At 72.8% G+C, this 227,657-nt stretch carries 204 protein-coding genes, 1 tRNA gene and 1 pseudogene (1 of these 206 cut by a window edge); 127 read left to right on the top strand and 79 right to left on the bottom strand.

What is annotated here, in order from left to right; all coding sequences use genetic code 11:
* The first annotated feature begins 148 nt into the window (after positions 1-148).
* On the top strand, positions 149-1,975 hold the full coding sequence (gene ggt, locus ABD385_RS03835) for a gamma-glutamyltransferase (protein ID WP_344573443.1): 1,827 nt from the start codon (positions 149-151) through the stop codon (positions 1,973-1,975).
* A 183-nt stretch (positions 1,976-2,158) separates the two neighbouring features.
* Positions 2,159-3,679 (top strand): amidase, encoded by a 1,521-nt coding sequence (locus ABD385_RS03830; RefSeq protein WP_344573442.1) that lies wholly within the window; start codon positions 2,159-2,161, stop codon positions 3,677-3,679.
* Here the strand turns inward: ABD385_RS03830 and ABD385_RS03825 are convergent.
* Genes ABD385_RS03825 through ABD385_RS03815 form a run of 3 tightly spaced genes read right to left on the bottom strand, consistent with a single transcriptional unit; the run spans position 3,660 to position 6,152 of the window.
* Positions 3,660-4,214, bottom strand: coding sequence for an isochorismatase family protein (locus ABD385_RS03825; RefSeq protein ID WP_344573441.1), 555 nt, complete (start codon positions 4,212-4,214; stop codon positions 3,660-3,662). The two genes, ABD385_RS03830 and ABD385_RS03825, sit on opposite strands and share 20 nt — an antisense overlap.
* 37 nt (positions 4,215-4,251) lie before the next feature.
* Positions 4,252-5,724 carry an MFS transporter gene (locus tag ABD385_RS03820; RefSeq protein WP_344573440.1) on the bottom strand — a complete coding sequence of 491 codons (1,473 nt, stop codon included), beginning with the start codon at positions 5,722-5,724 and terminating at the stop codon, positions 4,252-4,254.
* On the bottom strand, positions 5,721-6,152 hold the full coding sequence (locus ABD385_RS03815; protein WP_344573439.1) for a MarR family winged helix-turn-helix transcriptional regulator: 432 nt from the start codon (positions 6,150-6,152) through the stop codon (positions 5,721-5,723). The genes ABD385_RS03820 and ABD385_RS03815 overlap by 4 nt, the downstream gene beginning before the upstream one ends.
* Positions 6,153-6,400: 248 nt before the next feature.
* On the opposite strand from ABD385_RS03815, the gene ABD385_RS03810 reads away from it, so the two are divergent.
* The 3 genes from ABD385_RS03810 to ABD385_RS03800 all read left to right on the top strand — a co-directional run bounded on the left by ABD385_RS03810 (position 6,401) and on the right by ABD385_RS03800 (position 9,185).
* Positions 6,401-7,243: a nitrilase-related carbon-nitrogen hydrolase gene (locus tag ABD385_RS03810; protein ID WP_344573438.1), complete on the top strand. Its 843-nt coding sequence runs from the start codon at positions 6,401-6,403 to the stop codon at positions 7,241-7,243.
* Positions 7,244-7,284: 41 nt separating this feature from the next.
* Positions 7,285-8,553, top strand: a complete 1,269-nt coding sequence (locus ABD385_RS03805) for an aspartate aminotransferase family protein (protein WP_344573515.1) — start codon at positions 7,285-7,287, stop codon at positions 8,551-8,553.
* Between the two features lie 155 nt (positions 8,554-8,708).
* Positions 8,709-9,185, top strand: a complete 477-nt coding sequence (locus ABD385_RS03800) for a hypothetical protein (RefSeq protein ID WP_344573436.1) — start codon at positions 8,709-8,711, stop codon at positions 9,183-9,185.
* 242 nt (positions 9,186-9,427) lie between these two features.
* Here ABD385_RS03800 and ABD385_RS03795 read toward each other — a convergent pair whose 3' ends face one another.
* Together ABD385_RS03795 and ABD385_RS03790 are read right to left on the bottom strand one after the other, a co-directional pair.
* Positions 9,428-10,261: a heparin lyase I family protein gene (locus tag ABD385_RS03795; RefSeq protein ID WP_344573434.1), complete on the bottom strand. Its 834-nt coding sequence runs from the start codon at positions 10,259-10,261 to the stop codon at positions 9,428-9,430.
* A 115-nt stretch (positions 10,262-10,376) separates the two neighbouring features.
* Entirely contained in the window at positions 10,377-11,261 is an 885-nt protein-coding gene (locus ABD385_RS03790; RefSeq protein ID WP_344573433.1) for an ABC transporter substrate-binding protein, read from the bottom strand.
* Positions 11,262-11,596: 335 nt separating this feature from the next.
* Between ABD385_RS03790 and hydA the strand changes: the two genes are divergently transcribed.
* Complete coding sequence (gene hydA / locus ABD385_RS03785) at positions 11,597-13,003, top strand: dihydropyrimidinase (protein ID WP_344573432.1); 1,407 nt, start codon at positions 11,597-11,599, stop codon at positions 13,001-13,003.
* Positions 13,004-13,065: 62 nt separating this feature from the next.
* Positions 13,066-14,064: a TIGR03842 family LLM class F420-dependent oxidoreductase gene (locus ABD385_RS03780; protein ID WP_344573431.1), complete on the top strand. Its 999-nt coding sequence runs from the start codon at positions 13,066-13,068 to the stop codon at positions 14,062-14,064.
* Positions 14,065-14,368: 304 nt separating this feature from the next.
* Here the strand turns inward: ABD385_RS03780 and ABD385_RS03775 are convergent, their stop codons facing one another.
* The gene (locus ABD385_RS03775) at positions 14,369-16,507 is read right to left on the bottom strand and encodes a tetratricopeptide repeat protein (protein ID WP_344573430.1); all 2,139 of its coding nucleotides are present in this window, start codon (positions 16,505-16,507) and stop codon (positions 14,369-14,371) included.
* Complete coding sequence (locus ABD385_RS03770) at positions 16,504-16,917, bottom strand: hypothetical protein (protein ID WP_344573429.1); 414 nt, start codon at positions 16,915-16,917, stop codon at positions 16,504-16,506. Before ABD385_RS03770 ends, ABD385_RS03775 begins: the two co-directional genes overlap by 4 nt.
* A gap of 266 nt (positions 16,918-17,183) precedes the next feature.
* Here ABD385_RS03770 and ABD385_RS03765 point away from each other — a divergent pair, with 266 nt between their 5' ends.
* Entirely contained in the window at positions 17,184-17,453 is a 270-nt protein-coding gene (locus ABD385_RS03765; protein WP_344573428.1) for a hypothetical protein, read from the top strand.
* On the top strand, positions 17,446-18,072 hold the full coding sequence (locus tag ABD385_RS03760; protein ID WP_344573427.1) for a DUF6879 family protein: 627 nt from the start codon (positions 17,446-17,448) through the stop codon (positions 18,070-18,072). Before ABD385_RS03765 ends, ABD385_RS03760 begins: the two co-directional genes overlap by 8 nt.
* 186 nt (positions 18,073-18,258) lie before the next feature.
* On the opposite strand, the gene lplAB is transcribed toward ABD385_RS03760, so the two are convergent.
* From lplAB to ABD385_RS03745, 3 genes are all read right to left on the bottom strand, one after another.
* The gene (gene lplAB / locus ABD385_RS03755; RefSeq protein WP_344573426.1) at positions 18,259-19,326 is read right to left on the bottom strand and encodes a lipoate-protein ligase LplAB; all 1,068 of its coding nucleotides are present in this window, start codon (positions 19,324-19,326) and stop codon (positions 18,259-18,261) included.
* A gap of 176 nt (positions 19,327-19,502) precedes the next feature.
* Positions 19,503-20,249, bottom strand: coding sequence for a Sir2 family NAD-dependent protein deacetylase (locus tag ABD385_RS03750; RefSeq protein WP_344573425.1), 747 nt, complete (start codon positions 20,247-20,249; stop codon positions 19,503-19,505).
* Between the two features lie 89 nt (positions 20,250-20,338).
* Positions 20,339-21,262, bottom strand: a complete 924-nt coding sequence (locus ABD385_RS03745) for a hypothetical protein (protein WP_344573424.1) — start codon at positions 21,260-21,262, stop codon at positions 20,339-20,341.
* A 73-nt stretch (positions 21,263-21,335) separates the two neighbouring features.
* On the opposite strand from ABD385_RS03745, the gene ABD385_RS03740 reads away from it, so the two are divergent.
* The 6 genes from ABD385_RS03740 (at position 21,336) to ABD385_RS03715 (ending at position 28,719) form a co-directional block, all read left to right on the top strand.
* Positions 21,336-23,180, top strand: a complete 1,845-nt coding sequence (locus ABD385_RS03740) for a gamma-glutamyltransferase family protein (protein ID WP_344573423.1) — start codon at positions 21,336-21,338, stop codon at positions 23,178-23,180.
* Positions 23,181-23,370: 190 nt separating this feature from the next.
* Positions 23,371-24,315, top strand: a complete 945-nt coding sequence (locus ABD385_RS03735; protein WP_344573422.1) for an inositol monophosphatase family protein — start codon at positions 23,371-23,373, stop codon at positions 24,313-24,315.
* Between the two features lie 40 nt (positions 24,316-24,355).
* Positions 24,356-25,777 carry a phytoene desaturase family protein gene (locus tag ABD385_RS03730; RefSeq protein ID WP_344573421.1) on the top strand — a complete coding sequence of 474 codons (1,422 nt, stop codon included), beginning with the start codon at positions 24,356-24,358 and terminating at the stop codon, positions 25,775-25,777.
* Positions 25,778-25,947: 170 nt separating this feature from the next.
* A complete protein-coding gene (locus tag ABD385_RS03725) occupies positions 25,948-26,478 on the top strand; it encodes an O-acetyl-ADP-ribose deacetylase (RefSeq protein ID WP_344573420.1) in 531 nt (176 codons plus the stop codon).
* A gap of 214 nt (positions 26,479-26,692) precedes the next feature.
* Positions 26,693-28,165: an AlkA N-terminal domain-containing protein gene (locus ABD385_RS03720; protein WP_344573419.1), complete on the top strand. Its 1,473-nt coding sequence runs from the start codon at positions 26,693-26,695 to the stop codon at positions 28,163-28,165.
* 8 nt (positions 28,166-28,173) lie between these two features.
* Positions 28,174-28,719 carry a methylated-DNA--[protein]-cysteine S-methyltransferase gene (locus ABD385_RS03715; protein ID WP_344573418.1) on the top strand — a complete coding sequence of 182 codons (546 nt, stop codon included), beginning with the start codon at positions 28,174-28,176 and terminating at the stop codon, positions 28,717-28,719.
* 183 nt (positions 28,720-28,902) lie between these two features.
* Here the strand turns inward: ABD385_RS03715 and ABD385_RS03710 are convergent, their stop codons facing one another.
* A complete protein-coding gene (locus ABD385_RS03710) occupies positions 28,903-29,562 on the bottom strand; it encodes a TetR/AcrR family transcriptional regulator (RefSeq protein WP_344573417.1) in 660 nt (219 codons plus the stop codon).
* Positions 29,563-29,673: 111 nt separating this feature from the next.
* On the opposite strand from ABD385_RS03710, the gene ABD385_RS03705 reads away from it, so the two are divergent.
* Positions 29,674-30,309 (top strand): NAD(P)-dependent oxidoreductase, encoded by a 636-nt coding sequence (locus ABD385_RS03705; protein WP_344573416.1) that lies wholly within the window; start codon positions 29,674-29,676, stop codon positions 30,307-30,309.
* 364 nt (positions 30,310-30,673) lie between these two features.
* On the opposite strand, the gene ABD385_RS03700 is transcribed toward ABD385_RS03705, so the two are convergent.
* Complete coding sequence (locus ABD385_RS03700; RefSeq protein WP_344573415.1) at positions 30,674-31,489, bottom strand: nucleotidyltransferase domain-containing protein; 816 nt, start codon at positions 31,487-31,489, stop codon at positions 30,674-30,676.
* 398 nt (positions 31,490-31,887) lie between these two features.
* Positions 31,888-32,385: an NUDIX domain-containing protein gene (locus tag ABD385_RS03695; protein ID WP_344573414.1), complete on the bottom strand. Its 498-nt coding sequence runs from the start codon at positions 32,383-32,385 to the stop codon at positions 31,888-31,890.
* A gap of 195 nt (positions 32,386-32,580) precedes the next feature.
* Here ABD385_RS03695 and ABD385_RS03690 point away from each other — a divergent pair, with 195 nt between their 5' ends.
* Positions 32,581-33,705, top strand: a complete 1,125-nt coding sequence (locus ABD385_RS03690; RefSeq protein WP_344573413.1) for a glycerate kinase — start codon at positions 32,581-32,583, stop codon at positions 33,703-33,705.
* 195 nt (positions 33,706-33,900) lie between these two features.
* On the opposite strand, the gene pssA is transcribed toward ABD385_RS03690, so the two are convergent.
* From pssA to ABD385_RS03645, 9 genes are all read right to left on the bottom strand, one after another.
* Positions 33,901-34,761, bottom strand: a complete 861-nt coding sequence (gene pssA / locus ABD385_RS03685) for a CDP-diacylglycerol--serine O-phosphatidyltransferase (protein WP_016573360.1) — start codon at positions 34,759-34,761, stop codon at positions 33,901-33,903.
* Positions 34,748-35,395: a phosphatidylserine decarboxylase gene (locus ABD385_RS03680; protein ID WP_344573408.1), complete on the bottom strand. Its 648-nt coding sequence runs from the start codon at positions 35,393-35,395 to the stop codon at positions 34,748-34,750. Before ABD385_RS03680 ends, pssA begins: the two co-directional genes overlap by 14 nt.
* A 170-nt stretch (positions 35,396-35,565) precedes the next feature.
* Positions 35,566-36,771: an acyl-CoA dehydrogenase family protein gene (locus tag ABD385_RS03675; RefSeq protein WP_344573407.1), complete on the bottom strand. Its 1,206-nt coding sequence runs from the start codon at positions 36,769-36,771 to the stop codon at positions 35,566-35,568.
* A 4-nt stretch (positions 36,772-36,775) separates the two neighbouring features.
* On the bottom strand, positions 36,776-37,300 hold the full coding sequence (locus ABD385_RS03670) for a MaoC family dehydratase (RefSeq protein ID WP_344573514.1): 525 nt from the start codon (positions 37,298-37,300) through the stop codon (positions 36,776-36,778).
* 5 nt (positions 37,301-37,305) lie between these two features.
* A complete protein-coding gene (locus ABD385_RS03665; RefSeq protein ID WP_344573406.1) occupies positions 37,306-38,271 on the bottom strand; it encodes an HpcH/HpaI aldolase/citrate lyase family protein in 966 nt (321 codons plus the stop codon).
* Positions 38,268-40,280, bottom strand: coding sequence for a protein meaA (locus tag ABD385_RS03660; RefSeq protein ID WP_344573405.1), 2,013 nt, complete (start codon positions 40,278-40,280; stop codon positions 38,268-38,270). Before ABD385_RS03660 ends, ABD385_RS03665 begins: the two co-directional genes overlap by 4 nt.
* Before the next feature lie 13 nt (positions 40,281-40,293).
* Positions 40,294-41,670 carry a crotonyl-CoA carboxylase/reductase gene (ccrA, locus tag ABD385_RS03655; protein WP_344573404.1) on the bottom strand — a complete coding sequence of 459 codons (1,377 nt, stop codon included), beginning with the start codon at positions 41,668-41,670 and terminating at the stop codon, positions 40,294-40,296.
* A gap of 751 nt (positions 41,671-42,421) precedes the next feature.
* Positions 42,422-43,225 (bottom strand): TetR family transcriptional regulator, encoded by an 804-nt coding sequence (locus ABD385_RS03650; RefSeq protein ID WP_344573403.1) that lies wholly within the window; start codon positions 43,223-43,225, stop codon positions 42,422-42,424.
* Positions 43,226-43,370: 145 nt separating this feature from the next.
* Entirely contained in the window at positions 43,371-45,215 is a 1,845-nt protein-coding gene (locus tag ABD385_RS03645) for a 3-hydroxyacyl-CoA dehydrogenase family protein (protein WP_344573402.1), read from the bottom strand.
* A 436-nt stretch (positions 45,216-45,651) separates the two neighbouring features.
* On the opposite strand from ABD385_RS03645, the gene ABD385_RS03640 reads away from it, so the two are divergent.
* Complete coding sequence (locus ABD385_RS03640) at positions 45,652-46,287, top strand: HEAT repeat domain-containing protein (RefSeq protein ID WP_344573401.1); 636 nt, start codon at positions 45,652-45,654, stop codon at positions 46,285-46,287.
* 21 nt (positions 46,288-46,308) lie between these two features.
* Here the strand turns inward: ABD385_RS03640 and ABD385_RS03635 are convergent, their stop codons facing one another.
* The gene (locus ABD385_RS03635; protein ID WP_344573400.1) at positions 46,309-46,872 is read right to left on the bottom strand and encodes a GNAT family N-acetyltransferase; all 564 of its coding nucleotides are present in this window, start codon (positions 46,870-46,872) and stop codon (positions 46,309-46,311) included.
* A gap of 225 nt (positions 46,873-47,097) precedes the next feature.
* Between ABD385_RS03635 and ABD385_RS03630 the strand changes: the two genes are divergently transcribed.
* Both ABD385_RS03630 and ABD385_RS03625 read left to right on the top strand, forming a co-directional pair.
* The gene (locus tag ABD385_RS03630; protein ID WP_344573399.1) at positions 47,098-47,919 is read left to right on the top strand and encodes an SDR family NAD(P)-dependent oxidoreductase; all 822 of its coding nucleotides are present in this window, start codon (positions 47,098-47,100) and stop codon (positions 47,917-47,919) included.
* Between the two features lie 81 nt (positions 47,920-48,000).
* Positions 48,001-48,369, top strand: a complete 369-nt coding sequence (locus ABD385_RS03625) for a MerR family transcriptional regulator (protein WP_344573398.1) — start codon at positions 48,001-48,003, stop codon at positions 48,367-48,369.
* 37 nt (positions 48,370-48,406) lie between these two features.
* Here the strand turns inward: ABD385_RS03625 and ABD385_RS03620 are convergent, their stop codons facing one another.
* A complete protein-coding gene (locus ABD385_RS03620; protein WP_344573397.1) occupies positions 48,407-49,426 on the bottom strand; it encodes an Rv2578c family radical SAM protein in 1,020 nt (339 codons plus the stop codon).
* A gap of 173 nt (positions 49,427-49,599) precedes the next feature.
* Between ABD385_RS03620 and ABD385_RS03615 the strand changes: the two genes are divergently transcribed.
* Positions 49,600-50,043, top strand: coding sequence for an SRPBCC family protein (locus tag ABD385_RS03615; protein ID WP_344573396.1), 444 nt, complete (start codon positions 49,600-49,602; stop codon positions 50,041-50,043).
* A gap of 326 nt (positions 50,044-50,369) precedes the next feature.
* Here ABD385_RS03615 and ABD385_RS03610 read toward each other — a convergent pair whose 3' ends face one another.
* From ABD385_RS03610 to ABD385_RS03600, 3 genes are all read right to left on the bottom strand, one after another.
* Positions 50,370-51,131: a Clp protease N-terminal domain-containing protein gene (locus ABD385_RS03610; protein WP_344573395.1), complete on the bottom strand. Its 762-nt coding sequence runs from the start codon at positions 51,129-51,131 to the stop codon at positions 50,370-50,372.
* A 92-nt stretch (positions 51,132-51,223) separates the two neighbouring features.
* Positions 51,224-52,156 carry a serine hydrolase gene (locus ABD385_RS03605; protein WP_344573394.1) on the bottom strand — a complete coding sequence of 311 codons (933 nt, stop codon included), beginning with the start codon at positions 52,154-52,156 and terminating at the stop codon, positions 51,224-51,226.
* 430 nt (positions 52,157-52,586) lie between these two features.
* Complete coding sequence (locus ABD385_RS03600; protein ID WP_344573393.1) at positions 52,587-54,269, bottom strand: glycoside hydrolase family 13 protein; 1,683 nt, start codon at positions 54,267-54,269, stop codon at positions 52,587-52,589.
* A 621-nt stretch (positions 54,270-54,890) separates the two neighbouring features.
* Between ABD385_RS03600 and ABD385_RS03595 the strand changes: the two genes are divergently transcribed.
* The 4 genes from ABD385_RS03595 (at position 54,891) to ABD385_RS03580 (ending at position 60,314) form a co-directional block, all read left to right on the top strand.
* Positions 54,891-55,397: a PadR family transcriptional regulator gene (locus tag ABD385_RS03595; RefSeq protein WP_344573392.1), complete on the top strand. Its 507-nt coding sequence runs from the start codon at positions 54,891-54,893 to the stop codon at positions 55,395-55,397.
* A gap of 395 nt (positions 55,398-55,792) precedes the next feature.
* Complete coding sequence (locus ABD385_RS03590; protein WP_344573513.1) at positions 55,793-56,626, top strand: M55 family metallopeptidase; 834 nt, start codon at positions 55,793-55,795, stop codon at positions 56,624-56,626.
* On the top strand, positions 56,619-58,007 hold the full coding sequence (locus ABD385_RS03585) for a M20/M25/M40 family metallo-hydrolase (protein WP_344573391.1): 1,389 nt from the start codon (positions 56,619-56,621) through the stop codon (positions 58,005-58,007). Before ABD385_RS03590 ends, ABD385_RS03585 begins: the two co-directional genes overlap by 8 nt.
* Before the next feature lie 516 nt (positions 58,008-58,523).
* The gene (locus ABD385_RS03580) at positions 58,524-60,314 is read left to right on the top strand and encodes a CocE/NonD family hydrolase (protein ID WP_344573512.1); all 1,791 of its coding nucleotides are present in this window, start codon (positions 58,524-58,526) and stop codon (positions 60,312-60,314) included.
* Between the two features lie 151 nt (positions 60,315-60,465).
* On the opposite strand, the gene ABD385_RS03575 is transcribed toward ABD385_RS03580, so the two are convergent.
* The 3 genes from ABD385_RS03575 to ABD385_RS03565 form a co-directional block, all read right to left on the bottom strand.
* Positions 60,466-60,660 (bottom strand): ferredoxin, encoded by a 195-nt coding sequence (locus tag ABD385_RS03575; protein WP_344573390.1) that lies wholly within the window; start codon positions 60,658-60,660, stop codon positions 60,466-60,468.
* A gap of 48 nt (positions 60,661-60,708) precedes the next feature.
* On the bottom strand, positions 60,709-61,896 hold the full coding sequence (locus ABD385_RS03570) for a cytochrome P450 (RefSeq protein WP_344573387.1): 1,188 nt from the start codon (positions 61,894-61,896) through the stop codon (positions 60,709-60,711).
* A 194-nt stretch (positions 61,897-62,090) separates the two neighbouring features.
* Positions 62,091-62,774 (bottom strand): TetR/AcrR family transcriptional regulator, encoded by a 684-nt coding sequence (locus ABD385_RS03565; RefSeq protein ID WP_425585338.1) that lies wholly within the window; start codon positions 62,772-62,774, stop codon positions 62,091-62,093.
* A gap of 777 nt (positions 62,775-63,551) precedes the next feature.
* Here ABD385_RS03565 and ABD385_RS03560 point away from each other — a divergent pair.
* The 3 genes from ABD385_RS03560 to ABD385_RS03550 all read left to right on the top strand — a co-directional run bounded on the left by ABD385_RS03560 (position 63,552) and on the right by ABD385_RS03550 (position 66,208).
* Positions 63,552-65,006, top strand: coding sequence for a CoA transferase (locus ABD385_RS03560; RefSeq protein WP_344573385.1), 1,455 nt, complete (start codon positions 63,552-63,554; stop codon positions 65,004-65,006).
* A 159-nt stretch (positions 65,007-65,165) separates the two neighbouring features.
* The gene (locus ABD385_RS03555; RefSeq protein ID WP_344573384.1) at positions 65,166-65,732 is read left to right on the top strand and encodes a GNAT family N-acetyltransferase; all 567 of its coding nucleotides are present in this window, start codon (positions 65,166-65,168) and stop codon (positions 65,730-65,732) included.
* Positions 65,733-65,803: 71 nt separating this feature from the next.
* Positions 65,804-66,208 carry a glyoxalase superfamily protein gene (locus ABD385_RS03550; protein WP_344573383.1) on the top strand — a complete coding sequence of 135 codons (405 nt, stop codon included), beginning with the start codon at positions 65,804-65,806 and terminating at the stop codon, positions 66,206-66,208.
* A 36-nt stretch (positions 66,209-66,244) separates the two neighbouring features.
* Here the strand turns inward: ABD385_RS03550 and ABD385_RS03545 are convergent, their stop codons facing one another.
* The gene (locus ABD385_RS03545) at positions 66,245-66,580 is read right to left on the bottom strand and encodes a DUF6204 family protein (protein ID WP_344573382.1); all 336 of its coding nucleotides are present in this window, start codon (positions 66,578-66,580) and stop codon (positions 66,245-66,247) included.
* A gap of 139 nt (positions 66,581-66,719) precedes the next feature.
* Between ABD385_RS03545 and ABD385_RS03540 the strand changes: the two genes are divergently transcribed.
* From ABD385_RS03540 to ABD385_RS03530, 3 genes and pseudogenes are all read left to right on the top strand, one after another.
* Positions 66,720-67,625 carry an arginase family protein gene (locus ABD385_RS03540; protein ID WP_344573380.1) on the top strand — a complete coding sequence of 302 codons (906 nt, stop codon included), beginning with the start codon at positions 66,720-66,722 and terminating at the stop codon, positions 67,623-67,625.
* Positions 67,626-67,733: 108 nt separating this feature from the next.
* The gene (locus ABD385_RS03535; RefSeq protein WP_344573378.1) at positions 67,734-69,764 is read left to right on the top strand and encodes a DUF5107 domain-containing protein; all 2,031 of its coding nucleotides are present in this window, start codon (positions 67,734-67,736) and stop codon (positions 69,762-69,764) included.
* A 135-nt stretch (positions 69,765-69,899) separates the two neighbouring features.
* Positions 69,900-70,819, top strand: a pseudogene (locus ABD385_RS03530) (NADP-dependent oxidoreductase).
* A 124-nt stretch (positions 70,820-70,943) separates the two neighbouring features.
* On the opposite strand, the gene ABD385_RS03525 reads toward ABD385_RS03530, so the two are convergent.
* The 3 genes from ABD385_RS03525 to ABD385_RS03515 form a co-directional block, all read right to left on the bottom strand.
* Positions 70,944-71,297: a VOC family protein gene (locus ABD385_RS03525; RefSeq protein WP_344573377.1), complete on the bottom strand. Its 354-nt coding sequence runs from the start codon at positions 71,295-71,297 to the stop codon at positions 70,944-70,946.
* 113 nt (positions 71,298-71,410) lie between these two features.
* Positions 71,411-72,226 (bottom strand): methyltransferase domain-containing protein, encoded by an 816-nt coding sequence (locus ABD385_RS03520; protein ID WP_344573376.1) that lies wholly within the window; start codon positions 72,224-72,226, stop codon positions 71,411-71,413.
* Between the two features lie 446 nt (positions 72,227-72,672).
* The gene (locus ABD385_RS03515) at positions 72,673-74,160 is read right to left on the bottom strand and encodes a bifunctional phosphatase PAP2/diacylglycerol kinase family protein (protein WP_344573375.1); all 1,488 of its coding nucleotides are present in this window, start codon (positions 74,158-74,160) and stop codon (positions 72,673-72,675) included.
* Positions 74,161-74,537: 377 nt separating this feature from the next.
* On the opposite strand from ABD385_RS03515, the gene ABD385_RS03510 reads away from it, so the two are divergent.
* The 3 genes from ABD385_RS03510 (at position 74,538) to ABD385_RS03500 (ending at position 78,257) form a co-directional block, all read left to right on the top strand.
* On the top strand, positions 74,538-74,981 hold the full coding sequence (locus ABD385_RS03510; protein WP_344573374.1) for a GNAT family N-acetyltransferase: 444 nt from the start codon (positions 74,538-74,540) through the stop codon (positions 74,979-74,981).
* A gap of 485 nt (positions 74,982-75,466) precedes the next feature.
* A complete protein-coding gene (locus ABD385_RS03505; RefSeq protein ID WP_344573373.1) occupies positions 75,467-76,780 on the top strand; it encodes an aminotransferase class I/II-fold pyridoxal phosphate-dependent enzyme in 1,314 nt (437 codons plus the stop codon).
* A 295-nt stretch (positions 76,781-77,075) separates the two neighbouring features.
* Positions 77,076-78,257, top strand: coding sequence for an MBL fold metallo-hydrolase (locus ABD385_RS03500; protein ID WP_344573372.1), 1,182 nt, complete (start codon positions 77,076-77,078; stop codon positions 78,255-78,257).
* A gap of 172 nt (positions 78,258-78,429) precedes the next feature.
* Here the strand turns inward: ABD385_RS03500 and ABD385_RS03495 are convergent, their stop codons facing one another.
* Complete coding sequence (locus tag ABD385_RS03495) at positions 78,430-79,125, bottom strand: DedA family protein (protein ID WP_344573371.1); 696 nt, start codon at positions 79,123-79,125, stop codon at positions 78,430-78,432.
* The gene (locus tag ABD385_RS03490; RefSeq protein ID WP_344573370.1) at positions 79,122-79,973 is read right to left on the bottom strand and encodes an MBL fold metallo-hydrolase; all 852 of its coding nucleotides are present in this window, start codon (positions 79,971-79,973) and stop codon (positions 79,122-79,124) included. Before ABD385_RS03490 ends, ABD385_RS03495 begins: the two co-directional genes overlap by 4 nt.
* 302 nt (positions 79,974-80,275) lie before the next feature.
* Between ABD385_RS03490 and ABD385_RS03485 the strand changes: the two genes are divergently transcribed.
* The 3 genes from ABD385_RS03485 (at position 80,276) to ABD385_RS03475 (ending at position 84,728) form a co-directional block, all read left to right on the top strand.
* The gene (locus ABD385_RS03485) at positions 80,276-82,384 is read left to right on the top strand and encodes a phage holin family protein (RefSeq protein WP_344573369.1); all 2,109 of its coding nucleotides are present in this window, start codon (positions 80,276-80,278) and stop codon (positions 82,382-82,384) included.
* A 299-nt stretch (positions 82,385-82,683) separates the two neighbouring features.
* Positions 82,684-84,069: an amino acid permease gene (locus tag ABD385_RS03480; RefSeq protein ID WP_344573368.1), complete on the top strand. Its 1,386-nt coding sequence runs from the start codon at positions 82,684-82,686 to the stop codon at positions 84,067-84,069.
* Between the two features lie 257 nt (positions 84,070-84,326).
* Entirely contained in the window at positions 84,327-84,728 is a 402-nt protein-coding gene (locus tag ABD385_RS03475) for a nuclear transport factor 2 family protein (protein ID WP_344573367.1), read from the top strand.
* A 7-nt stretch (positions 84,729-84,735) separates the two neighbouring features.
* Here the strand turns inward: ABD385_RS03475 and ABD385_RS03470 are convergent, their stop codons facing one another.
* A complete protein-coding gene (locus tag ABD385_RS03470; protein WP_344573366.1) occupies positions 84,736-85,548 on the bottom strand; it encodes a helix-turn-helix transcriptional regulator in 813 nt (270 codons plus the stop codon).
* Between the two features lie 179 nt (positions 85,549-85,727).
* Between ABD385_RS03470 and ABD385_RS03465 the strand changes: the two genes are divergently transcribed.
* A complete protein-coding gene (locus ABD385_RS03465) occupies positions 85,728-86,039 on the top strand; it encodes a 4a-hydroxytetrahydrobiopterin dehydratase (RefSeq protein ID WP_344573365.1) in 312 nt (103 codons plus the stop codon).
* 11 nt (positions 86,040-86,050) lie between these two features.
* Here ABD385_RS03465 and ABD385_RS03460 read toward each other — a convergent pair whose 3' ends face one another.
* Both ABD385_RS03460 and ABD385_RS03455 read right to left on the bottom strand, forming a co-directional pair.
* Entirely contained in the window at positions 86,051-86,971 is a 921-nt protein-coding gene (locus tag ABD385_RS03460; RefSeq protein WP_344573364.1) for a YihY/virulence factor BrkB family protein, read from the bottom strand.
* A 192-nt stretch (positions 86,972-87,163) separates the two neighbouring features.
* The gene (locus ABD385_RS03455; protein ID WP_344573363.1) at positions 87,164-88,225 is read right to left on the bottom strand and encodes a DUF1266 domain-containing protein; all 1,062 of its coding nucleotides are present in this window, start codon (positions 88,223-88,225) and stop codon (positions 87,164-87,166) included.
* A gap of 131 nt (positions 88,226-88,356) precedes the next feature.
* Here ABD385_RS03455 and ABD385_RS03450 point away from each other — a divergent pair, with 131 nt between their 5' ends.
* Positions 88,357-89,337, top strand: coding sequence for a methyltransferase domain-containing protein (locus tag ABD385_RS03450; RefSeq protein WP_344573362.1), 981 nt, complete (start codon positions 88,357-88,359; stop codon positions 89,335-89,337).
* 472 nt (positions 89,338-89,809) lie between these two features.
* Positions 89,810-90,085 (top strand): hypothetical protein, encoded by a 276-nt coding sequence (locus tag ABD385_RS03445; RefSeq protein WP_344573361.1) that lies wholly within the window; start codon positions 89,810-89,812, stop codon positions 90,083-90,085.
* A gap of 123 nt (positions 90,086-90,208) precedes the next feature.
* On the opposite strand, the gene ABD385_RS03440 is transcribed toward ABD385_RS03445, so the two are convergent.
* The 4 genes from ABD385_RS03440 to ABD385_RS03425 all read right to left on the bottom strand — a co-directional run bounded on the left by ABD385_RS03440 (position 90,209) and on the right by ABD385_RS03425 (position 95,247).
* Entirely contained in the window at positions 90,209-90,994 is a 786-nt protein-coding gene (locus ABD385_RS03440; RefSeq protein WP_344573360.1) for a VOC family protein, read from the bottom strand.
* A gap of 262 nt (positions 90,995-91,256) precedes the next feature.
* Positions 91,257-92,090: an aldo/keto reductase gene (locus ABD385_RS03435; RefSeq protein ID WP_344573359.1), complete on the bottom strand. Its 834-nt coding sequence runs from the start codon at positions 92,088-92,090 to the stop codon at positions 91,257-91,259.
* A 146-nt stretch (positions 92,091-92,236) separates the two neighbouring features.
* Positions 92,237-94,063 (bottom strand): AMP-dependent synthetase/ligase, encoded by a 1,827-nt coding sequence (locus ABD385_RS03430; protein WP_344573358.1) that lies wholly within the window; start codon positions 94,061-94,063, stop codon positions 92,237-92,239.
* Positions 94,064-94,383: 320 nt separating this feature from the next.
* A complete protein-coding gene (locus ABD385_RS03425) occupies positions 94,384-95,247 on the bottom strand; it encodes a LysR family transcriptional regulator (protein WP_344573357.1) in 864 nt (287 codons plus the stop codon).
* A gap of 191 nt (positions 95,248-95,438) precedes the next feature.
* Between ABD385_RS03425 and ABD385_RS03420 the strand changes: the two genes are divergently transcribed.
* On the top strand, positions 95,439-96,581 hold the full coding sequence (locus ABD385_RS03420) for a bile acid:sodium symporter family protein (RefSeq protein WP_344573356.1): 1,143 nt from the start codon (positions 95,439-95,441) through the stop codon (positions 96,579-96,581).
* Here ABD385_RS03420 and ABD385_RS03415 read toward each other — a convergent pair.
* Positions 96,467-98,398, bottom strand: coding sequence for an exo-alpha-sialidase (locus ABD385_RS03415; RefSeq protein ID WP_344573355.1), 1,932 nt, complete (start codon positions 98,396-98,398; stop codon positions 96,467-96,469). The genes ABD385_RS03420 and ABD385_RS03415 overlap by 115 nt on opposite strands.
* Positions 98,399-98,634: 236 nt before the next feature.
* Positions 98,635-99,576 (bottom strand): quinone oxidoreductase family protein, encoded by a 942-nt coding sequence (locus ABD385_RS03410; protein WP_344573354.1) that lies wholly within the window; start codon positions 99,574-99,576, stop codon positions 98,635-98,637.
* 151 nt (positions 99,577-99,727) lie between these two features.
* On the opposite strand from ABD385_RS03410, the gene ABD385_RS03405 reads away from it, so the two are divergent.
* A complete protein-coding gene (locus tag ABD385_RS03405; protein ID WP_344573353.1) occupies positions 99,728-100,177 on the top strand; it encodes a MarR family winged helix-turn-helix transcriptional regulator in 450 nt (149 codons plus the stop codon).
* 36 nt (positions 100,178-100,213) lie between these two features.
* On the opposite strand, the gene fdhD is transcribed toward ABD385_RS03405, so the two are convergent.
* Positions 100,214-101,101: a formate dehydrogenase accessory sulfurtransferase FdhD gene (fdhD, locus tag ABD385_RS03400; protein WP_344573352.1), complete on the bottom strand. Its 888-nt coding sequence runs from the start codon at positions 101,099-101,101 to the stop codon at positions 100,214-100,216.
* A 179-nt stretch (positions 101,102-101,280) separates the two neighbouring features.
* Between fdhD and ABD385_RS03395 the strand changes: the two genes are divergently transcribed.
* Both ABD385_RS03395 and ABD385_RS03390 read left to right on the top strand, forming a co-directional pair.
* Positions 101,281-101,964: a GntR family transcriptional regulator gene (locus ABD385_RS03395; RefSeq protein WP_344573351.1), complete on the top strand. Its 684-nt coding sequence runs from the start codon at positions 101,281-101,283 to the stop codon at positions 101,962-101,964.
* A gap of 168 nt (positions 101,965-102,132) precedes the next feature.
* Positions 102,133-102,498 carry a chorismate mutase gene (locus ABD385_RS03390; RefSeq protein ID WP_344573350.1) on the top strand — a complete coding sequence of 122 codons (366 nt, stop codon included), beginning with the start codon at positions 102,133-102,135 and terminating at the stop codon, positions 102,496-102,498.
* Positions 102,499-102,630: 132 nt separating this feature from the next.
* On the opposite strand, the gene ABD385_RS03385 is transcribed toward ABD385_RS03390, so the two are convergent.
* From ABD385_RS03385 to ABD385_RS03365, 5 genes are all read right to left on the bottom strand, one after another.
* On the bottom strand, positions 102,631-102,903 hold the full coding sequence (locus ABD385_RS03385) for a hypothetical protein (protein WP_344573349.1): 273 nt from the start codon (positions 102,901-102,903) through the stop codon (positions 102,631-102,633).
* A 186-nt stretch (positions 102,904-103,089) separates the two neighbouring features.
* Positions 103,090-104,493: an OFA family MFS transporter gene (locus tag ABD385_RS03380; RefSeq protein WP_344573348.1), complete on the bottom strand. Its 1,404-nt coding sequence runs from the start codon at positions 104,491-104,493 to the stop codon at positions 103,090-103,092.
* Positions 104,494-104,564: 71 nt separating this feature from the next.
* Positions 104,565-106,700: an acetate--CoA ligase family protein gene (locus ABD385_RS03375; RefSeq protein WP_344573347.1), complete on the bottom strand. Its 2,136-nt coding sequence runs from the start codon at positions 106,698-106,700 to the stop codon at positions 104,565-104,567.
* Entirely contained in the window at positions 106,700-107,929 is a 1,230-nt protein-coding gene (gene frc, locus ABD385_RS03370) for a formyl-CoA transferase (RefSeq protein ID WP_344573346.1), read from the bottom strand. Before frc ends, ABD385_RS03375 begins: the two co-directional genes overlap by 1 nt.
* A 12-nt stretch (positions 107,930-107,941) precedes the next feature.
* Complete coding sequence (locus ABD385_RS03365; RefSeq protein WP_344573345.1) at positions 107,942-109,660, bottom strand: thiamine pyrophosphate-binding protein; 1,719 nt, start codon at positions 109,658-109,660, stop codon at positions 107,942-107,944.
* Positions 109,661-110,111: 451 nt separating this feature from the next.
* Between ABD385_RS03365 and ABD385_RS03360 the strand changes: the two genes are divergently transcribed.
* Together ABD385_RS03360 and ABD385_RS03355 are read left to right on the top strand one after the other, a co-directional pair.
* Positions 110,112-111,689, top strand: coding sequence for an aldehyde dehydrogenase family protein (locus ABD385_RS03360; RefSeq protein ID WP_344573344.1), 1,578 nt, complete (start codon positions 110,112-110,114; stop codon positions 111,687-111,689).
* Positions 111,690-111,972: 283 nt separating this feature from the next.
* Positions 111,973-112,060: transfer RNA gene (locus tag ABD385_RS03355), tRNA-Leu, on the top strand.
* 88 nt (positions 112,061-112,148) lie between these two features.
* Here ABD385_RS03355 and ABD385_RS03350 read toward each other — a convergent pair.
* Complete coding sequence (locus ABD385_RS03350; protein ID WP_344573343.1) at positions 112,149-112,637, bottom strand: hypothetical protein; 489 nt, start codon at positions 112,635-112,637, stop codon at positions 112,149-112,151.
* Between the two features lie 78 nt (positions 112,638-112,715).
* Here ABD385_RS03350 and ABD385_RS03345 point away from each other — a divergent pair, with 78 nt between their 5' ends.
* Entirely contained in the window at positions 112,716-112,892 is a 177-nt protein-coding gene (locus ABD385_RS03345; RefSeq protein ID WP_344573342.1) for a hypothetical protein, read from the top strand.
* A 343-nt stretch (positions 112,893-113,235) separates the two neighbouring features.
* Here the strand turns inward: ABD385_RS03345 and ABD385_RS03340 are convergent, their stop codons facing one another.
* On the bottom strand, positions 113,236-113,424 hold the full coding sequence (locus ABD385_RS03340; RefSeq protein ID WP_344573341.1) for a hypothetical protein: 189 nt from the start codon (positions 113,422-113,424) through the stop codon (positions 113,236-113,238).
* 5 nt (positions 113,425-113,429) lie between these two features.
* A complete protein-coding gene (locus tag ABD385_RS03335; protein WP_344573339.1) occupies positions 113,430-113,564 on the bottom strand; it encodes a hypothetical protein in 135 nt (44 codons plus the stop codon).
* Between the two features lie 966 nt (positions 113,565-114,530).
* On the opposite strand from ABD385_RS03335, the gene ABD385_RS03330 reads away from it, so the two are divergent.
* Genes ABD385_RS03330 through ABD385_RS03320 form a run of 3 tightly spaced genes read left to right on the top strand, consistent with a single transcriptional unit; the run spans position 114,531 to position 116,135 of the window.
* Positions 114,531-114,785, top strand: coding sequence for a hypothetical protein (locus ABD385_RS03330; protein WP_344573338.1), 255 nt, complete (start codon positions 114,531-114,533; stop codon positions 114,783-114,785).
* On the top strand, positions 114,757-115,272 hold the full coding sequence (locus tag ABD385_RS03325; protein ID WP_344573336.1) for a DUF6879 family protein: 516 nt from the start codon (positions 114,757-114,759) through the stop codon (positions 115,270-115,272). The genes ABD385_RS03330 and ABD385_RS03325 overlap by 29 nt, the downstream gene beginning before the upstream one ends.
* A 14-nt stretch (positions 115,273-115,286) precedes the next feature.
* Positions 115,287-116,135 (top strand): helix-turn-helix domain-containing protein, encoded by an 849-nt coding sequence (locus tag ABD385_RS03320; protein ID WP_344573335.1) that lies wholly within the window; start codon positions 115,287-115,289, stop codon positions 116,133-116,135.
* Positions 116,136-116,513: 378 nt separating this feature from the next.
* Here the strand turns inward: ABD385_RS03320 and ABD385_RS03315 are convergent, their stop codons facing one another.
* Positions 116,514-116,924 carry an SgcJ/EcaC family oxidoreductase gene (locus ABD385_RS03315; RefSeq protein WP_344573334.1) on the bottom strand — a complete coding sequence of 137 codons (411 nt, stop codon included), beginning with the start codon at positions 116,922-116,924 and terminating at the stop codon, positions 116,514-116,516.
* Between the two features lie 438 nt (positions 116,925-117,362).
* Between ABD385_RS03315 and ABD385_RS03310 the strand changes: the two genes are divergently transcribed.
* From ABD385_RS03310 to ABD385_RS03295, 4 genes are all read left to right on the top strand, one after another.
* Complete coding sequence (locus tag ABD385_RS03310) at positions 117,363-118,226, top strand: NAD(P)H-binding protein (RefSeq protein ID WP_344573333.1); 864 nt, start codon at positions 117,363-117,365, stop codon at positions 118,224-118,226.
* 225 nt (positions 118,227-118,451) lie between these two features.
* Complete coding sequence (locus ABD385_RS03305; RefSeq protein ID WP_344573332.1) at positions 118,452-120,029, top strand: MDR family MFS transporter; 1,578 nt, start codon at positions 118,452-118,454, stop codon at positions 120,027-120,029.
* 397 nt (positions 120,030-120,426) lie between these two features.
* Positions 120,427-121,074: a ScbR family autoregulator-binding transcription factor gene (locus ABD385_RS03300; RefSeq protein WP_344573331.1), complete on the top strand. Its 648-nt coding sequence runs from the start codon at positions 120,427-120,429 to the stop codon at positions 121,072-121,074.
* 782 nt (positions 121,075-121,856) lie between these two features.
* Positions 121,857-122,531 carry a response regulator transcription factor gene (locus ABD385_RS03295; RefSeq protein WP_344573330.1) on the top strand — a complete coding sequence of 225 codons (675 nt, stop codon included), beginning with the start codon at positions 121,857-121,859 and terminating at the stop codon, positions 122,529-122,531.
* 86 nt (positions 122,532-122,617) lie between these two features.
* Here the strand turns inward: ABD385_RS03295 and ABD385_RS03290 are convergent, their stop codons facing one another.
* A complete protein-coding gene (locus ABD385_RS03290; RefSeq protein ID WP_344573329.1) occupies positions 122,618-123,283 on the bottom strand; it encodes a hypothetical protein in 666 nt (221 codons plus the stop codon).
* An 803-nt stretch (positions 123,284-124,086) separates the two neighbouring features.
* On the opposite strand from ABD385_RS03290, the gene ABD385_RS03285 reads away from it, so the two are divergent.
* From ABD385_RS03285 to ABD385_RS03195, 19 genes are all read left to right on the top strand, one after another.
* Positions 124,087-125,565 carry an FAD-dependent monooxygenase gene (locus ABD385_RS03285; protein ID WP_344573328.1) on the top strand — a complete coding sequence of 493 codons (1,479 nt, stop codon included), beginning with the start codon at positions 124,087-124,089 and terminating at the stop codon, positions 125,563-125,565.
* Between the two features lie 23 nt (positions 125,566-125,588).
* Positions 125,589-125,918, top strand: a complete 330-nt coding sequence (locus tag ABD385_RS03280; RefSeq protein WP_344573327.1) for a TcmI family type II polyketide cyclase — start codon at positions 125,589-125,591, stop codon at positions 125,916-125,918.
* Entirely contained in the window at positions 125,915-127,186 is a 1,272-nt protein-coding gene (locus ABD385_RS03275; RefSeq protein WP_344573326.1) for a beta-ketoacyl-[acyl-carrier-protein] synthase family protein, read from the top strand. The genes ABD385_RS03280 and ABD385_RS03275 overlap by 4 nt, the downstream gene beginning before the upstream one ends.
* On the top strand, positions 127,183-128,424 hold the full coding sequence (locus ABD385_RS03270) for a ketosynthase chain-length factor (protein ID WP_344573325.1): 1,242 nt from the start codon (positions 127,183-127,185) through the stop codon (positions 128,422-128,424). The genes ABD385_RS03275 and ABD385_RS03270 overlap by 4 nt, the downstream gene beginning before the upstream one ends.
* Before the next feature lie 10 nt (positions 128,425-128,434).
* On the top strand, positions 128,435-128,698 hold the full coding sequence (locus tag ABD385_RS03265; protein ID WP_344573324.1) for an acyl carrier protein: 264 nt from the start codon (positions 128,435-128,437) through the stop codon (positions 128,696-128,698).
* An 80-nt stretch (positions 128,699-128,778) separates the two neighbouring features.
* Positions 128,779-129,561: a 3-oxoacyl-ACP reductase FabG gene (gene fabG / locus ABD385_RS03260; RefSeq protein ID WP_344573323.1), complete on the top strand. Its 783-nt coding sequence runs from the start codon at positions 128,779-128,781 to the stop codon at positions 129,559-129,561.
* 31 nt (positions 129,562-129,592) lie between these two features.
* A complete protein-coding gene (locus ABD385_RS03255) occupies positions 129,593-130,540 on the top strand; it encodes an aromatase/cyclase (RefSeq protein ID WP_344573321.1) in 948 nt (315 codons plus the stop codon).
* Positions 130,537-132,036 carry an FAD-dependent monooxygenase gene (locus tag ABD385_RS03250; RefSeq protein ID WP_344573320.1) on the top strand — a complete coding sequence of 500 codons (1,500 nt, stop codon included), beginning with the start codon at positions 130,537-130,539 and terminating at the stop codon, positions 132,034-132,036. The genes ABD385_RS03255 and ABD385_RS03250 overlap by 4 nt, the downstream gene beginning before the upstream one ends.
* Before the next feature lie 37 nt (positions 132,037-132,073).
* Positions 132,074-132,835 carry an SDR family oxidoreductase gene (locus tag ABD385_RS03245; RefSeq protein WP_344573319.1) on the top strand — a complete coding sequence of 254 codons (762 nt, stop codon included), beginning with the start codon at positions 132,074-132,076 and terminating at the stop codon, positions 132,833-132,835.
* A gap of 84 nt (positions 132,836-132,919) precedes the next feature.
* Positions 132,920-134,209 carry an MFS transporter gene (locus ABD385_RS03240; protein ID WP_344573318.1) on the top strand — a complete coding sequence of 430 codons (1,290 nt, stop codon included), beginning with the start codon at positions 132,920-132,922 and terminating at the stop codon, positions 134,207-134,209.
* A gap of 140 nt (positions 134,210-134,349) precedes the next feature.
* Entirely contained in the window at positions 134,350-135,534 is a 1,185-nt protein-coding gene (locus tag ABD385_RS03235) for an acyltransferase family protein (protein WP_344573317.1), read from the top strand.
* Between the two features lie 35 nt (positions 135,535-135,569).
* On the top strand, positions 135,570-136,160 hold the full coding sequence (locus tag ABD385_RS03230) for an NADPH-dependent FMN reductase (protein ID WP_344573316.1): 591 nt from the start codon (positions 135,570-135,572) through the stop codon (positions 136,158-136,160).
* Between the two features lie 11 nt (positions 136,161-136,171).
* Positions 136,172-137,224, top strand: a complete 1,053-nt coding sequence (locus ABD385_RS03225) for an aldo/keto reductase (protein ID WP_344573511.1) — start codon at positions 136,172-136,174, stop codon at positions 137,222-137,224.
* Positions 137,225-137,375: 151 nt separating this feature from the next.
* Positions 137,376-138,353, top strand: coding sequence for a dTDP-glucose 4,6-dehydratase (gene rfbB, locus ABD385_RS03220; RefSeq protein ID WP_344573315.1), 978 nt, complete (start codon positions 137,376-137,378; stop codon positions 138,351-138,353).
* Between the two features lie 41 nt (positions 138,354-138,394).
* Entirely contained in the window at positions 138,395-139,705 is a 1,311-nt protein-coding gene (gene rfbH, locus ABD385_RS03215; RefSeq protein WP_344573314.1) for a lipopolysaccharide biosynthesis protein RfbH, read from the top strand.
* A 193-nt stretch (positions 139,706-139,898) separates the two neighbouring features.
* The gene (locus ABD385_RS03210) at positions 139,899-140,651 is read left to right on the top strand and encodes an NAD-dependent epimerase/dehydratase family protein (protein ID WP_344573313.1); all 753 of its coding nucleotides are present in this window, start codon (positions 139,899-139,901) and stop codon (positions 140,649-140,651) included.
* A 60-nt stretch (positions 140,652-140,711) separates the two neighbouring features.
* Positions 140,712-142,127, top strand: a complete 1,416-nt coding sequence (locus ABD385_RS03205; protein WP_344573312.1) for an NDP-hexose 2,3-dehydratase family protein — start codon at positions 140,712-140,714, stop codon at positions 142,125-142,127.
* Positions 142,124-143,143: a Gfo/Idh/MocA family protein gene (locus ABD385_RS03200; RefSeq protein WP_344573311.1), complete on the top strand. Its 1,020-nt coding sequence runs from the start codon at positions 142,124-142,126 to the stop codon at positions 143,141-143,143. Before ABD385_RS03205 ends, ABD385_RS03200 begins: the two co-directional genes overlap by 4 nt.
* Before the next feature lie 43 nt (positions 143,144-143,186).
* The gene (locus ABD385_RS03195; RefSeq protein WP_344573310.1) at positions 143,187-143,990 is read left to right on the top strand and encodes an SAM-dependent methyltransferase; all 804 of its coding nucleotides are present in this window, start codon (positions 143,187-143,189) and stop codon (positions 143,988-143,990) included.
* Between the two features lie 10 nt (positions 143,991-144,000).
* Here the strand turns inward: ABD385_RS03195 and ABD385_RS03190 are convergent, their stop codons facing one another.
* Complete coding sequence (locus ABD385_RS03190; RefSeq protein WP_344573510.1) at positions 144,001-144,582, bottom strand: TetR/AcrR family transcriptional regulator; 582 nt, start codon at positions 144,580-144,582, stop codon at positions 144,001-144,003.
* Between the two features lie 159 nt (positions 144,583-144,741).
* Here ABD385_RS03190 and ABD385_RS03185 point away from each other — a divergent pair, with 159 nt between their 5' ends.
* The 12 genes from ABD385_RS03185 (at position 144,742) to ABD385_RS03130 (ending at position 160,508) form a co-directional block, all read left to right on the top strand.
* Positions 144,742-145,986: a nucleotide disphospho-sugar-binding domain-containing protein gene (locus ABD385_RS03185; RefSeq protein ID WP_344573309.1), complete on the top strand. Its 1,245-nt coding sequence runs from the start codon at positions 144,742-144,744 to the stop codon at positions 145,984-145,986.
* Positions 145,987-146,093: 107 nt separating this feature from the next.
* Positions 146,094-147,278, top strand: a complete 1,185-nt coding sequence (locus tag ABD385_RS03180) for a nucleotide disphospho-sugar-binding domain-containing protein (RefSeq protein WP_344573308.1) — start codon at positions 146,094-146,096, stop codon at positions 147,276-147,278.
* A 62-nt stretch (positions 147,279-147,340) separates the two neighbouring features.
* The gene (locus tag ABD385_RS03175; protein WP_344573307.1) at positions 147,341-148,528 is read left to right on the top strand and encodes a cytochrome P450; all 1,188 of its coding nucleotides are present in this window, start codon (positions 147,341-147,343) and stop codon (positions 148,526-148,528) included.
* 51 nt (positions 148,529-148,579) lie between these two features.
* Positions 148,580-149,719 carry a nucleotide disphospho-sugar-binding domain-containing protein gene (locus tag ABD385_RS03170; RefSeq protein WP_344573305.1) on the top strand — a complete coding sequence of 380 codons (1,140 nt, stop codon included), beginning with the start codon at positions 148,580-148,582 and terminating at the stop codon, positions 149,717-149,719.
* An 82-nt stretch (positions 149,720-149,801) separates the two neighbouring features.
* Positions 149,802-150,986, top strand: coding sequence for a nucleotide disphospho-sugar-binding domain-containing protein (locus ABD385_RS03165; protein WP_344573304.1), 1,185 nt, complete (start codon positions 149,802-149,804; stop codon positions 150,984-150,986).
* Between the two features lie 333 nt (positions 150,987-151,319).
* Entirely contained in the window at positions 151,320-151,961 is a 642-nt protein-coding gene (locus ABD385_RS03160; protein WP_344573303.1) for a dTDP-4-dehydrorhamnose 3,5-epimerase family protein, read from the top strand.
* Positions 151,958-152,875: a glucose-1-phosphate thymidylyltransferase RfbA gene (gene rfbA, locus ABD385_RS03155; RefSeq protein WP_344573302.1), complete on the top strand. Its 918-nt coding sequence runs from the start codon at positions 151,958-151,960 to the stop codon at positions 152,873-152,875. Before ABD385_RS03160 ends, rfbA begins: the two co-directional genes overlap by 4 nt.
* A 64-nt stretch (positions 152,876-152,939) precedes the next feature.
* A complete protein-coding gene (locus ABD385_RS03150; RefSeq protein WP_344573301.1) occupies positions 152,940-153,935 on the top strand; it encodes an NAD-dependent epimerase/dehydratase family protein in 996 nt (331 codons plus the stop codon).
* Between the two features lie 44 nt (positions 153,936-153,979).
* Positions 153,980-154,756: a class I SAM-dependent methyltransferase gene (locus ABD385_RS03145; protein WP_344573300.1), complete on the top strand. Its 777-nt coding sequence runs from the start codon at positions 153,980-153,982 to the stop codon at positions 154,754-154,756.
* Positions 154,757-154,854: 98 nt separating this feature from the next.
* A complete protein-coding gene (locus tag ABD385_RS03140; protein ID WP_344573299.1) occupies positions 154,855-156,099 on the top strand; it encodes a class I SAM-dependent methyltransferase in 1,245 nt (414 codons plus the stop codon).
* A 246-nt stretch (positions 156,100-156,345) separates the two neighbouring features.
* Positions 156,346-158,136, top strand: coding sequence for a carbamoyltransferase family protein (locus ABD385_RS03135; protein WP_344573298.1), 1,791 nt, complete (start codon positions 156,346-156,348; stop codon positions 158,134-158,136).
* A gap of 557 nt (positions 158,137-158,693) precedes the next feature.
* A complete protein-coding gene (locus ABD385_RS03130) occupies positions 158,694-160,508 on the top strand; it encodes a hypothetical protein (protein ID WP_344573297.1) in 1,815 nt (604 codons plus the stop codon).
* Between the two features lie 74 nt (positions 160,509-160,582).
* Here the strand turns inward: ABD385_RS03130 and ABD385_RS03125 are convergent, their stop codons facing one another.
* Genes ABD385_RS03125 through ABD385_RS03105 form a run of 5 tightly spaced genes read right to left on the bottom strand, consistent with a single transcriptional unit; the run spans position 160,583 to position 164,816 of the window.
* Positions 160,583-162,031, bottom strand: coding sequence for a cytochrome P450 (locus ABD385_RS03125; protein WP_344573296.1), 1,449 nt, complete (start codon positions 162,029-162,031; stop codon positions 160,583-160,585).
* Positions 162,028-162,651 carry a GTP-binding protein gene (locus tag ABD385_RS03120; RefSeq protein ID WP_344573295.1) on the bottom strand — a complete coding sequence of 208 codons (624 nt, stop codon included), beginning with the start codon at positions 162,649-162,651 and terminating at the stop codon, positions 162,028-162,030. Before ABD385_RS03120 ends, ABD385_RS03125 begins: the two co-directional genes overlap by 4 nt.
* Positions 162,632-163,003, bottom strand: coding sequence for a DUF742 domain-containing protein (locus ABD385_RS03115; RefSeq protein ID WP_344573294.1), 372 nt, complete (start codon positions 163,001-163,003; stop codon positions 162,632-162,634). Before ABD385_RS03115 ends, ABD385_RS03120 begins: the two co-directional genes overlap by 20 nt.
* Before the next feature lie 5 nt (positions 163,004-163,008).
* Positions 163,009-163,386, bottom strand: coding sequence for a roadblock/LC7 domain-containing protein (locus tag ABD385_RS03110; protein WP_344573293.1), 378 nt, complete (start codon positions 163,384-163,386; stop codon positions 163,009-163,011).
* A gap of 50 nt (positions 163,387-163,436) precedes the next feature.
* Positions 163,437-164,816, bottom strand: coding sequence for a sensor histidine kinase (locus ABD385_RS03105; RefSeq protein WP_344573292.1), 1,380 nt, complete (start codon positions 164,814-164,816; stop codon positions 163,437-163,439).
* Positions 164,817-165,570: 754 nt separating this feature from the next.
* On the opposite strand from ABD385_RS03105, the gene ABD385_RS03100 reads away from it, so the two are divergent.
* Both ABD385_RS03100 and ABD385_RS03095 read left to right on the top strand, forming a co-directional pair.
* Positions 165,571-166,128 carry a TetR/AcrR family transcriptional regulator gene (locus tag ABD385_RS03100; RefSeq protein WP_425585345.1) on the top strand — a complete coding sequence of 186 codons (558 nt, stop codon included), beginning with the start codon at positions 165,571-165,573 and terminating at the stop codon, positions 166,126-166,128.
* Between the two features lie 172 nt (positions 166,129-166,300).
* A complete protein-coding gene (locus ABD385_RS03095) occupies positions 166,301-167,176 on the top strand; it encodes a trypsin-like serine peptidase (protein ID WP_344573290.1) in 876 nt (291 codons plus the stop codon).
* Between the two features lie 45 nt (positions 167,177-167,221).
* Here the strand turns inward: ABD385_RS03095 and ABD385_RS03090 are convergent, their stop codons facing one another.
* On the bottom strand, positions 167,222-167,569 hold the full coding sequence (locus tag ABD385_RS03090) for a VOC family protein (RefSeq protein WP_344573289.1): 348 nt from the start codon (positions 167,567-167,569) through the stop codon (positions 167,222-167,224).
* A 101-nt stretch (positions 167,570-167,670) separates the two neighbouring features.
* Between ABD385_RS03090 and ABD385_RS03085 the strand changes: the two genes are divergently transcribed.
* Positions 167,671-168,390 (top strand): hypothetical protein, encoded by a 720-nt coding sequence (locus ABD385_RS03085; protein ID WP_344573288.1) that lies wholly within the window; start codon positions 167,671-167,673, stop codon positions 168,388-168,390.
* Between the two features lie 7 nt (positions 168,391-168,397).
* On the opposite strand, the gene ABD385_RS03080 is transcribed toward ABD385_RS03085, so the two are convergent.
* Positions 168,398-168,727, bottom strand: a complete 330-nt coding sequence (locus ABD385_RS03080) for a branched-chain amino acid transporter permease (protein WP_344573287.1) — start codon at positions 168,725-168,727, stop codon at positions 168,398-168,400.
* Positions 168,720-169,364, bottom strand: a complete 645-nt coding sequence (locus ABD385_RS03075) for an AzlC family ABC transporter permease (RefSeq protein WP_344573509.1) — start codon at positions 169,362-169,364, stop codon at positions 168,720-168,722. The genes ABD385_RS03080 and ABD385_RS03075 overlap by 8 nt, the downstream gene beginning before the upstream one ends.
* Before the next feature lie 209 nt (positions 169,365-169,573).
* Here ABD385_RS03075 and ABD385_RS03070 point away from each other — a divergent pair, with 209 nt between their 5' ends.
* Both ABD385_RS03070 and ABD385_RS03065 read left to right on the top strand, forming a co-directional pair.
* Positions 169,574-169,990: an Lrp/AsnC family transcriptional regulator gene (locus ABD385_RS03070; protein WP_425585344.1), complete on the top strand. Its 417-nt coding sequence runs from the start codon at positions 169,574-169,576 to the stop codon at positions 169,988-169,990.
* 52 nt (positions 169,991-170,042) lie between these two features.
* Positions 170,043-170,438, top strand: a complete 396-nt coding sequence (locus ABD385_RS03065) for a GNAT family N-acetyltransferase (RefSeq protein WP_344573285.1) — start codon at positions 170,043-170,045, stop codon at positions 170,436-170,438.
* 87 nt (positions 170,439-170,525) lie between these two features.
* On the opposite strand, the gene ABD385_RS03060 is transcribed toward ABD385_RS03065, so the two are convergent.
* A complete protein-coding gene (locus tag ABD385_RS03060; protein ID WP_344573284.1) occupies positions 170,526-171,026 on the bottom strand; it encodes a hypothetical protein in 501 nt (166 codons plus the stop codon).
* A gap of 213 nt (positions 171,027-171,239) precedes the next feature.
* Between ABD385_RS03060 and ABD385_RS03055 the strand changes: the two genes are divergently transcribed.
* Entirely contained in the window at positions 171,240-172,751 is a 1,512-nt protein-coding gene (locus ABD385_RS03055; protein WP_344573283.1) for a flavin-containing monooxygenase, read from the top strand.
* Here ABD385_RS03055 and ABD385_RS03050 read toward each other — a convergent pair.
* Positions 172,733-173,431, bottom strand: coding sequence for a class I SAM-dependent methyltransferase (locus ABD385_RS03050; RefSeq protein ID WP_344573281.1), 699 nt, complete (start codon positions 173,429-173,431; stop codon positions 172,733-172,735). The two genes, ABD385_RS03055 and ABD385_RS03050, sit on opposite strands and share 19 nt — an antisense overlap.
* Before the next feature lie 200 nt (positions 173,432-173,631).
* On the opposite strand from ABD385_RS03050, the gene ABD385_RS03045 reads away from it, so the two are divergent.
* Positions 173,632-174,951 carry a sensor histidine kinase gene (locus tag ABD385_RS03045; protein WP_344573279.1) on the top strand — a complete coding sequence of 440 codons (1,320 nt, stop codon included), beginning with the start codon at positions 173,632-173,634 and terminating at the stop codon, positions 174,949-174,951.
* Positions 174,952-174,957: 6 nt separating this feature from the next.
* The gene (locus ABD385_RS03040; RefSeq protein ID WP_344573278.1) at positions 174,958-175,617 is read left to right on the top strand and encodes a response regulator transcription factor; all 660 of its coding nucleotides are present in this window, start codon (positions 174,958-174,960) and stop codon (positions 175,615-175,617) included.
* Positions 175,618-175,704: 87 nt separating this feature from the next.
* Here ABD385_RS03040 and ABD385_RS03035 read toward each other — a convergent pair whose 3' ends face one another.
* Positions 175,705-176,622: a CAP domain-containing protein gene (locus ABD385_RS03035; RefSeq protein ID WP_344573277.1), complete on the bottom strand. Its 918-nt coding sequence runs from the start codon at positions 176,620-176,622 to the stop codon at positions 175,705-175,707.
* A 425-nt stretch (positions 176,623-177,047) separates the two neighbouring features.
* On the opposite strand from ABD385_RS03035, the gene ABD385_RS03030 reads away from it, so the two are divergent.
* Positions 177,048-178,583: a sigma-70 family RNA polymerase sigma factor gene (locus ABD385_RS03030; RefSeq protein WP_344573276.1), complete on the top strand. Its 1,536-nt coding sequence runs from the start codon at positions 177,048-177,050 to the stop codon at positions 178,581-178,583.
* A gap of 69 nt (positions 178,584-178,652) precedes the next feature.
* Here the strand turns inward: ABD385_RS03030 and ABD385_RS03025 are convergent, their stop codons facing one another.
* Positions 178,653-180,296 (bottom strand): L-lactate permease, encoded by a 1,644-nt coding sequence (locus ABD385_RS03025; RefSeq protein WP_344573274.1) that lies wholly within the window; start codon positions 180,294-180,296, stop codon positions 178,653-178,655.
* A 381-nt stretch (positions 180,297-180,677) separates the two neighbouring features.
* Here ABD385_RS03025 and ABD385_RS03020 point away from each other — a divergent pair, with 381 nt between their 5' ends.
* Positions 180,678-182,423, top strand: coding sequence for a condensation domain-containing protein (locus tag ABD385_RS03020; protein WP_344573273.1), 1,746 nt, complete (start codon positions 180,678-180,680; stop codon positions 182,421-182,423).
* A 13-nt stretch (positions 182,424-182,436) separates the two neighbouring features.
* On the opposite strand, the gene ABD385_RS03015 is transcribed toward ABD385_RS03020, so the two are convergent.
* The gene (locus ABD385_RS03015) at positions 182,437-183,444 is read right to left on the bottom strand and encodes a LacI family DNA-binding transcriptional regulator (protein WP_344573272.1); all 1,008 of its coding nucleotides are present in this window, start codon (positions 183,442-183,444) and stop codon (positions 182,437-182,439) included.
* Positions 183,445-184,249: 805 nt separating this feature from the next.
* Between ABD385_RS03015 and ABD385_RS03010 the strand changes: the two genes are divergently transcribed.
* The 9 genes from ABD385_RS03010 (at position 184,250) to ABD385_RS02970 (ending at position 192,404) form a co-directional block, all read left to right on the top strand.
* Positions 184,250-185,545 (top strand): helix-turn-helix domain-containing protein, encoded by a 1,296-nt coding sequence (locus ABD385_RS03010; protein WP_344573271.1) that lies wholly within the window; start codon positions 184,250-184,252, stop codon positions 185,543-185,545.
* 300 nt (positions 185,546-185,845) lie between these two features.
* Positions 185,846-186,208: a 6-pyruvoyl trahydropterin synthase family protein gene (locus tag ABD385_RS03005; RefSeq protein ID WP_344573270.1), complete on the top strand. Its 363-nt coding sequence runs from the start codon at positions 185,846-185,848 to the stop codon at positions 186,206-186,208.
* Positions 186,209-186,305: 97 nt separating this feature from the next.
* Entirely contained in the window at positions 186,306-186,977 is a 672-nt protein-coding gene (locus ABD385_RS03000) for a 7-carboxy-7-deazaguanine synthase QueE (RefSeq protein WP_344573508.1), read from the top strand.
* A 5-nt stretch (positions 186,978-186,982) separates the two neighbouring features.
* Entirely contained in the window at positions 186,983-187,579 is a 597-nt protein-coding gene (folE, locus tag ABD385_RS02995) for a GTP cyclohydrolase I (RefSeq protein ID WP_344573507.1), read from the top strand.
* 35 nt (positions 187,580-187,614) lie between these two features.
* Positions 187,615-188,760: an IMP dehydrogenase gene (gene guaB, locus ABD385_RS02990; protein WP_344573268.1), complete on the top strand. Its 1,146-nt coding sequence runs from the start codon at positions 187,615-187,617 to the stop codon at positions 188,758-188,760.
* Positions 188,757-190,142, top strand: a complete 1,386-nt coding sequence (gene purB / locus ABD385_RS02985) for an adenylosuccinate lyase (RefSeq protein WP_344573267.1) — start codon at positions 188,757-188,759, stop codon at positions 190,140-190,142. Before guaB ends, purB begins: the two co-directional genes overlap by 4 nt.
* Positions 190,127-191,182 (top strand): adenylosuccinate synthetase, encoded by a 1,056-nt coding sequence (locus ABD385_RS02980; protein WP_344573265.1) that lies wholly within the window; start codon positions 190,127-190,129, stop codon positions 191,180-191,182. The genes purB and ABD385_RS02980 overlap by 16 nt, the downstream gene beginning before the upstream one ends.
* Positions 191,179-191,700 carry a phosphoribosyltransferase gene (locus tag ABD385_RS02975; protein ID WP_344573264.1) on the top strand — a complete coding sequence of 174 codons (522 nt, stop codon included), beginning with the start codon at positions 191,179-191,181 and terminating at the stop codon, positions 191,698-191,700. The genes ABD385_RS02980 and ABD385_RS02975 overlap by 4 nt, the downstream gene beginning before the upstream one ends.
* A 5-nt stretch (positions 191,701-191,705) precedes the next feature.
* On the top strand, positions 191,706-192,404 hold the full coding sequence (locus ABD385_RS02970) for an HAD family hydrolase (protein ID WP_344573506.1): 699 nt from the start codon (positions 191,706-191,708) through the stop codon (positions 192,402-192,404).
* Between the two features lie 113 nt (positions 192,405-192,517).
* Here the strand turns inward: ABD385_RS02970 and queC are convergent, their stop codons facing one another.
* Both queC and ABD385_RS02960 read right to left on the bottom strand, forming a co-directional pair.
* Positions 192,518-193,234: a 7-cyano-7-deazaguanine synthase QueC gene (gene queC / locus ABD385_RS02965; RefSeq protein WP_344573263.1), complete on the bottom strand. Its 717-nt coding sequence runs from the start codon at positions 193,232-193,234 to the stop codon at positions 192,518-192,520.
* 211 nt (positions 193,235-193,445) lie between these two features.
* Positions 193,446-196,322 carry an ATP-binding protein gene (locus ABD385_RS02960; RefSeq protein WP_344573262.1) on the bottom strand — a complete coding sequence of 959 codons (2,877 nt, stop codon included), beginning with the start codon at positions 196,320-196,322 and terminating at the stop codon, positions 193,446-193,448.
* A gap of 775 nt (positions 196,323-197,097) precedes the next feature.
* On the opposite strand from ABD385_RS02960, the gene ABD385_RS02955 reads away from it, so the two are divergent.
* The 16 genes from ABD385_RS02955 (at position 197,098) to ddaH (ending at position 214,582) form a co-directional block, all read left to right on the top strand.
* Entirely contained in the window at positions 197,098-199,596 is a 2,499-nt protein-coding gene (locus tag ABD385_RS02955; protein ID WP_344573261.1) for a dCTP deaminase domain-containing protein, read from the top strand.
* Between the two features lies 1 nt (position 199,597).
* Entirely contained in the window at positions 199,598-200,833 is a 1,236-nt protein-coding gene (locus ABD385_RS02950) for a hypothetical protein (RefSeq protein ID WP_344573260.1), read from the top strand.
* On the top strand, positions 200,830-201,612 hold the full coding sequence (locus ABD385_RS02945) for a TIGR01458 family HAD-type hydrolase (RefSeq protein ID WP_344573259.1): 783 nt from the start codon (positions 200,830-200,832) through the stop codon (positions 201,610-201,612). Before ABD385_RS02950 ends, ABD385_RS02945 begins: the two co-directional genes overlap by 4 nt.
* Positions 201,609-203,261 (top strand): alkaline phosphatase family protein, encoded by a 1,653-nt coding sequence (locus ABD385_RS02940; RefSeq protein ID WP_344573258.1) that lies wholly within the window; start codon positions 201,609-201,611, stop codon positions 203,259-203,261. The genes ABD385_RS02945 and ABD385_RS02940 overlap by 4 nt, the downstream gene beginning before the upstream one ends.
* Positions 203,262-203,313: 52 nt before the next feature.
* A complete protein-coding gene (locus ABD385_RS02935; RefSeq protein WP_344573257.1) occupies positions 203,314-204,423 on the top strand; it encodes a DUF6001 family protein in 1,110 nt (369 codons plus the stop codon).
* The gene (locus tag ABD385_RS02930) at positions 204,420-205,004 is read left to right on the top strand and encodes a DUF6031 family protein (protein ID WP_344573255.1); all 585 of its coding nucleotides are present in this window, start codon (positions 204,420-204,422) and stop codon (positions 205,002-205,004) included. The genes ABD385_RS02935 and ABD385_RS02930 overlap by 4 nt, the downstream gene beginning before the upstream one ends.
* Positions 205,005-205,023: 19 nt before the next feature.
* Positions 205,024-205,470: a type II toxin-antitoxin system RatA family toxin gene (locus ABD385_RS02925; RefSeq protein ID WP_344573254.1), complete on the top strand. Its 447-nt coding sequence runs from the start codon at positions 205,024-205,026 to the stop codon at positions 205,468-205,470.
* Between the two features lie 7 nt (positions 205,471-205,477).
* On the top strand, positions 205,478-206,560 hold the full coding sequence (locus ABD385_RS02920; RefSeq protein WP_344573253.1) for a P-loop NTPase family protein: 1,083 nt from the start codon (positions 205,478-205,480) through the stop codon (positions 206,558-206,560).
* Positions 206,557-207,117, top strand: a complete 561-nt coding sequence (locus tag ABD385_RS02915; RefSeq protein ID WP_344573252.1) for a hypothetical protein — start codon at positions 206,557-206,559, stop codon at positions 207,115-207,117. Before ABD385_RS02920 ends, ABD385_RS02915 begins: the two co-directional genes overlap by 4 nt.
* Positions 207,114-207,644 (top strand): dCTP deaminase, encoded by a 531-nt coding sequence (locus ABD385_RS02910; protein ID WP_344573251.1) that lies wholly within the window; start codon positions 207,114-207,116, stop codon positions 207,642-207,644. The genes ABD385_RS02915 and ABD385_RS02910 overlap by 4 nt, the downstream gene beginning before the upstream one ends.
* The gene (locus tag ABD385_RS02905; protein WP_344573250.1) at positions 207,631-208,962 is read left to right on the top strand and encodes a cation:proton antiporter; all 1,332 of its coding nucleotides are present in this window, start codon (positions 207,631-207,633) and stop codon (positions 208,960-208,962) included. The genes ABD385_RS02910 and ABD385_RS02905 overlap by 14 nt, the downstream gene beginning before the upstream one ends.
* Positions 208,959-210,218: an ATP-grasp domain-containing protein gene (locus tag ABD385_RS02900; protein ID WP_344573249.1), complete on the top strand. Its 1,260-nt coding sequence runs from the start codon at positions 208,959-208,961 to the stop codon at positions 210,216-210,218. The genes ABD385_RS02905 and ABD385_RS02900 overlap by 4 nt, the downstream gene beginning before the upstream one ends.
* On the top strand, positions 210,208-210,990 hold the full coding sequence (locus ABD385_RS02895) for a metallophosphoesterase (RefSeq protein ID WP_344573248.1): 783 nt from the start codon (positions 210,208-210,210) through the stop codon (positions 210,988-210,990). Before ABD385_RS02900 ends, ABD385_RS02895 begins: the two co-directional genes overlap by 11 nt.
* 70 nt (positions 210,991-211,060) lie before the next feature.
* Positions 211,061-212,326, top strand: a complete 1,266-nt coding sequence (locus tag ABD385_RS02890) for an ATP-grasp domain-containing protein (protein ID WP_344573247.1) — start codon at positions 211,061-211,063, stop codon at positions 212,324-212,326.
* A complete protein-coding gene (locus tag ABD385_RS02885; protein ID WP_344573246.1) occupies positions 212,323-213,606 on the top strand; it encodes an MFS transporter in 1,284 nt (427 codons plus the stop codon). Before ABD385_RS02890 ends, ABD385_RS02885 begins: the two co-directional genes overlap by 4 nt.
* 121 nt (positions 213,607-213,727) lie before the next feature.
* The gene (gene ddaH, locus ABD385_RS02880; protein WP_344573245.1) at positions 213,728-214,582 is read left to right on the top strand and encodes a dimethylargininase; all 855 of its coding nucleotides are present in this window, start codon (positions 213,728-213,730) and stop codon (positions 214,580-214,582) included.
* A gap of 272 nt (positions 214,583-214,854) precedes the next feature.
* Here ddaH and ABD385_RS02875 read toward each other — a convergent pair whose 3' ends face one another.
* Positions 214,855-216,012: a LuxR family transcriptional regulator gene (locus ABD385_RS02875; RefSeq protein ID WP_344573244.1), complete on the bottom strand. Its 1,158-nt coding sequence runs from the start codon at positions 216,010-216,012 to the stop codon at positions 214,855-214,857.
* A 215-nt stretch (positions 216,013-216,227) separates the two neighbouring features.
* On the opposite strand from ABD385_RS02875, the gene ABD385_RS02870 reads away from it, so the two are divergent.
* Positions 216,228-216,908 carry an adenosylcobinamide amidohydrolase gene (locus ABD385_RS02870; protein WP_344573243.1) on the top strand — a complete coding sequence of 227 codons (681 nt, stop codon included), beginning with the start codon at positions 216,228-216,230 and terminating at the stop codon, positions 216,906-216,908.
* Between the two features lie 24 nt (positions 216,909-216,932).
* Here ABD385_RS02870 and ABD385_RS02865 read toward each other — a convergent pair whose 3' ends face one another.
* On the bottom strand, positions 216,933-218,165 hold the full coding sequence (locus ABD385_RS02865; protein WP_344573242.1) for a PP2C family protein-serine/threonine phosphatase: 1,233 nt from the start codon (positions 218,163-218,165) through the stop codon (positions 216,933-216,935).
* Between the two features lie 250 nt (positions 218,166-218,415).
* Here ABD385_RS02865 and ABD385_RS02860 point away from each other — a divergent pair, with 250 nt between their 5' ends.
* Both ABD385_RS02860 and ABD385_RS02855 read left to right on the top strand, forming a co-directional pair.
* The gene (locus ABD385_RS02860; protein ID WP_344573241.1) at positions 218,416-219,396 is read left to right on the top strand and encodes a LysR substrate-binding domain-containing protein; all 981 of its coding nucleotides are present in this window, start codon (positions 218,416-218,418) and stop codon (positions 219,394-219,396) included.
* An 83-nt stretch (positions 219,397-219,479) separates the two neighbouring features.
* A complete protein-coding gene (locus ABD385_RS02855; RefSeq protein WP_425585337.1) occupies positions 219,480-220,070 on the top strand; it encodes a MarR family winged helix-turn-helix transcriptional regulator in 591 nt (196 codons plus the stop codon).
* A gap of 32 nt (positions 220,071-220,102) precedes the next feature.
* Here the strand turns inward: ABD385_RS02855 and ABD385_RS02850 are convergent, their stop codons facing one another.
* Positions 220,103-221,545 (bottom strand): glutamate-cysteine ligase family protein, encoded by a 1,443-nt coding sequence (locus ABD385_RS02850; RefSeq protein ID WP_344573239.1) that lies wholly within the window; start codon positions 221,543-221,545, stop codon positions 220,103-220,105.
* A gap of 429 nt (positions 221,546-221,974) precedes the next feature.
* Between ABD385_RS02850 and argJ the strand changes: the two genes are divergently transcribed.
* Positions 221,975-223,165 (top strand): bifunctional glutamate N-acetyltransferase/amino-acid acetyltransferase ArgJ, encoded by a 1,191-nt coding sequence (gene argJ / locus ABD385_RS02845; protein ID WP_344573238.1) that lies wholly within the window; start codon positions 221,975-221,977, stop codon positions 223,163-223,165.
* Entirely contained in the window at positions 223,162-224,028 is an 867-nt protein-coding gene (locus ABD385_RS02840) for an arginase family protein (RefSeq protein ID WP_344573237.1), read from the top strand. The genes argJ and ABD385_RS02840 overlap by 4 nt, the downstream gene beginning before the upstream one ends.
* Positions 224,029-224,054: 26 nt before the next feature.
* Here the strand turns inward: ABD385_RS02840 and ABD385_RS02835 are convergent, their stop codons facing one another.
* Complete coding sequence (locus ABD385_RS02835; protein ID WP_344573236.1) at positions 224,055-224,945, bottom strand: MBL fold metallo-hydrolase; 891 nt, start codon at positions 224,943-224,945, stop codon at positions 224,055-224,057.
* Between the two features lie 169 nt (positions 224,946-225,114).
* Between ABD385_RS02835 and ABD385_RS02830 the strand changes: the two genes are divergently transcribed.
* A complete protein-coding gene (locus tag ABD385_RS02830) occupies positions 225,115-225,570 on the top strand; it encodes a MarR family winged helix-turn-helix transcriptional regulator (RefSeq protein WP_344573235.1) in 456 nt (151 codons plus the stop codon).
* A gap of 57 nt (positions 225,571-225,627) precedes the next feature.
* On the opposite strand, the gene ABD385_RS02825 is transcribed toward ABD385_RS02830, so the two are convergent.
* Positions 225,628-225,975 carry a VOC family protein gene (locus ABD385_RS02825; protein WP_425585336.1) on the bottom strand — a complete coding sequence of 116 codons (348 nt, stop codon included), beginning with the start codon at positions 225,973-225,975 and terminating at the stop codon, positions 225,628-225,630.
* Positions 225,976-226,119: 144 nt separating this feature from the next.
* On the opposite strand from ABD385_RS02825, the gene ABD385_RS02820 reads away from it, so the two are divergent.
* On the top strand, positions 226,120-226,758 hold the full coding sequence (locus tag ABD385_RS02820; RefSeq protein ID WP_344573234.1) for a TetR/AcrR family transcriptional regulator: 639 nt from the start codon (positions 226,120-226,122) through the stop codon (positions 226,756-226,758).
* 57 nt (positions 226,759-226,815) lie between these two features.
* Here the strand turns inward: ABD385_RS02820 and ABD385_RS02815 are convergent, their stop codons facing one another.
* Positions 226,816-227,526, bottom strand: coding sequence for a DUF305 domain-containing protein (locus ABD385_RS02815; protein WP_344573233.1), 711 nt, complete (start codon positions 227,524-227,526; stop codon positions 226,816-226,818).
* Between the two features lie 89 nt (positions 227,527-227,615).
* Positions 227,616-227,657: the end of a DUF6153 family protein gene (locus ABD385_RS02810; protein WP_344573232.1), read on the bottom strand. 426 nt of this gene lie beyond the right edge of the window; only the last 42 of its 468 coding nucleotides appear in the window; its start codon lies off the right edge, out of view; it ends in the stop codon at positions 227,616-227,618.

Below are 227,657 nucleotides of genomic sequence, written 5' to 3'. Positions count from 1 at the left end.
GTACGGCTCGGCCCCGAACCGTCCCCGCCTTCGCGCCGCCCCGCACGGCGGACCGGACCCCGAAGCACCCCCTGTCGGCGCGGTGTTGGCCCGGGTAGGCTCCGGCCCCTGCCGCCCCCCTCGCGCAGCCCTTGGAGGAATTCCAGGTATGTCGAACGCCCGACGCCTCACCGTCCTGGGAGTCGCGGCCGCACTGGCCGGTTCCCTGATGGCCGTCCCGGCCGCCGCCCGGACCGCGGCACCCCGCCCCGGCCCCGCCGCCGAGGACCCAGCCACCCCCGCCAAGACCCCGGTCGCCGTCGGCTACGGCGGCGCGGTCTCCAGCGTCGACGCGGACGCCTCGGCCGCCGGCATCGAGGTGCTCCGCAAGGGCGGCAACGCGGTCGACGCCGCGGTCGCCACCGCCGCCGCCCTCGGCGTCACCGAGCCCTACTCCGCCGGCGTCGGAGGCGGCGGCTACTTCGTCTACTACGACGCCAAGTCCAAGACCGTCCGCACCCTCGACGGCCGCGAGACCGCCCCCCGCTCCGCCACCAAGGACCTCTTCCTGGAGAACGGCAAGCCGATACCGTTCGACGACGCGGTCACCAGCGGGCTCAGCGTCGGCACCCCCGGCACCCCCGCCACCTGGGACAGCGCCCTCAAGAAGTGGGGCAGCCGCTCCCTGGCACAGGTGCTCAGGCCCGCCGAGAAGATCGCCGCGAACGGCTTCACCGTCGACGCGACCTTCCGCCAGCAGACCGCCGACAACGAGGCGCGGTTCCGCGACTTCCCGGCCACCGCCGACCTCTTCCTGCCCGGCGGCAAGCTCCCCGTCGTCGGCTCGACCCTGAAGAACCCCGATCTGGCCCGCACCTACCGCGAGTTGGGCCGGCAGGGCGTCGGCGCGCTCTACCGCGGCGACATCGGCCGGGACATCGTCCGCACCGTCCAGCAGCCCCCCGTCCGCTCCGGCGCCACCCGCAAGGTCCGGCCCGGTGAGCTGACCGCCGCCGACCTGCGGGCCTACCGCACGCTCGGTCACCGCCCGACCCACACCACCTACCGCGGCCTGGACGTCTACGGCGTCGCCCCGTCGTCCTCCGGCGGCACCAGCGTCGCCGAAGCCCTCAACATCCTGGAGAAGAGCGACCTCTCGCACCTGTCCGAGAAGCAGTTCCTGCACCGCTACATCGAGGCCAGCCGGATCGCCTTCGCCGACCGCGGCCGCTGGGTCGGCGACCCGGCCTACGAGAACGTCCCCGTCAAGGGCCTCACCTCCAAGCGGTTCGCCGCCTCCCGGGAGTGCCTGATCAACGACGACAAGGCGCTCACCAGCCCGCTCGCGCCCGGCGACCCGCGCCACCCGACGCCCTGCGGCACCACCGGCCAGGCCGCGCCGACGACGTACGAGGGGGAGAACACCACCCACCTCACCGCCGCCGACAAGTGGGGCAACGTCGTCGCCTACACCCTCACCATCGAACAGACCGGCGGCAGCGGCATCGCCGTCCCCGGCCGCGGCTTCCTGCTCAACAACGAGCTGACCGACTTCTCCTTCACGCCCATCAACCCGGCCGTGCACGACCCGAACCTGCCCGGCCCCGGCAAGCGGCCGCGCTCCTCCATCTCCCCGACCATCGTGCTGCGGCACGGCGACCCCGTACTGGCGCTGGGCTCGCCCGGCGGCGCCACCATCATCACCACCGTGCTGCAAACCCTGATCAACCACCTCGACCGCGGGATGTCGCTGGTCGACGCCATCGCGGCGCCGCGCGCCAGCCAGCGCAACGCCGCCGCCACCGAACTCGAACCGGCACTGTGGAACAGCCCGCTCCGCAAGCAACTCGAAGCCCTCGGCCACACCTTCAAGCTGAATCCGGAGATCGGCGCGGCCACCGGAGTGCAGCGCCTGCCGGACGGCCGCTGGCTCGCGGCGGCCGAGAAGGTCCGGCGCGGCGGCGGCTCGGCGAGGGTCGTCCAGCCGGCGCCGTGACGCGCCCGCGCGGGGCGCCCGGCGACCGCTGAGGCGGCTCCGCCGCCGCCCGGACGGGCCGTGTGTGCCGTCCGTGTGTCGTCGGCGCGTCGCGCCGCGCGGCGTCGTTGCCGCCCCCCGCGGGTCCTATTAGCCTCCTGGGACCGTTCGTTCGAATGAGCGGTCCCAGGGAGGGCACGCAGCGTGAGCGTCGACGAGAGCCAGGAACCCCGGAACGGACCGTCCCCGAAACGCCCCCGCCGCCCGGCGTCCGCCGCCCCGGCCGGGCACCTGGACGGACAGTGGGAGGGGCTCGCCGACCAGGCCCGGGCACTGGCCGACGGGCGGGTCACCGCCACCGCGCTGGTGCAGCGCTGCCTCGACCGCATCGCCGCCACCCAGGACAGCGTCAACGCCTTCCGCCGGGTCCGGGCCGAGGCGGCGCTCGCCGAGGCCGCGGAGGCGGACCGCCGGCTCGCCGACGGGGAGCGGCTGCCGCTGCTCGGGGTGCCGGTCGCGGTCAAGGACGACACCGACGTGGCGGGCGAACCCACCGCGTTCGGCTGCGCCGGGGTGTTCCCGCCCAAGCCGCACGACGCCGAGGTCGTCCGGCGGCTGCGCGCGGCCGGCGCGGTCATCGTCGGCAAGACCAACGCCTGCGAACTCGGGCAGTGGCCGTTCACCGAGGGCCCGGCCTTCGGCGACACCCGCAACCCCTGGAACCTCGCGCACACCCCCGGCGGCTCCTCCGGCGGCTCGGCCGCCGCGGTCGCCGCCGGACTGGTCCCCGCCGCACTCGGCACCGACGGCGCCGGCTCGGTCCGCATCCCCGCCGCCTGGTCCCACCTCGTCGGCATCAAACCGCAGCGCGGCCGGATCTCCACCTGGCCGGACCCCGAGGCGTTCCAGGGCATCACCGGCATCGGCCCGCTGGCCCGCACGGTCCAGGACGCCGCGCTGCTGCTGGACGTCGCCAGCGGCAACCACGCCGGCGACCTGCACCGCCCGCCGGCCATCGCGGCCCACGAGGCCGCCGGCCGGGACCCCGGGAAGCTGCGCATCGCGCTCGCCTGGAAGGCGCCCACCACCTTCACCCGCAAGCCGCTGCACCCCGACGTGCGGACCGCGGTCACCGCGGTGGCCCGCACCCTGGCCGGCCTCGGCCACTTCGTCGAGGAGGCCGAACCGGACTACGGGCTGGTCGGACTGGCCTTCGTCCCGCGCGCCACGGCCGGGGTGGGGGAGTGGGCCGCCCGGGTCCCCGACCCCCGGCTACTGGACCGCCGCACCCGGGAGGCGGCGCGGCTGGGCCGCCTGCTCGGCGGACCGCCGCTGCGCCGAGCCCGGGCCGCGGAGCGGCGCCAACAGCGCCGCATCGGCGCGCTGTTCGGCCGCTACGACGTGCTGCTGACGCCGACCACCGCGACCCCGCCGCCGCGGGTGGGCACCCTCGCCCGGCTCAGCGGCTGGCAGACCGACCGGGCCATGATCGCCGCCTGCCCGTACGCCTGGCCGTGGAACGTGCTGGGCTGGCCGGGCATCAGCGTCCCGGCCGGCTTCAGCGCCGACGGCCTGCCGCTGGGCGCGCAACTGCTCGGTCCGGCGCACAGCGAACCGCGGCTGATCTCCCTGGCCGCCCAGTTGCAGGACGCCCTGCGGTGGCACGAACGACACCCCGACCCGCACCCCGTACCGGACGCCGGACTCAGCCCAGGAGGCCGATGATCGCCTCGGTGGTGTCGGTCTCGCCCAGCCGCGGGAAGATCCGCTCCACACTGTTGCGGTGCGCCTCGGCGTCCAGGTCGGTCACCGCGTCGACGGCGACCGTGACGTGGTAGCCGTGCGCGTACGCGGCGCGGGCGCTGGACTCCACGCCGATGCTGGTGGCGATCCCGCCGAACACGACCTGGGTGACGCCGCGCCGGCGCAGCTCGGCGTCCAACTCGGTGCCGTGGAAGGCCCCCCACCGCTCCTTGGTGACGAGCACGTCGCCCGGCTGCCGGTCCAGTTCCCCGACCAGCTCGGCCCAGTCGGCCGGCGGGGTGCCGCCGCCGGCCCGCACGGCCTCGGTGCGGCCCGGCGCCCCACCGGTGACGTTCACCAGCACGACCGGCAGGCCGTGGGCGCGGAACGCCGCGGCCAGTCGGGCCCCGCGGGCCACGACCTCGTCGGCGGGGTGGACGGTGGGCAGCTGGGTGATGCCCTTCTGGAGGTCGATCAGGATCAGTGCGGTGGTCGGGTCGAGCATGCTGGCAGGCACGGTAACTCTCCATGGTGGATCGGTAATTGACGGTGGATCAGTCGAAGGTCCGGCCGCCCGCGGTGCGCAGCGTCCGGTCGGCGAGGGTGAGGGCGAGCAGCAGCCCGCCGAGGATCACGCCGGTCAGCGCGATCGCGTGCAGTCCCGGGTCCGTGGCCCGTTGCCCGTACCAGAGCCCGATCAGGCCGGACGCGGTGATCGCGCCGAGGTACTGGGCGGTGCGCTGGAGCCCGGCGGCCGCGCCGACGCCGTCGGCCGGGGCCTGGGCGTAGACGGCGGCCTGGTTGCCGGTGGAGGCCAGCCCCTGCGGGATGCCGAACAGCGCCCCCGCGCCGAGCAGCACCGGCAGCGCACTGGTGCCGTGCAGCAGCAGGAAGACCGCGCTGCCCGCGGTCAGGCAGGCCGCGGCGACGGTCAGCGGGGCGCGGATGCCCTTGGTCCGGGCGCCGGCCAGCGAGCAGACCGCGGCCGCGCCGGACATCGGCAGCATCACCAGCCCGGCGTGGAACGACGTCAAGCCGTGGCCCTGCTCCAGCCACTGGCTGTACCCGTACAGCACGCAGTAGATGACCAGGTAGGTCAGCCCGTGCCGGAGGTAGGTCAGCGTCAGGGCCCGGTTGCGGGCCAGCATCCGCAGGTCGATGAAGGGGTGGGGGTGGCGCAGCTGCCACCAGACCAGGGCGGCGGTCAGCGCCGCGGTCGGCGCGAGCAGCGGCCACCGCGGGGCGTCCAGCCGCAGCAGGAAGAACATCGCGCAGGTCAGCGCGGAGGCGAAGAGCGCGATGCCGAACGGGTCCAGGCCGCCGCGGGCGGCGGCGTCGGACGGCGCGGCGCCGCCCGCGGCCCGGGTGTCCCGGTCGGCCGGGAGCCAGGCCAGCGCACCGACCAGCGCCAGCAGCGCGAGGGGCACGTTGACCGCGAAGACCGCCCGCCAGCCCGCGGTCGCGGCGAGCAGGCCGCCGAGGGCGGGGCCGACCGCGGCACTCGCCAGCGCGGCCAGGGAGATCCGCCCGAGCACCGACCGCGGGGTGGGCCGGCCCACCCGCCGCGACTCGGCGCGCAGCAGCGCCATCGCCGCCGGGTAGGCGGCCGCGGTGCCGATGCCGAGGACGATCCGGGAGACGACCAGCAGCGCGAAGGTCGGTGCCAGCGCGCCGATCAGCCCGGCCGCGCAGACCGCCACGGTGCCGGCGACGAACACCCGGCGCGGCCCGATCCGGTCGGCGACCCTGCCCAGCGTGGGCTGGCCCACCGCGCTGGCGAGGTACATCGCCGAGATCAGCCACGCGGTGTCGGCGGCGCCGACCCGGAAGTCCCGGCCGATCGCCACCAGCGCGGTGGCGATCATCGTCGAGTTGATCGGATTGAGCAGCGACCCCAGCAGCAGCGGCGTCATCAGGCGGGCGCCGAAGCCGCGGTCGGCGGGCGGGGGCGTTGGACGCTCCCCGGCCGGGCCGGCGGCGTCGGCACGCCGGCCGGCGGTCCGGTCCGGGGCGTCGGGGGCGCTCATTCCTCGGTCAGCCGTCGTATCAACGCGGTCGCCGCGGCCAGCGTCCGCCGCTCCTCGCCGGTCAACCGCTCGGCGACGGCCACCGCGAGCCAGTCGTGCTTGGCGGCCCGGACGTCGCCGAGCACCCGGCGGCCCTCCTCGGTGAGCGAGAAGACCACCTGGCGCCCGTCGGTGGGGTGCGGGCTGCGGGCGAGGATGCCGCGCTCCTCCAGGGCGCCGACGGTCACCCGCATCGACTGCGGACGCACCAACTCGGCGCGGGCCAGCGCCGCGATGGTGGACGGTCCGTCGGCGTCGATCCGGGCGAGCACCGCGCGCTGCGTGGGGGACAGCTCCCCCTGCGGCGAGGCGGCGCGCAGCCGGCGCATCAGCAGGGACACCGTCGCGCCGAGATCGGTGGCGAGCCGTTCCTGGTCCTTGTCGGGCATGCTCCGAGCGTAGGAGTCCGACAGGGAAACTTGCAAGTTTTCCTGTCGTTCTCCGGGCCTCCCGGCGCCGCGGCCCGCCCGTCCCGTCGGGCGGAGCGGCCGGGCCGGTCCCGCGCGCGGCCCCGCGTACCCGACCGCCGCGCCGCGCTGGGAGATGGTCTTGCCACGGTCGGTGACGGGGCTTACGGTCGCCTCCACACGCGTAGATCCGCGCACCGCAGGCTGGCGCAGCGACAAAGGAGCAGCTCATGGCCGATGTTGTGCGTGCCGCACTGGTCCAGGCGACCTGGACGGGCGACACCGAATCGATGATCGCGAAACACGAGGAGCATGCCCGGGCGGCGGCCGCGCAGGGTGCCCAGGTGATCGGCTTCCAGGAGGTCTTCAACGCCCCGTACTTCTGCCAGGTCCAGGAGCCGGAGCACTACCGCTGGGCGGAGCCGGTGCCGGACGGCCCGACCGTGCGGCGGATGCAGGCCCTCGCCCGCGAGACCCGGATGGTGATCGTCGTCCCGGTCTTCGAGGTCGAGCAGTCCGGCTTCTACTACAACACCGCGGCCGTCATCGACGCCGACGGCACCGTCCTCGGCAAGTACCGCAAGCACCACATCCCGCAGGTCAAGGGCTTCTGGGAGAAGTACTACTTCCGCCCGGGGAACGTCGGCTGGCCGGTCTTCGACACCGCCGTCGGCCGGATCGGCGTCTACATCTGCTACGACCGGCACTTCCCCGAGGGCTGGCGGCAGTTGGGCCTCAACGGCGCCCAGCTCGTCTACAACCCGTCCGCCACCTCGCGCGGGCTGTCGGGCTACCTGTGGCGGCTGGAACAGCCCGCGGCCGCGGTCGCCAACGAGTACTTCGTCGCGGCGATCAACCGGGTCGGCGTGGAGGAGTACGGCGACAACGAGTTCTACGGCTCCAGCTACTTCGTCGACCCGCGCGGCCAGGTCGTCGGCGACCCCGCCAGCGAATCCAAGGAGGAACTGGTCGTCCGCGACCTGGACTTCGGCCTGATCGACGAGGTCCGCCAGCAGTGGGCGTTCTACCGCGACCGCCGCCCCGACGCCTACGAGGGGCTGGTGCAACCGTGACGTCCGACGCCCGAAGCCTGCACGCCCGCCACCAGGCCGTCATGCCGTCCTGGTTGAGCCTCTACTACGACCGTCCTCTGGAACTCACCCACGGCGAGGGCCGGCACGTCTGGGACGCCGACGGCACCCGCTACCTCGACTTCTTCGGCGGCATCCTCACCACGATGACCGCGCACGCGCTGCCCGAGGTCACCAAGGCGATCAGCGACCAGGCCGGCCGCATCCTGCACTCCTCCACCCTGTACCTCTCCCGCCCCATGGTGGAGTTGGCGGAGCGGATCGCCGCGCTCTCCGGCATCCCCGACGCCCGGGTCTTCTTCACCACCTCCGGCACCGAGGCCAACGACGCCGCACTGCTCCTGGCCACCACCCACCGCCGGTCCAACCAGGTCCTGGCGATGCGCAACAGCTACCACGGCCGTTCCTTCTCCACCGTCGGCATCACCGGCAACCAGAGCTGGTCCCCCACCAGCCTCTCGCCGCTACAGACCCTCTACGTCCATGGCGGGGTCCGCTCCCGCGGCCCGTACGCCGCCCTCGACGACGCGGCGTACACCGCGGCCTGCGTCGCCGACCTGGAGGACGTGCTCCAGCAGGCCGCGGGCGGCGTCGCCGCGCTGATCGCCGAACCGGTGCAGGGCGTCGGCGGCTTCACCGCCCCGCCGGACGGGCTGTACGCGGCGTTCCGCGAGGTGCTGGCCCGCGAGGGGATCCTGTGGATCAGCGACGAGGTGCAGACCGGCTGGGGCCGCACCGGCGAGCACTTCTGGGGCTGGCAGGCGCACGGCGAGAACGGCCCGCCGGACCTGCTCACCTTCGCCAAGGGCATCGGCAACGGCATGTCCATCGGCGGGGTGGTGGCCCGCGCCGAGATCATGAACGGCCTGCCCGCCAACTCCATTTCGACCTTCGGCGGCAGCCCGATCACCATGGCCGCCGGCCTGGCCAACCTCACCTACCTCCTGGAGCACGACCTCCAGGGCAACGCCCGGCGGGTCGGCGGACTGCTCATCGAGCGGCTGCGGGCGGTGGCCGCGGGCCTGGACGTGGTGCGGGAGGTGCGCGGGCGGGGCCTGATGATCGGGGTCGAGCTGGTCCGACCGGGCACCGACGAGCCGTCCCCGGAGGCCGCCACCCTGGTGCTGGAGGCCGCGCGGGAACGCGGGCTGCTGATCGGCAAGGGCGGCCGGGGCGGCGCCTCGCTCCGCATCGCCCCGCCGCTCACGCTCACCGTCGCCGAGGCGGAGCACGGCGCCGAACTGCTCGCGGACGCCCTGCGCTGGACGCGGGCGAACCTCGCACCGCACTAGCCGACGCGCACCCGGCCCGCGCCGCCCCGGTCACCCCGGGCGGCGCGCCGGCCGCGGCGCGGCGCGCGTCGACCGGATGCCTCCGTGCTCCCTCGTGCGCGTGGTTCCCCGGCGTGTTGCTTGTCCGGTCGGGGCGCGGTCGGGACGGTATGACCGTGCGCACCCCTCCTCTCCTCGTCCTGACGGCCGCGGTGTTGGCCACGGTCACCGGCTGCATGTCCGTCCCGGCGTCCCGCCCGGCGCCGTCCGGGCCCCGCCCGGCGCCGTCCGTGCCCGAACGCCCCGCGACCCGGGCGCCGTCCGAAGGGACCGCGCACGAACAGGTGGTGACCGCACCGCGGCCACCGGAGCCGCCCGAGGACGCCGCGGTCGCGGAAGCGGACGGGGCCGCGCCGGACGCCCCGGCCCCGCACCGCGGGCAGCACCCCGCCGCACCGCCTCCGCCGCACGCCCGGCCGCCCCACCACCACGAACGACCGCGCCCCGCGCACGCCGCACCGCCCCCGCACCACCCCGCCGTCCGCGCCCCGGCCGCGCACCGCAGCGTGGACCCGCGGGTGATCTGCCGGATGGCCGCCGGCAAGGTGCGGCCCGATCTGTTGACGCTCTGTCAGGGAACCTTCGGGCAGTGACGCACCGCGGCGCCTGCCGCACGACACGAGAAAGGGCCCCCGCTCATGGAGCGAGGGCCCTTCGTATGGAGCGCCCGGCAGGCCTTGCACCTACATTTCCCATCGGATGATGGGCGTCTTTCCTTGGACCACAGACGCGTGACTCCCGCCCGCGGGCCGGAGTTACGTGATGATCATACAGCTTCGGCGAGCGGTCGCGTGCCCGTCGTCCGGGGCGCCCGGCGCCGCGCGGCGCCGGGCGCTCAGCCCTTGGGCGCCACGTCCTCGTAACGTCCGCCCACCGCAGGGGAGTTGAGCCAGGCGGTGGCCGGCCCCTTGATGCCGTCGGAGCGGTAGACCCCCCACTTGTCGGTGACCCAGGAGGCGCGCAGGGTCGCCGCGGGGAACTGCTCGGAGCCGCCGGGCAACTGCTGGGCCGCGCCGTCGTGCCAGAGCCGCACCCAGCCGCGCGCCGGGTCCTTCGAGACCTTGATGCCGACGACGAAGTCGTGCCAGGTGTTCAGGGCGATCGGCGCGTGCCAGAGCCGGGTGGTCTTCAACTGCGGGTCGCAGTACTCCAGGTCGACGGTGCCGTCGCCCCGGGCGCGCAGCGACAGCGGCGGGGTGGCGGCGCCCGGACCGTAGTCCTTGAGCTGCCACAGGACCACCCAGTCGCCCTTCTTCGTCGGCAGCGGACCCCACATCGAGCGCCAGCCGACGTAGACGACGTCGCCTTCGCGGGAGAAGCGGAGCGGGCCCTTGTCGGTGCGGTGGCCGCGGGTCTCCACCCGCACCCGGGTGGGGCCGTCGAGCTTGTCGCCGGAGGTGTGCAGCGCGAAGGACTTCCCGTGCCGTCCGGTCGGGTCGTCGACGACCCGCACCGTGCCCGGTTTGGTCTCGGTGCCCTCGAAGTCGGCGGTGCCCCGGGCCGGGTCGGCGCGCCACTGCGCGGCCGCGCGGGCGGCGGCCGGGTGCGCGCCGCCGGGCCGGGCCGCGGACGGGGCCGGCTGGGCGGCCGCGGAACAGGCGCCGGTCAGCGCGATTCCGGCGAGGAGGACAACTCCCCGACGGAGGTGGGGGGTTAGGGGTCGGTCCATGGGGGACTCCCGACGTGGGGGATGGGGACGGGAGTTGAAAGTTAGGTTTGTTGCCAGTTGCCGTCAAGGGGGTGGTCGGGCCGCCGACGTCCGGTGCACCGCGGGAGACCGGACGCTACTTCCGGGCGGCGGCCGCCCGCACCGCGTCGGCCACCTCGGTGAAGAAGCGGGTGTGGGCGAGCCGGCTGACCGGGGCCTCGGGGTTCCACGGCAACAGCTGGACGCGGGACTCGATCGCCCGCCAGTGCTCGTCCGTCCGCAGCGCCTCGATCCGGGCGGCGTTGGCCCGGACGTCGATCAGGACCACGTCCGGGGCGAGCGCGGCGGCCTCCGCCCAGCCCACCGTCGACCAGTTGGTCCCGGCCCCGGCCACCGGCTCCGGCAACTCCACGCCGTGCTCGGCCAGGGCCCGCAGGTCCGGCCAGGTGCCCGGTCGGGCCAGGTGCACCCTGTCCGGCCCGGCGGGGGAGAGCGCCACCACCCGCGGCCGCACCGGACCGCCGCCGGCCCGTCGCAGCTCGTCCTCGGCGTCGTCCAACTCCTTGGCCAGCGTGCGCGGTTCGCCGTGCCCCAGGGAGCCGGCCAGCGCCGCGAAGCGCTCCCGCACCTCGGGCAGGCTGCGCCCCGGGCCCACCGCGACGGTGGCCACCGGGACCTGTTCCTCCACCTCCTGCGCGACCTTCGCCTCCAGGCCGTACACCTGCTCCCCGTCGTAGGTCACCGCCACCACGAGGTCCGGGCGGGCCGCCAGCACGGCGTCCGGGTGCAGTGCGCTGCCCGAGCCGAGGTACGGGATCTCGGTCAACGGCAGCTCACCGGCCTTGGCCGGGTCGGCCGCCACCCCGTCGTGCTGGGACCCGAACAGGCCCGCGGGGCGGATGCCGTGGTCCCACAGCGTGGCCCCCGCCTGTATGTACGCCACGATCCGTTCCGGCCGGCTTCCGGCCACCACCAGGCGGCCGCGGTCGTCGGAGAACTCCCACGGCGTGCTCTGCTCCATGGCGCATCGCCTTTCTGGCGTCATCTGTCTGTCTTGTGACGCTCTCAGTGCCGATTGTGAAGGTGTGGTTCCGTCATCACTTTCGAAGTTGTGGGTCCGGAGACTGTTACCTGCCCATCCGGTCGCCCCCGCACCCCTCCCGACACCGCCCCCGGGGCCCCTCCCGCACCGCCCGTTCAACCACCCGACTGACCACCGCCGCGACACCCGACCGGTGGCCGATCTCCCGTCACGGTATTGCCACGGTGGGTGACATGCTTCTACGGTGTCTCCTTCCCGTCCGGAATCTACGGGTGTAGACCAGCTTGTGACGTCGCGTCAGGTAGGGAGCTGAGATGAGCCGTACGGTCGTCCGGGGCGGACTGGTCATCACCGCCGCCGAGGAGATGCACGCCGACGTCCTGATCGAGGACGGCCGCGTCGCCGCCCTCGCCGCCCACGACAGCGCGACCGCCGACGGCTGGACCGCCGGCGCCGACCGGGTCCTGGACGCCACCGGCACCTACGTCATCCCGGGCGGCGTCGACGCCCACACCCACCTGGACTTCCCGTTCGGCGGCACCGCCTCCTCCGACACCTTCGAGACCGGCACCCGCGCCGCGGCCTGGGGCGGCACCACCACCCTCGTCGACTTCGCCGTCCAGAGCCGCGGCCAGGCACTCCGCGCCGGCCTGGACCTGTGGCACGCCAAGTCCGACGCCCAGTGCGCCGTCGACTACGCCTTCCACATGATCCTCTCCGACGTCAACGAGCACTCGCTCAAGGAGATGGACCTGCTGGTCGCCGAGGGCGTCACCTCCTTCAAGCTGTTCACCGCCTACCCCGGCGTCTTCTACAGCGACGACGGCCAGATCCTGCGCGCCATGCAGCGCGCCGCCGGCAACGGCGGACTGGTGATGATGCACGCCGAGAACGGCCCCGCCATCGACGTCCTCGTCGAGCAGGCCCTCGCCGCCGGCCACACCGACCCCCGCTACCACGGCGAGGTCCGCCACGTGCTGCTGGAGGCCGAGGCCACCCACCGCACCATCCAGCTCGCCCGGGTCGCCGGCGCCCCCCTCTACGTCGTCCACGTCTCCGCCGAGCAGGCCGCCGACGAGATCGCCCGGGCCCGCCACGCCGGACTCAACGTCTTCGGCGAGACCTGCCCGCAGTACCTCTTCCTGTCCACCGACAACCTCGCCGAGCCGGACTTCGAAGGCGCCAAGTACGTCTGCTCCACGCCGCTGCGGCCCCGCGAGCACCAGGCGGCGCTCTGGCGGGCGCTGCGCACCAACGACCTCCAGGTGGTCTCCACCGACCACTGCCCGTTCTGCTTCCGCGGCCAGAAGGAACTGGGCCGCGACGACTTCTCCAAGATCCCCAACGGCATGCCGGGCATCGAGAACCGCATGGACCTGCTCCACCAGGCGGTCGTGGAGGGCCGCATCAGCCGCCGCCGCTGGATCGAGATCGCCTGCGCGACCCCGGCCCGGATGTTCGGCCTCTACCCGAAGAAGGGCACCATCGCGCCGGGCTCCGACGCCGACATCGTGCTCTACGACCCGCACGCCGAACAGACCGTCTCCGCACGGACCCACCACATGAACGTCGACTACTCGGCCTACGAGGGCAAGCGCCTCACCGGACAGGTCGTCACCGTGCTGTCCCGCGGTGAACCCGTCATCGACGGCCGGGAGTTCACCGGCCGCGCCGGACACGGCCAGTACATCCCGCGCGGCACCTGCCAGTACCTCATGTGAGCACCCCGCGCCCATCCCACCCGGCCGGCACCGGACCGGCCCGCACCCCAAGGAGCGCCGCAGTGGACTTCGGAGTCGTCCTCCAGCCCGATCCGCCCGCCTCCGCCGTCGTGGAGCTGATGCGCCGCGCCGAGCGCAACGGCTTCCGCTACGGCTGGACCTTCGACTCGGCCGTCCTGTGGCAGGAGCCGTTCGTCATCCACAGCCGCATCCTGGAACACACCGAGCACCTGATCGTCGGCCCGATGGTCACCAACCCCTCCACCCGCACCCCCGAGGTCACCGCCTCCACCTTCGCCACCCTCAACGACATGTACGGCAACCGCACCGTCTGCGGCATCGGACGCGGCGACTCCGCGATGCGGGTGGCCGGCCGGCCACCCAACACCCTGGCGCGGCTGGGCGAGGCGATCGGCCAGATCCGCGACCTGGCCGAGGGACGCGAGACCGACATCGGCGGCCACCGCATCCGCATCCCCTGGGTCACCGACGGCCACCTGCCGGTGTGGATGGCCGCCTACGGCCCCAAGGCACTGGCCATGGCCGGCCGGCTGGCCGACGGCTTCATCCTCCAACTCGCCGACCCCTTCCTCACCGAGTGGATGGTCAAGGCCGTCCGCCGGGCCGCCGCGGACGCCGGCCGCGACCCGGCCGCGATCACCATCTGCGTCGCCGCCCCCGCCTACGTCGGCGACGACCTCGACCACGCCCGCGAACAGTGCCGCTGGTTCGGCGGCATGGTCGGCAACCACGTCGCCGACCTCGTCGCCCGCTACGGCGAACACTCCGGCCTCGTCCCCGACGCACTCACCGACTACATCAGGTCCCGCGAGGGCTACGACTACTCCCACCACGGCCGCACCGGAAACCCCGACACCGCCTTCGTCCCGGACGGAATCGTCGACCGCTTCTGCCTGCTCGGCCCCGCCGAGGCCCACCGCGAGAAACTGCGCGCCCTACGCGACCTGGGCGTCGACCAGTTCGCGCTCTACGCCATGCACGACGCCAAGGAAGCCACCCTCGACGCCTATGGGGCGGAGGTCATTCCGGCCCTCCGCTGAGGCCGCAGCACCCGGCCGACCGGTCCACAGGCGCGACCCCGAGCAGGACAGTCACCCTGTTTCGGGGTCAGCCGCATGCCCGACGCAGGATCACGGGCTCTGTGCCCGCACGTGCCGCGACAGCGCAAGGTGACCCAGTCGTACGGCGGCGAGCGTCACCGGCCCGCAGCAGCCTAGGGCAGGGCCACACCGTGCGATCCGAAAGCCAACGACGTGCCGAAAACCAACGACGTGGAGGCCCCGCAGGTCCTGGAGCGCGGGCCGGCACCCCGTTCGTGTTCGAGCGTGTGTGACGAGAGGGGTTTCAGTGCGCCGTCCGGCCGTTGCCTCTGAAGTCGGCCAGCACACGTCTGCTGGCAGTCGTGAACGGATGATCGGGGCCCAAACTGTTGGCTCTCTTTTGCACGACCTCATCCATAAGGTCCACCGCTGCCTCGACATCGCCAAGGTGGTATTGGATGCGGGCGTGCAGCTGTTGGGCGGAGAGCGCAATAGGGTAATCGGGCCCGAAGCGGCGCTCGTACATCTCCGAGACGAGTTGAATTTCTTCCTCTGCCTCGCGGAGCCGATGAAGTACGTAGAGCGCCCATGCGTGATTGTGCCGTGCACCCAAGGTGACCGTGTGATCCGGGCCGAGGTGGTGCTCGCAGTCCGTAGGCAAGGAAAGCAACGAGACGTTTTCCGGCATTTCGAGTTCGGACTTCGACAACATCGTCAGCAAGCTGGCCTGGGAGCGCAGCGTCAGCGGATGCGCGGGGCCGAGAGATGCCAGCCGGCCGGTGATCGTGGCCCGGAGCAGCGAAAGGGCCTCCGGTCTTTGGCCGAGATTCCCCAGGACCAGCTGGAGCCCGTGGCTGCTCTCCAGAGTGTCCGGGTCAGCAGCCCCGAACAACCGCTCCTGGGTGCCTCTCACCTGACGTAGCACCCGCTCGGCCTCGGCGTACCTGCCCAAACGGAAGAGCGCCCGACCGGCCCTCGAATGCGCGGCCAACACCAGGCGGTGCTCGGCGCCCAGGGTTTCCCGGGACAGCCGCACTGCGCCCTCAGCGGTCTCCCAGGCGGAGAGGTAGTCGCCCGTGCGGTGCAGGGCGGTGGCCAACCGGGTAGCAGTGGCGACCAGTTCAGCCATCGTTGGGGGAGCCGCGCCGTGCCGCAACAGGGCGATGGCGTGGGGACTGAGAAGACGTAACTGCGGGTCCTCCGGGCCGGCGTCCGGCTGCTCCGGAACGGCGGCGTCCAGCAACTTGCTCGCTGTCGTGCTGAGCACCGTGAGTGTTTCCGGCGGCGTGGCGGAGGCAACGCTGTCGAGCAGAACCCCGTGGGTCTGAACACACCGTACGCCGACGTCGATCAGCTCGGTGAGCGATTGATCGAGCAACGCTCGGAGCGCCGATTCCGTACGCGCACGGGGAAACGCGCGGCCAACCTCCGGGTGGTTCAGGAGAGATATCGGCAACGGCTCCGGTGCGAAACGCGCGAGCAAGCGAAGAAGCGTCACCGCTTCAGGCAACCCACGCGCCTCGAAGGTATCGAGTGTGAGGTGCCAGGTGCGCGCCACCAGGTGGCGCGGGTCGTCATCAGACAAGATGTCAGCTCCTTGGTCTATCAGCTCGACGCCTTCTCCTTCCTCGAGGTGGCGCCGGTAGGCATCCATCGTCCAGGGGTCGAGCACTTGGTGGGAGAGGAAGCCGCCCGCCAGCGTCAGTGCGAGGGGCAGGCGGCCCAACTTGTCCGCAATCTCAGCAGCTTGCTTCACCGTGCCGCTCTGTGGTGCCAGGTCGCACAGCACCCTTGCGGCGTCGTCCCGAGGCAGCACCCCGATGTGCTGCAACTCTGCTCCAGGCCACCAACGAGGCGCCGCTCGACGGGTCGTGACCACGACGATGCCGTTGGGGCTGGTGCGCAGCCAGCTCCCGTCCCGCAGGATCTCCGGGTCGTCCGCATTGTCCAGTACCAGTAACCACGGCTCGGTGGAACGGCGGAGGCGTTCCCACACCAGGTCGGCTCCGGGCCGCAAGCCGTTCCTGGCCGCCAGGAGTTCGCCGTCCGTAGCCCCGCGGTCAGCGGCCACCGCGAGCATTCCGGAGCGCAGGCTGGCCCGGTCGGAGGCGTTGACCCAGAGGCCGACACGGCTGTCGCCCTCCGTGGCGAATTGGAAGAAGGCGTAGGCGACGGCGGTTTTGCCGCAGCCCCCCATGCCGTGCAGCACGAAGGCCCGGCCACCACCTCCCGCGGCGGTACTCGAACGCAGGCGTGCCAGCACTTCGGCGCGGTCCCGCAGGACCACGGGTGCCCGACCGACTGCCGGGCGCCGCACGGAGTCGGGGCCGGCGAGGCCCGGTTCCTCGCTGCCGTGGTAGTGGTACTCGCTGATGTGCTGGTCATGGGATGACTGGTAGACGCGGCCGCCGTCCTCGGCGTGGCCGTCCATCGCTCCCTTCATCGCTCATTGATGTGCATGTCGCGGCCGGCTTGGTAGATGCGAGCGCGTCCGGACGCGGTGCCGTGCTGAGTTACGGACGGGGCGCTCGCGTCGGCATGGGGGCTGAACTCGCTGAGCAACGTGCGCAGATCCTCGATGGCTTCCGGATCGGACAGCAACAGTCGGCGGAGATATCCCACCCACTGCATGCGTAGTTCGCCCAGCATCTCTTGGTCGTCCGCCGAGTGGGCGCGCAGCACTTCCTCCTGGCTCACGTCCAGGGCGCGGGAAATGTCTTGGGCTCTTTCCGGCTGCCAGCGCTGCCACATCCGTGTGAAACTATCGCGAGCGTGTTGCCAGGCCTCGGTTGTCATCAGAGTGACAAGGGTGGTTCCAGCGGCTTGTGCGAAGGACGTTAATTCTGCATCCATGGTTCCCCCATTTGGATGATTGGCAGTCTAAAACTCTTACCATAAGGCCACAAATCGGCCCATCGGTGCCCATGGGCGGGTTGCGTTCCTTCCTTGCGGTCAGCATGGTGGCATCGGCAATCCGAACCAGCAAGTGCCTTCAGGGATGCATGACGGAGGCATATGTCGTTGTCGATTTTCCCCGGATGGCTTAGTGGTTGCCCTAGTCGCAGAACGCGTCGGGCGTTACCCTCGGAACGTTCTATCTCATCTCTGGGAGGGGTGTTATGGCCAGGCCGTGGGAAGCTGACCCCATGACGACGTTCAAGCGGCGGCTGGGTAAGTCGCCGCAAGAATTAGGTACCACGACCGATAATCCCGACTGCCCGGACATCTGGGAACTTGAGAACGGAGACGTCGCCATTATCGGCCGAGATCTGACGGATTCGCTGGGGGAAGTGCTGCCGGCGGGTGTTTCGATCGGGAGCGACGAACGTCTCGTGGTCATTCCGAGGAGCATGATGGTCGCAGCGAAGCCGGACATTCCCAGTGTTTGAGTCGTTCCGGCGCAGCGCCTCACAGCATCTGGACCGTCCCAGCTATCACGAGGACTTTCGTCGCCATTATGGGAGCGGAATCAGCTCCTTGCGCAAGCTTGAACGTGGCCAGAACTTCAAAGAGCGAGGCTTTCCCAGTTGGGAGGCCTTTGTGGCTGGTGAATGGCCGAGGGCGATCTCTCTGGTCGAGGAGAAGCGAGAGATCTACTCCGGGCAGTTTCGGAAGGCTGCCGAATTGGGGATTCTGGAACGCCGGATTCGCGTCGTCGAATTCCCCGTCACCCCGTACGTGCAGTGGGAGCTCTTCGTGCTTCGCCTGCGCGTAGAACTGGGCGACAATATCAGAGTCATGGACTCTCGTGACATCTCGGAAATTGAAGCGGAGGGCCTGGTCCCCGAAGTCGTGATCCTGGGCGATGAGGTCATGTACGAGGTGACCTATGACGATGACGGGAACGCTGCGGGAGCAAACCGCATCGCGGATCGAGCGGCAATCGAAGACACCTCCGCCAGTTTCGACGTGCTGTACCAGCGCAGTGAGCCGTTCGGTGAATTCTTCGCTCGTGAAATTGCGCCACTTGACCCTCCGGTGGTCAATGGTCAAGTGGCCGCTCGCTGAGTAGCGGATCGAAATCCTCCGCTGTTTTCGGGAGCACCTTCTCGTTCAGGACGGGCCGCCCATGAGGTGGTCGAGCCGCCCGCCACGCAGGAGAGTGCCTGCCGGTGGGCGGCGGCACGACCGACCGCGCGGGACGCCACGACGGTCACCGCACGCCCCCGGCCGGCGGGCGTCTGCTGACTCCGGCTACGGCACCCGTGTCAGCCACTCCGGGGAGCTGAACTTGCCGGCGGCCAGTTCCTCCGCCCGGGCCAGTTCGCGGGGCGAGACCGAACCCATCGAACCGCCGTACCGGGTCCGGAACGAGGCGATCATCCGGGCGATGACCTCCGCCCGCGGCAGGCCCGTCTGGCGGCGCAGGGGATCCACCCGCTTCTTCGCGCTGGTGGTGCCCTTGTCCGAGAGCTTCTCCTTGCCGATGCGCAGTACCTGGACCATCTTCTCGGCGTCGATGTCGTAGGACATCGTCACGTGGTGCAGCACCGCGCCGTCGCCCGCCGCCATGCGCTTCTGCGCCGCGCCGGCGATCTTCCCGGCCTCGGTGGCGATGTCGTTCAGCGGCTTGTACCACGCTGTGATGCCCATGTCGCCGAGGGCGCCCAGCACCCAGTCGTCCAGATAGGCGTAGCTCTCCGCGAAACTCAGCCCCTGGACCAGGGAGTTGGGGACGCAGAGGGAGTAGGTGATGGTGTTGCCCGGCTCCACGAACATCGCGCCGCCGCCCGAGATCCGCCGGACCACCGTCACGCCGTGCCGTGCGGCGCCCTCCGGATCGACCTCGTTCGCCAGCGACTGGAAGCTCCCGATGATCACCGCCGGGCGGTCCCACTCCCACACCCGCAGCGTCGGCGGTCGCCGCCCCGCCGCGACCTCGGCCGTCAGCACCTCGTCCAACGCCATGTGCAGGGCCGGCGACTGCGGCCCCTCGTGGATGATCTGCCAGTCGAAGTCGGTCCACTCCCGGGCGTCGGCCACCGCCCGGCGCACCGCGACGCCCACCGCTTCGCTGCTGAACCCGAACAGCACCGCCCCGGCGGGCAGCGCCGCGTCGATCCGGGCGGCCAGCCCCCGCGCGTCGGTGTCGGCCGGCGCGCCCTCCAGGGCGCCGTTGATGGCGTCGAGTGCCTCGTCCGGCTCCAGGAAGAAGTCCCCGGCCACCCGGACGCCGCGCAGCGCCCCGTCCACCACCTCCAGGTCGACGACCACCAACTTGCCGCCCGGCACCTTGTACTCACCGTGGTGCTTGCCCTGCACGGCCCTACCGTCCTTCCCGCTCCCGCTGCCGTTCCCCCGCACGGCGCGCGGCCGGCAGCGGCGTCAACCGTAACGCGGGCCGCAGCATTCCCGGCGAAAGGGACCGATCCGGGCGCGATCCGGCATCTTTCGGGGCGTCCGGGGCCGCGCCGGCCACGAGCGTTGCCGCGTCGACGTCAGGCGAGCGCGGCCAACAACCGGGGCAACGCCGTACCGATCGGCTCGCGCACCAACTCGGCGGCGAGCGCGTCGTACGGCGTCGGCTCCGCATTGACGATCACCAGGCGCGCGCCGTGCTCCACCGCCACCCCGGCGAGCGAGGCGGCCGGCTGCACCTGGAGCGTGGTGCCCACCGCGAAGAACACCTCGGCGGCCTTCGCCACGCCCAACGCCGCGCCGAGCACCTGCGGGTCCAGCCGCTCCCCGAACATCACCGTCGCCGACTTCAGGATCCCGCCGCAGACCAGGCACGCCGGATCGGGCTCACCGGCCGCCACCCGCTCCAGCGCCCGCGCCATCGACGACCGGGCGTGGCAGCGGGTGCACGCCACCTCCCGGGCGGTGCCGTGCAGTTCGAGCACCTTGCGGGCCGGCAACCCGGCGAGCTGGTGCAGCCCGTCCACGTTCTGGGTGATCACCCGCACCGGCGTCCCGGACCGCTCCAGCCGGGCCACCGCCTCGTGTGCGGCGTTCGGCCGGGCGCGGAACGCCGGGCTCTCCTGCCGCATCCGCCACGACCGCCGGCGGATCTCCGGATCCGCCATGTACGTGTCGTAGGTGACCAGCTTCTCGGCCTCCGGGTCGCGCCGCCACAGCCCGTTCGGCCCGCGGTAGTCGGGGATCCCGGAGTCGGTGGAGATCCCGGCGCCACTCAGGATCGCCACCAGCGGGCGGCGCGCGGGCCCGTCGTCGGTGCTGCTCATGGGGCGAGCGTACGGAACGGGGCCAGGGGCGGCGACCGGATTCGCCGGCCGCTGCGGCCGGCGGCGCCTCAGCGGGTGACGTCCGGGCGTCAGCCCGGGGCGTGCCGGCGGGCCACCGCCTCCCAGGCCGGGGCGCCACCGGGCAGCGGCCAGCCGCGGGTCAGGCCGAAACCGTCGGACAGCGCGCGCAGTTCGGCGCCGAGCCGCCGCCCCGCCACGGTGATCCGCGTCGCGGCGAGGGGATCGCCGGCCGCCCGCGCCCGCTCCAGGTGGGCCGCGCGCTCCTCGTAGGCGCGCAGCACCGGCGCGTGACCAGGGGCGCCCGGCCCGTCCACCGGCGCCCGGCCCAGCCTCAGCACCTCGGGGCGACCGCCCTCGGCGAGCGCCGCCGCCAGCCGGTCGTGCCCGTCGAGCACCACGAAGGCGTTCAGACCGCTGACCGCCCACAGCAGCACCGGCGGCAGCACCCCCTCGCGGAACTGACGCCGGCAGGCCTTCACCCGCGCCGCGTCCGGCGCGGCCAGCGCACGCAACGGCAGCACGTCGCGCCGGTCCGCCACCGGATCGCCGTAGCCGAACCAGGTGAGGTGGCCCCGGTCCGGGTCGTGCGCCGCCAGCGTTGCCCAGGAGGCGTCCACCGCCCGCGTCCCCATACCGGGCAGTAGCCGCCAGTCACCCGCGTGCAGCGGCCCGTTGGGGCCCGCCGCCCGTAGCGCCGCGGCGAAACGGTGCGCCCAACGGGCCGTCCAGGCGTCCGCGTCGTCCCCGGCGGCGGCCCGTAGTGGCGGCAGCGGGGAGACGTACCGGCCGGTCCGGGCGTAGTGCACCCCGCGGTGCGTCACCCGCTGGCGCGCGAGCAGCACCGTCCGCCCGCCCTGCCGCAGCACCAGCCGCCGGCCCTCGGCGGTCTCCCAGCCCAGCGCCGGCCGGGCCGGTCCGTCCGCGACCAGCGCCAGCCCGTCCCAACGGACCCCGCGGACGGCACGGGGGAGCGAGGTGAGATCCCGGAGCACGGGGGGAGGGTACGGGTGACCGCCCGGCCGCGACGATCCGCGTCGCCGCAACGACCCACGACGAGGAGCCCCCGTGTTCACCACCCGCCCCACGCTCCAAGGCACCTTCGGCATGGCCGCCACCACCCACTGGTTGGCGTCCCAGTCCGCGATGGCCGTCCTGGAGGACGGTGGCAACGCCTTCGACGCCGCCGTCGCCGCCGGATTCGTGCTGCACGTCGTCGAACCGCACCTCAACGGTCCGGCCGGCGAAGTGCCCGTCATCCTGGCCCCGGCGGGCGGACCGGTACGGGTGCTGTGCGGACAGGGCCCGGCCCCGGCCGGAGCCAACGTGGCGCACTACACCTCCCTCGGCCTCGACCTGGTGCCCGGCACCGGGCCGCTCGCCGCCGCCGTCCCCGGCGCCTTCGACGCCTGGATGCTGCTGCTGCGCGACCACGGCACCAAGTCCCTGGCCGACGTGCTCCGTTACGCCATCGGGTACGCCGAACACGGCCACCCCGCCGTCGAACGCGTCGGGGAGACCGTCCAGACCGTCCGCACGCTCTTCGCGACCGAGTGGACCTCCTCCGCCGAGCTCTACCTGCCCGGCGGCCGCGCCGTCCGCCCGGGCGAACTCCTCACCAACCGGCCGCTGGCCGCCACCTGGCGCCGCCTCCTCACCGAGGCCGGCGCCGCCGCCACCGACCGCGCCGCCCAGATCGACGCCGCCCGCCGCATCTGGCGCGAGGGCTTCATCGGCGAGGCGCTCGCCGGCTTCGCCGCCCGGCCCACCATGGACACCTCCGGCGAACGGCACGCCGGCACCCTCACCGGCGACGACCTGGCCGCCTACCGCGCCACCTACGAGGACCCGGTGACCTACGACTGGCAGGGGTGGACCGTCGCCAAGGCCGGCGGCTGGACGCAGGGGCCGGTCCTCCTCCAGCAACTCGCCCTGCTGCCCGAGGAGTTGCCCGCACACGGCAGTCCCGAGTACGTCCACCTGCTCGTCGAGGGCAGCAAGCTCGCGATGGCCGACCGCGAGGCGTGGTACGGCGACGCCGCCGACGTCCCGCTCGCCACCCTGCTCGGGGACGACTACAACGCCGCCCGGCGGGCCCTGATCGGCGACCGCGCCTGCGCCGCGCTGCGGCCCGGCAGCCCCGACGGCCGCACCCCGCGGCTGAGCAAGCACGCCCTGGCGGTGGCCACCGGCACCGCTGGCTTCGATCCGCTCGGCGTGTCGGCGAGCGGCGCCGGGGAGCCGACCGTGGCCCGTGGCACGGGCGCCCCGCCGGCCGTCGCCCCCGAGGTCGACCGCGACGGCACCACCCGCGGCGACACCTGCCACATCGACATCGTCGACCGCTGGGGCAACTTCGTCTCCGCCACCCCCTCCGGCGGGTGGCTGCAATCCAACCCGGTCGTCCCCGGCCTCGGTTTCCCGCTCGGCACCCGCCTGCAAATGGCCTGGCTGGAGGAGGGCCTGCCCAACACCCTCACCCCCGGGCGCCGCCCCCGCACCACCCTCACCCCCTCCCTCGCCCTGCGCGACGGCGTCCCCGTCATGGCGTTCGGTACCCCGGGCGGCGACCAGCAGGACCAGTGGCAACTGCACTTCTTCCTCTCCGTCGCCCTGCGCCCGCAGGTCCGCGGCGGACTCGACCTCCAAGGCGCCATCGACGCCCCGAACTGGCACAACGACTCCTTCCCCGGCTCCTTCTTCCCGCGCGGCATGCGCCCCGGCAGCGTCACCGTCGAATCCCGGATCGGCGACCCGGTCATCGCCGGACTGCGCCGGCGCGGCCACGACGTCACGGTGGGCCCCGCCTGGTCGGAGGGGCGGCTGAGCGCGGTGGCCCGCGACCCCCGCACCGGAGTGCTGTCGGCCGCCGCCAATCCGCGCGGCATGCAGGGGTACGCCGTCGGCCGCTGACCCCTCTCAGCCCGGCCCCACGCCCCGGCGCGACCACCGAAATGGGGCCTGACCTGGAACGACGTCGGCGGGGCGGGTACGGACGGGGCCCTCGGCGGGGCTCCGGCCGCACCCGCCCGTGGCCCGGAGGGCACCGGGAGTTCACCCGGCGTCCGGCTGGAGTGTCAGTGGCTCGTGGTTCGATGGACGCATGATCGAAGCACTGCACACCCGCCATCAGGGAGACACCACGGGCCTCACCGACGTCGTCACCCCCCTCCCCACCGCCGCCACGCCCGGCGCCACCGAGCCCGCCGCGTCCGACCCCACCGGCCTCGACCTCTCCGGCCTGGACCTGGCCGCCGTCGAGACCGCCGTCCGACAGGCCGCGGCCGACGAGATCACGCCCCGCTTCCGGCAGCTCGCCGCCGAGGACATCGTCGAGAAGAACGGCCCGCACGACCTCGTCACCATCGCCGACCGACGCGCAGAGGAACACCTCACCGCCGCCCTCACCGCCCTGCTGCCCGGCTCCCGGGTGGTCGGCGAGGAAGCCGTGCACGCCGACCCCACGGTCCTCGACGCGCTCCACGGCGACGCCCCCGTCTGGATCGTCGACCCGGTCGACGGCACCCGCCAGTTCGTCCACGGCGACCCCGGCTTCGCGACCCTGGTCGCCCTCGCCCACCACGGCGAGGTCCTCGCCTCCTGGACGTACGCCCCGGCCCTCGACCAGATGGCGATCGCCCGCCGCGGCGCCGGCGCCTGGCTCAACGGCGAGCGGCTGCACGCCGGCCACCCCGCCCCGGGCGCCACCCTCGAAGTCGCCACCTCCCACCCCGACTTCACCACCGACGACCAGAAGCGCGTGCTCGCCGGCCTCGACGTCCCCGGCGTCGCCCCCCGCCCCTGCGGCTCCGCGGGCCTGGAGTACCTCCACATAGCCCTCGGCCGGCTCGACGCCACCGCCTTCAGCTGGCAGAACTCCTGGGACCACGCCGCCGGACTCCTCCTCGTCCACGAAGCGGGCGGCGCCAGCGGCACGGTGGCCGGTCAGCCCTTCCGCATCGAAGGCGGCAACGCCCTGCCCTTCACCGCGGCCCGGGACGCCGAAACGGCCCGGCGTATCCTCGGACTGCTGGCTGCCGCCAACTGACCCTCACCGACGAGGGTCGGACACGAGGGGAGTGGCGCAGGTGCCGACGATGCTCGATGCCGTCGTGATCGGAGCGGGGCCCAACGGCCTGACGGCGGCGGTCGAACTCGCCCGCCGCGGCATGTCCGTAGCGGTCTTCGAAGCCCGCGACACCATCGGCGGCGGAGCCCGCACCGAGGAACTGACCCTCCCGGGCTTCCGCCACGACCCCTGCTCCGCGGTGCACCCACTGGGCGTGGGCTCACCCGCCTTCCGCGCCATGCCCCTGGAGCGGTACGGCCTGCAATGGCTCCACCCCGACCTGCCCATGGCGCACCCCTTCCCCGACGGCACCGCCGCCGTCCTCGCGCACTCCGTCGGCGAGACGGCCATGTCCTTCGGCCCCCGCGACGCCGGCACCTACCGCCGGCTCATCGCCCCCTTCACCGGCAAGTGGGACGCCATGGCCCACGACTTCCTCCGCACCCAGTGGCTGGGCCTGCCCCAGGACCCCGTCACCTACGCCCGCTTCGGCCTGGTCGCCATGCAGCCGGTCACCCTCCTCAACCGCCGCTTCCAGGACGAGAAGGCCCGCGCCCTGCTGGCCGGCCTCGCCGCCCACGCCATCGCCCCGCTCCGCGGCTTCGGCACCAGCGGCCTGGCCCTGATGTTCGCCCTGGCCGCCCACGCCAACGGCTGGCCGGTGCCCCGCGGCGGCTCCCAGGCCATCTCCGACGCCCTCGCCGGACTGCTCCGCGCCCACGGCGGCGCCGTCCACACCGACTTCGAGGTCAAGCGCCTGGACGACCTCCCGCCGGCCCGCGCCTACGTCTTCGACACCTCCCCGACCGCCCTCGCCCGGATCGCCGGCCTCGGCAACGCCTACCGCGACGTCACCTACGGCCCCGGCGTCTTCAAGATCGACTACGCGCTGTCCGGCCCCGCCCCCTGGACCGCCGAGGAAGCCCGCCGCGCCGGCACCGTCCACATCGGCCCCACCAGCGGCGAGATCTCCGCCGCCCTCAACGCCGCCAGCGACGGCCGCGACCCCTCCGTCCCCTTCCTCATCACCGCCCAACCCAGCCTCATCGACCCCACCCGCGCGCCCGACGGCCAGCACACCTTCTGGGCCTACGGCCACGTCCCGAACGGCTGGCAGGGCGACGCCACCGACGTCGTCGAGCGCCAGATCGAGCGTTTCGCCCCCGGCTTCCGCGACCTCGTCCTCGCCCGCGCCGTCGCCGGCCCGCCGCAACTCGCCGCCCGCAACGCCAACTACGTCGGCGGCGACACCGCCACCGGCTCCGCCGCCGGCCTCCGCCTCCTCATCCGCCCCAAGCTCACCCGCGTCCCCTACGAGACCGCCCACCCCGCCGTCTTCCTCTGCTCCCAGGCCACCCCACCCGGCCCCGGCGTCCACGGCATGTCCGGCCACTACGCCGCCAAGGCGGTCTGGCGCCGCCTCCGCAGCAGCCACCGCTAGGCCCGGAGGCCCACCGACCGCCCCACCCACCGGCCCTGCCCGCCGGCCCCGCCCTCCACCGACGCGCCTCCCGACGAACGGCGGACGGGGAACGGCCACCAACGAACGGCCACCAACGAACAGCGGACGGCGAACAGAGACGGAGCACCGCACCACCTACGCTCAACACCATGCACACCCGTCTCACCCTCACCCAGGGCGACATCACCCAGCAGACCGTCGACGCCGTGGTCAACGCCGCCAACTCCTCGCTCCTGGGCGGCGGGGGAGTGGACGGCGCCATCCACCGCCGCGGCGGCCCGGAGATCCTCGCCGAGTGCCGCGCCCTGCGCGCCAGCCGCTACGGCCGTGGCCTGCCCACCGGCCAGGCCGTCGCCACCACCGCCGGCCGACTCCCCGCCCGCTGGGTGATCCACACCGTCGGACCCGTCCACTCCGCCACCGAGGACCGCAGCGACCTCCTGGCCTCCTGCTACGCGCAAGCCCTGCGCACCGCCGCCGAACTCGGCGCCCGCACCGTCGCCTTCCCCGCCATCTCCACCGGCGTCTACCGCTGGCCGATCGCCGACGCCGCCCGCACCGCCGTCGCCACCGTCCGCGCCACCGTCGCCACCACCCCAGAGGCCTTCGACGAGATCCGCTTCGTGGTCTTCGACGACCGTTCCCACGCCGCGTACCAAACGGCCCTGGCCGAGCACTGACCCGCAGCGGGCCGGTGCGGCCCGGAGCGGCCCACCGCGTCCCGGTGCGGCACGGCCCGGAGCGGCCCGCCCGGAGCCGCCCCGAAGGCGACCCGACCCCGGCGGCCACCCGAGAAACCGCCCCGAGCCGGCAACCGGCGTCCAGCCTGATGAGCCGAGGTTCATGTCGGATTTCCGCCAGCCCATCCCACCCGGCTGAGGAATCCTGGAGGACATGCACACCGACACCGAGCGCTGTCTGCGCGCCGTGCAATCCAAGGACGCCCGCTTCGACGGATGGTTCTACACCGCGGTCCTCACCACCGGCATCTACTGCCGGCCCAGCTGCCCGGTAGTGCCCCCCAAGCCCGAGAACATGCGCTTCTACCCCAGCGCCGCCGCCGCCCAACAAGCCGGCTTCCGTGCCTGCAAACGCTGCCGCCCGGACGCCAGCCCCGGCTCCCCGCAGTGGGACGAACGCGCCGACCTGGTCGCCCGCGCCATGCGCCTGATCGGCGACGGAACCGTCGACCGCGAAGGCGTCCCCGGCCTCGCCGCCCGCCTCGGCTACAGCCCCCGCCAGATCGAACGCCAACTACGCGCCGAACTCGGCGCCGGCCCCCTCGCCCTGGCCCGCGCCCAGCGCGCCCAAACCGCCCGACTGCTGATCGAGACCACCTCGCTCCCCATGGCCGAGATCGCCTTCGCCGCCGGATTCGCCAGCATCCGCGCCTTCAACGAAACCGTCCGCGAGGTCTTCGCCCTCTCCCCGACCGAACTCCGCGGCCGCGCCCGCCCCGGCCCCCGCACCGCCGCCCCCGGCACCCTCACCCTGCGGCTCCCCTTCCGCCAGCCGCTCAACCCCGACAACCTCTTCGGACACCTCGCCGCCACCGCCGTCCCCGGCGTCGAGGAATGGCGCGACGGCGCCTACCGCCGCACCCTCGACCTCCCCTACGGACACGGCATCGTCGCCCTCGCGCCCCGCCCCGACCACATCGACTGCCGCCTCGCCCTCACCGACCTCCGCGACCTGGCCGGCGCCATCGCCCGCTGCCGCCGGCTACTCGACCTCGACGCCGACCCCGAAGCCGTCGACGGACTGCTGCGCACCGACCCGCAACTCGCCCCCCTGGTCGACAAGGCCCCCGGCCGCCGAGTGCCGCGCACCACCGACCCCGACGAGTTCGCGGTCCGCGCCGTCCTCGGACAGCAGGTCTCCACCGCCGCCGCCCGCACCCACGCCGGCCGCCTGGTCCGCGCCCACGGCGAACCCGTCGACGACCCCGCCGGCGGCCTCACCCACCTCTTCCCGACCCCCACCGCGCTCGCCGGACTCGATCCGGAAACCCTCGCCATGCCCCGCACCCGCCGCGTCACCCTCACCGGCGTCGTCGCCGCCCTCGCCGCCGGCACCCTCCACCTCGACGTCGGCAGCGACCGGGACGAGGCCCGCGCCCGCCTCGCCGAACTCCCCGGCATCGGCCCCTGGACCGTCGAATGCGTCGCCATGCGCGCCCTCGGCGACCCCGACGCCTTCACCCCCACCGACCTCGGCCTGCGCCGCGCCGCCGCCGGCCTCGGCATGCCCGCCACCCCCGCCGCCCTGATCCGGCACTCCGCCCGCTGGCGCCCCTGGCGCGCCTACGCCGTCCAGTACCTCTGGGCGACCGACGACCACCCCATCAACCACCTCCCCGCGAAGTGAGCCCCACCATGCCCGCACCCAGCACGGCCCCCACCGGCCCCGTCACCCACACCGTCCTCGACGACACCCCCGTGGGCCCGCTCACCCTCGTCGCCGACGGCGACGCCCTCACCGGTCTCTACATGACCGACCAACGCCACCGCCCGCCCGAGGAGAACTTCGGCTCCCCGGCCGACCCCACCGAACCGCCCTTCGCCCGGACCATCACCCAACTCCGCGCCTACTTCCGGGGCGAACTGACCGCCTTCGACCTGCCGCTCGCACTGCACGGCACCCCGTTCCAACGCCGCGTCTGGGCCGCCCTGTGCACCATCCCGTACGGCGAGACCCTCTCCTACGGGCAGCTCGCCGAACGGCTCGGCAACCCGGCCGCCTCCCGCGCCGTCGGCCTGGCCAACGGCCGCAACCCCGTCGGCATCATCGTCCCCTGCCACCGCGTCGTCGGCGCCAACGGCAGCCTCACCGGCTACGGCGGCGGCCTCGACCGCAAGCGCCGCCTCCTCACCTTCGAACGCGCCGCCGACGGCCTCTTCCCCGCGGACACGTGCGTCTGACCCCCGACCGCACCACCCCCCCGGACGGCCCTGACCACTGCCGGGCCGCCCCGCCCGCCCCGGCGGCCCGGGAACTCCCTGAACCCCCCTGGACCCCTGGCCCCTTGACCCCCGGGAACTCCCGGGCGCTCCAAGGCACTCATCAGGTCACGGCGCGGTCCCTGCCGTCCCCGCGTCCGACCCTCACGCGTCGCCCGACGGTGCGAGCCCGCCCAGCAGCGCCCGCACCGTCGCCGCCGCGAACTCCGCCTCGTCCTCCGGCCGCAGCGCACCGGCCGGCGCCTCCCCGTCGAAGAACAGGTCGAGGAACGCCCGGTGGAAGCAGGCCCCGATCAGCAGGTTGGCCGCCGCGTGCGGATCGACCGCCGCCGAGACCCGACCCAGTTCCTGCTCCGCCGCCAGGTACGCCGCCAGCTGCCGGCTCGCGTTGTGCGGCCCGACGGAACCCAGCTCGTCGAGCTTGCGCCGGTGCGTAGCCAGCAGCTCCGGACTGGCGAACAGCGAGGCCGCGATCGGGAACGACCGCCGGTAGAAGCGCACGGCGGCCAGCACCACCTCCGTGAGGTGCCCGGCCGGACCGCGTTCGTCCCCCGCCCGGTCCGGCAGCTCCGCCAGCGCGTCCGCGAGCTGCGGCACCCGCTCGTGCAGCACCTGCACGAAGATCTCTTCCTTGCTCCGGAAGTGCTTGTACAGGGCCGCCTCGGAGCACCCCGCCTCCTTGGCGAGCTGCTTGGTCGTGGTGTGCGCCAATCCCACGCTCGTCATCAGCGCGGCGGCGGCATCAAGGATGCGGGAGCGCGTCAGAGCGCCTCCGGACAGCGGGGCGGCGGCTTCAGGGCTCATGGGGCGACTCTACATTGACAGGTGAGTAAGCACTCACTCACACTAGTGGGTGAGCGCTCACTCACCCTCGTTCTCCCTCGGGGGTGTCCAGGGCAGAACACCGGAGGAGCCATGAGAATCACCGTCGTCGGAGCTTCGGGCGGCATCGGCCGACACCTCGTCAGCCAGGCACTGGCCGACGGGCACGAGGTGACCGCCGCGCTGCGCAGCCCGGCGAAGCTGACCGAGCGTCACCCGCGCCTGACGGTCGTCCGCGCCGACGCGCTCGACGCGACGTCCGTCAAGCCCGCGGTCGAGGGCGCCGACGCGGTCCTCTCCGGCATCGGCCAGGTGGGCCGGCACGATCCACTGCGGCCCGCCTCCACCTCGGCCCGCGCGGTCAGCGAAGCCATGGCGGCGACCGGCGTGCGCCGCCTCCTCGTCGTCAGCGCCGGCCCGCTCAACCGCACCGGCACCGGCCAACCGTTCCTCAGCCACCGCGTCTTCAGCCCGTTGCTCTGGGCGATCCTCAAGGAGCTCTACACCGACCTCGAACGCATGGAGGCGGTACTCCGCGGGACCGACCTCGACTGGACCGTCGTACGCCCGCCCCGCCTGCTCGACAAGCCGGGCACCGGCCGCTACCGCCACGCCGTCGAAGCCGGCCCGGCCGGCAGCTCCGTCCCCCGCGCCGACGTCGCCCGCGCCATGCTCGACCTCGTCCCCGACACCACCACGTACGCACGCGCGGTGGGCGTCAGCAGCTGACCTGCCGCCTGCTGCGGCCGACTGCCAGGCCCCACCTCACCCCCGGGCGCCGCCCCCGCCCCCGCCCCGGCCCCCGCGGCGTGCACGCCCTCCCGGCTACGCCCCTCCCTGCCACCCCTCGCCGTACCGCCGCCCCGCCCCGGAACGCCGTCACACTGAAGCCGCCGCCCCGGAACGCCGTCGCTGAACCCTCCACCCTGTGCCCGGCTCCGACCCTCGGCTCCCCCCCATCCGACCCCATCCGAACGCCTCACGGGTGCCCCACCCCACCGACGCCCCCACCTTCTTCCGCTCCCCGTAGATTCGCCCCCTGTGTAGTCCCCCTCGCCCCGCCCCGTCTCCCTTCCGTCCCCTCCCGACCCCCTCACCCCTCCGCAGCGACCACCTCCCGTACCTCGTCCACCAGGCGTTCGGCCAGAGTGAGGGAGTGGTGCAACTGGGCCTTGGTGCGGCCGAGTTCGCCGAGGACGGTGCTGGCGCGGGTGGCGAAGTCCGGTGGGGTGTGGGGGAGGGTGGCGACGGTGGCCAGAGCTCCCTTTTCGTTGAGGCACCAGATGCGGTGGTGGGCGTGGAGGGCCTGGACGAGGGCGCCGATGGCCCGGGAGAGGCACAGGGAGGCGTGCAGGACGTCCGTGGCGGCGGACGACTTGGCCGCCATCGCCACCGAGAATCTCGCGTCCCACACGGCGGTACCGGTCAGTGCGGCGCGCAGGGGTTCCGGGTACGTGCGGGTCGCGTCCTTGAGGCCGGTCAGCTCCCCGGTGTCGTCGACCAGGACCTGGCCGAGGGCGACTTCGCCCGGATAGGCGGGGGACCAGAAGCCGAGCGGGTGCCCGGCCTGCATGCCGGTTTCGTAGCGGCCGGCGCGACAGTCCTCCCACACCTGCCGCACCCGGTCGACGTCCCGGAAGATCCAGTCCACGTGGCTGCCGTCGGGCAGCACCAGCCACGCGCCGCCGTTCACCCAGGGGCCCCAGGCGCCCGGTGGGTGGATCTCGATGGGGCTGCCGGTCACGTCGGCGGCCAGTGCCTCCAGGGCCGGGAGATCGGGGGTCCCTCGGTAGTAGATCCCCAGATCCCAGTCGGAATCGGGGCGGTTGGTTCCTCGTGCGCGGCTGCCCCCGAGCATGACCCCGATGACGCCCGGCACCCGCGCGATGCGTGCCGCGATCTCTTTCATGGGAATGAGGCTAGGCGGCGGGCGGGTGGCAGGAATCAACCCACGGTTCTCACACCGGGGTATGAGGCGCTCGGCGAAAGGCCGTCCTCCCGTGCTGAGAGCGGCGCTCCTCCCGCGATGCGAGCCCTGCTCCTGCGCTCCTCCGGCGTCCCGGCCCTTCATCGGGTTCTCTGGTCGAGCGTTGCCACACACCGGCACAGGCACCGGCACCAGCACAGGCACCGGCACCGAAGTCCGTCCGGCCGTCGGGATCGACCCCCTCCGGGACGCGCGGACCAGGGCGGGCCCGTGGGTACGGCAGCACCACGGCGCGGGCCACCGCCCCGCGGTGCTCGCACGCCGCCGGTGGGAGCGTCCCGCGCGCGGAGAGGCCAGGGAGGCCGGAGAGGCCGGGGAGGTCAGGCCGGCGGCAGGCCGTCTTCGAGTTCCAGGGGGCCGTGGCCGTGTTCCAGGGCGTCCAGGGCGCCGCGGACCCGCAGGCGCAGGTCGTCGGCCAGCAGTGTCGTGGCCTCGTCCCAGTGGACCAGGCGCCAGGACAGCAGTTCCTCCTCCTGGAGCCGGATGGCGGCGAACTGGTCCGCGTCCAGCACCCCGCCGTCGAAGAGGTAGCAGACCAGCGGTGGCCGCGTCGCGCTGCGGACCCAGTCGACGGCGAGCAGCCGGCCGAGTTCCACGTCCAAGCCGATCTCCTCGACGGTTTCGCGGCGGGCGGCCTGGCGGGGCGATTCTCCGGTGTCCGACTCGATGGTGCCGCCGGGCAGGACCCAGGTGTCGCGGTAGTTGGGCTCCACGAGCAGGAGGCGGCCCTCGGCGTCGCGGAAGAGCGCCGCCGCGCCCGCGAGGACGCGGGGCAGGCCGGCGATGTAGGTGGCGTAGTCGTCGTCCGTGGTCGTCACGGCGGTGAGCCTAGGGGGTGGTCGGCTTGCGGGAGAAGCGAGGGCCAGAGGTGGGAGGGGGTGCGGACGCGCCGGTGATCTTGGTCGGCTCTGTTCGCCGGGGCGTCGGGCGGATAAGGTCTCAACGGCGCGACTGCCAGTTCGAAAGCAAGGGGAAACACGGTGGCGGACGCAGCAAGGACAAACACAGCACACGTGCTGATCGCCGCGGACAAGTTCAAGGGCTCGCTCACGGCCGTCGAGGTCGCCGAGCACGTCACGACCGGGCTGCGGCGCGTGGTCCCCGAGCTGGACGTGGCGGCGGTGCCGGTCGCGGACGGCGGCGACGGGACGACCGCGGCGGCCCTCGCGGCCGGTTTCACCCGCCACGAGGCGCGGGTCACCGGGCCCACCGGCGAGCCGGTGACGGCCACCTTCGCGCTGCGCGAGGACGGTACGGCGGTGGTCGAGATGGCCGAGGCATCCGGTCTCCAGCACCTCCCGAAGGGCGTCTTCGCACCGCTCACGGCCACCACGTACGGCACCGGTGAGCTGCTGCTCGCCGCGCTGGACGCGGGGGCGACCTCGATCGTCTTCGGGGTGGGCGGCAGCGCCACGACGGACGGCGGCGCGGGCATGCTGGCGGCGCTGGGCGCCCGGTTCCTGGACGCCGACGGGGCGCCGGTCGGTCCGGGCGGCGGCGGGCTGCGCGACCTCGCCACGGCCGACCTGTCGGGGCTCGACCCGCGGCTGGCCCGTACGGAGATCGTGCTCGCCAGTGACGTCGACAATCCGCTGACCGGCCCCAAGGGCGCGCCGGCGGTCTACGGCCCCCAGAAGGGCGCGAGCCCCGAGGACGTCGCTGTCCTGGACGGTGCGCTGGCGCACTTCGCCGAGGTACTGGAGCGCGTCGTCGGCGCCAAGGCCGCCGCGCACGCGCTGGCGCCTGGTGCCGGGGCCGCGGGCGGCATCGGCTACGGCGCGCTGGTCGGGCTGGACGCCGCGTTCCGGCCGGGCATCGACGTGATGCTGGACGTGCTGGGCTTCGCGCCGGCGCTGGCCCGGGCCACGTTCGTGATCACCGGTGAGGGGTCGCTGGACGAGCAGACCCTGCACGGCAAGGCGCCGGCCGGGGTGGCCGCGGCGGCGCGGGCGGCGGGCATCGACGTGGTCGCGGTCTGCGGGCGGCTCCAGCTGTCCCAGGAGGCGCTGTCCGCGGCCGGTATCCAGCGCGCGTACGCCCTGACGGACCTGGAGTCGGATCCGGCGCGCTGCATGGCCGAGGCGGGTCCGCTGCTGGAGCGGTCCGCGGAGCTGCTGGCGCGGGACTTCCTGGTCTGAGCCGGCTCCCGCGGCGGGCCTCGTCAGCCACCGACGAGGCCCGGGTCCCGGGACCGCACGGGGCCCCGCCTCCTAGGGCAGGCCCCACCTGCCGCGCCTCGTACGAGGGGCGCGCCACGCGAAGAGGCCCCGAGCGGAACGTTCCGCTCGGGGCCTCTCGGCGTTCTCGGTGGGTGCCGCCGGGGCGGCCCGCCGTCAGGGCTGGTGCGCTGCGTGCGACTCGGCACGCGACTCGCGGCGGTTGTCGCGGAAGGTGTTGACCCTCCGGGCCGTCGCGAAGACCGGGATCATGGCGCCCAGCACGATCTGCAGGGAGCAGCCGGTCTGGAGGAGCAGCTGGCCGCCGGGGGCGTCCAGGGCCCAGGCGGCGAGCATGCCCATGCTGAGCACGATCCAGCTGAGCATGGCCACCGCGAGCCGGCCGCGCGGCTTGGGGTACTCGACCCGGCTCACCATCAGCCAGGCCACCCCGATGATCGCCAGCAGGGTCGGCAGGAACGGCAGCTCCAGCAGCACGATGGCGACGACGGTCAAGGCGCCGAACGGGCTCGGCATCCCCTGGAAGATGCCGTCACGGATCGTGACGCAGGAGAAGCGGGCGAGGCGCAGCACGACCGCCAGGAGGACGACGACCGCCGCTACGACCGACACCTTCTGGTGCGCGTCCTGGGCGACCATGCCCCAGGTCACGACGAAGTAGGCGGGCGCCAACCCGAAGCTGATGAGGTCCGACAGGTTGTCGAGTTCGGCCCCCATCGCCGAGGCCCGCAGCTTGCGCGCCACCAGCCCGTCGAAGAGGTCGAAGATCGACGCCAGGAGCATCAGGATCACGGCCATTGCCGCGCTGTGCCGCGCCATCCCGCCGTCCTCGGTGCCCGTCAGGTGCGGGATGAGGACGCCGGTGGTGGTGAAGTACACGGCCATGAAGCCGCAGATGGCGTTGCCGAGCGTGAGGGTGTCCGCTATTGACAACCGCGTGGACAGCGGCATGTCATCGTCGTCCCCGTCGTTCTCCGGCGCCCAGCCCGCCTGGGTCTCGGGATCAATCACGGTCAAGGCGAGTCACCCCCGCGGTCGTGGTCTGACCGACCTCGACGGCCGGCTCGATGCCCTCCGGAAGGTAGACGTCCACCCGCGAGCCGAAGCGGATCAGTCCGATGCGCTCGCCCTGCTCGACCTTGGTGCCCTGGGGCATGTAAGGCACGATGCGGCGGGCGACCGCGCCGGCGATCTGCACCATCTCGATGTCGCCGAGTTCGGTGTCGAAGTGCCAGACGACCCGCTCGTTGTTCTCGCTCTCCTTGTTGAACGCGGGAACGAATCCGCCGGGGATGTGTTCCACGGACGTCACCGTGCCGGCCAGCGGCGCACGGTTGACGTGGACGTTCAGCGGGCTCATGAAGATCGCGACGCGGGTGCGCCCGTCCTTCCACGGCATGATGCTCTGCACCACGCCGTCGGCCGGAGAGATGACGCGCCCCTGCGCGATCTCTCGCTCCGGGTCGCGGAAGAACCACAGCATGCCCGCCGCGAGTGCGGTGGTGGGCACGGCGACGGCGGCCCAGCGTCCCGAGCGACGGGACCGGGCCAGGCTGACCGCTGCCGTTGCCACGGTCGGGAGGAGCCACGGCGATGCTCCGCGCGCGAGGCGGACGCGACCGCGTTGTGCAGAGGATTGGCTGTGGGGCATGGATGACCTTCGTAGCGGAGGATGCCGCGTATGGATACGGGGGACGGCGGCTTTCCTGGGATGCTATCGGTTGCGAGCGGCAACTGGCCAAGAGCCAGAGCCAATCCGTGGCCGAAGAACGATGACACGGTGTGATCTTTATCTAGCGGAAAACGACCCAAACGGGACGTTCAGCCCTGGATTCGGTACTCCTCAAGTAGCCGTCGCCCGATGATCATTTTCTGGATCTCGGCCGTACCCTCGCCGATCAGGAGCATCGGGGCCTCCCGGTAGAGGCGCTCGATCTCGTACTCCTTGGAGAAGCCGTAGCCGCCGTGGATGCGGAAGGAGTCCTCGACCACCTCCTTGCAGTACTCGGAGGCGAGGTACTTGGCCATGCCCGCCTCAAGGTCGTTTCGTTGCCCCGAGTCCTTTTTGCGTGCGGCATTAACCATCATGGCATGCGCGGCCTCCACCTTTGTCGCCATTTCAGCGAGTTTGAACTGAATTGCCTGATGCTGGGCAATCGGCTTGCCGAAGGTGTGTCGCTGCTGTGCGTACGACACGCCGAGCTCGAAGGCGCGCTGGGCGACTCCGCAGCCACGCGCAGCCACATTGACCCGGCCCACCTCGACGCCGTCCATCATGTGATAGAAGCCACGTCCGGTCTCGCCGCCGAGAACCCGGTCCGCCGGAATGCGGAGCCCGTCCATGATCAGTTCAGTGGTGTCGACGCCCTTGTAGCCCATTTTCTCGATCTTGCCGGGAATGGTCAGGCCCGGTCGGACCTCGCCGAAGCCCGCCTCCTTCTCCACCAGGAAGGTCGTCATCGACTTGTGCGGGGCGGTGCCTTCCGGATGTCCCTCGTCCGTTCGGCACAAAACCGCCACGAGGGTGGAGGAGCCACCGTTGGTGAGCCACATCTTCTGGCCGTTGAGGACGAAGTCCGCACCGTCCCGCACGCCCTTGGAGGAAATGGCCGACACGTCGGAACCGAGGGCCGGCTCCGACATCGAGAAGGCGCCCCGGATCTCACCCGCCGCCATCTTCGGAAGGAAATGGTCCTTCTGCTCCTGCGTGCCGTGCTGCTTGAGCATGTACGCCACGATGAAGTGGGTGTTGATGATGCCGGAGACGCTCATCCAGCCGCGGGCGATCTCCTCGACCGTCAGCGCGTAGGTGAGCAACGACTCGCCGAGGCCGTCGTACTCCTCGGGGATCATCAGGCCGAACACGCCGAGTTCCTTCAGTCCCTCGACGATCTGCGTCGGGTACTCGTCGCGGTGCTCCAGCTCCGTGGCGACCGGAATGATCTCCTTGTCCACGAATTCGCGGACGGTGGAGAGGATTTCCCGCTGGATGTCGTTCAGACCCTCGGTCCGTGCCAGGCGTGCCATCCGGTCACTTCTCCTTCCGGGCCACGGGGGCCTTGAGCTCGGGGCGGCCGGGCTGCTCGCCGCCGCGCTCCTCGATGTAGGTGGCGGTGGGCACCATCACCTTGCGCCTGAAGACGCAGACCAGGGTGCCGTCCTGCTTGTAGCCCTTGGTCTCGACGTAAACGATGCCGCGGTCGGACTTGGACTTCGACGGCGTCTTGTCCAGCACCGTGGTCTCGCCGTAAAGCGTGTCGCCGTGGAACGTGGGCGCCACGTGCTTCAGCGATTCGATCTCCAGATTGGCAATGGCCTTTCCGGAGACGTCCGGCACCGACATGCCCAGCAGGAGGGAGTAGACGTAATTGCCGACGACCACGTTCTTTCCGAAATCGGTGGTCCGCTCGGCGTAATTGCTGTCCATGTGCAGCGGGTGGTGGTTCATGGTCAGCAGGCAGAACAGGTGGTCGTCGTATTCGGTCACCGTCTTGCCCGGCCAGTGCTTGTAGACGTCGCCGACGGTGAACTCTTCGTAGGTGCGGCCGAACTGCATCGCGCTCATGCCTCCGGGGCTTCGAAAGTGGATGTGCGGGCCATGCCGGCGGCCCGGCCCTTTCCGGCGATGACCAGCGCCATTTTGCGGCTCGCCTCGTCGATCATTTCGTCGCCGAGCATCGCCGAGCCCTTCTTCCCGCCCGCCTCGGACGTACACCACTCGTACGCGTCCAGGATCAGTTCGGCGTGGTCGTAGTCCTCCTGGGACGGCGAGAAGACCTCGTTGGCCGCCTCGACCTGACCCGGGTGCAGCACCCATTTGCCGTCGAAGCCCAGCGCGGCCGCCCGGCCGGCCACCGCGCGGAACCCGTCGACGTCCTTGATCTGGAGGTAAGGGCCGTCGATGGCCTGGAGGTTGTGGGTGCGGGCCGCCATCAGGATGCGCATCAGGATGTAGTGGTAGGCGTCCGCCGGGTAGCCGGGCGGCTGCTCGCCGACCACCAGGGACTTCATGTTGAGGGACGCCATGAAGTCCGCCGGACCGAAGACGACGGTCTCCAGGCGCGGCGACGCGCCGGCGATCGCGTCGACGTTGACGAGGCCCTTGGCGTTCTCGATCTGCGCCTCGATGCCGATCCGGCCGACCTCAAGACCCATGGTCTTCTCGATCTGCGTCAGCAGCAGGTCCAACGCGGTCACCTGCGCGGCGTCCTGCACCTTCGGCAGCATGATGCAGTCGAGGTTCGCGCCGGCACCCTCGACGACGGTGACGACGTCCCGGTAAGTCCACTCGGTGGTCCAGTCGTTGACCCGCACCACCCGCGTCTTGCCGGTCCAGTCACCCTCGTTGAGGAACGTGACGATGGTGTGCCGGGCCGCCGGCTTGGCCAGCGGCGCGCAGGCGTCCTCCAGGTCCAGGAAGACCTGGTCGGCGGCGAGGCCCTGAGCCTTCTCCAGGAAGCGGGGGTTGCTGCCGGGCACCGCCAGACACGAACGGCGCGGACGCAGACGCTGAACGGGGGGCGTCATGCGAGGACCTCCAGGGGGTCGAGTCGGTTCGCTGTGCGGATCTCGTCGACGATACGGCCGATGATCTCCGTGATCCCGAAGTCCTTCGGGGTGAAGACGGCGGCGACACCCGCTTCGCGCAGCGCCGCGGCGTCCGCCGACGGGATGATGCCGCCCACGATGACCGGCAGGTCACCGGCGCCGGCGCGACGCAGCCGGTCCAAGACGTCCGGCACCAGCGCGGCGTGCGACCCCGACAGGATCGACAGCCCCACGCAGTGCACGTCCTCGGCGACCGCCGCCGCCACGATCTGCTCCGGCGTGAGCCGGATGCCCTGGTAGACGACCTCGAAGCCGGCGTCCCTGGCGCGCACCGCGATCTGCTCGGCGCCGTTGCTGTGCCCGTCCAGGCCGGGCTTGCCGACCAGCAGCCGCAGCCGGCCGCCACCGAGGTCCGCCGCCGTCTTGGCGACCTTCTCGCGGACCGCCGCCAGCGTCGAACCGGCCTCCGCGGTCACCGCCACCGGCGCCCCGGAGACCCCGGTCGGGGCCCGGAACTCGCCGAAGACGTCCCGCAGCGCCCAGGCCCACTCCCCGGTCGTCACGCCGGCGCGGGCGCACTCCAGCGTCGCCGGGAAGAGGTTGGTGTCGCCCGCCGCGGCCTTCTTCAGGGCCGAGAGCGACTCCTGGGCCCGCAGCTCGTCGCGGTCGTCCCGCCAGCGGTGCAGGGCCCGCACGACGCCCGCCTCGTTGGCCGGGTCCACCGTCATGATCGCGGTGTCCAGGTCGGCGGTGAGCGGGTTGGTCTCGGTGCCCTCGAAGCAGTTGACGCCGACGATCTTCTCGTCGCCGGACTCGATGCGGGCCCGACGCTCGGCGTGCGCCGACACCAACTGCGACTTCAGGTAGCCGGACTCCACGGCCGCCATCGCGCCGCCCATCTCCTGGATCCGGTCGATCTCCGCCAGGCAGTCGGTCACCAGGGCGTCCACCTTGGCCTCGACGACGTGCGACCCGGCGAAGAGGTCCTCGTACTCCAGCAGGTCCGACTCGTGCGCGAGGACCTGCTGGATGCGCAGCGACCACTGCTGGTCCCAGGGCCGCGGCAGCCCCAACGCCTCGTTCCAGGCCGGGAGTTGGACGGCGCGGGCGCGGGCGTCCTTGGAGAGCGTGACGGCCAGCATCTCCAGGACGATGCGCTGGACGTTGTTCTCCGGCTGCGCCTCGGTCAGCCCCAGGGAGTTGACCTGCACGCCGTAGCGGAAGCGGCGTTGCTTGGGGTCCTCGATGCCGTAGCGCTCCCGGGTGATCCGGTCCCAGAGGCGCCCGAAGGCGCGCATCTTGCACATCTCCTCGACGAAGCGGACGCCCGCGTTCACGAAGAACGAGATCCGGGCGACCACGTCGCCGCGCCGCTCCTCGGGCACCTGGCCGGAGGCGAACACCGCGTCCAGTACGGCGATCGCCGTGGACATCGCGTACGAGATCTCCTGGATCGGCGTGGCGCCCGCCTCCTGCAGGTGGTAACTGCAGATGTTGATCGGGTTCCACTTGGGGAGGTGGTTGACCGTGTACGTGATCATGTCGGTGGTCAGCCGCAGCGACGGACCGGGCGGGAAGACGTGCGTCCCGCGGGAGAGGTACTCCTTGACGATGTCGTTCTGCGTGGTGCCGGAGAGCCGGGTGAGGTCGGCGCCCTGCTCCTCGGCGACCACCTGGTAGAGCGCCAGCAGCCACATGGCGGTGGCGTTGATCGTCATCGAGGTGTTCATCTGCTCCAGCGGGATGTCCTGGAACAGGCGCCGCATGTCACCCAGGTGGGACACCGGGACCCCGACCCGACCGACCTCGCCGCGGGCCAGGACGTGGTCGGGGTCGTATCCGGTCTGCGTCGGGAGGTCGAACGCGACCGACAGGCCCGTCTGGCCCTTGGCGAGGTTGCGCCGGTACAGCTCGTTGGACGCCTCGGCGGTGGAGTGCCCGGCGTACGTCCGCATCAGCCACGGACGATCCTTCTGACGCTCAGTCATGTGATCCCGGTCCTCAGGCGTTCCGGTCGGGGGTGCCGGTCCGCTGCGCCGGCGCGTCGTCACGGAACAGGTTGATCGCGTCGATGTGCCGGGCGCGCTTGGCCTCGTCGCGCACGCCCATGCCCTCCTCGGGAGCCAGGCACAGCACACCGACCTTGCCCTGGTGGATGTTGCGGTGCACGTCGTGGGCGGCCTGGCCGGTGTCCTCCAGCCGGTACGTCTTCGACAGGGTCGGATGGATCTTGCCCTTGGCGATCAGCCGGTTGGCCTCCCACGCCTCCCGGTAGTTGGCGAAGTGCGAGCCGACGATCCGCTTCAGCGACATCCACAGGTAACGGTTGTCGTACTCGTGCTGGTATCCGGAGGTCGAGGCGCAGGTGACGATGGTGCCGCCCTTACGGGTGACGTACACCGAGGCGCCGAAGGTCTCCCGACCGGGGTGCTCGAAGACGATGTCCACGTCCTCGCCGCCGGTCAGCTCGCGGATGCGCTTGCCGAAGCGCTTCCACTCCCTGGGGTCCTGGTTGTGCTCGTCCTGCCAGAACCTGTAGCCCTCGGCGTTGCGGTCGATGATCGCCTCGGCGCCCATCTTCCGGCAGATCTCCGCCTTCTGGTCGCTGGAGACCACGCAGATCGGGTTGGCGCCGCCGGCCAGCGCGAACTGGGTGGCGTACGAGCCGAGGCCGCCGCTGGCGCCCCAGATCAGGACGTTGTCGCCCTGCTTCATCGCCGCGCCGTTCTGCGAGACCAGCTGCCGGTACGCGGTCGAGTTGACCAGGCCCGGCGCCGCCGCCTCCTCCCAGCTCAGGTGCCGCGGCTTGGGCATCAGCTGGTTGGACTTGACCAGCGCGATCTCCGCCAGGCCGCCGAAGTTGGTCTCGAAGCCCCAGATCCGCTGCTCGGGGTCGAGCATCGTGTCGTTGTGGCCGTCGGAGGACTCCAGCTCGACGGAGAGGCAGTGCGCGACGACCTCGTCGCCGGGGTGCCAGGCGTTGACGCCGGGGCCGGTGCGCAGCACCACGCCGGCCAGGTCCGAGCCGATGACGTGGTACGGCAGGTCGTGGCGCTTGGCGAGCGGCGAGAGCCGCCCGTAGCGCTCCAGGAAGCCGAACGTCGACATCGGCTCGAAGATCGAGGTCCAGACCGAGTTGTAGTTCACCGACGAGGCCATGACGGCCACCAGCGCCTCGCCCGGCCCGAGTTCGGGCACCGGCACGTCCTCGACGTGCAGCGACTTGCGGGGGTCCTTCTCGCGGGTGGACAGGCCGGCGAACATGTCGACCTCGTCCTTGTGCACGGTGACCGCGCGGTACGACTCGGGGAGGGGAAGGGCGGCGAAGTCTTCGCGCGTACTGTCCGGCGCGAGGATCGCATCGAGTATCTGGTTCACGGTATGCCTCCGGCGAAGCACGTATGGAACGGCTTGAGGGAACGTCGGGGGTGGAGCGGCTGTGGTGCCGTCGGTTCGGCCGGTGGTGCTTGGCATTGCGCTGGTGTGCGCGGGGCCCCTGCGGTAGCTGGGGGAGTGCCTGTGACGCAGGCGTCCGGGCGCGCAAGTTCTTGCGGGGACAGTCGGCACACCGGGGTTTCAGGAGGTGCGCCGGCCGCCCGGACACCTCCAACGTATGACACCCGGTGCCAGCAGACAAGACACTGAGTGCCAAGAATTTCTCTCAGATGTCATGTGTTGGGCACGCATGAGCAAAGAACGGGCTGCTGCGGAGATGCTTCGCCCCGCTATGTGAGGGTTTGCGCGCGGACGGTGCGCGGGGGTCCCTTACGCCAATCGGGTGACGCCGTGGGAGGGGGCGCGCGGGTGGCGGACGGTCTTCGCCGGCCGCGCCGCGGGAGTGGGAGGGGCGGGCGCGCGGCGCCCGGGGCCGGGTGCGGCAAGTCGTCCGTGGGCGGCGGCGCCGGGGCCGGCGCCCGTGTGGCGCGGTCGGCGGCGTCCCGTAGGGGGATCGCGGCGAGGCGCGGAGGGAGCGGGGCGGAGGGGCGCGGCAACTGCCCGCGGGGCCCGGTGACTTCGGTGGACGGCGGCGCCCCGCTCGCGTCCGTCACCCGTTTCCTGGACGGTGGGAGCGGGGCGTTCCGTCAGGTGCCGCGCGGGCCGCGGCCCGACCGGCGGCGGGCGGCTGCGGTCAGCGGTTTTCCTTGAGCGCCTTGCGGATGGTGCGCATCACCTCGTCGAGCGGGGCGTTGGTGCGGGCGACCGTCACCAGCACCTCGCCCTCCCGGGAGACCGTCGCCGGGGGCGTCTCGGTGGAGGCCGTCCGGCCCGCGCCGATCCCCGCGCCGAAGGTCTCGCGGACGATCTCGAAGGCGTGGTCGAGCTGGGTCTCGACGTCGCCCTCCGCGCCGGCCCGCAGCCAGCGGCGCAGCACGTGGTTGTGCGCGGTGACCACCGCGGACGCGGCGACCTCGGCGAGCAGCGGGTCGTCGTCGCCCTCGCGGTGCGCGCCCTCGTCGAAGTGGCCCAGGAGGTACCGGGTGAACAGCCGCTCGTAGCGGGCCACCGAGGCGATCTCGGCCTCCCGGAGGGTGGGTACCTCGCGGGTGAGGCGGTAACGGGCCACCGACACCGCCGGCGCGGACGCGTACATCCGCATGACTTCCTTGATGCCGCGGCAGACCGTGTCGAGCGGGTTCTCGTGCGGCGGTGCGGCGTCCAGGACGGCCTCGGCGCGCACCAGCGTGTCGTCGTGGTCGGGGAAGATCGCCTCTTCCTTGGAACGGAAGTGGCGGAAGAAGGTGCGCCGGGCGACGCCCGCGGCGGCCGCGATCTCGTCGACCGTGGTCGCCTCGTAGCCCTTCGTCGCGAACAGCTCCATGGCGGCGGCCGAGAGTTCCCGGCGCATTTTGAGGCGTTGGGCGGCCGCCCGGCGGGTGCCGGGAGTGGGGGTGTCGGAGACGTCGGAGGACTGCGGGCGAGCGGGCTGGGACATGTGGGGAAGGTACTGCATATTCCCGCGGCCTGCGGCATGAGGTACCGCTCGGGCCCCCGTGACCTGGGGCGGGCTGCCGGAACCGCCGTTCGACGGCTCCAGCAGCCCGCCCCACCCGCCCTGGGCCCGAGGGTGCCGCCGCGGGTCAGCGCCGGGCGTACTCACGGAAGCCGCGACCGGTCTTCCGGCCGAGGCAGCCCGCCGCGACGAGGTGTTCCAGCAGCGGCGCCGGGGCCAGCCCGGGGTCGCGGAACGCGGCGTGCAGCACCTTCTCGATGGCGAGCGAGACGTCCAGCCCGACCACGTCCAAGAGCTCGAACGGGCCCATCGGGTAGCCGCCGCCCAGCTTCATCGCGGCGTCGATGTCGTCCAACGAGGCGTAGTGCTCCTGGACCATCTTGACCGCGTTGTTCAGGTACGGGAACAGCAGCGCGTTGACGATGAAACCGGCCCGGTCGCCGCAGTCCACCGGGTGCTTGCGGACCTCGGCGCAGACCGCGCGGACGGTGGCGTGCACCTCGTCGTCGGTCAGGACGGTGCGGACCACCTCGACCAGCTTCATGGCCGGCGCCGGGTTGAAGAAGTGCATCCCGACGACGTCCTGCGGGCGCGAGGTGGCCCGGGCGCAGGCGACGACCGGCAGCGAGGAGGTGGTGGTGGCCAGCACGGCGCCCGGCTTGCAGACCGCGTCCAGCGTCCGGAACAACTGCTCCTTGACGGCCAGGTCCTCGGCCACCGCCTCCACCGCCAGGTCGACGTCGGCGAAGGCGTCCAGCGAACCGGCCGGGGTGATCGCCGCCAGCGCCGCGTCGCGCGCCTCGGCGGTCAGCCGGCCCTTGGCCACGGAGCGGCCCAGCGACGTGGCGACCCGGTCCTTGGCCCGTTCTGCCTTCTCCAGGCCGCGGGCGGCGAGCACCACCGTGAAGCCCGCCTTGGCGAAGACCTCGGCGATGCCGCTGGCCATCGTCCCGGAACCCGCCACGCCCACGCTGCGGACCGGGCAGCCGGCCGGCCGCCCGGTGCCGTCGCCGGAAGCCGGGGTCTGGCCGTCCGGCACGACGGTCGCGGAACCGGGCGCCTCGTAGGTGTAGAAGCCGCGGCCCGCCTTGCGGCCGGTCAGTCCGGCGTCCGCGAGCTGACCGAGGATCGGTGCGGGCGCGTGCAGCCGGTCGCGGGACTCGGCGTACATGGCCTCCAGGACCGTCCGGGCGGTGTCCACGCCGATCAGGTCGAGCAGCGCCAACGGGCCCATCGGCAGCCCGCAGCCGAGCCGCATCGCCGCGTCGATGTCGTCCCGCGTCGCGTACCTCGACTCGTACATCGCGGCGGCCTGGTTGAGGTACCCGAAGAGCAGGCCGTCGGCGACGAACCCGGGGCGGTCGCCCACCGCGATCGGGTCCTTGCCCAACTCCCGGGCGAGGTCGGTGACGGCGGCGACCGCGGTCGGCGCGGTCAGCACCGAGGAGACCACCTCGACCAGCCTCATGGCCGGCGCCGGGTTGAAGAAGTGGACGCCGAGCACCCGCTCGGGGCGCTGCGAATCGGCCGCGAGCCGGGTCACCGACAGCGCGTTGGTGCCGGTGGCGAGGATGGTGTCCGGGCGGACGACGCCGTCCAGGGCGGCGAAGACCTCCCGCTTGAGGTCGTAGTCCTCCGGCACCACCTCGATGACGAGGTCGGCGTCGCGCGCGGCCTGGAGATCACCGAACGTGCGGAACCGGGACAGCACGCCCTGCCGCTCCTGTTCGGTGAGCCGGTCACGTGCCACGGCGCGGGCGGTGGAGGCTTCGAGCGCGGCACGGGCCCGCTGCACCGCCGCCTCGTCGATGTCGATGCCGATGACCTCGCGGCCGGCCCGGGCCAGCACGTCGGCGATGCCGGTGCCCATGGTGCCCAGACCGACGACGGCGATGGTGGCGAGCGCCGCGGCGGGCGCGGCAGGTGCGGCAGAGGGGACAGTGGAGAGATCAGGGGTGGACTGACGGCCCATCGCGAGACTCCTGAAGGTGTTCCCCCAAAAGCGGGGGACGTGACGACTGAGGGGTGGGCGCACGGGCAGGGCTGCGGCATCGGGCGACCGACCGGCGGGAAGGGCCGCGGGAAGCCACGGCACTGCGAGCAGCGCCTGGGGTGGAGGAGCGCGGCGGCCCTGTCCCGAGGCCGTACCGCTTCCCCCGTGAGGGGCGTGCTGTGAGGGTGTGCACGGCGCGGGGCTGTGGTGCCCGCGCACGCGTGGTGCTGTGTGGTGTGCCGAACCGACGTCACACTCCGGCGGCTGCGTCACCAGGCCGCCCGAGCAGGGGTGCTGCTCGTTCCAGCAGGTTAACCGGTGGGTAACCGGAGCGCCAGGGGTAATGCGGGTCATTAGGTCGTGGTGCCGGCCACGCCCTGCGAACCAGGGCTGCCGGCAGGGAGGGGAGCAGTAAATGGAAGACGAATTCCACGAGTTGACGGACCGGGTGCGGGCCGAACTCCGCTCTCCGCAGGATCTGGTCGCCTACGAACGGCTGCTGGGCCTGGCCCGCAAGAACACCCCGGCGGGCCGTGAGGAACTCGCCCGGATGCTGACCGCGGTGGAACGCCCGTTGTGGGCCCGGGAGATCGCCGCCTTCATCCTCGGCTGCGCCGGCGACAAACGCGCCTTCGAGACCCTGGTCCTGCTGCTGAACTACCGCGAACCGGTCCGCTGCGCCACGGCCGCGCACGCCCTGGGCAAGCTCGGCGACCCGCGCACCGCCCGCGCCGCCGCCGCCCTCGCCACCAATCCGCTGCGCACCGCCTACGCGCTGCACCCCGTCCGGCTGCTCGCCGAACTCCGCGCCCCGCAGTCCGTCCCGGCCCTGATCGTCACCCTGGAACGGCTCCTGACCCCGCACAATCCCTACTGGCGGGTCGCGCTGGCCTGCGTCGAGGGACTGGGGGCGCTCGGCGACAAACGGGCGGTGCCGGCGCTGCGGGCGGCCGCCGGCCACTCCCGGCTCGCCGCGGCCGCCTCGGCGTCACTGGCCCGCCTCGGCGTCCACGAGGACCCGCCCGGCGTGGGCGCCGGCCCGCCGGCCTGAAGACCCCGCGCTGCCCCCGGCCTACGGGAGCGGCCGCCGGTAGCGCAGCTCGGGGACGCGCCGCCCGCCCACGTCGGACGCCTCCTCGGCCCCGTCCGGTGCGAATCCGGCCCGCTCGTAGAAGCGTTGGGCACGGGCGTTGCCGCGGACCACCCACAGGTACAGCGCGCCGTACCCGCGAGAGCACGCCCGGAGCGTGCCGGCGTCCAACAGGGCCCGGCCGACACCCGTCCCGAGGAGCTCGGGCGCCACGTACAGGGCCAGCAGCTCGGCCGCAGGGCGCCGACCGGCCGGCAACTCCCTGTCGGCCGGCGCGAGAGCGCCCGCCGAGGGACTCCCGGCGCCCCGGGCGAGGTCGGCGTCCCGGGCGGGCCCGGCGGCCAACCAGCCGACGACCCGACCGGCCCGCTCCGCCACCAGCTCCCACACCTCGGGACGGCGGCGCGCGAACCACTCCCGTCGCTGCCCGGCGTCCTGCGCCACATCCATCGCGTCCAGGTACGCCTGCGGCATCAGTCCCGGGTACGCCGCCTGCCAACCGCGCACCCGCACCGCCGAGACCGCGTCGATGTCGGCCTCCGTCATCTCGCGTACGCACACTTCCGACAGCGGCTGTTCCGGCCTCCTCTCACCAGCCCCATCCGTCCCCCGTACCTCGACCCGTGCCATGTCCGCCTCCTGGGTCCGGTTCTTTTCATCGAGCGTCGAATCCACCGTGGACACCGGGCAACCGGATTTCGCACCGGACGGCGGCCCTCCGGACAGGTGCAGTTGACCTTGCCCCTGGGGGCAGGGTCGAAGACTCCCGACATGGCACACGCACCTCTTGAGACCACACCGGCCCCCCACGCCCCGCGCACCACACCGGAGCCGTCCGACGGCCCGCGCCGGGTCGTCGTCATCACCGGCGCCGGCACCGGCATCGGCCGGGCCACGGCCCGCAGGTTCGCGGCGGAGGGGGCGCACGTGGTGGCCGTCGGCCGCCGCCCCGAGCCGCTCGCCGAGACCGCCGCCGCGGCGGCCCACGCCGACGGCGCGATCGTCCCGTACCCCGCCGACATCACCGCCGACGGCGCGCCCGAGGCACTCGTCCGGCACGTCGTCGACACCCACGGCCGGTTGGACGTCGTGGTCAACAACGCCGCGGTGGTCGGCCACGGCGCGCTCGGCAGCCACACCAAGGAGTCCATGGCGCCCCAACTGGCCACCAACCTCATCGCGCCGGTCCTGCTCACCCAGGAGGCCGTGCCCCACCTGGAGCGCACCGGCGGGGTGGTGGTCAACCTCAGCACCTCCGTCGGCCAACGGGGCTGGCCGGGCAACTCCGTCTACGCCGCCACCAAGACCGCCCTGGAACTGCTCACCCGCAGCTGGGCGGTGGAGCTGGCACCGCGCGGCGTCCGGGTCGTGGCCGTGGCCCCCGGCGCGATCGACACCCCGATCGCGGACCACCAGGGCTGGTCCCCGGAGCACCGGGCGGCCCTGCGCGCCTGGCAGATCGAGCACACCCCGATGGGCCGCATCGGCCGCGCGGAGGAAGTGGCCTGGGCGGTCACCGCGCTGGCCGCCCCGCACGCGGCCTTCGTCACGGGGGTGGTCCTCCCGGTGGACGGCGGCGCCGTGGTCGGCTGACCGGCGTCGGTAGCGTACGTGCGGTCCGGCCGCACGGCCGGTTCACGGCGCCGGACCGGCCCGTACGAGGGGAGGCGATCCGTGCGGATCGGAGAACTGGCGGACCTGACCGGGGTCTCGCCGCGGGCGCTGCGCAAGTACGAGGACGAGGGCCTGCTCTCCTCACAGCGGGCGGCCAACGGCTACCGGGACTACGACGCGCGCGCCGCCGTCCGGGTCCGCAACATCCGGCACCTGCTGGACGCCGGCCTCACCCTCGCCGACGTCGCCTGCTTCCGGGCGTGCCTGGACGGCGACCTGACCACCGCGCCGCCCTCGCCGGAGGGCCTGCGCATCGCCCGCGAGCGGCTCGCCGTCATCGACCGGCGGATCGCCGCCCAGACGGCCGCCCGCGACCGCCTGGCGCACGCCCTGGACGCCGCCGCACCCGCGACGGCCGCCCGGCCCTGAGGCCGCACGACGGGCCGTCCGACGCCCCGCCGCACCCTCACAGCAGCGTCAACTGCGTGGCCCCCGGACGCGGTTCGGGCGGCGTGGCGGGCTCCGGCGGCATCCGGCGTGCCCGGTCCCCCCGGAACGGCCCGAGGCCGTGCTCGGCTGCCAGCTCGTGGACCTGCCGGGTGATCCGGCGCTGGTACCAGGTCGGCGCGTAGGAGCCGCCGGCGTAGAGCGCTTCGTAGCGCCGCACCAGGTGCGGGTGGTGGCGGCCCAGCCAGGCCAGGTACCACTCGCGGGCGCCGGGCCGCAGGTGGAGCGCCAGCGGCGTGACGGAGTCGGCGCCGGCCTCGGCGACGGCCCGGACCGTGGCCCGCAGCTGCTCCGGCGTGTCGGACAGGAACGGCAGCACCGGGGCCATCAGCACCCCGCAGGGGATGCCGTGGGCGGTGAGCGTGCGCACCACGTCGAGCCGCCGCCCGGGCGCGGGCGTGCCGGGCTCGACGGTCCGCCACAGCGCCTCGTCCAGGAATCCGACGGAGACCGAGACGCCGACGTCGGTGACCTCGGCGGCCTGCCGCAGCAGGGCGAGGTCGCGCAGGACCAGGGTGCCCTTGGTGAGGATCGAGAACGGGTTGGCGTGGTCCCGCAGGGCCGCGAGGATGCCGGGCATCAGCCCGTACCGTCCCTCCGCCCGCTGATAACAGTCGACGTTGGTGCCCATCGCGATGTGCTCGCCGTGCCATCGGGGCGCCGCCAGCTCCCGGCGCAGCAGCTCCGGCGCGTTGACCTTGACCACGATCTGCGAGTCGAAGCCGAGGCCGGTGTCCAGGTCGAGGTAGCCGTGGGTCTTGCGGGCGAAGCAGTAGACACAGGCGTGGCTGCAACCGCGGTAGGGGTTCACGGTCCATTCGAACGGCATCCGGGAGGCGCCCGGCACGCGGTTGACGATCGAGCGGGCGCGCACCTCGTGGAAGGTGATGCCGCGGAATTCGGGGGTGTCCACCGTTCGGGTGACGACATCCGTTCCGAACAGCGCGGACGGGCTTTCTCCCAGATTGTCCCAGCGCATCGGGCCTCCTGTTGCGATCCTGCCGAGCCCCCATCTCGACAATAGAACATCTGTTCGCTTCGAGGTTGTCAACCCGGATTTGGGTGCGCTGCCCAGTGGTGGTTGGCTTGGCGGCGCACCGCAGGTTGGCGGCGCACTCAGGTCCGGCAGCCGACTACTGGAGGAAGGCACACATGGGGCAGGTAGAGGCCACCACGCAGCGGGAGATCGCGGCGGACCCGGAGGACGTGTTCGACGCGCTCGCCGACTACAGCGGCACGCGCCGGCAGCTGCTGCCCGAGCACTTCAGCGAGTACGAGGTCCGCGAGGGCGGCGACGGCAAGGGCACCCTCGTCCACTGGAAGCTCCAGGCCACCAGCAAGCGGGTGCGCGACTGCCTGCTGGAGGTCGACGAGCCGACCGACGGCCAGCTGGTGGAGAAGGACCGCAACTCCTCCATGGTGACCACCTGGGTCGTCACCCCGGCCGGGGAGAACCGCGCCAAGGTCGTCGTCACCACCACCTGGCAGGGCGCCGGCGGCATCGGCGGCTTCTTCGAGCGGACCTTCGCCCCCAAGGGGCTCGGCCGCATCTACGACGCGATGCTGGCCAACCTCGCCGCCCACATGGAGAAGTGAGGGGGCGTCGCCCCCTGGCCCGTTCGGGGCGCCGGCAGACTCACCGGTTCGAGTGGTTTCCCCCGCGCGACGCCGTCCGGCCTCCCGGACGGCCCGCCGGTGGAAGCTCCTCATCGGAGACCAAGAGGCGCCCCGCGCACGGCACTTGACGCCCGTCGCCCACCCGCCCCGTACCGCGTCTCCTGGCTTGATCGCCGTTGCCGCCCGGGGCGAACGCGACCTCCGCGCAGGACGCAAGGACTGACGCGCCGTCACGCTCCGCGTCCGGCGGGGCGACGGGCGGGGCGCGCGGTCACCGTGCCCGGCGCGCCCCGCACCGCTTCCGGTTACTGCCCCTCGGTGTCCTCCCCCTGCTGCTGGCGGGCGGCGAGGATCGCGGCCACCGCCTCGCCGATGAACGCCTCCGCGGCGGCCTTCTCGACGCCGAGGTCGGTGAGCGGGCCGGAGCCGTTCTCCTGCTCCAACAGGGCCAGCAGGAGGTGTTCGGTGCCGATGTAGTTGTGGCCCAGTCGCAGGGCCTCGCGGTAGGTGAGTTCCAGCGCCTTGCGGCACTGGACGTCGAACGGGGTGAGGGCGGGCAGCGTCTCGGCCGCCGGCGGCAGCGTCGCGGTCACGGCCTCGCGCAGCGCCTCCGGCGTCACGCCCTGGTCCGCCAGCGCCCGGACGGCGAGCGCCTGCGGTTCGCGCAGCAGGCCGAGGACGAGGTGCTCGGGGCGGATCTCGTCGTTCCGGGCGGCGTGGGCCTCGTTCTGCGCGCCGATCACCACGTTCCGGGCCCGTTCGGTGAAGCGGCTGAAGCCCTGTGAGGGGTCGAGGTCCGAGCCCGCGCCCGAAGCCTTGGGCACGAAGCGCTTCTGCGCGGCCTGCTTGGTGACCCCCATGCTCTTGCCGATGTCGGTCCAGGACGCGCCCGAGCGCCGGGCCTGGTCCACGAAGTGCCCGATGAGGTGGTCGGCCACCTCGCCGAGGTGGTCCGCGGCGATCACGGCGTCGGAGAGCTGCTCCAGCACGTCCGAGTGGGTCTTCTTGATGACCTCGATCAGATCGTCGAGGCGGACGGGATGCGTCATGCGGGCGGGATCTGTCATGCGTCAACCATAGGTTGACGATCAGGGGTCGTCAACCCGAAGTTGACGGTGAAGGTGTCGTGGGATCCCCGTTCGGCCACGGGGCCGTCCGCTCAGGCGCCGGACGCCTCCGTGGGGGTGGTGCCGGCGGCGGCCCCTTGATGGTCGGCGGTGCCTGCCAGGTCCCGGTGGATGACCTTGGCGGCCGCCTCCACGGTGGCCACCCCGTAGTCCATGGTGTCGCTGCCGGTGGAGAGCAGGGCCATCGCGTAGTCGTTGCCGCTGCCGCGGAACACCCCGACGCTGTGCACCCGCCAGCCCTGGTGGGCGCGCGACAGCCAGCCGTTCTTGAGGTGCGCGGTCGCCGACGCCGGCGCGCCCGCGGGTGCGCCCCAGCGCTGTTCGGGGACGACCTTCTGCATCAGGTCGAGTGCGTAGTCCCGGGACGCCGCACTCAGCACCGCGTTGTCCGTCGACAGCAGCCGCAGCAGGGTGAGTTGGTCGGCGGCGGTGATCTGGGTGAGGCCCCAGGCGCCGCCGGGGCCGGGCACGGTGTGCCGCATGTCGGCCAGGTCCAGGAAGTGCTGGACCGCGGGCCGCCCGACCTGGTGCCACAGCGCGTCGGTCGAGGCGTTGTCCGACTTCGTGATCATGGCGGTGGTCAACGCGACCTCGTGCGCCGTCAACGTCCGGTGCGCCTCCTCCGCCTGCCGCAGCAGCGTCCCGAGGACGGTGACCTTGACGACGCTCGCGGAGTCGAACGACGTGCCCGCCTGGAACTCGCAGCTGGTCCCGGAGGGCCGGTCGTAGAGGGCGACCGCCGAGGTGCCCCGGCGGCCCTGGAGGGCGTCGGCGATGTCATGGGACAAGGCGGGGGCCAGGCCCGGCCGGTCGGAGGTGCAGACGACCCGGGCGTCCCCCACGGTGTCGCTGCCGGTGCTCGCCGAGGCGGGGCTCGCCGTGCTCCATGCCGTGAGGGCGGCGCCGGCGGCCGTGAGGGCGGCCAGTGCGCGGCGCGTGCGGCGTGCGCTGCGTGATGCGTGCATAGGCGTGGTGTCCTGTCCCACTGTGCGCGCCGCCCGCCTGGCGTCCCCTAGGGAGCCCACCCGGTATCCCACCGGCTACGGCGATCAAGCGGCGACCGTGCCCTGGTAGCGGGCACCCCGCAAGAATGCGGGCCGATCGACCGATGGGAAAAGCCCGTACGGGTGTGATATGCGCCAAACGGGCATTAGTGTGATCGCGGTCGGTGGGGCGGAGGGGCGCTCGGCCCGTGGCCCCGCCCCGGTGTCCTCGTAGGCGCCCTCGTCGGCTCGGGCGGACCGCTGCGACATCCGCAGGGGTGACCGCCCTCCCGGTGCCCCCGCACGCCGCCGCGCACGCAGTTTCGCGCAGGCACCGACGCGCCACCGGGACGCCGCCGCTCGACGCCACTGCCCCGATGCCGCCCCGATGCCGCGACGCGCTGCTGCCTGCCTACGGCAGCAACGGCTGGACCGGGTCCATCCACCAGGCGGCGGTGGCCCCCGGCAGCGTCCCGGCCGGACAGTCGCCGCTGGCCAGCAGGGGCGCACCCGTCACCGGCGCAGGCACCGGCCCGGTGCCGAAGTTCACCGCGCAGACCAGACCGTCGCCGCGGACGAACGCCAGCACCTGCGGCGGCGATTCCAGCCAGCGCAACGTGCCGTCCCCCAACTGCGGAAGGCCCCGGCGCAACTGGAGCGCCTCGCGGTACAGGTGCCAGAAGGACCCCGTGTCGGCCACCGCCCGCTCCGCGGTGTGCGCCGCGAACGACGCCGGCTGCGGCAGCCAGGTCGCCGCCGCCCCGGGCGCGCTGAACCCGTACGGGGCGGCCTCGCCCGACCAGGGCAGCGGCACCCGGCAGCCGTCGCGGATGTGCTGCCGGCTGCCGGTGCGGTGGAAGATCGGGTCGGTGAGCACGTCGTCCGGCAGGTCGTCGACCTCGGGCAGGCCCAGCTCCTCGCCCTGGTAGACGTACGCGGCGCCGGGCAGGGCCAGCATCAGCAGCGCCGCGGCGCGCGCCCGGGCCGGGCCCAGCGCGCCCGCCGGGGTGTCCGCTGCGCCGGCGTAGCGGGTGACGGTGCGCACCTGGTCGTGGTTGTTGAGCACCCAGGTGACGGTGGAACCGGTGTCGGCGATGTCGGTCAGCGCCTCGGAGATCACCTTGCGGAAGAGGTCGACGTCCCAGCGCGCGGTCAACAGGTGGAAGAAGAACGCCTGGTGGAGCTCGTCGGGCCGCACGTAGGCGGCCTGCTCGCCCGGGGTGCGCACCGAGACCTCGCCCACGAGCAGCCGGTCGTGGCCGTCCCGGGCGGTGTACTCCTCGCACAGCGCCCGCCACTCGCGCCACACCTGGTGCACCTCGGGTTGGTTCCAGGCCAGCGGGTTGACCGAGTCACGGGTGCGTTCGTCGGCCTCCGGGTCGGGGGAGTCGGGGAGTTCGGGATGCTTGAAGAGCCCCGCGGCCACGTCGATGCGGAAGCCGTCCACGCCACGGTCCAACCAGAAGCGCAGCACCTTGTCGAAGTCGGCCGCCACGTCGGGGTTGCGCCAGTTGAGGTCGGGCTGCTCGGGCGTGAACATGTGCAGGTACCACTGCCCCGGGGTGCCGTCCTCCTCGGTGATGCGGGACCAGGCGGGGCCGCCGAACATCGCCCGCCAGTTGTTGGGCGGCAGCTCACCGTGCTCCCCGCGCCCGTCCGCGAAGTGGAAGAGCGCCCGCGACGGCCCGCTCGGCCCCTCCTCCAACGCCGCCCGGAACCAGGGGTGTTCGCTGGAGCAGTGGTTCGGGACGATGTCCAGCAGCACCTTCAGGCCGAGGCGATGGGCGTCGGCCATCAGCCGGTCGAACTCGTTGAGGTCGCCGTAGGCGGGGTCGACGTCGCGGTAGTCCGCCACGTCGTAGCCGTGGTCGTGCTGCGGCGACGGGAAGAACGGGCTGAGCCACACCCCGTCCACGCCGAGCTTCTTGAGGTACGGCAACCCCTCCCGGACGCCCGCCAGGTCTCCGGTACCGTCTCCGGTGGTGTCGCGGAAGCTACGGACGTAGACCTGGTAGATGACCGCATCGCGCCACCAGCGCTGGGCCGTGTCCTGGGCGGGGGTCGGAAGGCCGCGATCTGCGGTGGCTGTGAACATCTGCCGGATCCACTTCTTACAGAGCAAGTCGGCGTGGCGGCTTGCGAGTTGCTGTTATGCATGCATGTTAGGTAGCCCCATCTTTTCGGTGTCAACTGAATGTCGAAAGTCGAACGGTACGTGCCCGGATTTGTGGGGTATGGCGTCTCGATCCCGTCTGGAATGACATCCGTCGGATGCCTGCGTGATCCTCAACTCCCTTGCCCCGTAGGCGAGTAGGGAGTAGCTACGTGAGTGCGGACCGTAGGGGCTCACCTCACGGAACGTGGTTCGGTCGCCACCCGGCGTCGGCCCCGATACCTCCTTCCGGTATACCTGTTAGCCGCTGCGGAGGGGGCTGCGTGCCCTCCGTAGGAACGGCCTTCGCGCGAGGACTTGGGGACAGGACTTCCGGAGGAAGGCCGTCGGGGCGGGACGGTCGCCGGCCGGGCCCGCTCCGGACCGGACGGTCGCCTCGGCAACGGCTCTCACGGCAACGGGAGTTGCGGTGAACGCGGATGCGGAGAACGGGGCGCGGCGCGCCGAGCGGCGGACGCCGCACCCCGCGCAACGGGGACCGAGCAACGGAAGACGACTACGACTACGGGCAACGGGCGTCGAGGGCTCAAGGAGACGGAGAGCGTGCGACTGCCACTCCTGGCACTGCTGGTCAACGGACCCGCGCACGGATACGAACTCAAACAGGCCCTGGAGGCGCTCCTGGGTGCGGCGTACCCCCGGCCGAACGTCGGCCAGATCTACGTGACCCTGGGCCGGTTGGAGAAGGCGGGCCTCATCGAGGGCGAGGACGTCGAACAGCAGGACCGGCCCAACAAGCGGACCTACCGGATCACCGCGGCCGGCCGCGAGGCGGTGGAGGCGTGGTTCGAGGACGCCACCGTCGAACCACGGGTCCGCGACGAGTTCTTCATGAAGCTGGTCCTGGCCGCCCGCGCCGGGGCCACCAACCAGGTCGCCCTGATCGACCGGCAGCGTCGGCACTACCTCAAGAGCATGCGCGAACTGTCCCGCCTGGCCGCCTCCGAAGACCACGACAACCGGGTCGCGCACCTGCTGATAGAGGGCGCGTTGCTGCACCTCCGGGCCGACCTCGAATGGTTGGAGCGCTGCCAGGAGGACCTGGGGTGAGGGGACGGGCGGCTTAGGTTGGTGCTGGTGCTGGTGCTGGTGCTGGTGCTGGTGCTGGTGCTGGTGCTGGTGCTGGTGCTGGTGCTGGGCGGGTGTGCTGCGCGGCCGGTTCCTCGGTGGTGGCGCGCTTGTTGGCGTGGGCCGCTATCGGGATTTTTCCCCGCCGCCCACCCCCCTTCGGGGGGTGGGCGGGTGTGGGCGGGCGGGTGGGCGGGCCGTTGCCCGGGCGCAGGCGAACGCGCACGGCCAACCGCCAAGTCCCGCCGCCCGGATGATCTTCAGTGGTCTGGACCTCCGGAGTTATCCACAGCCCTGGTCGGCGTGTTCCGGTCCGCGTAACGTGATCAGTCAAGGGTCGGGCACATGCCCTCTCACCTGCGATGGGACTGATAGACGTGAAGATCCTGATCTCCGCGGACATGGAGGGAGCCACGGGCGTGACGTGGCCCGCGGACGTGCTGCCGGGTACGCCGCAGTGGGAGCGCTGCCGCCACATGTTCACCTCTGACGTGAACGCGGCCGTCGCCGGCTTCTTCGACGGCGGGGCGGACGAGGTGCTCGTCAACGAGGCCCACTGGACGATGCGCAACCTGCTGCTGGAGCAGCTCGACGAGCGCGCCGAAATGCTGACGGGCCGCCACAAGGCCCTGAGCATGGTGGAGGGCGTACAGCGGGGAGACGTCGACGGCATCGCCTTCGTCGGCTACCACACCGGTGCCGGCACGGAAGGCGTGCTGGCGCACACCTATCTCGCCAACACCCTCACCGGAGTCTGGGTCAACGGGACGCGCGCCAGCGAGGGGCATCTCAACGCCCTCGTCGTGGCGGAGTACGGGGTGCCCGTGGTGCTGGTGACGGGCGACGACCGGACGTGCGTCGACGCCGAGGGGTACGCCCCGCAGGCGCCTGGCGTGGCGGTCAAGGACTACGTCTCGCGCTACGCGGCGGTGTGCCGTCCGCCGGCCCGCACGGCGGCCGACATCCGGGCCGCGGCCTGCAAGGGCGCGGCGCTCGCGGTGCGTCATGACCCGGTCCGCGGCGGCCCGTTCCGGTTCGAGCTGGAGTTCGACGCCGAGCATCTGGTGGGTGCGGCGACATGCGTGCCCGGCGTGGAGCGCTGCGGCGAGCGCCGAGTGACGTATACCAGTCAGGAAATGTACGAAGCCATCCGGTGTTTCAAGGCGGTCACCACGGTCGTCTCGTCCGCCGTGGAGGAACAATATGGCTGAGATCGAGTTGGCACAGGACACGACCGGACGGGAAGCCGAGACGGTCGATCAACAGGCGCTCGACGAGGTGGTGCGGTTCACCTCGGACCTGATCCGCATCGACACCAGCAATACCGGAGACGGCACCTGTCGGGAGCGCCCGGCCGCGGAGTACGTCGCCGAGCGGCTCACCGAGGTGGGCATCGAGCCGGTCCTGCTGGAGCGCAGCCCGGGACGCACCAACGTCGTCGCCCGCATCGAGGGCAGCGACCCGTCCGCCGACGCGCTCCTGGTGCACGGACACCTCGACGTGGTTCCGGCCGAGCCCGCCGACTGGCAGGTCCACCCCTTCTCCGGGGAGGTCCGCGACGGTGTGGTCTGGGGCCGCGGCGCCATCGACATGAAGAACATGGACGCGATGATGCTTGCCGCCGTCCGGCAATGGGCCCGCGGCGGCGTGCGACCCCGGCGGGACATCGTGCTGGCCTTCACCGCAGACGAGGAGGCCAGTGCCGAGGACGGCTCGGGATTCCTCGCCGACCACCACGCCGACCTCTTCGAGGGCTGCACCGAAGGCATCAGCGAATCGGGCGCCTTCACGTTCCACGCCGGCGGCGGCATGCGGATCTACCCGATCGCGGCGGGCGAGCGGGGCACCGCCTGGCTGAAGCTGACGGCACGGGGCCGGGCCGGCCACGGCTCGAAGGTCAACCGCGACAACGCGGTCAGCCGGCTGGCCGACGCGGTGTCCCGGATCGGTGCGCATGCGTGGCCGGTGCGGCTCACCCCCACCGTCCGGGCGGCGCTGCGCGAGCTCGCCGCGCTGCACGGCTTCGACGTCGCCCCCGAGCGCCCCGACTTCGACGTCGACGCCGTCATGGAGAAGCTCGGTCCGGCCGCCAAGCTGGTCGAGCCGACGGTCCGCAACAGCGCCAACCCGACGATGCTCACGGCCGGCTACAAGGTCAACGTGATCCCGGGCTCCGCCACGGCCTACGTGGACGGCAGGGTCGTCCCCGGAGGCGAGGCGGAGTTCCGCACGACGATGGACGCGCTCACCGGGCCCGATGTCAGCTGGGACTATCACCACGGTGAGGCGGCGCTCCAGGCCCCGGTCGACACCCCGTCGTTCGCCGCGATGCGGGCCGCCATCGAGCGGTTCGACCCGGACGGGCACGTCGTGCCGTACTGCATGTCCGGGGGCACGGACGCCAAGCAGTTCTCCCGGCTCGGGATCGTCGGATACGGCTTCTCGCCGCTGAGGCTGCCGGAGGGGTTCGACTACCAGGCGCTCTTCCACGGCGTCGACGAGCGGGTGCCCGTGGAGGGCCTGCACTTCGGCGTCCGGGTCCTGGACCACTTCCTGCGGGGTGTGCCGGGGAGTCGCCGGCCGACCGGCTGAGGGCGCGGTGCTCCGAGCCGGCCGACGACGCACCGGCCGGCTCGGTCGCCGGACCGACCGCCGAGGAGGAGCCGACGGGGTGGCACGGCTACGCACCGCCGGCGAGTGAGGTCGGTGGCGGAGGCGCCCGGCTCGTCGAGGTACGGGGGGAGGCGCGCGGCCAGCACCGGGGGAGTGGGCCGCCGGCCCCCGGAAGGTCGGCGGGGAGGCACCCGCACCCCCCGGCCTACCGTGTCGTTGCGTCAGGACGAGGCCCCTGGTCGGCGTCGCGCATCGGCCCGCCGCCCCGACTGCGCTCGCGCTCACCGCACCCCCGCAAAGGGCGTGCCATCGCCCCATTTCCCCGCCGAATGCGATGAACTGACGTCCTATCACCGACGCACGTCACGAGCGTTGACATGTCCGTTACTCGTGTCACAACATGAGCGCGCCGTTACCGGCTGGTTGGTACGACGTGTCCTTCTGGAGGTCTGCGTGCCCAGCGTGTCCCGAGCCGCGTCCCGCCCCGTGCTCCGCATGTCCCTCGCCCTGCTGACCGGTACCGCCCTCACCGCCCCCCTCGTCCTGAGCGCCCCCGCCGCCGCGGCGGGGGACGCCGCAGCGCCGTACACGGTCACCGCCCTGAAGGTCACCGTGCGGGCGGGCGACCGGCTGTGCGCGGTGGACGCGGACCTCTACCGCCCGTCGGGTGTCAACGCCGCGCACCCGGCGCCGGCCGTGCTGACCACCAACGGCTTCGGCGGCAGCAAGGCGGACGGCTCGACCAACGCCACCGCCCGGGCGTTCGCCGACCGCGGCTACGTCGCGCTCGCCTACTCCGGCCTCGGATTCGGCAAGACCGGCTGCCCGATCTCCCTCGACGACCCCGAGATCGACGGCAGGGCCGCGAGCCAGCTGATCGACCTGCTGGCCGGTACGCGTACCGCCGACGACGGCACCCGCGTCGACTTCGTCACCCAGGACCGCCCCGGCGACCCCCGGGTCGGCATGATCGGCGGATCGTACGGCGGGGCGATCCAGATGGCCACCGCCGCGGTCGACCACCGCGTCGACGCACTGGTCCCGCTGATCACCTGGAACGACCTGTCCTACTCCCTCGACCCGAACAACGCCGGGCGCACGGACGGCGTCAGCGGCCCGGTCCCCGGTGCGTACAAGTACCAGTGGACGAACGGGTTCTTCCTCATCGGGGAGGCGCAGGGGCTGCTCCACCCGGGGCTGGACTCGTCGCGGGCCGGCGGCGCCTGGTGCCTGCACTTCGTCGCGCCGGCCTGCCGCACCAAGCGGCTGCTCGACTCCCGCGCCTACCCGGCCGACGAGACCCGGACGATGCTCGACTACGCCCGCAGCGTCTCCCCGGTCTCCTACCTGAAGTCCGTCAAGGCGCCCACCCTGCTCGTCCAGGGCCAGGCCGACACCCTCTTCAACCTCAACGAGGCCGCGGCCACGTACCGGACGCTCGCCGGCCAGGGCACGCCCGTCAAGATGATCTGGCAGTCCTGGGGTCACAGCGGCGGGATGAAGGACCCGGCGCCGGGCGAACTCGACCTGGGCAAGGGGAACCTGGACACCAGCTACGTGGGTGGGCGGATCCTCGCCTGGTTCGACCGCTACCTGCGGCACCGGACGGCGACGAGCACCGGACCGGCCTTCGCGTACTACCGGGACTGGGTGAGCAGCGGCCCCACCTACGCCTCCTCGCCCGCCTTCCCGGCGGGTGACGACCGCCGGCTGTACCTCTCCGGGGACGGCAAGCTCGTCGACGACCGATCCAAGGTGGCCCGTGGCAGTCGCGACTACCGCAACCTACGGGTTCCCACCAGTCACTCGGAGAACTCCCTGTCCGGCATGCTCGGGCTTCCCGACCCGCAGCCCTACGACATCAAGGGCACCTACCTGGACTGGATCTCGGAGCCGGTGACGGGCGGGCCGTTGGACGTGGTGGGTGCGCCGAAGGTGACGCTGAAGGTCGTCTCGCCGGAGGCCGAGCGGGTGCAGAACTCCTCTGACGCGGCGGACAAGTTGGTGCTCTTCGCCAAGCTCTACGACGTCGCGCCGGACGGCCACAAGGCGCTGGTGCACCGGTTGGTGGCCCCGGCCCGGGTGCCGGACGTGACCCGGACGTTCACCGTGGAACTCCCGGGCATCGTGCACCGCTACCAGCCGGGGCACCGGTTGCGGCTGGTGATCGCCGCGAGTGACTCGGCCTATGTGGGCAATCGCGGCGTGAAGCGGGTGACGGTCACCAGCGCGCCGGGGGATGCCGGCGTCCTCGAACTGCCCGTCACCCAGGGGGTCGTGCCGTAACGGGCGGCTGGCTGCCGTGGACGGGTGCCGGCGGCGCCACGGGGGGGCGTGCCGTGGCACCCGATGCCGGTGGTCGGCCGGACGGGCGGTGGGCGTCCGCGCCGGCGAGCGCTCGGGGGCGGTCGCCGGCGCGGGGCGTGGCCCGTCGGTGTCAGTCCTCCGTGATCTCGATGGCCTGTACGGGGCAGGCGCGGGCGGCTTCGCGCACCAGTGGGTCGCCCCCGCCGTCCTCCCGGCCCGGCAGCAGGGCGCTGAACCCGTCGTCGTCCTGGGTGAAGACCGACGGGGCGGTCAGCGCGCACTGGCCGGAACCGATGCAGACGCCGGTGTCGATGGTGATCCGCATCTTCGGACCTCTTTCCTTGGCGTGCCGCGTGCGGTGGGCCGAACGGCGCTACCAGGTCAGCGGCAGTTCGATCATTCCTTGCAGAGTGTCCCCCGGCTTGAAGGGAATCTCGGCAGCCGGCACGGCGAGTCGGAGTGCGGGGACCCGCCGGAACAGCGAGCGTAGCGCGATCTCCAGCTCGGCGCGGGCCAGATTCTGGCCCAGGCACTGGTGGATGCCGAAGCCGAACGCGACGTGGTGGCGGGCGGATCGGTCGACCTGGAGTTCGTCCGGTGCCGGGTAGGCCGTCGCGTCGCGGTTGATCAGGGAGGTGGAGAACACCACGCCGTCGCCGGCGCGGATGGTCTGCCCGGCGATCTCGATGTCGTCGGTGGCGACCCGCAGCATGCCGTCGGCTATGGACAGGAACCGCAGCAACTCCTCGACCGCGCCCGGCATCAGGCTCTCGTCGGACCTCAACTGGGCCAGCTGGTCGGGGTGTTCGAGGAGGGCGAAGGTGCCGAGCGAGATCATGTTGGCGGTGGTTTCGTGCCCGGCGACCAGTAGGACCATGGTCAGCCGCACCAGCTCCTGGCGCTGGAGCGTGCCGGCCCGGAGCCGTTCGGTGATCAGCTCGTCCAGCAGCCCGTCACCGGGGGCCGTCTCCTTGTGGGCCATCAGGTCCGAGAGGTATCCCTCCAGTTCGCGTCGGGCCTGCTCGATCTCCTCGGCCGTGCCTCCGCGCAGGAGGCGGCGCGACTGCTCCTCGAAGAAGTCGTGGTCCGCGTACGGGACGCCGAGCAGTGCGCAGATCACCATGGAGGGGACCGGGAGCGCGAACGCGGAGACCAACTCGGCGGGTGGGCCCTGCTCCAGCATCCGGTCCAGGAGGCCGTCCACGATCTGTTGGATCTGCGGTCGGAGCGTGGCGGTCCGTTTGACGCTGAAGCTGGGGATCAACATGCGGCGCTGGGTGTTGTGTTCGGGGTCGTCCATGCCGATCAGGGGGGTCCGCACCCGCCGGACCGCCTCGAACCGCTCGATCGGGATGGGGAAGGCCGGATTCTGCCGGTCGGACGACAGACGGGGGTCGACCAGCAGCGTCCGTGCCTCGGCGTGCCCGGTCACCGCCCAGACCGTGCGGCCGTCGTAGAAGCTGACGTGCGAGAGCGGACCGGATGCGCGCAGCGGCCGGTAGTTCGTCGGCGGGTGGTAGGGACAACTGCGGTCCTGGGGGAAGGAGATGGTTCCGGTCACGGTTCCTCCCGTACGGGTGTGGTGAGGTGCTCGCCCCGGGGACACCGCCGACTTCTACTGGTCGGCGTGCCTGTTGCAGGACGAGTCGTACGCGCCGCGCTGCTCTCCGTGGGGGCGGGCTGCCGGTCACCCCTGCGCGCCGGCCGTCCGGTACAGGGGGTGGCGGTCCCGTTGCGGGTGTCCGGTCGGTGTCTTTACCCCCTCTCGGCGGTGGCGTCCGCTGCTCGGCGTTGCGGGTTCGATGGTCGAACGTCCGGGGCCGGCCCGGAGGTTCCCGCCGGATGCAGCAAGGTCTCCAGCACCGCGTCCAGGTGGCGTTCGCGGGCGGGGCCGTCCGGTAGGGACCGGGGGACCGAGTGGCTCAGCTGGGTGTGTCCCAGGTAGGCGGTGTACGCGAGCAGGCCGCGACGGTGCGCCTCGTCCTCCGGGAAGCCCAACTCGACGAAGAGGTCGGCGATGTGGCCGATCCGTCGGTCGGTCACCCGGGCGAGCGCGGCCGACACCCGTGGATCGCCCGCGGAGGCCAGCAGGGAGACCTCCAGCGGATCCTCGGCGGCCCGGCGGGTGGCCCGCAGGAACAGGCGGCGGAGCCGTTCGCCCGGGTCGGGCTCGTCGGCCAGCTCGGCGATCGCCGATTCGGTGCGGGCCTGCGCCCAGCGGTCCAGGGCGGCCTCGATCAAGGCGTCGCGGTTGGTGAAGTGCCAGTAGAAGCTGCCCTTGGTGGTGCCCAGCCGGGCCGCCAGCGGCTCGACGGCGACGGCGGAGAGGCCGCCTTCCCCCATGGCCGCCAGCGCCGCGTCCGCCCAGTCCTGCACGGTCAGTCGCTGCCGTGCGGCGCCGCCGCCGGCGCCCTTCGTCCGCTCTCGCACCATGACCATACGCTACCGTATGGTAAAAACATACGCCACCGTATGGAGGTGCTCCGTGCGCACGATCTGCGACGTCCATGCCCGCACTGTCCGCGCCCCCGCAGAGACCGTGGGGCCCTCCTCGACCACGTGGGCGGCGCGTTGGACCCGCTCTTCCCGACGCCCGCCTGGCCGCCGCTGCGCCTCGACCGCCCCCTGGGCGTGGGAGCCGACGGCGGGCACGGAACGGTCCGCCACCACGTCGTCGCCTACGAACCGGGCCGCCGTATCCGCTTCGCCTTCGCCCCGGGCCGCTCCGGAGCGAGCCCGGGCCACCACGGCCGTGCCCCTCCCGGCGGGCGCGACCCTGGCACGCAGTGCCTTCCCGCGCTCGGACTTTCACGACGCCTGGCAGTTGCCGCTGCGACCCGGCATGCCGCGCGAACCGGAGGCGTGGCAGCGGGCGTTGCGCCGCGCCCCGTTCCCCGTCCTCGCCCGGCAAGCCGGCGAGACGCTGTTCGGCAAGGACGCCGGGCACCTCGACTTCCGCGCGTCCCTGCTGGTCGCCGACGACCATGTCACCCTCGCCACGGTGGTCCGCACCCACCACCGCGGCGGACGGCTCCACCTGGCCGCCTACGCCGACTCCACCCCTTCGTCGCCCGCGCCGTGCTGCGCCGGGCCCACAGAGAGGTGGCACTGGCCGCGTCCACGGCGGGAGAGCGCTGGTGGACCCACCGCCCGTAGACGAGCAACGGACGCCCTCACCTACTGGTCAAGGATGGCACTCAGTGCCAGACTCGGTTCATGGTGCAACGAGACGACGCGGGACGGCGGACCACCGGCACGGACCAGGCATGGGCGGCGCTCGGCGGCGCCCCCGGGCGCACCGAACGGATCGCCTACGCCGGCCCGCCCGGCCTGCTCGCGGCCCGCCTCCCGGTCATGGACCTGGCCCGCTCCACGGTGGCCGTCTGCGCGCTCGCCGCGGCCGAACTGGCCGCACGGCGCGACGACGTCCCGTTGCCCGCCGTACGGGTCGACGACGGCGCCGTGGCCACCGCCTTCGTCAGCGAACGCCACCTCCGGATCGACGGCCGCGCCCCGACCTCCTTCGCGCCGCTCTCCCGCCTCTGGCGCACCTCCGACGGCTGGCTGCGCACCCACGCCAACTACCCCCACCACCGCACCCGTTTGCTCGACGCCCTGGGCCTGACCGCCACGGCGACGCCCGCGGACGCCGAGGCCGCCATCGCCGCACGGCGCTCCGAAGACCTCCAGGAGGCCGTCCACGCGGCGGGCGGCCTGGCTGTCGCCGCCCGCACCCCCCAGGAGTGGTCCGCCCACCCACAGGGCGCCGCCGTCGCCCGCCACCCCCTGGTGACCCGGGAGACCCTCGGCGCCGACACCCCGCCGCGCCCCCTGTCGGCCCGCGCCGGCGACCCCCTGCTGCCCACCGCGGGACTGCGCGTGCTGGACCTGACCCGGGTGATCGCCGGCCCGGTGGCCACCCGCACCCTCGCCCTCCTCGGAGCCGACGTCCTGCGCATCGACGCCCCACAGCTCCCGGAGAGCCAGGACGCCCACTGCGACACCGGTTTCGGCAAGCGCTCCACCACCCTCGACTTGGGCTCGCGCAGCGGCCGCGCGTCCTTCGAGGCGCTGCTGGCCGAGGCCGACGTCGTGGTGACCGGCTACCGCCCCGGCGCCCTGGACCGCCTCGGACTCGCCCCCGAAGCCCTCGCCGAGCGCCGCCCCGGCCTGGTCGTGGCCCGGCTCTCCGCCTGGGGCGACGACGGCCCCTGGGGCGACCGCCGCGGATTCGACAGCCTCGTGCAGGTCGCGACCGGCATCGCCACCGTCGAAGCGACCGCGGACGGCACCCCGGGCGCACTGCCCGCGCAGGCACTGGACCACGGCACCGGCTACCTGTTGGCCGCCGCGGTCCTCCGGGCGCTGACCGAGCAGTCCCGGACGGGCGGCTCGCGCCTCGCCACGCTGGCCCTCGCCCGTACGGCGCGTTGGCTGGTCGAGGACCTCACGGACGGGCCCGAGCCGGCCGGCCCCGAGGACGCCACCGGCCGCACGGCCGCTCCCGGCCACGACCCCGCCCGCCACCTTTGCGAAACCCACAGCCCCGTAGGACGGTTGCGGCACGCACTGCCCCCGGTGTCCTTCGCGGGAGGCCCGGCGAACTGGCGCACGGCACCCGGCCGTTGGGGTGCCGATGCGCCCGCCTGGCGCCCCTCCGCCCGCCCGTAGGACGCCGGCCGCACCCGCGCCCGTACACCGGCCCGATCGGTCGTACCGACGTGGTGGCCTACGGGCGGGTAGCCGGCCGCCCGTAGGCCACGGGACGGCCGGTCACCAGGCGGAAGAATGCGGTTGGTCCGGCGCCGCAGCCACTCGTACGATCTGCGGATGACGCGCACCGACCGCTATCTCGCACGTGGCCCCCGGGTGGGCATCCGGCACTTCACCGCCGCGGACCGGGCGGAGTTCACCGGGCTCAGCCGGCAGAGCACCGAACTGCACCGGCCCTGGCTCTTCCCGCCGGACGACGACGCCGCGTTCGACGGCTACCTGGCGCGGCTGCAGGAACCGCTCCGGGAGGGCTTCCTGATCTGCGAGCACGACAGCGGCCGGATCGCGGGCTACCTCACGATCAACAACATCGTGCACGGCGCCTTCCGCAGCGGCGCCATCGGCTACGGCGCCTTCGCGCCCGCCGCCGGCCGCGGCCTGATGAGCGAGGGCCTGCGGCTGGTGCTCCGGTACGCCTTCGGCCACCTGGGGCTGCACCGTCTGGAGGCCAACATCCAGCCGACCAACAGACAGTCGATCTCCCTGGTCGAGCGCGCGGGCTTCCGCCTGGAGGGGTTCTCCCCGGACTTCCTCTTCGTCGACGGCGCCTGGCGCGATCACGAGCGCTGGGCCGTCACCCGTGAGATGGTCCCTGAGGACGCAGACGACCGGACGGACCGGTAGGCCCCTGCCGACCGGGCGGCCCAGGAGGGCGACCGGGCGGACCGGGACGTCCCGAAAGGCGGCGAGGCGGAGTGAACGATTCCAAGGGCGCGGGGGACGTCGTCGTCCGACGCGCCGTACCGATCTTCCGGATCTTCGACGTGGCCAAGGCCCACGACTTCTACCTCGACTACCTCGGCTGCACCCTCGACTGGGAACACCGCTTCGCACCCGACACACCGCTCTACACCCAGGTCTCCCGCAGCGGCCTGGTACTGCACCTCTCGGAGCACCACGGCGACGCGACGCCCGGCTCCACCGTCTACGTCGAGCTGACGGGGGTGCGGACCCTGCACGCCGAACTGACCGCCAAGGACTACCCCTACCTGCGGCCCGGCCTGGAGGAGGACGAGTTCGGCACCGGCCTCACCCTGATCGACCCCTTCGGCAACCGGCTCCGCTTCAACGAGCCGCGCCCCGACGCACCGGGGAAGTGACGCACCCCGACGGGACGCACCCCAACGGGCGTGCCCCTACCGGCCCTTCCGGTTGATCTTCATCGTGTCCATGTCGGTCGCGGTGGACCGCAGCTCCCGATGGCCCAGCCCCGCCGCCCGCAGCGTCTCCTCCGCCTTCTCCTCCCCGAGCGCGGCGGCCATCTCCTCGCCGTACTCGGCGTCCGAGACGATGACGTAGCGGTAACTGAAGGCGTGCAGCGCGGCGTCGTAGGTCAGCGAGCCCTCGGCGGTGAACTGCATCTGCGTGAGCCCGTGCTCCTCGACCTCGGCGAGCAGCGTCGCCCGGGCCTCCTGGGTGAGCTGGTCCCACTTGCCGCGGACGATCACTCGGTAGGTGTGCTGCGTGGCCATCTCCACCGCTTCCGTTCTGCTCGCCGTTCCCGTGTGCAGCAGTAGAGGCTATGCCGCACCGACCCCGTGCCGCCCGGCAATTTCCGTGCAACCCCCTGCAACGACCGGCCGTTTGTGCGCCGCCCGTTACGATCGCCGCATGCGCCGGAACGTGTTGATCGATGCTCCGTCCAACCTGGGACTGCGCCCGCCCGCCCCCGGCGCGGTGCCCGGCTGCTACAAGCTCGCCGGGGCGCTGCGGGAACAGGGACTGCTGCGAAGGCTCGGCGCCCTGGAGGGCGGCGTGGTGGTGCCGCCCCGTTACGGCCTGGGGGACTGGCGCGAGGGCGACGGGGACTTCCACGCCCCGGCGATCGCCTCGTACAGCGCGCGACTCGCCCGCCGGGTGCAGGGCCACGTGCGCGGCGGCGACTTCCCCGTCGTCCTCGGCGGCGACTGCAGCATCCTGCTCGGCGCGGTGCTCGCCCTGCGGCGGCTGGGCCGGTACGGCGTCGCCTACCTGGACGGGCACGGCGACTTCCGGCATCCGGACAACACCGCGGTGGCCGGCCCGGTGGGCGCCGCCGCCGGCGAGGGCGTCGCACAGATCACCGGACGCGGCCAGGCCGAGCTGACGGACATCGAGGGCCTGCGCCCGTACGTCCGCGACGAGGACGTGTGCCTCCTCGGGGTCCGCGACGCGGACGAGGACCAACCCGAGCTGGCCCGACTCGGCATCAGCTGCACCAACGTCGGCGAGATCCGGCGGCACGGGCCGGCAACGGCCGCCCGGGAGGCGCTGCGACACCTCCAGAACTCCCCACTGGACGGCTTCTGGATCCACCTGGACGCGGACGTGCTGGACCCCGCCGTCATGCCCGCGGTGGACAGCCCCGACCCCGACGGCCTGTTCACCGAGGAACTCCGTGCACTGCTCGCCCCGTTGGCGGCCTCCCCGCGCTGCGTGGGCGTGACCGTGGCGATCTACGACCCGGACCGCGACCCCGACGGCTCCGGGGCGGCCCTGCTGGCCGACCTCCTGGCCGACGTCTTTGCGCAACCCTGACCCCAGCTGGCCAACAACAGCACTGTTCAGACGGGCCAGCACGTTGTTCCATGGTCAACAAGGGGCCGCCACACCCGAGGTGGTCCGGTCCGACCTTGCGAGGCAGCCGTGGCCACCAGCGTGCACCGCACCACCCTCACCCTCCCCATGGCCGCCCTCGGCCCGGACAACCCGCTGCCCGCACTGCACGGGGTCGGCGACGCGCACCGCATCGAGATCCCCCAGGACGCCGCTCTGCCCGCCGACATGGCACGGCAGACCGGCTACGCACCACTGCGCTCGATCCTGCCCACCCAGATGCGGGACGGCTACGGTCGGGACCGCCACCTGACCGACGTCGACGCACTGGTGATCGAGAACGACCGGTTGCGCGCCACCGTCCTGCCCGGACTCGGCGGCCGGGTGCACTCCCTCCACCACAAGCCCACCGGCCGGGAACTCCTCTACCGCAACCCCGTGGTGCAACCCGCCGCCTTCGCCCTCAACGGGGCGTGGTTCTCCGGCGGCATCGAATGGAACGTCGGCGCCACCGGGCACACCACCCTCTCCTGCGCCCCCCTGCACGCCGCCCGGGTACCGGCCCCCGACGGCGGCACGATGCTGCGCCTGTGGGAGTGGGAACGACTGCGCGACCTGCCCTTCCAGGTCGACCTGTGGCTGCCCGACGGCGCCGAGTTCCTCTACGTCGGCGTGCGCCTCCGAAATCCGCACCACCACACCGCCCCGGCGTACTGGTGGTCCAACACCGCCGTCCCCGAAGACCCGCACACCCGCGTACTGGCCCCCGCCGAAGCCGCCTGGCACTTCGGGTACCAACGCACCCTGCGCCACGTCCCGGTACCGGAGTCCGACGGCGCCGACCGCACCTACCCACTGCGCAGCGAGTTCCCCGCCGACTACTTCTACGACCTGCCCCAGGGCGCGCGCCCCTGGATCGCCTCCCTCGACCGCGACGGCCACGGCCTGGTGCAGACCTCCACCGGCACCCTGTCCGGCCGCAAGCTCTTCCTATGGGGATCCGGCCGGGCCGGCCGCCGCTGGCAGCGCTGGCTCACCGAGCCCGGCACCGGCGGCTACGCGGAGATCCAGGCCGGCCTGGCCCGCACCCAACTGGAGCACGTCCCACTCGAAGCCGGCGGGCAATTCACCTGGCTGGAGGCGTACGGACCGCTCACCGCCGACCCCTCGGCGGTGCACGGCACCGACTGGGCGGCGGCGCGCGACGCCGTCGAGACCCGACTGACCGAGGTGCTCCCACGGGCCGACGTCGACGCCGCGTACGCCGCCTGGCTCCCTCACGCCGACCAGGAACCCAAGGAACACCTGGCCACCGGCTCCGGCTGGGGTGCCCTCGAAACGGCCCGCGCGGGCCTGGAGCTCCCCGGCACGCCCTTCGACCCGGCCACGCTGGGCGCCGCGCAGCAGCCCTGGCTGACCCTGCTCAGGACCGGGGAACTGCCCGCCGCCGCCCCGCTCCCCGGACCGGCGCTGGTCTCCCCGGCCTGGCGCGACCTGTTGGAGTCCGCCCGTCCCGGTGCGGCCGCCGAGTACCACCTCGGGCTCGCCCAGTGGCACGCCGGCGACCGCGCGCAGGCCGTCCGCAGCTGGGAGCGCGCCCTGGCCCACGGCGCCGGCTGCCTCCCGCTGTACTGCCTGGCCGTCGCCGAGTCCGTGGCGGGCGAAGCCGCGCACGCCGCCGACCGCTTCACCGAGGCGTTCGCCTGCGCCACCAGGGCGGCCGCTTCCGCCGATCCGACGACCGCCCGGGTCTGGCGGGAGACCTTGCCGGCCCTCGCCCGCACGGCGGTCCCCGCGCTGCTCGCGGCGGAACGGGCCGACGAGGCCGCGGCGATGCTGGCGGCACTGCGCCCGGCGGAGCGTACGGGCGGCCGCTTCCGGCTGCTGACGGCGCAGGTCCTGCTCGCCCAGGGGGAACCGCGGGCGGCCCGGCAGGTCTTCGACGAGGGCTTCGAGATCGCCGACCTGCAGGAGGGCGCGGAGGTGCTGAGCGACACCTGGTACGCCATCGCCGAACGACTGGTCGCGGGGGACGGCCCGGTGACCGCGGACCGGGCCCGGGCGGAGCATCCGCTGCCGGAACGGTACGAGTTCCGGATGCGTCCGGCGGATCCGGCGTAGCGGAGGCGGCGCGGGGCGCTGGCGGGTCCGTCCGTCCCGCCGGCGCCCCGCGCCCCGTTCCGGGTTGGCATATGCCACTTGGAAAAGATCCCCGGACTCCGGAATCCCCGCCGATCGTCACGCGTTGTGACGGTCATGAAAGCAATCACCACGAACAGTTACGGCGGCCCCGAGGTCCTCACCCACTCCGAGCAACCCGACCCCAAGGCCGGACCCGACTCGGTGCTGATCCGGGTCAAGGCCGCCGGCGTCAATCCGGTCGACTGGAAGATCGTCGCCGGCCATCTCGACGGCATGATGCACGTCTACTTCCCCCTCATCCCCGGCTGGGACGTCGCGGGGGTGGTCGAGGCCGTGGGCGCCGACGCCTCCGAATACGCGATCGGCGACGACGTCATCGGCTACGTCCGCAAGGACGAGGTGGAACACGGCACGTACGCCGAACTCGTCGCCGCGCCGGTGCGCACCCTGGCCCGCAAACCCGACTCCCTCAACTGGCACCAGGCCGCCGGTCTCCCCCTGGCCGGACTGACGGCCTATCAGTCACTCAAGCGGGCCCGGACCAGGGCGGGCGAGGTGGTGCTGGTGCACGCCGCCGCCGGCGGAGTCGGCTCACTCGCCGTGCAGATCGCCGTCGCCGAGGGGCCCGCGTGATCGGCACGGCCAGCGAGCGCAACCACGACTTCCTCCGTTCCCTGGGCGCCGAACCCGTCACCTACGGCGACGGCCTGGCGGACCGGGTCCGCGACCTGGCACCCCAAGGCGTCGACGTGGCACTGGACTTCGTCGGCGGCGGGGCGGTCGACGTCTCCCAGGCCGTGCTCAAGGAACGCAGCCGCGTGGTGTCGATCGCCGACGGCGAAGTCCGGGCGAAGGGCGGGCACATGGTGTGGGTCAGACCGGACAGCGCCGACCTGACCGCACTGGCCATCCTCGCCGACGCGGGAAAGCTGACCGTCCCGGTCGACGCGGTGCTTCCCCTGCCGGAAGCCGCCGAGGCGTTCCGACTCAGCATGGCCGGCCGCACCCGCGGCAAGATCGTCCTGGAGGTGTGACCGACGTGCGGGCACCATCGCCTCGGCGGCGGGACCGACCGGGGCGCCACCGAGAGGCACCTGCGGGAGGCACCTGCGAGAGGCAAGGCCGCGACGTGCGGCGCCACACGTCGCGCGATGGTGCCTAGGCGCCCTGGCTGCGGTCGACGTACTCGAAGACCGACCCGTCCGGATGACGGGCGATCAGATTGCGGCCGATGGGCGTGGCCAGCGGCCCGGCGATGATGTCGGCGCCGACCGCGGTGAGATCGGCCACCGCCACGTCGACGTCCTGCACGGCGATGGTCGCGGCGATCTTCCGCAGTACCGACAGCTCCGCTTCCGGGCCGCTCATCAGGAAGAAGCACCCGACCGCCGCGACCGCCACCCCGCCGCGCTGGAAGCGGATCGCCTCGGCGCCGGTCAACCGCTCGTACACCTTGACCGCGGCATCGAGGTCGCCGACACATACCCGAAGTGAGGTCCCCAGAATGTCCATATGGATCAGCCTAGTTGGGCTTCCCGCGGCTGCGCTAACCCCGGGGCACGGTGTGACCACGCCGTGCCCACGCGATGGAGGCGGCGTGACGGCGAGCCGGGTCTGACGCTACGTCACACCCGGCACAGCACCTCGCCGTGCAGCATCGCGAACCATCCGTCCTCCCGGGCTCCCCACTCCCGCCACGTCGCGGCGATGCGGGACAGCTCCTCAGTGGAGGCGTGCCCGCCGTCCACCGCCAGCTCGGCGTAGGAGGAGGCGACCGTGCGGTCCGCCCACAGCTCCGACCACCAGGCCCGCTCCTCCGGGGTCCGGTAGCACCAGGCACTCGCGGACGCGGTGATGTTCTCCGACGGGAAACCGGCCTGGCGCGCCCAGGCGTGCAGTCGGCGTCCGGCGTCCGGCTCGCCGCCGTTGGCGCGCGCCACCCGTTGGTACAGGTCCAACCAGCCGTCCATGCCCTCGACTTCCGGATACCAGGTCATGGTGGCGTAGTCCGAATCGCGGACGGCGACGATGCCGCCGGGCTTCGTGACGCGACGCATCTCGCGCAGCGCCTGCACGGGATCGCCCACGTGCTGAAGGACTTGGTGGGCGTGCGTCACGCAGAAGGTGTCGTCGGGGAAGTCCAGTGCGTGGACGTCGCCGACCGTGAAGTGGATGTTCTCCACTCCGCGGGCGGCGGCCGTGGCGCGGGCCTGCTCCAGCACGGCGGGTGCGTGCTCCAGGCCGGTGACGTGGCCGTCCGGCACCAGGCCGGCCAGGTCGGCGGTGATGGTGCCGGGGCCGCAGCCGATGTCCAGGACCTGCATGTGGGGACGCAGTGAACCCAGCAGGTAGGCAGCCGAGTTGGCGGCGGTGCGCCAGGTGTGCGAGCGCAGTACGGACTCGTGGTGACCGTGGGTGTAGACGGCGGATTCCTGCGGCATGGACGGCTCCTTCGCGGGCGTCGGAGAGCTGCCGCGCGAAGCCGTGACGGGCCACGGCCGGGTGCGGAAGCCCAGTGGCGTGCTGCCCTCACACCGTACGCGGCTGTCTCGTATTGCGAGAGTGGTGTCTTGCGATGTGGACGTGGGGGAGAGGTGAGGGCTAGGTAACTGGGCGCTGGGGCGTGAGAAGGGGTGTGGGGTGGGGTGCGTGGGGAGTGGGGTGGGGTGTTGGGGGAGGGGGTGAGGGTGGGGAGGGGGTGGGGCCCCGGGGGCGGGGGCCCGGGGGAGAGGTCGAGCGTCAGCTGCGTCCGAGGCGGGACGCGGTCGGCAGGAGGGACAGGAGGGACAGGAGGGACAGAGGAGGTGCAGGAAGCCCAGGCGGCCCAGTCGGGTCAGGCGGCCCAGTCAGTGCAGGAGGGTCAGGTGGGCCAGGTGGGATGTGCGGTTCAGGTTGGGAGGAGGCGGTAGACGGTGAGGGCCTCGTTGTTCTTCTCCAGGGCCAACTCGCCGTTCACCGTGGTCACTTCGCCGTCGAAGGCGAGCGGCACGTCGTCCGGGAGGCCGCCGATCCGCAGTCGGGGAAGGCGTGCCTCGCCCAGGACCGGGGAGCTGCGCGGGGTGCCCAAGAGGGCAGCGGCGAGGAGTCGGGTGCGGGCCAGCCGGCCGCCGTGCACCACCCGGACGTCGAGCACGCCGTCGGCGAGGTCGTGACGGCGGACGGGAGCGGTGCCCAGGCCGCGGTACTGGCAGTTGCCGACGAACAGCAGCCAGACCGAGCGCCGTTCACCGTCGATCTCCATACTGAGCGGCGCGGCGGTGCGCAGCACCTCCCACGCGGCGAGGACCCCGGCGGGCCAGGCACCGATGCGGTGCGCCCACCGCTCCCGGATCCGCACCAGCTCCGGATACGCGCCGATGGAGAAGGTGTTGAGGAAGCGTTGGCCTTCCTGGTGCGGTTCGGCCCGGAAACGCGCCACGTCCACCGCGACGGCCTCGCCGCTCTCCACGGCGCGTGCCGCCTCCGCGTAGGTCTCGATCCCGAGGTCGTAGGCGAAGTGGTTGAGGGTGCCGCCCGGCAGAACGGCCAGCGGCAGGCCGTGCCGTACCGCGACCGTGGCCGCCGCGTTGACGGTGCCGTCGCCGCCCAGCACGCCCAGTGCGCCGCCGCGCGCCTTGGCCTGTTCGGCGGCTTCCTCCAGGGCCTTGTCCAGCGGTGGCCCGTCAGGATCGCCGCAGACCACGACCTCGGCGTGCGGGAGGACCCCGTACACCTCCGAAGCCCGGTCGAGGCGCGGGCCGGAACGCTGGCCGGAGCCCGCGTTCGCGACCACGAACAGTCCGCGCCCACCGGGCAGCGCGGGCGCCTCGGCGCGCGGCCGGGCGGGCGGGGCCAGTTGGGCGCGGGTGGGTGCGAAGCCGCGGACCGCGAAGGCCGCGCCCACGCCGAGCGCGGCGCCCGCCAACACGTCGCCCGGATAGTGCACGCCCGTGTAGACGCGGGAGAACGCGACGGAGGCGGCGACCGGTGCGAGGGCCAGCCCCCACCACTTGTTCTCGAAGGCGACACCGGTGACGAAGGCGGCCGCCGAGGCCGCGTGCCCGGACGGGAACGAGGAGGTGAAGGGCTGGCGGTGGAGCCGCCGCATCGCCGGGACGGCGTCCAGCAGCGGCCGGGCGCGGCGCACGGAGCGCTTGCCGAGGGTGTTCACCGTTGCGGAGGCCACGGCCAACGAGGCGATGCCGCGCACGGCGGCCCGTCGTGCGGGCCGCCCGCCGAGCGCCGCCGCTCCGGCCGCCACGCCGAACCACAGGAGTCCGTGGTTGGCGCTGCGGGTCAGCTTGGGCAGGACGCGCTGGGCGCCCGGCCACTCGCGGGTGGCGATCCGGTCGAAGGCCCACCGGTCGAGGTGGGTGAGGAGCGTTGGCGTTCGCATGGGTCTCCTGTACCCCGGGAGGGACGGCGCAGGCCGGGGAGCCGGTGTGGGGGAGGGAAAAGCAACAGGAGGAGGAACAGGAAAAGGAGGAGGAAGAGGAGGAGGAAGAGGAGGAAGAGGAACGGGGAAGGACGCATGGTTCTGGGGCCGGTGACCTCTGTGGGGGGCGTGTGGCTGGCGCGGTGAGAGGGAGGTGCGGAGGGAGGGACGAATGGAGGGGTGGAGGCATAGAGGTGCGGCTGTGAGGATGGGGGGAAGTGGTGCGGACGGGGCCGGTGTCGGGGCCGGTGTCGAGCCCGGGGACGGATGAGTAGGGGGCGGCGGCGATGTGCGGGACGCGTGGTGGTGTGGCGGGCGATGGGGGACGGTCGCCGGAGGTGGTGCGGCGGCGGGTCGACGCGGACCTCGGTGGCTGCGTCGCGGTCCTCGCCGACGTGCACGCGGACAGCGGTTACCCCCATCACTGGCCCGCTGAGCCGCAGCGGTGGCTCACTCCTGACGGGCTGACCGCCGCCTGGGTCGCCGAGGCGGCGGGGGTGGTGCTCGGTCACGCCGCGCTGTGCGGGCGTGAGGTCAGCCGTCTCTACGTTGCGCCCGGTGCGCGCGGCCGCGGCCTCGGCGCGCGGTTGCTGGCCGCCGTCGAGGCGGAGGCGGCGGCCCGCGGGGTGCGGCTCGTCCTGGAAGTGAAGACCTCCGACTCCGCGGCGGTTGCGCTGTACGAGCGGCGGGGCTGGGTGCGGCGCGGCACCGAACGGCAGGAGTGGAGCGCGCCGGGGTCCGTCGCGGAAGAGGTGCGCGTGCACCGGTACGAGGCGCCGTAGGGCGGACGGGGCAGACGAGGCAGACGGGACGGACGAGGCAGATGGGGCGGGCGCCTCGGCGGCGGCGGGCGGTGCCCCGTCTGGGCGTGGGCAGCCCCGTTTGGGCGCAGCCGGCCGTTGTCTCTCCGGGGGAGCGGGGGCGCGTCGGCGGCCCTCGGCGATGCACCGGCTGTAACTGCCGGGCCCGCCGGGGCGGGCCCGGCGACGCCGTACGAGGACGGACCCGCCCGGCCCTGTCGTGCGGGAACGTTCCCGCACGGCAACGCTCCCGTACGGCCACGGCAACGCTCCCGTATGGCCACGATGACGCCCCACTACGGCCGCGTCCCCGTGCGGCGACGGTGCCGTTCGGCTCAGGGGGGCGCGGTCACCCTCCGTTGACGTGTCGTCCGCGGTCGCCACCCCCGTGATCTGCGAAGGTGGTCGGGGCCGTTCATCATGTGATGGGCCCACGATCGACCGGCCGCCGTGGAGTGGAGGTACGGATGCAGCGGACCGCACCGGATCCGCAGCGGGAGCCGGATCCGGCCCCGCCGGCGGGCCTGCCGGTCCTCCCGGAACTCGCCGCGCACCTCGCCGCCGTCGCCGGTCGCACCGCCCCCGAACCTCCCGGTGGCTCCGCGCCGCTGCGCACCGCCGCCTGCGGCTACTGGGAGCGCCGCGGCCTGTTCACCCCGCCCGACCGGGTGCTCGCCGCGCCCGGGGCGGCCGCCCTGCTCCTTGCCCTGTACGCCGCGGTGGACGGTGCGGTGCTGCTGCCGCGGCCGTGCGCCGAGTGGTACGCGCCGCCGGCCCGGCTGCTCGGCCGGCCGGTGCACGTGACGCCGGTGCCGGCCGAATCGGGCGGGCTGCCGGACCCGTTCGCGCTGCTGGAGACCGTACGGCGGGCCCGGATGCACGGGGACACGCCGCGCGTCCTGGTGCTCTCGATCGCTGACGACCCGACCGGCACCTGTGCGCCGCCGGAGCAACTGCACGAGGTGTGCGAGGCGGCGGCGGAGGAGGGGCTGTGGCTCGTCAGCGACGAGTCGCGCCGGGACCTGCTGCACGATCCGCACGACACCGTGGTGCTCAGCCCGGCCGAGATGCTGCCCGGCGAGGTCGTGGTGCTGACCGATCTGCGGGCCGCACTGCTGCCCGTCTCCTGGCCCGTCGCGCTGGCCCGATTCCCCGGCACCCGCCGGGGCGCCGTCCTACGGGACGCGGTGGGCCAGACGCTCGCCCGGTTGCACACCCCGCTTCCCGGGCCGCTGGCCGGCGCGGTCACCCACGCGCTCGGTGAACCCGACGCCGTGCGGGAACGGACCGCGGTCGCCGCGCGCGTGTACGGGGCGCTCACCGGGGCGCTGCACCGCGCGCTCACCGGGGCCGGCGCACTGTGCCGTCCGCCGCACGCGGGCAGCCATCTGTACGCCGACCTCGAACCGTTGCGGCGGCCGCTCGGTGACCGCGGGATCGTCGGATCGGCCTGTCTGGAAAGGGAGTTGGCGCAGTGGGCGGCCCGCGGGGGCCACCGTTTCGAGGACGATCCGGCGGCCCTGCGGGTGCGGCTGGGGGTGGACGGGCTGCTCGGCGCCGACATGGCGCTGCGACAGCGGACGTTGGACGCGGCGGACCCCCTGACGCTGCCGCACGTGCGGGCGGGGTTGCGGGACCTGGAGCGGACGCTGGCCGAACTGGGCGGGGCGCGGGGGCGGCCGAACCGTTCTGCGGGCGCGGCGCGCGCCGGGGAGGCACCGGCGGCGGGGGACTTGGGCGCGGTGCGGGGGCCGGACGCGGAAGGGGGCGAGGACCGCTGAGCCGGTGGCCGCAGCAGTGCCCGGGGTGGCGGCGCGATGCCGGTGCCGCCCCGGGGGCCCGGCCTTGTGCCAGCCGTCCGTGGCCCGGTTCCGGTTCGGGCCCCGGCGCGCCCGAGCCCTCGTCGTCGTCGGTGTCGTCGCCTGCGGCGCGCTGCTGCGCCTTCGTCGCCCAGCACTGCTTGCCCCGCCCCTCCGTTCCCCCTCCGCCGTCGCGTTCCCGCCGTGGCCCACCCGCCCGCCTCGTGACGTCCGGTTCCGCACTGCGGTTCCGCCGGCCATCGAATGGAGCCCCTAGATGACCGAACAGACCGAGCGTTCTCCCGCCGGGCGCTCCCTGGACGAGCCCGCCCGCGCCGAGCCGCGTGCGGGTGCGGACGACCGTCCCGGCGACGAGGGGCACGGCGGCACCCTTGGTACCGGCCACGGCGCCGTGGCCGTGGACGCGGCCGGGCACACCGCCACCGTGGCGCTCCCGGCGACCGCGCCGCCGCCACCGCTCGCCGAGCCGCGCCCCCTGGGCGAGCCGCGCACCTGGCCCCGGGACTTCACCGACCGGTTGACGGCGCCGCTGCCCGGCGTCCGCGCGCTGGCCCGGATCGCGCGGGAGGGCAAGCTCCGCCCGTCCCCCGAGATGCTCCAGCAGATCCAGCAACTCCCCTTCGAGCCCGGCCCGATGCCGCGGGTCGGACCGTCGACCGTCGCGCTGACCTGGGCCGGGCACGCCAGTTGGGTCGTCCGGATCGGCGGGCTGACCGTCCTCACCGACCCGGTGTGGTCGCGGAAGATCCTCGGTACGCCTGCCCGGGTCACCCCTGTCGGGGTCCGTTGGGAGGACCTGCCGCCGGTCGACGCCGTCGTCATCAGCCACAACCACTACGACCACCTGGACGCCCCGACGTTGAAGCGGTTGCCGCGTGACGTCCCGTTGTTGCTGCCCGCGGGGTTGGCGGTCTGGGCCCGGCGGCGCGGGTTCACCCGGGTCACGGACCTGGACTGGTGGGAGGCGGTGGAACTGCCCGGCCCGGACGGCCCGGTGCGGGTCGACTTCGTGCCCGCGCACCACTGGAGCAAGCGGACGCTGACCGACACCTGTCGGTCCCTGTGGGGCGGCTGGGTGCTCACCGCTCCGGACGGGCGGCGGGTCCACTTCGCGGGGGACACCGGCTACGGCCACTGGTTCGAGGAGATCGGCCGCCGCTACCGGGACATCGATCTGGCGCTGCTGCCCATCGGGGCGTACGACCCGCGCTGGATGCTGCGGCCGGTGCACACCGACCCGGAGGAGGCGGTGCGGGCCTGCCAGGACGTGGGTGCGCGGGTCCTGGCGCCGATGCACTGGTCGACGTTCCTGCTGTCCGCCGAACCTCCGCTGGAGCCGTTGCACCGCATCCGGGCCGCGTGGGCGGCGACCGGCCGTCCGCGGTCGGACCTGTGGGACCTCCCGGTGGGCGCCTCCCGGGTGTTGGCGGAACGGTGAGGGCCCCGCTCGGCTGCGGTTGATGTGGATGATGATGTGGATGGGGTGGTCGATGCGGAGGGTGCGGCTGCGGCGGTGATGCGGGGGCCGCGGTGACCGTTCCGACCCTTCCCGCGCCGCGCCCGCGGCAGCAACCGCCCCGACCGCCCCAACTGCCCCCGCGGCCGCCCCCTCAGCCGTCCCCGTCCGCCGTCCGCCCCTCGGCGACCGGCGGTGCCGGGCGGAGGCGGCGCCATGCGGCCGGGGCGGCGCCGAACAGCACGGTGAGGCCGATCGCGGCGGCCACGCCCTGCCAGGGCTCGGGGAAGAGGGAGCCGCCCAGCAGGCCGAGCAGCTGGTACGTCGCCGCCCAGGCCAGGCATGCCGGGAGGTCGCCGCGGGCGAAGCGCCGCGGCGGCATGCCGGCGAGCAGACAGGCCAGCATGATCGGGATCCTCCCGGCCGGGACCAGCCGGGAGAGGACCAGGACCAGCACGCCGTGTTCCCGCAGCCGTTGCTGCGCCTGCGCCAGGCGTTCCGGCGCGGCACGGGCCCGCAGCCGGGCCAGCCAGCGCGAGCCGTTGCGCGAGCGGACACCGCGTCGCCCGAGCCAGTAAAGGCCCAGGTCCCCGAGGAACGCGGCGCCCGACGCGACCACGAAGACGAACAGCAGCGCCAGCGGCGAACTGTGGTGGAAGGCGACCACCGCGGCCGAACTGACCACCGCGCCGGTGGGGACGACGGGCACCAGCGAGCCCAGCACCACCAGCAGGAACAGCGACGGGTAGCCCACCGCTTGCTGGGTCGACTCCGGCGGGACGTGGGCGACCACCTGGTGGAGGCCGTCCGCCAACGTCGCCGCGGCCACGGTGCCGGCGGCGGCCGTCATCGGCGGGTCCTCGGGCGGACGGACTCGCCGTGCGCCAGCCGGTGCACCGTGACCCCCGGCGCGAGCAGCGCGGCCTGCCGTTCGAACTCCTGGCCCGGCGTGTGGAACTCGTGCGGTCGCACCGCGTCCAGACCGATGGGCCAGTAGGTGCCATAGTGCACCGGCACGGCGCTGAACGGCGCGAGTCGGGCGGCGGCCACCGCGGCCCGGCGGGCGTCCAAGTGGCCGTGGCCGAGGAACGGGCCCCAGCCGCCCACCGGCAGCAGCGCCAGCTCGCACGGCCCGACCTCGTCCGGCAACTCCTCGAACAGCCCGGTGTCGCCGGCGAAGTAGGTGCGGGCCGTGCCGTGCAGGACGTAGCCGAGGGCCGGGACGCGATGCGGCCCGTAGGGTAGTCGCCGCCCGTCGTGCACGGCGCGCACCGCACGGACGGTCAGGGCGCGCGGAGCGGCCGCGCCGTCCGGGGCGGCGGCGCCACCGGGGGCCGCGGGCGGCGGTCCGGTCGTCGGGGCGATGCGGCACTCCTCGCCCGGCCGCAGTTCGATGACGGGCAGGCGCCTGGCCGCCGCCACCCGGCGCAGTCCCGGGACGGCGGCCGGCGCGCCGTGCGGCACGACCAGCCGGGTGCCGGGGGCGAGCCGGGCCAGCGACGCCGGGTGCAGGTGGTCGGCGTGCAGGTGGGAGATGAGGACCACGTCGGCGCGGGCCGCCTCGGGCGGCGGCAGGGCGCCGCGGCGGCGCCGCAGGTGGGCGAGCCGGGTCGCGAACAGCGGGTCGGTCAGCACCCGCACCCCGGAATCCTCGACCGTCACCGTGGCATGGCCCCACCAGGTGACCTCCAGCGACACGCTCCGTCCACCTCCCGGTCCGGCCGGGTCGTGCGCCGCCCGGCGTCGGATGTGCGGGCGGTCGCTCCGCTCCGGAGCCGGCCGTCCCCGCTTCGATCCCTACCGATCCTGCCTCATCGCCGGGGAAGCGGAGCCCCGGTCCCCCGGGAAGCGGGTGTCGGCCGTCGGCGCGGCGGCCACCGTTCGACGCCCCGCCCACTTGCCGCCGCCCGCTTTATGACACCCGGCCGGTTTGATGACACCCTTGGCCGGAATGCCCGCCCGGCCGGTGCGGCGGGCCGGAGTGCGGAGGACGGGACGGCGTGCGGACCGCGCGGTGGAAGGCCCTGGGCGGCGCCCTCCTGAGGGTGCTGGCCGTCTGGGCGGTCTCCAGCCTGACCCTGCTGGCCCTGGCCGCGGTGCTGCCGGACTTCCGGCTGCAGGCCGCCGGCGGCGACAGCCTCACCCGCACCGCGCTCACCGCGGCGCTCGGAGCCGGCGCGTTCGGCCTGCTCAGCGCCCTGGTGTGGCCGCTGCTGGTGCGTGCGCTGCTGTTGGTGCCGGCGCTGGTGCTCGGGTTGTTGGTGTTCTTCCTCAACGGCTCGCTGCTGCTGGTCGCGCTGGACGTGATGACGGCCGGTCGGGGGCGGAGCACACCGGAGACCGCGGTGATCGTCGCGGCGGTGATGTCCGCGGCGTCGTCGGCGACCTCCACCTTCCTGGCGGTGCGCAACGACGAGGCGTACCGACGGCGCCTGGTGCGACTGGCCGGACGGCGGGGCCGGCGGGCCCGCGCGGGCCGCGGACCCGCCACGCCGGGCACGGTCTTCCTCCAGATCGACGGCGTCGGGCACGACGTCCTCCAGGCGGCGACCCGCGGCGAGCAGCCGCTGATGCCGACCGTCGCCCGCTGGATCGAGTCCAGCCACCGACTGACGCCGTGGCACACCGACTGGTCCAGCCAGACCGGTGCCAGCCAACTCGCCCTCCTGCACGGCAGCAACGAGGATCTGCCCGCCTTCCGCTGGTACGAGAAGGAGACCGGCGGCCTCGTCGTCAGCAACCGGCCCAGCAGCGCCGCCGAACTCCAACGCCGCGCCGTCGCCCGCACCGGCGACGAGGGCCTGCTCGCGCACGACGGCGCCAGCCGCGGCAACCTCTTCAGCGGCGGCGCCGACCAGGTCGCCCTGGTGATGTCGGTGGCCGCCCGGCGCGGGCGGCGCAACCGCTCCCGGGCCGGCTACTTCGCCTACTTCTCCGACCCGGCCAACGCCACCCGCACCGCCGTCTCGTTCGTCGCCGACGTCCTGCGGGAGGTCGGGCAGGCGCTGCGCAGCCGCTGCCGCCGCGAGCGCCCGCGCGTCAAGCGCGGCGGCCTGTACCCGGTCATCCGGGCCTTCGCCACGGTCGTCGAGCGGGACGTGGTGGTCGCGGCGGTCGTCGGCGACATGCTGGCGGGCCGCACCGCCGTCTACGCCGACCTGGTCGCCTACGACGAGGTGGCCCACCACTCGGGGCCCGTGCACCGCGACACCCACCAGGTGCTGCGCCGCCTGGACCGGTGCATCGCGCTGATCGCCGAGGCCGCCCGGCACGCGCCCCGGCCGTACCGCGTCGTGCTGCTCTCCGACCACGGCCAGAGCCCCGGGGCGACCTTCCGGGACCGCTACGGGCTGACCCTGGGGGACCTGGTCCGCGCCGGGTGCGGGCTGCCGGTCCGGGGCAAGGCCGGGCGCACCCCCAGTGGCGCCGAGGCCCGGGAGGCCGCGCGGGCGGCGCTGGGCCGGCCCGAGGGCCCGTCGGACGGGGACCGGCGCGGTGCGCAGCCGATCGTCCTGGCCTCCGGGAACCTCGGTCTGGTGTCCTTCCCGGACGTCCCCGGCCGGATCACCCGAGAGGAGGTGGACCGCCGCTACCCGGCGCTGCTCGACACGCTCGCCGGTCACCCGGGCATCGGCTTCGTCCTCGTCCGCTCGGCCGCGCACGGCCCGGTGGTGCTGGGGCCGGACGGCGGCGAGCACCACCTCGACGGCGGCCGGGTGATCGGCGCCGATCCGCTGGCGCCCTTCGGGCCCGGTGCGGCGGCCGCGGTCCGCCGCACCGACCGGTTCCCGCACGTCGCCGACCTCATGATCAACTCCGTCTGCGAGCCGGCGACCGGCGCGGTGCACGCCTTCGAGGAGCAGATCGGCTCGCACGGCGGGCTGGGCGGCCCGCAGAGCCGGCCCTTCCTGTTGTGGCCCGCGGAACTCTCCCCGCCGGTTGCGGACGGCACGCCGCTGACCGGCGCCGAGCAGGTCCACCAGGTGCTGCGCCGCTGGCTGCGGGAGGCGCACGGCCCGCACCTGCCCGTCGGCGCCGGGACACAGCGCCCGCACCGCGAGCCCGGGTCGGAGCCGGGACCGGAGCCGGCCGACCGGTTCACCGGCTGACCGCCGGCCCCGGTGCGCGGCCGTCCGGCCCCTGACCAGCGGCGACACGTCGTGCCACCCCGGCGGACCGTTCGGTGGCCGGGCGGCCCCGCCGAAGAAATTCGCCCGGCGGGGGGCTTCGACAGGACGATTCGCGGCGATTTTGAGTGGTGCGTGCGGCCGGTGACCATTGGCTCAGCCGGCACCCCGGCGAGCCCGCACGATGAGAGACGCGTCACACCACCATGCATCGCGATCCCACTGCAGAGGCCACCCCTGCCGCCTCTGACCTGCACGCATCAGCACAGCGCCCGTTCCGGATGAACTTGCTGACGGCCACCGCCCTGGTGATGGGCAACATCATCGGCGGCGGCATCTTCCTGCTGCCGGCCTCGGTCGCCCCCTTCGGCACCATCAGCCTGGTCGCCTTCGGCGTCCTCACCCTCGGCGCGATCTCCCTCGCCCTGGTCTTCGGACGGCTCGCCCAGCGCCACCCCGACACCGGCGGGCCCTACGTCTACGCCCGCGAGGCGTTCGGCGACTTCGCCGGGTTCCTCTCCGCCTGGTCGTACTGGACCATGACCTGGGTCAGCAACGCTGCACTGGCGGTGGCCGCCGTCGGCTACGTCCACGTGCTCTTCCCCGGCCACGAGTCCCGCGGCGTCGACCTGATGGTCGCGTTGGGCGCACTGTGGCTGCCGGCGCTCGCCAACTTCGCGGGCACCCGGTACGTCGGCGCGGTCCAACTGGTCGCCACGGTCCTGAAGTTCGTGCCGCTGCTGTTCATTGCGGTCGTCGGCCTGTTCTTCTTCGACCCGCACAAGCTCGGTTCGTTCCACGAGGGCGGCGGCAGCACCCTGGGCGGACTGTCCGCGGCGGCCGCGATCCTGCTCTACAGCTACGTGGGCGTGGAGTCGGCCGCGATGAGCGCCGGCGAGGTCCGCAACCCCGAGCGGAACGTCGGCCGGGCCACCGTCCTGGGCACCATCGGCGCCGCCGTGGTCTACCTGCTGGGCACCGCGTCGGTCTTCGGCACCGTCCCGCACGACAAGCTGGTGCACTCCAAGGCGCCGTTCTCCGACGCCGTGGACGCGATGTTCGGCGGCCACTGGGGCGGAACGCTCATCGCGGCCGCCGCCGTGATCTCCATCATCGGCGCGCTCAACGGCTGGACGCTGATGAGCGCGCAGTCCCCGTACGCCGCCGCCAAGGACGGCCTCTTCCCGGCCGCGTTCCTCACCAAGCGGCGCGGGGTGCCGACCTTCGGGGTGCTGGCCGCCGCGGTGCTGGCCAGCGCCCTGACCGTGATCAACTACTTCACCGGCAGCGGCGGGGTCTTCGAGACCCTGGTGCTGATCACGACCTTCTCGGCCACCGTGCCCTACCTCCTCGCCGCCGGCGCGCAGGTCTACTTCCTGCTCACCGGCCGTCGCGACCGGGTCCGCCCCGGCCGCTTCGCCCGCGACATGACGCTCGCGCTGGTCGCCTTCGGCTTCACCTTCTGGCTGGTCGCCGGCGCCGGCTACGCCGCGATCTACCAGGGCGTGCTGTTCCTCTTCGCCGGGATCCTGGTGTACGCGCTGATGGCCGCCCGCCGGTCGACGGGCCGCGGAGCCCGCTCGGACGCCGCCGGGGAAGCCCCCGCGGAGCCCACCGCGGACGCTTCGGCGGCCCCGGTCGCGCCCACCGGCCCCGCGGCGGGCTGACCCCCGCCGACCGTCCCGCCCGGACCCCTGCCCCTGGCCGCACCGCTGCGACCAGGGGCATTACCTTTCCGGTAATCGACCCGCTCCCCGCGCTCCGGCAGAGTCGGGGCATCGGTTCACGGGCCGGCGCACTCCGGCCCGTGGATCGGCGCTGACACTCCGTCAGTCACCGTCCGCCGGATGCGTTCCGGATCGCGCGTCGGGCGCGCACCGGATCCGTACCGGACGCCTCCGCCGCCTACCACCAGGAGTTCGTGATGTCGCAGAACGTGCAGCAGGCCGCCCCCGTACCGGCCCTCGACCACGCGGCCGCCGCCGAGCGTTACCTCGCGGCCTGGAACGCCACCGAGGAAGGGGCGCTCGCCCGGGCCGTGGCGGCGGCCTTCACCGCGCAGGCCACCTACACCGACCCGCTGGCCGACGTCGCCGGGCACGACGGCCTCACGGCGCTGATCGCCGGGGCGCACCAGCAGTTCCCGGGCTTCGTGTTCCGCCCGCTCGGCGCGGTGGACGGCCACCACGACATCGCCCGGTTCGGGTGGGAGCTGGTCGCGCCGGACGGGTCGGCGCCGGTCGCCGGCTTCGACGTGGTGCGGCTCGCCGCGGACGGCCGGATCGTGTCGGTGCTCGGCTTCCTGGACCGCGTCCCGGCGGCCTGAGCCGCCCTCACCCGGCGACGTCGCGCAGGTGCGCGGCTGTTTCGGGGTCGGCGGGCAGGAACGCCTCCAGCGCCAGCTCCGAAACGGTCACGTCCATCGGCGTGTTGAAGGTGGTGAGGGTCGAGAGGAAGGACAGCACCGCACCGCGGTGCTCGATCACCAGCGGCAGGGCGAACGGCGGGTGCTCGCCGGCGGCCGCGGCCCGGTGTTCGCCGTCCGGCATCGGATAGGAGCGCAGCTCGTCGTGGAGCGCGCGCAGCGGTGCCGAGCGCAGGAGCGCCAACTGCCGGTCCAGTTGGTCGAAGAGGTGCTCCCGCCACTGTGGGAGGTTGCGGATGCGGGGCGCCATGCCGCGCGGGTGGAGGGTGATCCGCATGGCGTTCATCGGCGGGCGGAGCAGCTCCGGATCGACGCCTTCCAGCAGCACGCCGATGCCCCGGTTGGCCGCCTGGACCTGGTACGTCCCGTCGACCACCAGCGCGGGATACGGCTCGTAGCCGGCCAGCAGGCGGTCCATGCCGGCCCGGAGGGCGGACATCGACGGGGCGTCCAACGGGGTCTCCGGGAAGGCGGGGGCGTAACCGGCCGAGAGCAGCAGGGCGTTGCGCTCGCGGACGGGCACGTCGAGGTGTTCGGCCAGGCGCAGCACCATCTCCTGGCTCGGACGGGCGCGGCCGGTCTCGATGAAGCTGATGTGGCGGGCGGAGGAGTCGGCGCGCAGTGCCAGTTCCAACTGGCTGATCCGGCGCCGGTCGCGCCACTCGCGCAACAGGGAGCCCACACCCGTGGTTTCCGACGCGGACGCCGTGGCAGTGGTCATGGCGCCGACGGTAGCCGACCTGCCAGGCGTTACCTGCGGTAACTCGGGAGGTCGGGGTGGCCGCGACGCGCGGCGGACCGCGGGGGCGCCCCCGTTGCCGGACGCGGAACCGCCCCCGCCGTGCCAGGCTGTAACTGCCGCACCCCAGCGGCGGTGACCGGCACACGGCGGGAGGCGACATGGGCGCGCAGGTGGTACCACTCGACGACGCGGAGATCGAGGACCGCATCCTCGACCTGCCCGGCTGGACGGTCGACGAGGACCGGCTGAACCGCAGCTACCGCTTCGACCGCCACTTCCAGGCCGCCGCGATGGTCCTCCACATCGCGCAGATCCAGGAGGAGTTGGGCCACCACGCCGAGCTGACCCTGGGGTACAACCAGCTCACCGTCGCGGTCAACACCCACAGCGCCGGCGGCCGGATCACCCACCTCGACTTCGGCCTGGCCCGCCGCATCGAGGAGATCGCCGCCGGACACGGCGGGCTCTGAGCGCTCGGGCGTCAGCTCGGGCGGCGCGGCCCGATCACCCGCCCGGCCCGCGCCAGCTCCACGTTGAACTGCGCGCCCGACAGCAGCGACAGGTTCGAGAACCACAGCCAGATCAGGAACACCACCGGCCCCGCCAGCGACCCGTACAGCCGGTTGAACGTGCCGACGTACGACGCGTACAACGCGAAACCCGCCGACGACACCAGCCACAGCAGCACCGCCAGCACCCCGCCAGGACCGGCCCGTCGCACCCCGCGGGAATGCGGTGGCCCGGACCGGAACAGCACCATCGCCAGTACCGTCGCCAGCACCAGCAACAGCGGCCACTGGAGCACGTTCCACAACGTCTCGCCCGCCTCGCCGAACCCCAGCGCGCGCCCCAACGCCGTCGCCACCGGCCCGCTCACCAGCAGCGCCACCGCACTGCAGATCAGCAGCGCCATCAACAACAGCGCGGTGACGATGATCCGCGGCGCCTTCCGCCACGGCGGCCGGTCGTCCTTCGTGCGGTGCATGGCGTGCAGGGCCCGCCGGAACACCGCCAGATAGCTGCACGACGACCACAGCGCACTGACCGTCGCACCGCCCACCACCACCCAGGCCGCGGTGCGCTGGTGCGCCATCACCACCAGCGCGTGCCGGACGGTCGCCCCCGACTCGGCCGGCGCGATCGAGCTGAGCCGGTTGATCAACTGCTCGGTGCCGGCCGGGTCGGCCAACCCGATCAGCGAGACGGTGAGGATCGCCGACGGCAGCAGCGCCAGCACCGAGTAGTACGTCAGGCTCGCCGCGTAGTCCGTCACGTCGTCGTGCCAGACGGACAGCGGCGTCCGGCGCAGCGCCGTGCGGTAGCGCCTCCAGCGCGGCCGGCGGGCCGGGCGCTGCGCTCCGGTCCGCACCGGGGCCGTGGACGGTGCGGTCTCAGCTCCCATGCCGGACCTCCGTCGCGCCGGCCGCCCGCCGCCCTGCGACGCCCCCCATACCGCTCCCGTCCATCGCGCATCCGTCCTGTGTGCCGTACCGGTCCGGCATCGTCCGGTCCCGGTCCTGCATCATGCCCCGGTACGTCGCCCGCCGGCGAGCCGCCGACCGACGCCCCACCCGCGGGTGTGACCCCGGCACCGTCAGGGGAACGGCAGCGCCCGCCACGGGGACGCCGGATCCTGCGTCAACACCCGGTGCAGGTGCACCGCCTCGCCGTACGCCGGCCCGAACCAGCCGTTGTCGAACGCCAGCGCCCGGCCGAGCGCGTAGCCCGCGGCGAACTCCTCCCACGAGCCGTAGACCTCCGCGGCCCGCGCCGCCACCCGCGCCGCCGCCTGCTCGGCCTGCGGCGGTGCGCACAGCCGCGCGCCCAGGCTCCAGCGGACCAGGCCCACGGCGTGCGCCAGGTCCAGCGCGACCACCGACACCACCCGACCGTTGGCCGGCAGCAGCCCGTCCGCCCGGAACCGCTCCTCGTAGCGGCCCACCAGCTCCGGGACCGCGGGCGCCACGCCGCCGTCGGCCGCACGCGACCGGTCGCGCAGCGCCGCCTCGGTCTCCGCCGGCACGAACTGCCCGCCGAGCAGCTGGTCGAAGCGCTGTTGCCAGCTCACCGGGTCGCCCACCGACCACTGGGCGCGCAGCGTCTCGGCGTCCGTCGAGTAGTCCAGGAACGCCGTCCCCAACTCGTTCCAGGGCACGCTGTGGTGCACGGCGAGCGGCGCCCCGCAGGCCAGCCCCTGCGCCACCGGGCCGTGCAGCGGTCCCCCGATGGGGGCACCTCCCATGCCGTGCAGGCCATGGGGGAGGGTCACCAGGAGCCCGCCCGGTCGCGCCCCGACCTGCGCCCGCATCCGCAACCAGCCGGTGCGGTGGGCCGGCGTCGCGAACAGGTACGCGGCGTACGGGGTGCCCGGGTTGACCGCCAGTCGCCACTTGTCGTGGGGCCAGTCCTGGGCCAGTTCCTCGACCGTGACCCGGTCGAAAAGTCGCTGTGGCTCCCAGGCCGGCAGCATGCCGCGCGTCAGCACGGGAATGCACTTACCGCCCGCCACCGGATCGTCGTAGACGGGCAGCGGTTCCTGACCCTGTTGCGGCACCGCCAGGTACAGATCCTCACCGGCGATCGCCGCGACCTGTCCGTCCCCGTCCCCACGTGCCGTCGCCTCATACAGCCGCCGCTCGGTCTCCGTCGGCGGCATCCATCCCGGAGTACCCACAGGCCAAGACCCTACGGTGATCCCGTCCCCGGCCGGAACCAGGGGCGGCGGCCGGGCCGCCGGCCCGGCCCGGCCGTTTGCCGGCACCCACCCCGTACCGGAGGCTCGTTGCCATGAGCAGTCACGACCACCCCGTGCCCGGGCACCTTCCCCCGAACCCGCCGCGCCCTCGTGGCCCGGGCCACCACCACCCCTCCCACGCCGGCCAGGACGGCGCTGCCATCGACTGGGAGGTGCTCGGCCCGCACCTCGAACGGGGCGCCGAGATCCAGACCCCGCTCTACGAGCAGGCCGCCGCCTGGCTCCGCCAACTGCTGGGTCCCGACGCCCCCGACGGCTCCGACGGCGGGCCGGTGCCCGTCCGCCGCATCCTGGACGTCGGCAGCGGCCCGGGCGTGGTCAGTTGCCTGTTGGCTCGGGCCTTCCCGGACGCCGAGGTGTGCGCGGTGGACGCCACCGAGGCCCTGCTGGACCGGGCCCGCGCCCGCGCCGAGCGGCTCGGGCTGGCGGACCGGATCCACACCCACTGCGCCGAGGTCCCGCACGGCCTCGATCCGCTCGGCGGCGCCGACCTGATCTGGTCCAGCAAGGCGCTGCACCACGTCGGCGACCAGCGCGGTGCGGTGGCCGCCCTCGCCGGCCACCTGCGGCCCGGCGGACTGCTCGCGGTCTGCGAGGGCGGCCTCGCGCCGCGCTTCCTGCCGCGCGACATCGGCATCGGCCGCCCGGGGCTCCAGGCCCGCCTGGACGCCGCGGCCGAGGACTGGTTCGCCGACATGCGGGCCGCCCTGCCCGACGCCACCGACGCCCTGGAGGACTGGCCCGCCTTCCTCGCCAACGCCGGTCTGCGCACGCCGTGCACCCGCAGCTTCCTGCTGGACCTGCCGGCACCGCTCGCCGACGACGCCCGCCACTACATCCAGGCCAACCTCGGCCGCGCCACCGAGGAGTACGGCGACCAACTGGACCCCGAGGACGTCTCCACCCTCACCCGGCTCACCGACCCCCACGACCCCGCCGGGATCACCCGCCGCCCGGACGCCTTCCTGCTCTCGGCGCAGACCGTCCACACCGCCCGCGCCCTGGAGCCGTAGCCCCGGGGTGGGCCGGGCTCCGCCACTGGCGCCGTGCGGACGTCAGGCCGCCGGTGGCGGAGCGGTGATCGCCGGGCGGACCGTGGTGAGCAGCAGGTCGAGGAACTGGTCCGGGTGCCGGAAGCCGGCGAAGTGGCTGGCGCCGGTATCTCCGCAGGCCGCGCAGGGTGTGCAGGGGCGAGAACCACAGCGAGCGGAGCACGACGGTCTTCATGGTGTCGTAGGACAGCGGGTCACTGGTGAGGACCAGGGTCCTCGACGGCGTCCAGGCACGCGTCGAATCCGCGTGACCGGGGCCGTTCGCGGGGCCGCGAACGGCCCCGGGCCCCTCCCGCGCAGGGCGGTGCGGAGGGCCTTCGGACGGCAACCGCCACCGGGCCACGTCACTGCGATGGCCCGCACCGACCGGCAGAACGCCCCGACCGCGATGAGGATGGGCGGGACACGAGGGGGGCAGCGAAAGGGTTTGATCATGTTCCGCTCGATTGCCACGGTGCTGGCCGCCACCGCCGTCACCGCATTCCTGAGCACCGGCATAGCCGGTGCCGCGCCCGCCCAGCCCCAGGCCCCCGCGGCCGTCACCCAGCCCGCGCATGCCGGCGACGGCGGCGGCGGAGGCGTCGGGGTCGGCGGCGTCGGCAGCCCTGACCGCGGCGTCGGCGTCGGCGGCGTCGGCGCCCGGGGCACCGTCGGGGTCGGCGGCGTCGGCTCCAACGGCAACGAAGGGGTCGGCGTCGGCGGCGTGTGAGGTTCGCGCCGCCGTTCTCGTCCCGGCTCCCGTCTCGCGCGGGGGCCGGGGCGTCGCGACGGCAGCGGGTGGCCCCGCCCCCACCGGCAGTTCGCCGGCGGCGGCGGGGCCACCCGCTGCCGCTCACTCCATCGGCTTCGGGCGGATCAGCGCGAAGACCGCGCCCTGCGGGTCGGTGAGCACGGCCATCCGGCCGGCGATCATGTCGAACGGCTCCACGATCGCGTTGCCGCCGGCCGCGGTGACCTTGGCGACCGCCGCGTCCGGGTCCGCCACCGCGAAGTACGTCAGCCAGTGCGAGGGCGTGTCGGCCGGCAGGTGTTCCGGCATCGGCTGCATGCCGCCCACGGCGCCGCCGTCCACCTGGAGCGCGTAATAGTGCTCCATGCCCTCCAACGTGGCGGACTCGATGCCGAAGGCCGCCCGGTAGAAGGCGGAGGCGGCGGACCGGTCGGAGGTGTTGAGTTCGTTCCAGATCAGCGCGCCGGCCTCGTTGACGACACCGGCTCCGGGGAAGTCGACCGCCTGCCAGACGCCGAAGACCGCTCCGGTGGGGTCGGCCGCGATGAACATCCGGCCCAACGACATCACGTCCATGGCCGGCATCAGCACGGTGCCGCCGGCGGACTCCACCGACCGTTGGCTGGCCTCCGCGTCGGCGCTGGCGAGATAGGTGGTCCAGACGGTCGGCGGGGCGGGCTGGTCGCCCATCGCGACCGCGGCCATGATGCCGGCCACCGGCTTGCCGTTCAGATGGCAGACCGCGTAGCCGCCGGTCTCCGGAGGGCCGACCTCGCCGCGCCAGCCGAGGAGCTCGGAGTAGAAGTCGATGGCGGCCTTCTGGTCGGGGGCCGCCAGGTCGATCCAGCAGGGTGTCCCGGGTGTGTAGGGAGTGGTGACGTCGGGCATCGGTGCCTCCTCGGAGCGGGTGTCAGCTGCCCAGCGGCAGCCCCCGGCGGCCGGTCGTGCCGCGGCCGCCCCCTCTCCACATTTGCCGCCACCCGCGGCCCGCGCCACTCGGGCGGCGTCCGGGCAGCTCACGCCGGCGGTTCGCCCCGCCGACCAGCGCGCTCCGGGACCGCGGACGTGCGGCGGCGCCGCCCGCCCCGGACGGGACGGACGGCGCCGCTGCGCACCGCAGTGCGGGTCTCGCGCCCGGGGCCGGGGCGTTTTAGACCACGTCGAACGCGGCCGGGTCGGGGCCGAGGCGGTTGCCGGAGTCCAGGCCGGCCAGGGCCGACAGGTCGGCGTCGTCCAGCGCGAAGCCGAAGACGTCGAAGTTCTCCCGGATCCGCGACGGGGTGGCGGACTTGGGGATCACCACGTTGCCCAGCTGGAGGTGCCAGCGCAGGACCACCTGGGCCGGAGTCCTGCCGTGCTTCTCGGCGATCTTGACGATCGTCGCGTCCTCCAGGAGGCCCCGGCCCTGGCCCAGCGGCGACCACGCTTCGGTCGCGATGCCGTGCCGGGCGTGGACGGCGCGGGACTCGCCCTGCTGGAGCTGCGGGTGGAGTTCGATCTGGTTGACCGCCGGGACGACGGAGGTCTCGCCGAGCAGCCGCTCCAGGTGCGCGGGGAGGAAGTTCGACACCCCGATGGCCTTCGCGCGGCCGTCGGCGTAGATCTTCTCGAACGCCTTGTACGTGTCGACGTACGTGTCGCGGGAGGGCAGCGGCCAGTGGATGAGGTACAGGTCGACGTACTCCAGCCCGAGCTTGGCGAGCGAGGCGTCGAACGCGCGGAGGGTGGCGTCGTAGCCCTGCTCGGAGTTCCACAGCTTGGTGGTGACGAAGAGTTCCTCGCGCGCGATGCCGGAGGCGCCCAGCGCTTTGCCGGTGCCCTCTTCGTTCCCGTAGATCGCCGCGGTGTCGATGCTGCGGTACCCGGCCTCCAGGGCGTGGCCGACGGCGGCGAACGCCTCGTCGTCGGGGATCTGCCAGACACCGAAACCGAGCTGGGGCATCGTGACGTCGTTGTTGAGCGTGATGGACGGAACCGTGCTCACGGGGGATTCGATCCTTACGTCGGCTTTCGTGTTCTGTGCTGACAACGATCATCCGTCCTCGGACATTCCCGTCCGCGGGGAAGGATTCGCCCGCGGGTCCGCCCGCCGGCCCGGGGCCGTTCGCCCGCCGGCCGGCCCGCCCCGCCTCACCCCCGGTACAGCGCCTCCACCTCCGCCGCGTACGCCGTCTCGATGGCCTTGCGCTTGAGCTTGAGCGAGGGTGTGAGCAGCCCGTGCTCCTCGGTGAACTGATGGGCCAGTATCCGGAACGTGCGGATCGACTCGGCCTGGGAGACCAGGGTGTTGGCGGCGACCACGGCGCGCCGGACCTCGGTCTCCAGGTCGGGGTCGCGCACCAGGTCGCGCGCCGGCATCTCCGGCTTGCCGCGCATCGTCAGCCAGTGGGCGACCGCCTCCGGGTCCAGGGTGACCAGCGCCGCGACGAACGGCCGGTCGTTGCCGACGACGATGCACTGGGCGACCAGCGGGTGCGCCCGCACCCGCTCCTCCAGCGGCACCGGCGAGACCGACTTGCCGCCCGAGGTGACCAGGATCTCCTTCTTCCGGCCGGTGATCGTCAGGTAGCCGTCCTCGTCCACCGCGCCGAGGTCCCCGGTGGCGAACCAACCGTCGTGCAGCACCGCGTCGGTGGCCTTGGCGTCGTTGTGGTAGCCCTGGAAGACCTGGCCCCCGTAGAGCCAGATCTCACCGTCTTCGGCGAGGTGGACGGTGGTGCCGGGGATCGGCGTGCCGACGGTGCCGAACCGGGTCCGCTCCGGCGGGTTCGCGGCGGCCGCCGCGGTGCTCTCGGTCAGGCCGTAGCCCTCGAAGATCCGGACGCCGGCGCCGGCGAAGAACAGGCCGAGCCGGCGTTCCATGGCCGAGCCGCCGGACATCGCGTGCCGCACCCGCCCGCCCATCGCGTCGCGGACCTTGCTGTACACCAGCTTGTCGAAGAGCTGGTGCTGCATCCGCAGGGCGGCGCCGGGGCCGGAGGCGGTGCCGAACGCCTTGTGCTCCAGCGCCTCCGCGTAGCGGACCGCGACCTCGACCGCCTTGTCGAACGGGCCGACCTTGCCGTCGGTCTCCGCGCGCCGCCGGGCCGCGGCGAACACCTTCTCGAAGATGTACGGCACCGCGAGGATGAAGGTGGGGCGGAAGGACTGGAGGTCGGGCAGGAGCGCCCGGGCCGCCAGCTCCGGCTGGTGCCCCAGCTTGACCCGGCCGCGGACCGCCGCGACCTGCACCATCCGGCCGAAGACGTGCGCCAGCGGCAGGAACAGCAGGGTCGCCGCCTCGTCGCCGGGCTTGGAACGGAAGACCTTGTCGTACCGCAGCACGATGTTGTCGGCCTCGGCCATGAAGTTGGCGTGGGTGATCACGCAGCCCTTGGGGCGGCCGGTGGTGCCCGAGGTGTAGATGATCGTCGCGACGGCCTCCGGGGTGACCGCCATCCGGTGCCGGTGCACCACCTCGTCGTCGATGTGCGCGCCGGCCGCCGTCAGCTCGGCCACCGGGTCGGCGTCCAACTGCCACAGTTTCCGCAGCTGGGGGAGTCTGCCGATGACCGAGCCGATGGTCATCGCGTGGTCCTCGTGCTCCACCAGGCAGGCCGACACCTCGGCGTTGTGCAGCATCCAGAAGACCTGCTCCGCCGACGACGTGGGGTAGAGCGGGACGGACTGGGCGCCGATCGACCACAGGGCGTAGTCGAAGAGGGTCCACTCGTAGCGGGTGCGGGACATGATGCCGACCCGGTCGCCGAACCGCACGCCCTCGGCGAGCAGGCCCTTGGCGAGCGCGATGACCTCGTCGCGGAACTGTGCGGCGGTGACGTTCTGCCACTGCCCCGCGGCGTCCTTACGTGCCAGCGCGGTCCGTCCGGCGTCGGATTCCGCGTTGTCGTACACCGAGTCGGCCAGCCCGCCGACCCGGGGCGCGGTCGCCAAAGGGGGGACGGTGAACTCGCGCAATTGCCCAGCTCCTCGTGGTGCTCCTCACAAGGCCGCGACCGTACCCCACGGGGCCGGCGGGCGGGAGTGCGCTACCACGCCGTGCCGGCCGAGTAGCCGGAACCGGCCAGGCAGGGAAATCGGGTTACTTGGGGTAACCCTGGACATTATCTGGTCGATCCGTGCCCGGACGAACACTGGGTCGGGACCGGATCTGCACCGAATCTCTGCATCTGTCACGACGTCAGAGCAGCTCGGAAACCCGCTCCGAGCTGCTGTGACGATCCGCGGGAGGTTCCCGGGAGAGCCCGGGAAGCCGCCCGGGAATCACCGGGACCCGGCTACGGCAGCTGCAGCCGGTCGCCGCCCGCCAGGATCGCCTCGGCCAGCGCCTCCGCCGGGCCGCGCGCCGCCCCCGCGCGCTGGGCGTGCAACAGCGCGAAGTCCACCTCGCCCAGTTCCGGCAGCCCGGCGCGGGCCGGTATCCGCACCAGGCCCGGCGGGATCATCCCCAGCGTGTGGGCCATCACGCCGAGCCCCGCCCGGGTCGCCGCGATCAGCCCGTTCAGGCTTCCGCTGGTGCAGGCGATCCGCCATTGCCGGCCCTGGCCCTCCAGCGCCTCCAGGGCCCGCGCCCGGGTCACCGCAGGTGGCGGGAAAACGACCAAGGGCACCGGTCGCTGGGGGTCCAGGCGCAGTCGCTCGCCGCCCACCCACACCAGCCGGTCCCGCCACACCAGCCGGCCCTGCCGGTCCTCCGGCCGCCGTTTCGCCAGGACCAGATCGAGCCGTCCGGCGGCCAGCCACTCGTGCAGGGTGCCGGACAGTTCCACGGTCAGCTCCAGGTCGACCTCGGGGTGGTCGCGCCGGAACCCCTCCAGCACCTCCGGCATCCGGGTCAGCACGAAGTCCTCGGACGCGCCGAAGCGCAGCCGCCCGCGCAGCCGGGTCCCGGCGAAGAAGCTCGCCGCCCGTTCGTTGGCCTCCAAGATGGTGCGCGCGAACCCCAGCATCGCCTCGCCGTCCTCGGTCAGCTCCACGGCGTGGGTGTCGCGCGCGAACAGCCGCCGCCCGGCGGCGTCCTCCAGCTTGCGCACGTGCTGGCTGACCGTGGACTGGCGCAGCCCCAGCCGGTGCGCGGCCTGGGTGAAGCTCAGCGTCTGCGCCACGGCCAGGAACGTGCGCAGCTGTGCGGGCTCGTACACGGACGACGCCTCCCTCTCGACGGGTCCCCACCGTCCCGGCGTGCGCGACCGTCGTGGCGACACCCCATCATCGCAGTTCATGATGACAGTCACCATGGTGAGAGGGGTTCCCGATCGCCGCGCGCCCCGGCAGTCTGGAGAGGGCACCGTCCATGCCACCGTCCGTGAGTCGTCGACCCCGAAGAGAGACCATGCGCCGCCCTGTGTTCCGCCCGCCCTCCTGGTTCCCCGTGGACGGTTATCTCCTCGCCTTGCTCGGCACCGTCGGGCTGGCCGCCCTGCTGCCGGCCCGCGGCGTCGCTGCCACCGCCGCGGACGGTGCCTCCACCGGGGCCGTCGCCCTGCTGTTCTTCCTCTACGGGGCCCGGCTCTCCACCCGGGAGGCGATGGACGGCCTGCGTCACTGGCGCCTCCACCTCACCACCCTGGCCTGCACGTTCGTCGCCTTCCCGGTGCTCGGCCTGGCCGCCCGCGGCCTGGTCCCCCTGGTGCTGCCGCCTGCGCTGTACACCGGCCTGCTGTTCCTGTGCCTGGTGCCGTCGACGGTCCAGTCCTCCATCGCCTTCACCTCCATCGCGCGCGGCAACGTGGCGGCGGCGATCTGCGCCGGCTCGTTCTCCAGCATCGTGGGCATCGTCCTCACCCCGCTGCTGGCCGGGCTGGTGCTGCACGGCAACGGCAGTGGCTTCTCCGTGCACTCGCTGGTGTCGATCGTCTGCCAACTGCTGCTCCCGTTCGTCGCCGGACAGCTCCTGCGGCGGTGGGTGAGCGGCTTCCTCACCCGGCACAAGAAGGTCCTCGGCTACGTCGACCGCGGCTCGATCCTGCTGGTCGTCTACGCCGCGTTCAGCGCCGGCATGGTGCAGGGCATCTGGCACCAGGTCTCCCCGCTGCGGCTGCTGTGCCTGGTGGGCGTGGAGGCGGTGCTGCTGGCGGTCATGCTGACGCTCACCTCGTACGGCTCGCGGAAGCTGGGCTTCTCGCGGGCCGACCGGATCGCGATCACCTTCGCCGGCTCCAAGAAGAGCCTGGCCGCCGGGCTCCCGATGGCCAGCGTCCTCTTCGGCGCTCAGGCGGGGCTGGCGGTGCTGCCGTTGATGCTGTTCCACCAGATGCAACTGATGGTGTGTGCGGTGCTCGCCAAGCGGTACGCGGCCCAGGTGGACGCCGACGGGCGGCCGGTGGTCGGGTCCGGCGGGGCCGGGCCCGACCGGTCCGCTCAGCGGCCGCCCGCCACCCGGTCCAGCGGCAGCCCGAGCACCAACGGGCCGGCCACCGACGCGTCGTCGACGCGCACCCGGGAGAGCTCGGCGTCGGTCAGGGCCCGGCGGTAGACCCGGACCTCGGCCAGCGCGCCGGTGAACTGGGCCCGGCCGTCCGGCCGCTGGCCCAGGTGCACGCCGAACGTCGTGGTCCGGCTGACCGATCCGGGGACGTCGGCGGTGCTGGTGGTCGCGGCGCCGTCCACGGTCAGCAGCAGCCGGCCGCCCACCCGGCGCAACGCGACGTGGTGCCACTTCCCGTCGCCGGCGGCCACGGCGCCGGTGACCTGGGCGGTGGCCGGCGGTCGGGCGCCGTCGACCGCCGTCAGGCGCGCGGTGATCCGGCCGTGCGCCGGATCGCCCTCGATGGCGACCTGCGGGGCCCGGCTGCCCACGCCGCCCATCCACAGCAGCGGCTGTTCGCCGCTGGTGGCGCGGTAGCGCAGCCACAGGGTGCAGGTGAAGTCCGCGCGGCCCAGCGGGAGCGCCTCGCGGTACGGCAGGCGCACCGCGTCGTCGGTGCCGTCGAAGGACAGGGCGCGGCCGAACGGGCCGTCGGTGAGCCGGGCGCCGCCGAGCACCAGCGCCGGCCGGGCGCCGCGGGCCCGGTCGGGGGTGGTCGGGTCCTGGCCGCGGCGCGGTCCGAGCCACTGCTCGGTGAAGCGGGCGAAGCGGATCTCGTCCCGGGCGTCGGCGGCGCCGCCCTCGTAGAGCAGGCCGGTGACGGTGGGGGAGACCGCGACCAGGTCGGAGTACCCGGACCAGTCGGTGGTGACCCGGGCGCCCCGGTCCACGCCCTCCCAGGTGCGGCCCTCGTCGTAGGAGGACCGGATGGTCATCACCCGGCGGCGGTCGGGGTCGGCGGGGGCGGCGAGCAGGGTGCGGCCGGGCCCGCCTCGCGAGCCGGGCAGGCGCAGCGCCGACGCCTGCACCATCGGGGCGTAGAGGTCGGGGACGGCGCGGAAGGGGGCGGTGAAGGTGTCGCCGCCGTCCCGGCTGACCGCGGCGGTGCGGTTGCCGAGGTCGGTGCCGTCCTGCTCCCGGCCGTTGACGTAGAGCGAGCCGTCGGAGCGCTCCAGGAGGGTCATCTCCGAGGGCTTCTGCCGGAAGGTGCCGTCCCGGGCGATTGGCCAGCTGTCCTGTGCGCCGACCTTCCAGGTGGCGCCCCCGTCGTCGCTGTGGACGAGGGCGGCGTGGTTGGCGGTGATCCGGCCCCCCGCGAAGCTCTCGGCGTTGACGCCGAAGACCAGCCGTCCCGCGTGTCGTCCGTGGGCGAGCTGGACGCCGTGCACCGGCCCGGTGGCGTACCAGGAGTTCCACTGCCGCGGACGGATGGTGCGGGTCAGGTCGCGGGGGGCGGACCAGGTGGCCCCGTCGTCGTCGCTGTACTGGAGGTGCGGGGTGCGGTCGCAGGGGACGTCGCAACTGAGGCCGTCCGTGCGGCCCTTGTTGTAGGTCTCGGCGAGGACGATCCGACCGGTGCGGCGGTCCACCACCGGTGCCGGGTTGCCGTGGGTGTCGCCGGCACCGTGGTTGACGACCTGGAGCGGGCCCCAGCTCCGGCCGCCGTCGCCGGAGCGCTTGAGGACGAGGTCGATGTCGCCGGCGTCCCCGCAGTCGTGCACCCGGCCCTCGGCGAAGGCGAGCAGGGTGCCGCGGACGGTCCGCACGATGGCGGGTATACGGAAGCACGCGTAGCCCTTCTCGTGGGCCGCCGTGAAGAGCACCTGCTGCGCGAAGCCGCCGGGCGGGGCGTCGGTGGCGGCCCGGGCGGGCGCGGTCGCCAGGGCGCCGAGCGCGGTGGCGGTGAGCGCGGCGACGGCGGACGGGGCGCGGCGGCGCCGGGGTCTACGGCGGGGGAGGGGGTGCGCGCGGAGATCTGACGTCATGGTCCGGCCTGCCCTTCGAGGCATCGGGTCGGGTCATCAGGACATCCAACGTCCTATGTGCAGATGCGACGGAAGCTACTGCCGTGCGGGGAGCGCGACAAGGAGCCTGCGTCGGTTCTGCGCGCCCGGCCCGGAATTCACCCTCCCGGGCCGGGAGCGCTGCGCCGTGTGCGCCATGCGGGACCGGTGGGGCGGAATGGGCGCGCCCGCTTCGGTCGGGGGCGCGGCCCGGCCGGTCACGGGCGGAGCACCACCTTCCCGAGGTTGGCCCGCGCCTCGATGATCGCGTGGGCCTGCGCGGCATCGGCCAACGGCAGTTCGGCGTGGACCGCGGCACGCAGCCGGCCGGCCCCGGCCAGCTCCCACAGCTGCGCCCGGTGCCGCGCGTACCGCGCGCGGTGGACGGTGGCGAAGCGCCGCATGGTCAGCCCGGTGATGGTCTTGGCGCCGGCCAGCAGCTCGTACGCCGGCACCGTGCCGCCGCCGGAGCTGAAGAACACCAGTCGTCCGCCCGGCGCCAGCGCGGCCAGCGCCCGCGGCAGCAGCTCCCCGCCCACCCCGTCCAGCACGACGTCGACCGGCTCGCCCCAGGACTCCCGGTCGTAGGTCACCACCTCGTCGGCGCCCAGTCCGTACAGGAACTCCGCCTTGGCCGCCGAGCCGACCGCGGCCACCACCCGGGGAACGCCCTGGAGCTTGGCCAGTTGGACGGCGAGGTGGCCGGTGCCGCTGGCCGCCCCGGTGATCAGTACGGACTCGGCGCGGGACGGTGCGGCGGTGCTGAGCGCGGCCAGCGCCACGTGCCCGCCGCGCACCAACGCCACCGCCTGCACCGCGCTCGCGCCGTCGGGGACGCGGCTGGCCAGGGCGGCCGGGGCGAGGGCCAGGTCGCCGTAGGAACCGGTGAGGGTGATCGAGGTGATCCGGTCGCCGACCGCGGCGTCGGTGACGTCCGGGCCCAGGGCGATCACCTCGCCCGCGATCTCGCCGCCGATCACGCCGGGCAGGGGGTCGCCGCCCCCCTTGCCGTCGCCGCGCACCCGGCGCACCGCGGGCAGGGTGACGCCGATCGCCTCGGTGCGGACGAGGAGTTCGCCGGGGCCGGGCGTCGGGTCCGCGGCCTCCTCCAGGCGCAGGACCTCGGGGCCGCCGTAGGCGTGGTAGCGGACACGGCGCACGGGCCGTCACCTCCGGGGAAGGGCGGTCGCACCGCGCGACCGGTTTCATTGGATTCCCCAACGATAAGCGTGAACCGTTGGGTCTGCCAATGGTTTTTGTGGGAGAACCCTACGTTGGTCCACCCCACGGATTCCCGGGTACGGTGCCCCCATGGCCGACACCCCCGCCCCCTACGCCCCCAGCCGGATCCGCGCCCTGCCCAGTTGGCTGCTGGGCCGCGCCGCCGCCCGCGGCCACCGGCTCGTCGCCGAGGCCCTCGCCACCGAGGGCCTGCGGATGATGCACCACGCCGTGCTCTGCGCGGTCGCCGAACTCGGCCCCGTCTCGCAGGCGGAACTGGGGCGGACCACCGGCATCGACCCCAAGGACGTCGTCGCGCTCGTCAACGACCTGCAAAAGGACGGGCTGGTCACCCGTACCCCCGACCCCAAGGACCGCCGGAAGAACGCCGTCGAGATCTCGGCGGCGGGGCAACGGCGACTGCACCGCACCCAGCGGCTCGGCGACGAGGCCAACGCCCAGCTCACCGCCGCACTGACCGACGAGGAACGCGCGCAACTGGTCGCCCTGTTGACCCGGATCGTGGCACCCGGGGAGTGAGCCCCGGGGCGCGCCGCCGAGGCGCGCCGGGCGGACTCAGCCCGCGGCGGCCGTGCTGTCCAGCGCCAGCCGGTGCGCGCCCGCGTAGACGTTCATCGACTTCCCGCGCAGGAAGCCGACCAGGGTCAGCCCGCTCTCGACGGCCAGGTCGACGGCGAGCGAGGACGGCGCGGAGACCGCGGCCAGCACCGGTATGCCGGCCATCACGGCCTTCTGCGCCAGCTCGAACGAGGCCCGCCCGGAGACCATCAACACGCAGGACGACAGCGGCAGTCGACCGTCCTGTAGTGCCCGCCCGACGACCTTGTCCACCGCGTTGTGCCGCCCCACGTCCTCGCGGACGTCCAGCAGTTCGCCGTCCGCCGTGAAGAGCGCCGCCGCGTGCAGCCCGCCGGTCCGGTCGAAGACGCGCTGGGCGGCCCGCAACCGGTCGGGCAGGCCCGCCAACGTCTCCGGGGCCATCCGCAGCGCGGGCTCCGCGGCCGCGTCCAGGCTCCAGCGGGCCGTCGTGCGCACCGCGTCCAGACTGGCCTTGCCGCACAGCCCGCACGACGACGTCGTGTAGAAGTTCCGCTCCAGCGTGAGGTCGGGGATGGTGACCCCGGCCGCCAACCGGACGTCGACGACGTTGTAGCTGTTGCCGCCGGCGGCCTGCTCCCCGTCCGGTCCGGGGGCGCCGCCGCTCGTCGCCCCCGCGCAGTACACGATGTTCGCCAGCTCGTCCGCGCGGGCCAACACGCCCTCGCTGACCAGGAAGCCCGCGGCCAGCGCGAAGTCGTCCCCCGGGGTGCGCATGGTGATCGCCAGCGACTTGCCGTTCAGCCGGATCTCCAACGGCTCCTCGACGACCAGGGTGTCCGGGCGGCTGCTGACCGCGCCGTCGCGGATCCGGATGACGCGGCGTCGTTCGGTGACCCGTCCCATGTCTGATCAGCCCCGGTTCTGTCTGCGGTGGTGGCCGTGGTTGCCGTCGTCCCTCGTCCGGCGCGGGCGTCCACCCGCCCCCGCCGTGCGGACCGCCCGGTGGATCGCCGCGGTGGCCTGTGGCGGAACGGATGCACTCAGTAGACTGTAGACGATAGCCAATTACGGAGGGGACCCCGATGCTGTCCAGAGGTCTGCCGCAGGGCGCCGTACCGAAGCTCGAACGTCCCGGACCGCTGCGCGAGCGCGTCTACGAGGCACTGCTCGACCTGATCACCACCCGTGCGCTCCGCCCCGGCCAGCACCTGGTCGAGAGCGAACTGGCCGGCCACCTCGGAGTCTCCCGCCAGCCGGTCCGCGAGGCGCTCCAGCGGCTCAACACCGACGGCTGGGTCGATCTGCGCCCCGCCCAGGGCGCCTTCGTCCACGAGCCGACCGAGCAGGAGGCGGACCAGCTCCTGACGGTCCGCACGCTCCTGGAGGCCGAGGCCGCCCGGCTCGCCGCGACCCATGCCGACCCGACCGGCATCGCCGCCCTGGAGCGGCTCTGCGAGCAGGGCGAGCGCGCCGTCCAGGACGACGACGTCGAGACCGCGGTCGCGCTCAACGCGGCGTTTCACGCCAAGGTGACCGAGCTGGCCGGCAACGCCGTGCTCGCCGAACTCGCCGCGCAGGTCGGACGCCGGGTGCGCTGGTACTACACCCCGGTCGCCCGGCAGCGCGGCAAGCGGTCCTGGGTCGAGCACCGCGAACTGATCGCCGCGATCGCCGACGGCGACGGGGCCCGCGCCACCGCCGTGATGCGCGCGCACACCGAGCACACCCGGCGGATGTACCACGAACGCGACCGCGAGGACGCTTGAGCCGATCGCGACCGCAGATGGCCGATCCTCGCCCCTGCCGGCGGGGCCCCGTCCGATCCGCGAGACCCGCGGCGAGGACCGGCCCGCCGCCGGGTAGGGTGCAGGCGATCACGCACCAGCTGATCACGGACGCACCACCACGAACCGACCAGGAACGGCGAGACGCACATGAGCGAAGGGACAGCACCGGCGGCCGGCGACGCGGCCTCCGTCGCGGACGAGGCGGCCCGCGAGCGGCTGCTCTACCTGCGCGGCAGCATCGACAACCTCGATGCCGCGCTGGTGCACCTGCTCGCCGAGCGCTTCAAGTGCACCCAGCAGGTCGGTGAACTCAAGGCCCGGCACAGCCTGCCGCCCGCCGACCCGGCCCGCGAGGCCGCCCAGATCGCGCGCCTGCGCCGCCTGGCCGAAGACGCCCGCCTGGACCCGGCGTTCGCCGAGAAGTTCCTCAACTTCATCATCGGAGAAGTGGTCCAGCACCACCGCGCCATCGCCGACCGGGCCGTGAACAGCGGCGACGCGAAGCCGGTCTAGCCCCACGCCCCGCACGCCCGGTCCACGCTCGGGTCCCGCCCCGGGGTGCGCCGCCGGGACAGCGAAACGCCCCGCCCCTGCCACAGCAGGGACGGGGCGTTCGCCGTGCGGGCGCCGGTCGGGGCGCGCCCGTCAGTGGTGCGTGTGGGTGGTCCGGCGCACCGGAGCCTTGGGCGCGCCGCCCTGGGTCGGCTTCAGCTTGCCCGCGGTCTTGGTGACGGCGTTGACCACGGCGTCGATGTTGACGTTGGGCTTCTTGACGACGCCCTTGGAGACCGTGTCGTTGTTGAGGAGGTTGTCGGCCGCTGCCGCGACCCCCCGGTGGCCGTCGGCGAACGCGGGGGCGGCGACGCCCAGTGCCATCACCGCGCCGGCAACAACCGCAGCGGCCTTGGAGTACGTCATGGTGGACAGTCCCTTTCTGGGTCAGTGATCGAGCGGTGTCTTCCGCCGGCGCGACGGACGTACCGGCCGGGCGCTGTCGCACCCGGCACGCTCCCCGTCGGCACTCACCCAAACGGACTGGCCGCCCCCAGGACACGGCACGGTTCCGAACTGCCCTGGAATGCACCCGAACGTGTCGCCGCCCGCTCACGTCATTTCCCGGCTGATCGGCCGGGGATTGGGCGCCACGTCCCGCAGGCGGGGACGGCCCGGCTGGTGCAGCAACAACGTGAACGCCGCCGCCACCAGGGACAGGCCGCCCGCCAGCAGGTACGCGCCGTCGTACCCCCAGGCGCCGACCACCATCGAGCCCAGTCCGCCGCCGAACAGGCCGCTGATCAACTTCCCGCTGTAGACCAGTCCGTAGGTGGAGGCGTTGTAGTTCTCGCCGAAGTAGTCCGGGGTCAGGGCGGCGAAGAGCGGATAGAAGGCCCCGCCACCGAATCCGGAGAGGAACGCGAAGACCAGGAACAGCCCCTGGCTGTGGAGCTCGCCGGCCCACAACACCCCGAACTGGGCCAGGCCCAGGACCACGATGACCACCACCAGGGTCGTCTTGCGGCCCCACAGGTCCGACAGCCAGCCGACCGCGGCCCGCCCCACGCCGTTGACGACGGACATCACGCCCATCGACGAGGCGGCGACCAGCGGGCCGAACCCCACCTCCTTCGCGAAGTCCACCTGGAAGGAGATCCCGAAGATCGAGACGCCGGCGGTCAGCACCACGCTCACCCACATCAGCGGCAGCATGCCGCTGCGGATCGCCTCCTTCGGCGTGAACTGCCGCACCGCCGGCGGGTTCTTCACCAGGAAGGCGGGGCGCCGCACCGAGTCGTCGGTATGCGGCGGGGCGACGTCGGCGGGCCACCAGTTCTTCGGCGGGTCCTTGAAGAACCAGGCGCAGCCCGCCACCACCACGAGCACGTAGACCCCGATGCCGTCCAGCACCTCGGTGAAGTCCGACGTGTCGAAGGCGTAATTGAAGACGAAGATGAACGGCAGTGCGCCGTAGGCGAACCCACCGTTGACGAATCCGGTCTTCGCGCCGCGCCGCTCCGGGAACCACTTGCCCACCATGTTGATGCAGGTCGCGTAGACGAGTCCGGAGCCGATGCCGCCGACGACCCCGAAGCCGCAGAGCGCGGCCAGCACGTCGTCCAGGTGCCCCAGGGCCACGAACCCCGACAGGCTGAGTACCGCCCCGACGAACATCGCGCGGCGCGCGGTCAACAGCCCGCGCTCCCGTAACCAGCCCGCCGGAAAGGCGATCCCGGCCTGGCAGAAGACCCAGACGCTCAGGATCCAGAAGGTGTCGCTCCGGGACCAGCCGTGGGCGTGCGACAGGGTGCCCTCGGCCGATCCGTAGGCGTATTCGGAGACGCTGATGGCCATCATCGCCAGCCACGGCAGATACACCATCAGCTTCCGCGAGTGACCGCCGAGCAGCTCCCGGTCGGTCTCCCCGATCCGGTACACCCGGCCCTTCGCGTCGATGACCTCCCGATACGCGGTTCCCGTCGTCGCCGTGCCGTCCCGTCCGCCGTCGTCCATACCGTTCACCTCGGAATCGAAAAACCCGGTCAGCGCGTCCTCGGTCCGCTCGCTCGGTGCTCCGGGCGCGCTCAGGTGTCGAGCAGCCCCGCGGCCCGCGCCCAGCGGTACTTCGCGCCGAGCACCGCCACCGGCTTCTCGGTCGTGTACGGGTAGGCGACGACGCCGTGCGCGAAGAGCCGGGCGGCCGCCTCCTCCACCTCGGTGTCCCCGGCCAACGAGGCCACCACCGGCTTGTCGATCCCGCGCGCCCGGAACTCCTCGACGACCCGCCCGGTCAGCTCGGCGAAGACCGCCGGCGGGGTGACGAGGGTGTGCCAGTAGCCCAGCACCAGCGCATGGATCCGCGGATCCGCAAGCCCCAGCCGCAGCGCCGCCTCGTAGGTCGCCGGTGGCTCGCCGCCCGTGATGTCGATCGGGTTGCCGGCCGAACCGAACGGCGGGATCAGGCGCCGGAACGCCGCGTCCAGGTCCGCGGGGACGTCCATCAGCCGCAGCCCGTTGTCCACCAGCGCGTCCGACAGCAGCACCCCGGAACCACCGGCGCCGGTGATGACCACCACGTTGTCGCCCCGGGGCACGGGCAGGACCGGGAGCGCCCGGGCGTACTCCAGCAGCTCGTTCAGGCCCGGCGCCCGGATCACCCCGGCCTGCCGCAGGACGTCGTCGTAGACCGCGTCATCGCCGGCCAGCGCACCGGTGTGCGAGCCGGCGGCCCGCGCCCCGGCGCCGGTCCGTCCCGCCTTCAGCACCACGACCGGTTTCTTCGGCACGGTCTCCCGGGCCGCCGCGACGAACGCCCGACCGTCCTTGAGGTCCTCCAGGTGCATCGCGATGCAGTCGGTGTGCGGATCCTCGCCGAAGTACGTGAGCAGGTCGTCCTCGTCGACGTCCGCCTTGTTGCCGAGCCCGACGATCGCCGAGACCCCGGTCCGGGTGGCCCGGGCGAAGCCTAAGATCGCCATCCCGATGCCGCCGGACTGCGAGGTCAGCGCCACCTTGCCCTTCACGTCGTAGGGGGTGCAGAACGTGGCGCACAGGTCCTGCCAGGGCGAGTAGTAGCCGTAGATGTTCGGCCCCAGCAGTCGGACGCCCCACTCCGCGCCGATCGCCACGATCCGCTCCTGTAGGGCGTGTTCACCGGTCTCGGCGAAGCCGGACGGGATCAGCACGGCGTTCGGCACGCCCTTGCGGCCGACCTCCTCCAGCGCCGCCGGCACGAGGGGCGCGGGGATGGCGAACACCGCCACGTCCACCTCGCCCGGCACGTCCAGCACCGACCGGTACGCCTTGCGGCCCAGGACGTCGTCGGCGGTGGGGTGCACCGGATGGATCTCGCCGGGGAAGCCGCCGTCGAGCAGGTTGCGCAGCACCGAGTGGCCGATCTTGCCCGGGGTGCCGGAGGCCCCGATGACCGCCACCGAGCGGGGGCGCATCAGCCGCCGCATCGCGGCGAGGATCTCCTGCCGGCCGTGGCGCGGGCGCTGCGGCGGCGCCTCCGTGCCCAACAGGATCCGCACGTCCGCGGCCGTCGCGCCGTCCGCGGCGGCGAACACCGGATTGAGGTCGATCTCCGCGATCTCCGGGAAGTCCGCGGCCAGTTGGGAGGTGCGGACGATCAGGTCGACGAGCGCCGACCGCTCCACCGCCGGGCCGCCGCGCACGCCCCGCAGCACCTCGGCCGCCCGGATGCCGTCGAGCATCGACGCCGCGTCCTCGGCCGTCGCCGGCGCGAGCCGGAACGTGACGTCCTTGAGCACCTCCACCAGGACCCCGCCCAGCCCGAACGCCACGACCTTCCCGAACGTCGGATCGGTGACCGTCCCGACGATCACCTCCTGCCCGTGCGTCACCATCTGTTGCACCTGCACGCCGACGATCCGGGCCTGCGGTGCGTACGCCCGCGCGTTCGCCACGATCGTGGCGAACGCGCCGCGCACCTCGGCCGCCGAGCCCAGGCCGGTCCGCACCCCGCCGGCCTCGGTCTTGTGCGGGATGTCCGGCGAGGCGATCTTCAACGCCACCGGGAAGCCGATCCGATCGGCGAGCGCCACCGCGTCCTCGACGGTCTGTGCCAGCCCCTCGGCCGGCACCGCGATCCCGTACGCCTCGGCGATCACCTTGGCCTCGGGCGCGGTGAGCACCGTCCGCCCGCTCCCGCGCACCGCCGCCAACACCCGCTCCACCGCGTCACGTTGAGGCTCCATCAGATCACTCCCGTCGTCTTCAGGCGCTCCAGTTCCGCCTCGCCCAACCCCAGTTCCGCGCCGTACACCTCGGCGTTGTGCTCGCCCAGCAGCGGCGAACGGTGGACCTCGACGGGGGAGTCGGAGAGCTTCAGCGGCGAACCGACCGTGGTGAAGGAGCCCCGCTGCGGATGCGCGACCTCCACCACCATCCCGTCGGCCGCCAACGAGGGGTCCTCGATGATCTCCTTGGTCGACAGGATCGGCCCGCAGGGGACGTCACGGGCGGTGAGCCTGGCCAGCACCTCCCACTTCGGCAACGTGCTGCTCCACTCCTCGATCAGCTGGAACACCTTCGTCAGCTTGGGCAGCCGGGCCTCCGGCGTGGCCCAGTCCGGGTCCTCGGCCAGCTCCGGCCGGCCGATCAGCTCGGTCAGCGGTCGCCAACCGACCGGTTGCACGATCACGTACACGTAGTCGTTCGGCCCGCCGGGCGCGCACTTCACCGCCCACCCCGGCTGGCCGCCGCCGCTGGCGTTGCCGCTGCGCGGCACCTCGGCGCCGAAGTCCTCGTTCGGATACTCCGTCAACGGGCCGTGGGAGAGCCGTTGTTGGTCCCGCAGCTTGACCCGGCACAGATTGAGCACCGCGTGCTGCATGGCGACGTTGACCCGCTGGCCGCGGCCGGTCCGGGTGCGTTGGAAGAGCGCGGCCAGGATGCCCGCGACGCAGTGCACCCCGGTGCCGGAGTCGCCGATCTGCGCACCGGTCGCCAGCGGCGGCCCGTCCGCGAAGCCGGTGGTCGCCATCGCCCCGCCCATCGCCTGCGCCACCACTTCGTACGCCTTGAAGCCGGTGTACGGGCCCTCGCCGAAGCCCTTGATGCTGGCGTAGACGATCCGCGGGTTGATCTCCTGGATGCGCTCCCAGGTGAAGCCCATCCGGTCGACCGCGCCGGGCCCGAAGTTCTCCACCAGGACGTCGCTGCGGGCGATCAGCTCGGTGAGCAGCTCCTTTCCCCGCGGGGTCTTGGTGTTGAGGGTGATGCTGCGCTTGTTGCAGTTGAGCATCGTGAAGTAGAGCGAGTCGGCGTCCGGGACGTCCCGCAGCTGACGCCGCGTGATGTCCCCGCTCACCGCCTCCAGTTTGATCACGTCCGCACCCAGCCAGGCGAGCAACTGCGTGGCGGAGGGCCCGGACTGAACGTGCGTCATGTCGAGGACGCGAATGCCGTCGAGTGCCTTGGACACGGCCGAACCCTCCTACTTGTACATGGTCTGGTTCATCGTTCCGGGGGCGTAGGCGTCCGGATCGATCCACACGTTGATCAGCGACGGCTTCCCCGACTCGCGGGCGCGGCGCAGCGCGGGGCCGATGTCGGCGGGGTCGCGGACCTCCTCGCCGTATCCGCCCAGCATCCGCGCGAACGCGTCGTAGGGGACGTCGCCGAGGGTGTTGCCGACCCGCTCCCGCGCCGCGCCGTACTTGGCCCGCTGGCCGTAACGGATCTGGTTCATCGAGGAGTTGTTGCCGACGACGCCGACGAACGGCAGGTCGTAGCGGACCAGCGTCTCGAAGTCCCAGCCGGTCAGGCTGAACGCGCCGTCCCCGAAGAGCGCCACCACCTCTTTCTCCGGTCGCGCCTGCTTGGCCGCCAGGACGAAGGGGACGCCGACGCCGAGCGTGCCCAGCGGCCCCGGGTCCATCCAGTGCCCGGGCGACCTCGGCTGGACGACCTGGCCCGAGAAGGTCACCACGTCCCCGCCGTCGCCGATGAAGACCGAGTCCTCGGTGAGGAAGTCGTTGATCTCGCTGACCAGGCGGTACGGGTGGATGGGGCAGGCGTCCGACCGCAGCTGCGGCAACCGCTTGTCCAGCGCGACCTGTTCGGCGGCGCGCAGCTCGTCCAGCCACGCCTTGCGCTTGGCGCCGCCCGCGTCGATCCGCCCGGACGCGGCCTCGGCGACCGCCTTGAGGACCAGGCCCGCGTCGCCCACGATCCCCAGGTCGACGTCGCGGTTGCGGCCCACCGTGCGGTAGTCCAGGTCGATCTGGACCACCGTCGCGTCCGCCGACAAGCGCTTGCCGTACCCCATCCGGAAGTCGAACGGCGTCCCCACGATCACGATCACGTCGGCGTGCGCGAACGCGTACCGGCGCGACAACTGGAAGTGGTGCGGATCGCCGGGCGGCAGCGTTCCGCGCCCGGCCCCGTTCATGTACGCCGGGACGTTCAGCGCCCGGACGAGTTCCACCGCGGCGTCGGTCCCGCGCGTCGTCCACACCTGGCTGCCCAACAGGATCGCCGGCTTCTCGGCGCGGACCAGCAGGTCGGCGAGGCGCTGGACGTCGTCGGGGTCGCCCGGGGAGCGGGTCGACGCCCGGTAGTGCCCGGCCCGCGGGACCCGGGCCGCGGCGGCCGGCACCGCGGCGTCCAGCACGTCGCGGGGGATCTCCAGGAACGACGGCCCGGGCGCCCCGTGGAAGCACTCCCGGAACGCCATCGACACCATGTCGGCGGCGCGTGCGGTGTCCGGCACCGTCGCCGCGAACTTGGTGATCGGCGTCATCATCTCGACGTGCGGCAGGTCCTGGAGCGAGCCCATCTTGTGCTGGGTGCGCGCCCCTTGACCGCCGATCAGCAGCATCGGCGACTCGGCCCGGAAGGCGTTGGCGACCCCGGTCACCGCGTCGGTGGTGCCGGGCCCGGCGGTGACCACCGCGCAGCCCGGCCGCCCGGTGAGCCGCGCGTACCCGTCCGCGGCATGGGCGGCGACCTGCTCGTGACGGACGTCCACCACCTGGATGCCCTCGTCGACGCAACCGTCGTAGATGTCGATGATGTGGCCCCCGCAGAGGGTGTAGACGACCTCGACGCCCTCCGCCTTGAGCGCCTTGGCGACCAGGTGCCCGCCGGAGACGAGGTCCCGGGCGCCCGCCGCCTGTGTCGCGTCCTGTGCGTGCGTTGCGTCGTCGGGCATGTGCATCGCTTCCTTTCGGACCGCCCGCGGTTGCCGCTGCCGCCTTCGTCGTCGCGCACCCCGACGCCGAGTCCCACGTGTCCACCTCGACGGCGCTGAGAAGAACGCCCACGTCCCCACGGGAAGGGAGATTGGAGACTGTATACAGTCGTCGGTCGACGAATACTGTATGAACCTGTTATCCCGCATCGCCCGGCCCTTGTCCAGAGGAAGCGTCGGCGGGCGGGGCGATCACGCCACCCGGCCGTCACCCTCACCCACCGGCCGTCGCCCCCATCCTTCGCCCCCTCCTTCGCCCCTCCCGCGCCCGACCCCGCACCTCACCGGCGCCGCCCCGCGCGCGCCGCCGCCCGCCCCGCGCGACACTCGCCCTACCCGGCGCCGCGCTCCCCGCCCCGCCCGTCCCCGGCCCGGCCCGGCCCCCGATCGCGCCCCGACAACGGAGACACCGATGGCCCCCACCCCCGCTCCGCCCGCCCCGCCCGACGAGGCCCCGCCCCTGATCCGCAAGCCCGGCACCTCCTGGCCGGACGCCTGGCAGCGCAGCCTGGCCGTGGCCTCCGAGGCGTTCCACGGCGACCAGGTCGGCAACCTCTGGGCCGGCACCTGGCACCGGGACGGCCACCCGCAACCCGCCGCCAGCCCCGTCGACGGCACCCCGATCGCCGGCCCGCCCCGCCTCGACGCGGACGCTGCCCTCCGGGCCGTACGCGCCTCCCTCGACCAGCACCGCGTCTGGCGCGACGTCCCACTGCCCGAACGGAAGGCCCGGATCACCGCCACCCTCGACGCCCTCGCCGCACACCGCGAACTGCTCGCGCTGCTCCTGGTCTGGGAGATCGGCAAGCCCTGGAAGCTCGCCCGGGCCGACGTCGACCGCGCCATCGACGGCGTCCGCTGGTACGTGGCCGAGAGCGACCGGATGCTGGTCGGCCGGTCCCCGCTGCCCGGCCCGGTCAGCAACATCGCCAGCTGGAACTACCCGATGTCGGTCCTCGTCCACGCCATGCTGGTCCAGGCCCTGGCCGGCAACGCCGTCATCGCCAAGACGCCCACCGACGGCGGCCTGGTCTGCCTCACCCTCGCCAGCGCCCTGGCCGCCCGCGAAGGCGTCCCGATCACCCTGGTCAGCGGCAGCGGAAGCGCCCTCTCCCCGTCCCTCGTCCGGTCACCGGAGATCGGCTGCGTCTCCTTCGTCGGCGGCCGGGACACCGGCGCCCGGGTCGCCACCGCCGTCGCCGACCTCGGCAAGCGCCACGTCCTCGAACAGGAGGGCCTCAACACCTGGGCCGTCTGGAACTTCACCGACTGGCCCGCCCTCACCCCGCAGCTCCGCAAGACCTTCGACTACGCCAAGCAGCGCTGCACCGCCTACCCCCGCTTCGTCGTCCAGCGCGACGCCTTCGCCGACTTCCTCGCCGCCTACCTCCCCGCCGTCCGCAGCGTCCGCTTCGGCCACCCCCTGGCCGTCCCCGACCCCGCGGCCCCGCTCCCCGACCTCGACTTCGGCCCCCTGATCAACGCCACCAAGGCCAAGGAACTCGCCGACCTCACCACCGAGGCGATCTCCCGCGGCGCCGTCCCCCTCCACCGCGGCACCCTCGCCGACGGCCACTTCCTCCCCGCCCAGGACACCTCCGCCTACCTCCCCCCGACCACCCTCCTGGCCCCGCCCCCGTCCTCCCCGCTCCACCACGCCGAACCCTTCGGCCCCGTCGACACCATCGTCCTCGTCGACACCGAGGCGGAACTCCTCGCCGCCATGAACGCCAGCAACGGCGCCCTGGTGGCCACCCTTTCCTGCGACAACGAGGAGACCTTCGACCGCCTCGCCCCACAGATCCGCGCCTTCAAGGTCGGCCACAACGCCCCCCGCTCCCGCGGCGACCGCGCGGAACTCTTCGGCGGCTTCGGCAACTCCTGGCGCGGCGCCTTCGTCGGCGGCGACCTCCTCGTCCACGCCGTCACCCAGGGCCCCACCCCCGAACGCCTCCCGGGCAACTTTCCGGAGTATCAGTTGATGCCTTGAGGGGGTGGGGGCGGTGGGGTGTGCGCGGGGGCGAGCGGTGGTCGGTGGCCGGTGAGGGGTGGCCCGTGAGGGGTGGCTGACGGGCATGGTCCGCGGTCCGTGATCGGTGGTCCGCCACCTGCGTAGACAGGCGGCAACCAGCCCTCCGCTCGCCCGTCTCCCTCCTCACCGATGCCCATAAGCCGGCCTTATGCCCGGCATGGATACGCAGGTGAAAGCCACTCCGAAACCTTGGTATTGTTATCCATGTCGCCGCGGGGAATGCCCCGCGAAGATCACCTGAGTCCGGGTGGCGGAATGGCAGACGCGCTAGCTTGAGGTGCTAGTGCCCTTTATCGGGCGTGGGGGTTCAAGTCCCCCCTCGGACACCAGTAAAAACCCCAGTTCACCTGGGGTTTTTTGCGTTTCTGGGGTGTGGCGTGACCGACCACGTGACCAACGGCCCAGCGAACTCCCAGGTCAGACCAGGGATGACAGGCCGATCCTGTTGGCTCCGGAGGCGGCGAGCTTCCGGGCTCCGTTCATCCTGCTGCGGCTGTAGCGGGCCATGGTGCAGCCCGGCGAGTGGTGCCGGACGTTGGCGGAGACTTCTACGGGGTTCTCCCCGGCCTCCAGATCGTTCGTGACCTTGCTGTTCCTCCAGTCGTGAATGCGGAACCCCTCGGGGAGCTTCAATCGGGTGCGCAGGGTGCGCCACCGTGCCGAGACCCTTTCGGTGTCCTGCGGTCCTCCTGCTTCGCCCCGGTAGAGCTTGAAGCCGTCACGGGCGAACACGAGGTCGTGATCCGTCCAGACCGCCCCGAGGCGTTCCCGCTCGACTTGCCGGCGCTCTCTCTGCCACTTGAGGACGTTCATTACGGACTGGTCCACGTAGATCACGGCGTTGGCGTCCTTGGTGAGCTTCCGCAGCCGATAGGTGTTGCCTTCCTCGACCACGTCCCAGCCCAACTCGACAGAACCCTCTGGGACGGGACCACACTCCGGAACACCACCAAGGAACAAGCCCAGGCAGTCAGGGAGCCTGCCATGGTGCTCCACTCCCACATCACCCCATCCGACTGGGGCCGCTACGTCGGTCAGTCGGGAGCTGCGGGCGGTTCGTACAACCGCATCCTTCCCTTCCTGCTCGGGTCGGTGCCGATGCTGGACGACGACCGCGTGAGGCTGCCGAAGGTCAACGGCTGGGAACTGTCCGACGCTTAGGCGTGGGCCACCGCCCACCCCCGCATGATCGGTCTGTCTGGTTTTCACGCTCCAGGGTGACGATTTCGACCATGCCGAGCAGCCGACTCCGGCGCCGCGCCCCATGACGGCCAGTGCGGAACCTGAGAAGAGCCGGTCCACCGTGGTGTAGATGGACTCCTACCGCCCGGCCCCCAAGCAGACTCAGGGGTCTCAGGGGTGGAGCAACCGGTGAAGCGGTCGGCCTCCCCCGCTTCTTCGTTGGCCAACACCCGTTCCGGGCTCTGCTCTGACCTTTCAAATCAACCCAGGAACGCCCCCGACGAAATCGGCGGGGGCGTTCCTTTGCTTGGTCAGCGGTGATTCAGACGAGAGCGATTCCGGCCTGAGCCTTGATGGTGTCCACGGCCTCTTCAGTGAGCCAACGAAGGGGGACCACAGTCCACTTGTCGCCCTTGCGCATGACCACGGCGTTACCGTCCCTGGTGCGTCCGACGTGAACGAATCCGTGGTCACGCCGCAGGTCCTTCGCCAGGTTCTCGCCGTGGATCACAGGCGTTACTTCCCTTCGCGGTCCTCGTCGTCAGCCATGCTGCTGTGAACGTCACCGTTCTGAGAGACACGGGTGTCGGGATCAGTCACCTGATCCTGGTTGGCGTACGGGTCCCAGTCGTCCTCGTTCTTCTTACCCATTCTCGCGTGTTCCTTCCTGTTGAACACTGAGGCGACGCGGGGAGTCGGTTCCCGCGCCGTCGTGCAGCCCGCCCCGACCGCTAGCCCTTCCTGTTGCTGAGCGATCGGGGCGGGGGTGCTTCGGCTTCCCTGGGGCCGACGCGGTTGCCCTCACTGCCCAGGGCAGCACCCCAGCTAAGGGGCGGACCGGGGCGAGAGCCTGAGTTCGTCAGCTCAGACCGGGCACGTCTGCCCGTACTCAAAGGCTGATCCCGGTCGGGGGACCTGCTGCCCGTCCCTACCGCCCGCCGCCGCCGTCACGGGAGGAACGGGAGTCTCAGACTCCGGTCGTCTGCGAACAGATGTGGCAGACCCACATGCCAGATGTTTCTTCAGTCATCAGGTGCCCTCTTCGGCAGAGCACTTGCTGGCGTCCTTTGGCCCGGCATTTGAGGCACGGGAAGGGGCACGGTGGCACCTTCGCTCCCTGGGGGATGGACACGACTCCAGAGGCCACGTCCAGTCGCCCGCCATATTCCGTCCACCCGTCCACGGAGACGTCAGCGTTTCGCCCTCTTCCGCCTGCGGCTCGGGCGGTCATTGGTCGCCGCCATGAGGGTGGTTCCTAATTTCGCGTGCAGCGGCGCAGGCGGCAGACCAGTCATTCCGCTTCCGTGCCTGGCTCCGCTGGAGGTCCAGGGCGGCGCACACTCCGCAATCGGGTTCGGGGGCACCGTCCAAAAGCCGGTGGTCTAGCGGCAGCTCGACCGGCTTCTGCGAGTACCTGACTGGATTGGTCATGGCTGGTGCTACCTCTCGACGGGATCGGACCATGCCAAGACCGTAGAAATCGGAGAGTGCAAGGCGCCACGAAATTGCATGAGCTTGCACATCAATTGGCATGGCTGATAGCGCTATTGACGTTGTTACTGTTGGCCGGCAAGGGTTATGCAAGCCCGAGCAAGCACCTAGGCCAGGGAGTCAGCAATGGCCGTAGAGTTCGTCGGAATCGATCCCACCACCGACCGGGACCATTGCCCCACCGTGTGGGCGGATGTGGCAACTCAGGAGATCTTGTTGCAGGGGTGGAAGCCGAGCCCCCAGACTCAGGCGGAGTGCGAGGCGAGCAGCCCCGCAAACGGTCCGGTGCCCGACAGTGAATCCATCGTTAGGATTCCGGCCCGGATGATTCCGATGATCAGGGAGGCGTGTGATGCGGTCGAGCGTGCCCAGCTTCGCTGAGCTGCTGGGGCAGTGCCAGCGATCCGCCGTCCATCTGGAGCTGCGCGACTCCTACGCCCCCACAGATCGATTCGAGTCATGGAAGCAGGGTGATCGGATCAACTGGGAGGATCGTGACTCCTGGTGGCACCCCTACGACCAGTTGATCGCGGACACTGTGACCCGAGGCGTGGTGATCCGGCGCGCCCGGGTGGTTTCCGAGCCTGTGTCGGAGTACATCCGATGGGAGCACTACGTCACGCACGCCAACGTTACGGCCGGCGAAGAGGTTCGATGGCTGCCACGGCGACGGTCCACGAGTATCCCGCTGCCTGGAAATGACTTCTGGCTGTTCGACGGCGCGCTACTCCGAGTGCATCACTTCTCCGGTGACGGGGTGGTGGTCGAGGACGAGATCACGGCTGCCCCGGAGGCCCTGAAGCTGTGCTCCGCGGCTTTCGAAGCGGTCTGGGAGCGAGCTGTCCCGCACCACCTGTACGAGATCTGACGAAGGCCAGCTTCATGCCCCCACACCCCTCTTCACGCGTCCAGACGGCCCGCGAGGAACTTGCCGGCCGTCTACGCGAGATTCGGAAGGACGCGGGAATCAGCGGGCGGGAGCTGGCCGCCAGATGTGGGTGGTCGGAGTCGAAGTCCTCCCGGATCGAAAACGCCAAGACGCCTCCCTCCGATCAGGACATCAGAGCGTGGTGCCGAGCCTGCACTGCTGATGATCAGGTCCCTGACTTGATCGCGACAAACAGGCAGTCCGCCGATGCGCATGTGCAGTGGAGGCAACTTCAACGGACAGGGCTCCGTCGACTGCAAGAGTCCACAGGGGATCTGTACCAACAAACCAAGGTGTTCCGCGTCTACGTGTCCGACGTGATCCCGGGGTTCCTTCAGACGCCCGGATACGCCACCGCTCTGCTGTCGTCCATCGCAGACTTCCGGGGAACCCCGGACGACGTGAGCGACGCCGTCGCGGCCCGCATCAGGCGCAACGCGGTGCTAAGCAATGGCACACACCGGTTCTCGTTCGTACTGGAGGAGTCGGTGTTGCGGTACCGGCTGTGCAGCGTCGAGACCATGGCGGCACAGCTTGGTCACTTGCTCGGGGTTATGGATCTCCAGAACGTCGCCGTGGGCATCATCCCGTTGTCAGCACAGCGAACCGCGTGGCCCATGCCTACCTTCACGATCTTCGACGACTCCAGGGTGCACGCGGACACGCTGGATGCCGCATCGACGCTGACGCAGCCGAGCCAGGTCGAGCTGTACGCCAGAGCCTTTGTGCGGCTCTCGCGGGGAGCAGCGCGGGGAGCTGCGGCACGTTCGCTCATTGCGGCTGCGTTGGCTTCCCTGGACTGAAGGGGTTGGTTCTCCGTCGACACGGCAGGCTCCGTTGGTCGAAGGTGGACCGGTTGGCTACGTGACCAACGCATGACCAACAGCAGTCCGAAACGGCCTGAAAAAGCGGGAACGCATGACCAACAGAGGCTGTCAACTCTGCGGCGCTTCGCGGTCATCGTCGCAGGTCACGTAGTCAATTGGCTGGTGCCCGAGGCGAGAGTTCAAGTCCCCCTCGGACACCAGTGAAAACCACATTTCGTCTGGGGTTTTTGCGTTTCTGGGGTGGGGTGGGGTTGCTCAGTGGGCCCAGGCGGCCGTGGGGGTTGGTGGGTTGTGGGGGGCGTGGTGGTTGTGGGGTCTGGTGTGGTGGGGGTGTGTCTGGGGTGTTGGGGTGGTTCAGGCGGCGGCGACGCCGGTGTTCTGGCCGGCGGAGACGCGCCATTGGCCGTCCTGCTTGACCAGTACCCAGGTGCCCACGTTCACGCGCTGGTGCTGGGCCATGGCGACGGGCTGGCGGAAGAAGACCACCGCGACGTCGGGGCCGGGGAAGGTGATCCGCTCGATCTCGTACCAGGTCTCGATGCCCTCCGCGTGCTGACCTAAGCGTTCCCGGTGGTAGGCGTGCAGGGCCTCCCAGCCGACCAGTCGCATCCCGTTGACGGCGGTGAAGACCACGTCGTCGGTGAAGCGGCGGTCGAACTCCGCCGCGTCCTGCTGGGCGAAGGCCGACTCCAACTCGTCGAAGAGGGCGGTGATGCGGCGTGCGTCGTCGCTCTGGAAGGTCGGCGTGCGAGGGTCGACGGCCATGGTGGTGCTCCTTCGGTGGGGGGTGGGTGGCGGGCGGGCGGAACGGCCACCGCCCGGTCACGCTAAGTGGACCGGTCCCGGCCCGCGCAAGTCGGTACCGACGCGATCCGTCAACTGTCGGCCAAAGTGGTCTAGTTGGGCCCATCAGGGATGTCTTCGTGCTGTCGGTCGTGCCGGCGGAGCGTGTGCGGGGCCGTGTGCGGCAACGGTGTCGGGTCCCCGCCGGTGGTCGCCGCCCCGCGTCGGGCCGCTGACCAGCGGGCACGTGCATGCCGGCCGGTTTGCGGGAAATGCGGCGGTTTGTGGGGCGGTGGTGATGGCGCAAGGTGAGCGGTGCATCCTGCGCTGTCATGGGCGTACGGTGGCCGGAATCCTTACCCGAGACGGGAAACGAGCGGTGCCTGGCGGACGGGCACCTCGGCATGCAGGGGGATGGACATGAAGATTCTGGTGACCGGTGCGTCCGGTAGCGTCGGCCGGGTGGTCGTCGAGGGGCTCCTCGCGGCAGGCGTTCAGGTGCGGGCCCTGACGCGGGATCCGGACCGCGCGGACCTGCCGGCCGGCGCGCAGGTCGTCGCCGGTGATCTGACGCAACCGGGCGGCCTGAACGCCGCGTTGGCGGGCGTGGACCGGATGTACCTGTTCCCCGTTCCCACCGCCGTGCGCGAGGTGGTCGCGGCCGCCGAACGTGCCGGGGTGCGGCGCATCGTCACGTTGTCCTCGGGCGCCGTGACCGCCGGCTACGACACCGTCCACCACCTGCCGGTGGAGCGGGCCGTCGAGGCCGCCGGGGTGGAATGGACCCATGTGCGCCCGGGGGAGTTCGCCATGAACAAGGTCGCCCTGTGGGGGCCCGGCGTCCGCGCCGAACGCGTGGTGCGCGATCCCAGTCCCGAGGCCGTCTGGTGCCCCGTGCACGAGCGGGACATCGCCGACGTGGCGGTGACGGCCCTGCTCGAAGACGGCCACCACGGCGCGGCCCACACCGTGAACGGGCCGCCGATCAGCCTGCGTGACCAGGCCCGCGCCCTCGCCGAGGCGCTGGGGCAAGAGGTCCGCTTCGAGCAGGTCACCCCCGAGGACGCCCGCCGGCGCTACCGCGCGCAGGGCGGGTTCGCCGCGCTCGCCGCGGACTTCCTGCTCGGCTTCGTCGATCACGCCGGCAACCCCACCGACCCCGGCGCGCGGGCCGACTTCGACCTCACCGCCTTCGGCCCGCAACCCACCGTGCGCGACGTCACCGGCGTCGCGCCGCGCACCTTCGGCCAGTGGGCCCGCGACCACGTCGCCGACTTCCGCTGACCGCGAGGTGGTGACGAGGGCGGGCCCGATCCGTGCGTCGGGCCCGCCCTCGCGTGGTTGCCGCGGAGCCAACCGCAGGGCGTTCTCGGCCGGTTGACGCGTTCGTTCCTTGACGGTGCTTCGCGCACCGCCCTAAGGTCGGCCAGTAACTGACCTGTCGGAAAGTAAGTTGGTGGGTGAGATCCCTCGCCACCGGCGCACCACCCTGCCGAGGAGAGGACGACCGTGTCACAAGGCCAGCCCGCGAGCGGAGCGTTACTGCGGGGCCCCCGGCTGTACATGGTGATGGCCGCCGCGGTGCTCGCCATGTTGCTGGGCTCCCTGGACAGCATGATCCTCGGCGCCGCGATGCCCCGGATCGTCGGCGAACTCGGCGGCCTGGACCGACTGTCCTGGCTGGTCACCGCCTACATGCTGACCATCGCCGTCTCCACTCCGGTGTGGGGCAAGCTCGGCGACATGTACGGCCACAAGGGCGCCTTCATCGGGGCGATCGTGCTGTTCCTGGCCGGCTCGGTGCTCTCCGGCGTCGCCCAGTCGATGAGCCAACTCATCGCCTTCCGGGCCCTACAGGGACTGGGCGGGGGAGGGCTGATGGTCGGCGCACTGGCCATCATCGGCACGTTGGTCCCACCCCGCCAACAAGGCAAGTACCAAGGCGTCATCTCCGCGGTCATGGGACTGGCCATGGTCGGCGGGCCCCTGATCGGCGGCGTGATCGCCGACCAACTCGGCTGGCGCTGGTGCTTCTACGTCAACGTCCCCGTCGGCGCGGCCGCCCTGATCATGGTGGGCTGGCTTCAACTCCCCCGCCGGCGCACCAAGGCTCGCATCGACATCGCCGGCGTGATCCTGCTCACCCTCGCCATCAGCGCCGTGGTGCTGATCACCACCTGGGGCGGCAAGGACTACGCCTGGACCTCACCGCCGCTCTTGGGACTGTTCGTGCTGGCCGTGGCGGCCGTCCTGGCGCTCTGCTACGTCGAACGGCGGGTCGCCGAACCCCTGCTGCCGCTGGCCCTGTTCAAGAAGGCCAACTTCTCCCTGATCACGGTGGCCGGGCTGTTCCTGGGCTGCGTGATGACCAGCGCGGTGACCTTCCTGCCGATCTTCCAACAGGTCGTCCAGCACGCCTCGGCGACCAACGCGGGACTGCTGCTGCTCCCGATGTTCGCCGCCATGGTCGCGGTCAGCGCGTTCGGCGGCCAGTTCATCACCAAGAGCGGCAAGTACAAGGCGTTCGTGATCCTCGGCGGTGCGGCGCTGACCGCCGGTTCCTTCCTGCTGAGCTGGACCGACCGCGACACCAGTCCGGTGGTGCTGGGCGTGTTCATGGCCGCACTGGGCCTGGGCATGGGCCTGTTGACCCAGACCACCTTGCTGATCTCCCTGCAGAGCGCCGAACTCGACCAGCTCGGCGTGGCCTCCTCCACCGCCACCCTCGCCCGTTCCCTGGGCGGTTCCGTCGGCGTCGCGATCAGCGGCGCCCTGTTCGCCGGTGCCGTGACCGGTGCCCGCACGGCCGACGGCACGCCGGTGAGCGGCACCGGCGGTGCACAACCCGACCCCGCGGTCCTGGCCCGTCTGCCCCACGCCCTGCGCCTGGCCTACGAGAACGCCGTCGCCGACGGCACCAGTCGGATCTTCCTGTTCTGCACGGTGCTGGCCGGCATCGCGCTGGTGGCCGGATGCTTCGTCAAGGAAGTGCCGCTGCGCACCGCCAACGTGCCTGACGGCGACGGCGACGAGGCCGACGTCCGCGCGCCCGACCCCGCACAGCCCGGCTCGCCGGCGAACCCCTGAGGCTCGCCACGACCCGCCGACACCGCAACGGCGAACCGGACCACTCCGCCCCCACCCCCCCCACGGGCGGACCGGATGCAGTGCGCGCCGTGCCTGGAACGTCGTGACCTGGTCATTGAGGAGTAAAGGACTTCCCTTGCCACAAGACGCCGCGCCATACTGGCGCGGCGTCGTGACCTGGAGCCGGGGAGAGTTCTACGGTGACGGCCAGGCGGGCGCCGCGTGCGCGGTGGGCCCGCGCAACGAAGGGGTGTCACACGGTACTTGGCGGGGCAGTGGGTATCCCTGCCCCGATGGCCCCGGCCGGCGCGCAACCTGACGGTTCGAGGTCGGTCCTGGGGATTTCGGGTACCGGTGCACGAACTCAAGGGGGGACATGGCTCAGCAACATCGGGGGATGAAGACGCGGCGCCTGATCGTCCGGACGGCGGCCGAGGTCTTCTGCGAGCGGGGCTACGACGGGACGAGCACCACCGAAATCCTCACCCGTTCCCAGCTGACGCGGGGTGCGTTGTACTTCCACTTCGATTCCAAGCAGCAGCTCGCCGAGGCGGTGGCGAGCGTCCCGGGGGAGTTGTTCGTTCCCCCGGACGGGCCGGTGGCGCTGCAGTGCCTGGTCGACTTCAGCCTGCGGCACGCCGAGCGGCTCGCCACCGACGTGGTGCTGCGGGCCTCGATGCGCCTGAGCGCCGAGCACGGCACCGGGTGCGCCCCGGGCGCCGCCCCGCACGAGGCGGAGTTACGCGCCGTGCTGTTGCGGTTGCTGCAACAGGCCGACCGGGCCGGGGAGTTGGTGCCGGGGGCCGATCCGGCGGAGGTCACGGACGTGTTGATGGGGTTCTTCACCAACGTCCAGCCCTACTGGGCCAAGACCACCGCCGGTCTCGCCCACCGCCTGGCCACCTTGTGGCGCTACCTGTTGCCGTCCATCGCGACGGCCGAACTGCTGCCGCGCCTGCGGCTCCGCCCCGGCCGTGCGCCACAACCGGCCGGTGCCGGCTACGGCGAGGAGACGGTGCCGGCGATGAGTGGTTCGGTGAGCTGACCGGCGCGGTCGCCCGCCCCCGCCGGCGCCGCAGTGGCCCGGTGGGGGAGCGGCGGGTCCGGTCGCGGAAGGGTCGGGCCGGGGCCAACTGCCCCCGGCCACCCGCGCTGCGCCGCGGTGCACGCACACCCTTCGCCCCCCCCTGCCGCTCGTGGACATCTGCACAACTGCGCGACGGCCGCCCTTGGCAGATCGCACCGTTCGAAAGGATAGGTCCCCGAGCGGGGAGCGGTCATCCCTATTTGTCCCGCCAACTTCGCGCGGACGGTCGTCCCGCCCTGGAATCAGCACTTCCGGTTGGTTGGTGCGGCACGTAACCCACGATTCCTTACGGTTCACGCGCCACGCGACGTAAGAGTGGCTCCTGTCGGTTTCGTGTGTTTCCTGTGGGGTGTCGCCCGGGAAAGTCGCGCTATTCCTCGGGTGTAGAGCGCCCTTTGTCGCACTCTGCGACGGGTTTATGTGTGTACATGCCATCCTTGGGTGATCGTTTCCTTGACAAACCGACAAGTCTGCTTGCTATTTTGCTTGCAGGGCAGGCGGGAACCGCGCCGAGGGTGACGGTTCGGGTTATGCGGTTGTTTATGTCGCCGGGGACAAGGGTAGAGGCGTCCCTTACGTCAGCAGGGATGGGGGACTTGTGGACGGGGATCATACAGTGCTGTGTGATGATTCTTCCGCCGCCCCTCAGGTAATGACCATTGTTTCGAAATCCCTGGCCCATAGCGGAATTCGCGCTCGCCTTATCATTGACGTTCAGGCGCCCATGAACCGGGGGATCGATGCATGTCTTGCTGGCGGAATCTGACAGGCAATCCGGAGATATTCTGCGACAGGCCATGAGGAGACACGGCTATGCGGTCGAACTCACCGACAGTGGCGCCAACGCCCTAAAATCCTATGAGGGATTCGACCTCATTCTCCTCGACCTCGAACTTCCCGACATCGATGGTCTGGAGGTCTGTCGCAGCATTCGGGAATCCAGTGACGTACCCATCATCGCGTTCACCGGACACGGGACCGAACTCGACCGGGTGCTCTGCCTCCAGGCCGGTTGCGACGACTGCATGGTCAAGCCCTATGGACTGCGTGAACTCCTGGCCCGCATCGAAGCCGTCATGCGTCGGGTGCGACCACGTCCGGTGGAAGGCCGCAGCATCGCCTACGGCCCCCTGCAGATCGACCGGGACGGCCGCGAGGTCTTCCTCAACGAGGAGCCCGTCAAGCTGACCCGCAAGGAGTTCGACCTGCTCCAACTGCTCGCTTCACAACCCGCCCGGGTCTTTTCCCGCGAGCAACTCATGGACAAGGTGTGGGGCGCCCAAGGCGCCCGCGGCACCCTCGGCGCCAAGCTGACCCGCACCATCGACACGCACGTCAGCTCGTTACGGGGCAAGCTCGGATCCAGTGAATGGATCATCACCGTCCGAGGGGTCGGGTTCCGCTTCGGCGGATGACGCCGCACCGTGGGGCGACGGCTCTCCGCCGCCCCACGGTCCTTCCGGCTCCGCCCCCTTCCCCCGCGCCCCGGCCGCCACCGCCGTCAGCGCGCCGACTGACCCGCCAGCCGCGGACTGAGGGTCCGTCGCACGTCCGCCTCGTCGTAGTGCGAACGCCCGCCCACCCGCCGCCGCCCCCACGCGTTCTCGCTGGCCAGCCGGTACACGCTGCCCAGCGACACCCGCCAGATCCGCGCGACGTCCTGCGGCGAAACCCACTGCGTGCGCCGGCCGCCGCCCGCTCCCGGCGGCGTCATCCGGCCCCGCAACTGGGCCCATTCGTACTCCGCCCACCGGTGTCCGGCGTCGGCGTCGCACCGGATCTCCGCCGTCGCCGACGGGCTCCCCGTCCGCGCCACCAGCGTCCCGCCGCACCCCGTCTCCACGCACGCCCCGAGCGGCACCCGGCGCACGGCGCCCGACGACGTCACCCGACGGGCGGCCCGCACGCACCGCTCCAGCTCCGCCGAGAACTCACCGGCCGCCGGATGCGCCGCCAACCACTCCAGGTGCTCGACCAGCCACCGGGCCAACGACGGCACCGTCCGCGCCGGCGCCGCCACCCCGCGCTCCTGCGCCACCAGTCCGCTCCACGACGCCAAGGTGGTCACGATGCCGGAACGGACCTCCGTGGCCGCGGTGTTGAACGGCATCCCCGGCAGCGGGCCGCCGCTGGTCCGCTCCCGCGGCCCGCCCGAACTGCTCAACATCCGGCCGCATTCCTCGTGCAGGTGCGGCAGGGCCCGCAGCAATTCCCCGGTCGACTCCCGACACGCACCGCACAGCGAAAAGCCGTCGCCCCCGCCCCGTACGCGCGTGTTCCCCATCGCCCGGCACGCCGCTCCCTGACACGGTTCCGCCACGGGCACCGCACGCATCGACTCCGCCACCGAAGGTCAACTCCTTTTCCGAAGTGGGCGTTCAGCAAAACCGAAGTGGCCGCCGGTCGGCAAGTGATCTTCGTATTCCTGGAGAAGAGTCAGCACGCAGCACGCTTAATACAGGGGAATCACAAATAACCGTGCGGACCACGTCAGGTGGCAACTCCCGCCGATCGCGGAGTGTGGCCGACGCCACGATCTGACACTCCTCTGACGTTCCCCTTGGGTTGCGCTATGAATGCTGAGCCTCTTCTGAGCAATCTTGCGAGCTTCCTGGAAAAATAGGGTTGATCTCTGAAGCCGCACCGAAGAAGCTCATTACTAGCTTCCGCTGCACTGTGTTCCGGAACCGCCGAGCGCGTCTTTTCCGGGGCCGCCCAAGCGCCTCAGGGCCCCTTTTTGCAAAGGCTGTGCCCGGCCGTCGCGAAGCCCGCTCCACACCAGGAGCCACCTGCCGACGCGGCCCTGTCCGGAGCGTTTTCCCGAACCTTCGCCACGTGCCGCGAAGAAGGGTGTGCAGCACCTACCGCGGCACCGTGCAGGTGCCGCCCGAGACGCCCCTTCAGCGGCCGGACCGCCTATTCCGCCTTCCTTTCACACAGGGGCTCCACCAGCCCAAGGGAGAGACACACATGGATGCTTCCGTCATCGTCGTGGGCGCCGGCCCGGCCGGACTCATGCTGGCCGGCGAACTGCGCCTGGCCGGCGTCGACGTCATCGTTCTCGAACGCCTTCCGCAGCGCACCGGCGAATCCCGCGGCCTCGGATTCACCGCCCGCACCATGGAGGTCTTCGACCAGCGCGGCCTGCTCCCGGGCTTCGGCCAGATCGAGACCAGCACCCTGGGCCACTTCGGCGGCCAGCCCGTCGACTTCGCCGTGCTGGACGGCGCCCACTACGGAGTCAAGGGCGTCCCCCAGTCCATGACGGAGACCGTCCTGGAGCAGTGGGCCACCACGTTGGGCGCCGACATCCGCCGCGGCCACGAAGTCCTCGCCCTCGCCGACGACGCCGACGGCGACACCGTGACGGTGACCGTCGCCGGCCCCGAGGGCACCCACCACCTGCGCGCCGGCTACCTGGTGGGCTGTGACGGCGGCCGCAGCACCGTACGCAAGGCCGCCGGCTTCGACTTCCCCGGCACCGCACCGACCCGCGAGATGTTCCTGGCCGACGTCCGCGGCTGCGACATCACCCCCCGGCCCATCGGCGAGACCGTCGCCGGCGGCATGGTGATGTCCGCCCCGCTCGGCGACGGCGTGGACCGCATCATCGTCTGTGAACGCGGCGCCCCGCCCCGCCGCCGCACCGAGCCCCCCGCCTTCGCGGAGGTGGCGGCCGGCTGGCAGCGCCTGACCGGCCAGGACATCTCGCACGGCACTCCGGTCTGGGTCAGCGCCTTCGGCGACCCCGCCCGCCAGGTGACCAGCTACCGGCGCGGCCGCGTCCTGCTGGCCGGCGACTCCGCCCACGTCCACCTGCCGGCCGGCGGCCAAGGCATGAACACCAGCATCCAGGACGCCGTCAACCTCGGCTGGAAGCTCGCCGCCGTCCTCCGCGGCACCGCCCCCACCAGCCTGTTGGACACCTACCACACCGAACGTCACCCCGTGGGCCGGCGCCTGCTGATGAACACCCAGGCCCAAGGCATGCTCTTCCTCAGCGGCGACGAGATGCAGCCCGTGCGCGACGTGCTGGCCGAACTCATCCGCTACGACGTCGTCAGCCGGCACCTGGCAGGCATGGTCTCGGGCCTGGAGATCCGCTACGACGTCGGCCCCGGCGACCACCCCCTGCTCGGCCTGCGCATGCCCCACCTGGAGCTGATCACCGCCGACGGCCAGAAGACCAGCACCACCCGCCTGCTGCACCCCGCCCGCGGCGTCCTCCTCGACCTGGCGGACGACGCGGACCTGCGCCGCGCCGCCGCGCCGTGGGCGCACGCCGTCGACGTCGTCACGGCCACCCCCCACGCGCTCGCGCCCACCAGCCCGCTGGCCGGCACCACCGCCGTCCTGCTGCGCCCCGACGGCCACCTCGCCTGGATCCACCCCGCCGGCCCCGCCGCGCCCACCGACGCCCTCACCCGCTGGTTCGGCCCCGCCCGCTAGCCCGAGCACGAAAGCAGGCACACATGCACACCACCTTGATCGTCGCCCGGATGGACCCCGCCTCCGCCGCCGACGTCTCCCGGCTCTTCACCGACTTCGACACCACCGATCTGCCGCACCTCATGGGCACCCGCCGCCGCCAGCTCTTCTCCTACCGCGGCCTGTACTTCCACCTCCAGGACTTCGACGACGCCGACGGCGGCCAACGCATCGAGGAGGCCAAGGCCGACCCGCGGTTCGTCGCCATCAGCGACGACCTCAAGCCCTTCATCCAGGCGTACGACCCGGCCACCTGGCGCTCGCCGGCCGACGCCATGGCCCAGCGCTTCTACCACTGGCAGGCCCGTTCATGACCGCCCGCCGCGTCGTCATCACCGGCATCGGCGTGCTCGCCCCGGGCGGCATCGGCACCAAGGACTTCTGGAGCCTGCTCAGCGAGGGCCGCACCGCCACCCAGGCCATCACCCTCTTCGACCCCGCCCCCTTCCGCTCGCGGGTCGCCGCCCAAGCCGCCTTCGACCCCGAAGAACACGGCCTCGGCCCGCAAGAGGTCCGGCGGATGGACCGCGCCGCCCAGTTCGCCGTCGTCACCGCCCGAGGGGCCCTCGCCGACAGCGGCCTGGACCGCGGCGCGCACCCCCCGCACCGCATCGGCGTCACCCTCGGCAGTGCGGTCGGCGCGTCCATGACGCTGGATCAGGAGTACCGCGTCGTCAGCGACGGCGGGCGCCTCGAACACGTCAGTCACGAGTACGCGCCCCGCCACCTCTACAACGCCTTCGTGCCCAGCTCGTTCGCCGCCGAGACCGCCTGGGCGGTGGCCGCCGAGGGCCCCACCACCGTCGTCTCCACCGGTTGCACCTCCGGCATCGACGCCGTCGGGCACGCCGTCGAACTCATCCGGGACGGCTCGGCCGACGTCATGATCGCCGGCGCCACCGACGCCCCCATCTCGCCCATCACGCTGGCCTGCTTCGACGCCATCAAGGCCACCACGCCCCGCAACGACGATCCCGCCCACGCCTCCCGGCCCTTCGACGGAACCCGCAACGGCTTCGTCCTGGGCGAGGGCGCCGCCCTCTTCGTGCTCGAAGAACTCCAGGCGGCCCGCCGGCGCGGCGCCCACATCTACGCCGAGATCGCCGGCTACGCCCAACGCTGCAACGCGTTCCACATGACGGGCCTGCGCCCGGACGGCGCCGAAATGGCCACCGCCATCGACGCCGCCCTCGCCGAGGCCCGCACCAACCCCACCGACATCGACTACGTCAGCGCCCACGGCTCCGGCACCAAGCAGAACGACCGCCACGAGACCGCCGCCCTGAAGAAGAGCCTCGGCGACCACGCCTACCGCGTCCCCGTCAGCTCCATCAAGTCGATGGTCGGCCACTCGCTGGGCGCCATCGGCTCCATCGAGATCGCCGCCTGCGCCCTGGCCATGGAGAACCACGTCGTGCCCCCCACCGCCAACCTCCACACCCCCGACCCCGAGTGCGACCTGGACTACGTCCCGCTGACCGCCCGCGACTGGCGCACCGACACCGTGTTGACCGTGGGCAGCGGCTTCGGCGGCTTCCAGAGCGCCATGGTGCTGACCCGGCCCGGAAGGACCGCCGCGTGAGCCCCGCCACGGTGGTCACCGGAATCGGCATCACCGCCCCCAACGGCCTGGGCACCAGGCACTACTGGGACGCCACCCGCACCGGCCGCAGCGCCATCGCCCCGGCCACCCGCTTCGACCCCACCGGCTACCCCGCCCAACTCGCCGGCGAGATAACCGACTTCAGTGCCGAGGACCACCTTCCGGGGCCGCTGCTCGCACAGACCGACCGGGTCACCCGGCTGGCCCTCCTCGCCGCCGACTGGGCCCTGGCCGACGCCGGCATCACCCCCAGCACCCTCGACGCGTACACCATGGGCGTCGTCACGGCCAGCTCCTCCGGCGGCTTCGAGTTCGGGCAGAACGAACTCCGGGCCCTGTGGAGCAAGGGCAGCCGGCACGTCAGCGCCTACCAGGCATTCGCGTGGTTCTACGCCGTCAACACCGGCCAGATCTCCATCCGGCACGGCATGAAGGGGCCCAGCGGCGTCGTCGTCAGCGACCAGGCCGGCGGCCTGGACGCACTCGCCCAGGCACGGCGCCACATCCGCAAGGGCACTCCGCTCGTCCTCTCCGGCGGCCTGGACGCCGCCCTGTGCCCGTGGGGTTGGGTCGCCCAGCTCGCCAGCGAGCGCCTGAGCACCTCCCGGGACCCGCACCGCGCCTACCTGCCCTTCGACGCCGCCGCACACGGCCACGTACCGGGCGAGGGCGGTGCACTGCTCCTCCTGGAGGACGCCGACGCCGCCCGCGAGCGCGGCGCGCGCGTCTACGGCGAGATCGCCGGCTACGGCGCGACGTTCGACCCGGCACCGACCAGCGGCCGTCCCCCGACCCTGCGCCGGGCCATCGAACTCGCCCTGGAAGACGCCAAGTTGGCGCCGGCCGACATCGACGTCGTCTTCGCCGACGCCGCGGCCCTGCCCGAACTGGACCGCATCGAGACCCGGGCCCTCACCGACGTCTTCGGCGCCCACGCGGTGCCCGTCACCGCCCCCAAGACGATGACCGGCCGCCTCAACTCCGGCGCCGCGCCGCTGGACGTGGCCGCCGCCCTGCTCGCCCTCGGCGACGGCCTCATTCCCCCCACGATCAACGTCACGCCCGACCCCAGCCACCCCATCGACCTGGTCACCGAGGCCCGCCCGGCCCCTCTGCGCACCGCGCTGATCCTGGCCCGCGGCCACGGCGGCTTCAACTCCGCACTGGTCGTCCGCGCCGCCGACCCCGGCCGGCACGACGCACCAGCCGAACGTTGAGAGGACGCACATGACCCGACCCACCTTCACCTTCGACGACCTCAAGGAGATCCTGCGCGAGGGCGCCGGAGCCGACCCGGAGACGCTGGCCGAGACGCCCCTCGACGCCACCTTCGGCGACCTCGGCTTCGAATCGCTGGCCCTGCTGGAGACCCTCGGCCGCATCGAGCGGCAGTACGACATCGTCCTGGACGACGCGGCGTTCACCGGAGCCAGCACGCCCAGGGCCCTGATCGCCCTGGTCAACGAGCAGCTCAACAGCGCCGTCGCCTGAAGCCGTCGGCGCCGTGCCCGCCCGTCGATGCCCGGCACGGCGCCGACACCCCCCGCCCACCCCCTTCGTGAAGGAGAACCGTGCCCGACCAGCAGCGAGTCGCCCTCATCACCGGCGGCACCAGTGGAATCGGACTGGCCACCGCCCGCCTCCTGGCCGCCCAGGGCCACGCCGTCCACCTCGGCGCCCGCACCCCCGAGGACGTCACCCGCACCGTCGCGGAACTGCGCGCCGAGGGCCTCACCGTCGACGGCAGCAGCTGCGACGTGCGGGACGGCGCTCAGGTCACCGCCTTCGTCCAGGCCGCCGTCGACCGCTTCGGCCCCATCGACGTCCTGGTCAACAACGCGGGGCGCAGCGGCGGCGGCGTGACCGCCGACGTCCCCGACGACCTGTGGGCCGACGTCCTGGCCACCAACCTCACCAGCGTCTTCACCGTGACCCGCGAGGTCCTCAACGCCGGTGGCATGCGCGGCAAGAGCCGCGGCCGCATCATCAACATCGCCTCCACCGCGGGCAAGCAGGGCGTCGTCCTCGGCGCGCCCTACTCGGCCTCCAAGCACGGCGTCGTCGGCTTCACCAAGGCCCTGGGCAACGAACTGGCCCCCACCGGCATCACCGTCAACGCCGTCTGCCCCGGTTACGTCGAAACCCCCATGGCCCAGCGCGTCCGTGCGGGCTACGCCGCCGCCTACGACACCACCGAGGACGCGGTCATGAAGAAGTTCACCGCCAAGATCCCCCTCGGCCGCTACACCACCCCCGAGGAAGTGGCCGGCCTGGTCGGCTACTTGGCGTCCGACACCGCCGCCGCCATCACCGCCCAGGCCCTCAACGTCTGCGGCGGCCTGGGCAACTTCTGACCGACCGGCGCACCAGCTAAGGAGACCCACCATGACGCAACCGGGCCCGCGCACCGTCGAGCACGAGATCACGATCTCGGCCCCGGCCCGCGCCGTGTACCAGCTGCTCGCCCAGGTGGCGAACTGGCCCAGGATCTTCCCGCCGACCCTCCACGTCGAGCAGCTCGAACAGGACGGGCGCAGCGAACGGATCCAGATCTGGGCCACCGCCAACGGCGAACCGAAGAACTGGACGTCCCGCCGCACCCTGGACCCCGAAGGGCTCCGCATCGACTTCCGCCAGGAGGTCTCCGCCCCGCCGGTGGCGTCCATGGGCGGCGCCTGGGTCGTCGAACCGCTCGCCGCGGACCGCTGTCGGGTCCGCCTCCTGCACGACTACCGCGCCGTCGACGACGATCCCGACAAGCTCCGGTGGATCGACGAGGCCGTCGACGGCAACTCCCGCCAGGAACTGGCCGCGCTCAAGAGCAACGTCGAAGCCGACGTGGCCGCGGGGGAGTGGACCTTCTCCTTCGAGGACACCGTGCACATCGACGGCGCCCCGCACGACGTCTACGACTTCATCAACGAGGCGGACCGGTGGCCGCAGCGGCTCCCGCACGTCGCCGAGGTCGACCTCACCGAAGCCACCCCCGGCCTCCAGCACCTGACGATGCAGACCCGGGCCAAGGACGGCTCCACCCACACCACCCAGTCCTACCGCGTCTGCTTCCCGCACCGGCAGATCGCCTACAAGCAGACCACCCTGCCGGCACTGATGACCCTCCACACCGGCCGGTGGACCTTCCAGGAGGACGGCGGCGGCGTGCGGGCCACCTCCCAGCACACCGTCGTCCTCAACCCCGCCAACATCACCGCCGTCCTCGGGCCGCAGGCCGGCATCCCCGAAGCCACCGCGTACGTGCGCGGCGCCCTGAGCACCAACAGCCGCGCCACCCTCGGCCACGCCAAGGACTACGCCGAAGCCCGGCGGCCGTGACCGGGACGGCACCCGCCCCCGACACCCACGTCGTCGTGGTCGGCGCCGGACCGGTCGGACTGATGCTCGCCGGCGAACTGCGGCTGGGCGGCGCGGCGGTGACCGTGCTGGAACAACGGCACGCCCCCACCACCGAATCCCGCGCCTCCACCCTGCACGCCCGCACCATGGACATCCTCCACCAACGCGGTCTGCTCGTGGAGTTGGGCGATCCGCCGCGCGGCGGCCCCGGCCACTTCGGCGGCATGCGCCTGGACCTGACCGGCCCCAGCCCGCACAGCGGCCAGTGGAAGGTCCCCCAGGCCCGCACCGAAGCCCTCCTCGCGCGGTGGGCCACCGGCCTGGGCGCCCGGATCCTGCGCGGCCACCGCCTGGTCGGCCTGACCCAGACGGAAGACCAGGTCCGGGCCGACGTCGTGGCGGACGGCGTCCACCGCACCGTGCGCGCCCGCTACCTCATCGGCTGCGACGGCGAGCGGAGCACCGTGCGGGAGCTGGGCGGATTCGCCTTCCCCGGCCACGACGCCAGCAAGGAACTGCTGCGCGCCGACGTCGCCGACGTCACCGTGCCCGACCGGCGGTTCGAACGGCACCCGGGCGGACTGGCCATCGCCTCCCGCGGACCCGGCGGCGTCACCCGCGTCATGGTCCACCGCTACGGCACCCCGGCCACGCCCCGGACCACCGACCCCACCTTCGAGGAGGTCACCGCAGCCTGGCAGCACGTCACCGGCGAGGACCTCACGCACGGTCGCCCGCTCTGGCTCAACGCCTTCGGCAACGCCTGCCGCCAGGCCGACCGTTACCGCAACGGCCGGATCCTGCTCGCCGGTGACGCCGCGCACCACCAAATGCCGGTCGGCGGGCAGGCGTTGAACCTGGGCCTGCACGACGCGGTCAACCTCGGCTGGAAACTCGCCGCGCACCTCGGCGGCACCGCCGGCGCCCACCTGCTCGACAGCTACCACGACGAACGCCACCCGGTCGGCGCCCGCATCCTCGGCAACATCACCGCCCAGGCACTGCTGCTGCTCGGCGGGCCCGAAGTGGAGCCGCTGCGCGCCGTCTTCGGCGAACTCCTCGCCCTGCCCGAGGCCCGCACCCACCTCGCCGCCATGATCAGCGGCCTGGACCACGCCTACCCACCCGGGTCCGGGCACCACCTGCTGGTGGGCACCCCCGTACGCCACCACCACCTGCGCACCGGCACCGAGGACACCGACACCTTCGCGCCCCTTGAGACGGGCCGCGGCCTGCTCGTCGACCTCACCGGCGACCCGGCCCTGGCCGCGAGCGCCGCCCCCTGGGCGGACGGCCGGGTCCGGGTCCTGCGCGCCACCGTGCCGCCCGGCACCGCACCGCCGGCCTTCGCCGCCGCACTCGTACGGCCCGACGGCCACCTGGCCTGGGTCGACGGCACGCCCAGCAGCCTGGCGGCCGCCCTACAGCGGTGGTTCGGGCCACCGCAACGCCGCGTCCGGCCCACCGGGCGCTGACCGCACACCACCACCCCACCACACCAAGGAGGACACCGTGGGCAAGCTCGCGGGAAAGACCGCACTGGTCACCGGCTCCAGCCGCGGCATCGGCCGCGCCACCGCCCAGCGCCTGGCACGCGAGGGCGCAGTCGTCGCCGTGCACTACACGGCCGACGAACGGGCCGCCGCACAGACGGTCGCCGACATCGAGGCCGACGGCGGGCGGGCCTTCGCGGTCCGCGCCGAACTGGGTGTCCCCGGCGACGTCGAGACCCTCTTCGAGGCCCTCGAAGCCGGGCTGAAGGACCGCACCGGCACCACCACCCTGGACGTCCTGGTCAACAACGCGGCCATCATGGGCGGCGTGGCACCCGAAGAGGTCACCCCCGAACTCTTCGACCGCCTGGTCGCCGTCAACGCCAAGGCGCCGTTCTTCATCGTGCAGCGCGCGCTGACCCTGATCCCCGACGGCGGGCGCATCGTCAACATCTCCTCCGGCCTGACGCGCTCCGCCAACCCCCAGGAAGTCGCCTACTCGATGACGAAGGGCGCCATCGAGCAGCTCGCCCTGCACTTCGCCAAGCACCTGGGCCCGCGCGGCATCACCGTCAACAGCGTCGCCCCCGGCATCACCAACAACGGCAGCCCGGTCTTCGACATCCCCGAAGTCGTCGCACAGATGGCCCAGTTGTCGGCCTTCGGCCGGGTCGGCGACCCCAGCGACGTGGCCGACGTGGTCGCCTTCCTGGCCTCCGACGACGCCCGCTGGATCACCGGCGCCTTCCTCGACGCCACCGGCGGAACCCTCCTGGGCTGACCCACCGCCTACCTGCTCCCACCGGCCGCGGCCCCTCCCCGGGCGTCGCGGCCGGCCCACAGCCCACCCCTTGGCGGTGAAACCATGGCGCACCCGCACGCCTCACCCGCACACCCCGCCGCACCCCACGACCCGTCCCGCGTCCGCGGTGGTTGGGCCCTGCTGCTCGTGCTCGCCGGCAACATGCTGATCGACGCCCTGGAAGTCTCCGTCGTCATCGTCGCGCTGCCCTCGATCAGCGCCGGCCTGGGGCTGACGCCCGTCGCCGTCCAGTGGGTCATGGGCGGCTTCGCACTCGGCTTCGCCGGGCTCCTCCTCGTGGGCACCGCCCTGGTCGCCCGCTTCGGACGCCGCCCCCTCTACCTCGGCGCCCTCGCCGTCTTCGTCCTGGCCTCCCTGGCCGGCGGACTGACCAGTGACCCCACCCTCCTGGTCGTCACCCGCGTCCTCAAGGGCGTCTGCGCGGCCCTGACCGCACCCACCGGCCTGGCCATCATCACCACCACCTACCGCGAGGGCCCCGAACGCCGGCGCGCCATCTCGGTGTACTCCTTCTTCGGCGCCATCGGCTTCACCACCGGACTGCTCCTCTCCGGCGCCCTGACCTCCCTCAACTGGCGGCTGACGTTCCTGTGCACCGCCCCGGCCGCCCTGCTCCTGCTGTGCCTGGCCGCCCGCAGCGTCCCCCGCGACCCCCGGCGCGGGACCGGCCGGCCCCGCACTCCCCTCCGGCCCCCGCGCCGCCTGCTGACCAACGGGCCGCTGATCCGCAGCGCACTGGGCGCCGCCACCCTCAACGGCAGCTACCTCACCCTGTTGGTCCTGGCCGCCTTCTACCTCCAGACCGCCTGGCACTGGTCCCCATGGCAGACCGCACTGGGCTTCCTGCCCGCCTGCACCCCGCTGGCCGTCGCCGCCCTCTTCGCCGGCCCGATGGTGGCCCGCTTCGGCGCCCCGCGGCTGATCGCCCTGGGTGCCGCGGCCCCCCTGGCCGGGTACCTGCTGGCCCTCGCCGGCACCCCGCCGCACTCTTACGCCGCTGGCCTGCTGCCCACGTTGGTCCTGGTCGGCGCGGGGTTCGTGCTGTCCTTCACCGCCTTGAACCTGCACGCCGGCAGCGCGTTGCCGGCCACCGACCGCCCCGCCGCCACCGCCCTGTACCAGACCGCCGTGCAACTGGGCGCGGTCCTCGTGCCCACGGCCGGCGCCGCACTCCTGACGGCGGGGCTGGCCGGCCGGCCACCCGGCGCACCCGGCACCGTGGACGCCTACCGGGCGCCCCTGATGCTGATCGCCGTCGTCGCGGCCATCGGGCTCGCCCTCGCCCTGTGGGGGTTGCGCGCCTCGAACTCCCCTCGCAACACGGCACGTTGAGGAATGCGTCGGATGGCCGGGCGGGTACCGCTGCCCCAGACTGTTGCCCACCACCCGCCCGCCGCCGGCGCACCGGCCGAACACGTTTCCCCGGCACCGCCAGCCCAGGCACCGAACTCCCCCAAGGAAGGCACCCGTTGATGACGCCGCCCGCCCCTGAATCCAGACTGCCCTCGCTCACCGGCATGCGGTTCCTCGCCGCCGCCCTGGTCTTCGCGGTGCACGGTGCCGCCGCCGGCGCCTTCCGCGACATCGGCGCGGCCGCCGACTACTTCCGCTTCTTCGGCAACGCGGGCGCCCTCGGGGTGTCCTTCTTCTTCGTCCTCAGCGGCTTCGTGCTGACCTGGTCGGCCCGGCCCGCCGACACCACCACCGGGTTCTGGCGCCGACGCCTGTGGAAGATCTTCCCCAACCACCTGGTGACGTTCGTCGTCGCGCTGGTGCTCCTGGCCCTGATCGGCACCACGGTCTTCACCAAGCAGACCGTGGTCACCCTGTTCCTGCTGCATGCCTGGATGCCCGACAGCTCCTACGTCGAGGCCGCCAACAACGTCAGCTGGTCGCTCTCGGTGGAGCTGCTCTTCTACCTGTCCTTCCCGCTGCTCATCAAGGCGGTCAACAAGATCCGCCCGAGCCGCCTGTGGTACGCCGCCGGGGTCGGCGCCCTGCTGGTCGTCCTGATGCCGGTGATCGCCCAGCACCTGCTCCCGGCCACCCCGCACTACTCGTTCCTGCCGGTGTCCTGGACCCAGATCTGGTTCGTCTACGTCTTCCCGGTCGTCCGTCTCCTGGAATTCCTGCTCGGCATGATCATGGCCCGGATCCTGCTCACCGGCCGGTGGATCAACCTGCCGATCGTCCCGGCCGCCGCCCTCACGGTCGTCGCCTACCTGGTCCCGATCTACGTCGACCACAACCCGCTGTTCAACTACGCGGCCTTCACCATCGTCCCGCTCGCCCTGCTGATACCGGCCGCCGCCGCGGCCGACGTCCAAGGCCGCCGGACCTGGGTCAGCACCCGGCCCATGGTGTGGCTGGGGGAGATCTCCTTCGCCTTCTACCTCGTGCACTACCTGGTGCTGAAGTTCGGCCACCGGGCCTTCGGCTCCCAACCCAACATCTTCGGCCAGCCCTCCGGACCGGCCTGGAGCACCCCGGTCGCCATCGCCTTCCTCCTGGGCTGCTTCGCCGTCTCCGTCGTCGCGGCCTGGGCGCTGTACGCCGCCGTCGAACGCCCGGTCATGCGCCGCTGGTCCCGGCCCAAGAACAGCCGCCCGCGGCAGGACGCACCGCAACCCCACGGCGTCCCCGCCGACGCCCGCTGAACCCGTCACCACCCCGCCTTCGAAAGAGGACCCCCATGTCCGCACAGCAGCCCCTGCGCCTGGCCGTCATCATCGGCAGCGTCCGCGACGGCCGGTTCGGCCCCACCGTCACCGAGTGGTTCACCCGCCTCGCCGCCCAGCGCCCCGACCTGGACGTCGACGTCATCGACCTGGCCGACGTCCCGCTGAGCACCACCGGCCCGACCCGCGAACCCGCGCCCGAGATGACCGCGGTCCTCGCCACCACCCGCCCTCGGCTCGCCCGCGCCGACGCCTTCGTGGTCGTCACCCCCGAGTACAACCACAGCTTCCCCGCCGCCCTGAAGAACGCCATCGACTGGCACCTGGTCGAATGGCAGGCCAAGCCCGTCGGCTTCGTCTCCTACGGCGGCATCGCCGGCGGCCTGCGCGCGGTCGAACAGCTCCGCCAGGTCTTCGCCGAACTCCACGCCGTCACCGTCCGCGACACCGTCAGCTTCCACGGCGGCGTCGCCGCCTTCGACGAGCAGGGCCGGCCCAAGGAGCCCGAGGGGTGCGAGACGGCCGCCAAGGCCCTGCTGGACCAACTCACCTGGTGGGCCCAGGCGCTGCGCCAGGCACGCGCCGAACGTCCCTACGGCGCGTGACCGCGATGCCCATGAAGTACGACGTCCTGGGCAGGACCGGGCTGCGGATCTCCGAACTCGCCCTGGGCGCCGGCACCTTCGGGGTCGACGACTGGGGCGCCTCCACCGAGGTCGCCGCCCAACTCCTCGACACCTACGCCCAGGCCGGCGGCAACTTCCTCGACACCGGCAACGTCTACGGCGGCGGACGCTCCGAGGAGTGCCTGGGCACCGTCCTGGCCGGCGGCCGCCGCGACCAGTTCGTGCTGGCCACCAAGTACAACGCCATGACCAGGCCCGGCGACGTCAACTCCGCCGGCAACCACCGCAAGAACCTCGTCGCCTCCCTGGAAGCCAGCCTGCGCCGCCTGCGCACCGACCGCATCGACCTGCTCTGGCTGCACGCCCGGGACGCCCTCACCCCCGTCGAGGAGGTCATGCGCGCCCTCGACGACCAGATCCGCGCCGGGAAGGTCCTCTACGTCGGCGCCTCCAACTGGCCCGCCTGGGAGGTCTCCCGCGCCAACATGCTGGCCGAGCTGCGCGGCTGGTCCGCCTTCGCCGGCCTCCAAGCCCGCTACAACCTGCTGGATCGCACCCCCGAGCGGGACCTGCTCCCCATGGCCGCGACCTGCGACGTCACCGTCTTCGCCTGGGGCGCACTGGCCGAAGGGCGCCTGACCGGCAAGTACCTGCGCGGCGAACGCGGTCGGCTGTCCGTGGAGAACTGGGCCGGCGACAGCGACGACGACACCGCCCTGGTCCGCGAGGTGGTCCGGATCGCCGACGAGGGCGGCTGGACGCCCGCCCAGGTCGCCCTTGCCTGGCTGCGCACCCGCCCGCACCCCGTCCTCCCGATCCTCGGCGCCACCCGCCCCGAACAGCTCCACGACACCCTCGCCAGCCTGGACGTGACCCTGGACCGCGCCCACCTCACGCGCCTGGACGACCTCAGCGCCCCCACGCTGGGCTTCCCCCGCGACCTGATGCGCCACCCCAAATACACCCGCGGCGCCTACGGAGACCGCTGGCAGGACATCGAACGGCGCCGGCCCCCGGCCCGTACCGTGACCGACGTCCTGTAGCCCCCGCCCGCCCCGGGCCGGCACCGGGCCCGCCCCGCGCCCCCGTCCGGCCCGGGCTCCCGCCCAAGGAGCGCCACCAGATGACTCCCACCCGCGCCCAAGGCCCCAGCAGACGGCAGCCGCCCCGCACCCCAACAGGAGGCACCACCCGATGAAACTCCTCGTCACCGGCGGTGCCGGCTTCATCGGCTCGCACTTCGTCCGGATGCTCCTCGACGACCGCTTCACCGGCTGGGAAGGCGCCCGCGTCACCGTCCTGGACAAACTCACCTACGCCGGCAACCGCGCCAACCTGCCCGCCACCCACCCGCGCCTGGACTTCGTCCGCGGCGACATCTGCGACACCGACCTGCTGTGCGACCTGCTCCCCGGCCACGACGCCGTGGTCCACTTCGCCGCCGAATCCCACGTGGACCGCTCGATCTCGGGCCCGGCCGACTTCTTCCGAACCAACGTCCTGGGCACCCAGTCCGTGATGGAGGCCGCCCTGCGGTGCGGCACCGAACGCGTCGTGCACGTCTCCACCGACGAGGTCTACGGCTCCATCGAGGACGGCGCCTGGACCGAGGACTGGCCGCTGCTGCCCAACACTCCCTACGCCGCCTCCAAAGCCGGCTCCGACCTGGTGGCCCGCTCCTACTGGCGCACCCACGGCATCGACGTGTCGATCACCCGCTGCTCCAACAACTACGGCCCCTACCAACACCCCGAAAAGCTCATCCCGCTGTTCGTCACCCACCTCCTCCAGGGCCAGTCCGTGCCCCTGTACGGCAAAGGCCACAACGTGCGCGAATGGCTGCACGTCGAGGACCACTGCCGCGCCATCGGCCTGGTCCTCAACAAGGGCGGGGCGGGGGAGACCTACAACGTCGGCGGCGGCAACGAACGCACCAACCTCGACATCACCCAGGCCCTGATCGACCTGTGCGGCGCCGACTGGTCCCAGGTACGGCGGGTCCCGGACCGCAAGGGCCACGACCTGCGCTACGCCCTGGACGACAGCAAGATCCGCCAGGAACTGGGCTACGCGCCACGCATCGCCTTCGACCAGGGACTGGCCGACACGGTCGCCTGGTACCGGGACAACACCGACTGGTGGCAGCACACCGACACCCGGGTGTCGCGGTGAGCGAGGAAGCGACCGCCGCGTCCGGACATCAAGGAGACCAAGTGGACACCCGCGACGCCAAGGCGCTGCTGCTGGACGACGTGCGCACGTACCACCGCCAGACCCAGGCCGACCAGCGCTTCGTGCCCGGCGAAACCGAGATCTGGCCCTCCGGCGCCGTCCTCGACGAAGACGACCGCGTCGCCCTCGTCGAAGCGGCCCTGGACCTGCGCATCGCCGCGGGACGCAGCGCCCGCAAGTTCGAATCCGCCTTCGCCCGGACCCTCAAGCGCCGCAAGGCCCACCTGACCAACTCGGGATCCTCGGCCAACCTCCTGGCCCTCTCCGCCCTGACCTCGCACCTCCTGGAGGACCGGCGACTGCGTCCGGGCGACGAGGTCATCACCGTGGCCGCGGGGTTCCCGACCACCGTCAACCCCATCCTGCAAAACGGACTGGTCCCGGTCTTCGTCGACGTCGAACTGGGCACCTACAACACCACCGCCGACCGCGTCGCCCAGGCCATCGGGCCGCGCACCAAGGCCATCATCATCGCGCACGCCCTCGGCAACCCCTTCGACGTCGCCGAAATGGCCCAACTCGCTGAGGAGCACGACCTGTTCCTCATCGAGGACAACTGCGACGCGGTCGGCTCCACCTACGACGGCCGACTCACCGGCACCTTCGGCGACCTGGCCACCGTCAGCTTCTACCCCGCGCACCACCTCACGATGGGCGAGGGCGGTTGCGTCCTGACGTCCAACCTCGCCCTGGCCCGCATCGTGGAATCGATGCGCGACTGGGGCCGGGACTGCTGGTGCGAGCCCGGCGAGAACGACAAGTGCCTCAAGCGCTTCACGTACCAGATGGGCGACCTGCCGGCCGGCTACGACCACAAGTACATCTTCTCCCACGTGGGCTACAACCTGAAGGCGACCGACCTCCAAGCCGCCCTGGGCCTGACCCAGTTGGCCAAGCTCGAGGAGTTCGGCGCCGCCCGCCGCCGCAACTGGCGGCGCCTGCGCGACGGCCTGGACGACGTACCCCACCTGCTGCTCCCCGAGGCCACGCCGCGCAGCGACCCCAGCTGGTTCGGCTTCGTGCTCACCATCGACCCCGACGCCCCCTTCCGGCGCGCCGAGCTCGTCGACTTCCTCGAAGGCCGCAAGATCGGCACCCGTCGCCTGTTCGCCGGCAACCTCACCCGGCACCCCGCCTACATCGGTCAACCACAGCGCGTGGTGGGGGAGTTGACCAACAGCGACCTGATCACCGAGCACACCTTCTGGATCGGCGTGTACCCCGCCCTGACCGACGAGATGCTCGACTACGTGATCGCCTCGATCCGGGAATTCGTCAAGACGCACAGCTGACGGGCCCCGCCGGGCCGACGGCGCACGTGCCCGCCGCCACCCCGCACCACCTCCCGACTGCCCCGCCGGTCGGTCAGGACCTCGCGTGACGGCGCGGCCAGCACGCATCCCGCGGTGACGCCGCGACGCGCCGCCAGCCCCCGCACGACACCCCTCCCCGGCCCAGGCCGAGGGCCCCCTTCGAGAGGTTCTGATGGACATAGTGGGAAACGGGTTCCTCGCCCGCCACCTGAAACCCCTGGTCGACCGCCACCCCGACACGGTGGTGCTGGCCGCCGGCGTCTCCTGGGCCAGTCACACCTCGGACGCCGACTTCGCCCGCGAGGCCGCCCTGCTGCGCGACGTCGCCGCGGACTGCCGGGCCACCGCACGCCGCCTGCTGTTCTTCTCCACCGCGTCCACCGGGATGTACGGCACCGCGGACGGCCCCGGGCGCGAGGACCTCACCCTCACCGGCGGCACCCCCTACGGCGTCCACAAGATCGCCATGGAGCGCCATCTGCGCACCTCGGGCACCGACTTCCTGGCGCTGCGCCTGGGCCACCTGGTCGGCCCCGGACAACCTCCCCACCAACTCCTGCCCACCCTGCTGCGCCAACTCCAACAGGGCTCCGTGGCCGTCCACCAGGGCGCCACCCGCGACCTGATCGACGTCGACGACGTCATCGCCATCGTCGACCACCTCCTGACCCGCGGCGCGAGCCGGCAGATCGTCAACGTGGCCTCCGGCGTCGCGGTGCCCGTCGACCGCATCATCGACCACCTCGAAGAGCGCACCGGGCTGCACGCCACCCGCAGCTACGTCGACGTCGGCGGCCACCACACCATCTCCATCGCCAAGCTCCGCGCCCTCGTCCCGGAAGTCGCCGCCATGGGGTTCGGCCCCGACTACTACCAAGGCGTCCTCGACGACTTCCTGGCCGCCGCCACCCCGGCAACCCCCTGATCCCGCCCCGGGTCCGTCCCGACCGACAGGAACTCCCGCCGGAGTTCGGAAAGTTGGATCATGCCGTCCCACGCCGACGCCCCCCAGGCCGCGCCGCCCACGGTGCGGCCCCGCGCCGACGCCACGACCGCCGAACGGTTCGCCCGCTCCGCAGCAGCGCTCGAACCCGCGGCCCCCGTCGCCGCCGCCCCCGACGTCCCCGCCTGGCTCGGCCGGCGCCGCCGCGCCCACGACTTCCGCGTCGAACGGATCCCCCTGGCCGACCTGGAGGACTGGACGTTCGCCCCCACCACCGGCAACCTCGGCCACCACAGCGGCAAGTTCTTCACCGTCGAGGGGCTGGACGTCACCGCCGTCGACGACGGGGGCCACCACCACTGGCAGCAGCCCATCATCCGCCAGCCCGAAGTCGGCATCCTCGGCATCCTGGTCAAGGAGTTCGACGGCGTCCTGCACTTCCTGATGCAGGCCAAGATGGAGCCGGGCAACCCCAACCTGGTGCAGCTCTCGCCCACCGTCCAGGCCACCCGCAGCAACTACACCCGCGCCCACCGCGGCGCCGCCGTGAAGTACATCGAGTACTTCACCCGCCCCGGACGCGGCCGGGTCCTGGCCGACGTCCTGCAGTCCGAACACGGTTCCTGGTTCTTCCGCAAGAGCAACCGCAACATGATCGTCGAGGCCGCCGGCGACGTCCCCCTCCTGGAGGACTTCCGCTGGCTGACCCTGGGTCAGCTCGCTGCCCTCCTCCACCAGGACAACGTCGTCAACATGGACGCCCGCACCGTCCTGTCCTGCATCCCCCTGCCCGACACCGACGGCCGGGCCCACCTGTCCGACACCGACCTGCTGTCCTGGTTCACCGAGGAACGCGCCCGCCACACCGTCAGCGCCACCCGCATCCCCCTGGCCAACGTCAGCGGCTGGAAGCGCGGCCCCTACGCCGTCGAACACGAGGATGGCCGCTACTTCAAGGCCGTCGGGGTGTCGGTGCGCGCCGGGAACCGCGAGGTCACCGGCTGGACCCAACCCCTCTTCGAACCGGTCGAACCAGGCGTCGTCGCGTTCCTGACCCGCACGTTCGACGGCGTCCCGCACGTCCTGGCCCACGCCCGCGTCGAAGGCGGCTTCCTGGACGCCGTCGAACTCGGCCCCACCGTCCAGTACACCCCCGCCAACTACACCCACCTGCCCGCCCGGCGCTGGCCCCCCTTCCTCCAACACGTCCTGACCGCGCCCCCCGAGGCCGTCCGCTACGAGGCCGTGCACTCCGAGGAGGGCGGCCGCTTCCTCAACGCCGAGAGCCGCTACCTTCTCGTCGAGGCCGACGAGAGCGTCGCCCCGCTCACCCCGCCACCCGGCTACCAATGGGTCACCCCCGGCCAACTCACCTCGCTGGTCCGCCACGGCCACTACGTCAACGTCCAGGCCCGCACCCTGCTGGCCTGCCTCGGCGCCATGCGGACGGCCCGATGACCCGCCCGCTGCGCATCGGCGTCCTGGGCCTGGCATCCATCGCCCGCCGCCGCCTGCTGCCGGCCATGGCCGCCTGCCCCGACGTGCGGCTCGCCGCCCTGGCCAGCCGGGACGTGGCCGCCGCCGAGCGGGCCGCCGCCCAGTACGGCTGCCAGGCGGCCCCCGACTACCCCGCGCTGCTGGCCAGGCCGGACGTCGACGCCGTCTACGTCCCGCTGCCCGCCGCCCTGCACGCCACCTGGACCCGGGCCGCCCTCGACGCCGGCAAACACGTGCTGGTGGAGAAGCCCACCACCACCGACGCCGCCGAAACCCGCGCCCTGCTGTCCCTGGCACACTCCCGCGGCCTGGTCCTGGCGGAGAACGTCATGTTCCTCCACCACGCCCAACACGCCACCGTCCGACGCCTCGTCCGCGACGGCGCGATCGGCGAACTCCGGTCGTTCGCAGCCCAGTTCAGCATCCCGAAGCTGCCCGACGACGACATCCGGCACCGCCCCGAACTCGGCGGCGGCGCACTGGCCGACGTCGGCGTCTACCCGCTGCGCGCCGCCCTGCACCTGCTCGGCGAGGACCTCGACGTCGTCGGCGCCGCCCTCACCCACGGCGCCGGCCGACAGGTGGAAACCGCCGGCGGCGTCCTCCTGCGGAGCGCGACGGGCGTCACCGCGCACCTCACCTTCGGCCTGGACCACGCCTACCGCTCCTGGTACGAGCTGTGCGGCAGCACCGGCCGCATCGTCGTCCCGCACGCCTTCACGCCACCGGCCGACCACGCGCCCGTCCTCCACGTCGAACGCGGCACCCAGCGCGAAGAGCTGCACCTGCCGCCCGACGACCAGGTCACCAACACGCTGACCGCCTTCGCCGCGGCCGTCCGCGCACCGGGGGAGCGGCCCGCACCGGACCCGATGGTGCTGCGCCAGGCGGAACTGCTGGACGCCGTCCGCCACCGCGCCGTCGTCCACCACGCCCGACCCACCACCGCGCCCGACGCGGCCCGCCACCCGGCGTGAGACCGCACCCGCACCCACCGACCCCACCCGTCAGGAGCCCGTGATGACCGCGACCCTTCCGTGGATCCCCGAGGACATGGACCGCACCACCGCCAGCGCCGCCCGCGCCTACGACTATCTCTTGGGCGGCACCCACCACTTCCCCGCCGACCGCGCACTGGGCGACCAGGTCCTGTCGGTGCTGCCGGCCAACGTCATGGCCCGACAGAACCGGGACTACCTCCACCGCGTGATGGACTTCCTGCTGGCCGCCGGCATCCGCCAGTTCATCGACCTGGGCTCCGGCCTGCCGGTCATGGGCAACGTCCACGAGATCGCCCAACAGGCCGATCCGCAGGCCCGCGTCGTCTACGTCGACAACGAACCGGCCACCGTCGCCCACAGCGCGCTGCTCCTGCGCGACCAGGAACGCACCGCCATGGTCGCCGCCGACATCCGGGACCCGCGGGCCGTCCTGGAGGCCGAGGCCACCACCCGGCTCATCGACTTCTCCCAGCCCGTCGGCTTCCTCATGCTCGGCGTCACCCAGTTCCTGCCGGACGACGCACAGCTGTGGGAGATCACCGCCCGCTACCGCGACGCCCTGCCCGCCGGCAGCCACCTCGCGCTGTCCTGCTTCACCTGGGACAACGACGCCGACACCATGCGCCGCACGATCGAGATGTTCAAGGACAGCGGGCGCGCCCCGATCGTGCCCCGCACCGGCGCCGAAGTCACCCGCCTCCTCGGCGACTTCGAACTGCTCGACCCCGGGCTGGTCTTCACGCCCCAGTGGCGCCCCGACGCCACCTCCGGCGACGCCGACGAGCGCTCCAACCTCTACGCCGCCGTCGCCCGCAAGCCCTGACCCACCGCTCTCACGCGTCCTCGCCGTGGGCGGTCTCCACCATGTCCGTGGCGATCGCCAACAGCGCGCTGCGCTTGACCTCCGGATCCCCCTCGAAGTGCCCCAGCGCGAACGTCCCGAAGTGCAGGGTGAACAGCGCGCCCATGCACCGCAACTGCTCGATCAGCGGCGTCTGCGGATCGGTGAGCATCTCGCCGATGGCGGTCATCTGCTGGTTGAACTCCTGACCGACCTTCAAGTCCCGCAGCGTCGCCTCGTTCTCCCGCATGAACCGGAACAACGGGACGGTGGCGTCCATCGCCGCCCCGTACCGGCGCAGCAGCTCCTTCTTCGTCTCCAACGTCGGCGGCTGCTGCCGCCCCCACGCGATGAGGTCGTCCACCGGACGTCCCAGGTCCTCGAAGATGCTCTGGAGGATGTCCTCCTTGGACCTGAAGTGGTAGTAGATCGCGGGCTTGGTGACCCCCAGGACCTCCGCGATCTCCCGCAGCGAGGTCTTCTCGTAGCCGTGCCGCACGAACAGCTCCAGCGCCACTTCCTGGATGCGCTTGCGGGTGTCCCCCCGGTCCTTCCTGGCGCCACTGCCGGCCACGGTCGTCACTCCCCGATCTCCTCGCACCCACGGGCGAAAACCGCCCCTTCGACGGCCACTTGCGCTCCGCCGGAGGGCAGGCGGCCAGGCCCGAGTCTACGTCCGACCGCCCGCCCCGCCGCCGGCGGTGACCTTGCACGACCCTGCGAAAGGAACGCGATGCGCGTTGTGTTCTCGGTGTCCAACTGGCCCGGGCACTGGTTCTCCATGGTGCCCCTGGGCTGGGCCCTGCAAGCCGCCGGGCACGAGGTCAAGGTCCTGTGCACCCCCTGCCAGACGGAACCGCTGACCCACGCCGGGCTGCTCGCGGTACCCGTCCTGGAGGCGATGGACATGACCGTGCGGGGCCGGCTGCACAACTACCGCAAGGCCCGCGCGGGCACCTGGGCCTTCACCGGCCTGCCCCCGCACCCCCTCACCGGCGAACAGCTCAGCTCCCTCGACGACTTCGACCTGGACACCTGGTCGAAGGAGAACCACGACTGGGCCGTCGGCGTCACCGCCCGCAGCTGCGACGCGGCCGTGGACTTCGCCCGCTGGTGGCGGCCCGAGCTGGTCGTCAACGACCTGATGAGCCTGGAGGGCCCCCTGGTGGGACGGGCCCTGAACGTTCCGGCGCTGCTGCACCTGTGGGGACCGATGGGCCCCCAGGACCCGGTCCCCGGCGCCCCGCCCGGCGCCAGCTTCGTCCCGATGGACCCCAGCGACGCCTTCGCGCGGCACCACGCGGGACGGATGGGACCGGACGTCTACGCGCACGTCATCGACCCCTCGCCCACCACCGCCCGCCCACCGCTGGACGCCCACCGCATCCCCGTGCGCCACGTCCCCTACAACGGCCCCGGCGCCGTCCCGCCCTCCCTGACCGGCCACCACGGCACCAAGCCACGCGTCTGCGTGGTGTGGGGGACCTCCGTCAGCGGCGTGTACGGACCGGCCTCCTTCGCGGTGCCCCGCATCCTCGAAGCCCTCGCCGACCTGGACGTCGAGGTCCTGCTGACCCTCACCGGCGCCGACCGCGCCCGCATCACGCAGGCCGGCCCGCTCCCACCCGGCGTGCGCCTGCTGGAACGCACCCCCCTGCACCTGCTGCTGCCGGCCTGCGACGCGGTGATCCACCACGGCGGCGCCGGCTGCACCATGACCGCACTGGCCGCCGGCACGCCGCAGCTCGCGATCCACGCCGGATCCGACCAGGAGGTGATCGCCGACCGGCTCGCCGGCGTCCGGGCCGCCCAGTCCCTGCCCAACGCGCACGCCGACCCGCAGGCCATCCGGACCGCCGTCCGCCGCCTCCTGGACGACCCCGTCCACCGCGACACCGCCACCCGACTGCGCCAGGAGATGACGGCCCTGCCCACCCCGGCGGAGCTCGTCGACACCCTCACCGCCCTCGCGCGCTGACGTCCACGCCGGCACCCCGGACCCACCCGCCCCCGCCGAGCCCGCCCCGATCCGCCCGCCCAGGCTCCGGCCCCGCCCGCGCCGGAGCGGGCCACAAGGAGAACCCGATGCGCGTCCTGGTGATGACCACCCCCGACCCCAGTCACCTGCCACCCCTGGTCCCCGTGGCGTGGGCGCTGCGCGCCGCCGGCCACGACGTCCTCGTCCTCGGCCAACCCGACAGCGCCGAGTCGGCCCGCACCGCCGGACTGAACTTCGTGAGCCTGGGCGACTGGTTCCGCACCGAGGAACTGGTGCTGCGCGCCCTGACCCCCGGCAAACGGCCCCTGGAATCCCGCCCCCGCGCCGACCCCCGGATGAAGGGCGGCTTCGGCGGCGTGTGGATCGAGCACGCCAAGGACATGGCCGGCACCTACCTCGACTTCGCCCGCGCGCACCGCCCGGACCTGATCCTCTCCGACCCCCTCAACTACAGCGCCCTGATCGCCGGCGGGGTCCTGGGCGTCCCGGCCGTCCACCACCGCTGGGGCGTCGACCCGATCGGCACCCCCCGGCTGCCGGCCGCCCGCCAGGAGCTGGAGGCGACGTGCCAGGCGCTGGGCCTCGACGCCCTGCCCGACCCCGCCGCCGTCCTCGACCCCTGCCCCACCGCCCTCCAACTGCCCGAACTCGCCGGTCAAACCCCCCTGCGCTACGTGCCGTTCAACGGCAGCGGCACCGTTCCCGACTGGCTGCGCGCCGAGTGGGGCCGGCCCCGCACCGGCCCGCACCGCGTGGTGGTCTCACTGGGCCGACGCACCCTCGCCTACCACGGCGTCCCCTTCACCCGGAGCCTCTTGCACGCGCTGGGCGAGCTGCCCGACGTCGAACTGCTCGCCACCGTCGGCGCCGACCACCGTCAGCAGATCGGCCCGGTGCCCGGCGCCGTCCGCATGGTCGACCCCTTCCCGCTCCACCTCGTCCTCGACTCCTGCGACGCGATCGTCACCCACGGCGGCTCCGCCACCACCATGACCGCCGCCCTGCACGGACTGCCCCAACTCGCCCTGCCGCAGATGGCCGACTGCTTCGCCCACGGCGACCGCCTGGCCGCCACCGGCGCCGGCCTCACCCTGGACACCGTCGCCGCCCAGGACGACCCCGACCAGCTCCGCCGGTCCCTGTCGCGCCTGCTCACCGACGCCCACCACGTCGAGTCGGCCGCCGCACTGCGCCGGGACATGGAGCGGATGCCCACCCCCGCCGAGACCGTCGGCACCCTCGAACGGCTCGCCGGGCACCGGCCCCGTTGACCCACCCCACGCCGCACACCCCGAGCACCACCGCGAGTACCCCCGGACCGAAAGGGACGACCGTGACGAACGCCAGCACTCAGTGGACCTTCCACGAGGACCAGTTCTGGATGCGGGGCGAACTGCCCCCGGGCAGGGTCTGCTACGACGAGAAGAAGGGACTGTGGAACGTCTACGGATACGCCGAATGCCTCCAGGTCCTGGGCGACGCGGAGACCTTCTCCTCCGACCTGAGCATCCTGGCCCCCGAAGGCAAACGGCAGATCTTCCCCGGCAACCTCACCACGATGGACCCGCCCGAACACACCAAGATGCGCAAGATCGTCAGTGGGGTGTTCACCCGTGGCGTGGTCGCCGCCCTCGAACCCCGCATCAAGGCGATCACCCACGAGCTGCTCGACCAGGTCGAGCCCGGCGACGCCTTCGACCTCGTCGAGGTCCTCGCGCACCCCCTGCCGGTCATCGTCATCGCCGAACTGCTGGGCATCCCCGCGAGCGACCGCCACCTGTTCCGCGAGTGGGTCAGCAAACTGCTGGAGAACAACCAGAGCTTCTCCACCGGCGAGGACACCGAGGAACTGCGCAAGCAGCGCGAAGAGACCTTCGTGCAGATCAACAACCTCTCCACCTACCTGCGCGAACACGTCGAGCAGCGGATCGCCGAGCCCCGCGAGGACCTGCTCACCAAGCTCGTCCAGGCCGAGGTCGACGGCGAACGCCTCTCCACCGCCGAGATCGTCAACTTCGCCTTCGTCCTCCTGGTGGCCGGCCACATCACCACCACCATGCTGCTGGGCAACACCATCCTGTGCCTGGACGCCCACCCGACGGCGGGGGAGGCCGTCCGCACGGACCGCAGCCGCATCCCCGCGGCCATCGAGGAGTCCCTGCGCCTGTTCGCCCCGCTGGCCGCCCTGCGCCGGGTCACCCGCAAGCCCGCACGGATCGGCGACGTCGAGATCCCCGAACTCCAGGTCGTCATGGCCTGGACGGCCGCCGCCAGTCGCGACCTCGACCAGTTCCGCGACCCGCACACCTTCGACCTGGACCGCGGCAACAACCCGCACCTGTCCTTCGGCCGCGGCTCGCACTTCTGCATGGGCGCCCCCCTGGCCCGCCTGGAGGGCCTCCTCGCCCTGGACATCCTCTTCGACCGCTTCCCGGCCCTGCGCTGCGACCCCGACCAGGCACCCGTCTTCATGCCCGGCGCCAACGTGATGGGCGTGGAGTCCCTGCACCTGCTCACCTGACCCGTCACCGCAGCCCCGCCCCTCCCGCGGCGTCCCGAAGGAACACCCCACATGAAGCTGCTCTTTGTCGCCGGGCCCACGCCCTCCAACATCTTCGCCCTCGCCCCCCTGGCCACCGCCGCCCGCAACGCCGGCCACCAGGTGTTCATGTCCGCCCCCAAGGAACTCACCTCGGTGGTCACCGGCGTCGGCCTGCCCGCCCTCGCGGCCACCACCACCGACCTGACCGCCCTCAAGGCCACCCGCCGCTCCGGCGAACCCGAGCACGTCCCCGACGACGTCGACCACCCCGACTTCATCCAGTACACCGGCCGTTGGTTCGGGCGCCTGGCCGCACACAGCCTCGTCCGGCTGCGCGAGGTGGTGGCCGCCTGGCGCCCCGACGCCCTCGTCGGCGGCCCGCACGCCTACGCCGCGGCCCTGCTGGCCCACGAGTACGACGTCCCGTGGATACGCCACTCCTGGACCGCCCTGGACACCGTCGGCATCCACACCGGCAGCGAAGGCGAACTCACCCCCGAACTCGCGGAGTTGGGCCTGGGTCGGCTGGTCCTGCCCGACCTGCTCATCGACAACTGCCCCCCGGCCATCCGCCCCGCCGACGCCGCCCCCGCCCAACAGATCCGCTGGACCCCCCTCAACACCCAACGCCCCCTCGAACCGTGGATGTACACCCGTCCCGCCCGGCGCCGGGTCTGCGTGACCGGCGGCAGCATGGCCACCACCAGCAACAACTTCGACCTGATCCGCTCCATGGTGCAACGCCTGACCGCACTCGACGCCGAGATCGTCATCCCCGCCCCGGCGGAGGTCGCCGACGAACTCCACGCCCAGTTCCCGCAGGTCCGCGCCGGCTGGATCCCCCTGGACGTCCTCATGCCGACCTGCGACCTCATCGTCCACCACGCCGGCGGACTGACCGGACTGACCGCGTCCCTCGCCGGCGTCCCCCAACTCCTCCTGCCCCAGGAGGCGAAGGTGCGCGAGGCCGCCCGCCTGGTCGCCGACTACGGCGCCGCCCGCAGCCTGCTGCCCCACGAAGTGGACCCGGACAGCGTCGGCAAGGCCCTCGACGCGCTCCTGGAAGACCCCACGTACACGGACCGCTCCCACGACCTGGGCCGCGAGATCGCCGCCATGCCCAGCCCGGCCGAGGTCGTCGCCGTACTGGAAGACCTCGCCGCCCGCTGACGGCGCACACCCGGGGCCGGGGGAGCGAAAGCGCACTCCCGGCCCACCCCACCCCCAGGCACCCACCCGTGAAGAAGGACCGATGAGAATCCTGTTCGTCACCGGCGGCGGGCCGGCCACCGTCTTCGCCCTGGCCCCCCTGGCCACCGCCGCCCGCGGTGCCGGCCACGAGGTGTTCATGGCCGGCAACGCCGACCTCCTGCCCGCCATCACCGCCTCGGCGCTCCCGGCCGTCTCCAGCACGGACCTGCCCGTCCAGCACTTCACCACCCAGGACCGCGCGGGCCGCCCGGTCGACTCCCCGCTGGGCAAGTCCCTCGCCGAACAGGGCCACTTCACCGGCCGCTGGTTCGGCCGCCTGGCCGCCGCGAGCCTCCCCGCCCTGCGGGAGTTCAGCAAGCACCGGCGCCCGGACCTGATCGTGGGCGGCACCACCAGCTACGCCGCCGCCCTCCTCGCCGCCGACCTCGGCGTCCCCTACGTGCGGCAAGCCTGGGACGCCATCGACGCCCACCACATCCACCCCGGCGCGGACGAGGAACTCCAGCCGGAACTGGCCGAGTTGGGGCGCGACCGGCTCCCCGAACCGGACCTGTTCCTCGACGTGTGCCCACCCAGCCTCCGTCCCCGTCACGCCGTCCCCGCCACGCCCCTGCGGTTCGTCCTGGGAAACCAACACCGCCCCCTCAAGCCGTGGATGTACACCCGCTCCGACCGCCCCCGCATCTGCCTGACCGCCGGCAGCCAGGTCACCCGCGACGCCCGGCACCGCCTCTACGAGTTCCTCACCCGCGCCCTCGCCGAACTCACCCCCCTGGGCGCCGAGGTCCTCGTCGCGGCCCCCGACGCCCTCGCCCCCGACCTCCACGCCCAGCACCCCGACGTGCACGCCGGCTGGGTCCCCCTGGACGTCGTCGCCCCCACCTGCGACCTGCTCGTCCACCACGGCGGCGGCGTGACCAGCCTGACCGGCATGTGCGCCGGCACCCCCCAAGTCATCGTGCCGGGCGCCGAGATGCTCGCCGGCGCCGCCCGCGCCCTGGCCGACTACGGCGCCGCCCTGACCCTGCCCACCGGCGACGACACCCCCGGCGCCCTCGGCCGGGCCTGCCGGCAGATGCTGGCCGACGACGCCCCGCGCAAGCGCGCCCGGGCCCTGCGCGAGGAGATCCAGGCCCTGCCCACGCCTGTCGCCACCGTCCGGGTGCTGGAAGACCTGACGCGTCGCCAGCCCCCTGCCTGGCCGCGGCCCTCGACACCCCTTTGACGTTGCCCTGACGTTGGCTGACCTTCTCCTGACATCGGCCTGAAGGTCCCTGACGCCAGCCGCAAAGTTCCCTGAAATCAACGCCGTTGACCCCGTACGCCCCCGAAGATAGATTTCCTAGCGTTCGCGGTATTCCCCGCCCGGCGCCGAATACCGCACCGCGCAGTGCCCAGGCACCGCGCCCGGCCGGCCGCGGCGGACGCCCATCCCGCCCCCGGCCCCACCCCGCGCACCCCACCACGGCACCACCACGCCACCCGCAGCGCGAACCCGGGGCCGTACACCGCAGGCATCAGGGCCCGAAGCCCCCATCCCGCAATCCGGAGGGACACCTTGCAAGCGCGCAAGCTCGCCGTGCACGGCGCATTCGAATTCACCTCGCAGACGTTCTCCGACGACCGCGGGGTCTTCGTCGCGCCCTTCCAACAGCAGACCTTCCAGGCCGCCAAGGGCGGACCGCTGTTCTCCGTCGCCCAGAGCAACCACAGCGTCTCCCGCCGCGGCGTCGTCCGCGGCATCCACTACACCGCCGCCCCACCCGGCGCCGCCAAGTACGTCTACTGCGCCAGCGGCCGGTCCCTGGACATCGTCGTCGACATCCGCCGCGGCTCACCGACGTACGGCACCTGGGACACCGTCCTCCTGGACCAGACCGGCTTCCGCTCGGTGTACCTGCCCGTCGGCGTCGGCCACGCCTTCGTCGCCCTCACCGACCACACCGTCATGGCCTACCTGACCTCCGCCCCCTACGTCGCCGAGCAGGAACTGGCCCTCTCCCCCCTGGACCCGGCCCTGGCCCTGCCCCTGCCCGACGACATCGACCCGATCCTCTCCGAACGGGACGGTGCCGCCCTCACCCTCGCCCAGGCCGCCGACCGCGGCCTGCTCCCCGACTTCGCACTCTGCCAGGAGCTCGAAGCCCGCCTCGGCACCCCCGCCCAGGCACCGCACGACCTGACCGGGACCCGGACGTGAAGGGCATCCTGCTGGCCGGCGGCAGCGGAACCCGCCTGCGGCCCCTGACCGGCGTGGTCTCCAAGCAGATCCTGCCCGTCTACAACAAACCGATGGTCTACTACCCCCTGTCGGTCCTCATGCTCGCCGGCATCCGGGACATCCTGGTCATCTCCTCGCCCGCCCACACGGAGAGCTTCCGCAACCTGCTCGGCGACGGCTCCGACCTCGGCCTGAGACTGGACTACGCCGAACAGAAGGAACCCAACGGCATCGCCGAAGCCTTCCTGATCGGCGCCGACCACATCGGCACCGACGACGTGGCCCTCATCCTCGGCGACAACATCTTCCACGGCCACGGCTTCTCCGAACTGCTGCGCACCACCGCCGCCCGCCTCGACGGCTGCGCCCTGTTCGGCTACCCGGTGAAGGACCCCTGGCGCTACGGCGTCGCCGAACTCGACGCCGACCGACGCCTGGCCGCCCTCGCCGAGAAACCCCGCGAACCCCGCTCCAACATCGCGGTCACCGGCCTGTACATGTACGACCACACCGTCGTCCAACTCGCCCAGGACCTCATCCCCTCCGACCGCGGCGAGTTGGAGATCACCGACATCAACAAGGCGTACCTGGAGCAGGGCCGCGCCCACCTCGCCGAACTGGGGCGCGGCTTCGTCTGGCTCGACATGGGCACCCACGACTCGCTCCTGGAAGCCGGCCAGTACGTGCAGATGCTGGAGCAACGCCAAGGCATCCGCATCGGCTGCGTCGAGGAAGTCGCCTACCTCAAGGGCTACATCACCGCCGAACAGTGCCACCGGCTGGGCCGGGAACGGGCCGGCACCGACTACGGGGACTACCTGGTCAACCTCGCCGAGGAGGGCGGGGCGCTGTCCCGCACCGTCGGCGCCAGCTCCTCCCCCCGCACCACCTGACCACCCCGGGCACCCCACCGCCACCGCACTCCCGCCCCTTCCTCTCCCACCCTCCGGAGGTCCCATGCAGAACCGCTCACCGGCCCCGCCCCCGGACCCCGACGCCCCCGGCGTCCTCGTCCTGGGCGGCAGCGGCTGCATCGGACGGCACGTCTGCGCGGCCTTCGCCCGGCACGGCCACCGCGTCACGGTCGTGGCCCGCACCCCCGCCCCGCACGTCGCCGCACACGCCTTCCGCTCCCTGGACCTGCTCACCGCCCCCGCCGACGCCCTCTCCCAGCTCCTGACCGACACCGGCGCGCAGGTCGTCGTCAACGCCACCGACATGGCCGGCGCCACCGACGTCACCAGCGCCGCCGACGGCGGCGAACAGCGCGCCGCGGAACTGCTGGCCGCCAACGCCGGCCTGGCCCGCACCCTGACCCAGGCCCTCCAGCAGTGCGCCAAACCACCCCGCCTGGTCCACCTCGGCACCATCCACGAGTACGGCCCCGGCCAGCGCGGCGTCCCCCTCGCCGAGGACCTCACCCCCCGCCCGACCAACGCCTACGCGCGCGCCAAACTCGCCGGCTCGCAGGCCGTCCTGGCCGCCGCCAACACCGGCGTCGTCGACGCCGCCGTGCTCCGCCTGGTCAACACCGTCGGCCCCTACCCGACCCCGGCCAGCTTCCCCGGCAAGCTCCTGCCGCGGATGCGCGCCGCCGCCCTCGCCGGCGAACCCCTCACCGTCACCGTCGCCGCCGCCATGCGGGACTGGGTCGATGTCCGCGACGTCGCCGAAGCCGTCGTCCAAGCCGCCAGGCGTCCCCTGACCAAACGGGTCTTCAACATCGGCAGCGGCGTCGCCGTCCCCATGCGGGAACTGGTCACCCACCTCCTGGCCGCCGCCGGCCTGCCCCGCACCGCCCTCGACGAGGACACCGGCCCGGTCCGCAGCCTGGGCGCCGACTGGGTCCAGGCAGACATCCGCCGCGCCCGCACCGTCCTGCACTGGCAACCCCGCATCCCCCTCCCGCAGACCTGCAAGGACCTGTGGGACGCCGGCCGGACCAGCCGCTGACCCCGCCGGCACCCGCACCCAGCGCCCCTTACGAAAGGACCACCATGACCGACACCCCCTACAAGGACCCGCGCGTCGTACCGCACGAGTCCCCGCAGGAACGCGACTCCCGGCTGCGCCTGACCGAACTCCTCGCCCAGACACCCATCCCGCCCGAGTACCTGATCGACAACCTCCCGGTGTACCTGCGCCGCCCCCAACTCGCCGACCTGCTGGCGATGGACGCCCTCTACCGCAAGATCGTCGACGTGCCCGGCGTCATCATGGAGTTCGGCGTCCTGCACGGCCGCCACCTCGCCGCCTTCACGGCCCTGCGCAGCATCTACGAGCCCTACAACTCGCTGCGCCGGGTCGTCGGCTTCGACACCTTCACCGGCTTCCCCGACATCGCCGACGTCGACCGCGCCACCCCCAGCGCCGTCGAAGGCCGCTTCGCCGTCCCGGCCGACGAGGTCGACCACCTGCGCGCCGTCCTGGCCGCGCACGAGGCCAACGAACCCTACGGCCACACCCAGCGCAGCTTCGTCGTGCAGGGCGACGTCCGCAAGACCGTCCCCCAGTACCTGGCGGAGAACCCCGAGACGATCGTCGCCCTCGCCTACATCGACCTCGACCTGTACGAGCCCTCCCTGGAGACGCTGCACGCGATCCGCCCGCACCTGGCCAAGGGCAGCATCATCGCCTTCGACGAACTCGCCCACCCCAAGTGGCCCGGCGAGACCAAGGCACTCACCGAGTTCCTGGAACTGGGCCGGGTCACGCTCCGTCAGCTGCCGCACCGCGAGTCCCCGATCATCTACCTGGTCTGGGGCGAGGACTAGCCCCCGACCCCCGCACCCCGCGTCCCCACACCCACCCAGCGTCCCGCCGGACCCCCGACCGGTCGCCCGTCGCCGGCCGAGCTCGACTTGGAGAACCCATGCCCATCGACACCTGCCGCGCCTGCGGCAACAGCGAACTGCTGCCCGTGCTGGACCTGGGCCCGCAGGCCCTCACCGGCGTCTTCCCCCGCAGCCGGGAGGAGCACGTCCCGCAGGTCCCCCTTGAGCTGGTCAAGTGCTCACCCGCCGGCTGCGGCCTGGTCCAGCTGCGCCACACCGCCGACTTCTCCCTGATGTACGGCGAGGGCTACGGCTACCGCTCCGGCATCCGCGAATTCATGATCAACCACCTGCACGGCAAGGTCGCCCAGCTCACCGAGCTGGTCCGCCCCGCCGCCGGGGACCTGGTCCTCGACATCGGCAGCAACGACTCCACCCTCCTGCGCGGCTACGCGAGCGGCCCCACCCTGGTCGGCATCGACCCCACCGGCGAGAAGTTCCGCTCCTACTACCCGGCCCACATCGACCTGATCCCGGACTTCTTCTCCCGCCGGTTGTTCCAGGAGCACTTCGGCTCCCGCCGCGCCAAGATCGTCACCTCCGTCGCCATGTTCTACGACCTGCCGCGGCCGCTGGAGTTCATGCAGGACGTCCACGACATCCTCGACGACGACGGCGTGTGGCTGATGGAGCAGAGCTACCTGCCGGCGATGCTGGAGGCCACCGCCTACGACGTGGTCTGCCACGAACACCTGGAGTACTACGCGCTCCAGCAGATCGAATGGATGGCGCACCGCGTCGGCCTGAAGGTCATCCGCGCCGAACTCACCGCCGTCTACGGCGGCAGCATGAGCGTCACCCTCGCCCGCCGCGACAGCCGGCACCGCGTGGAGGAGGCGGCCCTGGCCCGCATCCGGGCCCGCGAGCTGGAACTGGGCCTGGCCACCATGGCCCCGTTCGAGGCGTTCGCCAAGCGTTCCCACGCCGCCCGCGACCAACTGCGGGACTTCCTCGACCAGTCCCGCAAGGACGGCAAGCTCACCCTGGGCTACGGCGCCTCCACCAAGGGCAACGTCATCCTCCAGTTCTGTGGGCTCACCGAGGCGGACCTGCCGTGCATCGGCGAGGTCAGCCCGGAGAAGGCCGGCGCCTTCACCCCCGGGACCACCATCCCCATCGTCTCCGAGGAGCAGGCCAAGTCCCACCGGCCCGACCAACTGCTGGTCCTGCCCTGGATCTACCGTGAGGGATTCCTGGAGCGCGAGGCCGACTACATGGCCGCCGGCGGCCAACTCGTCTTCCCGCTACCGGAGTTGACCGTCGTGCCCGGCCGCGGAAAGTAACCCCGCCGCCCCAGGCCGGGCCGCCGGCCGGACACCGTCGGCCCGCGGCCGGGGTCCTTCGCGACGCACCCGTCCCGGTACCCGGTGGTGCCGGATCGCTCCGGCACCACCCCACCCCTTCACCACTGCCCGGCAGACGAGGTCGACGCCGTTCCCCCCGGACGGCTCGGCGTCCACCCGGCCTGCCCGCAGGAGTTCCACGCCTCTCCCGGCAACCCCACCGGGGGCATCCACGGAGGAATCCCGATGATCATCCTGGGCTACAACGGCTTCTCCCAGGTCGCCGACCTCTTCGCCCGGCTCTACGGCCACGCCCCCGACGGCGTCGACCGGCACAACCTCATCGGCCACGACGCGGCCGCCGCCCTGATCATCGACGGCGAACTGGTCGCCGCCGTCGAGGAAGAGCGCCTCAACCGCAACAAGAAGACCAGCGCCTTCCCCCGCAACGCCATCCGCTGGTGCCTGGAACAGGCCGGCCTGGACTACGACGACGTCGACCACTTCGCGTTCGGCTGGAACCACGACAACGCCTACGCCGACACCACCGTCACCGCCGTCGCCCAGGCCCCCCTGACCGCCGAGGAGAAACTCACCGTCCTCACCACCTTCGGCGAGCTGTACCTCGGCGCACTGGGCCGCACCGCCCTCATCGAGGACTTCACCCGCCACACCGGCTACGCCCTCCCCGACCACAAGCTGGTCACCGTCCCCCACCACCGCGCCCACCTGGCCTGCGGCCGCACCTTCGCCGGCCTGACCGACGCCGCCTTCCTCATCAACGACGGCCAGGCCGAACGCGACAGCGCCATCATGGGCGAGATCCGCAACGGCAAGGTCGAGGTCTTCGACCGCTTCACCATCGACTTCGGCAACTCCCTCGCCCAACTCTTCGGGGAGATCACCCGCTACCTCGGCTTCGTCCCCAACAACGACGAGTACAAGGTGATGGGCCTGGCCGGCTTCGGCACGCCCCCCGCCCCCGAGGACAACCCCCTGCTCGGCAACGTCGTCACCCTCGAAGACGACGGACGCTACGCGCTGGCCCTGGCCCACGACCGACGCGGCCCCCGCGCCTACGCCGAACTGCTCGACAAGCTCTTCGACGGCCACGACGGCAACCGCGAAACCTTCGAGTTCCGCGTCCGCCTGGCCACCGCTGCCCAACAGCTGGTCGAGGTCGTCACCGCCCACCAACTGCGCGCCCTGGCCGCCGCCACCGACCTGCGCGACCTGATCTTCGAAGGCGGCCTGGCCCTCAACTGCGTCAACAACACCAAGCTCCTCGAAGACCTGCCCTTCGAACGCATCGAAGTCAGCTTCGGCGCCAGCGACCCCGGCGTCTCCATCGGCGCCGCCGCCCACGTCGCCCAGTCCCACGCCGCGCCGCTGGCCCACACCTCCCCCTACCTCGGCCCGGAATACGACACCGAGCAGATCCGCACCGCGCTGACGGCCCACGCCTCCGCCGTGACCTGGGAAGAGCTGCCCCTCGACCAGATCGTGGAGCGGACCGCCGAGCTGCTGTCCGGCAAGACCGTCATCGGCTGGTTCCAGGGCCGCACCGAATACGGCCCGCGGGCCCTGGGCAACCGCAGCATCCTCGCCAACCCGTCCTACCCGGACATGAAGGACATCATCAACCACCGGGTCAAGCACCGCGAGCCCTTCCGCCCCTTCGCCCCCCTGGTCCTCGAAGAGGACGCCCCGACCGTCTTCGACCTGGGCAAGAAGCACCGCTCGCCCTACATGACCTTCGTCTTCCCGGTCCGCCCCGCCTACCGGGAGCAGATCGCCGCCGCCACCCACGTCGACGCCACCTCGCGCGTGCAGACCCTCACCGACGAGAGCAACCCCCTCCTGGCCCGCCTGCTGCGCGCCTTCACCGCCCGCACCGGCGTGCGCTGCCTGATCAACACCTCCTTCAACGTCGCCGGCGAACCCATCGTCTGCGCCCCCGACGACGCCGTCGAGTGCTTCCTGGGCACCGACATCGACCACCTGGTCATCGGCACCTTCCTGGTCACCAAGCGCTGACCCACCCAACGGCCCGCCACCCCGGCGGGCCGTTTTTTCCCTTTCCGGCCCAGGAACGCGCCCGGCACGCCCCTCGGCCGCGGCCGGAGGCACCCCGCCGGGAGACGGTGCTGCCCGACGACCCCTGTACACCCGTGTGGTGTTGCGCGATTCTTGTGCGTCTGAAGCAAGTGGCCGATTGTCGCCAGTAGTTCACCAGGTGCTGTACCGGGTCCTGAGGAGCATGACGTGCCGCACAACGTGCCTGTACTCACCACGGTGGACGCCCTGCCCCGCGACCCGCGCCGTCCGCTGCCCCGCGTAGGGGGCCCGGCGCGCCGGCGGACCTGCCCGCACCGAGCGACCGGACCGATGGGTTCCGGGCCGCCGGGCCGCCCGCTCCGAGGCGTCACTGCTGGACGCCGGGCCGGCCGCACCGGCCACTGACAGCAGCATCAGCACCGGGAATCTCCCGGCGGTGAGGGGACGGACCCGGCCCCGGCACGCCCAGGTGGGGCGTGTCGTGGTGCGGACGCCCCGATCCCTCGCACGTCGCGCCCTGAGGAAGGACCAGTTGCATGTCTCGTGTGGTCTGTCTTCCGTCCACGGTGGAAAACGGCGCTGCGGCCGGGCCCGCGCCGACCTCCGACGGCCTCCTGGCGAAGCTCTCCCGAAGAGTCCACGCGACCAACTCGGGTGCAGACCAGGCCACGTCGGACACGGCGGCCTTCGAAGTGCTCTGGCTCCCCAAGCACGAGGCCGGGTCCCCGCTCGACGCGCACCTGGCCACCGTGCAACGGACGCACCACGGCCCGGAGCGCGGGCCAGCCGGCGGCGACGGGTGGCAGTACACGCCGGAGGAGACCCTCGCAGCCACCCTCAGCAACCCCCGCCGCCTGGGCGAGCGTTTCACGCCATGGTCGCGTGCGTGCGCGGAGATGGCCTCCCACGGCCGGGAGTTGCTGACCGAGATCCACCGCACGCGCTCCGGCGGCCCCGCGGGCGACCAGGTCCGAAGGACCCCGGTGACGATCGGGCAGGACCGCATAGGCGACATCTGCGCCCGGGCCCGGGCCGGAGCCAACGCCGGGCGCACGACGAAGTCGACGCTGCCGCTCTGCACCGCGCCCTCGTGGTTGAAGGTGCGGGACGAGTTCGGCCTGCGGGGCGTCGCGGGCTACCCGAACTTCGCCATGGGGTCGTGGTGGATGGGCCTCCTCTCCGACGACTACGGAGACTGGCGCCAGGCATACCTCCCCCTGTTGGACTACGCCTTCTACCTCGAGTACAACGTCGACACCGCCCGCCCCGGCCCGTCCGGGGGCAGCGACCTGATGCACGAGGTCCTCGCCCTGTGGGACATGCCCGGCCTGCCCGGCGAACTCCAGGCCCGCCGGCTGCACGTCGCCTGCGACATGGCGTTCTTCGACCTCAAACGCCGCCACGAGGCCAGCCTCAGGACGCACCCGACCGACGGCCTGACCACCTGGGTCCACGCCGATCGGGATGACTGGCGTGACTTCAAGGCCGTGGACAGCGGCATCTTCGCGCACTACCTGTCGTTCGCCGAAGGCCCCGCGGGCCGCGACGACATGATGCTCACCGGGCTCGTCAACGACTGGGTGGACCTCGGCCCGGACCTGCGCCACGAGGAGTGCGGCCAGGGCGTCCTGGCGCTCACCCGCGGATCCCTCGTCCTGAGCGACCTGCTGGACTGCTACGAGCGCACCGTGTGGATGATCAACGCCCAACTGACCCCGGACGCCGGGGTGCGAGACGAGCGGTACGCGGGGTGCATGGAGACGATCGGCACCTGCATGTGGCAGATGTGCAACCACCGCCAGGACCTGTGGCGCTACTACGCACTCGCCCACGACCTGTGCGGCCGGGCCGCCGCACGGGACCTGTACGCGGCCGGCCAACTCGCCGAGTGCTACACCCCCGCCCTGGAACCCCGGACCCCCTCGCCCGGAGAACGGGTGTCCGTCCCGCGCTGCGCCATGGACTACGCGGTGCGCGTCGGGGGCGCACTCCACCGCGGCACGCTGACCGTTCACCACGCCGTCCGCGCGGCCGTCGAAGATGGTCTGCTGCCGCTGGGCGTCGTGGAGTACGCACTGGTCGTGCCCCTGTTGCTCCGTGACGGACGGATCACCGAGAGCGCCTTCCTGCGGCACATGGACGGTCGCTACTGCGACCACTTCGCCACCGTCATGCACTCCAGCCACGCCAGTGGGTTCTCCCGCGCCTACGGCACCGCCGTGGCCGCACTGGTGATGGAGCAGTGGTGGCACGGCATCTGGTTCGCGATCGGGGCGGGCAGCCTGATAGAAGCCCAACCGGACCGCATCGCGGCGGACCGCGACTACGGACCCTCCGGGAGCCGCCCCTAGGACGGAACCGGTGCCCCGGCGTCCGCCGCCCACCCGTGGCAGAGGCGAACGCCGGGCGCCCCCCGGCGGCACGGCTACCGTCCCGACAGCCACCCCGTCAACCGAGCCCACCAGGACGCGCGGGACCTCGGCGCACCTGCGGGCGCCGTCGACGCGTCGGCGCCGGCCGCGCCGCCGACCGCGGATTCGCGGGGGTCGGGCGTGCCGTCGGCGTCGTCCTCGGACGCGTCGGCCGACGCCGGGAGGCCCGGGGTGAACTTCACCGGCAGCGCGCACAGATGGCGGGCGATCCAGTGGGACACCCACCGCAGGTCGCTCTCGGGAACGGCCAGGTCGATGTCGGGCAGCCGCATCAGCAGGACGTCGATCCCGGTGTCGACGATGGCCCGCCCGATGTCCTGGCCGGGACATTCGTGCGGTCCGCTGCTGAACGAGAGGTGGGACCGGTTGCCGTGCATGGGCACCGAGCGGTCGGGGCGGATGACGGGATCGCCGTTGCCCGGCGCCAGGCCGAGCAGGAGCATGTCCCCGGCCCGGACGGACTGGCCGCCGAGTTCCGTGTCGCCGGTGGCCCACCGGGCGGGCAGCACCGCGGTCGGCGGCTCGTCCCACAGCATCTGCTCCAGGGCGTCCGGCAGGGTCATGCTGCCCCCCGTGAGCGACGCCCGGAAGCGGGGGTCGGTGAGCACCATGCGCAGCGTGTTCGCGGTCAGGTTGGTGGTGTTCTCGTTCGCGGCGAGGGCGACGATGCGCAGGTGCTGGGCGACTTCCTCGTCGGTGAGCCGCGTGGGGTGGCTCATCAGCCAGGTGGTGAAATCGGGGCCGGGGGCCTCGCGCTTGCGGGCGACGAGCTGTTCCAGCGACGCCATGAGGTAGGCGTTGCTCTCGACGGCCGTCTCCGATCCCTTGAGCAGGTCCCGGGTGGCCTCGACCAAGCGCGGACCGGCCTCGTCGGGCATGCCCAGGAGCTGCGTCAGCACCAGCATCGGCAGTTGCTCCGCGAACTGGCGCACGAGGTCGGCCCGTCCGTCGGCGACGAAGGCGTCGATCAGCTGGTTGGCGGACCGGGTGACGCAGCGACGGATCCCGCGGCGGTCGAACCGCGCCATGCTCTCGGTGATCGCGACGCGCAGCCGCTCGTGCTCCTTGCCGTCCATGAAGAGGCAGACGGGTTGCCAGGCGAGCGCGGGCATGAGGGGCGAGTCCGCGGCGACCCGGCCCTCCTGGAAGCAGTGCCAGATGCGCGAGTCGTGGCAGAAGCGGGTGGGCGTGCGCAGGACTTCGAGGTTCTCGCGGTATCCGAGGACCAACCAGGCCGGCAGGTCACCGTCGACCAGGACGGGGGCCACGGGGCCGTGTTCGGTCCGCAGCCGTTCGAAGAAGCCGGGCGCGTCGTTGGCCACCTCGGGCCCGAAGAGCCGCGCCAGTTGGTCGGTGCCGCCCGCGCCGGCATGCGCCGGGCACTGCTGAGGCGGGCCGGACGCCGACGTCGTACCGGACTGGTGTGAGGGAAAGACGGTCACCGGGACTCCGAGGCTGTGGTGGTGAGGGCGTACAGATGGCGCACGAGGGTCAGCAGGGCGTCGCGGCTGGAGGAACGCTCCCGGGCGTCGCAGTCGACCATGGGCACGTCGTCGGGGAGGTCCATGGCGGCGCGGAGCTCCGCCATGGGGTGGACGGGGGCGTCCGGGAAGGCGTTGACGGCGACGACGAACGGCAGACCGCGTTCCTCCAGCCGACCGAGCACGTCGAAGCTGTCGTCCAGGCGCCGGGTGTCGATCAGGACCACCGCGCCCAGCGCGCCCTCGAAGAGGCCGTTCCACAGGAACCAGAAGCGCTGCTGGCCCGGGGTGCCGAAGAGGTACAGCACGAGTTCTTCGCTGAGGCTGATCCGGCCGAAGTCCATCGCCACGGTCGTCTCGGTCTTGCGCTCCACACCGGCGAGGTCGTCCACCCCCACGCCGGCCTGCGTCATGGTCTCCTCGGTGGTCAGCGGACGGATCTCGCTGACCGATCCGACCAGGGTGGTCTTGCCGACCCCGAAGCCACCGACGATCACGACCTTGACCGCGGTGGAGACCGAGTCCGGCAGGACGTCCTCGCTTCGCGGACCGACGACGGGTTCAGAGATTTTGCAGTCCATGCATCACCGCCTCCAACAGTTCGACATCGGGCAACGACGCGGCCGGGATCGGTGCCCTGGCCTCGACGTGAGCGTTGTCCAGCAGGTCCGCGAGAAGTACCGTGACCACGCTGATCGGCAGGTGGACGTACGCGGAGATTTCAGCGACCGACAGCGGGTAGTCGCATATGCGGAGGATGGCGGCCTGTTCCGGCTGCAAGCCCGACGAGGGCCGGTGCCGGGTCACGATCAGCGTGACCATGTCCAGTGCGGTCGACCGGCCCGGCGCGCTCAGCCCGGACGTGAGGACGTAGAGGCGTTCGGGGCCGCCCTCTTCCCAACGCTTGTGTTCTTCCGGTTTCGAGTCGCTCACGGGACCTACCGGTCGGCCCGTGGCGGGCTGGTGAGGTGCTGACCGATGCGGGCGACGAGGTCCCGCATGCCTTGCCCCATGAGGCCGGCGTCCACTTCGTCGTCGGCCAGCACCGCCAGGTACGCGCCGGCGCCGGCCGCCATGAGGTAGAAGAAGCCGCCGTTGACCTCGATGACGACGAGCTTCATCCGCCCGTCGCCGTAGGGGAATTCGGTGGCGATGGCCGCCGAGAGGCTCTGCAACCCGGCGCAGGCCGCGGCCAGTCGGTCCGCGGTCTCCTCGTCCGTGCCGTACTGGGCCATGCACAAACCGTCCGAGGACAGCACCACGACATCACGGGTGTGCGGAACACTGGACGCCAGACCCTCGAGCATCCAATTCATATTGAGTCGCTGCTGTGTCGCCACTTACTTACTCATCCTTACCTAATGACTCAGTAACGCTCGGACTCTGCATCGCTCGGGCCGTCGGGGCGGCGCGCGGGGGAGTCGACCCGGGGCTCCCCGGAGATGCCCTCCTGGAAGGCGGCCAGCCACAGCCCCGCCTGCGGGGGCGGAGCGGCCGACGCCTGGGTGCCGCATCCCGTGGCGGAGGTCGCGGGCTTCTGTCGCAGGGGCGGAATCACGGTGCGCGTGCGGCGCCTGCGCTGCGGGAGCCCGTTGGCACTGCGCGGACCGGCGAAGGGCGCGGCCGCCTCGTCGGCCACCTGGGCGTGGCGCGCCGGACCGCCGTGGTACCGGGGCGGCGGGAGGACGGCGGCCTTGGCGATGGCCCCACCGGGCACGGGAGTCGCGGTGATCAGCTCCGGCGGGACGATCAGGACGACGCGCACCCCGCCGTACGCGGAACTCCGGAAGGAGACCTTGAAGTTGTTCGTGCGGGCGAGCCGACCGACCACGGCCAGGCCGAGCCGCGGCGACTCGCCCAGGTCGTCGAGGTCGAGTTCCGTGGTGGAGTCCTGCGCCAGGGCTTGCTCGGCGCGCACCCGGGCCTCGTCGGTCAGGCCGATCCCGGCGTCCTCCATCTCGATGGCCACGCCGGTCTGGATCTCGGTGGCGGTCAGATGGACGCGGGTCTGGGGCGGCGAGTAGCGGGTGGCGTTGTCGAGCAGTTCGGACAGGGCGTGGATCAGCGGTTCGACGCCCCGCCCGAGGATGCCGACCTCGGCCACGGAGTGCAGATCGACGCGTTGGTAGTCGAGGATGCGGGACATCGCCCCGCGCAACACGTTGAACAGCGGGATCGTCTGCTGCCACTGCCGGCCGGGCCGCGCCCCACCGAGTACGGCGATGCTGTCCGCGAGCCGGCCGACGAGCGCGGTGCGGTGATCGAGGCGCAGCAAGTCCCCGAAGACGTCCGGTTCGTGACCGTGCTTGTCCTCCATCTCCCGGAGTTCCTGGGACTGTTGGTGGACGATGGCCTGGACGCGCCGGGCGATGTTGACGAAGGCGCGCTGGGCGGAGTCCCGCAGGTCCTCCTCGGCCTCGACGGCCTCCAGGACGTAGCGCAGCACCGCCCGGTACGCGGCCTCGAACTCCGGGCTGACGCGCGAGACGAGGACGACCCTCCGCAGCACCTCCTCGGTCCGGGCGCCCTGTTGGAGCTGCGCCATGGCCGTGGGCAGGGTCTCCTTGGCCATCCGTACGGTTTCGGCCTCCTGCTGGGACAGGTGCCCGCGCAGGAGGGCCTCCCGCTCGGCGTACTCCTGGCGCAGCCTTTCGAGCGCCCGCCCGCGGCGGGCGGTCTCACCGGTTGCGAGGGCCACCGCCACCGTGGCGACGACGCCGATCGAGATGACCGGTGCACGGGCCATCGGTGGTGTCAGCGACACGGCAACGGCCGTGCACACGGCCAGGAGTACGGACGGCAGCAGCCATATGGGGGTGGGTGCCGCCCCCGGCCGCCCGGGGGGCGAATCAGCTCGAACCATCGACGTCCTCGGAGCGCTAAAAGGGATGGACAGGGCGAGGTGCAGGGTGGAGAGGGGCACCGCGAAGAAGGCCGCCTGCGCAAGGTCGACCACGAGGGGGTCGCGCTCACCAATTGCTTGGCCGCGGCGCATGACAAGGCGGCGTTCCGCACGCATGAGGCCGGATCCCAGGACGCCCGGTCTTCTGTGCGATTGGCGGCACCACGACAGTTGGTCGCGACGGATCGTAATCGCCGCAACTCGCTGCGCGACAGCGAGCATAGCGGGGGCGGGATGATTATGTGGCCTGAGTGCGCATAACACACAAATGCACTCGTGTGCGAAATCTAGAAGAGGTGTTCGGTGCCGGTGTCGGGCCGCATGTGCAGCCCGTGCGGGGTCGGAATTCCCGTGCATCACGTGCACGGAATTCCCCGTTGCGGGCCGTCCTTTTGTCTGGATGCCGCATGCGTCGGGAATCTCCGCACGTATTTCTTTGGTGAGGGGGCGGGCAGTTCTCCGGGCAGTACCCGTTGTGGGGCGTGGCACGGTGTCGAGGTCGGCCCCGGTCCCGGGTGGCCCGCGGCTCGCCCCGGGCGGAGGGGCGCGCGGGTGCCGATTAAGCTGGGTGGTCGTGAGCGACCGTAGAACAGCGATCATGGAGGCGGCCGCCCGGGTCATCGCCCGGCGCGGGGTCCGCGGGCTGCGGGTCGAGGAGCTGGCCGCCGAGGCCGGGGTGTCCACCGCGCTGATCTACTACCACTTCAAGGACCGGGCCGGCATCCTGCGGCGGACCCTGGAGTTCATCAACGACCGGGCCGCCGTCTACACCACCGAGCGCGACCCGGACGCCGCGCCCCTCGAACCCCGGCAGGAGTTGGAACGGGCGCTGCTGCTGGAGTTGCAGGACGACGAGGCGGTCCGCGAGAACAGCATCGCCTGGGGCGAGCTGCGCGCCAGCGCCATCTTCGAACCCCACCTGCGCGAGGACCTGGCCAAGGCCACGCTGATCTGGGTCCAGGAGATCGCCGACCTGCTCGGCCGGGTGCGCCCCATGGCGACCGCCGCGGGACTGGCCGTCGCCGCCGAACGGTTGACGGGCGTGGTGGAAGGGCTCAGCATGCGGTGGCTCAGCGGCATCCTGCCGCTGACGCACGCCCGCGAGCTGGTGGTGGACGCCATCGACGCCGAGTTGGAACGACTGGGGCGCCCGTAGGGCGCGCGGACGTCGCGGTGCCGGGCGGGCCGCGACGCCCGCGCGCGGGGGGCGTACTCGCCGCCTCCCGGCGCCGCGCACGACCCTCGGTGCTCCCGCGCCCCTCCCCGGAACACCAGGAGCGGGGGCCGAACGCCCGTGAACCGCCCGGTGCGTGTCCTAGCATCCCGGCATGCGCCACAAGTCTGCTGCCGCAGTCGCCCTGCTCGCCGCTCTGGCCGCCGTGTCGGGCTGCGCCAGCGGGGACGTACCGGCCCGGAACACCCTGATCCCCGCGCCGGCGGCGTCCTCCCCGTCCGCGTCCGCCACTGGTTCCGCACCCGGCTGGTCCGCGCAGCGGATGCGGGGCGCCAAGCCCTTCCGTCACCCGCCGGGGGTCTCGCACACCCCGCCGCCGACCACGTCCAACGCCCGGGTGGGCGCACTGTTCAGCCACGGCGGCAGCGGCGACCACTTCTGCACCGGGAGCGTCGTGGACAGCCCCGGCAAGTCCGTGGTGATCACCGCGGCGCACTGCATCCACACCGGCAAGGGCGGGGGCTACCAAACGGACCTGGCGTTCGTCCCGGGCTACCGCGACGGCCAGGCACCCAACGGCACCTGGCCCATTAAGAAGCTGGTGGTGGACGACCACTGGGCGCAGTCCTCCGACCCCGGCTACGACGTGGGGTTCGTCATCGTCGGCAAGGTCGACGGCAAGCGGATCGCCGACGTGCTGGGCGCCAACCGCTTCGGGTACGACGCCGGTTACGGCAACACCGTGCGGATCACCGGCTATCCGGCGAACGGCCAGGACCCCATCTCCTGCGGCAACAAGACCACGAAGTTCCAAGCGGACCAGATGAAGGTGGCCTGCACCGGGTACAGCGGCGGGACCAGCGGCAGCCCCTGGCTGACCCACTTCGACCGCGCCACCCGCACCGGCGAGGTCATCGGCGTCATCGGCGGCTACCAGGCCGGCGGCGACACCGACGACGTCTCCTACAGCCCCTACTTCGACGACGCCATCAAGTCCCTCTACGACAAGGCCGTCAGCGAGGAGAGCTAGCGCGCGCCGGGCCGGGCCGCGTGCCCGGCCCGACGCGCGTCGGCCTCAGGCGTGGCTGAGCACGTTCACCACCCGGCCGTTCGGGTCGCGGACGAAGAACCGACGGACCCCCCACTCCTCGTCGGTGAGCGGATGGACGATCTCTGCGCCCTGCTCGCGCAGCGCGGCGTAGGCGGCGTCCACGTCCGCGACCTCGATGCTCATGTCCGGTGTGACGGGGGCCGTCTTGTCGTCGGTCATGAAGCTGACTTGGACGGTGGGGTTGTCGGCGGCGGCCAACGTCATGATCCAGCCGTGGTTCATCACCTCCTCGAACCCCAGCAGGCCGTAGAACCGCGCGCTCTCCTCCAGGGTTTCCGACTGCACGTTGGGGACGATCCGGCGCACGTACATGTCACGGCACCTCCGTGATGCGGGACGAAAAGGCGCGAGCAGCGTAGCGAAGGCGGGGCCGGAACACGGGGTCTTCCGGCGCGTTCGGTTACTGTGCGCGGATGTCACACGCACGTACGCACTGCGGCTACCGGACCGGCGGTCTGTGGCGCGCGGCCGGGGTCTCGTTCGGCTTGCTGGTGGTCGGTTCGGGACTGGCCCTGTTCGCCATGTTGGAGTTCGACGAGCGGTGCACGCAGGGGCTGACGAAGGGCCCCGGCACGTTCCTGCGCGCCCGCAACCAGGCGTTCCCGCCCGCCACCGTCTGCGAGTTCGACCAGGGCGAGGTGGTGTCCTTCGGCGGCCGGGTCGTGCCCGGCGCGCTGCTGTGGGCGGCTCTGGCAGTCATGGTCGGCTGCCTGTTCGTGGCGCTCCTCGCGGAGTGCCTGGACCCGCGCCCCGGCAGCCGCCTGGTCGTCCCGATGTCCAGGGAGCAGAAGGTCGTCCGCACCGGCACGGCGTTCTTCGTGACCGGTTCGGTGTTCCTGCTGTTCTACGCGCTGGCTGCCTGGCGGCTCTTCACCGGTCCGTCGTCGGCCTGTGCGGCGGGCGGGGGCTGGAGCGCCCATCCGCCCCGGACGTTGGAGTACAGCTTCCTCCCGCCGCAGGCGAGCTGCGAGTACGGCAGTGGCCTGGTCCTGCCGATGAACCCCGACTGGATGGCGTCGCTGGCAACCGAGTTGGCCGTCCCCGCCGCACTGGCGGGCGTCGGGTTCGTCCTTGCCTGGCGACGCCGGCGGGCCGAGCGGGACGCGGCGGGCAGCGGCGCCGGGCACCTGTGACGTCCGTTCAGCGGCCGAAGACGGTGCTGGCCAGGACCACGTTGACGACGGTGCCGGCGAGGATGCTCAGCAGCGCGTTGCGGCGCCACAGGTGCAGCCCGACGGTGACGGCCAGGGCCGCGAGGGGAGCCACGGCCTGGGGCCGGGTCAGCGGCAGGTCGCGCAGGCAGTAGACGCACAGGATCACCATGACGCCGGCCGGCATGCGGGCCGCGAGGTAGCGGACTACGGCGCTGGCGCGCAGCGGGGCCAGGACGGTGAACGGCAGCGCGCGCAGGGCCCAGGTGACGGCGGCCGAGACCGCGACGGCCAGGAGCAGGTACCGGGTGTCAGGCATGGGCCGGCCTCGCGCGGGTGACGAGGTGGCGGACGAGGAGGGCGCCGGTGAACAGGGCGAAGGCGCCCATCATCAGCTGCCCGGGAACTATCAGGCGGGCGATCAGCGCGCTGAGCAGCGCCAGCAGGGGAGTGGGCAGGTCGCCGCGCCGTTCCCGGACGGCGTCCAGGGCGAGCACGGCGAACAGCGCGGTCAGCGCGAAGTCCAGGCCGGTGACCGTGTCGGGCACCACGGACCCCAGCAGGGCGCCGGCGGTGGCGCCGCCGACCCAGTACGCCTGCATGAGCACCTGGAGCCAGAGCAGGCGCGCGCCGCTCCAGGAACGGGCCTGCGGGCCGGTGGCCAGCGCGTAGGACTCGTCGTTGAGCGCGAAGGTGCTGTAGGCGCGGGCGAGGCGGCCGGACACCCGGTCCAGCGGGAAGGACAGCGCATAGAACACGTGCCGGACGTTGACCAGGAAGGCGGTCAGCGCGACGGTCGCCAGCGGTACGGCCGCGAGGACCAGGCCGACGAGGAGGAACTCGAACGAGCCGGCGTAGATGACCGCGGTGGACAGGCTCGCGCACCACCAAGGCAGGCCGGCGTGGGTGATGAGTACCCCGAGGGCGAGGCCGAGCGGCAGCAGGCCCAGTCCCACCGACGTCGAGTCCTTCAGGGCCGCCAGGGCCTCGGACCGCCGCCGGGGCGGGGGAACGGGGGCAGGACGAGGAGGGCCGCCGACGGCGACCGGAGAGCCAGGCATGCTGAAATTTTACGTGGACATCCGCCACATATGGTTGCTGACCATTCCCGTATCCTGGCTCTGTGAGCAATGAAGTGCACCTCGATGCCATCGATCGTGAAATCTTGTTTCACCTGCGCCAGGACGGGCGCCTGACCAACGTGGAACTGGCCAAGCGGGTCGGCCTGACGCCGCCGCCGTGCCTGCGCCGCCTCAAGCGGCTGGAGGAGGCCGGCGTCATCACCGGCTACCGCGCCGTCATCGATCCGGAAGCCGTCGGCCGGGGCCTGGAAGTCATGGTCGACGTCGAGGTCTACGCCAACGACCTCAAGACCATCGAGACGCTGGAGGAGACCCTGGCCGGCTACGAGGAGGTCGTGGAGCTGCGCCGGATGTTCGGCCGCCCCGACTACTTCCTCCGCGTCGCCGTCGCCGACCACGCCGCCTACAACGCCTTCCTGACGAGCAAGCTCACCGGCCTCCCCGGCATCCTGCGCGTCGAGTCCCACCTGACCATGAAGAAGGTCAAGACCGGCGACTGACCGCCGCCCGACACCCCGGTGCGGCAGCCGGCGGCGTCCGTACGATCGAGGCGTGACGATCGAGTACGAATGGCGCGGCGACGTCGACGACGACGCCCTCAACGCACTGCACGCGGACGGCTTCGGCCACCCGGCCACCGCGACCGACTGGCGGGCACGCCTGCACCGGCACAGCCTCGGCTGGGTCTGCGCCCGGGAGGACGGCGCACTGATCGGCTTCGTCAACGTGGCCTGGGACGGCGGGCTCCACGCCTTCGTCCTGGACACGGTGGTCGCCCCGCACCGCCGGTCGAACGGCGTGGGCGCCGCCCTCCTCGCCGCCGCGGCCGACGGGGCCCGCGCCGCGCACTGCGCATGGCTCCACGTCGACTTCGAAGAACACCTGCGCCCGTTCTACTTCGCCGCCTGCGGCTTCGAGCAGACGACGGCCGGCCTGATCGCCCTCTGACCCCGAAGGGCATGCCGTCCCCGACTCCTGACGCGCGCCCCGTTCGCCCGCACCGGCGGCCACGCGGCGGTCAGCGCCCCGGCCGGCTCACCGGTGCTGGATCGGCGGGCACTCGCCGGTCTTCTCGCCGATGGTGTTGATCTCGGCGTTGGAGCGCGGGTCGCCCGCGTAGTCGATCTGGTTGGTGCAGCTCTGCCCGGGCTTCTTGGGGGTGCCGGTCGTCGCGCTGCCCTTCGTCGGCGCCGGGCAGTGGCCGGTCTTCTCGCCGATCGAGTTGATCTCGGCGTTGGGCCGCGGGTCACCCGCGTAGTCGACCTGGTCCGTGCACCGCACGCTCGCCTTCGTCGCGGTGCCCGACGGCGCGCTCCTGGCCCCGCCCTGGGGGGACTTGGCCGTGGACGCGCCGGACTGCGGGGCGCTCGCGTCACCCGCGGCGCCGGACGCCCCCGAGGCGGCGGACGACGAGACGGACGAGGCCGGGGTGCCGGTGCCGCCGCCCTGGCACGCGGTCAGCCCGAAGGCGGCGATGGTGATCACCGCGGCAGCGGCGGCCCTGCGGACGTGGCGGAGTGCGGCCCGGTGCGACATGGTCTTTCGTCCCGTTCTCTGGAGTGCGTTCGAGGCGGTGTTGACTGTCCGAGGAAGAGACTGCCGGGCCCTGCTGGTGATCCGGCGCCGTCCCGCTAACAGCTCGCTAACGTCCGCGGCCCGGCGCCGAACGCGGCCGAAATGCCGCCGGTGTCGACGAGCGGTGGGCATCAACCCCTCGCAGTCCTTCATCCCCGCGGCCAGGAGGCACCAGTGACGCCCACGCACAGCAGCCCGGCGCAGTCCGTGGACTTCGACGTACTGATCATCGGCGCCGGCATCTCCGGCATCGGCGCGGCCTGCCACCTCAAGGCCCGGCGCCCCGGCACCACGTTCGCGGTCCTGGAGGGGCGCGACGCGATCGGCGGCACGTGGAGCCTGTTCCGCTACCCCGGCGTCCGGTCCGACTCGGACATGCCCACCTTCGGTTTCGGCTTCCAGCCGTGGACCGCGCACACGGCGATCGCCGACGGGCACCTCATCCTGGACTACCTGCGACGGACCGTCCGCGAGCACCACCTGGCCGCGCACCTGCGCTTCGGGCACCGGGTGGTCGGTGCCGAGTTCTCCTCGGCGACGGGGCGGTGGACGGTCACCTCCCGGCTCGCCGGCGACGGCCGGGAGACCACGCACACCGCGCGGTTCCTCTTCCTGGGTACCGGCTACTACGACTACGAGGCGGGCTTCACGCCCGCGTTCGACGGCGTCGCGGACTTCACCGGCCAGGTGGTCCACCCGCAATACTGGCCGGCGGACCTGGACCACGCGGGCAAGCGCGTCCTCGTGATCGGCAGCGGCGCCACGGCCGTCACGCTGGTCCCCGCGTTGGCCGCCACCGCGGCGCACGTCACGATGGTGCAGCGCTCCCCGAGCTACGTCTTCTCGACGGCGGCCGCGGACCCGATCGCCCGCGTGCTGGGCAGGGCGCTCGGCCACCGGCGCGCGCACCGGATCGTCCGGCGCAAGAACCTCCTGCTCACCCAGGGGATGTACCGGCTGTGCCGGCGCGCCCCGAAGCTGATGCGTCGGCTGCTGATCGCCCGCGTGCGCCGGCAGTTGCCCGCCGGCTTCGACGTCGCGACCCACTTCACCCCGCGGTACGACCCGTGGGACCAGCGGCTGTGCGTGGTGCCCGACGGCGACCTGTTCAAGGCGATCTCGGCCGGCCGGGCCTCGGTGGTCACCGACCGGATCGAACGGTTCACCACGGCGGGCATCCGGTTGGCGTCCGGCCGGGAACTGGCCGCCGACCTCGTCGTGACCGCGACCGGCCTCACCATGTCCCCCTTCGGCAAGGTCCGGTTGGCCGTCGACGGGCGCCGGGTGAACCCGCCGGACACGACGGCGTACAAGGCGGTGATGCTCTCCGGGGTGCCCAACCTCGTGTTCGCGCTGGGCTACACCAACCTCTCCTGGACCCTCAAGGTGGACCTGGTCTGCGCGTACTTCTGCCGGCTGCTCGACCACATGGACGCGCACGGCCACGCCACCGTCGAGCCGGTGCTCGACGACCCGGACATGGCGCGGGTGCCCTACATGGACCTGAACTCCGGCTACGTCCGGCGGGGCGTCGGACGGTTCCCGCGGGCGGGCACCCGCGGCCCGTGGAGGGTCGAGACGTCCTATGAGAAGGACGCCGAACGGCTGCGGAACGGCCCGGTGGCGGACCGCGCACTGAAGTTCACGGCCCGCGCACCGGCGGCCCGCTACGGCAGGTTGAAGTAGACCATCGGGTTGTGGTCGCTGTGCCGCACCGGCTCGTCGAGTCCCAACTCCTGCTTCACAAAGGCGAGTTGATGTATGACGTCGGGGGCCTTCGCGGGGGACGGCGTGAAGAACCCTACGTTCTTCTCGGCCAACCACTTGACGAGGACCGCGCCCTCGCTGAAGGGCTTGGGGCGCCGCCCGTGGAAGACGTCGTGGACGCTGGTGGGGGTGCCCGCGGGGACGCGGGGGAAGAGGTTGTCGACGTACCAGTGGGCGAACCGGGCGCCGTGGTCGGCGTCGACGAAGAGGTAGTCCACGTCGGTGGGGACCTCGTCGAGGTGGTCGCGGACGTCGCCCTGGGTGAAGGACCAACGGTCCTCGGCGAGTTCGGTCGGCACGTTGCGCACCACGTGGTCGACGATGTCGAACGAGTGCAGCCGGCCGGCCCCGTTGTCCCGCAGGGCGCGCAGGATCCACAGCGTGGACCACCCGTAGAACGTGCCGATCTCCACCACGACCTCGGGGCGCAGGTCGCGCAGCAGCAGATAGGTGATCTCGGCCTCGTAGTCGTCGAGTTGGGCCTTCATCGACGGGCCGCGGTCCGCCAGGAACCGGCGCTGGGCGTCCCGCGCCGCCCGCAGGTCGTCCTCGTACTTCCCGTACAGGGTGGCGACGTGGTCGGTGGTGATGGTGTCCATGCTGTCCTCCAGCGAACGGGCAGGTGCTGCCCGGGGGTTCCTGGCGCGGCCCGCGCCGAGGTGAACCTAGGCGCCGAGCGGCCTCGACCACGTCACACTCAGGGGCCATGTTCCGGCGTAGCTCTGAGGTATGACGTCCGGCTCGGCGACGGACCGTAGGGACGACTCCGGCGCGCGCCACCCGTCCGTAGCATGGTCAGGTGATCCCGGAACAACCGAACGCACCGACCGGGCCGGACCCCCGACGCGCCGGCCTGCGGCAGGTCGGGGCCGTCCTGCGAGCGGTGGGATGCGAGGCGTGCGACGTCTCCCGCCGGGCCTCGCCGCCCTTCCGGGACGCCGAGCGCCGCATCCTGCGGCACCTCCCGCTCCTCGCCGTCGTGTTGGTCGCGGCCGACCTGGTCACCGGCGGGACGCTGATCGTCGCGGACGGGCTGGGCCTGCCGTGGTGGGGCGCGGGGCTCGTCGCCGGCGTGCAGGGGCCGCCGTTGGTGGTCGCCCTGTACCGGCCGGTGCTGGCCTGGTGGTCGTCGCTCGCCGCGGCGCTGCCGTACGCACTCCTCGCGGCGCTCGCGACGCCGGCGGCGCGGGCCGACGAGCCGTGGCCGTGGACGGCACCGGGACTGTGGGCGCACCTGGTGGTCACGCTGCTGGTGGCCTGCCGGGTGCGGACCGGGGTGTACGTCGCGCAGTGGCTGCTGACGACGGCGCTCGGCGGGGCGCTCACCGCCGGGCTGGCACCGCCGTCGCCGGTCAACGACCTGCTGCCGCTGGCGCTGTCCTCGGCGCTGGGACTGGCGGTCGTCACCGTCGTGCGCGGGCGTGGCCGGGCCCGGCGCGCGTTGCGTGCGCAGGAGGCCCTGACGGAGTTCGAACGGGGCGAGCGCGTACTGCTGGAGGAGCGCACCCGCATCGCCCGCGAGTTGCACGACGTCGTCGCGCACCACATGTCCGTCGTGGCGGTGCAGGCGGAGGCGGCGCCGTACCGGGTGGCCGAACCGCCGCCGGAACTGAGCGAGAGCTTCGCCAGCATCCGACAGAACGCGCTGGCCGCCCTCACCGAACTGCGGTACGTCCTGGGGATGTTGCGGTCGCCGCAGGAGCGCGCGGAGACCCGTTACGCACCGCAGCCGACGCTGGAGAACCTCGACGGCCTGGTGGCCAACGTGCGGGCGGCGGGGCTGCGGATCGACGCGCGGGTCACCGGCGAGGCGCGACCGGTGCCGCAGCGGGTCGAGCTGTCGGCGTTCCGGATGGTGCAGGAGGCGCTGAGCAACGCGCTGCGGCACGCCCCGGGGTGCCGGGTCGAGGTGGAGCTCGCCTACGGTCATGGCGCCCTCGCCCTCCGGGTGGCCAACAGTCCGGCGCCGGCCGGTGTGCCACGCCAACGGGGCACGGGGCACGGCGTGTTGGGCATCCAGGAGCGGGCGTCCATGCTCGGCGGGTCCGTGCGGATCGGCATCCGGGAAGACGGCTGGTTCGAGGTCGCGGCTTCCCTCCCCATCAGCGAGCAGGAGTGAGGGCGCATGACGATCCGGGTGTTGATCGCGGACGACCAGCAACTGATCCGGCAGAGCTTCGGGATCCTGCTGAACGCCCAGCCGGACATCGAGGTGGTGGCCGAGGCGGTGAACGGTCAGGACGCGATCGACCGGATCGCCGCCCGGTGTCCGGACGTGGCCCTGATGGACATCAGGATGCCGGTGCTCGACGGCCTGGAGGCGACCCGGCGCATCACGCGGGACTTCCCGGACGTCAAGAGCGTCATGCTGACGACGTTCGACCTCGACGAGTACGTCTACGAGGCGTTGCGGTCCGGCGCGCACGGCTTCTTGTTGAAGGACTGCTCCGCGCAGCAACTCGCCGACGCGGTCCGCACGGTGGCCACGGGCGGTGCGCTGCTGGCGCCCTCCGTCACCAAGCGGCTGATCGAGGAGTTCGCCCGGGGTGGCGCGCCGCGGACCGTGCGGCGCGGCCGGGTGGCCGACCTGACGGAGCGCGAGACGCAGGTGCTCGCCCTGATCGCGCGGGGGCTGTCCAACTCCGAGCTGGCCGCGCACCTGGTCATCGCCGAGCAGACGGTGAAGACCCACGTCGGCCGCATCCTGGTGAAGTTGGGGTTGCGGGACCGCACCCAGGCGGTGGTCTTCGCGTACGAGACGGGTCTGGTGCGCGCCGGGGAGTGACCGGGGCGGTGACCGGGGCGGGGCACCTTCCGGGTGGAGCCGGAAGGTGCCCCGACGGCCCCGTGGCCGTCGGTCGGGCGCCGGCGGTCAGGAGTGGGTGGCGAAGTCCTGCGTCCACCACGGCCCGTTGGAGCTGAGGTTCACGCCCACACCGGTGGCCTTGTACGAGCAGTTGAGGATGTTGGCGCGGTGCCCGGGGCTCTTCATCCAGCCGTCCACCGCCGTCGCCGGGTCCTGCGGGCTCTTGAAGATGTTCTCGCCCCAGCTCATCCAGGGGAATCCGGCACGGGTCATCCGGGTGCCCGGGTCGACGCCCTCCGGGGTCTCGTGGGCGTAGTAGTTCCGGGCGGCCATGTCGTCCGAGTGCCCCTGGGCCGCCGCCGTCAGGTGCGGGTCGACGGTGAGCGGGGCGCAACCGTGCTGGGCCCGCTGGGCGTTGACCAGCTCGACGACCTTCCGGGCGAACTCCGCCGCGGTGCCGCCCGCGGTGCGCGCGCCGGCCGGGGCGCCGGCGCCGCCGCCCGCACCGGACGCGACGCGGGGCGGGTGGGTGGCGGTCCGCGGGGTCGGGCGGGCAGGGGCGGGGGTGGCGGTCGCCCGGGGCGTCGCGGACCGCTCGCCGGCCCGTTCCGTCTCCTTCGCGGACGGGGACGGGGACGGCTTGTGACGGCGGGGGGAGTGCGCGTCGTCGCCGGGCTCCGGGGGGACGGCGGATCCCGCGGTGGTCCGCACCGGGGCGGCCGGATCGGCGGCGAGTGCCTGGTCGGTCCCGGAGCCGGGGCGTATCAGCACCAGGCAGGTACCGCTCACGGCGATGACCGCCGCCCCCGTCAGCAGCGCGGCCTTCGTCCGCGGCCGGGCGGTGTCGGCGCGGTGGTTCCCGCTGCGGCCGGCGGGGCGGGGCGCGGCGTGCCGCCGGGGTGGCGCGGACGGGGCGGCGCGGTGTCCGGGGCCGGTCGGGGCCTGGTCGTGCGGTGCGGGGCGGAGGTGGTCGTCGTGGGGCATGTTCGGGGTTCCGTTTCCGGTCGGGTCGGCGGGCCGCGCGGGTGCGTGACGGGGGACCGTCACCGGTGGCCGACGCCGTCGACCTGGGGACGAGGGGTCGTGCGGGCCGCCCGGTGCGCGGTCCGCAGTGGGGAGACCCTCGGCGGGCCCGCGGACAACGGAAAACGCCGGGGAATTTTTCTCCGCCGGCGTCGAGGCGGCGTCGAGGTCGCGCTGTGGCGGCGTTGAAGCGGTGTCGAGGCGGCAGCGCGGGGAGGCCCGGCCGGTGTGCGCCGGGCTGCCCGGCGTCCCTCGGTGGCGGTGGGGAGCCCGTGCCGCGACGGCGTCCGACCGGCACGTAGTTTTTCTGTTATCGCCGTGCGCCGAACGGGTCACCTGAGCACGGGGGCCATGACGGTGTACACGGATGAACGGGACGAACAGGCGTGAAGTGGGAAAACGGTACGGCGACCGTAGAGGCGGCCAGGGCGGGTGACGACGCTGCCCGGGAACATCTGCTCTCCGCGTACCTACCCCTGATCTACAACGTCGTGGGACGGGCCCTGGACGGCCATGCGGACGTCGACGACGTGGTGCAGGAGACGATGGTCCGCGCCCTGGAGTCGCTGGCGGACCTGCGGGAGCCGGCGTCCTTCCGTTCCTGGTTGGTGGCGATCGCCATGAACCAGGTGCGGCGCCGCTGGACCGGCGCCCACCGGCATCCCGTCGTCGGCCTGGACCAGACGGCGGAACAGGCCGACCGCGGCGCCGACTTCGTGGACCTGACGATCCTGCGGCTGGGCCTGTCCGGCCAGCGCCGCGAGGTGGCCGAGGCCACCCGCTGGCTGGACGAGGGGGACCGTGCGCTGCTGTCGCTGTGGTGGCTGGAGGCCGCCGGCGAGATCGACAGACCGGAACTGGCCGCCGCCCTCGGGTGCGGGACACGGCACGCCGCGGTCCGGGTCCAACGGATGAAGCAGCAGTTGGAAACCGGGCGCCTCGTCGTCCGCGCCCTCGCCGGGAACCCGCCCTGCCCGGAACTCGTGCGGCTGACCGACGCCTGGGACACCCACCCCGCGCCGCTGTGGCGCAAGCGCATAGCCCGCCACGCGCGGGACTGCGCGACCTGCTCCGCCCAGGCACGGGACCTGCTGCCCGCCGAAGGGCTGCTGGCCGGTCTGGCGATGCTGCCGCTGCCCGCGCACCTGACGCCGCCGCCCGTCCCCACCGCCGCGGCCGCCACCACGACCTCCACGACGACGTCCGCCACCACCGCCCCGGCGCCGGGCGGCGCGGCACCGGGCAGTCACCGGGCGCACCACCTGCTGCGCCGGGCGCCCCGCCCGCGCGGGGCCGTCGCGACCACCGCCGTCGCGGGCACCGCGGCGCTCACCGCGGCCGTCGTCGCCGCCGTGTGGTGGGGCTCCGGCGCGCCACGGGACGAGCCCCGCACCGAGCCCACGGCCGAGCCGACGGTGCAACGGACCGTCGCCACCCCCTCGCCGCGCCCCACGCCCACCCCGACGCCCACGCCCACCCCGACGCGCAGCGCGTCCGCCACCCCCGAGCCCGCACCGCCGTCCCCCACGGCCACCCCGCCCGACCTGGAGGAGCAGGCCACCGCACTGATCAACCGCAAGCGTGCGCAGGTCGGTTGCGGTCCGCTGCGCATCGACCGGCGGCTGCACGCCGCGGCGCAGCGGCACTCCGCCGACATGGCGGCCCGCGGCTACTACGAGCACGTCTCGCCGGACGGCGTCGGCCCCGACGCGCGGATCACCACCGCCGGGTACCAGTGGAGCAGCTGGGGCGAGAACCTCGACCGCGGCCCGCAGAGCGCGGCCGCGGCGGTGCGGGACTGGATGGGCGACGCCCCGCACCGCGACAACCTGCTCGACTGCCGGTTCACGGCGGTCGGCATCGGGATCGTCCACGGCGCCGGCGGCCCGTGGTGGACCCAGGACCTCGCGGCCCCGCGCTGAGCGACCGGGCCGGCCGACGGGCGGCGCGGGCCCGTGGGCGTCGTGCCGGCGCCCCGGTGGACCGGTGCGTCAGGGCAGCAGCCAGGACAGCAACGGGGTGGACTCCAGGTACACCAGGAGGCAGAGCAGTGCCAGGAGGGCGGCGCTGTGGAGGACGACGCTGCGGAAGATCCGCCCCTCGGCGCCGTGCAGTTCGGCGACCGCCGCCGCGATGGCCAGATTCTGCGGTGAGATCGGCTTGGCCAGGCTGCCGCCGGCGTCGTTCGCGGCGGCCAGGAGGTGCACCGGCAACCCGGTGGCCTGCGCGGCGGCCGACTGCAGACTGCCGAAGAGGGCGTTGGCGGAGGTGGCGGACCCGGTGACCGTCGTCCCGAGCCAGCCGAGCGCCGGGGCGAGCGCCGCCATCGCGCCCCCGGTGGCGGCCACGGCGTGGCCGATCGCCGCGGTCTGCCCCGACAGGCCCATGACGTAGGCCATGGCCAGCACCCCGCAGACGGTGAGCACGGAGTGCCGCAACTGGTGCAGCACGTCCCGGTACGCGCGCAGGGCGCGGCCCGGCCGGATCCGCAGCGCCGCCACCCCGACCAGACCCGCCAGCAGGAGCAGGGTGCCGCCGGCGAGGGGTTCGAGGGTGAAGACGCTCTGCGCCGGGACGCCGCCCTGCCAGTCCCGCAGCCGCAGCCCGGGCCAGGGGAAACCGACCGTGGCGCGGTGCAACAGGGCGTGCACCCACGGCGTTTGGGCCACGCCGAAGACCGCCACGATGATGAGGTAGGGCAGGCAGGCGCTCAGCGCCCCGCGCCAGCCGTCCCGCGCCAGCACCCGGGCGCGGTCCAGCATGTCCTGGGCGGCCTGCGCGCTGCCGCCGGCGATGAGACGGGGGACCGGCCGCCGGCCCACCGGCGGGCGGTGGCGCAGCCGGGCCCACACCAGGACGGCGGCCAGCGCGGTGAGGGCCGAGACGAGGCCGACGAGTTCGACGGGGAGCAGGGCGGAGGCGGTGACCTGGGCGGTGCCGGCCGCGACCCCGCACACCAGCGCCGGCTCCCACGCCTCCCGCAGCCCGCGCCGCCGGTCGGTGAGCCACACCAGGACGAACGGCACCAGCAGCGTCACCAGGGGCGCCTGACGGCCGATCACTTCGCCCAACTCGTCGGCGGGGAGGCCGGTGACCCGCCCCAAGGTGACGACGGGCGTGCCCATGGCGCCGTAGGCGGCGGTCGCGGCGTTCGCGACCAGGGCCAGGGTGACGGCCTTGAAGGGGGCGAAGCCGAGCGCGATCAGCATCGCGGCCGCGAGGGCCACCGGGGTGCCGAATCCGGCCAGTGCTTCCAGGAGGGAGCCCAGGCAGAACGCGATGACCAGTGCCTGGACCCGTCGGTCGGCGGAGAGCGCGGCGAACGACCGGCGGAGCACGGCGAAATGGCCGCTGTCGACGGTCATCCGGTGGATCCACAGGGCGTTGACGACGATCCAGGTGAGGGGCACCAAGCCGTACGCGGCGCCCTCGGCCGCGGCGGAGAGGACCTGGCCGGGCGGCATGCCGTAGCCGGCGGCGACCGCGGCGGCGCCGAGCAGGCCGGCGCCGACCGCCTGGTGCGAGCGGAGCCGGCCGGCACCGATCAGCACGAAGGTGACCGTCAGCGGGAGCACCGCCGCCAGTGCGGTCCAGGCGGTCGAACCGCCGAGGGCGTCGAAGCTCTGCTGATACACGGGAAACCCAGTCTCTTCTGGTGCGGCCGGCCCCTTCCGGCGGGACGTGCGGTGCAGGGGGTGCGGCGCCCGTGGGCCGGACGCGTTCCGCGTGACCCCACATTCAGGTCGGTCGGCACCGCATGACCGTATTCGCAGGTAATCGTACGGTGTCAAGCCGGATTGAAGACGGACCGGAAACCCCTCTCCAAGGGCGCGCGGTTTGACGGGTTTGTCCGCCCTGGCGCGGTAATTGGCGGGTGCTGCCGGGTGCTTGGCGAAGAGTCGGCGGCGCGAATCCGCCAACTGTCCGGCGCGCCTTGACGTCGCCGAACGGAAAAAGATCAAGTGGTGGTGCCGCACCCCGACTGCGTCTTGCGTTGACCGACAGGAGGAGCTCCCTTGAGCACCGCGAACCCTCCGCCGGCCGGTACCCCGGCCGTGGACGCCCGCCATGCCGAGGAGCCGGCGCACGTCCTCGCGCGCGCCCACGGCGGTGCACTCATGGGGCCCGACGACGCGGTCCTGGCACCGGCCTCGCCGTCCTGCGACTTCGCGGCGTGGGAGGTGCTGTGGCAACTGGCCGCCCCGCTGCCGGCCCACGAGGTCCCCCAGCGGCTCCAGTTGGTCGCCGCGCTGCCGCGGCACGCCTACGGCAAGCTCGACCGCCGCGCACCGTCCACCGGGGCCCCGCCACCGTCCACCGGGGCCCCGCCGGCTCCCGGCCGCCCCGAGGAGGCCGCGGCGCTCGCCGGCACCGTTCCGCTGCTCCCGGCCCAACACCGCTTCTTCGGCCGGACCTCCGGCGAGACCGGCCACTACAGCGAGCCGCTGCTGTTCGCCGTCGACCACCGTCTGGACCGGGCCGCGCTCGCCCGCTGCCTGATCCGCCTCGCGGACCGCCACGCGGCGCTGACGTCGCGCTTCGTCGAGCTGGCCGGCGAGCGCCGGGTACGGCCGGGCGATCCGGCCGTGGCCGTCCCGCTGGAGTGGCACGACGACACCGGGCTCGACGAGGCCGCCGCCGACCGGGCGTTCACCGCTGCGGCCCAGCGCCTCCAGCACCGCCTCGACCTGCGTGAGGGACCCGTCTGCCGGGCCGCCTACTTCCGCCGGGACGGCGGGGACCGCCTGCTGCTCCTGCTGCACCCCCTGGTGTGCGACGGCGTCACCCTGCACACCCTGGCCGGGGAACTGGCCACGCTCTACCGGGAGACCGCGGCAGCACTGGACGACACCCTCGGGCCCCCGCCGCCCTCGGCCCTGGGCTATGCCCGCGAACTCCAGGACGTCGCCGACGCGCTGCCCCGCGAGACACCGGAACTCGACGCCTGGTTGCGCCTCCCGTGGGACCGGGTGCGCCCCTTCCCGACCACCGCCGAGGGCCCGAACGGCCGCGCGCCGGGCCCGGACGACCTCGCCCGACCCCACCTCCGCACCCTGCGCACCAGCCTGGAGCCCTGCACCGCCCGGACGGTCCGCACGGTGGCGCACTCCTCCCCGTACACCACCGAGGACGTGCTGATCGCGGCGGTGGCCCGCGGCGTCGCGGAGTTCTCCGGCGCCTCGGCCGCCTGCCTGGACGTGGTGCGCCACGGCCGGCTCTCGCCGCTGACCACCTCGGACCTGAGCCGCACCGTCGGCCGGCTCGCCACGACCACCCCGTTCGTCCTCGACACCGCGGCCGACGGTCCGTCCCCGGGCGCGCCGTCCGCCGGCGGCGCCCTCCCCGACCTGCGCGCCCTCAGCGCCCAGTTCGGCCGGCTCCGCGAGATCGAGCACGTCTGGGGGGTCCTGCGTCACCTCCACCGGGACCCGGCCGTCACCGGCCGCCTGGCCGCGCTGCCGAAGCCCGAGGTGTACCTCGACTTCCGCGGCACGGGCCCGCCCGACCTCCCGGTCGGCCCGCCGTTCTCCCTCGTCACGGGCGACACCGGCGTGCCCCGGCCTCTCACGGACCCCCGGCCCTACCCCCTGGAGATCCGGATCGACGTCGCGGACGAACGACTCGACCTGGACTGGACGTTCAGCCTCCGGCGCAACGCCGAGGTCGACGTCCGCCGGCTGGCCCGCCGCTGCACCGACCTCATCGCGCACCTCGCGGAGTCCGTCACCGGGGCCGCCCGCCCCGCGCCACCTCCGCCATGACCGCGGTGGACCGTCACGCCGGCGGTGCGGTGGAGCCGCGCACCACCAGGGAGACAGCAACGTCGGCCGGGCGGTCGACGCGCCCGTCGGCCAGGACGGAGACCAGGGCGGCCATGCCCTGCCGCCCGACCTCCTCGGCGGGCAGGCGGACCGTGGTCAGTTCCGGTTCTACCGCCGAGGCGAGGGTGAGGTCGTCGAAGCCGGTGATCGAGAGGTCCGCCGGCACGCGGAGCCCGAGCCGGCGGGCGGCCTTGAGGGCGCCGACCGCGAGGACGTCGAAGTCGCACAGCAGCGCCGTGGGGCGGGGTCCCGGGGCCCGCAGCACCCGCTCCGCGGCGCGCTGTCCGGCGTCCATGGTGAGGGCCGCGCGCACGGTGCGCAGTTCCGCGCCGGTGCCCTCCAGGGCCGCCGCCAGCGCCCGGGACCGGACGGCGAACGTCCAGGACTCCACCCCGGCGGCGAGGTGGGTGATGCGCCGGTGGCCCAGGGCCAACAGGTGTTCCGCCACCTGGTGCATGCCGTCCGCCACGTCGAGGTTGACGGTGGTGGCGGCGCGGGAATGGGCGGGGTCGCTGTCCAGCATCACCAGCGGGCGCCCGCCGTCGTCGAAGTCGGCGAGCACGTCCGCGGCCATCGACGACGCGAGCACGCCGTCGAGGCTGGCCGGTGCCGATCCGAACGGGTTGCGGGCGGGGCCGCCGTCCGCGGGGGAGGGGTACAGCACCACGCCGAAGCCGTGCTGGGCCGCCACCCGCGCGGCACCGGTGTACAGGCGGGCGTAGTACTGGTTGGTGAGGGCCGGGACGATCAGCAGGACGGTCTTGGTCCGTCCGGTCCGCAGGTTCCGGGCCGCGAGGTTGGGCCGGTAGCCCAGTGCGTCCGCGGCGTCGCGGACCGCCGTGGCGATCCGCTCCGAGACCCGTCCGTGCCACTTTCCGCCGCACACCAGGGAGACCGTCGCCTGGGAGACGCCCGCCTCCCGGGCGACGTCGCGGGATGTCGGGCGTGCCTTGTCGGTCACGGGGACGATCCTTTCCGATACGGCCGGAGCGAATGGACCCGCTCACGCCCGACATGCTAGACATCTCGCGGGAGTTATACGTACTACCGGGTGTGGAATTCCGTAGGCCGGCGGGGCCGGTGCGGGAAATGGCCGAGGGTGTGCGGGGGTTCGCCTGGTCGAGCGGGTCGCGGGCCCGTCGCACCTGGCGCAGGTATGCGCTTTGGCCGATTCTCCCCGGTGTCAAACCGTGTCACATCACGGCAAAAAGGTTGTGACGCACGAGTTGAAAAGAAGTCAACTTCAGTTCCCGTGCGTAAGATCCGCGAGGAAATCACCGATGGTAAAGGCGGGTTGGGAGACCACGTCGGTGCGGGGTGCGGTGGCCCGCGCGGGGGTGTCCGGTCGTCCCGGTGACGCGACCGAATGGGGCGAGTGGTGCCCGATGCGGGCCAACCGCTGGTTCCGGACAATCGCCGATCGAGCCATGTTCCTCTGTACACGGTTGTGATCAAATGTGAATATGACATGGCCATGGGCGGCGCAGAGAGTTATTCAGGAGCTCGAAACGCCCTGATGGCCGGTGCGGGGGCTGGTCGGGAGAGTGTGGCATGCAGAGGGGACACATGAACCGGATATTCGCAGTTCCTTGATGATTCTCTTGCCTGAACTGGTTTCGCACGGCTGATTCTTGCTGGAAGCTTGGGCTTTGCAAAGCTGATCGGGTACCGGGGGATCGCACTGTGTGTTTCACGCAGGAGTAGGCCAGCCCGTTTGCTGGAAAGCCAAGTTGCCGCAGGGCGCACGGCAACATGGAGAAAAGCGAATGACGAAGCGAGTAATTTTTTCGAATGTCTCGTTCGGCTCGTCGTTGCGGCTCTTGCGCGAAGAGCGGGGACTTTCTCTCGGCGACCTGTCCCGGCTGGTGAATTACAGCAGGAGTCACCTGAGTCGCGTCGAAACGGGAAAGAAGCAGCCGGCCGAAGGGCTGGTGCGGCTCTGTGACGAGGCGCTGGACGCAAAGGGCAGCCTGCTCGCCCTCCTGGTGCGGGCCCCGCGGCGGCAGAGCGGGCGCAGCTGCCCCATCCAACTGCCGCGGAGCATCTCCGACTTCACCGGTCGCAAGGAGGCGCTCGACGCACTCGACGCCCTGCTCCGCGAGGTGCACCGGCAGAGCGACGGGCAGGCCGTGGTCACGGTGGTCGAAGGGGCCGCGGGCGTGGGGAAGACGGCCACCGTCGTGCACTGGGGGCACGGCGTGCGCAGCCACTTCCCGGACGGCGTGCTCTTCGCCGACCTCCAGGGGTTCGGCCCGGGCGGACGCCCCGTCAGCACCCGTCAGGTGCTCCGGAACTTCATGACGGCACTGGGCGCCGAACCGGTCGAATTCTCCGGTGAAATCCACCACTTGGCCGCCAGCTATCGAAGCCTGCTCACCGGACGACGGCTGCTGATCGTCCTCGACAACGCCGCCAGTGCGGAACAGGTGCGCCCCCTCTTACCGGCCTCGTCGCGGTCCATGACGGTGATCACCAGTCGCAGTCGACTGACCGGACTCGTCACCCGGGACGGCTCCCACCGCATCACCGTGCCGCCGTTGACCGCGAGCGAGCGCGACGCGCTGTTGTCCCGTCTCGGGGTCGCGCCCCTGCCGCCGAAGGGCGCGAGCCCGTGTGCCTGCCAATACCTGCCGCTGACCGTGCGCATCGCGGCGGAACGCCGGGAGAGGGTCGGCGGCATGGACATTTGCGAACGCTGCGGATCGGACGCGTTGCTCACGTACCTCTACAGCACGGGCGACGACGTCAGCAACATGTACACCGCCCTCTCCTGGTCGTACCGGTATTTACCGCCGGCCGTCGCCAGGGCCTTCCGGGTGCTCGCGGCCGAAGTGCGCGACACGGTCACCGTTTCCGCGGCGGCCCGGCTGCTGGGCGTCGACGTGATGGGGGCCCGGAAAATGCTCGAATCCTTGGCTGACATCCATCTGTTGCAGTGCCTCTCCCCTGATGAGTACCGCTTCGAGAAGACCGTGCGGGGATTCGCGCGGGAACTCGACGGGCGGGACGTGGCGCCCTTCGCGGTCGCGGGTCACGACGCCGAGCGGGTCATGAGCCACTGACCGCCTCCCGAGTGTCGGCCCTGTCGCCCGCGCCGGACAGGGGTTGCCCGGTGTCCCTTCCCGCGGGCAACGGGCGACGGGTCGTGCCTGGGGTTCTTCGGCCGTGCCGACCGCCGGGGCACCGCGCAGGACGCCGGTTCGGTGTCGCCCGCACCGACTCTCGGTGGGCCGCGACCCCGGTCACGGTCGCGGCCGTGATGTGCCCGCGGGGTGCCGAACGGACCATGGGGCGGAGCACTTCGCCGCACGTCGGGTGTGCCCCGACGCGGCGAGCGGTCCTATCCCAGCAGGAGGGTCTGCATGGCTTTTCGGATCACCAAAGAGTTCCACTTCTCGGCCAGTCACCGGCTCGCCGAGCTGCCCGACGGGCACCCGTGCGGCCGGATGCACGGGCACAACTACATCGTCGAACTGGAACTGGCGGCCCCGGCCGACGGCCTGGACAAGGCGGGCTTCGTACGCGACTACGGCGACCTCAAGCAGTTCAGCCAGTGGTTGGACGCCGAGGTGGACCACCGGCACCTCAACGACGTGCTGGACCGCAACCCCTCGGCCGAGCACCTCGCGCAGTGGCTGTACGAACGGTGGCTGCCGCACTACCCGCAGCTGAGCGCGGTGCGGGTCTCCGAGACCGCCAAGACGTGGGCGGAGTACCGGCCGTGACGGACCAGCCCACCGCACCGTCGCAGCACGAAGGGGGTGGTGCCGCGGTGGAACCGAAGCTCGTCGTCAACGAGATCTTCGGCCCCACTTGAGGGCCGTGCAGGGCGAGGGCCCCTCGGCCGGGCAGCGCTGCGCCTTCGTGCGGTTGGGCGGCTGCAACCTGTCCTGTCGCTGGTGCGACACCCCGTACACCTGGGACTGGACCGGAGTCGGTGACTCCGGGGTCGCCTACGACCCCAAGCGGGAACTGCGGCCGATGCCGTGGACCGACGTGCTGCGCGCACTGCTCGGCTTCGAGGTCCCGCTGATCGTGGTCTCCGGGGGCGAACCCTTGAGCCAGCAGCGCCGGTTGCTGCCGCTGCTGCGCGCGCTGACGGACGCCGGCCACAAGGTCGAGATCGAGACGAACGGCACCGTGGTGCCGCAGGACGACCTGGTGGCGCTCGGCGTGCGGTTCAACGTCTCGCCCAAGCTGTCGCACTCGGGCGACCCGCAGGCGCGGCGGATCGTGCCGGACGCGTTGCGGGCGTTCGCGGCCGTCCCGGGGACCGCCTTCAAATTCGTCTGCCGCACCACGAACGACCTCGACGAAGTGGCGCTGCTCGTCGACCGGTACGGGACGCGCCCGGTGTGGATCATGCCCGAGGGGCAGGTCCCCGCCGAGGTCGGCCAGCACCTGTCCGCGCTGGGTGACGAGGTCGTGGCACGTGGCTGGAACCTGACCACTCGATTGCATGTTGCCGTCTGGGGCGACAGGAGAGGCGTGTGAGCACCGTGAGCGGAGCCCCCGAACCGGACGTCCGCGACGACTTGGGCCCGCAGGCCCCGGACCCGTTGGAGGACGTCGCGCGCAAGCTGCTGATCGAGATCGGCGAGGACCCGGACCGCGACGGACTCAAGGAGACGCCGGCGCGCTTCGCCCGCTGGTGGCGGGAGTTCTCCCGCTACGACGCGGGGGTGGTCGACACCCTGTTCCCCCTCCAGACGGAGGGACAACTGGTCATGGTCTCGGACATCAACGTGTGGTCGCTGTGCGAGCACCACCTGTTGCCCTTCTCCTGCTCCCTGACCATCGCCTACCGGCCCAAGGGCGACGTGCTCGGACTGTCGAAGTTCGCCCGGATCGCCCAACGCCACGCGCACCGGCTCCAGGTGCAGGAGCGCCTGGTCCGCGACATCGCGGACGAGGTCACCAAGGTGACCGGTTCGGTCGACGTCGCCGTCATCGCCACCGGCGAGCACCTGTGCATGAGCATGCGCGGCATCCGCACCCCGGCGGCCATGACCTCCACGGCCTACTCCGGGATCTTCGAGGAGTACGGGCCGGCCCGTCAGGAACTCGTGGCGACGGTGTTCGCGCCGCGCAAGTGACCCGACCCCCGTCCATGATCGACAGGAGTACGCACGTGGCAGTTCGCGACATACGCACCGGGCTCAGCCTGGACGACGTCCTGTTGGTGCCCCGCCGCACGTCGGTGGTGAGCCGCTCTGCGACCGACACCAGCACCGAGCTGGCCGGGATCACCCTGCGGGTGCCCGTCCTCTCCGCCAACACCCCCTGGTGCACCGGCCGGGAGATGGCCGTCGCCATGGCGGTGGCCGGCGGGCTCGGGATCGTCCACCGCATGCAGACCGCCGAGGACCAGGCCGCGGAGGTGGCCGCGGTCAAGGCGACGCCGGTGCCCGAGGGCACGGAGCGGGCCACCGTCGACGGGCCGGGGCGGCTGTGCGTCGGGGCGGCCGTGGGGGTGACCGACGACTATCTGGAGCGGGCCGCCCGGCTCGTCGAGGCGGGCGTGGACGTCCTGGTCACCGACGTCGCCCACGGGCACGCGGACTACGTCCTGGCCTCCGTCGAGAAGCTGCGGGCCCGCTTCCCCACCACGCCGCTGATCGCCGGGAACGTCGCCACCGCCGCCGGCACGAGGGACCTGATCGAGGCCGGCGCGCACGTCGTGAAGGTGGGCATCGGCCCCGGCGGCATCTGCACCACCCGGCTCGTCGCGGGCAGCGGGGTGCCGCAGCTGACCGCGGTCCTCGACTGCGCCGAGGAGGCGGCCGCATCCGGCGTCCCGGTGATCGCGGACGGCGGGATCAAGGCGCCGGGCGACGTCGTCAAGGCGCTGGCCGCCGGCGGCCACGCGGTGATGCTGGGCAGTGCCCTGGCCGGTGCCGACGAGAGCGCGGCCCGCCTGGTGGAACGCGACGGCGTACCCGTCAAGGTCAGCACCGGCTTCGTCACCTACGGCATGCAGCTGACCCTCAAGCGGGCCCGCGGCGAGCAGGTCAGCCGCGAGGAGCTGGACGCGTACACGCCCGAGGGCGTCGAGGCCACCTTCGCCCACACCGGGCCGCTGGCCGCCACCCTGCGGCCGTTCGTCGGCGGACTGCGGTCGGGCATGAGTTACTCCGGGGCGCACACGCTGGCCGAGCTGCGCGCGCAGGCCGAGTTCATCCGGATCACGCCGGCCGGGCTGTCGGAGAGCCGCCCGCACGCCCTGGAACGGACCGGGCAGGTGGCCCTCGACTACGCCCGGGAGGCCAGCGGATGACGAGCCCCGTGGAGGACGGCCGCTACGGCAGCCCGGAGATGCGCCTGTTGGTCAGTGACCGCAACCGCTACCAGCTCTTCGTGCGGGTGGAGGGCGCGTTGGCCGCGGTGCAGGGCCAGTTGGGGGTGATCCCGTCCGAGGCCGCCGGGGCGATCGCGGCCCGCGCCCGCGACCACCGGTGCGACCTGGCGCGGATCGCCGAGATCGAGACGGTGAGCCGGCACGAGCTCTACGCCGTCGTCCAGCAGTTCGCCGAGAGCTGCGCGCCCCACGGCCGCTACGTGCACCACGGGGTGACCAGCAGCGACGTCATCGACACCGCGCTGGCGCTCCAACTGGACGCGGCGATCGGCCTCCTGGGCGAACGGCTCGGCGTCCTGATGGCCGCGCTGTGCCGGCAGATCGCCGAGGAGGGCGGGCGGGTGATGATCGGCCGGACCCACGGCCAGCACGCCCAGCCCGTCACCCTGGGCTTCAAACTCGCGGTGTTCCTGGACCAGTTGACCCGGTGCCTGGCGCGACTGGCGGAGCTGCGCGAGCGCGCCGTGCGGGGCAAGGTCGCCGGGGCGGTCGGTTCGCTGGGCGGCCTGGGACCGCAGGGCATGGCGGTGCAGCGGGCGGTACTGGCCCGGCTGGGCCTGCCGGAGCCGCAGATCTGCGCCCAGGCGGTGGCGCGGGACCGGATCGCGGAGTTCGTCACCTGGACGGCACTGACCGCGGCCTGCCTGGAGAACCTCGCGACCGAGATCCGCAACCTCCAGCGGACGGAGATCGGCGAACTCGCCGAGTCCTTCGCCGAGGGCGACCAGATCGGCAGCTCCGCCATGCCGCACAAGCGCAACCCGGTGCGCAGCGAACGCATCTGCAGCCTGGCCCGGCTGCTGCGGTCCCTGGTCGGCCCGGCGCTGGAGAACGTGGTGACCTGGCACGAGCGGGACCTGGCCAACTCCGCCAACGAACGCTTCACCCTGCCGCAGGCGTGCGTGCTGCTCGACGAGATGCTGCTCACCACCACCGCCGTGGTGGACGACCTGCGGGTCTTCCCCGAGCGGATGCGGGAGAACCTCGACCGGTCGCGCCACAGCCACCTCAGCGAGGCGGTGCTGCTGGCGATGGTCGACCGCGGGACCGACCGGCTCGACGCCTACCGGGCCCTGCAACGGGCCAGCGCGCTCGCCGCCCGGGACGACCGCGACCTGGTGGCGGTGCTGGCGGACGACGCGGCGGTGACCGCGGTGCTGCCCGCACCGGACCTCGCGGCCCTGGCCGAGGCGGCCGCCGACACCGGCTTCTGCGAGACCCTGGCGCAGGAGACCGTGCGCCGGGCCGAGGAAGCGCTCGCACAGACGACGGAAGGAGCACGCACATGCCCGGCACAGTGATCGTCGGTGGCCAGTGGGGCGACGAGGCCAAGGGGAAGATCTCCAGCTACCTGGCGATCCGGGACGAGCCCGCGGTGGCGGTGCGCGCCGGACTGGGGCCCGGCGCCGGCCACACCGTGGTGCACGCCGGACGCACCATGAAACTGCGCCAGTTGCCCAGTGCGGTGATCCGCCCGGGCACCCGCCTCCTGCTCGGCGCCGGCGTGTTGATCCGCCCGGAGGTCCTGTTGCGGGAGATCGCGGAGTTCTCCGCCGAGTCCCGGGTGGGCGTGGACTTCCGCGCCACCGTCATCGACCCCGAGCACGTCGCCGCGGAGGCGGCCGACGCGGGACTGACCGAGCGGGTGCGCAGCACCGGCAGCGGCCACGGCCCGGCACTGGCCGCCCGCGCCATGCGCGCGGCGCGCCGCGCCGAGGACGTCCCGGAACTCGCCCCCTACCTCACGGACACCGTGCGGGTGGTGAACGACGCGGTCGACGCCGGGGACCGGGTGCACGTCGAAGGCACCAACGGCTTCGGCCTGTCGGTGCTGTACGGCACCTATCCCTACACCGTCGGCAAGGACAGCACGGCGAGCACCGCGGCCGCGGACGCCGGGCTGGGCCCCACCGCGATCGACGAGGTGGTGCTGGTCTTCCGGGCCTACCCCACCCGGGTGGGCGCGGGGCCGTTCCGCACCGAGATGACCGAGGCGGAGGCCGAGCGGCTGGGCATCGTCGAGTACGGCACGGTGACCGGGCGGCGACGCCGGGCCGGCACCTTCGACCTGGAGCAGGCGCGCGAGGCGGTGCGCGTCAACCGGCCCACCCGGATCGCGCTGACCTTCCTGGACCACGTGGACGCGTCGTGCCGCGCGGTGCGCACCGGGGCGTTGCCCGAGGCGGCCGCGGCGTTCGTGGCCCGGGTCGAGGAGGGCCTGGGTCGGCCGGTCGACCTGCTCGGGACCGGCCCGGGCACCGCCGACGTGGTGGACCGGTGGAACGGCCGGCCCGCCGGGGCGGCCCGCAACGTGACGATCGGCTCGGGAGGCGACCGATGAGCGGGACACCGATGTGGCGGCGGGACCGGCTGCTGACGATCAGTTGGGAGGCGATGGGCCGGATGCTGGCCGGACTGGCGGACGACGTCCGGGCCAGCGGCTTCGCGCCGACCGTGGTGGCGGGCATCGCCCGGGGTGGGCTGCCGCCGGCCATCGCCCTGTCGAACCTGCTGGGGATCGAGGACTTCCGCATCCTGGGCATCCCCCGCAACACCTCCAACTCCCGATACAGCGAGCGCGGTGCCGCGGTCCTCAAGTACGTCGTCCCGGAGCGGGAGTTCGGCGGCGCCCGGGTGCTGCTGGTCGACGACATCATGGGCGACGGCGGCACCATGGCCCTGGCCAAGCGCACCGTCGAGGACCTCGGTGCCGCCGAGGTCCGCACGGTCGCGGTGGTGCGCAACCTGGGCGCCGCGCAACGCGCCGACTTCCAGGCGGTCGAGGTGGACGACTGGACGGTCTTCCCGTGGGAAGCACCGCCCGGACAGAACGAACTCGCCGTACCGTTGCGGGTGTGAGCGACATGGTTGAGGAAATGGGTCAGGCAGGGCGGACCACGGTCGTACTGGACCGGGACGGCACCCTGTTGGACTTCTACGAGATGTTCCACCGGTTCGTCCTGGACCTCCACCGGCAGGAGGGGGTGGTACCGCCGCCCCGCGAGGAGGTGCTCGGCTTCGGCTACTGGTCCTCGATCACCAGCGGGGCGCTGCACATCGGGTCGGTGCGGGTGCGGGACCGGGTCGACGAGGTGGCCCACCGGTACATGGCGCACGGCACGCTCTACCCCGGGGTGGTGCCGATGCTGTCGGCGCTGTCCGGGGCCGGGGTGCGGCTCGCGCTGGTCAGCTCCTGGGTCGGCACCGAGGCCACCGTGGCCCTGCTGGAGCGCTACGCGGTCCGCTCGTGCTTCGGCCCGGTCCTGACCCGGGACGACCTGGACCCGGGGGCCGGGCCGGTCTCCGACGCCGACTGCAAGACCGCGTTGGCGCGGCGGGCGTTGGACGGGCTCGGCCACGCGCCCGACCACCGGCTCTACGTCGTCGGCGACACCCCGTCGGACATCGCGTTGGGCCGCCGGTTGGGGGCCGTCGTCGTCGGCGTGCGCACCGGCAACGGCGGCGGACTGCCGGCCGAGGGCACGCCGGAGGGGCCGGACGTCGTGCTCCGGTCGGCCGCGGACCTGGGCGGGCTGATCCTCCAGGCGGACCCGGTGGGATGAGCCGCCCCGCCCGCCGAGGGCGTGCCGACGGGCCGGACTCCTTGGGGAGTCCGGCCCGTTGCGGCTTTCGTTGCGGTTCTCGGCCCGCGGGCGGAGCCGGGCGCGCCCGGGCGTCAGGGCGCCGGGTACGCCGTCACGTCGTCGAGGTAACCGGTCGGGTCGGTCAGTCCGGCGTGGCGGAACGCCTCCCGCCGCTCGTAGCAGGTCCCGCACGTCCCGCAGTGCCGGTCGCCGCCCTTGTAGCAGGACCAGCTGAGCTCCAGCGGGGCGCCCAGCCGGACGCCGTGCGTGGCGATGTCGGTCTTGGCCCAGGACAGGAACGGCGCCTCGACCTGGGGGACCGCGAAGCCCTCGTTGGCCGTCGCGACCAGTTCGCGCAGCGCGGCGACGAACTCCGGCCGGCAGTCCGGGTAGATGAAGTGGTCGCCGGCGTGCATGCCCAGGGCCACCACCGACGCGCGGTGCGCCACCCCGATCGACACCGCGACGTTCGCCAGCACCGCGTTGCGGTTGGGCACGACGGTGGCCCGCATGGACTGCTCGGCGTAGTGCCCGTCGGGGACGCTGACCCGGTCGTCGGTCAGTGCCGAGCCGCGCAGCAGCGCCCCGTAGCCGCGCAGGTCCACCACGTGGTGCTCGGCGCCGAAGTGGGCGGCCACCGCCCGGGCCGCGTCGATCTCGCGGTGGTGGCGCTGCCCGTAGTCGACGGTGACGGCGATCAGCCGGTACTGGAGCGCGGCGTAGTGCGCCATCAGCGTCGTGGAGTCCAGGCCCCCGGACAGCACCACCACGGCGGTGAACGGGTCGGTGCGGCTGTCGTCTTGGTCCATCACGAACCTCCGGAGTGGGAAGGGAAACGGAACGACGAAGGACGCCGGACGGCCCGGCGCCCGGGGCCATCGTGGCGCCCGGCCGGGCCGCGGAACATCACGGCCGGTGCCGTAGCGCGGGCGCCCCGGTACCGAGGGACGGCCCCGCGCCCGGCCCGGAGCGGCGCGCCGGACGGGCCCCGCGGCCGGTGCGCGGCGGACGGCCGGCCGCTCAGATGGCGGCGGAATCGACCAGCAGCGGCCACAGCCCCGCGGTCCGGAACAGGTGCGGGAAGTCCTTGCGGCCGGTGATGTCGAGCTTGCGGTAGGCACTGGACAGGTGGAGTTCGACCGTGCGGCGGGTGATGTGCAGGGTCGTCGCGATCCGTTCGTTGGTCGAGCCGCGCACGGCGTCGATGAGGATCTGCTTCTCCCGCTTCGTCAGCTTCAGCACGCCGCCCAGCGGCGACCGGTCGGCGGACCGCCCCTCCGCGGCGGCGAGCCGCTGCCGCACCCGCAGCGCGAGCGGTCGGGCGCCGCAGCGGTCCGCCAGCTCCAGCGCCGTGCTCAACTCCACCGTCGCCTCCTCGTAGCGCCCGTCGTCGAAGAGCAGCAGGGCCAGGTCGGCGGCGGCGTGCGCGAGGTCGTGGTCGGCCTGGGCCGCGGCCAACAGGCGCATCGCCTCGCGCAGCAGGTCCTCGCCGTCGGGGGCGCCGCCCAGCGCGCCGAGCACCCGCAGGGCGATGCCGCGTTCCCGCGGCGTGCCCATGGCCTCGGCGACCCGTAGCAGCGTCCGGGCGGTCTCCCGGGCCTGCCCGTGCCGTCCCACCTGCGTCAGCAGATCGACGGTGTGGACGTAGGTGTGCACGCCGCCGGTGGGGCCGGGCGGGGCGTCGGTGCGCTCGGCCAGGTCCGCCGCCACGCCCGCCAGGTCACCGTCGTCGGCCCGCAGCCTCGCCCGGGTCAGCCACACCTCGCGGTGCAGCCGGTCCGGCGCGGGGCCGTCCAGGCAGCCGTGTTCGTGCAGCAGCGCGCGGGCCTCGGCGCCGCGCCCCATGGCCAGCCGGGCCTCGGCCAGCATCCCCACGAGCCAGATCAGCAACGGGTGTTGGGGCCGGGTCCCGTAGTGCACCAGGGCGTCCAGGGACGCGCCGAGCTGGTCGTGCGCGGTGCGCAGCCGGCCGTGCAGCAGGGCCAGCTGGGCGGTGACCGGCAACAACAGGGCCCGGTGCAGCGGATGCGCGTGGCAGTGCTCGCAGTCGTGGTGGAGCCGCAGGTGGGACGTGACGTCGGCGTCGCGGCCGTTCCACGCCAGGACCATCAGCGCCATCAGCCGGAGCACCGGGTGCAGGCACAGTCCGCCCTCCGCCCGCAGCGCCTCGCGCGCACCGCGCACCGCGTCGGCCGGCCGGCACGTCAGGTGGCTGCGCAGCGCGCGCACGACGGAGCCGGCGGCCGCCCGGTCCGCGCCGCAGCAGTCGGCCCCGCCGGTCTCGGGGCATCCCGGCCCGGGCCCGTCGGGCGCGAGGCGCTCGCCGGCGCGTCGGGTGGTGCCCGGCAGCGGGTAGGACTCCAGGCCGTCGAGCAGGGCGTGCACGGGATGCCAGTCGGGCCGGGCGAAGTCCGAGGCGGGCGTCGGCCGGGCCGCCGCGCCGGGGTCACAGCCGAGGTAGCGCGCGGTGCTGATCCTGGCCAGCACCGGGAGTCGGAGGGCGTCCTCGGTGGTCTCCTCCAGCGTCCGGGCCGCCGCCCGTAGGCCCGCGTGCAGGTCGATGCCGATCTCGGCGTCGATCAGTTCCAGCGCCGCGGTCCGGCGGTCCGCGCCGGACGCCGCGCGCACGGCGTGCTCCAGATAGCGCCGGGCCCGGTCCGGTTCCCGGGCCGCGAGGGCCTTCTGCCCGGCCCGCAGCAGCACCGGGGCGGCCCAGGGTTCGTCCAGGGTCACCGTCGACGCCGCGAGGTGGTCGGCGATCCGGTCGGCGGGCGCCTGCTTGCCGTGCAGGTGGGCGGCGGCCGCGAGATGGGCGGCGTTGCGGGCCATCAGCGTCATCCGGCCCAGCAGCGCGTCGCGGACGACGCGGTGGCGCAGGTACAGCGTGTCGTCGTCGGCGACCAGGTGCATGCACACCAACAGGTCGACCGCGGCCAGGGTTTCGGCCAGGGTCAGCCCGCTGAGGTGCGAGACGAGCAGGGGATCGGCGGCGGAGTGGGTCTGCGCGACGGCGATGGCCAGGGCGACCCTGCCGGCGTTCGGGTCGAGCCCGGCCAGCCGGTTGCCGATCAGTTCCGCGACGGCCGCGGGCCGCAGCGCGGCGGCCGGCGGCGCACCGGCGCGGTCCGCCGGCCGGTCGCGCAGCACCCGGGCGACTTCGGTCAGGAGGGCGGGGTTGCCGGCACAGGCCCGGTGGCACTCCGCTGCGACGTCGGGGGCCGGCGCCCGGCGGGCCACCCTGCGGAGCAGCGCCGCTGACTGGGACGGGGCCAGCCCGGTGAGCGGCAGTTGCCTGGCGCCGGCGAAGAGTTCGGGCAGCGCGCCGGGACCGCCGCCGTTGCGGTTCTCGCCGTCCCCGGCGGAGGCGAGAAGGACCACGCGGGCGAGCGGCGGGGCGAGCAGGGCCCGGTGCAGCAGGCCGAGCGAGGCGGCGTCGGCCCGGTGGGCGTCGTCGAGGCAGAGGAGCACGGGCGCGCCGGACGTCAGCACGCTCAGGGCCGCCCTGAGGTGGCCCAGCACCACGTCCACCTCCACCGGCGTCGGGTCCGCCGGCGCCGGGCGGCCGGCCGGCGGGTGCGCGACGTCGTCGAGCGCGGTGCGGCGGGGGTGCTCCGGCGGCAGCAGCGCGGCCAGTCGGCCCGCGAGGTGCCGGGCGAGGCCGAACGGCGGCAGGGGTGCGTGCGGCGGGCACCGCACCTCGACGGTGGTCCAGCCCCGGGCGCGGGCCGAGGCCGCGCACGCCTGGAGCAGGGTGGTCCGGCCGATGCCCGGTTCGCCGGTGACCAGGGCGCGGACGGTCCCGCCGTGCGCGCCGTCGTCCAGGGCCGCGCCGAGCCGGCGCAGCTCGTTCTGGCGCCCCGTCATGGACGTCTTCGGTCCGTCGTCTGTGCGATGCATGGAGGTCCCCTGTCACGGCTCACCGCTCTACCCGAGTAGCACCGTCTCTCTTCTCGGTGCGGCCGCCCGTCGAACGGGTTGGCCATTGCCTCTCCCAAGAGGCAATGGGGCAACGCGACGGTGCGCGGCGCGCGCACCACCGGCTGTCCGGGGGCGTCGTGACGTGCGGCGGGCCCCGCGGCGGTGGCGTCGACGCCGTTCCCGGGGCGGTGGACCGCCCCGCGCGACGGCCCGGATCGGCCGGAAACGGGCCGTCGCGCTTGTCACTTACCGTGAGCGTATTGCCGTTAGGCCCCTTTGCTCCCTCTTCGCCCCTCCGTGCATCTTGCTGCATGGCAGCAAGATGCACCTCGCCCCGGCCGCATGCTCATGACCGGAATGGCATCGTGATCCGGGCCTGCCCGCCCGGCACATGCACAGATTCCGGGCCGGCCAGTGAACAGTCAGAAAACCGGGGGTGCACTGTGAATCACGCGTCGCAGAAGTTATGCGCTGGGCAGTGGGCGTCGATCCGCCCGCGCGACACCGACGTCGCGGCCGGCCCGAACGGCGACGACACCGGGTGGGGTTAACCCGCCACCCGGGTCCATCAGTTCCTCAACGGACGTGTGACACCTCCGGACGCAGGCCCCCCAGTGCACGTCGGCTGCCTCCCGGTGCGGGTCCACGTCGCGTGCAGCTCGCCCCCACGCCGCCTTGCCCCCTCCTGCCCGCCCGCGCGACGCCGGCCCCGCCGGTCTTCCCGCGCCGGCCGCGCCAGGGAGTACGCGAATGGATGACCATGATTCTCACGGGTAACGAGATTGAGCGGGAACGGGCGAACGGCCGCATCACCATCGAGCCGTTCACCCCGGAACAAGTCAATCCGAACAGCTACAACTTCCGCCTGGGCAAGACGCTGCGGGTCTACCAGGACATGCCCCTCGACGCGCGCACCATGAACGCGTACGAGGAGATCGAGATACCCGACGACGGGTACGTCCTCGAACCCAACCGGCTCTACCTGGCCCACACCATCGAGGTGCTGGGCAGCGAGCACTACGCGCCGACCTTCGCGGCGCGCTCCTCCGTCGCCCGCCTCGGGCTGTTCATCAACCTCTCCGCCAGCCTCGGTGACATCGGCTACACCGGGCAGTGGACGCTCCAGCTGTACTCGATGAACCGGGTCCGGGTGTACCCCGGGATCAACATCGGCCAGATGATGTGGTGGCGACCCCAGGGCGAGATCGTCCTCTACGAGGGCAAGTACCAAGGGGCGGTCGGGCCGCGGTCCAGCGACATCCACATCGACTTCGACAAGCAGTTCGCCCGCCAGCGCTTCCCCGGGCTCGCCGCCAGCATCGAGGTGTCGGAGGTCGGCCCCAAGTTCGCCGAACTCGCCCGCGCCAACGGGGACTTCCGGGTGCCGACCGCGTTCTGCGTGCCGGCCGGGGAGTTCGTCGACGCCCTCAGCGACGGACAGCGTGGCGAACTCGCCGACGCCTTCGCCGACCTCAAGGCCACCGTCGGCGCCTTCTTCACCGACGCCGTCGAACGGATCGCGAAGATCGGCGGCCAGGTCCGGCTCCCACAGGAGGCCCGCACCCTGCTGCGCGCCCGCCTCAACGAGGTCTTCAAGGACCCCGAGACCGACGTCGCGGTGCGCTCCTCGGGCCTGGACGAGGACACCGAGGGCTCCAGCCTGGCCGGCGTGCACAGTTCGCTCCTGGGCGTGCGCGGCGCGGACGCGGTGATCGCCGCCGTCGAACAGTGCTGGCGCTCCCACTACGAGGCGCCCGCGGTGGCCGCCCGCGTGCGGGCCGGCGACTTCGACCCCACCCCCCGCCTGGCCGTCATCGTCCAGCGCATGGTGCAGCCCCGCATCGCCGGCGTGGCCTTCACCGGGCTCGACGGCGCCGCCGACCAGCGGGTCTCGATCGAGTACGTCGAGGGACTCGCCGACGAACTGGTGGCCGGCGTCGCCGTGCCCCGGCGCACCGACTCCGACCGACTGGGCGCCGAGGCGGGCCCGGACGACGACGCGGACGGCCCGGCGCTGCGCCAGGTCGTGGAGCTGGTGCGGGCGCTGCGGGAGCGGCACGGCCACGACGTGGACGTCGAATGGGCCGTCGACGCCGACGGCCCCCACCTCCTCCAGGTCCGCCCGCTCACCGCCTCCCGCGAGCAGCGCCACAGCGTTTCCGAGCCAGTGGCCCAGACCCACCAGCTGTACTTCGACGACCTGCCGCCCACCTTCCACCTCGGTGACGTCGCGGGCGTCTACGGCAGCTACGTGGCCAAGCGCGGACCGGCCCACCGGATGGCGCACGACTGCGGGGTCTCGGTGGGCGCCGGCTGGATCCTCCAGTTCAACGGCCGCGGCCTGCGCGACGCGACCACCGCCGACGCCCTGCGGGCCGCGCTGGCCGGCGGTTCCGCGGAGTGCGTCCTGGACCTCGGCGACACCCTGCGCCAGATCGTCGTCCCCAAGGAAGAGGTGCTCGATCGGCTGGCCGTGACCGCCGGCGGCGACGGCTCGACCCTGCACGCGGCGGTGGTGCGCGACTTCCTCCGCGGCGACCTCGGCGTCATCTCCCGCCGGGCCGGCGACGGACTGATCGTCGAATTCACCCCCGAGGGCCTGATGGCGCTCAACCGTGGCACCGCCGGCGGCGAGACCCTCGTCGTCACCGACCTCGACCGCGGCTTCGACGCGGCCGGCAACGTCGTCGCCGCACCGAGCGGCACCGCGCTGCTGCCCCACCTCGACGAGATCGCCCGCTTCACCACCGCCATGCACGCCAAGCACGGCCCGGTCACCATCGAGTGGGTCTTCGAGGGCGGACGCCTGTACTTCGTGGACTACTCGGTGCTCGGCGGCGACGACGCGGTCGTCCTCGCCCAGGGCGAGGTGTGCATCTCGCCCGGCACCGCGAGCGGACCGCTGCTCCGCCTGGACGACGACGCCCTGCTGCGCCGGCTCTCCATCGGCCCGGCCGTCAGCATCGACAAGTCCCAGGACGTCAGCGAGCACGACGGCCTGGCCCGCATCCTCGACCAGGTCAAGGCGTACGACGAGAAGCCGATCATCTGCGCGGCCCGGCCGTACGCCGTCCTCTCGGTGCTGATCGAGCACGTCGCGGGCTTCGTCTTCGACCAGGGCTCGGCCCTGGGGCACCTGGCGATCCTGCTGCGCGAGGCGGGCGTGCCGGCCGTCACCGCCGCCGGCGTCACCGGGACCGCAGCAGTGCTCAGCGACGGCACGGTCGCCACCACCGGCCACAAGGGAGACTGACATGACCACCCACCACTCCGACGCCGCCGCCTGGCTCGTCCTCGGGGGCCTGCACCTGCTGAACGGCACCGCCCCGCTCGCCGACACCGACCCCCTGGTCCTGGTGTCGCTGACCGCCCCGGTCGAGGAGCCGTTCCCGGCCAACACCGTCATCGTCACCTGGGCCGACCTCGGCACCGTCACCCTGCACGCCCGCACCGGGGCGGGCACCGCCGGGCCGGCCGTCGCGGCGCACGGCGCGGACCTCTTCCCGCGCATGCTGCCCGGCGCACCGCTCACCGACGCGGTGGCCGCGCTCGGCGCCGGCGAGCACACCGGCGGCCCCCTCGTCCCGCTGTTCTACGTGACCGCACGCGACGGCCGCGCCCACGTCCACAGCCAGGTCCGCTTCCTGGCCGAGGACGCCTGCTTCATCCGCCTCACCGACGAGCCGCTCGCCGCCGCCGACGTGCCGGGCCTCGGCTGGCTGCCGGCCGCCGTCGACCGCCACGCCGAGCAGTTCCTGTTCCTCAACAACCACCAGCGCTACTACCGCAAGTGCTTCAGCGGCCAGGAGCTGGAGTACAAGTACACCCTCCAACCGCCGGTCGACACCTGGACGCTGACCGTGGCGCTGCACCACCGGGTGCTGGACGGCGCACTGCCCGGCTACGTCATGGAGTACCGCGACGAGTTCCAGGCGTGGGACTACCTCAACCACCTCTTCGAGGTCACCGGACCGGGCGAGGCGGAGCGCGGCTACGCCTCCTTCATCCCCACCACCGACGGCAAGCACCTGATGAAGCGCAAGTGGTACGCCGAGGACGCCTTCCAACGCCGCGAATCCCACACCTACGGCCTCGACCTGGCCGACGACGGCGGCTTCGAACGGCACCTCACCGAGGAACTGCGGGTCGACGCCGTCCGCCTGCCGTCCTTCCGGCGGGTGCGCTACGACATCAACTTCGAGTCGGTGCGCAGCGGACACGTCTACGGGATCTTCTTCGACCACTGCAGCCTGGTGGACGCCCGGGACGTCACCCTCAACCAGTGCGAGCTGGAGTACCTGCGCAGCCGCACCGCCGTGGAGCCCGACGAGGCGCTGGTCAAGGAGGAGATGGGGCAGCTCGCCGACTGGCTGGAGTCCTTCCTGCGCGAGCACGGCCTCTGTGACGAGCGGGGCGTCTACTCCAAGCGCACCTTCCTCAAGGACGCCGTCGCCGCCCGCCCCGAACTGGCCCGGCCGGTGGTTCGATGACGGGCACGCCGGTCCGCGCCGCGCTCCTGGACCTGGAGGGCACGCTCTACGCCAACGAGCAGGTCATCGAGGGCGCGGCCGCCGCCATCGGCGCGCTGCGGGAGCAGGGGGTGGCGCTGCGGTTCCTGACCAACACCGACTCCCGGACGACGGCGCAGATCCACGCCCGGCTCACCGGCTACGGCCTGCCCATCCGGCCGGACGAACTCTTCACGCCCGTGGTGGCGGCGCAGCACCTGCTGGCCGCTCCAGGGGTCCGCACCTACGCCCTGGTCTCGCGCGCCCTGCGCGACGAGGTGCCGGGCCTGGTGTCCGAACCGCCGTACACGCACGTGCTGGTCGGCGACTGCCGCGACGTGCTGGACTACCCCGCGCTGGACGGCGCGTTCAGGGCCGTGCGGGACGGCGCCGAACTCCTGGCCCTCCAGCGCGGCCGGTACTTCAAGCGCGCCGACGGCGACCACCTGGACACCGGTGCGGTCGTCGCGGCCGTCGAGTACGCGGCCGGGACCACCGCCCGGGTGCTGGGCAAACCGGCCGGCGACTTCTTCGCGCTGGCGGTCCGCTCGCTGGGCGTGTCCGCCCAGGAGTGCCTGGTGGTGGGGGACGACGCGAGCACCGACGTCGCCGGCGGGAACGCCGCGGGACTGCGCACCGTGCAGGTCCGCACCGGCAAGTACGCGGACCAGCACGCCGAGGGGCTGACCGGTTCGGCCACCCACACCTGCGACTCCATCGCCGAACTGCCCGACCTCATAGCCACGTTGGGGGAACGGTGACGGTCTACTGGGTGGTCTGGGACGCCGCCGCGCACTGGGTGGTGGACCGGCTCGAACGCGAGGGCGCGCTGCCCGCCGTCACCCGGATGCGGGCCCGCGGCACCTTCGCCGCGGCCCGCCCGGCCCGGCCCAACTGCCAGACGCCGCCCTCACTGGCCACGCTCTTCACCGGTGCCTGGCCGGGCGAGCACGGCGTCAGCGGCTTCACGGTGCCCGGCGCCGGCGACGGGCTCCTCAGCCACGTCAGCGGCTTCGCCCCGCGGTTCCCCGCCGTGCCACCGGTGTGGGAGTCCGCCTCGGAGCACGACCGCAGCAGCGCCTTCGTGCACGCCCCCTGGGTGTTCCGCGAGACCGGCGGGACCGGGCACTACGTCGACGCCGCCGTGGAGGCGTACAGCCGCCGCCTCACCCGGCACGCGGTGTGCCCGGTCGTGCCCGGCGCCGGCACCCAGACCTGGGACCTCGGCCCGTTCCGCGCCGAGGTGGAGGCGGCGCCGCAGGACGGGCGGGTACGGGTCCGCACCGCCCGCACCGACCTGCGGCTCGACGTCGGCGGTGACTGGCAGCCGCTGCTGCTGGACGACGCCGGCCACGGCACCTGGGTCTGCTGCGTCCGCACCCCGCAGGAACTGCTGCTGGTGCACACCGGCGTCTGGGACGTGCGCACCGCCGGCCGGAACGCCCCGCTGGTCCGCGCCCTGGCGGCCGGCCCGCCGTTCGCCGGCGAGGGGGTCGGTCCGCTCTACCGGGCCGGCGTCTTCGGGCCGCGGCTCGCCGAAGGGGGCGACGGCTTCGCGGAGGAGGTGTTCCTGTCGTCGGTGCGGTGCGTGTCCCGGTCCTTCGGCGCCGCCGCCGACGAGGTGCTGCGCGCCCACGACGCCGACCTGGTCGTCGTCTACCTGCCGATGACCGACGACGTCGGCCACGAACTCCTGGGCTGGTGCGACGAGAAGAGCGCCGCCCACCGCCCGGACATCGCCGACCAGGTGTGGTCCTTCCTCCGCCGCTGCTACCAGGACGCCGACGCGGTCCTGGGCCGGGTGCTGGACCGGGCGGAGGACGACGACACGGTGGTGCTCGGCGCCGACCACGGCATGGTGGGCAGCACCCACCTGGTGCACGTCAACGACCACCTGGTGCGGGCCGGACTGACCGTGACCGACGCCGACGGCGCCCTGGACACCCGCCGCTCGTCGGTCCTCTACCACCCGGCCAACAACGGCTCCCTGTGGGCCACCGACCAGTCCGACCCGGCCCGGGCCGGCTTGGCCGTGGCCCGCGCGGTGGCCGCCCTCGGCACCCTCACCGACCCGGACACCGGCCAACCGGTGGTCAGCGCCGTCCTCGACGACCGCGGGAACGTCCTGCCCGAAGGGGCCGCGTTCCCACCCGTGGTCTTCCTCGCGCTCGCCGACGACTACCAGCCCTCCTCGGTGCTGCTGGGGGAGGGCCCGGCGGTACGGCGCACGCCGAAGACCGGGGCGCACGTGGTCTACACCGGAGACGGCCGGCTGCACGCCGTACACGCCGCCGTCGGCCCCGGCGTCCCGGCGGGCGGCGAACCCGACGCCCCGGACGTCATCGACAACACCGCGCCGGCCCGCCTGGTCCTGCGCCAGCTGGGCGTGGCGCCGCCCTCGGCCGAGTAGTCGCCGCCCGCTCAACGATCCCACCGAAGCAGACCGAAGAAGGACGGACCCGATGGGTGCACCCCCCGGATTCCCGCACGCCCTGTCCCCGACGGAGCTGACGGCCCGCCGCCACGCCCACGTCGCGGAGTTCCTCGCCGGCCGCGGACTCGACCCGCACTGGCTCACGGAGCTGATGCGCGAGCGGGTCGGCGAAGGGCAGTTGCTGCTCACCAGCTCACCCGTGCACGGCCTGGCGAACGCCACCAGCGACCTGGACTTCATCCGCATCCAGGCCGACGCGATCCACGGCCCGCGGATCTCCACCAAGATCTTCGTCGACGGGCACCACCTGGAGGTGGTCTCCTTCAGCGAGGCCGAACTCGCCTCCAACCTCGGCGAGTTGGACCGACTGGCCGCCGCGTCGCCGGCGGTGACGGTGGCCGGCTTCCGCAGTTGGGACAAGCAGCGCGAACCGCGCCGCAAGCAGACCGAACGCATCGTCAACGGCATCGCCCTGGACGGCACCGCGCCGCACCTGGCCGCACTGCCCGCACTCAGCACCGTCTGGTCCCGGGCCTCCTTGCACACCGCCCTCGAACACGTGGTGCACACCGCGCTCGCCGAGGCCGCCGGGGAGAGCAGGGGGCGCGTCGGCTACGCCTACAACGCCCTGCTGCACCTGATGGACGCGCTGCTCTCGCACCACGGCGACGTCTACACCACCCGCAAGTGGTACCTGCTGCGCTGGGCCCGCTTCGTGGCGGAGGACGCCTGGCCCGACGACGCGGTGCGCGCCGTCGGCACGGAACTGGAGCGGCTGCGCAAGGACGTCGCCGCCGCACTCGAACCGACGGCCGGTGCGCGGCCGTTGGCGGGGGAGTACGTGGCGCTCGCCCAGGAGTGCCTGCGCGCCACCGGCACGGCCGCCGCGGTCACCGTCCGGCCGGAGCTCACCGGCACCCTCCAGCCCTACCTCCCGGGCGCCGCGCTCCTGGTCGCGCCCGGCGCCAGCGTCGTCCTGCCCGGCGTGACGGACACCCTCCCGCTCGCCGGCGAGGCGCTCGGGCTCGACGCGCTCGGCAAGCTCGACGCGCACGACGCCGCCACCCTGCTGCGGGCCCTGCGGGCGGGCGCGGCGCGACTCGACATCGGCTACCACGGCGAGGAGACCACGGTATGACCCCCAACCGGAACCAGGCACCGGACGCGCCCCGACGCCCCGGCATCGGCGACCGGCTCCCGGTGTTCCCCACGGTGCGCGGCGGGCACGCCATGCCGACCCCGCAGTCCGTCGAGGCGTGGGTGCAGGCCGCCTGGCTGATGCTCGCCGAGGGCCGGGCCTACATCGAGGACCTGGAGGGCGGCACCGACCAGCCGCAGATGCAACAGGCCGCCAAGCTCCGGCTGTTGGAGCAGCTCCTCGACATCGACCAACGGCTCGCCGGCCGTGCCCCGGTCGACGACGCGCACTGCCTGGCGGTGGCGCTGGAGTACGGGATGGGTCAGGTGCTCGACGCCTCCGGTCCCGAGCTGATCGAGGCGTTCGGCCTCGCCGAGGAGTTCGGCGGGGACACCTGCCGGGTCGAGGAGATCCACGCCCTGTGGGAGCGGATGCTGGCGGCCTTCCCCGGCGAACTGCCCGACCGGCTGGTCGCCGAGGGGCAGCGGGACATGCTGCGGACCCTGCGGGTGTGGACCCGACTGGCCCGGGCGGCCGGCCTCGACATCGGATTCCTCGCTCCCTTCATGAAGGCCGCCTGAACAGAGAGGTCTGACCACCGTGCCCGAGATCCATGCAGAGACCCGGCTCGCCGGGCGGTCCGCGGACGAGGCGTGGGCGATCGTCAAGGACGCCCGGAGCTTCGCCCTCGCCGCCGACCACGTGCTCGCCGTCCGGCAGCTGCCGTCCAGGAACGAGCGGCACCGCTCGTCGGAGTGGACCGTGCTGTTGAACGGCAGCGAAGTGACCTGGGTGCAGGACGAGGCCGCCGGTCCCGGCCTGCAACTGCACTTCACCCAGACCGCCGGCGACCTGGAGGCGCTGACCGGCGCGTGGCGGGTCGAGGAGACGCCGACCGGCGCGCGGATCTCCCTCGCCCTCGCCTTCGAACTCGGCATCGACGGCCTCGCGCCGCTGCTCGAACCCATCTGGGCCCAGTCCTTCCAGGCCCACGCCGACGCCCTGCTGCGGGCGGTCGCCGCCCACCCGACCGCCGACGGAGAGTGAGCTCCACGTGATCCAGTACCTCAACTTCCTGCACACCACTGTGCAGTTCGACCTCGCCGACGACGCGGTGGACGTCTTCGCGCCCGTCCACCGCTTCTTCCGCCACCTGATGGGCGACGCCCCCGCGCAACAGCCCACCTTCCACATCGCGGTGCACGCCTACGACCCGTCCGTCGACGTCGACGCCGAGGTCTGGCGGCGGCCGCTCTCCGTCATCCGGCGCAGCAACGCCGCGGAGTTCAACTTCGACGCCCACATCGTGGACCGCGGCGGCCGCCGGCTCTACGTCAACCGCACGACGCTGCTCGACGCCCCCGTCGACGCCCGCAAGGACGACACCTTCCAACTCCGCCTCACCGAGGGCTCGGTGGTGCAGGTCCTCGACTTCGTGCGGGACCTGGTCATCCGCAACGAGGAGGACCTCGGCACGGTCGTGCTGCACGCCTCCGGGGCGCACCGGGACGGCGAGGCGGTGATCATCGCCGGGCCGAAGGGCGCGGGCAAGACCACCACCCTGCTGTCGGTGCTGCGCCGGCCCACCTGGCAGTACTTCACCGGCGACAAGCTCTTCTGCACCGTGGAGGACGGCCGGATCACCGTCCACCCGTGGCGGGACTACCCCTACGTGGGGGTCGGCACCATCCGGGCCGACGCCCGGCTGGAAGCGCTGGTGCGCGAGCGGGTCGACCCGCAGCTGGACGCCCACGAGCCGGGGCACAAGATCCTCATGGATCCGGACGTCTTCGAGTCCTGGTTGGGCTCGGAGTTCTCCGCCGAGCCCAAGCGGTTGGCGGCGCTGCTGCTGCCCGAGGTCGCCCCCGGCCAGCCTCTGACGACCCGTCACCTCACCGACGACAACGAGCGCTGGGCCCACCTCAACAAGATCGTCGACCGCCAGCTGGACACCACCTTCTTCACCTGGCAGACCCACCTGGTCCCCGACTACACGCGCTTCTACCAGTCGCTCGCCGCCCTCCGCACCGCCCTGGACTCGATCGACATGGTGCGCCTGCACGGCACCCTCGACGTCGACCCGGACGCCGTCCTCGACCGCACCGCCCACCCGGCACCGTCGAAGGAGACCCGATGAGCACCACGCCCGGCCGCACCCTGCGGGTCTGTGTGATCGGCCTGAGCGGGGCCGGCAAGTCCACCTGCGCCTCGATGATCGAGGAGTTCGCCCGCGCGCGCGGCCTGTCCCACACCCGCGTCAAGCTCGCCCAACCGCTCTACGACCTCCAGGCCGAGGTCTACCGCACCGCCGGCGCCGAACTCGCCGCCGGCGCCCAGGACCAGCTCCTGATGGAGGCGCTGGCCGGCGCCCTGCGCCGGATCCGCCCCGCCTCCCTCGCCGACGACTTCACCCGCCGCCTGGCCGCGACCGACGCCGACCTGGTCATCAACGACGACCTGCGCGATCCGCACGTGGACGCCCCGGCCCTGCGCGCACAGGGCTTCCGCGTGCTGCGCATCGTCTGCGACGAGGGCCTGCGGCAGAAGCGCCTGGCCGAACGCGGCGACCCGACCCGGGCCGACGCCTCGACCCGGGAGCTCGACCGCATCGAGCCGGACGCCGTCCTCGACAACGGTGCGGACCTCGACGCGTACCGCACCGCCGTCCACCAGGTGCTGGAGGGCTGGCTGTGATCCTCAGCGGACCCGAGATCCTGTCCGAGGTGCGGGCCGGCCGCATCCACATCGACGATTTCGACCCCGAGCGCCTGGAGCCCAACAGCTACGGCTTCCGGCTGGCCGAGGACATCCTCTGGTACGACGACGACGTCATCGACTGCTTCACGCCGCCGAAGGCCCGGCACGTCACGATGGGTTCCGACGGCATGGTCCTGGAACCGGGCCGGTTCTACCTCGGCGGCACCATGGAGGCCATGGGCAGCCCGCACTACGCGGCCACCCTCTACGCCTGCCGGTCGGCCTCCACCCTCGGCATCTGGATCCAGTTCTCCGCGCCGCTCGGGCACAGCGGAGCGGTCTTCCCGTGGACGCTGGAGATGAAGGTCGCCCACCCGGTCCGCGTCTACCCGGGCATGCTCATCGGGAAGTTGGCGTTCTGGGCGATGCAGGGCGACGCCGTCGGCTACCTCGGCAAGTACACCGGGTCGTCGTCGGCGGTCGCCTCCCGGTTGAGCCTGGAGGACCCGCGTGTCACAGGGTGACTTGTGCCGGGCCCTGGCCGCCCTGCTGCTCCTGCTGCTCGCCGCGCACCTGGTGGGCCGGCTCTTCGCGAAGTTCCGGCAGCCGCCGGTGATCGGCGAGATCCTCGGCGGCCTGCTCCTCGGCCCCACCCTGCTGGGCCAGCTCGCCCCGCAGGCGGAGCAGTGGCTCTTTCCGCGCCAGGGCCCGGTGGCCACCTGCCTGGAGCTGGTCTACCAACTCGGCATGCTGCTGCTGATGTTCCTCGCCGGCCTGGAGATGCGGACCGTCTTCTCCCGCCGGGACGGCCGCGCCGTCGGACTGATCGCGGTGGTCGGCATGGCGGTGCCGTTCGCGTTCGGCCTGCTGCTGGCCAAGGTCGTCGACCTGTCGGGCCAGCTCGGCCCGGCGCGGAACACCACGGCCCTGACGCTCATCATCGCCTGCGGCATCGCGATCACCAGCATCCCGGTCATCTCGCGGATCATGATGGACCTGGGCCTGATCAACACGCCCTTCGCCCGCGTGATCCTCTCCGTCGCCGCGCTGGAGGACATCGCCCTCAACGTGGTGATCTCCATCGCCGTCGGCATGGTGAGCAGCACCGGGCCGCGCGCCTTCGGCCTCGCCCCCGAGCTGGGGATCACCTCGACCGGCGCCTCCGCGGCCTACCACTCCGTCGCGTCGGTGGCCTTCCTCGGCGTCGTCGCCCTGATCGGACTTCTCGTCCGCCGGCTGGCACCCGGCGGCGGCCCGGGCCCGGTGAACGGACTGGCGGTGCGCGTCGCCGCCGTCCTGGCCGCCGCCGCCCTGTGCAGCTACCTCGGCGTGGCGCCCATGTACGGCGCCTTCGTCGTCGGGCTGATGTCCAGCGTCGGCGGGCGGACGGCGCCGGCGGCCGCGGAAGCCCTGCACAGCGTGCGCGGCTTCGCCACCGGGTTCTTCATCCCGATCTACTTCGCGGTGGTCGGGCTCCGGCTGGACCTGGTGCGCGCGTTCAACCCCGGCTTCACGCTCGCCTTCATCGCGGTGGCCTGCGCGGTGAAGGCGGTCAGCGTCTACCTCGGCGCCCGTCTCGCGCAGCGGCCGGCGGCGGACTCCCGGCACCTCGCGGTGGCCCTGAACGCCCGGGGCGGCCCCGGCATCGTGCTGGCCACGGTCGCCCTCGACGCGCAGATCGTCAACTCCGCTATGTTCACCACACTCGTGCTCACCGCCGTCATCACCTCGCTCCTCGCCGGCTGGTGGCTGGAACGGGCCATCGCACGAGGGCAGTTGACGACCGCACCGGCACCGCTCCCACCAGCACGGCAGCCACAGGAACAAGGAGTCCCGACGTGAGCCACGCATCGACCCCGCGCCCCGTCGTCGCCCTCGTCGACGCCTACTCCACCGCCAGTCACCTCGCCCCGCTCTTCCACGCCCGGGGGTACGACTGCCTGCACGTGCAGAGCATGGCGTCCCCGCCGGCCGCCTTCACCGCGTCCTTCCGACCGGAGGACTTCGTCGGGACGGTCCGGCACGACGGTGACGTCGAGGCGACGCTGCACGCGGTCCGGGCGTACGCGCCGACCGCCCTGCTCGCCGGCGCCGAGATAGGCGTCGAACTCGCCGACGTCCTCAGCGAGGCACTGGGACTGCGCACCAACGGCACCCGCCTGAGCAGCGCCCGGCGGGACAAGTTCCGGATGCAGCAGACCGTCCGGGCCGCCGGCCTGCCCGTCGCCGACCAGCTCCTCGCCACCGACCTCGACGCCCTCCTCGACTGGTACGGGCCCGGCCCCCGCCGGGTCGTCCTCAAGCCGGTGCGCAGCGCCCTCAACGACGGGGTGACCTTCTGCGACGACGTCGACGAGGTCCGCGCCGCCTTCGCCCGCCTCATGGGCATGCAGAGCGCCGTCGGCCAGCGCAACGACGCGGTCCTCGCCCAGGAGTACCTGGTGGGCGCCGAGTACTACGTGAACACCGTCAGCCTCGACGGCAAGCACTACGTCTGCGACCTGTGGAAGACCCAGCACCTCGGCGTCAACGGCGTGCGCGACCTCCTCGGCGGCTCCCAGCTGATGCTCCGCGAGGGCCCCGAGCAGGAGCAACTCGTCGCCTACGCCGGCGCCGTGCTGGACGCCCTCGGGGTGCGCAACGGCCCCGCGCACACCGAACTCAAACTGACCCCGCAGGGCCCCCGGCTCATCGAGACGGGCGCCCGGGTCTGCGGGGCGATGCTGCCGTTGCTGACCCGCGCCGCGCTCGACGAGAGCCAGTTGGAGTGGACGGTGGCGGCCTACGTCGACCCGGCGGACTTCCTGGCCCGCTGGGAGCAGGGCTACGACGTCAAGCGGCACGCCGTCTGCGTGAACATGATCGCGCCGAGCGGCGGAAAGCTCGCCGGCTACCCGCGGTTGGCCGAACTCCAGGCCCTGGAGAGCTACCACGACGTACTGCTGAAGGTCGCGCCCGGCGAGGAGATCTCCCGCACCGTCAACGACATGACCTACCCGATGCTGGTCCACCTCGTCCACGAGGTCGAAGGCACCGTCACCCACGACTACATGACGGCCCGCTACCTCGACGGGGAGGGCTTCTACGATGTCGTCTGACCGCCCGGCACCGACGGTGCTGGCACACCTCAGCGACCTGCACCTGGACGGCGGACCGCGCGCCACCGCACGGACCCGGGCCGTGGTGGCGCACCTGCTGGACCTGCCCGGGACCCTCGACGGCGTGCTGGTCACCGGCGACCTCGCCGACCACGGCACCGACGACGAGTACCGGCTGGCGGCGGAGCTGCTCGCACCCCTGGCCGACCGCCACCCGCTGCTGGTCTGCCCGGGCAACCACGACGCCCGCGAGCCGTTCCGCCGCGTCCTGCTCGGCGCCGGCGAGTCGGGCGACGCACCGGTCAACCAGGTCCGGGACCTCGCCGGCACCCGCGTCGTCCTGTGCGACTCGTCGATCCCCGGGCGCTCCGAGGGCCGACTGGCGCCCGAGACGCTGCGGTGGCTCGACGCGACGTTGGCCGCCGCACCGCGGCTGCCGGCCCTGGTCGCCCTGCACCATCCGCCGGTCGACCTCGGCCTGCCCTACATCGACCGGATCGGCCTGCGCGACGCCGCGGGGCTGGCCGCGGTGCTGGACCGCCACCCGCAGGTGACCGCAGTGCTGTGCGGCCACGCCCACACGGCGGCGGCCACCACCTTCGCGGGCCGGCCGCTGCTGTGCGCCCCCGGCGTGGTCTCGACGGCCCTGCTGCCCTGGGAACAGGAGCCGGGCCAGTCGTGGAAGACCGAGGACGGCGACCCGGCGCTCACCTTCCACCTGCTCCACGAGGGGCGCCTGACCAGTCACCACCGGACCGTCCGCACCGCTTGACCCGGCGCGTGGACGACGGCCGCCCGGCACCGTCCCGCACCACCGCACCAACCCCTCTCCTGGAGACTCGATGCAGCAACCCCGACCGCGCGCCACCGAGGAGCGCCCCCTGCTGGTGCTCGTCTCGACCGGCCCGCACAAGTACCGGGAATACCTCCTGGCGGCCATCAGCACGCGCTACCGCATCCACCTGGTCAACACCTCCGAGCCCAGCTGGGAGTTGCCCTACCTGGCCGGCAGCACGCTGGTGCCCTCCACCGAGCTGGCCGTGGTGTCCGAGGCGGTCGCCGCGGTCGTCGCGCGCGAGCCGGTGCACGGCGTGCTGAGCTGGGACGAGGCCCGGGTCCACCAGGCCGCCGCGATCGCGGCCGGGTTGGGGCTGCCCACCACCCCCGCCGACGCCGTCTGGCGGTGCCGCGACAAGCACCAGAGCCGCACCGCACTGGCCGCCGCCCACCTGCCCCAGCCGTCGTTCGCGCTGGTGGGGACGGCCGCCGAGGCGCTGGCGGCGGCCGAGCGGATCGGCTATCCGGTAGTGGTCAAGCCCCGGGCGGCCGCCGCCAGTTACGGGGTGTCCCTGGTCCGCTCCCCGGAGCAGATGACCGAGTTCTTCGGCTTCGCGGACCGCGCCACGGTGCCGCACATGCCCGACTACGACCAGGGGGTCCTGGTCGAGGAGTACCTCGACGGGCCCGAGGTGAGCGTGGACTCCGTCGTCGTCGGCGGCACGGTCCGCCCGCTCTTCGTCGGCCACAAGCGCACCGGCTACCCGCCCTACTTCGAGGAGACCGGCCACGTGGTCGCGCACCGCGACCCGCTCCTCGCCGACCCGGGCTTCCTCCAGGTCCTCCAGGACACCCACACCGCGCTCGGCTTCACCGACGGCTGGACCCACGCGGAACTCAAGCTCACCCCCGAACCCAAGGTCATCGAGGTCAACGCCCGGCTCGGCGGCGACCTGATCCCCTACCTGGGCAGCCTGGCCTCCGGCATCGACCCGGGGCTGGTCGCCGCCGCCGTGGCGTGCGGCGAGGAACCGGAGATCACCGTGGACCGGGACCTGGTGGCGGCCGTGCGGTTCCTGCACGCCGACCACGACGACACCGTCATCGACAGCGTGGACTTCGACGCCGCCGCCCTGCCGCCCGAGATAGACCGGGCCGTGGTGCTGGTCGGCCCCGGCGACACGGTCTCCCCGCCGCCGCGCGGGCTGCTGACCGGTCGGGTCGCCTACGTCACCGCGGTCGCCCCGACGGCCGAGCGGTGCGAGGCGGCGCTCGACGTGGCGGCCGCGGCCCTGCGCATCGTCGAACGCCACCCCGGTGAGGACCGATGAGCGACGTCACCGAGGCCGAGCCGGCACCCGGCACGGCCGACGCCGGAGTGCTGGCCACCTTCGCCGGCTCGCCGTTCGCGGTGAAGGCCCTGCTGTTCGGCGTCCTGGTCAACAAGCTGGGCGGCTTCCTCCAGGTCTTCCTCGTGCTGTTCATGACCGGCCGCGGCTTCACCGCCGTCCAGGGCGGCACCGCGCTCGGTGTCTACGGCGTCGGCTCGGTGCTCGGCGTGCTCCTGGGCGGGACCCTGAGCGACCGCATCGGGGCCCGCCGGACCATCGTGCTGGGCATGGCCGGCACCGCGGCGCTGCTGGTCGCCGTGCTGCACGTCACGCTGTACCCGCTGCTGCTGGTGTCCGTGGGACTGGCCGGACTGATCAGCCAGGTGTACCGGCCGGCCGCCGCGGCCTACATCGCCGAACTCACCCCCGGCAACCGCCAGGTGATGGTCACCGCGATGTACCGTCTGGCCCTCAACGTCGGCACCACGGCCGCCCCGCTGCTCGGCACGCTGCTGGTGGCGGTCTCCTACGACCTGCTGTTCTACGGGGAGGCCGTCGCGGCCCTCGCCTACGCGGCGGTCGTCCTGGTGGCGCTGCCGCGCACCGTGGCCACCGCACCGCAGGCGCCGCCCACCGGATCCGCGGCCCCCGCACCGCCCAGGGCCACCTACCGCACGGTCCTGCGCGACCGCCGCTACCTCGCCTACCTGGTGGCGGTGCTGCTCAACTCGGCCGTCTACATCCAGTACTTGAGCACCCTGCCGCTGGCCCTGCGCGCGCAGGGCTACAGCACGTTCTGGTACGGGGCGATGGTCGCCGCCAACGGCGCGGTGGTCATCTGCTTCGAGCTGCTGATGACCAAGGTCGTGCAGAGCTGGCGCATCCGCACCGTGCTCACCGTGGGCTTCGTCCTGCTCGGCGCCGGGATGGCCCTCTACGCGCTGCCCGGCGGCCTGGCCATTTTCTTCACCGGCACCCTGCTGTGGACGCTGGCGGAGATCATCGAGGGGCCCACCATGTTCGCCTACCCGGCCGTGGCCGCCCCCGCCCAGGCGGGAGGCCGGTACGTCGGGGCGGCCCACGCCATGTTCGGCATCGGCACCGCCATCGGACCCGTCGTGGGCGTCGCCCTGTGGACCGGCATGGGCCGCGGCGCCTGGCTCCTGCTCGGCGCGGTCTCCGTGCTGGCCCTCCTCCCGGCCTGGTTCGGGGTGGGCCGGCTGGGCGCCGTGGCCTCCCTCAAGGGCGACGCCACCCCCCGGGCCGCGGACGACGGCTGACGCCGCGCCCCCGCGCCCACCGCGGAACGCGTCCACCGACGCGCCCTCCGCCACCCCCGCGCCGGCCCCGCGGAGCACCCTGCCGCCGCCGGCCCCACCTCACCCCACAAGGGAGAACGCCGTGTCACCCACCGCCGCCACCGAGACCGGCACCGCAGCGCCCACGCGGACCGCCACGCCCCGCCGGTTCCTGATGTGCCCGCCCCGCCACTTCGACGTGACCTACTCCATCAACCCGTGGATGCACCCGGGCAAGCCGGTCGACACCGACCTCGCCCTCGCCCAGTGGACCCAACTCACCGAGCTCTACCGAAAGCTGGGGCATACCGTGGAGGTGATCGAGCCGGTCCCCGGACTGCCCGACATGGTCTTCGCGGCGAACGGCGCCACCGTCGTCGACGGCCGGGTGTTCGGGGCCCGGTTCCGGCACGTCGAGCGGACCGCCGAAGGCCCCGCCTACCTCGCGTGGTTCGTCGCCCAGGGCTACACCGACGTCTACTGGCCCGAGCACATCAACGAGGGGGAGGGGGACTACCTGGTCGTGGGGCGGAAGGTGCTGGCCGGCACCGGATTCCGGACGGACCCGCGCGCGCACGCCGAGGCCCAGGAGTTCTTCGGCCTGCCGGTCATCGGCCTGACCCTGGTGAACCCCGAGTTCTACCACCTGGACACCGCGCTCGCGGTGCTCTCCGACGACGAGGTCATGTACTACCCCGAGGCGTTCACCCCGGGCAGCCAGGCGGTGCTGCGGGAGCTGTTCCCCGACGCGATCCGCGCCACCGCCGAGGACGCCGCGGTCTTCGGGCTCAACGCCCTCTCGGACGGCCGGCACGTCCTGCTGCCGGACGCCGCGGTCCACCTCAAGCAGGAACTGAGCGCCCGCGGGTTCCTCCCGATCGGCGTGGAGCTGACCGAACTGCTCAAGGCCGGCGGCAGCGTGAAGTGCTGCACCCTGGAACTCCGCCCGGCGCGCTGACCGGCCGCGCGCCGCAGCCCCGTGCACCCCGCTCGGGAGCCGCACGGGGCTCCGGCGCGCACCGCGGACGCCGACGCCGACGCGCCCTCGGCGGTGACCGAAATTCTCCCCACGCGCCGGCACCGGCGCGGCCGGTACGCGCACCGGAACCGTCCGTCGGCTGCCGTGCCCTCACCCGTGGCACGGTCGCGACGACGGACCGGGGGAGCCGCTGCGCAGGGCGGTGCGGGTGCGCGGCGGGGCGTGGTCGGGCCGAGCACTCGTTTTCCGCCCTATTCGTGCACGGCCAACAGATATCCGGCCTGAAAGCGACTTTCCGCACCCAGTGCGGCCATGATTTCCGCCACGTGTCTCCGGCAGGTGCGCACCGACATGCCCAACCGCCGGGCGACCGCCGCATCCGTCAACCCGGAGGTGAGCAGCCGAATGATGGCCTCCTTCACGTCATGGGTGATTTCCGGTTGGGTATCGGCATCGACCGTGAACGGCACGGCGGTCAACCACATGCGCTCGTACACCTCGGTGATGAAGTCCACGACGTACGGATCCCGGACGAGCACCGCGGCGTCCTGATTCTGCGGAACCCCGAACACCGCGCATTCCCGGTCGAACACCAGAAAGCGCATGAACTGGTCGTCCAGGGTGCGCACCTGCGCGCCGAGCCGGGTCACCTGCTCCACGTACGACTGCGTCCCCAGGCTCGACCGGGCCGTGTGCTGGTAGAGCATGCGCATCGTGACGCCCCTGCGCAGCGTGTCGTAGTCGCGGGGGGCCGCTTCCACGAGGACGTCCTCGCGGCGGCCGCCGCCCGGCTGTGCGGTGAGGATCTCCCGCTTGGCCCGGGCCGAGAGTTCGGCGATCGTCCGCCGCACGTCGGCGAGGTCCTCGATCAGCTCGATCTGCCCGCCGCCGCGGGCCTGGGCGTCGAAGGTCGAGGCGAAGGACATCATGCGTCGCCGGGCCCGTTCGATCTGGAGGCGCCGGGTGTGCAACTCGTGTTCCAGCGGCCCGATGACCCGGCTCACCGCTTCGTGCGGGGAGACCGCGACCCAGCCCTGGTTCGGCCCGTTCCGCAGCAATCCCAGTGCGGTGAGTTCGGTGAGTGCGGCCGTCGTTTCGGTCAGGGGAACGCCGAGTTCGGTGGCTATTTCCGCGGCGTCGGTTTCCTCGCCGAATGGGCCGCACACGGCGCCGTAAACTAATTGCAGAAATGCGTCATCGGGTGAATTCTGCCCAACCTGCGGCGTGGCGTTCATCATTCCCCTTTCGTGAGCGCGGCAACGGTCCACCAGGCGGCCTTGTGCGGCCTCCCCTGGGGATGCGGACCTCGTTGTTCCGCGGCAGTGGTCAGGGTAAGCGATCATGTTCGGCGGCGATCGGGGTGATTCTGGCCGAGATGCGTCGGTGTTCCGCGCGACCGGTATCGCCACTCGCCCCCCTCCCGTCGCGCACCGGTACCGGGATGTCCAAAGGTTACGGATTTCCCAACGCCCCTATAGGGAGAGGAAGTTAAGCCGGCTTTTCGGCGGCCTGCGGGTGCGCCGTCGGCACCGGTCGCCGCGAGCGGTGCGAGGTGGCGTCCCGGCCGCCCCCGACGGCACGTACGATCGGCTGCCCCGCCCCCGCCCCGCCTGGAGTCCGTCCGGTGACCGCCGTCCTCCCGCCGCCCCGTACCGTCGCCGGTCTGCTGCCCGTCGGGCGCAGGTCCCGCACCGAGGACGGGGAGCGGCTGCACGCGCTGCTGTGGGTCGCCGGTCCGGGCTGGCGGATGATCAGCACCGCCGTGCTGGGCGGCGGCCTCGGCGAACGCGCCTGGGTCCTCAACGCCCAGGTCACCCACGGCTACCGCCGCACCGACCCGGACCGCCACCTCGCCGAACTGGCCCGCGACGCGGGGGTGCGGGGCACCGGCGTGGGGCTGCTGACGGCCGCCGACGTCACCCGGCACGGCCAGGCGGCGGACGGCGGCGTCGAGGCCGTCGCGACCGCCGGCATCACGGTCCGCGGTTGGGCCGCGGTACCGGCCGGCAGCGCCCCCGCCCCGGCGGGACCCGGCACGATCAACATCGTGGTCGCGCTGCCCGTGCCGCTGACGGACGCCGCCCTGGTCAACGCCGTGGCCACCGCCACCGAAGCCAAGGTCCAGGCCCTGCTGGAGGCCGGCCACGACTGTTCGGGCACCCCCACCGACGCGGTGTGCGTCGCCGCCCGCACCCCGCGCCCCGGACAGCAGTTGCACGCCTTCGCCGGGCCGCGCTCGGTGTGGGGGGCGCGGCTGGCCCGGGCCGTCCACCGCGCCGTCGGCGGCGCCCTCCCGTCGTCCTGACCCGGGCGAGGGGCCGCCCGTCCGTCACAGGCGGACGACGACCAGGGCGACGTCGTCCCGGGCGCCGCCGGACACGCCCAGCCGCGCGAGCAGGGCATCGGCCAGCCGTTGCGGGCCGAGTCGGCTCAGGGTGGACAGCGCCGCGGTGAGCCGGTCCAGGCCGGTGTCGATGTCCTCGTCCCGGCGCTCGACCAGGCCGTCGGTGTAGAGCACCAGGGTGTCGCCGCGGTGGTACGGGGTGCCGGCCTGCGGACGCGGCACGTGCTCGGGCCGGGCCCCCAACGGCGGGTCGGTGGCCTGGTCCAGCAGTCGGCAGGCGCCGTCCGCGCCGACGAGTACGGGCGGCGGGTGGCCGGCGCTGGAGTAGATGATCAGCTTCGAGCGGGCGTCGATCAGGACGGTGACCGCGGTGGTCGCCAGCGCCCCGTCCACCGAGCGGGCGTACAGGCCCAGCACCTCCAGCGCCTGCGCCGGCCCGGTCACCGCCCGGCTGGCCGCGGACAGCGCGCTGCGCAGCATGCCCATGACGGTGGCGGCCTCCAGGCCGTGGCCGACCACGTCGCCGACGGCGACCGCGAAGCGACCGTCGGCCAGGTCGACGGCGTCGTACCAGTCGCCGCAGACGTTCAGCGAGCCCACCGCCGGCAGGTAGCGCACCGCGACGTCCGCGTGCCGGGCCAGGTCGGGGGAGTGCAGCATCGCCTCCTGGAGGGTGACCGCGACCTGCCGCTCGCGGGCGTGCGCGGCCCGCAGCTCGTCGTTGAGCCGTTGGAGTTCGCGGGCCCGCACGTACAGCTCGGCCTCCATGCTCTGCGCCCGCTGGGCCAGGGGGCCGCCGTGGAAGCGGCGGGTGCGCACGAAGTCGGTGACGTCCTCGACCCGGTGGATGACGTAGGCCACCTCCCCGTCCGGCCCGTGGACCGGCGTGTTGATCGGGGACCACCAGCGCTCCTCGAAGTCCCCCGGCCGGTGGACCACCGGGATGTCGTAGCGCTGCACCGGCATGGTGTCCGCCCGGCCGGACTCCAGCACCCGGGCGAGCGAGGCGCCCAGGTTGCGGACCCCGTCGGCCATGCTGTCCGCGGGGTTGTCCGGGAACGCGACGAACAGGTGCTGCCCCACCAGCTGCTCGGGCGTGCGGCCGGTGGCCTGGCAGTACGCGTCGTTGACGTCCACGACGACCAGGTCCGTCCCCAGCACCAGGTACGGACTCGGCGTCGCGGCGAACAGCGCCCGGTAGTCGAGTTCCGGCTTCACGTGCGCGCCTCCTGCAAGGGCCGCCCCCTCTCAGCAACCACGCTACGCACCACCGCCCCGCCCCGCCCGGCTACGCCCGGGTCGGGCCAGGTGCGGCGTGCGGCCACCGGCCGTCACCCCGCGCCGCGGTCGGGCTGCCCCGCCGCAGGTCCGGCCCCGCCGACGCGGCCGACCCGCGCCCACGGATCGCCGGCGCCCGGCTCGTCGACGCCGTGTGAAGATGCTCGGCAGTCACCAGGAAAGGGCGACGATGGACCTCCTTCAGCTGCGCTACTTCCAGGTCGTGGCCCGCTACGAGCACATCAGCCGGGCCGCGGCGGAACTCCGGGTCGCGCAGCCCTCGCTCAGCCGCGTCATCGCCCGCCTCGAAGCCGAGTTGGGCACCCCGCTCTTCGACCGACGGGGCCGCCGGATCCGGCTCAACGCGTACGGCGTGACGTTCCTGCGGTACGTCGAGCGCGGGCTCGGCGCACTCGACGACGGGCGGCGTGCGGTGCGCGACGCCCGCGACCAGGTGCTGGGCCGGGTCGCCATCGCCGCCGAGACTCTGCTGACCCTCAGCCACCTCCTGGGCAACTTCCGTGCCGCGCACCCGCGCGCCGACGTGCTGCTCTACCAGGCGACCGCGCCGGAGATGGAGCGCCGACTGCGCGCCAGGGAGGTCGACTTCTGCCTCGCCTCCCAGCCGCTGACCGGCCCGAACCTGCGCAGCGTCGAACTGGTGCGGGAGGAGGTGCTGCTCGCCGTGCCGCTCGGGCACCGGTTGGCCGGCCGGGAGCGCGTGACCGTCGCCGAGATCGTCGACGAGCCGTTCGTCACCACCCGCGTCGGCACCTGGACGCGCGCCCTGCTGGAGCGGCTGTTCGCCGCCGAGGGCCGCACCCCGGTCCTGTCCTGCGAGGGCGACGAACAGGGCGCCACCGGGGACCTGATCGGCGCCGGCCTGGGCATCGGCCTCGTCCCGGAGATGTCCCGCCGCCTCGTGGCGCGCGTGCCCGCCGTCTGGCTGCGCCTCGACGCCCCCGATTGCCACCGGGTCCTGAGCCTGGTCTGGGACGAGGACGCCTACGTGTCCGCGGCCGCCCTGACGTTCCGGGAGTTCGTCACCGGCCGGCCCTTCGCGTCGCACGGGCTCCCGGGCGCGCCCCAGCGGTCGGGCGACGGGTGCCCCGCGGCGGAGGGGGCCGACGGTCGGCCGGACGGCGTAGCGCCGTGCGGCGGCGGCGTGTGACGCGCCGTTCCGTCCCGTCCGGTGGCTACATTTTGGCTCCGAACGGTCCCGCGTCCGCCGCGTGGGGCCGGTGCGCGCCGCCGATGGAGGAGGGGTCCGTGCTGGGCCAGCGTTCCGTTGAGGAGACCGGCAGACTGGTCGAGGTGAAGCTCGGCGGCCGCCCGGTGCACCACGAGCAGATGGCGTTGGTCGCCGGCATCCACCGCGCGGCCGCGGCCGTGCGGCAGCACGTCGAGAACTCCGTGCTGCGCGGCCCGGACCTGACGTGGACCGCGTTCGTGGTGCTCTGGGTGGTGTGGGTGCGCGGCGAGTCGGAGACCCGGCACGTCGCCGAGGAGGCCGGGATCTCCAAGGGCACGCTCACCGGCGTCGTGCGGACGTTGGAGTCCCGCGGGCTGCTGCGGCGCGCCGGCCACCCCGCGGACGGCCGGCTGGTGTTGCTCCGGCTGACGGCCGACGGCGAGGCCCTGATGGGTCGGGTGGTGCCCGAGTTCAACGCCGAGGAGGCGTTCGTCACCGGGCAGCTCGACGACGCGGAGTGCCGGTGCGCGGCGGAGCTGCTGCGCCGGGTCGTGGGGCAGGTCGAGGGCCACGGAGCGGAACGGCGGTCGAGCCTGCTCGGCGGGGCCGAACCGGCGCCGCGGCGTAGTGGCCGGCGCCGGTCGAAGGGGTGAGCTGCCCGCTGCGGCCCGCGGGGGCGGTGGCGTCAGGGGGCGGCGACGTCGGGGGTGTGGCCGAAGGCGTCGAGCAGGCCGGGGACGCCGCCCGCGCGAAACGCCGCCAGCATGCGGTCGGCGGGGGTCTCGCGCCGGGCCAGGCGGGTGAAGAGCGGGGCCAGGTAGGTCTCCTCCCCGGCGCCGCGGGCGCGCAGGCCGTCGGCGGCGAGTTCCAGCAGTTCCCGCATCCGGGCCAGTGAATCGGCGTCCTCCGCGTCGAGGCCGTGGGTGCTGGCCCGGATCCACAGGGCGCGCCAGTCCTCCCACGCGACCTTGTGCAGCAACGCCTCGGCGTCGTCGAGGCGTTCCACGAGCCCGAGGGTGAGGGCCGCGGCCACGCCCTCCTCGCCCGGTGGGGCGACGCCGCTGGTGCGGTTCTCCACGTAGCAGTTGACCGCGTGCTCCTCGAAGTACGGCCCGAGCCGGCCCCGGGTGAGGGCGGTGCGGACGGCGTCGAGGTCGGTGCGCGCGTCGAAGCCGTAGTGCAACTTGGCGGCCGGCCAGCCGTATTGGTGGATGCGGTCGAGCATCTGCCGTTCGGGCGCGATCATGATCCGTTCGCCGTCGACCCGTCGGGCCGGCACCGGCTCCGGGGACATCAGGAAGTCCCGGAACGAGCTGCCGCCGAGCACCTCGCAGCCGCTGGACTTGCCGTGGGTGAGGAAGTAGAGGCGGGACGCCCAGAAGTGTTCGAGGTACGCCCCGACGTCCGGGTAGGGGGTCGGCGGAATGCCGTTGGAGGTGTAGCGGGCTTCCTCGGCCGGCACCTTCCCGCTCCGCTCGTGCCACACCCAGTTGCGGGTCTCCTTCCACGGCTGGATCCGCCCCCGCGCGATCGGCGAGCCGGCCGTGAGGGCGGTGAAGACCCCCGCGAAGCCGCTGAGCACGTTCACCGCCCGCGCCGCCTCGTCCGGTGCGACGTCGACCGCCACCTGGTGGGAGGCGATCGGGACGAACCAGTGGTGGTAGTGCCAGCGGCGGGCCAGCAGCAGGTACCAGTCCTTGCGGGTCTTGCGGGCGGCGTCGAACCAGGTGCGCGGCTGGATGCCGGCGCCGAGCACGGTGTGGCCGAGGGGGTCGAGGAGCCGGTGCAGGTCGCGCAGGATCGCGTGGGCGTCGGCCACGGCCCGGCCGATGGTCTCCGCGGGGGCCAGGGACAGTTCCACCGTGCAGATGCCGGTGTCGGTGTCCACCTGGTCGACGTACGCCCCGTTGGGGCGGGTCACGCCGAGGGTGACGCCGGTGACCTCCTCCCGGGCCAGGGACCACCCGGGGTGACGGGCGACGAAGGCGGGCCACAGGCGCGCCGCCGTAGCGCGGTCCATGCCGCGGCCGGTGGCCCGGGCCACGACCGGGAACTCGAGTTCCAACCCGATGCGGCGGCGGGGCGCGGGGGCCGTGGCCCGGCCCCGGTCGGCGGTCGGCCGGCTCATCCGCGCCGCCGCGCGTCGAGGGCGCGGCAGGGCCGCGGGAAGGCGCAACTGCCTTTCTTCTCAGCAGAGTTGACGTGACGGCTCGGGGGTGCGTCGGGGGTGCGGATGCGGCTGTGGCGCGGTAACGGTGGGGTGGCGGGGTGCGGTGCGGTGGGCGGCGGCACGTGGGGCATGGGCTGGCATACCTTTCCTCGCCTGATGACGTGCTCGACGGTGCGGCCGGGGCCGTTCGCCCGGAGTGCGGGGCGCGTCGCGGAGCGGCTGGCGCCGGGGCGGTTGATTCATGTTCCGGGTGCGCCCGTCGCAAACCTGAGCGACGATCCCATGCACCGCATCGGGCCATCGCGGGCGGTGGCGTGCCCCGTTGGGGCCGGGGCGGGGGACGGAAAACGCTGGACAGCCGACCCTCTGACTGCAAATCTATTCCACATGACGCATGATTATTCCATCGAGGGTGCGGCGCCGGAGTGGCCGACCGGCTTTCGCGCGTACACCGGTCACGGGGGACTGCGGGACCAGGGCGACGACGTCTCGATCGTGGCCTCCGACCGGCCGGCCGTCAGCGCCGCCATGTTCACCAAGAGCCTCTTTGCCGGACCCGCGGTGGTCCTCAGCCGCGCCCACGCCGCCGAGCAGCGGCTGCGCGCCGTGGTCACCCTGGCGCAGAACGCCAACGTCGCCACCGGCCGGCAGGGCGCCGAGCACGCCGCCGAAGTGGTCGGCCGGGTCGCCGGCATCCTCGGCCTCGCCGCGGACGAGGTGCTCATCGGGTCCACCGGTGTGATCGGGCGCCCGCTGCCCATGGACACCATCCGGGCGCACTTCGACGGGGCCGCGCGGCGTGGACCCGACGCCTTCACCGCGGCGCCGCTGGACGTGGCGTGGGCCATGATGACCACCGACACCCGCCCGAAGACCGCCGTCCGCACGGTCGGCGCCGCCCGGCTCGTCGGCGTCGCCAAGGGCGTCGGCATGCTGGAGCCGAACATGGCGACGATGCTGGCCTACGTCGTCACCGACGCCGAACTCGCCGCGGCGGACCTGGACCGGGCGCTGCGGACCGCCGTCGACGCGACGTTCAACTGCCTGAGCGTGGACACCGACACCTCCACCTCCGACACCGTCGCGGTGCTCGCCAACGGCGCGGCCGGACCCGTCGATCCGGCGGAGTTCGCCGCCGCCCTCGCCGACCTCTGCCTGGACCTGACCCGGCAGCTCGCCAGCGACGGCGAGGGCGCCACCAAGCTCCTGCGGGTCACCGTCACCGAGGCGCGCGATGCCGCGCAGGCCAAGCGCATCGCCAAGAGCGTCGTCAACTCGCCCCTGGTCAAGACCGCCGTCTACGGCGCGGACCCCAACTGGGGACGGGTCCTGATGGCCGTCGGCAAGAACACCGACGACCGCGACATCGCACCGCACCGCGTCACCGTCGCCTTCGGCGGCACCGAGGTCTACCCGACCGAGCCGACCCCGGAACTGCTCGCGGACCTCACCGCCGCGCTGCGCCGCAGCGAGGTCGACCTCGCCGTCACCCTCGGCATCGGCGACGGTGCGGCGACCGTGTTCGGCTGCGACCTGTCCCCCGGCTATGTCCGGATCAACGCGGACTACACGACGTGAACCGGCCGGCCCACGGCCCCGGCCCCTTGCTGGTCGTCCCGCAGTGGCAGGGGTCGGCGGCCGGCGCGCCGCAGCGGGTGGCGGCCGGCGCACACCGCCTGGGCGCCCTGCTGCCCGCGACCCGCCGCACCGTCGTGCCGATCAGCCCGCACCCCGGCCGCACCGAGGACGGGGTGCGTCATCTCGACGTCCTGGCCGCCTCGTTGCGCGCCACCCGGGCGGCGCTGGCGGGGTGGGGCGAGGGGCCGCTGCGCACGGTCGGCGGGGACTGCGGCGTCGAACTCGCGCCCGTGTCGCACGCCGTCGCCCGCCACGGCGCGGACCTCGCCGTCGTCTGGTGCGACGCCCATGCCGACCTCAACACCCCGGCGAGTTCGCCCTCCGGGGGCTTCCACGGGATGGTGCTGCGCACCCTGTTGGGGCAGGGCCCGGCGGCGCTGCTGCCCCCGCCGGGCGGGCGCCTCGACGCCCGGCGGCTGGTCCTCGCCGGGGTGCGCGCGCTCGACGCCGAGGAGCGCCGGTTCCTCGCCGCCGCGGGCGTGCCGGCGCTGTCGGTCGCCGCGCTCGACGACCCGGACCGGCTGCTCGCCGCGGTGGCCGCCACCGGCGCCCGGCACGTCTACGTCCATCTGGACCTGGACGTGCTGGACCCCGGCCACTTCGCGGGACTGTCCTGCCCGGAGCCGGCGGGCCTGCACTCCGAGAAGCTGGCCGACGCCCTGACGGCGCTCGCCGGGAGCTTCGCGCTCGCCGGGGTCGGCGTCACCGAGTACGCGCCGACCGCGGCCGGTCCCGCGGCGGCGGAACCGGCCGTCGAGGAGGGCGTGTTGCGCAGGCTGTTCGCCGGTCCGGCCTTCCGGTAGGGCGCCGGTGCGCGAGGCGGGCCCGGTCAGGCGTCGAGCGGCTGCCAGACGGGCCCGTCGCCGTCCGCCCGGACCCGCCCGAAGACCACGTCGGCGAAGTGGATGCCGAAACCGACGGTGTCCGGCTCCTGGAGTTCCGCGATCAGGCGGCGGCGGGCGGCGACGGCCGCCGCGGGGGCGTGGTCGGGGGCCGCGCGCCACTGTGGGTGGCCGATCTGGATCGGCGAGTGCAGGGCGTCGCCGAAGGCGAGCAACCGCCGCCCGCCCGCGGTGATTTCGTAGCCGGCGTGCCCGGGCGTGTGGCCGTCGAAGAGGCGGATCCGCACGCCGGGGAAGACCTCCGCGCCGTCCGCCACGGTCCGGACGCGGGGCGCCAGTGCGGCGAGGACCTCCGGGCCGTTGCCGTGCGCCACCACCAGGTCGCGGTCGGCCCACTCGGGCTCGGCGACCAGGTAGTCGGCGTGCGCGAAGGCGGGGCGGTCGCTGCCAGGGGCGGGGTGCCAGGCCCAGCCGACGTGGTCGGGGTGGAGGTGGGTGAAGGCCACCGCCTCGATGTCGGCCGGCGTGCGGCCGAGGGCGGCGAGGTTGTCCAGCAGCGCGCCGCCGTGCAGGGCGCCGTGGGCGTTGCCCGGTTCGGCCGGGAACGACAGCGGCCCGACGCCGGCGTCGATCAGCAGCGCCCGCTCGCCGTGCTCCACCAGGAGGCCGCCGACGCCCGCCACCAGGTTCCCGGTCGCGTCCAGGTACTCGGGGTGCGCGGCCCAGGTCGCGTCCGTGGTGTCCGGCAGCCAGCGGCGCGGGAGCAGCTGCGCCGCGCCGTCCGGCACGTACGTGACGGTGGTCGCGCCGAGCCGTAGGGATCGGCGGACGGCCGGTCGGCGCAGTCGTTCGTCGGCGCGGGGTGCGGGAGTGCTCATGGTCGCGGTCCTTCCCGAGGGCGTGCGGGGCAGGGGTGTCGCGGCGCTCCGCACTGCGGCGGGGCGCCGGTGCCGCACCGGAGCGGGGCGGCACCGCCACCATAAGCATCAAGTTTGAATCATTCAAGCTCGGATTATTTAGGCTAGCGGTAGTGGGTAGGATGGCCCCATGACGACGAACCCGGAAGAACAGGCCCTCGCGGAGCGCCAGCTGTGCGGCCTGGTGAACGGGTTGGCCCAGCAGATCGCCGACCACGTCCGCCGGCGCGCGGCCACGCTGGGCCTCACCGCCCCCCAGGCCACCGCGCTGCGCGAACTGGCCGGGCCGTCGACGATGCGGGAACTCGCCGAGCGGATGAGCTGCGAGCCCTCCAACGCCACGTTCGTCGTCGACAAGCTGGAGAAGCAGCAGCTGATCGAGCGTCGCCCGCACCCCACCGACCGCCGCGCCAAGCAGCTCGTCCTCACCCCGCAGGGCGTCGAACTCCGCGAGCGGCTGCTCGCGCTCCTCGAAGCGGAATCCCCGCTCGCCGGCCTCGATGACGAGGAACGGGCCACGTTGCAGGGCCTGTTGGTGCGAGCGGTGGCGCATCCCGCGAAGGGCGCGCCGCCGGCGCGGGGATGACGCGCGGGCGGTCACCGTGCGGGCGCGGCGCCTGTCGTGCGCCGCGCCGCACCGCCCTCAGGCCCACTCGACGAGTTGCAGCACCACGCCGTTCGGGTCGGTGACCTGGAACAGCCGCTCGCCCCAGGGCTCTTCGCGCAGCGGCATGGTGATCGGCACCCCGGCCCGGCGCAGGCGCTCCTCGTGGCCCACGAGATCGGTGACGGTGAAGGCGAGGATCAGGCCGCCGGCCCGCTGGTCGCGCTGCGCGACGGGCAGTACCTCGGTGCCCCGCTGCAACAGCACGAGGTCGACGCCGGCCGTGTCGTGGGCCAGTTTGGCGAAGCCGTCGGCGGCCGCGACCTGCGTGTAGCCGAAGTGCGCGGTCAGGAAGTCGCGGGAGGCGGCCACCTCGTCGACGGTCAACGAGACGGTGGAAGCGGTGATGTTGATGGGGTCTCCTCGGGGGTGGGGCGGCGCCGTGCACCGAAAAAATTACGACGGGCGTAAATTTAGAATGAGGGCATGGAGGGGTCAAGGGGCTTTTTACGTCGGGGGTAAAGTCGTGTCATGGATGTCGAGCCCCCCTTGGGCCTCCGCGAGGCCAAGAAGCAGGAGACCAGGCAACTGATCTCCGACCACGCCACCCGCCTCTTCCAGCGGCAGGGCTTCGAGGCGACGACGATCACGGAGATCGCCACCGCCGCCCGGGTGGCGAAGAAGACGGTCACCAACTACTTCGCGCGCAAGGAGGACCTGGCCCTCGACCACCACGAGGAGTTCACCGCGAGCCTCGCCCGCGCCGTGGACGCCCGGAAGCCGGGGGAGTCCGCGCTCGCCGCGGTGCGCCGCGCCTTCGACACCGCCCTACGGGAACGCGACCCCGTCGCGGGGTTCGCCGGGCCGGCCTTCGCCCGCATGGTCGCCGACAGCCCCACCCTCACGGCCCGGCTGCGGGAACTGCACGAGCAGCGGGAACACGCGCTGGCCGAAGCGCTCGCCGCGGCCACCGGCGCACCGGCGGACGACGTCCTGCCCCGCGCCGCGGCCGCCCAACTGGCCTCCGCACTGCGCCTGTTGTTCGTTCGCATCCAGGAACGCACGCTGGCCGGCGCCACCGACACCGAGATCGCCACGACATTCGGCGCCGAGGCCGAGCGGGTCTTCGACCAGCTCGAACCGGCCTTGGGACGGTACGCGGTCCGGTAGTTCCGCGGGCCGGCCGCCGCGCCCCGGGGCGCGGGTCGCGGCGGCCGGCGCGACGCGTCAGAGCCGGTCGAGGAGCGCGTTCAGCTCGGCGACCTCGGCGGCCTGGGTGCGGACGACGTCGTCGGCGAGCTTCTTCGCGGTGGCGTTCCGGCCGCGCCGCTGCTCGTCCTTGGCCATGTCGATCGCGCCCTTGTGGTGGTCGATCATCATCGTCGCGAACGTGCGGTCGAACGCGCGGCCCTTGGCGGCCCCCAGCGCCTTCATGTCCTCGTCGGACATCATCCCGGCCATGCCGGAGCCGTGCCCGCCGGCCCCGGACCCGTGGTCCATGGAGCCGGAGCCGTGGTCCATGCCCGGCATGGCACCCGCGGACTCGGGCTTGCCCCACGCCGTCAACCAGGCGCGCATCCGCTGGATCTCGGGGTCCTGCGCCTGCTTGATCGCCGCGACCAGCTTCTTGATCCCCGGGTCGGCGGCGCGGCCCTCGGCGAGCCGGGCCATCTCCAGGGCCTGCTGGTGGTGCGGGATCATCATCTGGGCGAACATCACGTCCGTGTCGCCCACGGGCCCCGGCGCGGGGTTGCCGCCGGCGGTGGCGGACGGGGTGCCGCCGTGGCCCGCGGTGCCCTGGTGGTCGGCTCCGGTGGCGCCGCCGCAGGCGGCGAGGAGCAGGGCCGCGGTGGCGGCGAGTGCGGTGAGGACGAGTCGGCGGGCCCCGGGACGGGTGCTCCGGCGGGTCGGGCGGTCGGTGCGCTGCTGCGCGGTCATGTCGATACCTCGTGCTGTCTGTGCGGTGGATTCCTCGGACGAACGCGGGGGCGTGCGGGCGGCGCGGGGCGCCCGCGGCGGCGTTCGGCCTAGATCCGCAGGATCGACAGCTGGGCGAGGTCCGGGGGCCG

Source organism: Streptomyces lunalinharesii, from assembly GCF_039532155.1.
Lineage (GTDB): Bacteria > Actinomycetota > Actinomycetes > Streptomycetales > Streptomycetaceae > Streptomyces > Streptomyces lunalinharesii.
The sequence above is the reverse complement of the archived record's forward strand: the minus strand, read 5'-3'. Positions and strand labels throughout refer to the sequence as shown.

What these genes read in the sequence shown, in the direction of transcription:
- ABD385_RS03295 (WP_344573330.1), top strand. Translation starts at nt 121,857, where the DNA reads ATGCATGTCTTGCTGGCGGAATCTGACAGGCAATCCGGAGATATTCTG.
- ABD385_RS03775 (WP_344573430.1), bottom strand. Translation starts at nt 16,507, where the DNA reads ATGAAGGGAGCGATGGACGGCCACGCCGAGGACGGCGGCCGCGTCTAC.
- ABD385_RS03050 (WP_344573281.1), bottom strand. Translation starts at nt 173,431, where the DNA reads ATGGACACCATCACCACCGACCACGTCGCCACCCTGTACGGGAAGTAC.
- ABD385_RS03445 (WP_344573361.1), top strand. Translation starts at nt 89,810, where the DNA reads ATGTTCCGCTCGATTGCCACGGTGCTGGCCGCCACCGCCGTCACCGCA.
- ABD385_RS02955 (WP_344573261.1), top strand. Translation starts at nt 197,098, where the DNA reads ATGACCATGATTCTCACGGGTAACGAGATTGAGCGGGAACGGGCGAAC.
- ABD385_RS03440 (WP_344573360.1), bottom strand. Translation starts at nt 90,994, where the DNA reads ATGCCCGACGTCACCACTCCCTACACACCCGGGACACCCTGCTGGATC.
- ABD385_RS03450 (WP_344573362.1), top strand. Translation starts at nt 88,357, where the DNA reads ATGAGCAGTCACGACCACCCCGTGCCCGGGCACCTTCCCCCGAACCCG.
- ABD385_RS03545 (WP_344573382.1), bottom strand. Translation starts at nt 66,580, where the DNA reads ATGGCCACGCAGCACACCTACCGAGTGATCGTCCGCGGCAAGTGGGAC.
- ABD385_RS02975 (WP_344573264.1), top strand. Translation starts at nt 191,179, where the DNA reads ATGAGCGGGACACCGATGTGGCGGCGGGACCGGCTGCTGACGATCAGT.
- ABD385_RS03700 (WP_344573415.1), bottom strand. Translation starts at nt 31,489, where the DNA reads ATGAAAGAGATCGCGGCACGCATCGCGCGGGTGCCGGGCGTCATCGGG.
- ABD385_RS03035 (WP_344573277.1), bottom strand. Translation starts at nt 176,622, where the DNA reads ATGCCCCACGACGACCACCTCCGCCCCGCACCGCACGACCAGGCCCCG.
- ABD385_RS03080 (WP_344573287.1), bottom strand. Translation starts at nt 168,727, where the DNA reads ATGCCTGACACCCGGTACCTGCTCCTGGCCGTCGCGGTCTCGGCCGCC.
- ABD385_RS03265 (WP_344573324.1), top strand. Translation starts at nt 128,435, where the DNA reads ATGACCCGACCCACCTTCACCTTCGACGACCTCAAGGAGATCCTGCGC.
- ABD385_RS03390 (WP_344573350.1), top strand. Translation starts at nt 102,133, where the DNA reads ATGAGCGAAGGGACAGCACCGGCGGCCGGCGACGCGGCCTCCGTCGCG.
- ABD385_RS03750 (WP_344573425.1), bottom strand. Translation starts at nt 20,249, where the DNA reads ATGAGCAGCACCGACGACGGGCCCGCGCGCCGCCCGCTGGTGGCGATC.
- ABD385_RS03290 (WP_344573329.1), bottom strand. Translation starts at nt 123,283, where the DNA reads ATGTTGAGCAGTTCGGGCGGGCCGCGGGAGCGGACCAGCGGCGGCCCG.
- ABD385_RS03300 (WP_344573331.1), top strand. Translation starts at nt 120,427, where the DNA reads ATGAAGACGCGGCGCCTGATCGTCCGGACGGCGGCCGAGGTCTTCTGC.
- ABD385_RS02935 (WP_344573257.1), top strand. Translation starts at nt 203,314, where the DNA reads ATGGGTGCACCCCCCGGATTCCCGCACGCCCTGTCCCCGACGGAGCTG.
- ABD385_RS02915 (WP_344573252.1), top strand. Translation starts at nt 206,557, where the DNA reads ATGAGCACCACGCCCGGCCGCACCCTGCGGGTCTGTGTGATCGGCCTG.
- ABD385_RS03495 (WP_344573371.1), bottom strand. Translation starts at nt 79,125, where the DNA reads ATGACGGCCGCCGCCGGCACCGTGGCCGCGGCGACGTTGGCGGACGGC.
- ABD385_RS03335 (WP_344573339.1), bottom strand. Translation starts at nt 113,564, where the DNA reads ATGGGTAAGAAGAACGAGGACGACTGGGACCCGTACGCCAACCAGGAT.
- ABD385_RS02835 (WP_344573236.1), bottom strand. Translation starts at nt 224,945, where the DNA reads ATGAGCACTCCCGCACCCCGCGCCGACGAACGACTGCGCCGACCGGCC.
- queC (WP_344573263.1), bottom strand. Translation starts at nt 193,234, where the DNA reads ATGGACCAAGACGACAGCCGCACCGACCCGTTCACCGCCGTGGTGGTG.
- ABD385_RS03200 (WP_344573311.1), top strand. Translation starts at nt 142,124, where the DNA reads ATGACCCGCCCGCTGCGCATCGGCGTCCTGGGCCTGGCATCCATCGCC.
- ABD385_RS02855 (WP_425585337.1), top strand. Translation starts at nt 219,480, where the DNA reads ATGGAGGAGGGGTCCGTGCTGGGCCAGCGTTCCGTTGAGGAGACCGGC.
- ABD385_RS03285 (WP_344573328.1), top strand. Translation starts at nt 124,087, where the DNA reads ATGGATGCTTCCGTCATCGTCGTGGGCGCCGGCCCGGCCGGACTCATG.
- ABD385_RS03520 (WP_344573376.1), bottom strand. Translation starts at nt 72,226, where the DNA reads ATGCCGCAGGAATCCGCCGTCTACACCCACGGTCACCACGAGTCCGTA.
- ABD385_RS02970 (WP_344573506.1), top strand. Translation starts at nt 191,706, where the DNA reads ATGGTTGAGGAAATGGGTCAGGCAGGGCGGACCACGGTCGTACTGGAC.
- ABD385_RS03815 (WP_344573439.1), bottom strand. Translation starts at nt 6,152, where the DNA reads ATGCCCGACAAGGACCAGGAACGGCTCGCCACCGATCTCGGCGCGACG.
- ABD385_RS03230 (WP_344573316.1), top strand. Translation starts at nt 135,570, where the DNA reads ATGTCCGCACAGCAGCCCCTGCGCCTGGCCGTCATCATCGGCAGCGTC.
- ABD385_RS03325 (WP_344573336.1), top strand. Translation starts at nt 114,757, where the DNA reads ATGCGGTCGAGCGTGCCCAGCTTCGCTGAGCTGCTGGGGCAGTGCCAG.
- ABD385_RS03675 (WP_344573407.1), bottom strand. Translation starts at nt 36,771, where the DNA reads ATGGCACGCCTGGCACGGACCGAGGGTCTGAACGACATCCAGCGGGAA.
- ABD385_RS03280 (WP_344573327.1), top strand. Translation starts at nt 125,589, where the DNA reads ATGCACACCACCTTGATCGTCGCCCGGATGGACCCCGCCTCCGCCGCC.
- ABD385_RS03405 (WP_344573353.1), top strand. Translation starts at nt 99,728, where the DNA reads ATGGCCGACACCCCCGCCCCCTACGCCCCCAGCCGGATCCGCGCCCTG.
- ABD385_RS03060 (WP_344573284.1), bottom strand. Translation starts at nt 171,026, where the DNA reads ATGTCGCACCGGGCCGCACTCCGCCACGTCCGCAGGGCCGCCGCTGCC.
- ABD385_RS03475 (WP_344573367.1), top strand. Translation starts at nt 84,327, where the DNA reads ATGTCGCAGAACGTGCAGCAGGCCGCCCCCGTACCGGCCCTCGACCAC.
- ABD385_RS03515 (WP_344573375.1), bottom strand. Translation starts at nt 74,160, where the DNA reads ATGCGAACGCCAACGCTCCTCACCCACCTCGACCGGTGGGCCTTCGAC.
- fdhD (WP_344573352.1), bottom strand. Translation starts at nt 101,101, where the DNA reads ATGGGACGGGTCACCGAACGACGCCGCGTCATCCGGATCCGCGACGGC.
- ABD385_RS03210 (WP_344573313.1), top strand. Translation starts at nt 139,899, where the DNA reads ATGGACATAGTGGGAAACGGGTTCCTCGCCCGCCACCTGAAACCCCTG.
- ABD385_RS03255 (WP_344573321.1), top strand. Translation starts at nt 129,593, where the DNA reads ATGACGCAACCGGGCCCGCGCACCGTCGAGCACGAGATCACGATCTCG.
- ABD385_RS02830 (WP_344573235.1), top strand. Translation starts at nt 225,115, where the DNA reads ATGACGACGAACCCGGAAGAACAGGCCCTCGCGGAGCGCCAGCTGTGC.
- hydA (WP_344573432.1), top strand. Translation starts at nt 11,597, where the DNA reads ATGAGCCGTACGGTCGTCCGGGGCGGACTGGTCATCACCGCCGCCGAG.
- ABD385_RS02950 (WP_344573260.1), top strand. Translation starts at nt 199,598, where the DNA reads ATGACCACCCACCACTCCGACGCCGCCGCCTGGCTCGTCCTCGGGGGC.
- ABD385_RS03360 (WP_344573344.1), top strand. Translation starts at nt 110,112, where the DNA reads ATGGCCCCCACCCCCGCTCCGCCCGCCCCGCCCGACGAGGCCCCGCCC.
- ABD385_RS03010 (WP_344573271.1), top strand. Translation starts at nt 184,250, where the DNA reads ATGACGAAGCGAGTAATTTTTTCGAATGTCTCGTTCGGCTCGTCGTTG.
- ABD385_RS03600 (WP_344573393.1), bottom strand. Translation starts at nt 54,269, where the DNA reads ATGTTCACAGCCACCGCAGATCGCGGCCTTCCGACCCCCGCCCAGGAC.
- ABD385_RS03620 (WP_344573397.1), bottom strand. Translation starts at nt 49,426, where the DNA reads ATGCGCTGGGACAATCTGGGAGAAAGCCCGTCCGCGCTGTTCGGAACG.
- ABD385_RS03380 (WP_344573348.1), bottom strand. Translation starts at nt 104,493, where the DNA reads ATGGACGACGGCGGACGGGACGGCACGGCGACGACGGGAACCGCGTAT.
- ABD385_RS03240 (WP_344573318.1), top strand. Translation starts at nt 132,920, where the DNA reads ATGGCGCACCCGCACGCCTCACCCGCACACCCCGCCGCACCCCACGAC.
- ABD385_RS03415 (WP_344573355.1), bottom strand. Translation starts at nt 98,398, where the DNA reads ATGACGTCAGATCTCCGCGCGCACCCCCTCCCCCGCCGTAGACCCCGG.
- ABD385_RS03105 (WP_344573292.1), bottom strand. Translation starts at nt 164,816, where the DNA reads ATGGCCCGTGCACCGGTCATCTCGATCGGCGTCGTCGCCACGGTGGCG.
- ABD385_RS03555 (WP_344573384.1), top strand. Translation starts at nt 65,166, where the DNA reads ATGACGCGCACCGACCGCTATCTCGCACGTGGCCCCCGGGTGGGCATC.
- ABD385_RS03660 (WP_344573405.1), bottom strand. Translation starts at nt 40,280, where the DNA reads ATGACTGAGCGTCAGAAGGATCGTCCGTGGCTGATGCGGACGTACGCC.
- ABD385_RS03715 (WP_344573418.1), top strand. Translation starts at nt 28,174, where the DNA reads ATGCCCGCACCCAGCACGGCCCCCACCGGCCCCGTCACCCACACCGTC.
- ABD385_RS02960 (WP_344573262.1), bottom strand. Translation starts at nt 196,322, where the DNA reads ATGCATCGCACAGACGACGGACCGAAGACGTCCATGACGGGGCGCCAG.
- ABD385_RS02945 (WP_344573259.1), top strand. Translation starts at nt 200,830, where the DNA reads ATGACGGGCACGCCGGTCCGCGCCGCGCTCCTGGACCTGGAGGGCACG.
- ABD385_RS03375 (WP_344573347.1), bottom strand. Translation starts at nt 106,700, where the DNA reads ATGGAGCCTCAACGTGACGCGGTGGAGCGGGTGTTGGCGGCGGTGCGC.
- ABD385_RS02850 (WP_344573239.1), bottom strand. Translation starts at nt 221,545, where the DNA reads ATGAGCCGGCCGACCGCCGACCGGGGCCGGGCCACGGCCCCCGCGCCC.
- ABD385_RS03710 (WP_344573417.1), bottom strand. Translation starts at nt 29,562, where the DNA reads ATGAGCCCTGAAGCCGCCGCCCCGCTGTCCGGAGGCGCTCTGACGCGC.
- ABD385_RS03580 (WP_344573512.1), top strand. Translation starts at nt 58,524, where the DNA reads ATGTCCCTCGCCCTGCTGACCGGTACCGCCCTCACCGCCCCCCTCGTC.
- ggt (WP_344573443.1), top strand. Translation starts at nt 149, where the DNA reads ATGTCGAACGCCCGACGCCTCACCGTCCTGGGAGTCGCGGCCGCACTG.
- ABD385_RS03605 (WP_344573394.1), bottom strand. Translation starts at nt 52,156, where the DNA reads ATGCACGCATCACGCAGCGCACGCCGCACGCGCCGCGCACTGGCCGCC.
- ABD385_RS03645 (WP_344573402.1), bottom strand. Translation starts at nt 45,215, where the DNA reads ATGGGCCGTCAGTCCACCCCTGATCTCTCCACTGTCCCCTCTGCCGCA.
- ABD385_RS03110 (WP_344573293.1), bottom strand. Translation starts at nt 163,386, where the DNA reads ATGAATTGGATGCTCGAGGGTCTGGCGTCCAGTGTTCCGCACACCCGT.
- ABD385_RS03140 (WP_344573299.1), top strand. Translation starts at nt 154,855, where the DNA reads ATGCCCATCGACACCTGCCGCGCCTGCGGCAACAGCGAACTGCTGCCC.
- ABD385_RS03420 (WP_344573356.1), top strand. Translation starts at nt 95,439, where the DNA reads ATGCGCCGCCCTGTGTTCCGCCCGCCCTCCTGGTTCCCCGTGGACGGT.
- ABD385_RS03455 (WP_344573363.1), bottom strand. Translation starts at nt 88,225, where the DNA reads ATGCCGCCGACGGAGACCGAGCGGCGGCTGTATGAGGCGACGGCACGT.
- ABD385_RS03670 (WP_344573514.1), bottom strand. Translation starts at nt 37,300, where the DNA reads ATGCAGTTCGGCCGCACCTACGAAGAGTTCACCGTCGGCGACGTCTAC.
- ABD385_RS03005 (WP_344573270.1), top strand. Translation starts at nt 185,846, where the DNA reads ATGGCTTTTCGGATCACCAAAGAGTTCCACTTCTCGGCCAGTCACCGG.
- ABD385_RS03525 (WP_344573377.1), bottom strand. Translation starts at nt 71,297, where the DNA reads ATGGACATTCTGGGGACCTCACTTCGGGTATGTGTCGGCGACCTCGAT.
- ABD385_RS03665 (WP_344573406.1), bottom strand. Translation starts at nt 38,271, where the DNA reads ATGACGCCCCCCGTTCAGCGTCTGCGTCCGCGCCGTTCGTGTCTGGCG.
- ABD385_RS03130 (WP_344573297.1), top strand. Translation starts at nt 158,694, where the DNA reads ATGTCTCGTGTGGTCTGTCTTCCGTCCACGGTGGAAAACGGCGCTGCG.
- ABD385_RS03315 (WP_344573334.1), bottom strand. Translation starts at nt 116,924, where the DNA reads ATGGCCGTCGACCCTCGCACGCCGACCTTCCAGAGCGACGACGCACGC.
- ABD385_RS03320 (WP_344573335.1), top strand. Translation starts at nt 115,287, where the DNA reads ATGCCCCCACACCCCTCTTCACGCGTCCAGACGGCCCGCGAGGAACTT.
- ABD385_RS03165 (WP_344573304.1), top strand. Translation starts at nt 149,802, where the DNA reads ATGAGAATCCTGTTCGTCACCGGCGGCGGGCCGGCCACCGTCTTCGCC.
- ABD385_RS03705 (WP_344573416.1), top strand. Translation starts at nt 29,674, where the DNA reads ATGAGAATCACCGTCGTCGGAGCTTCGGGCGGCATCGGCCGACACCTC.
- ABD385_RS03505 (WP_344573373.1), top strand. Translation starts at nt 75,467, where the DNA reads ATGCAGCGGACCGCACCGGATCCGCAGCGGGAGCCGGATCCGGCCCCG.
- ABD385_RS03395 (WP_344573351.1), top strand. Translation starts at nt 101,281, where the DNA reads ATGCTGTCCAGAGGTCTGCCGCAGGGCGCCGTACCGAAGCTCGAACGT.
- purB (WP_344573267.1), top strand. Translation starts at nt 188,757, where the DNA reads ATGACGAGCCCCGTGGAGGACGGCCGCTACGGCAGCCCGGAGATGCGC.
- ABD385_RS03225 (WP_344573511.1), top strand. Translation starts at nt 136,172, where the DNA reads ATGAAGTACGACGTCCTGGGCAGGACCGGGCTGCGGATCTCCGAACTC.
- ABD385_RS03470 (WP_344573366.1), bottom strand. Translation starts at nt 85,548, where the DNA reads ATGACCACTGCCACGGCGTCCGCGTCGGAAACCACGGGTGTGGGCTCC.
- ABD385_RS03365 (WP_344573345.1), bottom strand. Translation starts at nt 109,660, where the DNA reads ATGCCCGACGACGCAACGCACGCACAGGACGCGACACAGGCGGCGGGC.
- ABD385_RS03810 (WP_344573438.1), top strand. Translation starts at nt 6,401, where the DNA reads ATGGCCGATGTTGTGCGTGCCGCACTGGTCCAGGCGACCTGGACGGGC.
- ABD385_RS03820 (WP_344573440.1), bottom strand. Translation starts at nt 5,724, where the DNA reads ATGAGCGCCCCCGACGCCCCGGACCGGACCGCCGGCCGGCGTGCCGAC.
- ABD385_RS03090 (WP_344573289.1), bottom strand. Translation starts at nt 167,569, where the DNA reads ATGTACGTGCGCCGGATCGTCCCCAACGTGCAGTCGGAAACCCTGGAG.
- ABD385_RS03100 (WP_425585345.1), top strand. Translation starts at nt 165,571, where the DNA reads ATGGAGGCGGCCGCCCGGGTCATCGCCCGGCGCGGGGTCCGCGGGCTG.
- ABD385_RS03770 (WP_344573429.1), bottom strand. Translation starts at nt 16,917, where the DNA reads ATGGATGCAGAATTAACGTCCTTCGCACAAGCCGCTGGAACCACCCTT.
- ABD385_RS03330 (WP_344573338.1), top strand. Translation starts at nt 114,531, where the DNA reads ATGGCCGTAGAGTTCGTCGGAATCGATCCCACCACCGACCGGGACCAT.
- ABD385_RS03345 (WP_344573342.1), top strand. Translation starts at nt 112,716, where the DNA reads ATGGTGCTCCACTCCCACATCACCCCATCCGACTGGGGCCGCTACGTC.
- ABD385_RS03500 (WP_344573372.1), top strand. Translation starts at nt 77,076, where the DNA reads ATGACCGAACAGACCGAGCGTTCTCCCGCCGGGCGCTCCCTGGACGAG.
- ABD385_RS03640 (WP_344573401.1), top strand. Translation starts at nt 45,652, where the DNA reads ATGGAAGACGAATTCCACGAGTTGACGGACCGGGTGCGGGCCGAACTC.
- ABD385_RS02930 (WP_344573255.1), top strand. Translation starts at nt 204,420, where the DNA reads ATGACCCCCAACCGGAACCAGGCACCGGACGCGCCCCGACGCCCCGGC.
- ABD385_RS03725 (WP_344573420.1), top strand. Translation starts at nt 25,948, where the DNA reads ATGCACACCCGTCTCACCCTCACCCAGGGCGACATCACCCAGCAGACC.
- argJ (WP_344573238.1), top strand. Translation starts at nt 221,975, where the DNA reads ATGACGCATGATTATTCCATCGAGGGTGCGGCGCCGGAGTGGCCGACC.
- ABD385_RS02980 (WP_344573265.1), top strand. Translation starts at nt 190,127, where the DNA reads ATGCCCGGCACAGTGATCGTCGGTGGCCAGTGGGGCGACGAGGCCAAG.
- ABD385_RS03560 (WP_344573385.1), top strand. Translation starts at nt 63,552, where the DNA reads ATGGTGCAACGAGACGACGCGGGACGGCGGACCACCGGCACGGACCAG.
- ABD385_RS03540 (WP_344573380.1), top strand. Translation starts at nt 66,720, where the DNA reads ATGCGCCGGAACGTGTTGATCGATGCTCCGTCCAACCTGGGACTGCGC.
- ABD385_RS03585 (WP_344573391.1), top strand. Translation starts at nt 56,619, where the DNA reads ATGGCTGAGATCGAGTTGGCACAGGACACGACCGGACGGGAAGCCGAG.
- ABD385_RS02815 (WP_344573233.1), bottom strand. Translation starts at nt 227,526, where the DNA reads ATGACCGCGCAGCAGCGCACCGACCGCCCGACCCGCCGGAGCACCCGT.
- ABD385_RS03150 (WP_344573301.1), top strand. Translation starts at nt 152,940, where the DNA reads ATGCAGAACCGCTCACCGGCCCCGCCCCCGGACCCCGACGCCCCCGGC.
- ABD385_RS03275 (WP_344573326.1), top strand. Translation starts at nt 125,915, where the DNA reads ATGACCGCCCGCCGCGTCGTCATCACCGGCATCGGCGTGCTCGCCCCG.
- ABD385_RS03795 (WP_344573434.1), bottom strand. Translation starts at nt 10,261, where the DNA reads ATGGACCGACCCCTAACCCCCCACCTCCGTCGGGGAGTTGTCCTCCTC.
- ABD385_RS03310 (WP_344573333.1), top strand. Translation starts at nt 117,363, where the DNA reads ATGAAGATTCTGGTGACCGGTGCGTCCGGTAGCGTCGGCCGGGTGGTC.
- ABD385_RS03735 (WP_344573422.1), top strand. Translation starts at nt 23,371, where the DNA reads ATGATCGAAGCACTGCACACCCGCCATCAGGGAGACACCACGGGCCTC.
- ABD385_RS03565 (WP_425585338.1), bottom strand. Translation starts at nt 62,774, where the DNA reads ATGGTCATGGTGCGAGAGCGGACGAAGGGCGCCGGCGGCGGCGCCGCA.
- ABD385_RS02895 (WP_344573248.1), top strand. Translation starts at nt 210,208, where the DNA reads ATGTCGTCTGACCGCCCGGCACCGACGGTGCTGGCACACCTCAGCGAC.
- ABD385_RS03195 (WP_344573310.1), top strand. Translation starts at nt 143,187, where the DNA reads ATGACCGCGACCCTTCCGTGGATCCCCGAGGACATGGACCGCACCACC.
- ABD385_RS03180 (WP_344573308.1), top strand. Translation starts at nt 146,094, where the DNA reads ATGCGCGTCCTGGTGATGACCACCCCCGACCCCAGTCACCTGCCACCC.
- ABD385_RS03135 (WP_344573298.1), top strand. Translation starts at nt 156,346, where the DNA reads ATGATCATCCTGGGCTACAACGGCTTCTCCCAGGTCGCCGACCTCTTC.
- ABD385_RS02860 (WP_344573241.1), top strand. Translation starts at nt 218,416, where the DNA reads ATGGACCTCCTTCAGCTGCGCTACTTCCAGGTCGTGGCCCGCTACGAG.
- ABD385_RS03085 (WP_344573288.1), top strand. Translation starts at nt 167,671, where the DNA reads ATGTCACACGCACGTACGCACTGCGGCTACCGGACCGGCGGTCTGTGG.
- ABD385_RS03465 (WP_344573365.1), top strand. Translation starts at nt 85,728, where the DNA reads ATGGGCGCGCAGGTGGTACCACTCGACGACGCGGAGATCGAGGACCGC.
- ABD385_RS03460 (WP_344573364.1), bottom strand. Translation starts at nt 86,971, where the DNA reads ATGGGAGCTGAGACCGCACCGTCCACGGCCCCGGTGCGGACCGGAGCG.
- ABD385_RS03170 (WP_344573305.1), top strand. Translation starts at nt 148,580, where the DNA reads ATGAAGCTGCTCTTTGTCGCCGGGCCCACGCCCTCCAACATCTTCGCC.
- ABD385_RS03480 (WP_344573368.1), top strand. Translation starts at nt 82,684, where the DNA reads ATGAACTTGCTGACGGCCACCGCCCTGGTGATGGGCAACATCATCGGC.
- ABD385_RS03120 (WP_344573295.1), bottom strand. Translation starts at nt 162,651, where the DNA reads ATGGACTGCAAAATCTCTGAACCCGTCGTCGGTCCGCGAAGCGAGGAC.
- ABD385_RS02885 (WP_344573246.1), top strand. Translation starts at nt 212,323, where the DNA reads ATGAGCGACGTCACCGAGGCCGAGCCGGCACCCGGCACGGCCGACGCC.
- ABD385_RS03235 (WP_344573317.1), top strand. Translation starts at nt 134,350, where the DNA reads ATGACGCCGCCCGCCCCTGAATCCAGACTGCCCTCGCTCACCGGCATG.
- ABD385_RS03680 (WP_344573408.1), bottom strand. Translation starts at nt 35,395, where the DNA reads ATGCCCCACAGCCAATCCTCTGCACAACGCGGTCGCGTCCGCCTCGCG.
- rfbB (WP_344573315.1), top strand. Translation starts at nt 137,376, where the DNA reads ATGAAACTCCTCGTCACCGGCGGTGCCGGCTTCATCGGCTCGCACTTC.
- ABD385_RS03635 (WP_344573400.1), bottom strand. Translation starts at nt 46,872, where the DNA reads ATGACGGAGGCCGACATCGACGCGGTCTCGGCGGTGCGGGTGCGCGGT.
- ABD385_RS03610 (WP_344573395.1), bottom strand. Translation starts at nt 51,131, where the DNA reads ATGACAGATCCCGCCCGCATGACGCATCCCGTCCGCCTCGACGATCTG.
- ABD385_RS03790 (WP_344573433.1), bottom strand. Translation starts at nt 11,261, where the DNA reads ATGGAGCAGAGCACGCCGTGGGAGTTCTCCGACGACCGCGGCCGCCTG.
- ABD385_RS03185 (WP_344573309.1), top strand. Translation starts at nt 144,742, where the DNA reads ATGCGCGTTGTGTTCTCGGTGTCCAACTGGCCCGGGCACTGGTTCTCC.
- ABD385_RS03095 (WP_344573290.1), top strand. Translation starts at nt 166,301, where the DNA reads ATGCGCCACAAGTCTGCTGCCGCAGTCGCCCTGCTCGCCGCTCTGGCC.
- ABD385_RS03630 (WP_344573399.1), top strand. Translation starts at nt 47,098, where the DNA reads ATGGCACACGCACCTCTTGAGACCACACCGGCCCCCCACGCCCCGCGC.
- ABD385_RS02820 (WP_344573234.1), top strand. Translation starts at nt 226,120, where the DNA reads ATGGATGTCGAGCCCCCCTTGGGCCTCCGCGAGGCCAAGAAGCAGGAG.
- ABD385_RS03145 (WP_344573300.1), top strand. Translation starts at nt 153,980, where the DNA reads ATGACCGACACCCCCTACAAGGACCCGCGCGTCGTACCGCACGAGTCC.
- ABD385_RS03805 (WP_344573515.1), top strand. Translation starts at nt 7,285, where the DNA reads ATGCCGTCCTGGTTGAGCCTCTACTACGACCGTCCTCTGGAACTCACC.
- ABD385_RS03385 (WP_344573349.1), bottom strand. Translation starts at nt 102,903, where the DNA reads ATGACGTACTCCAAGGCCGCTGCGGTTGTTGCCGGCGCGGTGATGGCA.
- ABD385_RS03205 (WP_344573312.1), top strand. Translation starts at nt 140,712, where the DNA reads ATGCCGTCCCACGCCGACGCCCCCCAGGCCGCGCCGCCCACGGTGCGG.
- ABD385_RS03650 (WP_344573403.1), bottom strand. Translation starts at nt 43,225, where the DNA reads ATGTCCCAGCCCGCTCGCCCGCAGTCCTCCGACGTCTCCGACACCCCC.
- ABD385_RS03575 (WP_344573390.1), bottom strand. Translation starts at nt 60,660, where the DNA reads ATGCGGATCACCATCGACACCGGCGTCTGCATCGGTTCCGGCCAGTGC.
- ABD385_RS03720 (WP_344573419.1), top strand. Translation starts at nt 26,693, where the DNA reads ATGCACACCGACACCGAGCGCTGTCTGCGCGCCGTGCAATCCAAGGAC.
- ABD385_RS03765 (WP_344573428.1), top strand. Translation starts at nt 17,184, where the DNA reads ATGGCCAGGCCGTGGGAAGCTGACCCCATGACGACGTTCAAGCGGCGG.
- ABD385_RS02890 (WP_344573247.1), top strand. Translation starts at nt 211,061, where the DNA reads ATGCAGCAACCCCGACCGCGCGCCACCGAGGAGCGCCCCCTGCTGGTG.
- ABD385_RS03615 (WP_344573396.1), top strand. Translation starts at nt 49,600, where the DNA reads ATGGGGCAGGTAGAGGCCACCACGCAGCGGGAGATCGCGGCGGACCCG.
- ABD385_RS03040 (WP_344573278.1), top strand. Translation starts at nt 174,958, where the DNA reads ATGACGATCCGGGTGTTGATCGCGGACGACCAGCAACTGATCCGGCAG.